Origin of the sequence: Bacillus sp. NPDC077411 (assembly GCF_044543425.1) — a bacterium.
Taxonomy (GTDB): domain Bacteria; phylum Bacillota; class Bacilli; order Bacillales; family Bacillaceae_G; genus Bacillus_A; species Bacillus_A bruguierae.
Genome location: NZ_JBITWA010000008.1, coordinates 1 through 185,891, shown reverse-complemented (window position 1 = coordinate 185,891; position 185,891 = coordinate 1). Strand labels below are relative to the sequence as shown.

Genomic DNA, 185,891 nt, shown 5'->3' with positions numbered 1-185,891 from the left:
GCAAGTACGGTAATTAACAGTAATGATAATAAACCACCTGCACCTGCATTAATAGGTAAAAAGAGTACTCCTGCTCCAATTGCTGTTCCAAAAAGACTCAATGCCCAGGTAGTATCCTGTTTATGCCACTTTTTAGGGTCTGGATATTTCTCATTTTTTACTGCAGTATTTTCAGCTTGAAATTCTCTTTTTTTTGCAGTATTCCCATTCATATAATAATTCCTCCTTTAATCGTGGTATGAGCCAAGGATAATCCTCGTTCCCCCATCATTTCTACTACATCACGAAAACTTAAGTTGCACCGCAGGTACCAACGTACTGTTAACAAAATAAGATCCGGCTGATAACGCTTCCATTTTCATGTAAATTTCCCTTCTGATCACACACCTTTTTTAGAGTAATCGTATCAGTATGTTCAATTTTAGAAGATTACTTGCAAGGTCTTTAGAATTTTTGCACCAGAACCAGGTTTGATATTTTCTCCGGAGGTAATAGATTATCTCTCGACGCCCCCATTATAACTTGTATATTTATGAGTTTATTGTTTTTTTTATTTTTAGAAAGAATGAATAAACAGAATTTTTGAATGGATAATAAATTACACTTGGCATGTAGCAATTGTGTCCATTATTTGAAGCTGTATTAGTTAGTAGACAATCAAAAATAACACAGAGTTCCTTCGATTAACACATTGATTATATTGGGAACTCATTATAAGAGGTCACTGTATCATTCTGGGAACATTGTACGCTAAGGACTACAAATCCTTATCATTACAGTATTTTATAAAGATGAATACATATTTAGACAGATAAAAACCTAAGTTTAATTGAACATTGATTTGTTTACACACTTTATGAACATGATTATAGCTAGAAAACGTTGATATTATTGTGTTTTATCCTCTGTTCATAAACATAAGATTTTCTGAACAAGTATCTCTTAGCGTACAGCAAAAGGGGGTAATTGCGACGAAAATGTGTCTAAACGGACAGAATTCCCGGAATGATATGGTGAGGTGTATAAAAATACTTATATTTTCCTTTTTTGAAACACCTTATTTTAGACGTGAAAGCTGTTGTAATAAATAATTGATGTAAATGGAAAGGAATAAATTAAGGGAATATAAAATCCCTTTGGATATTTATCGTTATTTTTGTATTTATATACATTTTTCAGAAAAAAGGAACTTCTTTTCGGGGTTCCGACACATCGCTATCAAGCTAACAAAACTAAATTTCCTTCAAATGAAAAATACGCTATTCTTTCTGTAGAATCATAGGAAAAGATGACACTTTTTATGAATCTAGAAATTTTTGATAAACTCCATCGTTTCTAAAGAATTACAACGCCATATATCACCACATGTTTTAGAACAGTTGGCTAGAGAAATAGGATTTGTCCAACGAAACAGCAAATATCAAAAAAGTTAGAGATTCATATAAGGACTGTGTATCGTTATATTGATACACTTTCAACAAGTGGTGTACCTATAATTTCAAACACAGGACATAACGGTGGATACTCTTTATTGAACAATTTTATTGAAATTCTGTCAGAATTAATAAAATTTCATCAAGTAAGATAACTTCCCTGACGTTAGCTGTCAGGGAAGTTATCTTATAATAGGCTATATCAATTGTGATTGGAGTGTTACTAGATGCAAACAAAAAAAGTGTATCTTTATGTATTTAATACAATGTCAGACTGGGAATATGGATATTTAATTGCTGAACTAAACTCAGGAAGATATTTCAAAAAAGATTTAGCACCTTTACAAGTAGTTACAGTAGGAGGTAATAAAGAAATTATTACTACAATGGGAGGTCTGAGCATAAAACCAGATATTTCCCTCGATGAATGTACTCTTGAGAGTAAAGATCTTTTCATTTTACCTGGAGGGAATACTTGGAGAGAAGATATTCATCAACCTATCTTGAGAAAAATTGGCGAAGCTTTAAAGCTCGGCACTATTGTTGCCGCAATTTGTGGTGCAACTGAGGGCCTCGCGAATATGGGATACTTAGATTCTAGAAAGCATACAAGCAATCACTTAGCGTATATTAAAATGGTCTGTCCTAATTATAAAGGTGAAAAATTTCATGAGATGGGGCCTGTGGTATCCGGTGAGAATTTAGTTACTGCATCAGGAGTAGCTCCTCTGGAATTTGCGATGGAAGTACTGAAAAAATTAGATGTATTTGCACCAGATACATTACATGCATGGTATAGCCTAAATAAAACTCATAAACCTGAATACTTCTTCCAGTTAATGAACTCAATAAATAGATAAATTTTAAAAATTAACTTAGTAGTTTTATATTAATAATTTACCATGCTTTAGACGATGTCAAAGCATGTTTTTTTGTATATAACTTAAAAATGTTTATGGAAGTGAAGAACTTACAAAGCACTCCTGAAGTTGTTATAAGATAGAACTGGTAACTTTACGATTTAGGTCTTAATAATTTTTCAAACAACTTTATTTTCACTTAATATATTTATTTTCTTACCTTGATCTTCACTTGTTTTTGACATTTTCCTGCCCCCTTATTTTATGAAAATAAAAGAACCAGTTATATTCCGCTCAGCAAATAAGCAGAAATACAACTGGCTCTCGTTTACGAATGCTCTTTAAACAATAAAGTGCAATAAACTCGGCAGTTTCATAATTTATATATCCATTTTAATACAACATATTTTAAACCTGACATGTGGTAGGAACGGGACCTGTCCGTTTCTATGCGTGGTCAGATGCTCTCGTTCTCCCTAAAAAAGAAGTTTTTAAAAGCTACTTTATCGAATCTATTTCCTCATACTCCTCCTGCGGTTTTTCGCCGTTTACATAACTTGTATATTGGCGGTACAAATCTTTTAAAGCGCTAATAATTGCATTTTGTGCTTTTCCTTGATAATGATAGGAAATTTCTTCAATGATGTCTTCGATGCCATCTCGTAAACTATATCCTCTTAAAATTTGCGAAATAAAGTCCCGTCCGTGTCCTGTCGCAAGGGTACATGACGATTCGATTATTACATGATATTTGTGATCTGCCTCTATCGTAATTGTTAGTGTTTCATAGACACTGCGCACAGCCATCCCTTTCGGAAGTCTCGCATGCCCTGCCATGAAAAAAGTTCCTTTCCGCATGTTCATCCCCCATTATTATGTTGTCATCATACTTGATCTACATATACAGTCTTCATTCTTGTATAAAATTCTGCAGCTGCTTTCCCTTGTTCGCGTGGTCCAGCGCTGGAATGTTTCATGCCGCCAAACGGAACTTGCGGCTCTGCTCCTGCTGTTTCTGAGTTTACATGAACCATTCCGACTTCCATATCATCAATAAATTGCTGGGCAAGGCTTAGATTATTTGTACAAATGGATGCGCTCAGCCCATATTCTGTATCATTAGCGAGGTAAATCGCTTCCTTATAATTGTTCACTTTAAACAAACAAATAACAGGACCGAAAATTTCTTCCTTCGCAATGCGTGCATCGTGAGGTACGTCTTCAAAAATAGTCGGTAACACATAAAATCCTTGTTGTAGCCCCTCTTCTTTTGGTACGTTGCCTCCGCAAAGCAGTGAAGCCTCTTTCTTGCCTGCTTCAATCATCGCTAAAACAGATTGCTGCTGGTTTTCAGATACACATGGTCCCATAAATGTATCCTTTTCTAATGGATTGCCAACTGTAAAAGCTTCTGTACGCTGGACGAGTTCATTGCGAAATTCCTCATAAATTTCCTCTTCAACGATAATTCTACTTGTCGCTGTGCACTTTTGGCCTGTTGACATAAATGCACCTCTGATCGCAATCTCGACTGCTTTATGAATATCAGCATCTTTTAATACAACGAGTGGATTTTTTCCGCCCATTTCTAATTGCACTTTTTTCCCATTCGCAGTAGCCGTTTGCTGAATTGTTTTTCCGACGTTATTAGAACCAGTAAAGGATATTGCTTTTATATCCAGGTTTTCTGTTAATTCTGTTCCAACTACTGAACCTTTCCCAAATACACAATTGATAACACCGGGAGGAATCCCCGCTTCATGAAAAGCATTCACAAGGTGATATACAGATTTCGGGGTAATTTCTGCCGGTTTTATGACAACGGTATTACCGTAAATGAGTGCCGGAGCCATTTTCCATGCCGGAATGGCAATTGGGAAATTCCACGGTGTAATTAACCCTACCGGCCCAACTGCTATCCGTTTGCTGTAGAGCATCGTTTTCGGATTGACCGACGGAATGATTTCTCCCATCGGCTGATTCGCTTCTCCTGCATAGTATTCGAGAACGCTAATCGCCCGCTTCGTCTCTCCTATCCCTTCAGCGAGTGTTTTTCCTTCTTCACTCGTCAAGTCATAACCGATTTCCGTCACTCGTTCTTTTAAAATAGCTGCTGCTTTCCATAAATAACTGGCCCGTTCTTGAAACGATAACCTTTGCCAATTATGAAAGGCTTCTTTCGCAGAAGCGATGGCTGCTTGTGTATCTTCCGCTGAACTTAATGGAAACTCTCCTAATACTTCTCCATTATGCGGATTATAGTTTTTTGAATATTGCTGAGTAGATGGCTCTTTCCACTGCCCATTTATATAGTTGAAAAACTTCATTTTCCTACCTCCGACTGCTTCTTCTTATTTGGATACCCTAGCAATTGCCGCTTCAAGAATAGCTAATCCTTCTTCAAGCTGTTCATCTGTAATAACAAGCGGCGGTAAGAAACGAAGTACACTGCTGTAAATACCAGCACTTATTGTAATTAAACCTTTGTTATGAGTTTCCTGCATAATTGCTTTCACTTCTTCTGTTGCTGGTTCTTTCGTATTTCGATCCTTTACAAGTTCCATAGCCGTCATCGCACCAAGGCCTCTCACATCGCCAATTAACTCATATTTCTCCTTCCAGCTATTGAATACTTCCATCATACGATCACCAATTTCCCGGGCACGTTTTACTAAGTTTTCTTCTTCAATTACATCTAAAACCGCTAGGCCAGCCGCGCAAGCAACCGGGCTTCCTGAAAAAGTGCCGCCAAGCTGTCCTGGGCCTGGCGCATCCATTAATTCCGCTCTTCCTGTCACGGCGCTAAGCGGCATCCCTGCAGCAATTGACTTTGAAAATGTCATTAAATCAGGAGCTACCCCGAAGTGATCCATTGCGAACAAGTTTCCTGTACGAGCAAAGCCCGTTTGAATTTCATCTGCAATCATGACAATTCCATATTTATCACAAAGGTTTCTTACTCCTTGTATAAACGTAGCAGTTGGGACGATAAACCCACCTTCACCTTGAAGCGGTTCCAAAATAATTGCTGCAATGTTATCACCTGCTACTTCCTCTAACATAAAACGTTCGAAATACGCTAAAATCTGCCCATCCACTTCTTCAGTCGTCATCCCGTCTTCTGCGCGGTAATAATACGGATAAGGCAGCTTGTATACATCTGGTGCAAACGGACCAAATCCATGTTTATAAGGTTTTACTTTACTCGTAAGAGACATTGTCATCAGTGTCCGTCCGTGATAGGCACGCTCAAACGAAACGATCGCACTGCGCCCCGTAGCTTTCCGAGCAATTTTCACAGCATTTTCAACCGCTTCCGCTCCGCTATTTGCAAACATTGTTTTTTTCTTAAAATTACCCGGCGTTAATTCATTCAATCTTTCAGCTAACGCAACATAACTTTCATACGGTGCTACATGAAAACAAGTATGAATGGAAGATTCCACTTGCTCTTGAATCGCTTTTACTACCTTCGGATGACAATGCCCGATATTTTGCATCCCAATCCCGCCTGCAAAATCGATTAATTCGTTACCATCTATATCAGTAATGATGGCTCCTTTTGCTGATTGAACATACAAATGCGTAATATTATATGGACCCGCAGGTACCGCATTTTTTCTTCTTTCATGTAAAATAGCAGATTTTGTAGTTACAATATTGTCCTTTAACATTGAAACATACCCCTTTTTTCATTTTTTATTTTGTATTGCATACGACTTAGTCCTTCTCTAAACCAATCTCCGAACCTTTTAAAATTGGAAATCCCGCTTTATCATCCTTAACAGCTGCTGGCTTATTTCTAACTCTTAGAAAATAGGATACTATTACCACAACAGCAGCTAAAATCGTCAAATAAAATTGCATGCGCATATCCGCGATAAATGCTTGCGAAACAAATATCGTAACAATCATTAGAAGCGTTGCGTATGTGAGATAAGGGAATAACCACATTTTCACTTTTAATTTCCCTGCGCCTTCTCTTTCCGCTTCTCGTCTTAAGCGAATATGAGACACCGCAACAAACATATACATAAGCATCGTAACGCCGCCTGAGCTATTTGCTAGAAAGGCAAATAGTTTATCAGGAGATATAAACTTCAGCATTGCACAAATGAATGCAAATAATACACTTGCCACTATCGCCCAAATTGGTGCACCTTTACTGTTTAATCTTGAAAAAATAAGAGGAGCATCTCCCTTTTTCGAAAGCGAGAATAACATGCGAGAACTTGTATATAACCCTGAATTTAAAACAGACAGCAAGGACAGGAACACAACCCCGTTCATAATTTCCGCAGCAGCAGGCACTCCTGCCATCCGGAACAAACTTGCATAAGGAAGCTTCAATAACTCCGCATTGTTCCACGGGATAAAAATAACCAAAATTGTTACAGAACTTACGAAGAATAGCATAAGACGCCATACTACACTGTTAATTGCTTTAATAACATTTTTCTCTGGATTTTCCGATTCCCCCGCCGCAATAGCAGCTACTTCACCCCCAGATAAAGAAAAGGAAATAAATACAACACTCAACAATACAGGAACAATCCCTTTTGGAAAAAAGCCCCCGTTTTCAGCGATTGTCGAAAAATTCGGCCTGTCCACACCAGGGACAATGCCAAAAATCATCGCAATTCCTAACCCTAAAAAGATAAGAATCGCCGCAACCTTAATAAAAGCTAACCAATATTCAAACTCTCCATATAGCTTTACAGAATAAATATTCGTAATCGTCATCAACATAATCATGAAAAGACTAGCTATCCACGCTGGTATAGAAGGGAACCAATTAGTGACCATCGCCCCTAACAATACCGCTTCAATTGCGATAATAATGACCCAGTTAAACCAATATAACCAACCAATTGTATAACCTGCCCACGGTCCAATTGCCTTATGAGCATACGTTGCAAAAGAACCGCTATCAGGATTAACCGCAGCCATCTCCCCTAACATCCGCATCACAAGTACAACCATTAAAGCACCAATAATATAAGACAAGATTGCTGCTGGACCCGTTGATTGAATAATTGTCCCGCTCCCTACAAACAATCCCGCTCCAATAACCCCGCCAATTGAAATCATTGTTATATGCCTGGTTTTTAAGTCTTTTTGCAATTCATTTTTTTCTTTGCCCAAAAAGATCACCAACCTATACATATTGATTTTCACAAATCCTTCTAGCATACATAATTGCCCGGCATTGATAACGCTTTCTAAAAATCCTATTTATAGAAACAATAAAAAGAGCCAGAAAAACAATGTAAAGAATTACACTGGATTTTACTGTCTCTATCCCTATGGCTCGTCTTCCTGCTAAGGAAGTTCAAGTGGAAAGAAGCCAATTGCTCACTATTAAATTCAACATAGCAATATTCGGGCTTGCAGGGAGGCTAATCACTGTCATCCGATAATAAACCAATAATAATACAAATATACTGAATATTCAAGATTTATTTTAAATTCAGTAAAATCACCACTGTCACAAACCGCTTTGGTTGAATATATTATCACACAACCATAAAGTGAAACTTCTATCAGTAGAGGGGTTTTCATCCCCCACTGATTATCAGCCCTCACCAATCGGGCGCATGCCAGCAGTTTATCTCCAACATAACTTCTTAAGAAAAGCGGAAGTGGCTCGTTCAGAATGTGAGGAGGATGGAGCTTCTGACGTAGAAGGGTTTTTTACCTCGTAGGAAGAAGCGAAGCCACCGAACATTCTAGCCACTGGTGCTGGACAATGCTTTCGCTGAATTTTGAGGTGGGAGTATTACTGCCCCAAAATAGCGGGATAAAGGCGGGATCATATGAAACGAGAACAATATCGACAAATGGAGGAAGAAGAGCTTCCCCTTGTAGAACCGAAAGCGTATGAAAATGTCAAACAAATTGTTATTGTCGGTATTCCGGCTTTCATTGGATTATCAATTTACAGCATAATAGTGACTCTTTTTTAGTAACCAATGAATATTTCATCCAATCATGGAACAATATACACATCATATAAGAAAGGAGATGACCCTCTGGTGTATACATACAACTTATACGATGCAAAAGATTCTTTTGGCATTAGCAAATCGTATCACATTAAATGCGAAATTCCACCTCACCGATTTAGAGCAATTATGATGGAGTTTCGCCGTAATCAAGAAATAGGAGAAAACATTAAAGAATTTATCAACTTCATGAAGCAGGAATTTGATGAAACCTTCGAACTGTTTGAGTATGACGATATTGTGCAGTACGATGCCGACCAAGAGAATAGCATGATACTGGCAAATTTGCTAGATCAGGCAGATGAACATGTTTAAAAGGACTGCCCCGCAGTCCTTTTATCATGTTGATTAACATTCTCATACCCTATCTCCATCAATCGATAATGCGATATTGATCGTTCTTTAGAATATATCGGCGATTCGACATAGAATAAAGACCCTCCGACAAGTCTCGTCATACAATAGCTTCAAATTTATAAATTTTATCACGTTATAGTGACCGTATGACATCTTTATTCATCCCATTCCTATATGTTTATGAAAAGCTCCCACACTTAGCGTTGGAGTTTTTCATAAAGAAAAGGCACTTTTTAAGTGCCTTTCTCCGAGACTACAGTATTTTTGTTAATCTATATTTGAAGCAAATTAACTAGATAACATAACATAAAATAACAAAGCAGCTGCCTCTTGTCGTTTCATTATTTGTTTCGATAAATAATCTGCTGATCCATCTTCATTATATATAACCTCAGGTCCAACTAAACGATGACCTACAATGTTTTTGACAGACTCTATTGCCCAATCATCAGTTTCCCCCTTTAAAGTAGCGTCTGCTGGCGGTGCTTCTAGCATTTTTAAATAATGCCAAGCAATCCATGCTGCTTCTTGTCTAGTAATAGCGCGATCTGGATAAAATTGTTCCCCTTCTTTTTCGTATAAAATACCAAGTTCATATAATTTTTGAATATGGGATGCATACTGATGGCCCTTTACATCAGAAAATACAGGGTCCTTTTTTGAAGGTGGTGTAAAGTAAGCAATTTGAGATAACCAATATGAAAATTCTCCACGTGTAAGAGGGGCTTCAGGAACAAAATTTCCTTCCTTATTTGCTTTTAATATCTCATATTGGTGTAAAGGATCTATAAATTTAGCATATGGATGATTTGCCTCTACATCTTGAAATCTCTTAGGCTCACTTAATTTCACAGCTGAACTACCAGAGTTCCAGTGTATCATTTCTTTTACAGTGCCATCTGTGTGAAGTTTAAACGCCATATAATTACCTTTTTCATCTTCAAATAGTAAAGGATCTATTTGTTTTAATTCCTGTTTACCATATGCTTTATCACTTACAAATAACTTTCCTTCACTTATTTTTACATGTGTAATAAGATTTTTTACCCGCAAATCACGATAAACACCTTCAAATTTCTTTAACTCTTCTTCGCTAGGTTTTAAATACTCTGGCTTCGTTCTGTCTGGAAAATAGTGATTCATAAATTCATCAAATAATTCATAAGGAAGTGACGAGCCATCTTTATTCGTAACAACAAAAACACCTATTTTATGTTCAGGAATTAACCACATTAAAGAAGAAAACCCTGGTATATTTCCACCTTTTCCAAAAACATATTGACCATTATGACTTTGCGGTGAAAAGAATTCAAATCCATATGCCATATTTGGATATTTTGGATGTAACGCAAATTTTGTTTTTTGCATATCTTGAACAGTTTCTTTTTTTAGTATTTGTTTATTTTTAAATTTACCACCATTCAATTGAGCAATCATAAAATTGGCTACATCACTTCCTGTGGAAAACATACTTCCTTGTGGCATGTCCGTCGGTCTTATTTCATAAAATGGGATGGCATTACCTTTTCCATCGTATCCTGTTGCAAGCTTATCTTTGATAAAATTAGTCATAACAAAACTACTATTTTGCATCTCTAAAGGGTAAAAAATATTTGAAGCCATATATTTATAAAAAGGTGTGTTTGTCAAATTTTGAACAATATATCCTTGAAGCATAGAAGCAAAATTATCATATGTGTACGTATCTCCTGGTTTTCTTACTACCGTGGGCATATTTTCTTCTACATAATCTTTAAGTTTTGTATATTCATTAGTTTGATAATGAATATCCCCTGGTCTAGGATCTACGTAATCAAAACCTGTTGTATGGGTGAGTAAATGGTTCATTGTAACTGGTTCACCCATGTTATTTTGATACTTTAATCCCCCCATATAATTTACTATATCTCTATTTAAATCGATTTTTCCTTGTTCAACTAGCTGCATTACAGCACTAGCAGTAAAAACCTTTGATACTGACGCTAATCGAAAAACTGTTTTTTTGGGGTCAATGGGAATATTCTGTTCTTTATTGGAAAAACCGTACCCTTTTTGAAATAGAATTTGATCATCTTTGACAACTACAATAGCTACACCAGGTGCATTTTCTGCTTTCATTTTCTCTGGAATTACTTTATTTGTGAAAGCTTCTACATCTATAGCATGTAATGCTATAGAAGAAACTGTTTCAGCCTTTGAGTTGTTACTACCCAAAAAGACTAAAAAGAAACATAGACTTATAACTAATAAACTTCGAAAATGATTAATAATTCTATTACTTCTTCTTTCCAAATTAATTCCCCCTTTAAAACTAGATGTATTGATTATTTTCACAGTATGCTTGATTCGGACATAACAACCATATCTTACTATTATTTATATTATTTTTCCAATTTTACACTTCTGTATCTTTATAAAAAAGTTTGATCAAATCGCTGCGAAATAGTTCTAATTGATTCATTTTCTTTAAGCATTCTACTATTGCCTACATTCTTCCTATTTATTTTTTAATAAAAAAACCTTGAAAGGCATATAGCCAATCAAGGTTTTGATGATACTGTTCATTACTTATTTATGGCTGGTGGATGGTACAAACACAATCATTTCCCCATCAGGATATGTATCCTTCCACCCACAAGGCCATCCTCCCTGTTTATATATATCAAAAATTCTTTCATAAAAATTATCTGTTTTTCCATTCACCAATCGGTTTAAAGCACACATTGTGAGGTCCCCTTCAACTTCTTCATGAATACCTATGTAATCAAAGGGTAGAAAATGATTAGCGTAATTCTCATAGCCACCAAAATATTCATATAATTCTTCTTGCTGCAAAGCTAAACCTAAATGATAGACCTTTTCTATGATACTTTCTGTTTCTAGTGATTTAACATCCTCCCATACCGTATCCACTTCACTTAAGTTTTGTGACCAAGCAAAATTTTGTGCCTCATCAAAGTCATTTATTACTTGTATATCAGTAGTATTAACATTTTTATTATTAAAGATCTTACTATTATGAATAAAGTCCATTACTTCTTCTACTAAATGAATATTTTCACCAAACTTCATTTGGTGAATCACCTTCCAATCTATACTTCTGAATAAAGATGTTGTAACAAAATTATTGATAGTTTTCAATAGCTGAGATAAGAGAACCTGTTCCTTCTTCTGCATAACGGATGAAATCCAAGCTTTTTTCACTCCAACCACCGATTAAGTTTGTTTTCCCACCTACGAATTGTTGGTTACCGTAACTATTTAAATTGAAGGAGTGAACCCAAACATCAGGATTAACTTCACGGCGATATGTTTCAAGAAGAATTTGTAAAGAATTGCCTTCATATTCATCTCCGTACACTTGCTCATCAGAGAAGACAAGGATGCGGTCAACTTTGATTTTGTTATCTAATAAATATTGGATAGAAAGATATAAGTTTGTTCCATATCCGTGTTTATTAACTTCTGATAAAAATGTGTTCATGTTCTCTAAAATGCCAGAACGAGTAGAAACATTTATCACTTTGAAATCCGTTGCGAATACAGATGTAATCGAATTATCACAGAAAGAGTGTGCCATTGCCATCATAAGTGTAGCAATATCTGCACATGTAACGGTTCCATCTTTTGAGACAGAATTATATGTCATAGAGCCTGAGATATCTGCTGTCATAAATGTTGTTCCTGATACCCTTGGCATGTTTGTAACAGATGCTTCAATTGCGTCATTCAATACATCTAACAATTCACTTCCTGCTTGTGGTAATTTTTCTTGCACGACGCGATAGGCTGAGAAAAAACGAAATGGTAATTGTTTTGATTTTTTTACTCTCTCAGGATCGCGAAGAATGTTATATACTGTATCAATATTTGCTGCATCTGAATCTACGATATTGCGAAGATTACGAAGTAAGGCCATATACCCCACTTTCCCGCTATCAATTAATTCTTCCCATACTTCTTTTTTGTTTCCTTTTTGGGAAAGTTGTGTTTCCCACGTATATGGTACTTGTAGTGTGTTTTCTAACAAACGCTTATAAAGTTCGTAACGTTCTGTTCCTTCTTTTGCAGATGGACTGACTAAACGAAATACATCTTTCAATGTAACGTCTTTTCCTGTCCTATTGTACTTTGCTAATTGATATTCATCAAACGTAGCAAAGGCATCTGCCAACCCTTTTTTCAAAGAGTTTGGAATTGGATTTTTCCGGCCATATACACCTAATTGATATGCCATCATTTCTGTTACATCATCCGGTCGCTGTGCAATGCGAGAAACCGTTTGACGAGCATATTTACGACCTTCAGGGTGGTTAGCAAGTTCCACTGCTAAGACATGTGTAACAGAACGCATGTAGAACACTTCACGTGCATACACTGCTAAATTTGCAACAAATTTAGGGTCTCTGTCCATGATTTGTTTTGCAGTAGTAACTAATTCTCCACTGTTATCGCCATAAAATTTTGGCTCATTAAAGAAAGATGTTAATACCATCGTAACTAATTTATCTTTATCATACATTTTATAAGCGTTTCCGCCCTCTTTTGTATACGTTTGACGGCTTCCTTGAGAAGAATGATTAAACTTTGACATTATGATCTACCCCCAGAGATTTTTTGACACTACTGGTTGAAATACAAATAAAAAAGGCAACGTATATACGTTGCTCTTTTCACTCATTCCTAACACTTCGGAACTATCGGAAACAGGAACAGTTAAACTGCTTTGACAATTTATTCAGAGAAACGGGAATCGAGCCCCGCAAACCCAGCTCCTATATGACGCTTAGCTTAGTGTTATGAATCAAAGAAAAGTACTAATTCGGTGCGGAACTTACCGCATCGATAGCGTTTCATATTAGCAAACGAAGTATGAGCTATCTACACTGCTCCTGTTATATGTAATGTTTAAAGATTTGGGAGATAAGCGAAAAGGCTCGTTACGTTGCTCTACCACTGAGCTACCTCCCAAAATCGAGAGGATGGGATTCGAACCCATGACACACGGCTTTTAATGCGAAGAAATCCTTCTCTACACTGCCCAAATCTATAAAGTATGAATTATAGATTCGAAGAAAAGGGAGATAGGCGGAAAGACTCAATATGTTGCTCTACCAAACTGAGCTACTCCCCCTATGTTTATAAAACGACGGGGGAGGCAAGGATTCGAACCTGCGACCTACCGCTTAACAGGCGAAGAAATTCTTTCCTACACTGCCCTTTTCTTTTTATTACTTATTGATTTCATTATACTCGTTAATCAAAATTTTGGCAATTATTAGCACTTCTGAAAAATCTTATCTTTTTCGTCTATTAATCTTAAAGCTTCTGTATTTCATAATTTAATTACATTAGATTGTATGAAAATAATGTGTTAGACTAACTAGCGGATATACAAATTTTACATAATACACCAATAAGATATACCTACATAAATACAAATTAAAAAATTGATATAAAAACCCGCTTTCTTTTTAGGCGGGCGAGAGCATTTGGCCATGCATAGAAACGGTCAGGTCCTTTTTCTGACACATGCAAGGTTTAAAACAAAAGAAGAAAGCATGTGCAGGTCATGGGGTATTCTGCATAGCAGCGACTTATATGTCAAAGAATTAAAATGGATTTATATAATAAAACAAAAATATATCCATTCTTGCATAAAGATCTTAGAAGAGAAAAAGTTTTTACCCTTGATGAATATGGTATACATTATTTTTCTTTCAAAAAGATATTGAGTATTCACAAGATAAGAAGCTAGGAGATGTTAGATGTGAAATATTTTGTAATAGAAGATGATGAATTATCAGAATGCGGTGAAGAGACAATATATGTTTTTGAACATAGTAAAGGAAAAAGAAGTTACGACACGATTGAAACCTTGGAAGATTTCGCAGCAAAGTGCATATTCATTGAACGAAGAAATATGCATTGGTTTTGGTATAAAGGAAAACACATTGAAGATATGCCTATGTGGGAATTTGAAAAAAAAATTAGAGCGGAACAAGAAGAATTGAAAGCAATATCCCAAGAAGAATTCATAGAATTAAGAAACAGATATGCTCCTCTTATTAAACCTATCGAGTTCCCTATTGAAGGAATCAGAATGGCTTATGCTTATGAACCAGAATGGAATGATGAATTTTTTGTCATGGAAACGGAAGAAAGTTATTTTGCCGTTTATTGGTTTACAACAGCTTAAAATAGCTTATACGATAAATCAACAGATTCTTATCCTAAAGGACTTCCGATAAATACTGATTAGGTTTTTCGAGAGTTTCTTCAAAGTCAGGATGTCGAGGCTTGGGTATTCCAAACTCTTGTCCTCCACCACTAACATCATACACCTTTAAAAGTATCATCATTCACTGGGAGTACTTAGCGTTTGGTGCTTACCTTCAATTTCTTGAATCAAAAAAGAGCTAATGTTTCTTATTTGAAACATTAGCTCTTTTCATTGTCATAATTTATATTCATCTAAAGAAGTGTCTTTCTTTATTAGCTTTTGAAACTGTACTTACTTTTTTATCCTTGAAAGTTCCTCTCTTCTTACTTCATGAGTAGCTAAATCTGCGTATCTTGTTGTAATAGGTAAACGACTATTTTTTTCTACAAAATGCAAAACGACATGGGTAGCAGTATCTAAATCAATCCAATTACCACAAGAAACAAAAATTGGTTTTACATTTTCTCTAGTTCTTAGCGTTCTTCCATAAACTTCTTCATTTACAACGATTTCAGTATACGAACCTAACTCATTTTCAGGTTCGATAAAATCAACATTATTTATTTTTAAATACGTTTTGGCTACTCCAATCGTTGGCTTTTTTAAATAGAAAGACGCATGCGTTGCGATCCCCATATGACGATTATGTAAATAACCATTTCCATCAAACATATATAAGTCTGGAAAATTTTTTAATTTTTTAACTGTATCAAGCACTAATGGTAATTCCCTAAATGCTAGATAACCAGAAATATAAGGAAACTCAATTTTGTCTATATGATGAACTTCTTCAATAATTGCCTTTGTAAGATAATCAAACACAACAATGCAGCAGACTCCATAGTCAATTCCCTCATTAGACCAATAAGCAATATCTATTCCCGCTACTAATTTTATATCCGTTAGTTTAAATGTATTTTTTAAAGAAATGTTACTTGATAATTGTTTTTGCAGCTTCTCTAGCTCATCTATATCGTGTTTTTTCATCATTTTTCACCCAAACTTTTCACATAATCTAAATCTTTATTTAGTTAGCTTTTTTTCTTCAATAATTTGACCATTTTTATCGCAAATCCTATACTGTATTTCTACCTTTGAGAAGCCTTTTCTCAAAAACTATCCAGCATATGGATTATAATCCATTTCTACCTTTTTTAGCCCTTCCAATACTTTTTTTATTCTATTAGACAAATCTGCAATTTCCTCTTTAGTTAACTCCTCTTTCGCATCTAACGAGTTAAACATACTTAAACACTTTGTTATCCTTTCAGCAGTACCAACGAAAACTTTGTCATGAGTAATTAAAATCTCTCCTATTGCAGTATCTACCACAACATCCTCTATCTTACCTAAATTCCAGTATTCATCGACTAGTCTCGCTATTGCCTCTCTATATCCTCTATTTAAACTTAAAAATTCATTATAGTCCTCTTTGATTGCTTCAAATAATTCGTTGTATTCCCAGTATTCCACTGAATCCCCCTCCAACAGAAAATATTATGGCTTAATCCTATGTTGTAATCTTAAAATAAAAAACACTTGTTGCCCATAAAAGACCCTCAAGTGTTTTTTATTTACTTATATGAGAACACCTTGGTTTTTGTTGATTCCCGTATCGATATTAGTTAGTTGGTGGTGCTTCAATGGCGTATACCCCTTGCTCAGCACCAAATCTGTGATATGTTTGAACTAGTTTCATATGTAACCTTTCCAAAAGCTTACGAGAAGGTGTGTTAGCCATTTGAGTTACTGCAATTATCTTTGGTAATTTTAATTCAGTAAAAGCATAATTTATTACTGCTTCTACTACTTCGGTTGCATAACCGCTCCCCCACCATTGTGGTAGAAATTGATAAGACACTTCAATATCATTTCCAATATGATGAGGGTCAAGAGATACTATACCCATGAACTCATTTGTTTGCTTTTCCCTAACTACCCAGTACCAACAATTCGTACCTGGGTTTAACATATTATTTAAAACATCTTTCATTGTGTCTTCTTTACGGGGGCCTCCAAGATATTTTCTTACTTCCTGATTCATGTATAATTCCTTTATATTTTTATAATCTGACTCGTGAATTTTATCAAGAAGGCAGCGTTTAATTTCAATCAAACAATCACCTCATTTTCTAAATAAATAGAATAATCACAATAATTATATCGTACAATATATGTTATTTCCATTTTGAGAAAAACTCATCGAAAAATTGTTGTCGTGCTATCCCTTCCCAAGACATCTGTAATTCGAACGTGACTTGTAAAAATTCTCGAATTACTCTTTCCATAGCTTCTCTGTTTCGTGATATGGAATCCGCAGCTGCTTCTAATTTACCCGGATCAACACGTACTTGTCCCAATTTATTTCCTCCCTCCATCTTTATGTATAAAACTTCCAACAAAACTATAGCAAATTTATAGAGTTAGTACGGGAACAATCCGTAAATGTATACTTTTACGAATGTCTCAAAAACTATGTCCCTGATACGTACACTTATAAATCATCAAAAATTGGAATAAAATAACTTTATCAACAAATGTTATAGATAAATATGGTAAAATATACATAGAGTAACAGCTCAAAAAGTAAAATGGTGATTCAAGTTAAAAAAGTACTCATGTGGGTGCTTTTTTTCTCTGTCTTACATACACAAAAGGGGATTTCATCATGAATATTATCGACTTAGAACTAGTACGAAAGAGAAAAATAAAGGAAAATAAAATGATTACAATACCCATTATTGAACGGGTTTTTGAAGTAAATGGAGAAATTCAGTTTGAAGTAGCTGGTGAAAAAGAAATTCCTATTGCTTGGCTAGAAAAGGAATAGATACTTCTGTCCTTTATCTAAACAAGAACCTGTAGTATTCCCACAAGTTCTTGTTTATTTTTTATAAAAACGAAAGTAAACTTTTGCATATTAGTTTACTTTCATATCTCCTAAAATATTGGCTCTACACCAAATCCCTTGATACCCTCAAAATATACAACAAAAGTATACATTCAAAATACTGTAAATAAAGAGATAATAGAAACTATGAACAAAAAATCTTATTATTTATCTTTAAACATAAATAAGCATCTAAATAGATGCTTTTTTAATCCCTAACAAACTTAAAAATGGCTAAAACAGAAGCGATGACAGTAAAAATGTCTGCATCTTGCGTAGGATATTGATGAAATATTTCTTGAATTTGTTTATTCCATTCATAAAATTTCATTTCTCAAATTCCTCTCCATTATCATCTATTAGTAAATATATTAAAATTATACAAAAAAATAAAGAAAATATACTCTAGTTAACGTACCCTCGCTTAGCAGAAGTTAAATTTATCTTTTAAGAAAATCAATTGCTCGTTCAGATGTTAAACTAGTCGTATATTATCAAACAGCTATCTAAACAAAAAAACAAGGAAACCCTTGTTAGATGTAGAAGTGTTTAATTGTTTGAATAGTGTTTAGTTCAAATGTTTAGATGTTTAAAAGAATGGTGATCTGAACAGCAAAAACAACAACAGGATTTTCAAAAAGCTGTGATTCAAAGAATGGATGAACGTGATCAAAACCTAATGGCTATGATCCGTGAAAACCAGGAGACTAAAAAATTGATTGCAGCCACCCAACAAAAAAAGTGGTGGCAATTTTGGAAATAGAAAAAGCCTTGCTTATATGCAGGCTTTTTTTATACAGAATTCTATACAGGTTTTTGCACTAATACAGAACGCTTGTAAACTTGAAAAACCCCAATATCTCTACAATGTATAAAATCATGCATAGAATGATAGAAAAAGAAAACGCACAAATCCAATGATAGAAAAGGTTTGTGCGTTTTCCTTGCTTCTCATAATGTTGCGTTATGTTAACTGGATTTGTATAGGATATTCATCTTATGTTGTTCCATTAAAGGACCAATTTAATTCCGTAAGAAGGAAATTTTATTAGACAAAGGGAAGTACAAGTTAGTTGGCAATTGAATAAGTTAAGGAGATCATATTTATAATGAATACTACAAAAACCACAGGGTGCTTTACTATTATTAATAATACTGAAGGCAAAATATTGCTAGTTAAACGAAATGATTATCCTATCTGGGATTTGCCTGGGGGAACATTAGAAGAGAATGAACAGTTAGATAAGTGTGCTATAAGAGAAGCTAAAGAAGAAACGGGCTATATAATTGCTATTGAACGTAAAATAGGAGAATATCACCAACCTGAATACGATGATATGCAACATATATTTTCAGGAAAATTACTAGGAGGAGAACCAATAAATAATGGACCTGAAACTGCAAAAATTGGATGGTTTAATCCTAGTAGATTACCTTTGTTAATGGTTCCAAATAGAAAAAAACAGATCAATAATTTTATGAAACACAAAAATTCACTAATAAAAGAGACATTAAAGACACCATTTATGGTAAGGTTATTGAAAAAAATTATGTGAGATGGTTATTGAATTAACGGGTGCTTTTCTTGAGTAAGGACCAGTTCTTAATTTCTTGTATCTATCAAAAAAGATAATTTTAACTTCCGCTAACGAATTTTACGTTAACTAGCTCCTCTTGAGGAGCTAGTTGTTTTTTACAGTAGCAAAGATGATATTTCACTTTTGGAAACCGTCTTAGCGTATAAAATCCGCATTTGGCCGTCAGTCCCCCAATAGGTCATGGTTGGAAATAAAAGTAAGACTATGACCTATTTTTACACGTATCTCGGCTGTACCCCTATAAGATTTTTGCAAAAAGTAAAGGAAGAAAGGCCTGCTATGATAAGTCTACCTTTCTTTCATCATTAAAATTTTTATTGAATTATTAGTATACAATGTGTAATTTTTTTAAAACAAAAAAGAATTTTACTAAAAAAAGTAATAATTTTCAATATATTTATAACAAATGTCAGGAAATATTCAAAATTATCGATAAATATTTTTCTAATATAAAAAAATGTTTACTTTATATATATTATTTTTTATATTTTATTTTGTAAGATATAGAAAATTTTGGCGAGGTGAATGTATGAAAAAGGAAAAACGAAAAAGGCGATGGTATCGGTATGTAATCCAACTTATCGTGATGGCGTTAATTGTGTCTTCTATTCCGATGGAGGCAATCGCAGAAACGATGAACAATGGAAAACCAGCGCAGGAAAACAAAGTTTCTTCTACAGAACAGGCAAAAAAACCGCCTGAACAGAAGCAAGCATCAGACGGAAAACCTACTGAAGTGGTAGAAGAACGAACCGAACATGAAAAAGTGTTTGACAACAAGAATGGAACATTTACAAAGAAAGTCTATACAGAGCCCATACATACAAAGAAAAATGGGAAGCTAGAAGAGATTCAACCAGAGCTTGTCGCAAAATCCTCACAAACCATTGCGACAAAAACAACAAAGTTAAAACCTACATTTCAAAAAAAGTTAGAACAGAAAGAATATGCAACATTTGAAGCAGATGGTCACAAAGTTATCTATAAATTAATAGATGCAAAGGGTGAGAAAGAACAACTCCAGCCATCACAAGTTGCAGCTACGTATGAAAAAAATGAGATTTGGTATAAAAATATTTTTCCAAAGATCGATTTACGTACGATTACGTTTAATGACAAAGTAAAAGAAGATATTGTTCTGAATGAATATACAGGACATCATATCTTTACCTTCCAATTACAAACCACATTGACACCGAAGTTAGAAGAAGACGGTTCTATTTTGATGGTAGATGATAAGCAAAAGACTGTGTTTACATTGCCAAAACCGTTTATGACAGATTCCAATATACATCCTGAATCGAATGAAGCACCAATTTCAGAAGATGTAAAGTATACGTTAGAGAAACAAGAAAACAATACATACAATGTAACCATTACAGCGGATCCGAAATGGCTGCAAGCTCCTGAGCGAAAATATCCAGTTTATATTGACCCTTCCATTACGATGGAAAGTTTCCAAGAAGCATATGTATCAAGTGCGTATCCAAAGAACAATTATTCTAGATGGGTACTTTGGGACGAAGGACAGAAAGCGCATACATTAAAAGTAGGCTCTTTTGATAATAGTACTGGCTATAATTTTGCCTATACGAAGCCAGAACTTTCTAGTTTAAACGGTGCCATTGTACATGATGCAAAGTTTTATGCTTACGCAGTTTGGCATTATTACGAAAATAATCCAAATGAAGTTTGGTTAGATGAAGTAAAAGGTGACTGGGATTATATTACGATGAACTGGGAAACAAAGCCGTGGTCCCAGGAAATCGCAGTTGCGAATGTTGGACGAAATCAATGGGCAGAATTTAATGTTACAAACACGGTGAAAGCTTGGCTAAGCGGCGAGAGACCGAACTATGGATTTAAACTGCATCCGAACGGACGAGGACAAACGCATTGGAAGAAATTTATTGCGGCTTATAACGGAGGAGACACAGCACCGCATTTAGAAATTACGTATTCTTATCCAAAGCCGAATAAGCCACGTTTATCAGCTTATTCAAACGGCATTGGAAGTGGAACAGGGCATATTAATGTAAGCTGGGATGCGGTACCAGGGGCAACTGGATATCGAGTAGGAATTTTTGACGGAACGGATTACAATTATTATCACGTTGGGAATACGACATCTTGGTCGACAAAGGATAAAAAAATCTGGCCAAATAAAGAGGAAGTAAGCCGTGGACGAAATGAGCTTCATTTCGATGGATTAGGCGGAGAATTTCCAACGAGTCCTTCTCAGTTTTATCAAAATAATGGTTCCAAAGAACAAGGTAATGATAAACATGCTTATAAAGTAAAAGTTGTAGCGGAGCATCCTCATGATGAATTGAGCCCAGAATCAGATGAAGAAAAGGCATTTATGCCACTAGAAGCACCGAAACAACCGAGATCGAATGTTTTTGCCAATTTGACAGGTTCTCAATCGGGATACATTGAGCTGAACTGGGATCAACTTCCTGGTGCTACAGGTTATCGTGTCATTTTTTATAATGGAAAGAATCACGATGTGTTTGATGTTGGAAATGTGACGAAGTGGTCTACGCAAGGAAAGAAAATCTACCCAACGGCAGATGAATTAAAAAATGGCCGTTATCAGTTCCATACAGATGGAAAGGGAGAAGAACTTGCGTTAAATCCTTCGAAGCTCTATGAGAATGCAGGTGGTTTTAGAAGCGATAAATATTGGGTTCATATTCAAGCCTACAGCAATATTGGGCATGCCGAAAGTACGTATTCTCCAGATTACGGCATTAAAATGACAGAACCAACAGAGATTTTTGGTTTGAAAGATTATATTGCCTCTGTTGATGTGATTGGCGGTAAAGTAAACGCGACAAACGGGAACTTTGTCATGGATGAGTCGGACTTTACGTTATCAGGCCGCGGTCCTGATTTACGTATTGACCGTGTATACAACAGTAACAGCACAGAACAAGGTGTATTAGGAAAAGGCTGGACGAGTTCTTTTGATGAAAAAGTACAGGAACAGCCAAATGGAGACTTACACTTTGTTCATGAAGATCGTGCAGTAGATCGTTTCGAAAAAACGGGAGACAATTCTTACAAAGCACCGCCGGGTGTCTTTTTAGAAATTAAGAAAACAGATAACGGGTATACGGTTACTGATAAAGATCAAACAGTATCCGAATACGACAAACAAGGCCGTTTGACAAAGATTAAAGACGAGCATGGCAATACGCTGACGTATCGCTATGAAAATGGCCGCGTTGTCGAAATTACAAACGCTTCGAATCGTAAAGTGTCTTTACAGTATACAGACGGATTATTAACAAAGCTTGTCGGTCCTGAAAATCGTACAGTTACGTATACTTATAAAGACGGTCAATTAGTAGGTGTAACAACACCGAGAGGGAAACAATATCGATACGGCTATGAAAATGGGAAACTACGCTACACATATGATCCGAAACATACGGAACAAAAGCCGTATAAAACTACGTACACGTATGAAAATAATCGTCTAGTTGGCGTAACAGATGCACTTGGAAAGGAAACAAAGCTTTCGTATAATCAAGAATTACGTGAAGTGACTGTTACAGATCCAAAGCAAGTAAAAGATATCCATCAATATAATCTTGCGGGGAATCAAGCAAAAACAATTGTAGATGCAGATGGATTAAGGCTAACGACAACTTATGAATATGAAACAAATAATTTAACAAAAAAGACAGATCCAAAAGACCAAGGGAAACGCGTTTCTGAAAGTTATACGTATGATGGGAAAGGAAACGTAACATCTGCGACGGACGCAATTGGAACAGAGAAATATGAATATAATCAAAATAATGACGTAACGAAAGTGACGGATACAGAGAATAAAGCAGCGTCTGTGACATATAACGGTGCCAATGCCGTTTCGGAAACAGACTATCAAGCGAAAACATCATCTGTGACGCAGTATGATTCTTATGGAAATCCGGTTCGTGGCAGTTTAGAACTAGCTCCAGGTGGCAATTTATTACGAAATCCTGGTTTTGAAGCAGGTGGTGATCGTTGGGAGCTGCGAGGATGGAACGATGGTGGGAAAAATGAAATCGATCGTAACGTTCGTGCACCACAGTTAGGACAAACGTCTTCTCTGCGCATGGATACAAAAGGCATCAATGACAGCTGGGGTGCAACAATCGCCAGCCAGAAAGTAGACGTTGAGCCAAATAAACCATATATTTTAAGCGGATGGATTAAAACAAGTAGTTTAGAAAAAGCGAGTGCTTATTTCTATGTTATTCAGCTAGACGAACATGGAAATCATGTAGGAACCATTTCGAATAACCATAGTAAAGTTACCGGCACAACCGATTGGACAAAACGACAAGTCCCAATTGTTACCTCTGATAAAACGCGTCAATTAATCATTGAAGTCTTTACATCCCATGAAAGCGCGGAAGGAAAAGGAACAGCTTGGTTTGATAATTTCCAATTAGAAGAAGGACCAATCTCATCTTCCTTTAACCCAGTACCAAATCCAAGTTTTGAGTATTATGGGGACAAATTAGAAGGATGGCATACATGGCAAAACGTACCGAGAGATAATATCGGGGAAGGGTTTGGAGGACATTCAGCACTTGTGATGGAACGGAAGAGTGAGGCTGATCCCAATCCGGATCTGCATTATCGCCAAGAAATTGCGCTAAATCAAAGTCAGGCGAAAGATATAACGGTTACCGCAATGTCAAAAGCGGAAAATGTAAAACATAGCAGTGCATCACAGCCAAACAAAGGATATTCTGTTTGGATTTATGCAGAACATGAAGACGGAACATGGAAGAGCTATTACATTACGTTCCCGCTTGGCACGAAAGATTGGAACCGCGGCGCAGTTGTCATCCCGGCTTCTGCAGGGGCGATTAAACGAATTCAGCTTCATACGATGCTTGATAAAGAACTGACAGGAAAAGTATGGTTCGATGATATTCGCATCATGGAAGGGAATCACTTAACGAAAACAGAATATGATGCTGATGGAAGCTTTATCACTGCAACGTATGATGAAGAAAACCGTAAAAATACATTTACGTACGATCCGTATGGAAATAAATCAAGTGAAACAGATGAAAAAGGAAATAAAAAGAACTTTGCCTATAACGAAGATAACCAATTAACGAAAACAACAATGGCAAATGGAACGTCTGTTTCTTACAGTTATGATGATAATGGAAACACAACAGAGAAGTTTGTGACAGCTGGCGGAAAAACGCAAAAGAACATCTTCGAGTATGATGTCGATAACAAACTAACTGTCTTCCAAGATGCGTTATCGCGAAAAATTGTACACGAATATGATGCAAATGCGAACCGAACGAAAACAACACTGCCAACAAACACTGTGTTAGAATGGGAGTACGACGCGGCAAACCGAGCGATTAAAGCAAAACGAAATGGAAAAGACGCATTCTCCTATGCATATGATGAGAACGGAAATGAAACAAAAGTAACGGATCATATAAACGGAATCACCCGTGAAAAAGCATACGACGAAGGCAACCGCATTATCAGCATGACAGACCGCGGCGGCAGCGTAAAATGGTCGTATCAACCGAAATCTCATAAACTAAAGGATACAACGATCAATCATGGTTCATATAGCAACACAACAAACTATGAATATAACGCCTTAAATCAAAATACGAAAGTAACCGACAACGGAAAAACATTCTATTTTGATTACGACGAATTTGGAAACGTCGTTCGTTACCAGGCCGGTAATGACGCGGCGGCCCAATTTACGTATGATCATACAAAGAAACTGACGAACTTACAAATTAGTACAAAAGATTCGCAGCGCATTTTAGAAGAATCCTATACGTATGACGCAACAAGCAACCGCACCGCAATTGAACGCAAAATCGGTGACAAAACAGAAAAAACAACATACGCATATGATTCTATCAATCAACTAACAAAAGAAACATTGCCAAATGGTACAATGAAAGAATACAGCTATGACGGCTTTGGTAACCGCACGAGCGTAAAAGTAACCGAAGCAGGAAAAGCGGCTGTATCAACAGCAGCTGTATTTAACGACGGTAACCAGCTAACGAAATTTGGCAACGAATCTCTAACGTATGACGCCAACGGAAACCGTACATCCGATGGTAAATACAAATACACATGGAACGAAGCAGACCAACTTGTAGCTATTACAAAACAAGGCGAAAGCACACCATTTGCGACATATAAATACGATGATGACGGTCGCCGCATTGAAAAAACAGTAGACGGTACAACGACACGTTATCATTACAACGGCGACAGCATCAACCCATTATATGAAACAGATGGGAATGGAAACGTCCTTCGTCAATATGTATATTCAGTAGACGGCATCCGCCTTGCGATGAAGTCTCAAGGCCAAACACTGTTTTATCACTACAATCCACACGGTGACGTTATTGCGATGACAGATGAAAACGGACAAATCGTTGCAAACTATGAATACGATGCATGGGGCAATGTCTTAAGGAGTGACGCAAAAGGTATCGCAGCAGAGAATCCATTTGGATATGCGGGATACATGTATGATAAAGAAATCAACATGTATTACTTAATCGCTCGTTACTATCAACCAGAACATGGTGTATTCCTATCAGTAGACCCAGATCCGGGTGATGTGGATGATCCGTTGACGCAGAATGGGTATACGTATGCGGATAATAACCCTGTTATGCATGTAGATCCAGATGGTCATTGGGCAATGGCTGCAGGTCTATATTTTGTCCCAGGTGTTGGTCAAGCAGCTTTACTAGCTACTATAACGGTAGGAGGAGCATATGGTGCCTGGTATCTCGGGAAAAAGGTAAAACAAAGGTTTGGAAATAAAAAAGCAAAAAAGGCATCGCCTTTATATGGACCTAAAAATGGAACCAAAGTCATAAAAAACAAAAAAGGCGAGAAAACTATTCGACATTTTGATGGTAAAGGACGAGTAAAAAAAGATGTAGATTATAGCAATCACGGTAATCCTAAATGGCATCCATGGGTTCCGCATCGACATATATGGGAGTGGATAGGAAAAAAAGCTAAGCGTGGAAATGCTCAACCAATGAATAAGAAGAAAAAGAAGAAGAGGAAGTAATCGTTAATAGGGGTACTGACGTCATTTTGCGAATTTTATACATTGAGAAAAATATTGTAAATTAATGCAACCAAAAACGTTTAAATGTTGCTATTTTGGTAATTTGTTTTTTGTTTAGCTTTTGGTTATAAGAAATTGATCGGAAAAGCGGAATATAAAAGCACCACTTAAAATTACCAAAAACGTTCGTTTTCGTTCAAAATAGCTCTTAGTGTAAAGAATTTATGGTTTTACCTACCAACAAAAGGCATAGCGTATAATTTTCGTGTTTTGTCGGCGAGACTCCTAATAATAACTATATAAGGCCTCACCATATTATTCCGGGAATTCTGTACGTTTAGAAACAATTTTGTCACAATTAACCCCTTTTGCTGTACGCTAAGAGATATTTGTTCAGAAAATCTTATGTTTATGAACAGGGGGTAAGATTGAATAATATCAACATTTTATAGCTATAATCGTGTTCATAAAGTGTGTAAAAAAATCAATGTTCAATTAAACTTAGGATTTTATCTTTCTGAACATGTACTAACCATTAAAGAACGCTGTAATGATAATGGTTTGTAGTCCTTAGCGTACAATTTTCCCAGAATGATATAGTGACCCCTATAAGTTTAAATATTTTTCGGGCGCTTCCTTACAGTTCAAAGTTACATAAAATACTTTGTTTTATAAAGGGCATTTGCGTGTTAGTTTAGTTGCCAAAATTAAAAGTGCGAAAATCAAATTCGACTTATATATTGATTTTATAAAATCAATAAAATCCTGGATATTATTAAGGAGGTAAACTTTGAATTTTATTTTAGAAGACGTGGAAGAAATGAAATATCACACAGATTTAAGAATTATTTTTGATGCATTTCAAGGCAGACAATTAGAATTTAATTGGTTGGTAACAGATTTAGAATGTGTAACTAACTCTAAAAAAGGAATAATAGAATCTCATCCTATTGTAAATCAAGATGTAATTTTTATAACAGGAGAAGAATTGAATCAATTTATTAATACTTATGAAGTACAATTTATCTGGGGAGTCTTTTCAGCATTTGATAAATCTATAAATATTAATATCAATCAATTATCCGTTAAACCTTACGCAAGTGGAAATAATAATTTTTGGAATGGTAATCCTGTAATACAACACCCTAGCGCAGTTCTTGAGATTGTTTGCTGGGATTCGTCTTTAACACTTCTTTTAAGTAAGGATAAGGATATAGATAGTAAATTTCAAAGGTATTTTAAAAGTGCTAAAGATTTAAATTTTTAGAAAGATATTCTTTGTTATATGAAATAACAGATTGGAGATATTTTTCTTTTTTACTGGTACGACAGGGATAGAAAAAAGAGATTCTTTCTAAGTAATTAAAAGTTTTATTGTAAAGGACAGAAAGATTGGTCCTGGTGCAAAAATTTCAAAATAGCTGTAAGCAATCTCTAAATCTTGGACATACTGATACTACTACTCTAAAAAAGGGATGTGATCAGTATGGAAAATCAAAATTTATTCAAGTGGAAACATTATCAGCCTGACATTATTTTATTAATGGTGAGATGGTACCTACGGTACAACCTGAGTTTTCGTGATTTGGTGGAAATGATGGAGGAACGTGGATTATCCGTCGCTCACACAACCATTATGCGTTGGGTTCATCAATATGGACCAGAATTAGATGAAAGAATAAGGCGTCATCTTAAGCCAACAAATGACTCGTGGAGAGTCGATGAAACGTATATCAAAGTAAAAGGTCAATGGATTTATCTGTATCGTGCAGTGGATTCTGAAGGAAACACGATTGATTTTTATCTTAGTGAAACAAGAGACACAAAGGCTGCAAAACGCTTCTTCAAGAAAGCTTTGCGGTCTTTTCATGTTTCTAAACCTCGCGTCATTACGGTGGATAAGAATCCGGCTTATCCACTGGCGATACAAGAATTAAAAGAGGAGAAACGTATGCCTAAAGGCATACAGATACGGCAATGTAAATATCTCAACAATATCGTGGAACAGGACCATCGTTTTATAAAGAAGAGGGTCCGTTCCATGTTAGGGTTGAAATCATTTCGTACAGCAACCTTGATTTTGAGAGGTATCGAAGCCATGCATATGATGAAAAAAAGGCAACTTCACCAAAGGGTGAAATCTGCCCAAAATGAGGTTGAAGTCATTCATAAGTTATTTGGATTAGCCGCCTAATCTCAAAGTTAACAGGAGCTTACTGTTCTGTATTCCTATTAAGCTAATTTCGCACCAGAACCCTAAGGAACCAGAAACATTTAATGAACTTCTTATTCCCCTTTCGAGTGCCATTTTTATATTTTACTGAGCTGTAAATTCAAATTTTACTGTTTTATTGGGATAATAACAGGGGTGTTGCTTTAGTCCGTCACATTATTTATATAAAATGGAATTTGATTAATGAGTTATGGGGTTTCTAAGGTACGTTTCTAGGAATTAATACAATTCTTCGGCAAATAAAGATAACTTCTGTTTCTGATGCGTATTCATAAAAAACACGTTCTTATTCTCTTATGTGAATAAGAACGTGTTTTTAACTCTAAAAATAAAGATTAAATGCTTAAGTTGATGGCGGTATGACGAGACCCCTTATTTGATTCTTCCATAGCCGGCAATATGCTTCCTCCAATCAAAATTGTCTAGCTTAGCTGCACTTACTCCTTGTGAACTACTAGAGTGATAGAATTTATTGCCTCCAATAAACATACCAACATGTGTAATGCCTTTTTTATTCCCATTTGTTCCTTTAAAGAACACTAAATCACCAGGATGAAGATCGCTTCTACTGATACGTTTAGTAAAATCATACTGCTGCTGGGCAGTACGTGGTAATTTAATTCCTTGTGTACCATACCCCCATTGCATTAATCCTGAACTATCAAATCCAGTTTTTGGGCTATTTCCACCATGAAAATATCGTTTTATTCCTTCATATTTCTCCATTTCCGCATAAATCTTTTCAAATTGAGAATTAGTTATGGATTGAATTTCTAACGATTCAATATTCATAGTTTCAAAATTAGTTTGGATTGCTGCCTCTTCATTTACAGGAATGATACTTACTTTTTCTGCCGAAGCAAAACTGCTGCCAACTCCAAGTACCATTCCAAATGCTAAAGTTCCTGTTATGATTTTTTTCATAATATTCCCCCTATTCCATTTCGTACATTTTAGTAAAGATACCAGTAGGTATCTAAACCAGAAAGGTAAAATATCTAAATAACATGATGAAACAAGACCATCGTATTATTAAGAAACGAATACGTTCTATATTAGGATTTAAATCATACCAAACAGCAATCTCTATTAACCAGCTATTTGAATTAATAGCATAACAGGCGGTTCTATTAGGAATTCGGTATTTTTTTATTTTTTACCTTTTTGCACCAAAACCAAAAGATATATATTGATACAATTCTTCGACAAATAAAGATAACTCCTGTTTCTGATGCGTATTTATAAAAAACACTTCATTCCTTCTTATCCGTATAAGAGAATAGTAACGTGCTTTTAACTCTAAAAATAGAGATTAAATGCTTAAGTTGATGGGACCCTTATTTGATTCTTCCATAGCCGGCAATATGTTTCTTCCAATAAGAATTATCTAGCTTAGCTGCACTTACTCCTTTTGAACTACTAGAGTTATAGAATGTATTGTTTCCAATGAACATACCAACATGTGTAATTCCTTTTTTATTCCCATTTGTTCCTTTAAAGAACACTAAATCACCTGGTTGAAGATCGTTTTTATTGATACGTTTAGTAAAGTCATATTGCTGCTGGGCAGTACGTGGTAATTTAATCCCTTGTGTACCATAACCCCATTTCATTAATCCTGAACAATCAAATCCAGTTTTTGGGTTATCTCCACCATAAACATATGGTTTTCCTTCGTATTTCTTCATTGCCGCATAAACCTTTTGAAATTGAGAATTAGTTATGGATTGAATCTCTATAGATTCGATATTCATAGTTTCAAAATTAGTTTGGATTGCTACATCTTCATTTACAGGAATGCTCTCCGTTTCTTCTGCAGAAGCGAAACTGCTGCCAACTCCAATTACCATTCCAAATGCTAAAGTTCCCGCTATAATTTTTTTCATAATACTCTCCCCTTTTTTGAAATATTCTTACAATTTAGTAAATTTCGACCTTTTTTTATAAAATCCTCTAAACAAATTAAAAAAACATCGAATTATGTTAGAATACGGAAACCATTTAGGCGTACTGCCCACATTTTAACGAGAATATACGCTAAGAAAATTTTGACATAGAAAGAGTCAATCTTGAGGTTTCTGTAGTAACAGAACAGAAACGACAATAAGGGGTACAACCGAGATACGTGTAAAAATAGGTCATAGAATTACTTTTATTCCCAATTCGATTTCGAATCGGACTTTTTGTTTTTTATAAAACTTCTTCATTCGTCTAAGTTTTCATTTTCTCTTGTCTCAAAAACGATTGTTTTTGGGACAATCAAATTTTAATAGATTTTCACTGTGTAACTTTAGGAGATAATTTGCGTAGTTTTTAAATGATAAATTGCACATAAAACAGCTTTATTTTGGATGAAAAATACTTCACCGAACGAAAAAATAAGATAAAGTCGTTAAAAAATCTTACGCCCTTTATATTGAAGAAAAAACTCTAGACATTTATCCAAAAGGTTCTGGTGCAAAAATACTTTACCAGAAACATAGAACGGCAATGTTCTGTTAACTGAGAGGTTAAACAGCTAATCCAAACAATTTATGAATGAATTCAGCTTCATTCCGGGCAGACTTCACCCTTTGGTGAAGTTGCCCTTTTCTCATCATATGCATAGCTTCCACGCCACTTAAAATGCAATTAGCTCTACGAAGTGATTTCAGTCCTAACATAGAGCGAACTCGTTTCTTGATAAAACGATGATCTTGTTCCACGATGTTATTAAGATATTTCACTTGCCTTATTTGGATGCCCACAGGCATCTTTTTTTCATTCTTCAACTTTTCAATTGCTACAGGATAGGCGGGATTCTTATCAATAGTTATCACACGAGGTTGTGAAACATGAAAAGACTGCAAAGCTTTCTTGAAAAAGCGCTTTGCAGCCTTTGTGTCTCTTGTTTCACTGAGATAAAAATCAATCGTGTTTCCTTTGGAATCCACTGCACGATATAGATACATCCATTGACCTTTTACTTTGATATATGTTTCATCGACTCTCCAGGAGTCATTCGTTTGTTTAAGATAGCGCCGAATTCGTTTATCTAACTCAGGACCATATTGATGTACCCACCGCATAATAGTTGTGTGAGAAATAGATAAGCCTCGTTCTTCCATCATTTCCACTAAATCACGAAAGCTTAGGCTGTACCGTAGGTACCATCTGACTGTTAATATAATCATTTCAGGTTGATAATGTTTCCACTTAAATAAATTTTGCTTTTTCATACTGATCACACCCTTTTGTAGATTGATAATATCAGTATGTCCAAGTTTTATAAATTTTTTGCACCAGAACCAGGAATCCGCCTTTTTTTCTTGCTATCAATATATGGAATTTTTTATACATTTCTATTGTGTCGCGCCTTCCAGCCTCCCCATAGTTCCCTATGTCTCCCAATTTTTCGCATAAAATCTTACATGTTTTTAACGTTATTAAAACTACTTACTTTTATTTCAAAACTGCTTAGCGTGTTTTTTTCCAAAATGCTGGCGATAACCCTTCCACTCGCAAGATTCTGGAATAAATATAATTCTAACAAAACCATGTTCATAACTTAAAAGTTTTGAATCTGTTTTTGAAGTGTTGTAATATCTGTATACAAATAGGTGTCATAACTTAGAGTCTAAAGTTATCTAAAAAAAGGAGCAATTAGTTCTTAACTATTGGTTTTATAACATAAAAGTCCCCCTCATTATGTAAGTGAGGGGGACTTAATTTTAGAAGCAATTAAACGAATTTTAATTCCATTGAAGATCAATTAATTTCATTGATTATTTTTCCGGTTTTATCAATTTTTAGTTCCCATACTTCTTCAGAACTTCCTGTATCCGTTTTTAATTTAAGTTTTACCGCATATACATCATAATTTTCATGACGTTGTATATTTTCTATTTTTCCATCTGTAATAAGTTTACCCTTTGTAATTGTGGTATAAATTTTTTGAGATAATTCCTGCAGTTCTTGTTGACTTAATTTACTTATATTTTTCCCTATAGCGGCTTCCGAAAAAGCTAATGGAAGCAATTTGTCTTGCTTATAGAGTTGATATAAAAAATTTTTTACAACTTCATCGTTTGAATCTTCTTTTGATTTTTTTATGTTTTCTTTTTCTTCTAATGTATATGCTTGTTGTTCTACAGGAGTTTCTACAGATTCCTCAGTTGAATTACTAGTAGTGTCTTTCTTGTTTTCTGAATTTAGATGTTCTCCTTCTATTTGTTTGTTTGGAGAATTTTGATTAGATTCAGCATATACTACATTACTTTTATTTTTATCAACACTTGTACTATAGGTTAAGTAACCGGCACCTAAAAGTGTAATACTAGATACTATACTTAATGTCATTAGATCTTTTCTTTTCATCATCTGTCACCTTCTACTTAGAAATATATCTCATTAATGGTGTTGCTGGTATTAAGCAAATCTAAATTCTGTGAGATCTATAAATCTAATATTTTTAAATTTATGTTTTTCAACAATTTCTTTCACTTTTTCTGTCACAATAATGACCCCAAACCAGTTTTTAAAGAAGAATATGTCTGAACCATCCCATTCTTTTGTATTTACGGTTTTGTGATTAGAATTCTCTAATATTAATTGCAAAATGGGGCTTGAATCGCACTTCAATAGCTTTTTTTTGTTCTGTACATTGAATATGCAGTGTATCATTACGAGAATAGACTCGTTCTACAGACTCCATATTAGTATCAAATATACGTCTGTCTTTATAGAGCATTTTTAAATTAACAGTATTTTCATAAACTGACATAATCATTACTAACTCAAATCCTAAATCATCCATTTTACTATATTTATATACTGCAGCACCGGGAATAATAAAATCTTCAGGTTCACTCTCAAATATTTCTAATAACTCATATTTATCATATTTAATATCCAATTTTCCAACCTACTTTCTGCACCAAAATGTTATAGTTATACTGCTAGAATACAATAGTTTTTATTATTTTTTCTTTGCAGGAACAACTGTCACAACATCTCCTTTATCATTAATAATAACGTAACCATCTTCTCTAATATACTTCCACGTACCGGGGTTATCACCTGGAACACGAGAACCAGTTTTGATAATATCTTCAACTACATTAGGGGTCATACCACGAGGATCAACTTTAGATAATTCCTCCATGTATTTATCTGACCCAAACTTATATCCTTTTTTTTCAGCTCTTTCACGTGCCCTCTTAGTAAGTTCCGCTCTAATTTCTATAGTATCAGGAGCCATTCTTTCTAAAGCATGCTCGGAATATTTACGACCATTGATAACTCCTCCACCTCTTGGCATGCTCCACCCAATACCTGAAGTACCTTGTGTTGCTTTTTCAAGGTTTTTCGTCTCCGTAACTTTAACAACGGCCCCCTCATGTTCTAGGACTTTTTTCATACCTTTAATTTCTGATTCTTTAACTATATTAGATATGGTTTTCGCTTCGCCGCCTACAATGATAGATATAGTACCTATCGCATAATCCGAACCACTATACTTTTCCCTAGTAATAATATTATAACCACTAGCCATATCAATTCCTATTTTTACATTTCCCACTACAGGGATAAGTTCAATTACCATAGAGGCATTTTCTTTTGTTAACAATTGATCTGACACGCTTTTAGGAATACCGAAAGCTGATAAATCTATATTTTTATTTGATAAATTACTATACTCATATTTTACGACCGTTTTTTCTGCCAATGGATCTTTCATGTTATGCATTGCTTTATTTAATTTATCCGCTAACTCTTGTTTTTCTTTCTCTGACCCATTACCAGTAAAAATTCCCACGTTTAAATTAGCAATTGACTTAGATAAATTACCTAAACTACAATCCATTTCCGCTGTAGTCTTATTAAAGTCACGCTGCCATTTTTCCCAATACCCTTGGTTTTCTTTATTTATTCCATCGAATATATTAATTAGCCCATTTTTTCCGTATAATGCTTCATTCATCTGGTTCATGCCTTCATTTGCTTGGGCAACTGCCTTATTCATTCCACCAAATATATTAATTAGCCCATTTTCTCCGTATAATGCTTCATTCATCTGGTTCATGCCTTCATTTGCTTGGGCAATTCCTTCATTCATCTGATTAAATACTAATAACATCTGGTTAATTATCCCGTTAACGTCATTTCCAGCCTCATTGATTTGATTTATAGCCTTATTCATTTCAACTAGACCGCCATTTATTTGTTCATAACCTTTATCCATGGCTTGCTCTATTTGCTTCAAGCTTGTATTCATTTGCTTTAAGCTTGCATTTACTTTATCCATGGCAACATTCATATCATCAAATGCTTCTTGTATTTCTCTAGGAAGCCTTTCTAATTCAGCCATAGTCTGATTCCCTGAGTGATCTGGAACAAAAGGAACCATTCCCCCATATGGTGAATAGTCGCAAACCCCTACTTGATTATTCTCAACAAGACTAAGATTATCAATCCAAACCTTTCCACTTGCTTTGTTATTTGGATAAGAGATTTGAATTATAACTTCAGCTTCTGTGATTTGTTCAGAGGTTTTAAATATCAATCTTTTATTAAACCAATCTGTATCCGATTTTTCAGGAATATAGATTGCTTTATAAATATATTTTTCTGAATCAGGAGCATTATTTCCGTGTAAGACAACATTCATTTTTACAACTGCATTACTTAAGTTTTCACTCTTAATCCAACTATCAAAAACATAACTTTGGTTTGGTTTCACCTTAACGGACTGTTTTAGTACTACATTCCCATAATCATTGGTCTTAGGTTTAACATCTATTTTTAAAGATGCATTGCCCATACCTTGTGGTGCATGAATCGTTTTATCTTGAGACAAAGTACTTAAATCATTATAGGGTTCACTTTTCCAACTGTCAGTTATGTTTGATTCAAAACTATTATTGGATATTAAATTTGTTCCAGTTAATTTAATGTCAGGATAATTGATTTGAGAACCATTAATAGGAGTCAAATTTACGGAATCAAATAAAATGGTGCCATAAGAATTTTCTTTAGCAAGGTGACGACTTGCTGATAATTTTACAAGCATTTTTTTTGTTGATAATGATGTTTTGAAAGTAAATTCTTTTTTTTCCCACTTATCTTGAGGAGTAAAATGCATTGTTTTAGTTTCCAAAGCATCTACTACAACATTTCCTTTACTATCTTTAAATTCTAAATCAACCTGTGGATCGATTTCTTTAGAATTAGTTGTTTTTGCCCAAGCACTAAATTTGTAAGTCTTTAGTGGCTCTACAGAGACTTCTTGATATGCAGTAATATCATTTCCAAGCCACTTACCTTGACTTAATTTTAGTAATAATGAATTTCCACCTTTACTTTCAGGTGATTTTTCATTTTTATTTTGAGATATACTTCCTTTTTCATCGGATTTTAAAAACTTCCAATTTGAAACTGCATTTTCTTCTTCGAAATCGCCATCGTTTAATACATTATTTGAATTTATATTGTTATAATCTATTTTAGATAGAAGTACACTACCGACCCATATATCCCCGCTTGTTTCACCGAAGAAAGTCCAACTTGGTGTTAATACAATTTCTATGTATTTAGTTGTAGGAGAAGTTTTGAAAAATAATCCGTATTTTCTCCAATCTGATATATTCTGCACTTGCTTTTCATATCTTGGGTTATCATCTGAAATAGAAGAATTTTTCTCGTCTTTTAAAGAAACTTCAATAGTAGAATTAAGATTACTACCTAAACCTTTAATTAATGTATCTAAGCTATAAGATTGATTAGGTTCTACAGGAATTCTTTGGACTAATTTAGGTAAAAATTTGTCATATGACAATGAGCCTTTAGGAACCTCTATTTTATAAGATTGCTTATCATCTAAAGTAACTGTTTTCATATCAATGGAAGTTTTTCCAACAGTTCCAGGGGTGCTAGTGTCTACTTTCCAATTATTAAATTTTGTTGTTTGTCCAACGATCTTAGGTTGTATAGCTCTTAAATTAGCTGAGTCAAACCATATACTCCCCCTAGATGTTCCTAAATTCCTTCCAATTTGAATCTTAACTTCTATAAATGTTGTTGTGGGAGAAGTGGTGAAAACATTTTCGCTTTTATTCCACTTTTCTTTTGATTTAATTGGATATGTTTTTTTGCTTTGTTCGTCATTTATAACATTACTTTCATCTTTATAGAACGTTAAATCAATATCACCAGAGATATTTTCACCTGTTGTTTTGCTCCAAATACTCATAGAGTATGTTTGATTCGGGGATACCTTAACTCGTTGTTTATACTCTACTAACGTAGTTGATGCCAGGCTCCACTCTCCTTTAGATATATCAACTCGAAGAGAAGATGAACCAGATTCTTCAGGAGGTTTTTCCTTTGTATCCCTAAAAAGTTGTGCACCCGCATTTAGAGTTTTTTCCCATATCTGTTTTTCTAGATTACTTTCAAAGTCTCCGTTACCAATAAGGTTGTTATTTGGAATATTATTATTTGTTTGTGATTCTTTATTTTTATAATAATGTGCTTGTATTAGCGCATTGCCACTAAGTTCTAAATATTCTATTACCACTTTATGAGTACCTGCAGTCATAGGAACGGTAGTTTTACGCGTGTCTCCAGCACTTCCTATCCAGGAATCAATAACTTTCATATTATCCACATATATGCGAACCCCATCATCAGCCTTTGCTTCAAATATATAATCTCCCTGAGAAAATTCATCGTATTTTGTATAACGTGCTGAAAAGTTATCATTTGGAATATTTGTACTTGGAGAACCATCTTTCCAATCAAAGTCAATATTTTCAATCTTATTTTGCGGGTTTTTACCTGCTACAACAATAGCATCACCTTTTAGATCCTTATTGTTATAGTATTCTGCAATCCAAGTATTAGATTGTATAGCTTTACTATACGGTTGGATATTGAACTGAACATTACTTCCTCCACCAAGTTCTAAATACTGTACCTCAACTAAATGAGTGTCCTTTTCATTGGCAGATCCAAAAGCCCAAGCGGCTGTGTTATCCTGAATTGTAATTTCTTTAGTATGTTCTTGATCCCATTTTCCGGTATCCCATTCATCTATGACGAGTTTTCCATCAATAAATACACGCATACCATCATCCGCTTTTCCGCGAATAATATATTCACCTGCTGGTAACCGTTTTACTGTCGTATATCGAGCTGAAAAATTATTTGTTGGTACTTTCGGAGTCGGTGATCCTTCCCCATTATTTTCTACAAGTAATTTCTCATCGCCTTGTGGTGCAATAACTTTTGCATCAACAGGGTATCCATCTAAATTAGTATTTGGATAATAATAAGCTAGCCAAGAATCAAATGGTACAATATCAGAAAAGATAGCGGCTTGACCAGTATTTTCATAATAGTCAGTTTGAATTTTATGATCCCCTTGTTTTACATTAGTAATTAAAGTACGGTCTATCTGTCCACCTGCATCATTCCAACGGTCAATTACATTTTTTCCATCAAACGCAACCCGAACCCGATCATCTGCTAGTGCCTGTACAAAATAATCACCTGTATTTAATGTTCTTGATTGATCAAATTTAGCTGTGAAATTGTCATTTTTCACACTCGAAGGCGCTCCATACCCCCAGTTATAATGTACTTCTCCACCTTTTTGTTCATACGTATCATTCGTTGCTGCATATCCGTTTAAAGGTGGGATAATTAGTGCCATTACAAAGAAAATAATAGCTAACTTCTTAAAAATGCTGTTCTTAAATAACATTGCTATCGTATTACTCCCTTCATTAAATTAATTGAAATAAAAAACATATCTTCTATATTATATGATATTTGGATAACGTTTTATATAACGTTATGAATATATTCAAATAATATTAAGTTTGTTCAAAATAAAGTAAATAAAAGACTATTAGGGGTACCATATAGTCAATAACAAACAAAATGGAGTTTAACAAAAAGAACTTGTAGCAATCACTACAAGTTCTTTTTACGAAAACGTTAATAAGACAAACTATTCTTTTGTTTTTTCCTCATATTGTTTAGCAAGCTTATAAAAAGAAGAACGTTTGATGCCATACTTTTTCATGGCTTCTACTGCTGTAATCGAACCGAATTTCCATTCCTTATAAGCTTCAATAAATTCTTCTGTTATTTCGACAGGGGGGCGTCCTAAGTGTTTTCCTTGTTTTCTGGCAAGAGCAATTCCTTCAGCTTGACGTTGTTTAATATCAATACGCTCTTTTTCTGCAAAGGCTGATAATATTGTAAGAGTTGCTTTTTGAATTGCGCTTTGAATGACATCATTTGTACTTTCACCAGTGTAATTGACGTTAATATAGGGTTCCTTTATAAATTGTAAATTTACCCTATGTTTTTCATAGTACCTAAATTCTTCTAATGTATCGTTCATATTTCTCCCAAGCCTTGTTAGGGAGTCAAACACAATCGTATCTCCTGTACGAACAAGACGCTTTAGCATTTGGTAATTCTCTCGCTCCATATTTTTCCCAGATTCTTTATCTATAAAAATATCCCGATCTTCTATCCCTAAATTCTTCATATTCTGAATTTGTCGTTCTTCGTTTTGATCTTTACTTGAAACTCGTACATATCCAAATTTTTTATGTTTCATATGCTACACCTCACTGTTAATTTTACCAAATTTGTCCGTAAAGGTATATGAAGAATACAGATGTCTGTAAAGTGAGAAATAGACATTTATGGATGTGATTTTTTATAGTATTCTATGTATCTGTAAAGGTATACTTTATGACATAGCTAAAAATGTAGATTTTTTCATTTCAAAAATACAACTTATTTACATTTGAAATATGTTGATATAATTGTGGATGTTACGATAAGTTCAATTAAATTGAACTTATTAAATTTGGATTTTTAAATAAATAAAATGAAGAATGGGGAGTAGATATGAGTAAATTTATTGTGAATGAAACAGGAAAAAAACTAGATATAGGTGGTATTGAATTATACTATGAATTGTTAGGGATAAATAATGAAGGTCCAACCCTTGTTTTTGATTCTGGATATGGAACCACTTTAGAAAGCTGGAATTCTATTAGAGATGATATTTCAAAGTTCTCAAAAATGTTTATTTATGATAGAGCCGGTATTGGCAAAAGTGAAATGAATGAAAGACCTCGCCATAGTCAACAAAGTGTCGAAAATCTACGTATCTTACTTAATAAAGCAGGTATAAAACCCCCATATGTGTTGGTCGGACACTCATTTGGAGGTTTAAATACAAGATTATTCGCAAGCACCTATCCAGAGGAAGTAGTAGGAGTAGTTCTCTTAGACTCAACTCATGAGGATCAGAACAGAATATTACCTTCTTTATTTACAAAAGAAGTTCAAGAGGCTTATTATAATCAATTTACTTTGGAGGGTTCTCTTACTGAGGTGGAAGAAAGTTTAGAGCAAATTCGTACTTCTAAATCACTTGGAAATATTCCACTCATTGTTGTAACAGGGGGACTACAGCCTTTTCATACAACGGAGTCCATGGCTACTTGGATGAAATTCCAAAGAGAGCTCGCTAACTTGTCGACTAATAAAAAACATATTATTGTTGAAGATGCTGGACACGCAATACATATTGATAAGCCTCAAGTTGTTGTTGAGATAATAAGGGATATATTAGATATGGTGAAAAATAATAACAAACATTCTACTTTGTAATAGGGGGCACCATACATGCTCATCAACTTAAGATTTTGAAATACCCCAAAATAAAAAATGAAAATTTCTCAATTTTATCCCGCTATTCGTGGGCAGTAATACTCCCACCTCAAAATTCAGCGAAAGCATTGTCCAGCTCCAGTGGCTAGATGTTCGATGGGAGATAAACTGCTGGCATGCGCCCGATTGGGAGGGCTAATAATCAGTGCGGGATGAAGAAAACCCCCACTGATTAAAGTTTCACTTTATCATTTTGGGGTAGTTTATGTTTGTTAGGTTGATAACGATGGATCGGTAGCCCTATATTGTACTCATGTAAAGTTGACATGATTAATTTATATTGCTTATCTGTTTTTTGATTTCATTTTTACCAATTTGATAACCCGGAATAGCCCCAAGTATCAATAAGAAAAAGACATCCGAATCAGATTTACCGGTGAAAAAATTAAATACTAAAGAACATACAAGTACCCCAACTATAAATGAAAATAATGGATGAAATTTCATTATGTATTCTCCTTTTTTATTATTAAATAAAATAACTATATTCGGAAAAGAGGATAAGAAATCCTGTTATATATTGTAAGAATAAAGAAAATTACATTCCTCCTAACAACCAATTAATCCGAATACCCTCTTTTTTAAAATGCATATACTTTTCATCAAAGTGGCCCCTCAATCTACGAATCGTTTCCGTACCCCTTAAAGATCTTACCATACATCGCCATCAGCTTAAAAAATGACATGTATAGTGACTCCTATTTTTGTTTTTCCATCCTTAATAAATTCCTATAAAGAGGCTCATAACTTAAAATATTTCCTTAACGCACAATTTTCTTTTTTTTGCCGCGTCAGGCCTACTAGAGTTTTCATTCAGATTTATTCAATTTATAACAACTTTTGTGTTTATTTTCTCAATATGGATATCATTATTATTTCTAGTTTTAGTGTTAAAAATTTACAGTTGATATAATATGATACAAACATGACGGTTATCATCCTAGTGTTTCTCCTTATGCGAAAAATAAGATCGAATTCTCCGGTCTTATTTTTGGATTGTGGAGCGTATACGTTAACTTAATCTATTAATTCTTTTACTTTATACGAATTCCCCTAGTGTGTACCAAGCAATCTATCACATGATCATAAACATGAGGAGATTCTTCATAAGCATTACAAATTAATTAATAGGAGGCAACATATGTTTAAAAAAGTCTTATTGTCATTTTTCTCCTTCGCAATAGCCGGCTCTATTTTGTTTTCTAATCAAACGGTAACACATGCTGAACTATATCCAGTACAAAATACAAATGGTGCTGGTCTAGACCTTCGTAAGACTCCAACGATAAATGGCACACGAACTGAAAGAAATATTCCAGACGGATATAAACTCGACTTATATTGCTATGTAAGAGGTGAATCTTATAAGGGAAGTACAGTTTGGGATTGGGTAGGTGATACAGGATACGGTGGCGATATAGACAATGGTTTTGCTCCTGATTACTTCATTAAAACTGGTTCATCAAGCCCTGTTGTTCCATTCTGTTCATGGTGACCCCTATTAAAGAATTCGCATTTAATGGGGTTTACTATATGAGTGTTATTACTAGTTATCTCGATTGAAATTTGGCAGCTTTCTGTATTTCTTTTATAATGTGGGCTATGTAGCCATGGAACCAAATCACACAATAAGCATTAGCAGACATTATTGACGTACATAAAAAAGGAAGACCTTTCAAATTTAGAGAGTCTTCCTTTTTTATGTACGTTGGGATTATTTATCCCGCATAGTTTATTTTAAATAAAACCCGAAAGGTTCCAAGCCTTAATTGATATAGATTAATGTAGCCCTTTATACTTAACTTTTGAATATATTGGAATTCACAGTAACAAACTCTATCACTTTAAACTGACCGGTTGTTGCTGTGTAACACAATGAATCATACCACCATTTTTATACAGCTCTCTTACATCAATTCCAATCACTTTACGTTCAGGATATAGTTTTTGGATTCTATCGTTTGCTATTTTATCATTAGGATCATTATAATTCGGAACTAATACAACTGTATTCCCAATGTAAAAATTTATATATGAACCTTTGTATCCCAAATCTTTTCCATTATCTAAAATTACATTGTTTTTACTAATTGGTAAATACACATGCTGATAAGGCTTGCCAAAGGCATTTTTAGCATTCATTAATGTTTTAATATCTTTATTTGAAACACCCCACTCCTCTAAATCATCTTCTTTCATTGTAATAATTGTAGACTGATCATGAAATTTAGCAAAACCATCAATATGGAAATCCGTAATATCCAAACCTGGGACACCATCTAGCCAAATAAAATTAGTAGCACCAAGATATTCTTCTATATACTCCTCTATTTCTGCTTCTGATAACTTAGGATTTCTGTTTTTGTTAACGACAGCACTACGTGTGGATAAAAATGTACCTTTACCATCTAGTTCAAAGGCTCCACCTTCAAGTACTACATCAGTTAGATCAATTCTTTCCATACCTAATTGCTTACTAAGACTGCTTGGAATTAATGCATCTTTTTTATACGGGGTTTTCTTGCCCCATCCATTAAATCCCCAGTTCATGATTTTAATATTTTTATCCTTGTCATATACAAAAATCGGTGCAGAATCTCTTGCCCATACATCATTAGTAGGAATAATATAAAAGTCAATTTTATCCATATTTATACCCTTCTCATACAGAAGATTAGAAATATAATTCTTTTCGTATTCATTATATGCAATAATATGAACATTTTCCCCTTCGCTTAAAGCACTTGTCATCTCTATCCAAATTGATTCAACCTCTTCTTTATAACCTTTACCATATGTCAAGTCATGAGGCCATTGTAACCATGTACCTTCATGTTTGCCTCTTTCGTCAGGCATTGAGTATTTGCCTACACTTTGTCCTTTTATACTTTGGCTTTCATCAGCTTTACTTTGAATACATCCAGTTAAGATTCCAGCTACTAATACAGCCCCTGAGCACAGTATAATTATCTTATTCATTTCATAATCTCCTTATTATGTTTTTACTTTCTCTTGGAAGTAGAATAAGCTTTGACATAGTGTCAAGGTCAAGCAATTATTGTTTTTCTTTTTTAATAACAGGAAAACAGATTTGTGTCACATACTCCTCCGCGCAGCAGTCACATTCTGGACCTTTCAAATAGGTTTCATAAGGCGGACCATCTAAGCAATAACCATTGGATTCCACCCATTCCTCAAGCGCTATATGTGCATATCCGATATAGTCATAACTTCCGATATGCAATGTAGTGGCAATAAACTTTTCAGGGAGCTTTTTTATTTGCCATTCTGTTGATATATCTCTTTCATCCCCAGGAATAATCGGAATCATTAATTCAATATCGCTATGGTCAGGGCTAAACTCTTCATCAAAAAAAATGACAGAGGGTACACCATGTAACTGAATGTTACTTTCTTCCGCCTTATCGTATAAGGAATCAATGTACTTGTCTACATCAGCAATATTAATCTGCAATCTTTGACTTATGACACTTACCTCTTTTCTCATTCCGAGCAATATATCATACAATCTTCTTTCTCCTTGAATCAAATCCACCTTTTTTTCAATCATCTCTTGCATTTCTGTAATGATCTGTCTATATTGATTGATTTCCTTTGATAATTCATTCATTTTCAAATGTATTAATCTGACAAACAATTTTCTATCTGATGTCTGAAGGATTGTTTTAATCTCCGGCAAAGAAAATTTGTATTCTCTCAGTTTTTTAATTAGTAGTGCCATTTCTAATTGGCTATTCTCATAATATCTGTATCCGTTCGTTGTATCTATATATACTGGTCTTAAGAGTCCTTCTTTGTCATAGTGTCGTAACATACGAGCGCTCATTTTGCATAGCTGAGAAAATCTGCTAATCGTGTACATATTTCTCTCCTTACTTAGATTGATAAAATTTTCCAAACAAATGACCAGGTAGTAGGAATAGTGACATGGTAACCCTGTCACTACCCCTACATCTTCGCAATTTCACCTTTAGAGACATACTGCTTCTTCAGGGCAATTAAAATATCTTCTTTTTCCCACATATCCATCACCTTATGATTCCCCTGGTCCGCATTGCTTTATACAAGGGTACCATTCTTTGTCACTCAACCAATCTTTTAATCAGACTTTATTATAAAATTTGAACGGAGGTTTTTTGAAAGAAGAATTCTTTTCAATCAATCTTCTTTCAAAAAAAGAAAACTAGTAGAATCAATATAGCTTTATTTTTCCTTAACGTACAGGTAATCATCTGAAATGTGTCTAAATTGTATCTAAACGTACAATTTTTTACTTTTGGTGACGTGACTCCATGCCCATCAAGCTAATATTTTGAGACATCCCCATAACGAAAATTTCACCTTTTTACAGTTATTTATGAGAGTTCGGCTCATTTTTTTGTTACAAGTTAACATAAAATTTCATTCTGAGAGCGCTATAAATTTTTAAGTTGATGGAGATGGGGCAGGGACCCTTTCAAAAAATAAAAACAGATTTTCCTTCACTGAGCATAAAGCGAGTTAAATAAGTTACTTATAATTAAAGGACAATATGGAACACGAAGAAATATTGCAAATCAATCTCCGAAAATGATGTAATATCTGCAGCGAAATAGGAAGATAGATATTTGGTCATAAAAAACTGTACCCCAATTATTAGTTACGTCTAACAATTGGGGTACAGTTCATTTAGAGATTTCCTTTTGCTTCATATATGCATATACATAAAATCTATTTTACATTTAATATATACGACCCATTTTTATTTTCATATTTATAAACATGCAAATAATATTTCCCTGGTTTCGCATTATATTCTCCTTTAATGGTATTACCATCAATTTTCCCATATGCTACAAGGTTTTGTAAATCTGATTCATGATAAAGTGTCCATGTCATTCCAATTTGTTTTTCATTTAATACGGAAATATCTATATTTTGCGGTGAATTAATCGTAAAAGTATAGATATCTGACTTATCATTGTCGTTAAGATTTCCTTTAATAGTCGTATTGAAATCTATTGGATTTGCCTTTATATCTTCGTTATTTGGTTCTTTTTCTCTCAGGTATTTTGAATCTTCTTCATTTGGTTGAAATCCTAATTTTAATAATATAGCTTTTAAATCTGGTAAAACACCAATTCTATCATAATCTGGCTCTCCAGATTGTGTTCCTGTATTTGGATTACTTAAGATGTCTCTTAACTCACTTGGTTTATAAGGTTGACCCAAATGCTCCTTCGCAATACTTTGTATGGAAACGGCTGCACCGGCAATAATTGGTGAAGCGCTCGATGTACCATTAAAGCTTGACGTATATAAATTTTTAGCATTTCTATTTGGTTCCGCAGAAGTTGTATCTACATTTTGGCCCCATCCATATACATCAATTCGACTTCCATAATTTGAAAACCATGAACGCCCGTGAGGAACGGTTGATAAAGCAGCTCCGACCATAATTGCACCGGAATCTTTAAAATCTTTGCTATTACGATTTAAGACTTTTTTTCCATCTTTATTTTTAAATTCATCTAAATCATTCCAACCATTTGCTCCGGCCTCGATGATTACGATTCCTTTATCCGTTCCAGTACGAATCGCATCAAATACATCTGGTTGCACTTCAACTGGTAAATATTTATCACGATATCCTTCATAAGCTGATTGTGCCTCTAATAATAAAACATCCCCAGCATGTAGAGTATTTACAGCACTTAATATGGCATCCGCTTTGTTATTACTGCCGTCATCCCTAATTTGAGATACTACTTTTACAGTAGCATTTGGTGCAATACCAATATTGCCGATTTGATTATCTTCCGCAGAAACAATTCCTAGAACCGACGTACCGTGTCCAGCGTGAGCATCTGTATTTCTTCCGGATATAAGTTCGATATTGTGCTTTTCTAGATCTTCATGATTTAATAGCCATCCATACTCCATATCTGCAAATGTTATACCTTTTCCGTCTCCGCCCTTTATTCCCCATGCATAAGATGCATTAATACCATATGGTGCCTCTTTTAAATATCCTTGGTTTTCAAATCTAGGGTCATCATAGGGATTAAGAAATAAATTTGGCATCTGTACTTCTGGTGGTGTTACATTTTCTGGTTCTCTTATGTATACATCCTCTATTAAAGCTGATTGTTTTAACTTTTCTACTAATACTTCTGCTTGTACATGTTTTGAAACTTGAATTACATAGTAATTTAATAAGTTAGAAGATGAAGTGTTATTATCGGTTTTAGCACGTTTATTTATACTTTGAATTTCGTCAGGACTTACAGATGTAAATAAGCGTGTTAATGTTAAATCTGGGAATTCAGAAAAAATTTTTTCTAGTACAATATCATTTTTTTCATGTTTTATTCGCTTTTCTATACCATCTTCATACGGTAAATTGATTTCATTTTTAAACTTTACAATGATTTGCTTTTCTTCTTTTTTCTCTACATTAGATTTTTCCTGCTGTACTACTGAATCGTTTGAAGCAGCACTCACTATATGAGAAGTCTTTCCTAATCCCGTAAAAGCTGTAATTGCTAGTGTAGACACTAGCATTCCTTTAAAAATTTTCATTCATTTTCCCTCTACTTTTTCATTTTTAAACATTTTCCTATAAAAATATCAAAATAATTACGTACAAAGCTTTATACTAGATAAATTATAAGGAGTATCTAAATAGACTTCAATGTATTTGTATATGCAATTTTTCATATCATTTTATACATCCATTTTAAATTTCCAACATATAAGTTGCTGCTAATTGGGTGGGCAGCCGATATACGTGTAAAACTAGGTCACAGCAATATATTATTTACATCTAGGATATAGAAGCCCATTCAGGAGTTTTTTATCTTTACCTTTTAATTTGAAAAGATGATATTAACTCGCTAGATGCTAGGTGTAAAAAGAAGCTGTCTCAAAAGGTCGTTGAATAACGGTATTTTGAAGACAGCCTCTTTTTTTACTTTTATATGGAGTAGTGACAGGGTTGCTGTCATAGACAGCAAAGTATGAACCAATAAAATTATAAAAAGTGCAGTTTAGTTGTAGAAGGATAATGGACAAGAACATCCTATATTTTTAGATTTAGCGAAAAGCCCATTGTAAGTTTTTTTTTGATCCTTAAGCAAAAATATCACATATTTATGTATCAATATGTGATATAACTCTAGACATATGTATCACATCATGATATATTGTTTTTGGATATATATATCGTTTTATGATATATCCTAAAAAGATATAGAAGGTGATTGGTTGAAGAAAACTGAGCAATTAACAGATTCAATGTTTAATATTATGGCTACTTTAAGTAAACCAATGCATGGTTACGCTATTATGAACTTAATTGAAGAAACAACAAAAGGGGCAATTACTATAGGTCCTGCTTCAATGTACACGATTATTAAAAAGTTATTACAACAAGAGTGGATTTATTTGCATGATGGGTCGGATTCAAGACGTAAAACATATCTGCTTACTGAGAAGGGCAGAGAAGTATTAGAAGAAGAGTTGAAGCTAAGAAAACTGATGATTCAATTAGCGGAAACTGGATTAAAGGAGGTTGAAGAATGAGACAAACAAAGTATATTACGTCAGGTGGGTTAGCTTTTTCTGAGGATAAGGACATGGAAAAATTACGCCGATTTTCTTTGAAGGGTTGGCATGTCAGTGACTTTCAGTTTATGGGTTATACGCTTGAAAAAGGAGAAAGCTCAGATTATATCTACAATGTAGATTATCGTTCATTAAAAGAAGATGAAAAAGAGGAATACTTTTACTTTTTTTCATCTTCTGGATGGTCGCATATTGCCTCAGAAGGAAATATTCATTTATTTCGAGCATATCCTGGTACAAAACCAATTTATAGTGACCGTGACACATCGATTGAAAAGTACGAAAATTCAAATCGTTCCGTGAAGTGTCTAGCAATTCCGTTAGTTTTAATAACAGTACTCGTATGGATTGGAGCAATGATAAGCTCTGGTACCTTAAAATCATTACTTCATGTAATAGCTGTTATTCTCAGTGTAATTGCCATCCCAACAGCTTGGACTGTAATCGCAACATACAATAACAAATGGAAGGCAACAGGAAAAGAAGGATTAGTCAATCTATTGAAAACTATACCATTCTTTCTCTTCTTAATTGCTATTATTACTTTGTTATTTGTCGATGGCTCAGACAATGTAGTTCGCCTGTTAGCGTCTATGGTAATTGGAGCAATCGCACTTCCAACTGCTATTTGGGTCATCATGTCTCTTTATCATAAAATGGGTGGGAAGAGAGCTTAGTATAAAGGTCGAAAATAAAGTTTTTAGACATTGTTATTGAGCTAAAGTGGGCTTTAGCGAAGTAAGAAATGATCAAACTTAATTATAAAAAGGTGTTATTTAGTTAAACAGAAAGCCGTTATTTTGGTCACTTTTTTTCAAAATAGCGGTTTTTTTAATTACTGCTGGTATAGGCCTCACCATACATGCCCATCAACCTAAAAATAGCGAGTTACCCCAAAACGATAGAAATAAGATTTATTGCCATATACCTTTTAATCGAAATCAATTTTTATTAAATATGAATTTTTTTACTTTTTTGTTATTATTTTATTATAGGTCGGTATTTAAAAAACATTATTATATTAACAATTTTGCATAAATCTAAAAGGAGAAGACATGAAAAAATCAATTGAAAAATTAGTTAAATCCATAACATAATCAACTTCTATAACAGACATATGTGATAACCAAATATGTAACACATTAAGCCCTGTAATAGATTTTGTCATCTTTCCAGAATATCTTATTTTTAATGCGACTACGTATTCCAGCAAAATAGTTTCCTTATTAATTTTTTTAGCTATAATTGTTGTATTTGGACTTCTATTTGAATTCATTCTAAAGAAAGCATTTAAACAAGGTGCCCTTTTAGAATTAACGATAAAAATTTTCGGAAAAATAATGATCATTGCAATACTCTTTTATGGTATTAAAATAGTTATATATTTAATACGGTTAAAAAAATACTAAACTAATTTTTTGTTAGGGGGTTAAAAATGTTTTCCTTGGATGTATTTAAGAAAATTTTAATGATTTTTTGTGCTATTGCTGTTCCAGCTAGTTTATTAGCTATATGGTTTGGAGCAGAGGCTACATTTAACGAAAAAATTATTTTATCGATTGTATTTTGTGTAGTAATGCCGTTATTTACTTTTATATTTTATAAGATTGTTTCGTTTTTTTTTAAGAAATCTCACTCTTTGAAGAAATATTAATTTTGTAATTATCAGGAGAAATGTTTAATTATGGAAGATACATATAAGGTTAAGATTAAAACGGAAGAACATGGTGGGGAATTTCAAATATCATGGAAAAAAGAAAAATAGTTTTTTCAGCTTTTAATTAAATAGTTTTGAATGTATACTTTTCTTGTTAATTTTGAGGATATCAGGAGATTTGTTGTGAAGTCAATGGTTAAGGGGATTTTAATGTAAACTAATAAACAAAAGTTTGCATTCAAATATTAAGTAAAAAACCTATTCCAGTATTGGAATAGGTTTAACTATTATAGATAAAAATTTGTTGTTAATTCGATTGTAGCCCAGAACTTTGGTGAATAATTTTATTATTTTTCCAATGAAGTTTATAATTATCTATAGTTCCAAAGTTGCCATGCGTATAATTTTTGTGATTTTCTCCTGTCCAACCTTTTATAGGATTATAACTTAAGAGATACACATCGTCTTCTCTACCATGTTTTACAGATAAATCCGTTGTAGTTGCATTTTTATCTGCAATTATAATTGCCATTGTACTTGGCTGAAAACCATATCTTACCAGAGCTGGAAGTTGACTGTCTGATGTGAAATTATCTCCCGCATTAATGAATGGATCGGTACGTGAGTTCATAAATAGTTCATTACCATAAAAAACATTTGAATCTCTATTATAAGGTCCATATCCTTTATTATAAAATTGATTAAATTCTACATTCCAATCTACTTTTTTATCTGTGTTATTTGTTACAAACGTTTTATAGTCTGGTTGTTCATATGATACAGTATTAGACCAAGATGCACCGGCTGATGCAGATGATGATGGAAGTTTCACTTTATTTTATACGGTCAAACTTCACTCTACATATACAATATGCTAAAAACCGTAGAAATTCATTATTCCTACGGTTTTATAACGTGCAGTCTCGTTCTATTTCATAATATTTTTCACATGACCAATTCGTATTTCACCTTCAGGATAGTATAAGTAACCTATCCTGCATCTAGGTAAGTATATCTATACCCCAAAACTTACAACTGTAACATCCCTATTAGAATGCAAATCAAAACATTCATACAAACAAGATTGTATTTGACATACCTTATATATTATATAACCATTCTTTTGAATACCGGATCAGTCAATTCTTCCTTAAAATATAATAGGGAATATATTTTCAAACTAAAACAATCTAAGCATTAGATTTCCTCTATATTTTTAATAACCCTATTAAGTTTTTTGTAAAATTCACCTTTTGTTTTTACATGTTTAAACTGATTTGGATTAACGTGAGCTTTTTGAGAGAGTGCTACAATCTCTTCTTTTGTAATTGAATCTTTAGTATTGATAGATGCTATATTTGTATATTTTCCATCTTCTGTTTTTGGAATTTCTAAAATTCCTTTATTTACGAGATCCACTACAGCCCTATGCTCTGAAGAATGTGTGTCTACACCGATAATTTTCCAATTATGCATAACTTTTGGCGTGTATACACCATTCTTTACCTCTTTTAAATATGTAATAGCAAGATTACGAATGGTTCCACCTGTTTCGCCAAATGCATTCTCTTGTTTAGATGACCAAATCTGTTCAAACTTACGTCCCTCTAAAGCCCCTCCTTTTGCTTGAAGAGCCTCCATTCTATATGCATTCATTCCCAGAGTCATAACATCGCTCATTTTGATTGGTTTATTTGTACGAATAGATCGCAAATTTGTAATTCGACTTCCATATGGTTTTGTTAAGTCAATTTCGTATTTCACGCCTCCAAAGAAGTCGTTCGTACTGTATTTAGACGCACGGCGTGTTTTATCAAAGCTAACTGTTACATCTCCGGCACGAGATGTGTTAAAATACCCCGCCGCCCATTCCATATAATCTTTTAAATCTTTTCCAGTTATCTTATATACTGTAATTTCTCCCAAAGCATATTGGTAATTATACGCAATATCTTTCTTCTTAATAGGACCTACATCTAAACGAGCATAATCGTTATCAATTTGATGGGCTACTACATCTGCTTTACTGTAATAGAGCATGACTTCATGAAAGAAATCTGACAAAGGTGTCTCTTGAATTTGCACGCTTGGAATACCATTTATTTCATTTTCAGGAACGAGATTCCTTCCCTTTAATTGAGCGACTACAACATTTGCATCTCCTCTCGCATACTCATGAAAAGGTGTTAATGTTTCTTCAAGTGCAGGATCGGATAATACCGTTGTTCCATCAGCATTTTTTACAGGTAAAGTGGTAGCTGTTTTATCTTTTAAAACCAGCTTCCCATCTTGCTTTGTAAAAGTAAGGTCAATACGTGAGATATGCGTGCCATATTTATCTGGTTCTGTAATAATGACACCATTTACAACTTCCTTTTTAACAAGTTTATGCATATGAGCTGCAAAAATAGCGCTTAATTCTGGACAGGCATTTGCAATATCTTGAACCCCAGTACCAGGGATGCCATTCTCATTTTCTAGTCCCATATGCATAACCCCTACCATTACATCTACTTTACCTTCTAATTCTTTAATTGCCTTTTTTGTCTCTTCTACTGGATTTTTCACCACTAAACCAGCCAAATGATCTGTCCCTTTTTCAAAATCACTAATCATTGGTGTATCCATGCCAATAACTCCAACTTTGATGCCACCTTTTTCAACTATCGTATATGCAGGAAGAAAACGCTCTCCATTCTCCTTGTAAATATTTCCTGCTAAAGTCTTTCCTTTATATTGCTCACTAACTTTTTTCAATGTATCTAATCCAAAATTAAATTCATGATTTCCAAATGCCCAAGCATCATATCCCATTTCGTTCATTGCTACCATCATCGGAGACTGTGGCTTATCATTGAATAATTCTACTGAGTTCCCTTGAATTGTATCTCCAGCATCTAATAATATGGTATTTGGATTTTCTTGACGTACCTTCTTTATAACTGTATAAAGCTGCGTTAAACTTCCACTCATATTAGCACCATCAAGTGCATAATCCCAAGGCATAAACCTACCATGAATATCTGCAGTACCCAATAATGTAATATTAACATCAGATTCCTCTGCTTTAGAGATACCTGGTTTGATTGTTATTGCTGCTCCAAGCAGTATAAAAATAACAAAATAACATACAAGGCTCTTCCATCTCATTTTTGGCATAATAACAATGTTTCTCCCCTTTTTGTACTGTCATATAGTTTTTTGAACTTTAAAAATGTAACTTATTATTTGGAAAACTTCAACTACAAAAGATAATTTTAAATATTTATCCCCCCTATTATTGATCATCTAAATTATAGAAAATTGGAGTGAGATAATGAGTGAAGACAAAGAAACACCTGAAAGAAGAAGAGAAAGACTAAGACAAGAGAAAGAGAGAATAAGAAAAAAGCAACCATTCCTTTTAAGAAAGGTTGCTTTTTTAACTTTTCACCATTTAAGAAGGACAAGCATATATTAGGAGTGAAGAAAAAGCATAGGGGGGATAAACATGTTCTTCTCAAAGTTACGTGGTAAAAATGAAGTTCCACCAGTAGAAACAGATGCTCGAGGAAAAGCTTTCTTTAAATTAAGCCAAGATAAACTAAGCTTAAAGTTTAAATTAGATTTATTTGATATAGAGAATGTAGTAGTTGCTCATCTGCATCTAGGGGCGAAAGGAACAAATGGTCCTGTTGTAGTATTTTTATTTGGTCCTATAACAAATCCAGTTTCGATAGAGTGTGCAACTTTTACAGGAACAATTACTCAAGAAGAATTGATTGGTCCATTGGCTGGTCAAACATTAGACGATCTTGTAAGAGAAATTAATTCTGGAAATATTTATATTAATGTTCATACCGTACAACATCCTAATGGCGAAATTCGTGGCCAATTGCAGCATTGCTAATGACAGCAGTGAAAATATTTTTAGTGTAAGACATAAAGCATCCATTTGGGTGCTTTTTTATTTTGGAGGAGGAGTTAAACAAATTACTTCTTATTCGGATAAGTTTCTTCTATAAATATTTCTCAAGTTTTTGATATGTAAAAAAAAGTAAATTCATTCTATAATAGCAACTGTTAGATAATTCTGATTCCAAGAAAGGTGATGAGTGTATGTTTAAAAAAATTATGGTAACAAGTGCGCTATTATCTGGAGTTTTAGGAGTATCAACAATAGCTCCATCAGAATCTAAGGCTGAAACAAATTCTTCAGTAAATCAACAATACATTTCAGAAGGGACTGAATTCCCAAATGGAATTAACAGCCCCTTTGCCCCAAATTCTTTTGAGCAAAACAACCTTATGCAAGAAAACCTAGCTGCAGCATTTAAATGGCAATATAATGCTAATTACAAATTCTCTACATCAATTCAAGTGAAAAAAACTGTACCTGCATCAGATAACGGATATATTGGAGTAGCTTTTCAAAACAATAAACCTTTTAAATTTAATGTTGTAGTAAAAAGTCTATCATCTGGAAAAACAATAACTCATACTGTACAGGGACAGCCAACCAGTGGTAACCAGCATGTTACAAACTTTTTTGGCCCTATGAAAGCAGGGAATTATGTTGTAACTTTAGTAAATACAGATAAATCATGGCACGAAGGAAACGTTTGGCTTGGATGGTAATAAAAATTAGGAAAAAGAATAGTTAAAAGGCGTATTCCATAAGCAGGATACGCCTTTTTTATTGTATGTAAGAAGATGTTTAGCTTTTTGCTTGATGATATGTTGAGCTGATTGCTCCAACAATAAAACTTAAAACTAGCGCACAAAAAATTAATTTACGATTCATGTCAGGCGCAGGGTCCCAAGAGATTATTGCAGTGAGCGAAAAAAGCAGTGTGTAATATTGAGCGTTATTAATTTTTAATCGAAGTAATAAACTTCTTTCATCAGATTTTCCTATTTTAGAATTTGAGTACGTCATAATACCTACAGCGATAAATCCAACTACCATAATACCTACGGCGAAATAATTAAACAAATGAATCAGTCCTCTCTTTTATATGTAAATACTTCATTAATAGATACCCCAAACTGGTTGGCAATTCTGAAAGCTAACAGTAAGGATGGTGTATATTTATTTTGTTCTAATGCATTAATCGTTTGCCTTGATACATCCACAAGTTCAGCTAGATCTTTTTGTGTCATTTTTCTAAGTACTCTTAGTTCATACACTTTATTTTCGGTTGTATCGTTTAATTTGTTTTTCAAACAAATCACCACCTCTTTTTGATCTATCTTTATAGTAATGTATTTCTTACTAAAAGTAAAGTATTTTTGACATAAAGTATAAAAAATTATACTTTATGTCGTTTTTTTCTTACAAATGTCTATAAAACATATCCATAAGGAAGTGTTTAGAACCTTGTTATAATGAAGAGATATCCATATCTTAGTTATAGTTGAGGGGGATTTATTATCTTTCTATGCAAGTACATGATTAAACATATAAAATATTTTATGGCTAAAGCATGTTTTCTAAAACATGCTTTTTCTTTTGCAATGAAACTCAAAAATGATCGTTGCTCAGGATTGATGAACCCCTTAGAATAATAAAGTGAAACTTCCATCAGTGAGAGTTTTCTTCATCCCCCACCTATCTTCTTCGCTTTCTCTGAATCTTAAGGCGGGGTCCTACTACCCTAAAGTAGCGGGATAAAGTTAGCGTTTTTTCATGTTTAGCGTGTATTTTCATTAAAATGTAGACGTGACTTCTAATTATATTCCCTCTCTAATTTATCAATTTTTTGACCTTTTATCTCATTACGTACTAGTATCAACTAACGCATCATCGTAATCCTGTAGTTCTTCCATAATTTCTTCTAATCGGTTCATATGATTCATAAACTCTTGGTGAGAAATTTCTTGATAATCAAAAATTCCATCTCCATATTCATCACGTTCAAATAGTTTTACTTTTACGCCTAACTTCAACAAATTATCAACTAACCCTTTTAAGTTCTGCATATCGTCAATATCGTTCGCATCCACTTCGGCAAAACAATCTTCGTTTTCAATTTTATTTTTTATGTCTGTAATTCCTAAACCAGTATACTTTCTCAAAGAAACTATATATGTATGAAGCGCATCATTAGGGCTTATTTTAATTGCGATTTTACTCATCTATTATTCTCCTTTCTGCTAAAATTCTTATTCTCATCGTTTTAACACATCACTGATTCCATTGCAAAAAAGAATACCAGCAAACAATGTACAATATTTTCCAAAAATCATTTTATTCCAAATAAAACGTGTTATATTTTATTCATCATTATAGATTTTCACACTTTAAGGAGGGTTTTTATGTATACACCTAAATATTTTGAAGTGCAAGATTCAGAACTTATTTTAGAATTTATCAAAAACTATTCATTTGGAACCTTACTATCTAGTACGAAAGATTTCCCAATTGCAACACACCTTCCACTGGATGTATATAATGAACAGGGACATACTTATTTATCAGGACATTTCGCTTATGCCAATCCTCACTGGAAATTGTTAAAAGAAAATCCTCAAGTATTAGTTACATTTCTAGGGCCGCATGCTTATGTATCTTCTTCCTGGTATGCGCAAGAAAATGTACCCACATGGAATTATGTATCAGTCCATGTATATGGTACAGCTCAGCTTGTAGAAGGCGAAGAGTTAGAGCTTATGTTAGCAAAAGTGCTAAAGAAATATGAGCAAGGTAGAGATAATGGAGTATTATGGGATACTTTAGATCCAACATTTTTAAAACAAGAGATGAAAGGGATTGTAGGCTTCAAAATAAAAGTTGAGAAAGTTGAAGCTTCCTTTAAGTTAAGTCAAAACCGAAATAATGATGACTACAAATCAATTACTAATAATCTTAAGAATGAAAACGATGTCTCTGCAATAGAAGTAGCTAACTGGATGGAAAAAATGAGACCAATTAATGAAAATTAAGTTCAGAACCAAATCACGAGGGTGGCAGAAAGAAAGAAAAAACATACAAAAAGCGAAAATTCCTGTATTGTACGAATTGCCAACACAATAACTAGGGAAAATTTTCGCTTTTCTTATTCATACTACTGATGATTTATCATGATAATAATAGGTTTTTAATGAAACAGCTATATGATCCAAGTATCAAAAAGCTTTTAAAAACTAGAAATCAAGTAAAGATTTCCCCAAAATATTCTCCTGCTTCTTTTTTAGTTCCATCTTTATGATATTAGTAGCTAGCCAATAGCAGTATCTGCCGCAACGTCTTCTACCTTATCTATAAATGTAACATTTCAGCCTTTATAACTTGAATATACTCCTGCAACTTACAAAACGCTTCTGTGAGCTTGCTTGTTTCTTCTGTATGAAGGAAGCGTGCTTTGTTTCGCTCTTCCTCTATGATAAGCAGCTGCGCGGCAGCATAAGAGAGACCATACCGTTCGCATTCTCGTTTCATATCATGAAAAAAAGAAAGAGGTACAGTACCTGCTCCCGAGATGAGCATCTCATCTAGAAATTGTTCCACTTCATCGATTATACGCACTAACTCTATCATAGAACGTTTCTCCTTCATTGAGTGTAATATTTACAATCTCTCCTGCTTCTGTATATAAGATGACAGGTGTGACAACGAGCTTTGTACTCTCCTGATAGGAATGGACAAGCATTCGCTTTACGTTCAACGAGCCCATATACATTTTTACCAGTCTAATCATTCGTTCGTTTTCTGGTCGTTTCAGCATTTGCATTTGCAATATTTTACCGGTCTTATCGATAAGAGGAATGATCCATTTTTGTTCCTTTTCCTGAAGCAGCCATTCTCCTATTTCCGCAGCTTCTATACAAAATATTCCTTGCTTATTTGTCTCTATCTGCTTTACTTTTTCTAGCAATTCCTCCCATGAGGTCAGAAAAAGAGATTGCCACTCTGCTACATTTGTTTTTCCATCTGTTTCTCCTGCTGTTTGTGAGCTAGATGACAATTGAAAATCGGCGTTAAGTTTTGCCTGCTTCAGTCGAAAAAATGAACGAGACAGTTCATATCCTTTCCCTGTAATTCCCCATGGTGCTTGCTTTTCATGAAGTATTTCAGGAGTTGTACTCATTCCTTCATAAAACATCGGACGCGACTGCGTGTATGTCATCCACTTTTCCTGCTCTTGATTATAGAAATAATACGTTACACCAACATAACCGGACTTCGTTTGCCAGCCGGATGCACCGAAGGCGTACAAAGTAAGCGGTGGTACTTCATAATATTCCGAGCGATACGGACTCTCTTGCAAGCGGTGCCTCTCTAACAACATAATGTGTTCATAAATCGCGGATAGCGTTTGCCGATAAGATGCCATTTGAAAAGACGCATGTTTCATCCGATATAGCCCGATATCTGTCGCGAGCTTACGAAATAAGTTCTCTAACTTTACTAGTTTCAAAGAACGAGCTTTTACAGAAAGTTGTTCTATTTCATTGATTGTGTTTTCAGTAAGCCGCGTTAATCCAAAATGAACAACTTGCTCGATCATTTCTTTAAAAGGGGATAACTTTTCCGGAGCAATAATAAGGGGATTCATCTGTTTCGTTTCATGTAAGATCCCTTTCTCCTTTTGATACCAATATACGGCTTCCGCCTTATGACGGCATATCCCATCTGCTTTACACGTACAAATTGCATCATTTACCGATTCAGCTGTTAGAAAGCGAACAGTTATATTCTCTTCTGGAAAGGACGCAATTAAAGCTGCCTCTTCTTCCAAACTGAACTTCGGCTGAAATGTTTCGCGAAACATCATCTCAGCCCATACCTTTTCAGAAACAATGCTGCGTACGTCCATATTCAAAAGAGTGGAAAAATCAACCTTCGTTTCCTCTTCTCCTTCATACATCTTCTTAGCTTCGAGCAGCGCCATAATTACATGCTTGCAAATGGAGCGGGCGTCACAAGTACATGAGTAACTACGGATATCACCTGTAAACGTTACAGTAATTTCGTCATCAAACTGTATTTGCGCTGCATTCTCTTCTACGTCCATTTTGACATTTGCTACAGCAGCCAAATCTTTGATCGCCCTCTTATATGTTCCTTTGTTGGACATTGCGATCAAGTATGTTTCATCAATAGAGGAAAGAACATTTAAGAAATGATTGCTGCGATCCACTGTGCCAACCTCCCTGGTGTTAGCGCCGCTACATGAGCACCAAGCGCTGCCATTTTTTTCGCTGCCTGTTTATCATAAAAAGGCTGTGCAGTCGGATCAAGAGAAGTAAGTACAATAAGCTTTGCTCCTGATTCCACAATCTTTACCGCTTCTCGGTACATTTCAGCGTAACTGCCGCCTTCATATAAATCCGTTACAAGCACAACAATTGTTTTGTGCGGCATCTCTATTTTATTCATTGCATAGCGCAGTGCCTGGGCAATATATGTTCCGCCCCCAAGCTGTACATTCATAAGCGTTTCGACTGGATCATCAATCCGATCTGTTAAATCAACAACGGATGTATCAAAGATGAACAAATCTGTCTTAATCGTCGGTAAACTTGCAAAAATGCCAGCCATAACTGCACTATGAATAACAGAATCAATCATGCTTCCGCTCTCGTCTACTGCAAGAATCACACGCCATGGGTTAACGTGCTTCGTTGCCGCATAGAAATATGGTTTTTCAATATGGATGGTGTTCGTTTCCTTGTCAAAATGCTTCATGTTCTTTCGAATCGTTTTCTTAAAATCAAAGTTGCGCATCGTGCGTACACGGCTAGCACGGTTTCGATCCGGTCTACCGCTTAAAGCGAGCTTCACTTCCTGCTCTAAATTAAGGCGCAACTCCTCAGCTACTTTGGCCACAATACGCTTTGCGGTGTCCAATACATCCGGATTTACATGATCCTTAAATTGTAAGATGCATTTTAACAGATTCATATTCGGTTCCATTTTTTCAAGCGTTTGCTTATCCTGCAGCAAAGCCGTTAATTCATACTTTTCGAGCGCATGCTTTTCCATAATTTCAATGGTTTCTTTCGGAAACAACTCGCGTACTTTCGAAACCCAAGTGGGTACTGTTAGCTGCGAAGGATCCAGCGACCCGCCGCGATCTTCCCCGCGCTCCCGTTCATACAAAAACTCCAGCGCCTCGTCCATTTCCCTGTATACAGGGCTTTCTTCCTGAAATGTTATTTGATCATCCGCATATTTCCCAAGAACAAGACGCCATCGATTCAAAGAGATCTTATTCTCCATCTTCTAGCCCCCGTCTCATCAAAATCTCCCGTGCCTTCTGGTCTAACTGCATTGCATACGTCAGCACAGCTTCCGAAATCACTTCTTCTTTCACCGCTTCTTCCGTTGTGTCATATAACCGAGCAATCTGTCTGGCGATCGTATCGACTTCAAGCGGAGTGAATTGACTGAACAAGAGGCGCAAATGCGGCAGTACTTGCAAAAATGTCTCCTCATCAAGTTCTTGCAGAACATGAGACATCCCGCCAAGCAGCGACTCGTTATATAAGAAAATATCTTTTGCACCAGCAAACAAACCATTCAAAAATAGAGGGGCTTGCTTTTGCATATCGCCGCTCCCATAAAAGTATCCTTCTGCCACTTGAATGACATCATCAACCGTCCTCTTCGCTAAGGAAGTTAACAGCCCAAATACTGCTCCTTCGACCTGACTTTCCCGTTTTTCTTTTTGCAAATAAAGCTCTAACGCTTCAATAAACTGCTGATCTGCAGGCTGCAATGTATACAAATCGATAAGCTTTTCCGCAATGATTCCTGGCTCGCCGCTATCTAAAACAGAAAATAACGAAAGCGCTTTGCTTCGGGCGCTTTCTGCCTGTTGATTCGTTTTCTCTATTTGCGATAAATAGTAAGCGCAATCTGCCATAGACACGAAGTCTCCATCCTCTTGTATCGCCTCATCCATTAACGGAATGTACATGGCAAAATCAGAAAATAACCCGCTTAAGTAGGCTTCCATCAATAAAAGAGCCACTTCTCCCACACGCCCTTTTGCCTTATACAGCTTTGCTCGCAGTACTTCCTGAGCGGCTTCCATCACCGTTCCACCATACACAGATAAGTCAATGAGAGCACTTTCCACCTGCGCTGAAAAACGATATTTCCAAGTTTCTCGCATAAGATTGATGTTCTGCTTTCTGGCAAGGTTTGGACCTCGCAGCTTCTCGCAAAACGGAACCTCTAAAAAAGCGAGGCAATGAAAGAATTGACTTAAACGCTGGTGCCGTTCTTTTTTATATATGTCAAGAATCGTTTCATGCGGTACAGTGGAGCGGGCTGGAAGACGAAACGAACGAACAGAGGCACGAAAATCATGCACGAGCGGCGGCACATCCGCTTCTTTTGACAATTTCCCTCGCTTCGTCCCTTGCAGACTCTTCTGAAGCAGCATCAAAGGTTTATCTGCCGAGGATATCTCTCCCTTAACAAATGCGCTATGCACCGCGTCCATCAGCTCATACAATCCAGGCTGCATCTTGCCTCGAAGCAGCGCAAGTTCACGGATCATTCGCGCAGCCTCAATCTCATCTGCTATTGATATCCCTTCTGTTTTTAACTGCCTAGCAACCCGTATCATAAATTGCTCGGCTGCCGCTTTATCCCTGTTCTCCCATATGTGTTGGTAAAAAGCAGGTGCAGGCATACCGCTCTCATACCCGCGCGTCTGATCGCTTTCCAAAAAGGAGTACGGCATAAGATACGTTTTTGCATATGTAGCAGACAACGGACTTTTAGACAGTTTTTTCTTTTCGCCTTCCAATTCAAGAAGTCCCTTCACATGAAAACCTCCGGTAATTACGAGCACCTTATCATATGCTTTACGCGCTTTTTCAATTTCCTTTGCCATATGTATTTCTCTCGCCATGCAGCCGTCTTCTATCAACATCTCTTGCGTATAGTCTGCGCGCGTGTAATAACAATAATCGAAGAGCTGCTGGATAAACTCCTCGCTTGTCATATGAAAACCTTGCAATTCAAAGTATTTCTCCCAAAATTCATGAAAGCTTCGGCAACCCGTTCTTTCTGAGAGCATACGGACATATTGACTGTGCCGGAAGTATTGTTCATCATACTTTCCGCGCTCTTCCTCATTTTTCGTTACATACAAATATTCCTTATAGGGAAGATCAATAAATGAAACGGGAATGTTGCGTGCAGATCCTTCCCGAAGTGCGACAAGTTCCGGTGAATAGTCGAGAAAGGGATAGTACGCACGGTACTTTCCACTCTCTCCTTTTTCAAGCACATCCGCTTTATCATCATAACTGCAATATATACAAATCGGAGCCTCACTCTCGGCGCTCACGATATGCGGAATAAGCGGATTACAATCAATCGGCCCCTCTATAAGAATTGCATCCGGTTTATATAATTCAACTATTTTTTGTACGTGAAAAGAGCATGCAGGACTATGATGGCGAATCGGCACGTATACGACGTTGTTGTTTACATTGTAAGCTCTTTGAAACAATGTGTTTACTTCAGCTGATTGCGAGCTTCGAAAAACGACTTCCATGCCTCTCCTCCTACTTGACTTCGTGCTCTGACGATGCTTGTAAAGTAACTGCGCAGCTTTTCTAAATCTTCCTTGTTTTCTTTTGCAATCGTTCCGGATAAGTATCGAACAAGTGCATCCATCTTCACTTGTCCGCTTCCATAATAATACGCATCCATTGCACTTTGATAATATACCGATACTGCTTCTGCAGTACTCATAACAGAAGAAGGCTGATCAATTCGTTTTCCTTCAGCAGTCACGCCTTCCCGCAGCTCATGAAAAACAGTCGCCAATAGCTGAACAACCGTCCGGTCCACTTCTGGTATGATGCCAGAAGCCCCTAACAAGCGCGTTACTTGCGACTCTATAATTTTTGCTTCAAGCTTTACATCTTTAATTGGATGCACTGTTTCAAAATTAAAACGACGCTTCAATGCACTACTCATTTCATTCACGCCGCGATCGCGCGTATTCGCAGTCGCAATAATATTGAATCCAGGCTTTGCCGCAAGAATTCCTTGCTCTCCAAACTCCGGAATGTTCAGCACCTTATCGCTCAAAACGCTGATCAACGAATCCTGCACTTCCTGGGGGCAGCGCGTCAACTCTTCAAATCTAGTTAATATCCCTTGTTCCATACCAACGAAAAGGGGACCTGGCACAAGGGCCTCTCTTACAGGCCCTTTCGCAAGAAGAAGTGCATAGTTCCATGAGTACTTAATCGTATCTTCCATCGTAGCAGCTGTTCCTTGCACAGTGTTACGACTATTTCTGCATATCGCAGCAGAAAGCAGCTCACTTAACATCGTCTTTGCTGTTCCCGGCTCTCCGATTAGCATAAGTCCGCGATTCCCTGCTAATGTGACAATAGCTCGTTCCACAAGCGCATCATTACCGTAAAACTTACGACTAATTTCTACTTCCTGCCCCTGCCAAAGAAGCGGTTCTTCTTGTCCGATAATAAACGTACGAACCGCGCGTGGTGACAACCGCCAGTTAGCTGGTTTTGGAAACGAATCATTCGCTTCTAAAGCATTCAATTCTACTTCATATAATTCTTCCATTAACGGTTTAATAGACTGCATATGTCATTTCCTTTCTTATCGCTTACTGCGCCAGTTTTCATCACGGCCGAGATTCGATTCTGTCGTCCGTTTTATATCATATAAAATTTCGCTGAAAAAACGTTCCGGTACTTGTTTTGGCACGATGCGTCTCGCATCATCAACTTCGTCATAAGAGTATGAACCGCGGTCCACTGTCCCTGCTTTATAAAATTGGATTTCAAATAAACAGACATCGTCCTCTTCTTCATATCCAACCGGTGCACCTTCAAATGCAAGCTCCGCTCCTAATCCTGTGCGAGTATCTTCCTTATAGAAAGTATGGTACACACCAGCATCTTCAACCGGTCCGCGATTCCAGCCGTACTTCGTCAACTTACCAAACAGCGAACGACCATTCATTTGAATGCCAGCAAACCTTTCCACAGTTACTTCCTCATCTTCCTTCGCCCGAAATACTTCGCGGGCAATTTGCGGGAATGGCTGGACAACCTCATAATCTTCTAATTGTTCCTTCCATAATTCCCGTTCCTCTTCAGACAATTCTAGCGGATGGATTAAGCCGATAACGGTGTCTGGCGTAAATTCATGCTCATCTTCTTCAATCGTATTAAACGTACCGTCCTCCATATAACGGAACATCGCAAGCACTTTTCCTTCCTTATACTCGCCCCAAATAAGCGAGATGGCAAATTGCTGCATAATTGGGTTCTCCACAAACAGAGACTTCCATGTATCTTGTGACCAATAGCGATTGAGAGAAAGCGCCATTTCCAGACGCTGCGTTTGCATCGTAATGATGCTTCGCAGCTGTTTTTTTATAGACGATAACTCCGCCTTAGCCTCTTCCGCTTTTTCCGCATGATCTTTTGCATTTGGTTTCGGAAGCGACTTAATCCGTTTTCCTTCTTCTGTTTTTAAATCGATTTTCAAGTTTGGCGTTAAATAGGCAGTAAACGTCCTGCTTCCGTAATCAATTATCTTTTCACCGCGTTTATTAAAGCCAAGGTCCGGAACAAGCTGATCTTCTAGTTCTTCTTCTGTTATACCACGCGTTTTAGCAGCGAGACTCAACGCTTCTTTCGCAGCATTACGCACCTGCTTATGTTTATATTTGAATGCCATAGTATTAATTGTCATAAGTGCAAGATGTGATGAAGACAACGCCAACGCCTGAACAGCTGCAGCAGCGATAGCTCCGCGCATGCCAAGTGCCCACTCATCAATCTGCTTTTTGAGAAGCAGCACCATTTCATCATCACTATGAATGCCATACATCGAAAGAATACCGCGCTTCTTCGCTTCCGCGCCTTGAGAAATCCATAGCTGATAAATCGCTTGTATATGTTCTTTCAAATCTTGTTCATTCAGAGCAGCACCTATTGCTTCCGCTGCTTCCTTTTTCTCAATTACAGACTCCGATACATACTGCTGAAAATAAGCAAGAGGAAGCGTTGCATCTGCAATTGCATCGGAATCACGAAGACGAATTTGCGGTTCAAATCCGAGCCACTGCACGAGTGCGTTTCTTTTTTGCGGCGTTAAAATACGTGTACAAAGAGCTTCAATACTTCCTGATGCCCCTTCTAGGACTTCATCACCAAGCAGCGGAGCAAACTTCTCCATCAAAGAAGCATTTTTCTTTTCTTGCAAAGCTTCCTGCACAAGCTGTGTATATTTTTCAGATTTATAGTATAAAAGTGTCTGCATTGCATTTTCGCGCACGACTTTCTTTCTACTATTCAATTCCTTCGCTACATCCTCTGCTGCTGCTTCATCTTTCGTAAGAAGCTCGACTGCAGCGGTACGTACTTTTTTAGAGGAATCTCCGAGACTTTGAGTGAGAAGCGCGCGCGTTTTAGCCGCATCATTCTTTGCTAACTCATCCAAAATGAAAACTCGTTCATCCACAGAATACGCAGCAAATGTTTCTGTCACATATGCCCGTTCTTTTATAAACAAATTAACGAGCGCCTCTTTTGCCCTATTTTCCTTCCCACTGTGCCAGGCAGCTTGTTTAACTGAATGAGAAACGAGCGTCTCCCTTGATAAACCATAGGAAAGAAGATCTTCTAACATTTGTTCCAGCGAACTTTCCATATGAGAACACCGGTGCAGAAGTTCATATAAACTACAATTATAATCATTCACGAATTGAAGTTCGAGCGCTGCTTCTCTCTTTGCCGCTTCCTCTATATCCCAAAGGAGTGCAATTTCTAAGACAGGCATTCTCCAGTAATTATTTTGATGTTTCGAACTTTCGAATACTTGCTTCATATCTTCAAATGACAATTTTCCAACTAAATAGTCACGATATGTATCACGTATGTCAGATGATATCGACTGAAGGACAATCGTTAAAAATTCTTCACGTACTCTGTTTCGATTTAATTCGCATCCATTTTCCGCCAAAAGCATCGCCACGAAAAGATAATGACTTTGACTTACATATTGCAGCGTACGCTGAACAAATTCCGGCTGCTCTTCCACCATACGAAACAACAATTGATATTCATATACCTGATCGAAGTTAGTACCACCTAAATGATGATGTGTAAGACGATATGCGAAAAATCTTTCCTCTGAAATACCGAATTGTTCGCACAAATTTCGAATTGTTTCATACGCTTGTTTATCCAAACGTTTTGTTCTTATATGATTTCCAAACTGATCAAGAATACGACACACATGACCCTTTGCATAATTCATAAAATTTTCAACAGAACATTTCGCTAACAAGTCCATATATCGTCTTGCCACATTCGAATGCTGATAAACACGAAATAATAGCTGCCAAGTCACATCAGGTAAAGATGAACCAATAGAAACTTCGCTGACAGATTCACCTTGAACGTATCTTTTCGCCAATTCTATCTTCTCTTGTGCCCCGTTCAGCCTCAGTATATACTCAGCATGCTCTTGCAGTTCTTTCTCCAATAAAGAACTGTAAGTAAGAAATCTCTCATAATCTGCATCTAGCAGAAGCAGAAGCAAAACTAGCTTTGGCCGACCTGTCAGTACTTGCAGCTGTCCTTCTATGTACTCTGGATTCTCCCGTATTAACTGTCTAATAAAAACATCTGCTTCATTTACATAACGCGAAAGATTAGTTAAGTACTTACAAGCAGATGCTACAAGCAGATCAAGCGAAAGGCCACTTTTTTCAAAATAAACCTTCATCTCCGGAAAACTTACACGTGTAAAACGTACTAGAAGAACATTCAACAATTGCTCCTCAAGCAAATGATAAAATAACCGAAAAAACACTGGATCTTTCTTATACGTTTTCTCAAAATCGTTCATAAACTGCCAAGAAAAACTATCTCGTTTATTTTCGCGAATGGTCGTTCGTTCTATATCTTTTAAAACTTCCTCATCTCTCGTCTGCAAGTAACGTATTGCTAAATCCTCTTGTTCTCCTGTCATATTAAGGTGCTGAAACAACTGATATGTACTGACTGCCATCTTCTCTGCCTCCCTAGTTCTTTTATAAGTTCATCACTGTAACTTGTAGTTAGTTACATCATATAAAAATGATAACGCTTATTTTTTCATATATCTGAAATCTCTAATTCTAAAACACTTAATTGCAATAAACTGTTTTGCATAATATACGGAATATATTTACATTACTAGTATAGCATATTAACCTCAATACGAACATATGTTTCTACGGAATATATGATATATATAAATCCAACTTGACTTTCCAACACACAAGTCGCCGCCATGCTGAATAAAAAATAACCTATTACTTTCTTTCTCTCTTTGTTTGAACTTCGCACGTGGCAGAAAAAGGAACCATCCTCTTCTACGCATGGCCAGACGCTCTCGATTATCTAAAAAGAAAAGGGGTTTATGTCAGGTTTTTAATTTGGACTTATATATCACATCATCAGATTTTTATACTTGCAATTTACAACTATATATCCATTTCATTTAGAAGTTTGGCAAGGGGTATGATTCCATTAAAAATATGCTTCTTATTACCTATAGAAAGTTATTTTCATTTTTCAGCATATAGATTGCTGCCACGAAGATAAAAATGGACCTACACCTTGCTGCCTTTCTTTATTTTAAAATTTTGCGCGTGGCAGGAAAAGGCCCTGACCGCTACCATACATAGCCAGTCTCTCTCGACCATTTAAAAAAATGCTTTTCTGTCAGTTTTTCATAGAGTGACTAAGTAGTTACAATTCTTCTATTTGACATTAACTTATTCTCTAGCTAACAGTTAAAATATTCCTTTAAAAACACATAAAATGTTAACCAAGTTTCCTTTAACTCCCCACTTAAAAGCAGTTCATCTCCACCTTCAAAATGAACCGAATAAACTCGATCAGTTACACTATCAAGCACTAGTACGGCATTTGCTGACATTTCACTTAAAACCAGATACTTTTTAGGAAATCCATGCTCATTTCGAGCAATCATTGTATTTGATTGAATATTGTTCTCCTCATCTACAATATCTAACAACTCGTAAGGAACGTGCTCTTCCCAAAAAGGTCCAGCATACCGATAATAAAATTCACTAAATGTATCAGATACTTCTACACCCAAGCTAATTAAGGCCTCTTTCACTTTTTTCTTATCTTCACGTTTATAAATGTCTTCTCCAAGAAATTGGTCTAATTTATCAGGCAACACATTCACTTTCATTCCCTCCTAAAGCTTCCTCTCCTTTGGTTTTCCAACGATTCACAAAATCATTTTTTTAGTGTTCCCAACCAAACTTCCCCAACATTAACCTTATAAAGAACGTCATCTCCATCACTGAGCTTAATCTTCTGGATTTTATAAGCCTTATTTATTATTTCATTTACTTCATCTTTTGTTCTAAACCCTGTTACTATATCTTCTTTTAGTTCCTTATCCCAATACATTTCGGTATCAATGTGAGCTTCCCAACCAAACAAAGCTAATTTATCCTTTAATGATTCATATTTATGAAACGGAAATTTCTTTGTGGTAAAGTTTTTGTCAAAGGTATCATTGTAAGTATTTATACAATCTTTGTAAGAAACGACAATTTGAGAACTTATAAAGTCTGGTTCATATAATCAAATTTTCAGGTAAAAGTTTTCATTTTCCATTGTCATTTTTTCATACCAGTTTAGATATACATCTATCATTTCATTTAATAGTAAACGATTATACCAATTAGGAGGATTTCTACGGACTAAAGAATAAAAGGGATGAATCCACAACTTTGCATAATCTCTTTGATGCTCACGAATGTAATTCATATCTATGTCGATTACATTTTGCTTCCATCTTTCTATCTTTCTCTTATGTCGTTTCCAACCTCGAATTTTCTTCTTTTCAGAGTGATAAAACTCTTTCATTTACACACATCCCTTAACAATTCCATATATGTCCCTCCATAAACCTAGCATACATAGAATTATTTTTGAGCCTTCCATGCAACCCTTATTCCTCATGAATTAATTTCTATTCGCCTCTTTTTTAATTTTTCGACATATCAGTCACTGCTATGCAGAATACAACATGACCCGTACTCGCTTTATCCTTTTGTTTTAAACTTTGCATGTGGCAGGAAAAAGGCCCTGACCGCTACTATACATAGCCAGTCCCCCTCGACCACTTAAAACATGCTTTTCTATCGTTTTTTCATAGAGTGACTGAGTAGTTATCAAAGATTTTCTATTCAGTGTCTTCTAATATTCTATCATCTAGTTCTTCTCTCGCTCTCTCTATTTCTCTACACGTTTCAATTAAATTGCTCAACATTTCAAGGGAGATCTGTCTATCTTCCTCAAGAATTCTTACTTCTGCACCCAATGCGTTCAATTTAACAACAACATTTTTAAGTTTAATCAATTCTTCTGTATCATAATAACTAAACTGTAAAACTGGAGTTTCATCTTCTATATTTCTTTTTAGCTCACGAATTGATTTATGACTAAATTTTCTTAAAGAAGTAATATACTTAACAATATTCTTATCTGGTCTAACTATTAAGGACATATAATCCACTTTAAAACCCTCCTTAAAAATGGAAAACATCTAGTACCAGCTCTTCTGATAAACTATTCCTCGTGCCATCCGTACAAATCATTAAGCGTAGCAGGAAAAATTCCTAGAAATACAAAATGTTACACTTAATAATTTATTTGCTGAGGAATTTAAAGTTTGTAATCAAACGGGAAACGAACTTATAAAATTTATTAAAAAAAGGAAAGAGTTATTCACCCTTCAACCACTTATCTCTAAACAATTTCTTATCTTCAAGTAAGTTGTTCTTAGCTAGTTCATAACACACTAACCAAAAATCTTTTTGCCACTTTGTACAATCTTCCTCGTAATCCATAAGCCTCTGAATCATACAATATGAATCAGAAGGCTCAATTTGAATCAGGTCATTTTTAAAAAATAAAGCTATAAGGCCATGTTCAATAGATAGCAAGCAACCTTCATCATGAAATGAAATTGCAAAGTAAGCATAATTATCCTTCGTATAGTTAGGTAAAATCTCAAATGTAGGAGTTCCTAAATAAGGATGAATTTCTTCCATACTATTAAAAGTAATGGGAGAATGATCATGATCATTTTCATTATATATCTCGTAACTCATGAAGCCTTTCACTTGCAATTCAAATAGACCCTTTAGTATATTTTCATAAACAATATCAAAGTTTTCCTTTAAATAACATATCGTATTATAAGCTTCTTTTGTTAAAGGTTGATTACTTTCTAAATACCCCCCTACCTCAATTTTGTTTTGTCCAAAAAACGAAATTGAACAATTTACGTTTATAGATCCATCCCAACAGTCATATTTTTTAGAAAAGCAAAAATCATCCACTTTATCTACCACCATTTACACCTACCTAATTAAATTTTGTTATTCATGTAACCGTCAATTAAATGTGAACACATTTCTGGAAATTTGTTCACAACTAAGATCGCTTGACATGGAGCCTCTGCGTACAAGATGTTCTTGTAAAAGCCGCATCATATAAGGAAATTTGCAAGGCTATCTAACCTATCATTCACGCCTCTCCATGTAAAGAGGGTGCTTCGAACTGCAAAAAAGTCTTCATCCTTATCAAACAGCAAAGTATCCAATCTTATTTAGCGTTTACACACGAACGTACTAGAAGACCTTCATTTAGAATAATCATATATTATAAGCTCAACTTCAACTTCGTATATCCCAAATTTCTTATCACTATAATAAATACTTCTGTCTATCTTATCCATTTTAGATATTTGTAAAAGTAAATCATTGTCTATTATCTTAAAACACCGCTTTAATGGTATTGTAGGCTCTTCTTCAAAACAACCTAGTAGAAAATCTTTTATCGTTTCTTGCTTCTTTGTTTCACATCTTACTCCGATATACATCATTTCAAATTGATCGTCAGGGGCTAAAAATGTATCAATTACTATGAATTCTTCTGTTTCTTCGTTTTTCAAAATATATACTTTACCAGTTCCATAATCACTTGGAGAAAATTCTCCTCCAAAAAAAAGCTTATCTTCTATGAACTCTTCTGTAATTGCAACATTTATTTCCTTAGCCATTTGAATTAAAACTTCATCTTCGATATTACTTCTCTCATAATAAAGAAGGTATTCCGTAAACATCTTCTCCATCCTCCATTTCAGATCTAATTGTGATATTATTCATCATAATCAAGAGTAATTTTAACATTTATAGGAATTCATTTTAATTTTTTGACATATAAGATTGCAGTTATGCAGAAGAGCCTGCACTTGCTTTCTCCCTTTGTTTTAAACCTTGCATGTGGCAGGAAAGGACACTGACCGCTTCTATGCATGGCTAGATGCTCTCGACCACCGAAAAAGAATGGTTTTATGTCGGTTTTTTAAATTTGGATTTATATAGATATCCATTTATAACTTGTGAAATTACCTCTCTACAAAACTAATCTGCTGAGCCCATTATCTACACAATGCCCAGAATCCTAGTATTACTCTTAATTCACTGTTAAACTATTCACTTGCAAGTGCTTTTTCTATAATTTGCTCGGCTGTTAAATCTTCATCTGAATAGAAAATATAATTGTTTCTTAACTGACTCCTATTCTAAAATCTCATTACTTCATCGACACGTCTACTACTGAAGCTAATATTTTGAATGGATTACCTCAATTCAGAAGGACATCATAAACAATACAAAAAAGTCTTGTACATAGACTCAAAATAACCTCATCTTAAGTACTATTCATAAATAAACGTAAAGTAACTTCAAAATATACAATATAAGTTGATTTTGGAGTTATTTTTTGTTTACGTTTCAGATAAAATGATAAAATTAAACAAAAACCTCGTATAAAGGTGGGGAAAAAGATGCACATTTCTAAACAATTCATTAAACCGTTTCCTGCATATGAAGAAGTGTTTTATGATAATTTGGAGCAGCATAAAAAACACTTTTTACCCATTTGTTCCATAAACTTACAATTCGTTGAACCAGAATGGGACGAATGGCTACATATTGTGTCAGCAAAGGAAATTCACGAGGGGTGTGTTGGTGATTTTACCCAACCATTTCACACGAATTTTACGAAAGAAGATACGTTAGGCTTTGATGTCGTTGACGGAAAGTATAAATTTGAAGCAGATTGGAATTACTTTGAAATTGAACAGAGCCCTTCCGATATTGTAGAGAAAGCCTATGTGCGTAATGAAAAAGACTATCAAATCCGTAAAAAATTTTTCCAACGTAATCAGAAAATTTATCCTTATTCTAGCTTTGGAAAAGAATTTACATCCGTAGAATCATTAGAGCAAGAGTTTGTCGAAAAGCAAACAAGTGGCTGGGGATTAGATTATCCCGAGGTAGGTGGAATTCTGGATGATATACGTTTTATGACAGAAGAAGGGCAAGAATTATTGGAAGATTGTGTTAGCGAAGATGAAATTTTTGACTATACCAATCTACTGTATGTACCAAAAGATGAAGATGGCCATCCATTTACATATGTTGGATTTACTACAGGCTATTATTTTCAAGCTTATGGTGCGGATCGTATATACCTATTTTTCAGTAAAGAATTAAGAAAAACAGTAATTTGTTTTGAGTATACATAAGGTACAAGAAGCAGGAGAGACGGGGAAGGGCTGTCGGCAAGCGTTTGATAGTTAAGTAAGCAATATACACGGTTCTAGCACGACACATTTAAAATTCTTTAATTGAAAAGATAAAGCATCGTGACTTTATTTTAAATCCATAAAGAAATTCGTATATAATGAAATTAAAATGAAAGGAGGTAAATTATGAAAAGAACAAAAATGACATATAGCATAATGTTTAGTTTATTACTATTAACATCATGTGATATATCGAATAAAGAAATTGAACAAAAAGCACAAAATTATACAAAATCAGAGTATGGTATTTCTGTGAAACTAAATCAAGTTGAAACACATGGGAACGGAGAGATTTTACTTGGTCCAGAAATGCGAACAGCTTATGTGCAGCAAGTAGATGAACCATATTTGCAATTTCAACTATCTTTCGATGGACAAATCTCTCCAAAAGTAAATAATGATAACTATAAAATTAAAAAAGAAGCGTATGATTTACAAGAAAAATTTAATACATATTATGAAAAAAAAGGGAATAATACTATATTTACGTTCGATCAAATGCAGACGGGGGATACTGTTTTCGATAAGAAGGCTGAGAAAGAAATAGCAAAGAAACATTCGAAGCATTATGTTACGGCAGTTTTTAGAAGTAATATCTTTTTAGATGTCAACAATCCTGCACATATGGAAAAATTAGCAGAAGTTGCAAGAAGTATTCAGGAATTTAATAAAACAATTGAAAATAATAAGATTAGTGTGGATGATATAACGATTCAGCTGCCAAATGCTAATAAGAATTTATTACAAAATATTGTAGTAGATTATATAGTAACGGCTGAAGAAGCAAAAAAGGCCCTTGAGAAAAAGAGTGATTATATGAAAGCTTTACAGCTTACAAAGTGAAAAAGGAAATCATTTCGATTTCCTTTTTTATATTCTATTCATGCACCAGAAGATCATTAACTTCTTTAACCAGCCATGAGCGCGGATGAATTGCTATAGCCGATAATTAGTTTGACTGTATATGGCTATTTATGAGTAGTAATGATTCTAAAAGTAATGAAATTTGACGCTTACATTCATAAGTTATATTCTTGCTCATGTGTCTTATTTTATCGTGTCACGATGTGGGGGATATAAACAATAGTCCATAATAGTAAAACAATATCAATCTCTCTTACTTATTCTTTTTTGCCCATCTTCATCTTTAAATATTCAGCAATTTCTGTTTGTCCTCTTTCAATAGCAAATTCATAAGCTCCCATATCTTTCATAGTATCCCCTGTATACTTAACAGTAATATCAATACCATTCTGAACAAGATATTTTACAATATCAAGGTGCCCACCATAAATCGCTGAGAATAGAGGATTTCTATTTGGATCACTAACATCTAATATTGCACCATTATCAAATAAGTACTCTACAATACTAATTTCGCCTTCACTAGCTGCATGTGCAATAGGCGCTGACTGTGGTACACCTTCATTTATATTAATATCCATACCAGATTCAACTAGAAATTTTATCATATCCAGTTTACCGGCTCTAGCCGCAACATGTAGCCACGTTCCAAAAGGTGTTACAAAATCAAGCAAACTTTTATCAGTAATAATTATCTCTTTCGCTTGTTCTATATTACCATCCTCAATTAACTCATAGATTTTTATTGCTTTTTCCTTATTATCCATAGAATCCCCCTACAATATCTTTATTTCATTGATGCTACTTCCTCACCTAGTAGCTTAAGCATTTCAACCATTTTTTCACGAGTTCCACCAAAACTATCTACTTCTTTCAACTTATCAACAATATGTTGAAGACGTTCTATACCGTGTTGTCCTGTAATTCTATTTGGTGCCCAAATAAGATTTTCTTTACCAATTATCGGTTCTATTCCATACCTTCTTAATATTTCTTAACCTTCTCAAACCAGTTCTTGTTACTTCTGACCAAGACCTTTTTTATTTTTTAAATAGAATATGATGTGTATGTAGCCATAGCAGCAGGTGGGTCACCTATTAGTACTCTAAAATACTTACAAAAATCAATTTTAATTAATGCTTCATTATATTCTTTAATAATGCCTAAATCAGACAGCTCATCTACACTAAAAGTATTGTTTTGAATAACATTTTTAAGCTTATTCATGTTATCCAAAGCATAAATTTCCCGAAAAAAACACTTGATGCCCAAAAGACAATCAAGTGCTGTATAGTTAACTATATAAATTAATTGTAACTACTCAACCATACATTTCATTTAGAAGTTTGGTAAAGAGTATAATTCCAGCGAAAATACGCTTACCTATAATTGCTGCCATGAAGATAAAAATGGACCTACGCCTTGCTGCCTTTCTTTGTTTTAAAACTTTGCGCGTGGCAGGAAAAGGCCCTGACCGCTACTATACATAGCCAGTTCCTCTTGACCACTTAAAAAAATGCTTTTCTATCGGTTTTTCATAGAGTGACTGAGTAGTTACTTTAAATCAATGGTAAGCTATCCCTTTTTATATAATTATAGGTTTCGATACTATCTTTTAATGAGTAGTTTTCCAATAGATATTTTTTTATACTATTTAAACTTTCAATCTTAAAATAACCAAATTCAATCGCATTTTCACCTAATATTCTTAACGTTTCATCATCAATTAATTCAACCACTTGAGGAACGAATTTTCTTTTTTCCTTTTTATATGCTTGGTAAATTGTATAAGAAACAGCATCTAACACTGAATACCATGCATACTGTTTTTGTACATCTTTTTCTTCGTTTGTAAACTCAGCTACATCTATATAATCTTCACTATCTATGTAATTACACAAATCATCAGCATCGATTTTTTCACCTTCAAGCCATTTCCAGCAACTATCTAATGCTTCTCTACCAAGATTATATCCATTATCATTTCTATCTATTAATTTAAACATTTTTTCGGCAATTGCTAAACCTACTGCAACTTTTGCATCTTCATTAACCTTTTTTATGAAATCTATCATTAATTATCATTCCTATTTTGGACATTCTGTAAAGGAATATTCTTTTTTGTTTATAATAATCAAAAATCAGCTGCAATATGCTATGTTGAATTTGTTCCAATTATCCATTAATGAGCTGTATGCCACATATTGCCCTGTCTACAGATGCTATTATATCCCAACATTCACCCTATCTATGTCCAATACGTCCGAGATTCCTTCCTCACTCATTCTTTTAAGTAGATAGTCATGCCCCTTTTCCAATGCAAGATTTCTTTCTTCTTCATAAATAGGAACAAGTGTATAAATGTTTATATTTCCTTGTTTAGTATAGACGTTGTCCAGCTCAGGTTCTTGGGAACGACATACCATTATGCATGATAACTTTGTATTTGATGCAAATGGCTGTGGAGGTTCTCCATTTGGAAGAATAACCCCTTCTTCCAGCCACCCATCATACATATGTGGAATATGAGCTACTTTCCTTAGCCAACTAAGAGGCCAGTAATGATCTTGATCTTTCATACTGTCTTTCTCAATTATCCAACTTGAAGGCAATTTCAGGACCAACTCTGCATATTTAAACACACCTTCTTCGTTTGAATAGTCCATAGGCTCATCACTCATACCGGTAGTTACGAGCGTTACGAAATCTTTATTCACTGATGAAGGAATTATGTGAATATTGACCGATACTCTACTACCAGGGACAATTTCACTTATGGTATTTTTGATAGGCCCAAAGTGTTTAGTGACATATTCTAAAATCATATGATGATGATTTTGATTATTATCGTTTGTTTCAGTTGAAGTAGTAGAACACCCTTTTTGATTTTCTAACAACTTAACGATTTCTCCTTGCCCTTGTTCCTTTGCAAAAGCTAATGCATCCATCGCCTTCATCGACTCACCAGTATATTTAACATTAACATCTATACCGCTTTCGATTAAAAGTTTTGCAATATCGGGATACCCATTACTAATTGCCCCAAACAACGGGTTTCTTATTGGATCACTTATATCCAGATCAGCCCCACAAGCCAATAAATACTTTACTACATTAATATGCCCTTCGGAAGCGGCCTCATTTAATGCTCCACCTTCATATGTTCCACCTAATGTATTTATGTCTATACCAAGTTCTATCAATTTTTTCACTATATCTAATTCCCCTCTAGAAGCTGCGACATGAAGCCACGTTCCAAAGGGGGTTATCATATTTAAAACTTGAACATTAGAGTCAATTAATTCAACGACTTTTTCAAGATTACCACTTTTTATAGCCGAACGAATCTCTTTTGAAGTTTGTATTTTATCCATATTCTAGTTTCTCCTCCTTTGTGCAATATCACCGAGATCTCTAAGTTCCTCCACTATATCATCCATTATCCCTAACCTTTCTAAGTCTATCAACAACATTCCTAAGCGCTTCAATATAGGTTTCAAAAAACTTATTTTATTTCAAATAAGTAAAATTCCCCTAAATCCGGATATCATTTTACATAATTGTGTATGCTTCTTCTTTGAAACTTACACGGTTTAATTCACACTCTCATTGAATGTTTTTTACAATTTTCACTTTGGTTTTGCATTTTTCATGCTATGCAATCCAAAACCACCTGTATACGCTGTGTTAACTTTTCTTTCTCATTATCAGATAGCTGTTCACCTTGAATATTGTCTAATGTAAACTCCTTCAATTCGTTTATAAAACTCATGTCTTTTATTTGTGGTATCAAATTATATCGCAATACATTTTCGGCTAAAGTTGTATACACTATCATTTTTTCACTTACTGTATTTTTGCAGTCACGCTCAAAACGCTTGCATACTTTAGCAATTACCTCATTTTCATCTGTACCCTTAGAATTGATTCCATCAAAAAATTTATTAACTTCGTCTGTTAATTCTTCATAGTACCAACATACCCTCGGATAATAGTCTGACGGCTTTTCTTCTAATTGTTTAAGTACCTGCTCCTTTCGCAAGAGGAAATCATTGTATTGTTCCTGTGTAAGTTTATGCTCCTGTTCTATTAACATAAAGTTTATATTTGATATCGTTTCAATCATATAATTTTTAAATGTATTGAAAATCTTAGAATGCGAAACTAGAATTTCTGCAAATATTACACTGATAATTAATTTATCTGTCTCGCTTTTTTTCATTAACATATCATACTCATTAAATGTTCGTGCAACTGCCTCCGTTCTGCTCATTTTTTCATCTTCTACATATTCACTATACGTCTCATATATATATTCTAAATACTCTTCACAACTATAAGTCATTTATAAAACCTCCGAACTTTACTATGTTGAAGTTTTAAGTGGAATAGGTGTATCACCATTATGAAGTACTTCAACTTTAATAATAGGATAGTCTTTTTGAAATTGCTGAATGATTTTATTACAACTACCGCATGTATCCTTTTCGGTGAACAATCTAATAGTTCCTGTCGCATCTTTATTGCCATCTAATCTATCCGCTACGTCATTTCATATTTTATACTCTGCATCTTCACCCCTAAGGTAATAAGATTTAGTTTAGTAATGGTATTGAAATCATTCGACACTGGGTAGTTCCGCTTAAAAAGAAAAAGCGATGAAACGACTTAGTTTGTCAATTCCATCACTTCATTTTTACTTTATACGTTCTGATTCGCTTTTGTTATACATAAATTTTATTACCATATATGCGTATCTCTATAGCAAATACTATTACATAAAAAGTCGCTTTTTCTATTCTTTTTCATCCATCTTTCGTTTTAAATATTCAGCAATTTCTATTTGTCCTCTTTCAACGGCGAATGCATAAGCATCCATATCTCTCATGTTGTCACCAGAGTATTTTATAGATATATCTATATTATTCTCAACTAACAATTTAACAATCTCAAAATGACCACCATATATTGCAGCAAACAGAGGATTTCTATCTGGTTCACTAGTATCAATCTCGATATTATAATTAATGAGATATTCTGCAATATCTAAATGTCCTTTTGTAGCCGCTCTTTCAAGGGCATTTGTAGAAAAAGTTCCACCCTGTGCATGAATATCTATCCCAACACTAATGAGATATTCTACTATTTTTAAATGCCCATGAGCTGTTGCTACATGTAACCATGTACCAAAGGGTGTCATCCATGTTAACATTTCTGGGTCTTTCTCTAGCAAACTTCTTAACGTATCCAGTTGGCCACCTTTTATGGCATCTCTAATGTCTTTCGCAATTTGAGTCTTATCCATTTTAGTTTCCCCTTTAATTTTTACCTTCCAGAAGCAGCTTATTTTCAAAGGTCTTCTAGTATTTCAACAATATCAATCTCTCTTACTTATTCTTTTTCGCCCATCTTCATCTTTAAATATTCAGCAATTTCTGTTTGCCCAAATTCTCTAGCATATTCATAAGCATTCATATTCTTACTATTTTCTCCAGTGTATCTAATTGAAATATCTATTCCTTTTTCAACTAGAAACTCAACTACTTCTTTATGTCCACCATAAATCGCTCCAAATAATGGATTTCTTTTTGCTAAGGTTACATCTAATTCTGCGCCGGCCTCTATTAAATACTTTACTATCTTCAAATGCCCCGCTCCTGCGGCCAATCTTAACGGAGAAGCATCAAATATATCACCTTTTGTATTCACATCGATTCCTTTATGGATCAGATATTCTACTATTCCAAAATGTCCTTTCTTTGCTGCAACATGTAACCACGTACCAAATGGTGTCATTGAATGTAAAGATTCTGGATTATTGCCTATTAAACGCTTTACTTCATTACTATCACCAAGCTTAATAGCATTTCTTATAGTCTTATTTAGACTTTTTTCATCCATAACATTACCTCCTGTATTTCTACTATCTTGTACTAGCTATGCCTCCTAAATCTTTAAGAGCTTCAACAGCCCTTAACCAATTAACTACTTCCTCTAAAGAATCAAGACTATGTTGTCCTATTACGGCATTTGGTGCCAAAACAAGATTTTCTTTCCTAATTTATTGGATCTATCCCATACCACCTATTTTCAAAGGATCTCCACCAGTTATTTGGTCAGGATTATGAAGTGCAACTTGTGTTTCAGTCCATTCTTTTGCTTCTGTTTCTGCTATATCAAATGACTTTCCTTCAGCCATTAATTCAGCAATCTTATCTGCTAATGCTTCAAGGTTAGTTATTATTTTAATCACTAATACATCATATGCTAATTTACTTTTTATTTACGCTACTACTAGATTTACTTTAATAACATACACTAATTAATTTTTAGTAATTTCTTCATAATAATTTTGCAACCATCCTATATCATCTTGTAAATATTCACACTCAAATTCATCCAAACATTCATTTATATCAATACTTTTGTATAAATCTAAAATTATTTTTATATTACTTAAATCATCTTCATCAATAGTTCCTTTATTTGTACTTAGTAGCCCTATTATAGTTGAAATTACAACAATTGATTCTATCCCATTATTTTGTATTTCTTCATAAAAATCATCATAACATCTTCCAGCAGATTGTTCTGGCGTATATTTATCAATATTTAAATATATATAATAGTTCCTTGTAATCTCATATTTAATTTAAAAAAAGCTTTTCCCCATTTTTAATACCTCCATTTGTTATGTTTTCTTTTAACACAATATTTTAAAGTAAGATATCTTGAAATCCTATTTCAGTAATTACTTGAAAAATTAATAATAGCCCCACTAAATTCTATACTAAAACACAAAAAAGCACTCATCGTCTATTGTAGACAATCAAGTACTTTAAGTTTGTAAGTTTATGGTTTGTTCTCAGTAACAATAATTCGTAAATTTAAAATTGCTTCTCATCTACGTATCGTTCTTATTTTTATAAGTAAATATCATTATATAACTCCATAATTATCTAAACATCATGAGTTCTTTATTCTACACACCTATTTTCTTATATCACTAGTTACGGTAATTATAAGGTAAAAAGATTCATTCACTACTCGGTAACCCCAAAAATAAATAAGTACTTTTTACTTAATCTCATCATCATTAAAAATGACTTCAAATTCCTCATCAGTATACTCTCTATTACTTGATAGATGATAATGATGAGGGATCCCGTTATGGTCTAGAACATGATCTACAACGCCTTCCTCATCAGAAATAACAAAAGTAATTTCATCATCACCTTCATATGTCTTGGGTGTTATATCTGCCAAAACGAGCCACGCACATCCTTTTATTCTATAAAATTCACTATAAAATCTTACGGACCTTTCTATATCATCATGTATGATCCCATGTAAGTTATGCTTTTTCTGATATCGCTTAGCAATTTGAATAGCTTGACTTGCAGTTAAGTTTGTTTCCTTTTCTTCCATCACTATTTCTCATATCCTTTCCAATTAGGTAATGGCCATTGTCTATTTCTAATGAAGAAAATATATCTTTGTGCTTCATATATCTCTTCGGCAATACATTTTTCCTTATTCTTCATAATTTCATTATAAACGTACCTTTCTCTTGCTGATCTTGATTATTTCAAATAATTTTCTTGTCCAAGTTCTTTAAATTGCTTAGCGTGGTAGGATTCATGAATGGAACTTAAAAGTAATTCGTCAGGTCTCAAAACCATTTGTCCAGTATAGATATCAAAGCCTCCCGCAACATTTCTAGTGAGAATTTTTCTCTTTTTGTCAAAAAAACTTTAATACCAATTTCATTCATGCCTTTCTTAAATTCCCTTAATCCATTATCTGTTAGACTAGTTTGACCACTAACAGGCATCTCTTCCCATTCTTTAAAATCAAGATTATCCGTATCCTATGTTATAAAGTGAAACTTCCGTCAGTGGGGGTTTTTTTCATCCCCCACTGATGGTTAGTTGAACCAATCGGGCTTTTACGGGCAGTTATCCCCCACCTATCTTATTAGATTCTCTCAATTTTGAGATGGGGGTCTTATTGACCGTTAATGCGGGATAAAGTTAAAAAAGAAGCTGTTTTTCGCTTGAAAATCACGAAAAACAGCTTCTCAATGATTGGAGAATAAGACACTTTTATTTTACTTTATATTTCCCTTTAATTTTTTGTAAATATTCTTGCACTTCTTCAGCCTTGTCATCGTGTTTTTCAACATAAAAATCGCAAACTACCTGCAAATAATTACACAACTCACCAAAGGTAATAATATCATACCAATTTTCATCGACTCCATAATAGAATAATATCCTATCTTCCCCAAAGTAGCCCGTATCATTTTTGTCAAACTCATCTGAGTAAACAACACCAATAGTATCCCTTCTTATTACATCTTCATTAAAGAAGCCATCTAAAACTTTTATAAAATCAAAGTCTAAAGCGAATTTCGCTAGGACAGTAATAACAAAACTTTTAGTTAGACCATTCTTTTTAAATCTATCAATTAATAATTGATAATCTTCTTGAAAATTTCCCATAAAGTTATTCACCCCATTCTAATACAGGCTAATAATTATCTATTTCACCTGTTTCAACATTTCTAATACCTTCTCCATTACTTGCAGTGCCTCGAATTGTCTCTATATTTTGACCTACTAATGCTCTAATTCGATTATGTTTAATACCATCTCCCAGTTCAGATCATATAGACAAAAGCTTCATCAAATAACGTTATAAAGTGGAGATGTTTCTTTACCAGTGATCGAAAACCTCGTAAAATTGCATAATAACAATATTTATTCTATTTATAAAACTATGCACTAAGTTATTAATTAATCTTCAGAATCCTCATTATTCATAATATATTCGATATCTTCATCCGTAAATTCATTTCCTTTAAATACTGGATGTCCGTTTGGATCGAGCATCCCCATCACTTTTTTATCTTTATCAGACACAATCAATGTGTAGTCCTCCATAAGAAAAGGGGTCTCTGGTAAATCTACCAATACTCTCCATGCTGGTCTAACATCATTATTATCTCTATTTTCTTTATCAATTTTGAATGTATAAGCTTCATCAAAGAAAAGTTGGTGGATGTCTTCATTAACCACTCCATCTAAGTTATTTTTCTTATGATATTGTTTCGCAATTGCTATTGCTTCCTCAGGTTTTAATACCACACCTACAGTGATTTCATTTATTTTCCTATAATGCCTAGGGAAATCTTCTCTCTTCAACTTAATATAATCTTGAAATTCTTCATTAGACAATTGTTTAAACTCTTGATCAGACATGTTTTTATACTTATCTAAAGTCATAAAAAATCCCCTCCATAATAAACAGTACAGTAACTTTCTTTCAACTGTCTACTATAAGGGGATAATACCCAAATACAGAAATCATCTTCTTGATGTTGCATAACTTTTTTCAAAATGTCCTTTACAAAGGTACAAACTATTCTTTATTTAAACTTTTTATAAAGATTACTAAGCGAAAGCGCGGTAGAAATCTGTGTCTATTATCTTGACGTAGTATCATAATTATCAGCATTAGGATCATAGTCCAGTATTACGTTATTAAGTTTATGATTGACATTATTTATTCTGGTCACAAGATCCTCAACCTCTTCAGATAACAATTCCTTCTCTAATTCCTTCCTATCAATGCTTCCTAGCTCTTTTTTTATGGCATCAACCACACCCACAAAAACTTTTGGATGTGTCACTATTATCTCTCCAATGACTAAGTGTACTAATAAACTTTCTATTTTACCCTCATTGCAAACGGTTTCGAATTCATAAAATGTTCTTGCAGTAGCATATTTATATCCTCTATCTTCATTTAACATATTGTCATACATTTCTTTAACAGCCTCAATTAATTCATTATATTCCCAATCTTCCATTTATATCCCTCCTATAGACTATGGTTTTAATCTGTTTCCGTTATTATGGATAAACCTCTAATTCTATATTTTTGGCAAATTCCGCTATTACCCTACTACAACTATCGCAAGTATCTAATTCTGTAAATAACTTTATTTTACCTTTTGCCTCAGTATTATTTCCAAGTCTGTTAGTTATATCATTTAGAATTTTATACTAAGTATCAAAGTCTCTTATCTCCTTCATAACTTTTTAAATTATTTTACTTATGCCTCAACTCACTCAAATTCATCTAAACTATCCAGAGTTTCATCACTTATGTCAGAAGGTTCAAATTCCTCCCAATTGTTTAATTGAAACGATACTCCATCTACATTTACAAAGCCACTTCTCTTATAGAAATAACCACCGCGTTCATAAAGTTTTATTACTGGCTCAAATAAATCTTTGTTTTCAATAGCGATTTGATTTCCCTCATCTATAAGTGCATTTAGTTCAAGGAAACTTGTAACTATTGCCTTTTGATAACTATTCTTCACTTCATTAATTAATTCAATTCCTTCTATATTTACTTGTGGTGATGTGATTGAATTAGAAATACTTATAAAGGGGTAAATACATTTACCTGGATATGTCCGGAAAAATATCGCAGTTCTTCTTAAATACTCTTTGCACAATTGGACATTCGATTTCCTTTCTATTTCCCCAATACGACTCCAATCGATTGCTGAAATTCGCTTAATTGCTCGGCTTAAATCCCCCAATTTTTTCACCCCTTACGTGTTTTTCATAATATATTTGATATCTTCATCCGTAAATTCATTTCCTTTAAATACTGGATGTCCATTTGGATCAAGCATCCCCATCACTTTTTTATCTTTATCAGACACAATCAATGTATAGTCCTCCATAAGAAAAGGATTTTCCGGTAAATCTACTAATACTCTCCATGCCGGTCTTACATCGTCATTATTTCTATTTTCTTTATCAATTTTGAATGTATAAGCCTCGTAAAATCGTAAATTTATAATATAATAATTAATTGTTCTGTCCAGTTCATGTTCTTGATGATATTTTTTAGCAATTTCTATAACTTCTTCTGGCTTCAATATTACATTAATCGTAATTTCCTCTAATTTACGATAATGTCTTGGAAAATCTCTGTCAACAGACTCTAATAAAGCGTCTAGTTCTTCTTTAGTCCTATTGTGATAATGTTTTTTTCCTCATTTTTTCTCCTCCTCAATCACTTATATTTCATTCGCAATCTGTTTATATATTCTCTTGAATGTTGTAATGTTTCAGTGTTATAAAGATTCTTAATATACTTTCCTAGGTTTAAAAAAGCCTATTCCTTAAGGTCTTATAGGAATAAGCTTCTCAGTGTTTCTTATGTTTAATCGTTATTTTCTATACTTTTAACTTCTATCATTTTTTGTTCAATCCAATTCATAACCATCTCTGCCTCTTCTCGAGCAATCACCCGACGTTTGCATTTGTATTTATAATTTTCATAAGCCCATACTAATATAATTTTTACAAATTCAATTGTCTCTAATTTACAGATAGGTTCAATTTCATCTTCTTCATCATAAAAAGGGTCTTCAATTATTGTAATGTCTCTATAAGATATAACGCTAGATGCATTTCCTCCATGTCGATATTCGGGTAGATGTCCTCTTAATAATTCAATATAATTATCTACATCATTTTTTAATTCATTAAATCTCCAAGATATATCAGAACCAAATGGATCGCTTATCATATATGCAAATTCCAAAGAGTTTTCTTGACTAAAGTCCAATACTACTTCATTATAATTTTCTTTAAAATCTAGTAAATATCTATACTTTACCATACTATGTATCCCCATTCCATTTTCTAGTATAACGGATAAGCTGAAACAATCTTATTATTCTTAATTACCATTTCAATTACCATCCCTGCATCTGTACTTCCCCTAAATTTATTATTCTTAAAGACCTCTTTATTGTTAAATGCTTCATTAATTACATCAATAACCTATTGAGGAGCCCATTCCTAAAAAAAAAATGTAGACTTGGATTTTTTTGGTACTTCACTAACTTCAATATTTGCATGATACGCATCAAACTCATTAGGTGGATCAATATTTCCTACAATTTTACCATTACTATTATGCATTCCTTCATAATGAAAACCATTAGCATTTCCATTTTAAGAATTTCACCATCAAAAATGTGATTTAATGCATTTTCTTTGGTCCCTTGCTTAAAGTTTTCTGTATTTTTTAGATTCTCAAGCCCCTGAATCTTATCATTCATAAACTTACTACTCTACTCTCTGTATGGCGTTTATTAACCCACTCAGTAACCTTTCCTGGGACCGCCTTGCTTCCATGCTACTACATCGTCTCCAACTATTTCAGGATCCTTGTTGAAGAAGGCAAGTGTATTCTCCATACCTTGAGCCATTTTTCCGCCAAACTAATATATTTTTTCATTTCTGGATTTCCCCGTTTTTAATCCAGCCAATTTGAAATAATCTAATTATTATTTTACCTACTTGAATGTTTTATCGAAACTATTTTTATACTACAACAAAAGGGGCTGTTCCATAAGCAAGTGAAACCGACTTTTGGAACAACCCTTTTATTTTGAATACCTATTAATCATGTAATTTTTTTAGTTCGTGTTTTACTGATTGTATTTTAAGCCCCTACTAATTGTATCGTAAACTATAATACTGAGATCTAATTTATTTAGGACATTTACCCAGAAAATATGCACAAAATTTTATTCATCGGTAGACATTGCTATAAGCGTAATTTTCTTTCTCTAAAACACTAGCTTTTATTCTGTGCTTTAATTATTTCCATACCCTTCATAAAATTCTTAATAGAATCCTCATTCTTCATTAATCCGCTTAAGTATAACAATGTATCAAATTCTTCAGGGTCTGCATCATAATATATCATTCCCGGATCAATAAAAGGTTCATAAACTATATTACATATATTTTGTCCCCCCATTTGTACACTAAAACATCTTTCCAATTTGGAAATATAACTATTTGTACAAATTAGATCGTCTACAGATGTTTCAAATGATTGTCCATTGTAGAAAAAAAATAGTTTGTTATCTTTAACATAAATACCAACTACCTGTCCATCTTCGCTAAATCCTCCCACGCCTTGTCTAACTAACTGTACTTTATTTTTTTCAACTATTGAATATCCACTAGGTTCTAATATAATATATGTGTCAATCTTAGGGTAATTATTCAGTATTATCATAAGCTCTCCCTCCTAATGCACTAATCCTAATAGTGTATTTATCACATCATCTTTTTGCATTGATTTTTCAATTATAATTTTCCATATTTGTTCATCTGATTTATAAATTTCTTTATCAATGTATGAATCTTTTATCTTATTAAACATACTTTCAGCTGTTGGCCCTATTGGATTACCGTGCTTTTTAATATTTCTTTCCTCTAAACCAGCTCTCTCCACAACAGTCATATTTCCCCTTACTGCAATTTTTTGCTGTAATGATTTTTATAGTTTTCAAGAAAAAAGCACTTCTAGATTTATCCAGAAGTGCTTTTACTATTATTTAATATTATATTTTTCTTTGATTTTCATCAACAAATCTTCAATAATCTCTTTCTTTTCAGGATTTTTTCCTATATAAAATTCACATGTAGCACTTAAATATTGGTACAATTGATTATAATTCACAATATCGTAGTCATCATCACCATCGCCAGAATAAAATAAAACTTTATTTTGTCCAAAATACTCCTCATCATCTTGTTCATATTCACCTGAATAAATTACTCCATTATATTCCCAACGCTCTCCCTCTTTACTTTTAAAACCTTCTAAGTGTTGTAGAAAGTTACGTCCATTTACATATATATTCAAAACATCAATAACTGCCTCTTTATTCAAATTTCTCTGTTTCATTATCTCAATAAATTCTTCATATACGTTCATATTAATCCACCCAGCCTAATACTAGATAAGCATTCTCTATCTCTCTAGTTTCTGAATTTATAATACCTTCAAATTTTAAGTTTTTTCCATCTAGCCCAGTTGTAAAGATAAAGAAAGTCAATAGCCACTATGTTCTCCTAATGCCGCCATTGACTTCCTTTATTAAGCATGTACCTTTGTCAGTGTCCAAGTAACTCACAAAATAGGCACATTTCTCAACTTATTTTTCTATTTCTAGTATCAAGCCTTCCAAATTCAAAACATCTTTATTATTTTGACTAATGTTCATGCGAAAAGTTTTAAATAAATTTGCAAGAACATGAACGATCACCGTAACACATGGCGTTATTACAATCGTACATGGCTAAAATAGCACATTCTAGATAGCTATACAATCTTGATATTAACTTATAAGGAAACCTTGACCGGAGTCAAGGCTGAAGACGTACAATCTTAGAGCTATCTATAATACTTGATACACCTTTCTTGAAAAGGGATTCTATCATCGAGCAGCACTTCTTCTTGCAGCAATTTTGTTATATTCTCTATTTTTCCAATGAATAGCGCGAAGAAGTCACCCGAATTTGGATATGCAAATAGTCCATACCCCTTTGGCGACAGTATTTTGTTGGCCTCCTTAATCTTTTCAGGTAAAAATTCATAATGAAATACCTCTAGTTTCTCGAGTTCTTCTTGTGTTGCTAATTCAATTTGGTGGGCAAATTCGTAATCAAGAATAAAATTGACAATTTCTTGGTATTGCTCACCTTTATAGTCAACGTATAAAAACTGTTTCGTCGTCAATCCATATTTTAATAGGTCTTCATGTAAGTCATAACTTCCTTGCTCTTTCAAAAACGTTTCCAAATCCTTGCTATCAGGAAATATAATCTGTGCTATCCCTTTATCCGGCATATTAGCTTCCTCCCTTTTATTGAAATAATTCTCCATGCTTGTTAAGAATATATTCTGGGTAGTTTTTACGATAAAATTGATCGACCATCTGAAGCACGGGATCCCACTCAGGGTATGGCTCACGTTCTCTAAATACCATTTTCGCTTCTGGAGTATTTATCAGAAAATTATCGAATTTAGTAGGTACTGGCAACCCTAGTTGTTTCCTTACATGGATTAAGAATAAGATTTCAAAAGGATAAAATCCGTATCTGAAATCACCAAATTCACCGAACTGTCCGATTTCAGAAGCTAATGCAGAATGATACTGTGACATTATTGAAATTAGATGTTCTATTTCTTCTAAATCCCCAGTCGACCAACGTCCCAGCACTTCATCATAAATGTTCAGGTCTTCAGGGATTAAATCGCATCGTAGTTCAGCTTCCTTCAACTTATTTATTACGGCTAGGTGCAATTTTTCATTCGTTCCCATGATAGTTTTATTTTTATACTGCAAGTACAGCTCTAGCAAAAACCAAATATGTCTATCCTCTTCATTGGCATCTATTAAATGTCCACCGAAGTGATGAGCCATAAAATCATATAATATATTTTCTTCTTTCTCCCATCCATACATTGCAAAATGAACTAATGTGAAGACGACTTCGCTAAACGAATATTCCAAGAACATCCCTGGATACCTGCTTGTATAGAGATCCTGTCCCATACACTGGTAAAATAAGACCTTCTGCACGTTCTTTAATCCTTCTGCATTGTTTCCACCGCTGATCAATACATCGTTTTTCCATAGTGACAAGTAATATGAGGAAATGTTGTTTAGATCTATTAATAGTATGTGATCTTTCTCTGTTTCATCTTTCTCAACGATTTCCTCAATCTCTCTTCTACTAACATTATATTCATCTTTAACATCTTCAAATTTGATTCCATCCACAAAATTTTTGCTATATCTTCTAAAAGCCATTTCTAACTTTTTTTGGTTTATCATTGCATGCTCCCTATGAATTAATCTATTTTCTTATTCCAGTCTTTTACCTGTAACTCATCAACACCGAATCCAATATCAGTGATCTTGATATCTGTTTCACCTCTATTGAACTACCCCCACCTACCGTTGCGCGCTTGAGGTAGGGGTCTTCTCGCCAGATATGATAAAATCGAATTGTAGACCAGGACTCTCCTCCATCAGGTGGATCCATATTAAACACCTATTTATGGGTTATTTTACCACATTTTTGATTAGAACGGTGAATGTTCCCCCTTAATCCCATCATCCATAATCTTACCTCTCTCTAGATGATACTTATTGATAGTAACCCTTTCTTTGATTCGCTATCATTGTACCGCCTCTAGCTAGTTCAAAACCTTTGAATGCAGCTGCTATATTCCAGATTTTTATCTTTAAGCCGATCTGTTTTACATAAACTAGCTATCATCTTTCTTATATGAATCTTTTATTTAAAATACAGGTTAAACAAGTAATTTTCTTCTAAAACAAAAAAGGGCTATTTCATAAGCAAGTGAAACCGACTTATGGAACAGTCCTTTTATTTTAACTATCTATTAATCATGCAATTTGTTTAAAAACTCAGTGAGGTTACTTGCCACGTAAAATACATTCTCTCTTGCTACTTCCTCTGCTTCTTCTGCTGTAATCCCTTCACTTTCCATTAGTGCTTCTTTTTCCCACGCATCTTCATGTTCCCAAAAGACAACAATTGGATCTTCTTCATGGTTTTTATAATCAAAGCAAATTAAATTTCCTGCTGGATCAAAAGCAAACGGAATTAATTCTTTAGGTAATGTATCGCTGTAGTCATTATATACATCAACTATATACTCGTCACTATTTTCATCAAAAGACAACAAAGTTCCAAATACTCTTTCACGATTATTCACATTAAATAATTCTGGTTCAACATTAGCACCATTATTTATAGCTACACACTTTATATAATCCTTTGGAAATTTGACACCTATGTCATTACCAGTTTTTTTTACAAAATCTTCACTTACAGCTTCATCTGCAAATTGCCACTCTACTTTACTCACCTAATATCATCTCCCCATAATTTATTTCCACCAAGGCAACTAACTTTACCATGTATATTTTCTATTACTAACTGCATTTTTCCAGGTATTTAATGATGGTGCCATGTTAGTCCTTTAATTTTACCAAAGCCTCTATCAATAAGTGCTAGTTGCTCTTCACTAAAAGCACTTTTATGTACTTCTCCTTTTTCAATAGCTTTCTTTAGTATATTTGTACACAATTCAAATTGTTTTTGATCTTTCATGACATAAAACTCTTTTTCTAGCCTTAATGTAAACCTAACATCATCCCCTTTAATATTGGGAATCCTAAAATATCAAACAGACAAACAATAATATCAATGGTATTGCCGATGAAATTAATATTATTGAGGGTTTGCAGAATTTCTTTACAAGCAACGAATCGAATGAGACATGGGAAAAGCTATCCATGAAGTTCGTAAAAAACAAAGAAGCCATTAACTTAAACGAAAATGATGAATAACTCTTATCATGAAATAACACGATAAAAAAAGCCAACAGACCACTACGTTCTCCTAGCGTCGCTATTGACCTCTTTTATTGAGCATGTATTTTTGCCAGTGCCTGAGGAAATCACAAAATAACATCAATTTCCTTTTACAATTTGACCAATATCTTTCTCATCTTCACTTATCAAATCATAAAATCCTACATGAACACCTTCTTTATACAACCAACATAAGTCTGTTCCATAGGGAGCATCAAAAAGTTCTAACATAATTGCGGCTATTTCTAATATAGAGCCTGCTCCTAAAACTTGAAAGTTACTAGAATCATTTACATATTCTTCATCATCTTCTGAAGAGTAAATAGTCCATCCATTTAATTGAGGAACTTCTGATTTTTCTCTAAATGTATAACGTATTGGTTTTCCGGATACAACATTCTTAGAAACAATAAAGCCTCCATAGTCAGAATTATTTACTTTCATATTCACACTCCTCAATAATAGTTAATAAATCATTTCTCCAAGAATACTCTTTAGCATTATACACACCCTCGGCCATTTTTCCGCCAAGCTGATACATTTTTTCATTTCTGGATTTTCCCACTTTTAGGATTGCTAGTCTCATGCGATCAAGCCAATATTTTTTCCGTCTCGCAATGATTGTACTAAATTTGAATGGAAAATAATTTCTCTATCTCATCCTTTTACTAATAATTCTAGGTTTGTTGTTATTTTAATCCCTTTTACAATTTTTTCTCTACTATTATATAGCTATTACCATCTATTAAAATAATAATAAAGATTCAACACCTAGTGCACTTATAAAACTATAATGCACCTTTTTTTCTATACTAAAACGCCCAAAAGCACTTATCGTCTTTTGTAGACGATAAAAGTTTTCTATCCACCTATTCCCTCAACAATTTTTTGATGCAATGCTTATACACAATTATCACTAACTTTAGTACAAGTCCCACTTTCTATATTAATCCAGATTAGTTTACAATCTCTTTTATTGGTGCTATACACAAAGGGCATTAACTAAGATAAAATTTTCTCAGTCAATACCCTTAATTTTTTAATGATTCTTTACTACTTCAATCACATTCTCAATATTATCTTTCAACTCTTTATTTTTAGCTTCTTCATATTGATAATAACCTTGAATTCCTCTATGAATGATAGAATACATAGTTGGATGAAATAATTTATCTGTGCACTCAATTAAAAAATTACAGAATTCCGCACTAGCTGCTGGAGAATAGAAGAACATTTCTATCAATATATCAATTGTAGCTCCCTGTATTTGTATGGCATTCTTTTTATTTTTTAAAGAATAACCATTTATCATACCAAAACAAAATGTTGCTATTATTTGCTTTTGTTGTTCGTTTAATATTTCTGGAACCAATTGTGAAGTATTTAAAAACTGCTGAATCATTTTTTTTACTTCACTGTAATATTCTGCATCATTAGTCATTTTTGTCCCCTAGTATATAAATATATTTCCTTCTGGATACTTTCCATTCCATCCACAAGGAATATGCCCACTTAAATAGATTTTTAGCATTTCGTTATAAAATGCTGACTTATAATATTCTTCATAAGATAGTACCATTATTATACTTACTACATCGAACTTAACAGCATGTAATATATCTTTTGGTAACCCCAATATCGTTATTTGTTTTTCAATATTGTCAGTGATATTTGGTAATACCTCTGCTTTAATTTTTTTAACTAAGGTGTTCCAATTTTTATTATATATTTCTGGTTCATTCTTTGCTAAATAACCCGTTAAATTATTACTTTCTTCCAGACAAATATTTTCCCATTCTATCCCATTCACACTCTTAACCATTTTCTTTTTATTTGATAAATAGGTATACTCAATTCCTTGAGGAAAATTACTCTCTGTTCCACAATGTTTTAACCAATTACTAGACAATACCGCTTTCACTACAGAAGTATTTAATTCCATGTAAGTGCTCCTTTATTTAAGTTTTGGTAAATTAATTCTACCAGGAATCCTTGGAACAAAATTGCCTCCAGTTAATTTATAAAACAATTGTTGTTCTGTTGCTCGTTGAACGGCCTTCTGAGCTTGTGTATCACTCAAAACAACTGACTTCAAAGATACGTATAATGCCTCGTTATATTCTGAAACGGTAGGCATTTCACGCAAGCGTTCTCCGTTTTTTCTAAAAGTATTCCAAAATTCTTCTAGACTTTGATGAGCTAAAAAATGTGGACTATCAATATCCTTAAATATAGTTCGTTAATTTGACGAATCATATTATCTTTTGGCATGACAATATCGTAAATGGCCATGTACGGGCTTAAGTTGAGTGTCTCTTGGTTTGAAATCATTGGGAACACCGCCTGCATTTAGTTTCTCTATTATAAATTAAAAGGCGAGATATTCGACGGTTGAATCGTCGAATATCTCGCCAAATGGAACTAGATGGAGTTTTTCAGTGCCCTCGTACAATACAGAACTCCCCCCTCATTAGCTGCTTAAAATATGTGTCTAACTTTTTGGGTTTACTTCATACATTCTTCTCACGTCACTGTTGACTTTTTAAATTGGGCATGTCCTTGGTAAGTGCCCGAGGAACTCACAAAATAGCTGTTTTAATCTTCATTAAACATTTGCTCATCAACTTCTTCCAGATACCTTTCTGTATCTAAATGAGATTCTATAAGATTATCTAAAAACTCAATGCTAACCTCCCTATTATCTTCATATACATGGACTTTAGCACCAGCATCTAATAATGAACTTACTATTTTTTTCATTTCTAACAATTCATCAATCTCTAATAGATTATACGATAAGATGAAATCATTATTATTAAGTGTTTCTTTTATTTCAGATATACTCTTATTAGTATTTTTTCTTAAAATAGAGATGTACTTTACCTCATTAGCATCTTTTTCTATTCGCACATTCATTTTAGCCATTTAAATGTCTCCTTCCACGGATTAAAAATCATTCATAGGATTAATTGGTTTACCTGGTAGGCTATTTTTCCAATTACGGCCATGCCAACCTTTAAAATGCTCACTTGGTGTAGCTGGATATATAATTTCCCCTTTATTCGCTAAATGCGGATATTGTGAAGCACTGTAGGAATGGTGTCCTTGTACTGTTTTTCCATCTACTTTAGGTTTCTTACCATTCAAAATATCATTTAATTGTTCTTGATTCCAGTTTCTTGTTGGAGTTTCATTATTTAATATTCTTTGACGTTCTTGATACCAGAAAGCGTCTACACCAGAAGCTCTGTGTTTAGCAAATTTTTTATCCCATATATATTGTTCATACTCAGCTTTTGTAATAGTCCTATTCTCTATTTTTGCTCTTAGTTCTTTCCTCTTTTTAGCACTTAATTGTTTTTGCTGAATAGGATGTGGATTTAAATCTAATCCTTTTGTTCTATCTGCTATTACTTGCTCTGCTGTTTTATCCTGGCTAGCTGTCTTACTTCCATTCCCCTTAACACCACTCTCTTCCAACTTCGAAATCCGACTATGAATAGCCTCTTTCCTATTTTCAAAAGTCGCTTTCACTGAACCTCTCAAATCTGTTCCACGAAGAACTGTGTCGGCCCCACCTGCGGCATCATCAGCAGCGTGAGCGTAGTCTAAGGAATTATCTGGGTATTTACCGAATAATACCCTTTTCGCCACATTAATTCCACCTGCTACACCATTTATCATCTTGATCCATTTTAAAAGCATCGGAACATTGCGGCAGGGGTGGCACTATCAAATGAAGCAATACCAAAATGTATTGAAAGAAAAAGAAATTACACAAAGTATGTCTCGTAAGGGGAATTGTTTAGATAACGCAGTCATCGAAAGTTTCTTTGACTCATTAAAGTGTTCCATACTTTAAATTAGAATTAGAAAAATATATTCACTACTACAATAATGAACGAATTAAAACAAAATTAAAAGGAATGGGTCCTGTACAATACAGAACGCATTCCTCATTAGCTGCTTAAAATATGTGTCTAACTTTTTGGGTTCACTTCATAATTATACATTATGACATCTTTTACTTCTTAACAATTATCACGGTTAAACTGACTAACTTTTTCTTTTTCATATGCAAATATAAGTTTGGTATAAAAATATATAGTCGTAACCTTATAAAGTCACTGTAACCAATCTTGGATATCTTCTTATAATTAGATTTTTAATTAAAAATAGATTGCTTATATAAAAGGTCCTAAAATAACATCGTATTCCAAGGAAACTATTTTTTTAATTCATTTCAACTTTTAAATTATTTATCAATTCAACAAGTGAATTAGCAAGCAATTCATTTTCTTCTGTTTCAAAATTTTCTATAAATACCTGCCCTGTTTCATTATCAACCGAAATAGCCATATCCTCTGGTGAGATAAATCCAATTTGAATACACCTAAGTTCTTTTCCATTATTTTCTTCATACTGTTTCATTGCTTGGAAAAATTCTAATACACATTTACCTGGTTCTACAGGTTCAAGATTAACTAATCGTGAACCATAAAAACCTTGTAAGTTTAGAAACCAATATGAATTAAAGTATTCTTTAATAGAACTATGAATTTTTAAACCAAGTACTTTTTCGATTTCTGAAAAATCCTCTAAATTAACTTTTTCAATAGGTTTCCAATACACATATTCTTCTTCGTCTGGGTCACTTAAATATAATTTCGGGTCAATATCTTCATCCCAAGGTGCTCGTGGATATGTACCATATTCCTTCTCCCAAACATACAAAAGTTCTTTAAAATAACGTTCTAATGCTTTTTTAATTTCCATGTTATACCTCCAGTAAAATTACTTAATAAATAATTGGAGACGTTCAGCATTTTCCTGATCTTTTCCCCATATACCTATTTGTTTCTCATTATTATGAATCCCTCCACTTCCGGGATGTAGAGGTTGTGGAATAGCCATTGCTTGCCCACCTCCACCGATATGGTGATGAACTAAAGGTTTTCCTCTTAACCCGGTAATATCATACTGAGGAAAATGTTTTCTAAAAACTGCATCATTTACAATAGCCCATCCATTATTAAGATTTTTGATGTTAGCATCACTAAAATACTCAGGATGTAATTTATACAGTTCATTAAAATAATACTTGTTATCTCTAAGCCATCCTTCTGAATTCGTACTTGGCTTCCCTTTACCTATATAAGGCATATCCACAACAAGTTTTTCATCCGCTACTATTTTAGTAACAAATGTTCCTTTTCTGGTGATTATTTCATAATCTTTATTTAAAACGGCGTCGTCGATATCACGGTATACTCTCACTGGATGGTTTGTATTACCCGTACCCTTAACACCACTCTCTTCCAACTTCGAAATCCGACTCTGAATAGACTCTTTCCTATTTTCAAAAGTCGCTTTCACTGAACCTCTCAAATCTGTTCCACGAAGAACTGTGTTGACCCCACCGGCGGCATCATCAGCAGCGTGAGCGTAGGCTAAGGAATTATCTAGGGATTTACCGAATAATGCCCTTCTCGCCACATTAATTCCACCTGCTACACCATCTACCACTTTAACAGCGGCACCTGTTACACCATCTATGATCTGAGCAGCGTCATCTTTTACCTTATAATGCCCGGCGTTTAGTATATCTGCTGCTTTCCAACCTTTTATTTTCAAGTTCCGTAGCCATGTATTTTTACTATCATGCAACGATTGTACCATATTTTTTCCCAAATTCGGGTTAAAATTAGGTACTCCACCTTTTAATTTTGTTAGCTTTGCAAGGGAGCCGAGATCGACCGTTCCTTTGAATGATTTTAACGCTTTTGCCGCTGTTCCAAGAACCGGAATAGCATCGAGCGCTCCGAATATCCCGTTCTCTACTCGTTCTGAATTGCTTAGCTTTCTGCCAGTTCCCCAGTCTTTTCCGTCGTATGCACTCTTAAGCTGCATACCTCCATATAAAACGGAAGCTGTGATTCCGACTGGCGGACAGGCGATGGATAAAACGAAGAGTCCTGCTCCTATTGCGAGATCACGCACTGTTTCCAGCTTTTTTTGTTGGTCCTCTATCGTTTTGTATTCGAATCCACGCATGGATGGGACAAGCTTTCGGTATTCGGCGTAATCTAGTTCCGCATCTGGATTTTGTGCTTTTATTTCTTTATACTGCGCATGGAGAACTTTATCAAATGCTACGGAGTCTTTGAAAATATCATCCACTGTTATTTTATCTTTTTTCGTCGTAATCGTTTGTGCCGCGCCATAACCGTGTGCGTTTGGCATCGTTGTTGTAGTAGTAGAGCCAATTCGATTTTTCGTAGAGTATTTTTGAATGGAGAGATCTCTCATTTTCCCCGCAAATTTGTCCATGTCTTTGTAGAAGGGTTCATCGATGTGTTTGGATACAGCTTGACCTACTCTTGTGCAGTAGTTTCCTAGTGTCGTATAGTCGTCAAGTAATTTATTGATTTTGTCTCGTTGACTGCTATGTTGAAAGTGAATGCTTCGGTCAGCGTCTAGAGAATGTATTTTTGCTTCTATACTTTCTAGAAGGTTATTAGCTTGATTTAATTCCGTTAGTGCCTCTTTTGTGATTTGGTCTATTCCTGTTTTCATGTTTTGCCAATCACCTGGCTTATAATGCACATCCATTTCTTTTCATCCCCCATTTCTATATAAATCTGTTTTCATGTTTCGACATATAAGTCGCTGCTATACAAAATACATCATGACCTGCACTTGCTTTCTCCCTTTGTTTGAATACATCGCATGTGGCAGGAAAAGGCCCTGACCGCTCCTATGCATGGCCAGACCCTCTCGTCCTCCTATAAAAAAGCAAGGGGTTTTATGTTGGTTTTAACTTGTATACACATATATACGGATTAACCGCTAGCACTTAGGATTCTTTGCAATTCTTCATCCTTTTTTATCATTTCTTCTAATGTATAATTTACGGCGAGTGCTGCTATTTGATAGTTGTCTGCAAGTTCCATCGTTTTTCCTAATATATCTTTGTATTGCTTAACGACTCTTGTTGCTTCACCTTGTCGATAAAAATCACAGTGTGCTAGATTATCAATATTTTTTGCTACGACATCAGAATAGAGGTTGTAAATATTTTGCAGGCGCGTTGCGATATCGACCATTTCGGCGAAATTGACTAAAACTTGTGAACCGCCATTAGATCCTCCTGAACCGCCATCCGTCATTTGTGCTTGCATTAGTTTATTCCTCCTAATGAAAAACTTTTTGGATCAATCGACTTCTTATATGGCATTTTTAACGTATCATATATCTTCTTATTTAAAGCATATAGACTAATCCACTCATATCGTTTCCGATCTACATCAATTTGGATATAATCGTCTCCCTCTGTGAAGTATAAGAAACAATCCCATTTCCCTTGTTCTAATGCATTTCTTGTATCGGGCCTGCGAAAAGTTTCTATTGCTAATAGTTCTTTTTGTGACAGATCCATTTCTTCAAATGTTTCCTGTTCTTCCTGCGTCATCTTACTTGTTAAAAACGTAGTATCTTTCTCTCTTGGTTCTCGCATTAGAAATGGAATTCTTTCCAATAATGATGCATATACATCCCACTTCGGTATGTAATGGAGTTCATATTCCTCACTTGGCTTAATTTCCGTTAGTACAGCTACGCGGTCTTTGTCCTTTGGTAAAAACCCTACGAGCAAATTATTGAATCTTGTATATTCCTGACTTTCTTGATATGCTTTCAGTAATTCAATAAGTTGAAATGCAGCCATTGTCAGGCCGCCATTTTCCGTAATGAGTCCTTTTCCCCTTAAACTTTCGGTTGCTTTCTTTACACAATCGGCATCACCCATTATAAGTCTTTCACGCTCTGGCAAGCCAAATAAATAGGTAATTCCAGCTGCACCAGCTAATACATATAATTCAGAAGGACTGAAGCTTTCTATATGGTTTTGCATCGTTTGATCCCTCGTTTCGATTACAGTCTTTTAATCATTCGCACTTCATCTGTATCGGAGAATGTATGAATATGCGTATCAAGTTCTTTCAACACTTTTGTATGATATTCAAGTTCGTGTGCCATATCTGCATTTAACTTAATAATTAACTCTAAATAACATAGAAATGCATCTCGCGTCTCACCTTTCCAATGAGAGCCTGTCACAGTCGCTTGCAAGTCTTTTGCTTGCTGGAGTGCTTGTTTTACACCATTTTCAATTTGCTCTGCATAGGATATTGCATTTACTGCTCCATCGCCAGAAATTTCAACTTCTTTCCCACTCATGTTTAAACCTCCATTTCTATTAAAATGCAATGCGAATTCATAGTTTGCATTTATTTTTTCCCTGCCGCAGCTGCCTGATCTTCTGCCTCTGCTTTTGCTTTATACTCCAAGTACTTGTTATATGCTGTACTTTTTGCATGGGTAATACTATCTAAAGAGCTGTGAAATTGAGTCATGAGCCTTGATAACGTATCATCTTTTTCTCGACGTTTATCATCAAACTCTCGAGCTGGAATTTTTCCAAGCGGCAAATTATTGCTTTGTGCTTCATAGCCCCTCTTTGCCGACTCTGCTTTCTCAATATGCTGCCTTAATTCTATTTCCTTAGATTTTAAATATTCATATAATTTGTCATACTGATCACGTTTTCGTTCATTGTCTGTATAACCTATATGAAAAAAGTTACCAAGACTATCTAAAAAAGTTTCTGGCATTTCTAAACCTCCTCATTTTTATTCATACAACATGCTAGATTTGTATTTTTTTAACCACAATTCCATTTTTTATTCTAAAAATAGTTATACCGCCATTTTATCAAAATGCTCATATGTTTACCATTTTTTACGAAAGCAAGGAAAGCCTTACCACCTACGAATAGGGAAATGAATTAAATTGTTCGTTATATCTAAACTTATTGAATTTCTGTAAGACGATAAAGTGAAACTTCCATCAGTGGGGGGTTTTTTCATCCCCCACCTATCTTCCTCGATTCTCTCAATTTTGAGGTGGGAGTCTTACTGCCCGTTAATGCGGGATAAAAGAAGATTGAAAACACGAAAGCAGTATCAGTAATTGAAAAAGAAAAAGAAGATCACTCCCTACTATACAAATAGGAAGTTATCTTCTTTCTGATTTCAGCAGCTTCTTTTCTGACCAATCTTGTCTTAAGAGACATGCTACATTTGTAATTGTTCGCTTTTTATCGATTACATTACGAGCTGGATTACGCACTCGCCTTTATTATTTTCTTTGACCATACGCGGCTGTTGGTTTAACAGGTTTCGCATCCGTCGCTTCCCATATAGGGGCAGTTAATGTTGGATAGTTTAAAGCTTCTACTTTTTTTCTCGTTTCTGGTGATGCTTTCAGTCCCCATTGATCAAAAAATGGAAGTACATTTTGTCTCGCTACTTTTGATGTATTGTAAATAAATGCTTGTATTTTATCTTCATTCGTTTCTGGAAGTTTGTCTTTTGGTAACTCTCGATATAGTTTGTGAAGATTTGGATAGAAATCTTCACCATATGCTAAATGAAGTTGCCAAAACATAGCGACTTTCACAAACGGGTCATCAATCTTTTCATATTCTTTATCTGTTTGTTTTAAGTATTGAAAGGCTCTGTCATAATCCCCCTCTTTTTCTAAACGTGTTGGTTGACCTGGGAATAATTGTTTTTGTGCAGCTAAAGAGTATATATTAACATTGACTTCAACCACTCCATCCCACGTCCAAGGGTATTGTTGTCTTGTATGCCCTGCTTCATGCATTTGTCCCCATCCAAATTCATTTACATCTAAAGCACTTTTAATTGCGTCATAAGCAGTAGTAAATACGACTCCATCCCGACCTGCATACATGTACATGCCAGGTGGATTGTTAGGGTTTTCCACGAAATTCCAAAGGCGGCGAGTTGAGCGATGTAACGGATTAGAACTTGTTTCAGATAGCCCTGATAATTTATCTTGTACTAGAATCATGTCATCATATTTTTTTAATAAAGGAACAGGATCTTGATCCACAATATATTTTTTCGCACTATCACGAGTAACAGTAAGTACCGCTCGTTTTGATTTCAATTGTACAGCGGGTGCATCTGGATACTTTTCCATCATCGCAATCCAGTCTTGTTTCGTATGCTTCCCTAATTCAAAGAATGGAACAGGGCTCCCGCCTTGTGTTACTTTCACCTTAACTGTTCCTTTTCCTTCACAGTTATCAAATCCCAATAAACCACCGTTTGGAGAAGAGATTGTGTTAGAACCAGAAGAAAGACGAAATACTTTTCCACCTTCTTTATCATATTCATTTGTCCCAATCGTTGCTCCAAGCTTATCTAGTCCTGATAATCCCGATACTTCAATTGTAACTTGTTCATTCGGTTTTACATAGATTCCTGTTGGCGTATAGTTTCTTTGCTCGCTTCTTCTTTCTCTTGCTGCTTCACCCATATAATGTCCTGTACTTGGAAGTTCAAACTTCTTCTCTTCATATTGCGTCTGGGTTTGCGTAGTTTCAGCATGAACATTCAAACTATTTACATTGATAGATGTAAATAATGTCGTTGTCAAAACAGCAGATGTCATCAATACTTTCATTGGTTTTTGTGATTTACGATTCTTTCCCCTATTCAAATAAATCAATCCTTTCATTCCAATCCGTTCTAACGTTTATACAAAACGTCGATTTTCTCACTAAGACAATAAACACTTCTCTTACTATAGCAACTTCTTAAACTTACTTATTCCTTCTCTCTTATTTTATACACGTAAAAATTATACCTACATATTATTATATAATATATAAATATGCATAATTTCATATTTATATATTAAACATACCGTTTTTAAAGAGATTACCACATGCGAAATTTTGCCCCGCCGATCAAGTGAACCAGACAAAGGACTGCCCCTTAGCAGTCCTTTTATCATGTTTATTCACATTCTCATACAATATCGATCGTTCTTTGGAATATATCGACCTTCCAACACATTTCACCATGCAATAGGGAAAACAATCACAACTGAATTCGAGTTCCCATCCCATTTTTAACAGCTTTCTCATAAAAATATTTCGCCACGACAATATCCACAACAGCGAGTCCGACAGATTTAAAGACGGTAATTTCTTGATCGTTTTCCCGGCCCGTTCTTTCTCCGCTTATGATTTGTCCAAGTTCTGCGTGAATATCGCTTTCTTTGAAAACTCCTTCTTGCACTGGAACTTGCAGATCACCCGTTTCTTCTAGTGCTGCTTCTTTTGATTCGACTACTACTTTGTCAGCTGATGAAATGACGTGTGAAGGAAGTTCTTGCATCGCTGGTCTAAATGAACCGACAGCATTTACGTGAACACCAGGTTGTAATGCGTCTGAAAAAACTGGCGTTAAAGAGTTCGTTGTCGTGACAATAATATCTGCCTCGCGTACTGCTTCATTTGCATCTTCGTATACGCAGGCAGGTTTATTAAAATTCTCCTGAATATACTCGGCAAACTCGGCAGCTTTTTGTTCTGTCCGGTTATAAAGCATAATGTTTTCAATGTCCCGCACAGTAAACATAGCCTCAACAAGTCCTTTCGCTTGTTCTCCTGTACCGATGATACATAAGTTTTTCGCATTTTGGCGAGCTAAGTATTTCGTTGCAGCGCCTGATAAGGCACCTGTTCGAACCATTGTTAAATATGAACCTTCTAAAAGAGCGAGCGGTTCGCCTGTTTGAAAATCAGACAGCATCACAACCCCGTTAATTGTTTTCTTTCCTATTTTCGGATTATTCGGTGCTACCGTTACTACTTTTACTCCAAGTGCTCCTAGTTCTTCCGCTACGGAAGGCATCATTAATGCGGTATTTTGTGAATTCGCAAATGGCAGCGAGTAGCGAATCGGAGTGATTGTTCTTTCTGCCGAAAACTCTTGTAAAGCAATCGCCGCACATTCAATTACTTCCTTCATATCTACTAAACTTCTTTGTTCAGCTGCATTTATAACTAACATAGTATCCCGTCCTTTCCCGAGTCTTTTGTTGTCAATATAATCCGCCTTGCAAGAAGAGTTGTTTTCTATATAAATCTATTTTCATTTTTTGGTATAGAAAGCACTGACCGTTTCTATAAACAGTTAGATACCCTCGTCCCTCCTCTAAAAAGAAAGGGATTTTTATGTTGTTTTTTTAACTTGTATATATAATCAGAAAGCAATTCTTCTCCAACATTATGCTAATAAAAACCCTTGTTTTAACGGATCTCTTGGATCGATTAAAAATTGGTGAAATCCTGTAATAAACGCCTGACCAGTAACTTTCGGAATCACCGCGTCATATTCGCCTACTTTCGTTAATGACAATACTTCTCCGGCAAATTGTCCATCAGTAATGCATTCATGGATGAAACTTCCGCCTTCTTGCAATACTCCATCTTCAACAAGAGTTGCTAGTCTCGCTGACGTACCTGTGCCGCAAGGAGAACGGTCTACTTGCCCATCAGCAAAAATGGTCACATTTCGTAACGTCGCATCTGTTCCGTTTGATTCATCAGAAAAGATCACGCCGTATATGCCTTTTAAGCCTTCTTCGAGAGGATGTTTTACTTCCATCTGACTTTCAATGTAATGTTTAATTTTCCCGCCCCACGTTTGAATAGCAGATAAATCTTTAAAATTCACTTTTAAACCAAATTCTTTACTGTCGACAACTGCATAAAAAGCTCCTCCAAAAGCGATATCTACTTGAAATTCATAGTCATCAATTTTTACTGGAACACCTTTCTTGTAAACAAAAGAAGGTACATTTTCAAATGACACAGATTCCACTTGATTTCCATTATATTTTGCATACGCGATCACTTCTCCTGCAGGACTATCAATAATGAATCTTTGCTTTTCACCTGTCACTTCGAACATGCCCGTTTCAATTCCTACTGTAATTACAGCGACAATTCCATGGCCGCACATTGTACTCCAGCCTTCATTATGCATAAACAATACTCCAAAATCAGCATGCGGACTTGCCGGCGGCGTGATGATACAACCATACATACCGTGATGTCCTCTCGGTTCATACATCAAAACTTCGCGAAGATGGTCTAAGTGCTCCATGCAATAAGCGCGTCTTTCTAATTGCGTTTTCCCTTCAATCCTTGGTACTCCGCCTGTAATAATACGAAGCGGCTCCCCCGCTACATGTGCATCAATTGTTGTGTACGTTTTACTAATATTCATTTCTTGTCCCCCCGTTATTTGTATTCTCTATACTTTTTATTAGCAAGTACCGTGCCAACTCATAAAACGCACAAGACAATTAATATTTAGTTAAATTTTTTTACACTTTTTCAAAAAAGTGTATCCTTTTAGCGACAGATTTGTTTACCAGTGTCTACTTTCTTTTACACAAAACGATAAAAGAGGTGATAAAAATGAAATCATACGCTGCTCTCTTCTGTAGAGGAGACTATTTCAATTGTAAATACAAATGGCGAAATTCTTTATTTGAATAAAGAAGCAGAAAAAATGTATAACATAAAGAAAGAAGATATTATCGGGAGCCTATACAGGACCTGCAAAAGGAGGCAAACCAGGAAAAATCGAACTAGTAGACGGTGGAACTTTATTTCTAGATGAAGTATAGGATTGTACCAAGTAGCGAAGAGTATAAGTAGAAACTACATGTATATATCTTGAAAAACGACATAAAACCACTTTCTTTTTAGGGGAGGACATGATGCATTGAAGCGGTCAGGGCCTTCTCCTTCCATGTGCGGAGTTTAAAATAAAGGGAGCAAGCAAGTAACGGTCATGTTGTATTCTGCATAACAGCAATTTATATGTCGGAAAATGAAATGATTTAAAAATCCATATATGCAATATTACATAAAATATAAATCATTTACTTTGTTATAATAGCAAAAGCGAGACTATTCCATACATAGCATCGCTTCCATCCCTAGAACTTCATGAAAAAGCGAAGAATATTTATTATTCTTCGCTTTTTTGTTGCTAGATGTAATAGATTTTTTATTGTAAAGGTACTAATTCATAGCCAGCGTAGTCCTCAGAGGCAGCCATTCCCCACAATTTATCTCGATTTGCAAATGGTTGCTCTGAATACTCTAGTTGGAAAGTTGTTACAACTCCATAGCTAGAATTTTGTGGATCTGCACTGTACCAATCACAAGGTCTACCCGTTTTATCTCTAAGATAATCCGTTTTACCTGTTACTAAATCTATTTCCTTCGAATTTTTTTTCTTAACTGTTAACGCGCTTTTTGATTGGTCACTAAAATAAATCCAGCCTCGATTGCCTGCATTTACATATTTTTTTGTTCCTCCTGCATCAGCATTTGGTCCCCCAATCCACATTGACATTGTAATTGGCGCATTATTTCTTATATATCCATCACTCTCTACTCCAGCCGGCGCTTCAAAATTGATAGGTGTACCATAATACTCATTACCTTTTGTATCCTTATGCTTTTCAGCATCACCGTAATAAGATGAATTTTTATATTGAATTACATAATGCCAACCCGCAAACTTCTCATATGTTACCCCAAGTCTATTTTGACCTACAGGTGCCACTCGTTTTTCAAAAGGAATACCTGTCACCCATAAATATTTATCTACTAGGATGTAATCTTTATTTGTAGTAATTGGATCACCGTATATATCAAGTATACGATCGTCCTCAGCTGCATAAGCAGAATTTGTAGGAAAAACAGTTACGATTAAACTAAATAATAATAATAAGAACGTAAGTATAGGTAGTTTTCTTTTCACGAACATATCTCAATTCCTCCTTATTTTCAAAAATAATTACGCTATCTTCCTGCATAATCTTAACATTAAGTTTTAAAGATGTAGATAGATTTAGTAACATATGTAAAATTGCATATTTATATATTTACAAAAGCGACGTTCTATCTGAAAAAATGGAAAAGTCATTTACAAAAAATAACAAAGGCTTCCTCGCTGAAATCGAGGAAGCCTTCGCTTGTTTCAAAAACACTTTAAGATTTCGAGATTAATCGTTCATGGATGTAATCAGCTTAGCTGGTAGAAAGCTTTCCATGTAAATAGTCATACGATTTATTGCGCTAAAATTGCACCGTAATGTCCATCAACCGTAAGGGTAACAGTTCCGCTTTGTACTGTGTACGTTTTACCAGTCAGTTTGTCTGTAACAACACTTCCATTTTGCATGCTTAGTTGCCATACAGGAACGGTTACGCTATGGCCGGTAGAATCATTGTTAAGTACAACTGCAATTCTGTTTTCCTTGTCAAAGCGGCCATAGGAATAGATTTTATTTGCATCATCTGTTTGCAGCGTCATAAATGAGCCTGTTCTTAGCGCCGGATATTGGTTACGGATGCTGATGAGTTTTTGCGTTAAAGCTACTGCTCGATTGGAAGTCGTACCTTGTGACCAGTCAAACGTCCGGCGGTTGTCAGGGTCGGCACCGCCCATCATACCATATTCATCTCCGTAATAGATTGTTGGCGTACCAATATAAGTCATTTGAAAAATAAGCGCTAAATATGTCTTCCAAATATCGCCGCCCGCACGTTCACGAAAGCGCGAAATATCGTGATTGGATAAATGATTGCTCATCGCTTGCTGAACGTTTGTCGGATAATTAGCGCGCGTACCTCTTAACCAACTATCAAACCCGGAAGTAGATATGGATGCTGCATTACTATTGAAATCTTTTCCTGTGATCCACTCAGAAACTGGTTGTGTAAATCCGTCAAAGTTTGTGGCACTGTCCCATTGGTTCCCTTGATTTGTCCAAGAATTTGCATTTCCCCAATATTCACCAAATATTGCTGCATTCCCGTTTACAGACTTCACAGCACTTCGGAATTCAGACCAAATTTGGTGATTCACCAAACTACCACCATTTCCTCCACCAGCATCTGCACCGCCAGCATCTGTATATTGAGGTGCATCTAATCGCCAGCCATCAATATTATACGGTGCTTTTACATACGTTTTTGCTACGGAATCACTATTATTATAGATTTGATTTCTTACTGGTGACCCACTAGCTCCATAATCTAGCTTAGGCAAACTGTTGAATCCTAAAAAACTAGCATATGTATTCGGCCAAGACTGGAATGTATAATAATTAGACCATTGGCTAGATTGAGACTCAAAAGCTCCTAAAGAGGAAGATTGATTGTACTTATCAAACCATGTATGAGTGTCTCCAGTATGGTTAAATACACCATCTAATACTAAATATCCTTTTTCCCCATTTGCTGTGCTATGAACACTTGATGACAACGCTTTCAAAGTTTCGTTTGTTCCAAATGCAGGATCCACAGCCATATAATCCTGTGTATCATACTTATGATTAGAAGGAGATTTAAAAATTGGATTTAAGTAAATAATGTTAGCTCCTAGCGTTTGTTTAATATAACCGAGCTTTTGATTTACTCCCGCCAAATCACCGCCGAAAAACACAAGGTTGTTCGTATGACCAGAACCAGCATAGACACTGCTCCCCCAAGCTTTTTTCTCAGTTGATGTGCCGTCATAAGTATATGCACCCGTTTGCACGTCATTTGAGGAATCACCGTTATAAAAGCGGTCAGGGAAAATCTGATACATAACACCATTCTTCATCCAGTCCGGCGTTTTAAAATTCGGGATAATATGAAAATCGCCTGATGACGGTTCAGATGCAGAAGGACCGTTAGCATTATACCAAACTGAAGAAGACCCATCAGTAATCTGAAAACGGTAATATTTTCGCGAAGAACTAGCAGGGATTGTTCCTTGCCAATAATCAAACGTTCCCGTAGAATCGCCGGAAACCCACGACATCGGAATGACACGGAACGATCCATCAGCAGTATCATAGTACTTTATATTGACACCAGTAGTATCCCCTTTAAACGTCCGGAATTTCAGCGTCACAGTTTGAGCAGATGTCGGTTCTGGCGCGCTATCATAGACAGGACCTTGGTCGTGAAATAAACCATTCCACTCCACATTATTGTCGTTAGTGGCAGCGTAGGCCGAGGATGAAGCTGGCGCATACAGTAAGGATGTCCCTAAAACAAGTGTTGATAGAGCAATCGTTTGCATAAATGAGCGCTTTTTTTTATCTTTCTTTAATTTCCCCATGATAAACCTCCCAAGAATGTAAGTGCTTTCATTCCTATTATATTAGTAATCTATCAAAAGTAAACGGATTACTTCGTCGAATTTTTAACATGATGATTCAAGTCTATTTCATTTGAGACATTCTCTAAAATATGAAAAGAAAATACTATAAAGTTAAAAAATCACTTTTCTTTTAGGGTGGACGAGAGCATCTGGTCGTGCATAGAAGCGGTCAGGGCCTTTTCCTGCCACATGCGAGGTTTAAAACAAGGGGGAGCAAATCATGTTGTATTCTGCATAGCCGCGACTTATATGTCGAAAAATGAAAATGGATTTATATATATACCGTCATTATTCTCATACAAAAAAGAGCTGATTTCTACCAAAGAATCAGCTCTTTTCTCTCTTCCTTATTCTTCTACTAACTCTGATTGTACATACGCATAAACAAGCGCCTCCGTATGCGCAATCGATGTCTCATGTGTACGCTCATAAGCGTGAGACGCATCAATACCGGGACCAATAAGTCCATGTTTTACATCTGCTCCGGCGCGAATTGCTGCTGATGCATCAGATCCGTAGAATGGATAAATGTCCACTTTATATTCAATATTGTTTGCTTTCGCAAGTTCTACTAAATGTTTGCGCATTGCATAGTGATATGGACCGCTCGAGTCTTTCGCACAGATTGATACTGTGTATTCATCTGATGCTTGACCATCGCCAAGTGCTCCCATGTCAACTGCCAAGTATTCTACTGTTTCTTCTGGAATATTGGAGTTACCGCCATAACCGATTTCTTCATTATTAGAAATTAAGAAATGCGTTGTGTATGGTAGTTTCACATTTTCGTCTTGTAATCTTTTAATTAATTGCAGTAAGATTGCTACACTTGCTTTGTCATCTAAGTGACGAGATTTAATGTAGCCGCTGTCTGTCATTTGAACGCGCGGGTCAAATGATACGAAATCTCCTACTTCGATGCCAAGTTCACGTACTTCTTCTGGTGAAGATACGCGCTCGTCGATACGAATTTCCATGTTTTGTTCGTCACGTTTTGCTTCTCCAGCATTTTTGTACACGTGTACGGACGTTTGATGGATTAAAATTGTACCAGTATACGTTTTACCGCTCGCTGTTTCGATTTCGCAATACTCTCCTTCTACCGCATTCCAGCGAAATCCGCCAATCATTGATAATCGCAGGCGTCCGTCCGCTTTAATTTCTTTTACCATTGCGCCTAGTGTATCAACATGAGCAGTAAGTAGACGTTGTCTCTTATCGTCTTTCCCTTTTACCGTTATAATAAGGCCGCCTTTATTGTTGCGCTTCATTTCTACATTCCACTCTTTTACATAGTCCTCAATAAAACGAATAATTGTGTTCGTATTTCCGGATGGACTTGGGATTGAAACGAGTTGTTTAATAAGCTCCATTGTGTCTTTTACGTTATGTACCATATGTTTTTCCCCTCTCTTTTATCTTTCCAATTTTCAGTATAATAGAAAAACAATGAAATAGAAATAAAGTGAAATTTCCTTCCTGTAATCTTTATTTCATTAAAACACCGTTTAATTGAACAAGAAGATATCCCCATACTATCGTTATGATTTAGTTGTCATAATAATGGAACGTGGATAGAATCCCAATTTCTGATAAAACGATACAGCTTCATTCCCATACACTACTGTTAATTCAATTTCGTATATTTGTTTTTCTTTAAACCATTCCATTGCACTATTCATTAATTTCAAACCCAATCCGTTTCTTCGATATTCTTCATCAACAAATAGGACCTCAATCTTCCCGCTTACTTTTTTACTATATGCTATACAAAATCCTAATATATTGTCTGTTTCTGACTCAATCAATAATTCAATCCTGTACTCTCCATACTTTGAATTTTTTTTATATTCTTCAATACGTTCCTCAAATGTAATTCTTGGATAATCACCAGAAAAAAATTTTGATTTACTGTTATGGTATTCATGCAATTTATCTAATGGGTTTCTTATTATCTCTATTTCATCGAGAGTTATCTGTTTATTAATAATCCCCATACTTCAACCTCTCCGATAATATATATTTATTCAAAAATATATATAACGTAATTATTTATTAAGATTCGTTCAATAAGAAAAAATCTTGCATGAAAACAAGATTTAATCAAACTTTATTTAAAAGCTACATCCATCAGTGGTTTTTTTTATACTTCACCTATCTTCTTCGGATTCCTCGCAATCTACTGCCCGCGAATAGCGGGATAAAAGGTACCGCATGTACTGCGATGCCCTTTACTCCTCACTCACTTCTACTAAATACACACCTTTTTCAAATCCGCCGCGCTCCGCTTCTTTCTCTTTACGAATGTGCTCAATATCTTCTAACGTTACACCTTCTGCTTGCGCCAATGCTTTAATCACTTCTAATGCATCGGCTAAAGAATCTAATGCATGCTCACGTTCTTGCATAGATGCAAATTCACGCATTTCTTCAATGCCAATTTTCGATAGTTCTTCTATGTACTCTTGTTTACTTAATTTTTTCGATGTATATGTTTTACCAGACATTAAAATCATTTCTGGTACACGGTCGCGGACGATTTTATTATAAGCTGACATGAGAACACCTCCAAATACAAATTAAAAAACTCTTTCTTTTTAGCATCTGGCCACGCATAGAAGCGGTCAGGGCCTGTTTCTGCCACATGCAAAGTTTAAAACAAAAGACGAAAGCAAGTAGCAGCTATGTATAATAGCGACGAAAAATAAACTGGATTTATATGCTTAAAAGCACCCTAACTCTGCATAATATAAAAACCACCGTTTTCTTACACAAGCTGACGACATATCAATGCTAGATGAAATGTGACGTATTTCTGGAAAATGATACCTTTCATATTCCTTCTCTGGCACATCGTAAAAAGCGCGGAGGTGATCTGGGACAACGCCATCATATGGATCTCTCATTCTCTCAATCTTACCTTGCATAGCTGCCTTTGGATTGCCAGATAAAAACATCTCAGTTCGAATGGCTGCAGTCGGTGTGCGGTGTAACAATATGTATATGAGTAGCCATACCCCGATAATACTCATAATTATTCTTTTTTGTTTGCGACTCATCCATATCTCCTTCTATCATTCGAAAAAAAAGTGCTAACACCATTATACAAAAAATGTGTTAACACTTTCTATTTTTGTAAAACTTTTATTCCCCTTTAAACACCGGAGGACGCTTCTCTAAAAACGCAGTAATTCCTTCTCTATGGTCCGCCGTTTTTCTCATTGCATATTGACCGCGTTTTTCAAGCTGAAGTGTTTGTTCTAACGAAGGGCGGTTTAATTCAGCTAAAATTTGCTTCGTTTGAATCATAGAGGCGATTGGTTTTTGCAGCCATTCGCTAATTTTTTGTTTCACTGCATCTTGGAAATTCTCACCGATTACTTCATCAATCATGCCTATTTCAAGCGCTTCGCTCGCTGGTAATTTCTTTCCTTCCCAAATGATCTCTTTTGCCATATGCTCGCCAAGACGTTTTTGCAAGAAGAAATGGCCGCCGCCATCTGGAATTAAAGCGATTCCAATAAAATTCATCGCAATAATGGATGAAATATCAGCCATTACGTAATCAGCTGTTAAGGCAATGCTAAGTCCAAGCCCTGCTGTCGGACCATGAATTGCACTAATTACAAGCTTTGGCATTGTATACAGCGTTACAATAATTTCTGAAATAGTATTCATAATGCCATCAAACGCACTTTCATCTCCGCTTGCTAACATCGATTTAATATCGCCGCCCGCCGAAAAGCCACGGCCGTTTCCGCATAGCACAACGACATGAACAGAACTTTCAGCTACTTCTTTTAACTTTTGTAGTAGTTCTTTTAACGTTTGCTCATCTAATGCATTTAACACTTCTGGACGATTTAGCATAATCGTCGCAACTCGCCCTTCATATTGTACAACTACTGATTCCGCCTTACTAGAAACTGTCATAAACTCTCTCTCCTTCTATAATCTGTTATCCTTATATAATTATAGAAAGGGCTTTCAAAAACCTTCTTTTTTCTTAATTTTCTGTCGAATTTACACAAAAAACATTTTTACATTCCATTTATTTACCAAAATAGTATATTGTAAAAAATAACACACATTCATTTCTTCGATTATGAAAAGGGACAAAATGAGTACCAAATGGATACAAAAGGAACATCATTTCACGTATTTCTTTCTATTATTCATCGCACTGCAACCTGTCCTAGATTTATTAACATCACTGTCAATTCAAATGTTACATATGGATGCAACATTAAGTATTATCGTACGTTTTAGCGTGATGCTTCTTGCGATGATCTATCTATTTATTTATCAGAAAAATAAAAAGTCTCTCGCATATATTTGCCTACTAGGTGTTATCATAACAGCCGGACATGTATTTACCGCACCAGCTGTCAGCATTTTCTTTGTTGCCTTGCTCGCTTATCTGATTGTGGACTTACAAGCAGAGTGATATAATGAACCATCACATTATTAATTACAATTACGGAGGACCTATGCTAACTTTTGAAGAAAAATTAACGATTATTGAATCATTTCCTGAGCTAGAAAGAAAAACTGTCTCTCTAGGACGAATTAATTTTCATTATGAAGAAAGTCGCCTAGATAAAAAGAACGTTGTATATCATTTACACCCGAATGGAAATGGGTTTGTCTATGCCGGGCATCTAAAAGGCTACAAAACAAACGATAAAGGAATGGTGAACATCCGCGATTTTTCAGCGGAAGAACTTCGCTCCTTACTTGAAAAATCAATTGCTGCCCTGTCACAAGAACCAGTAGAAGAAGTTGCTATTACGGAGAATTTTCAAGAAGAAGAGTGGGTAAATGAGGACAAGCATATCTTAACTCTTATTAAAGAAGATGAAGATATGTGGAACGTTTATGCTGGGATACAGTTAGATGGTACATTTAACTCTTACAAAGAAGCAGCACAATACCTTGATGAAGAAGGATTTACTCGCAAATAGTAAGGAGGTGATCAAAACGATCACCTCCTTCTTTTATCCTAACAGCGCAAGGAGCTCACTCAGTTCCTCCTCAGTCAAATCGCGCCACTGTCCTGTCTCTATTCCGTCTATTGTTATGTTCATAATCCGAATGCGCTCTAACCTCGTAACGGTATAGCCAAATGCTCGGCACATCCGGCGAATTTGCCGGTTCATCCCTTGCGTCAAAATAATGCGGAATACACAATCACTAATCCGATATATATCACACGGATTTGTTTGTCCATCGCGAATTGTGACGCCGCCGGCCATTCCTTTTAAGAAGGCATCATCAAATGGCTTATCGACTGTGACAATGTATTCTTTCTCGTGACCATATTCAGAGCGCATCATTTTATTTACGATATCGCCGTCATTTGTCATTAAAATTAATCCTTGTGATGCTTTATCTAAGCGGCCCACTGGAAAAATGCGTTCTGGATAATTAACAAAATCGATAATATTTCCTTCGATATGCTTCGCCGCTGTACAAGTAATCCCTACCGGTTTATTTAATGCAATATAAATAGGATGCGTCTTCTTCGGAATTGGCTTCCCATCAACAAGTACAATATCGTCTGGCTCTACTTCTTGTCCAGGCTCACAAATTTCACCGTTCACAGTAATTCGCTGCATAGCAATAAGACGATTCGCTTCTCTTCTTGAATAATAACCTGTTTCGCTGATGAATTTATTAATCCTCATGTAAAATCCCTTTCCTTATTCGCGCTTTTCCCATTCTATCATGAACGGATTACGGAAAACACATACAACATTATAATGAACAGGTTCAGATTTGATGTGGATTTGAAATCAAATCCGATAATTTATAAAAAAAGATTGATAATTAATATTAAAATTATGTATTTCCATTAAGAAAAAGCTTCTTTTTTATGTATTATTCAATCGCAGCGATAAACTTTTGATATTAACTGTTTTATGATATTGAACTACCCCCACCTACCGTTTCACGCTTGAGGTAGGGATCTTCTCGCCAGATATGATAAAGTTAAAAACTCTAGTCATTCCGGGCCATTTAATGGAGTAAAAACGATGTTGAATTAAATTTTCTGTGGTGAAGAATCCATAAAGAAATCTTATCAGATATTTTGATGAAGATTTACCATTGACTATTTCCATAAAATACCTCAATATGATAATGAGTGAGTCATTCACTCATTCAAAAAAAAGGAAGAGGGCATGTTCAAATGAACCAAACAAATATCCTACGGGAAATCGTTTTGAGGAAGCGTAATCAGAGCAAGAATACCAAAGAACTTCAAATCAGCACAGCAAACAGCATAGTAGAAGGCTGTTACGTTAAAATTGGCGGTATCGATCAGTGGATCACGATTCGTGGCGAAAATCGGAACAACCCCGTTTTGTTATTGATTCATGGCGGTCCGGCTTCGACCTATTCCATCTTCAGTCCGCTTTTGCGTTCATGGGAGAAGCACTTTATTATCGTTCAGTGGGATCAACGCGGGGCAGGAAAGACTTTTGGAAAGAACGGTAAAGACGGCAGCGGAACCATCACTTTCGACCGTCTCGCGCAGGATGGGATAGAGGTAGCAGAATACTTGTGTGATAAACTTGGTCATCGAAAAGTAATTCTTATCGGAAGCTCTGTGGGCAGCCTAATTGGTATCATGATGGCAAAACTTCGACCGGATCTTTTTTATGCCTATGTTGGCACAGATCAGAATGCCTCTGATCCACAAAAACAAAATCTTTTATACGAGTTAACAGTCAACACTCTTCGTACAGCAGGTGATACGAAAGGTGTTCAATTGCTTGAAAAAATGGGATCGGATATATCCCATTGGAGTCGTAAAGACTACGACATGATAAATCGATTGAGAGTTAAAGCTATAAAGGATGTTCCCAATATGATTACAGACCTGTTTTTGCCCTCAATGCTCTCATCCCCGGAACACAAAATTAAAGATATGATAGATATCTTTAAAGGTATGAGTTTTTCCCTTGACCAGCTATTTAATGAATTAATGGCCTTTGACTTAAAAAAACTCGGACTGCGGTTTGAAGTGCCAATCTTTATCTTTCAAGGAGATAAAGACATTTTAACACCTACTGAACTGGCTAAAGTATATTACGACGAGATTGAAGCCCCCTACAAAGAATTTGTTCTAATCAAGAACGCTGGCCATCTCGCTTGTTTTGCTCGTGCCGATCAGTTCCTTGAGGAGTTGATAGAGAGAGTACGTCCTCTGGCACCCGCGTCTATCTCTTCATTGTAGAAACAATAATTTTACCAGTTTGATGGTACAATGAATATAACATTTTTCAAAGATACGGAGGTTGGAACGATTGTCTCCATTAAACAGACAGCAGCTTAATCAAATTCGTGACGAACGCAGGGAGGAGATAAAGCAAGCCGCACTTAAAGTGTTTGCCCGCCGAGGGTACACAGGAACAAAAATGAGCTTGATTGCTAAGGAAGCAAGTATTAGCGAAGGACTAATTTACCGCTATTTCAATTCTAAAAAAGAATTGTTCAGCACACTTATAGAAGAATTGATGGAAGAAGCGAGAAGGGAACTCGAGCATGTTCAACACTTGCCTGGAACACCCTTTGAGCAAATCAAAAACTTAACTGAAAACATGCTTGATGAAAATAATAAATACGCCTTTATGCTCATTGAACGGGCTCGTAAGGATGATGATGTCCCAGAAAATGTCACCCGGATTTTTGAGCATCTTCCTACGAATGGTCTAATCGATCTGCTCGTTCCAGTCTTTATTAAAGGACAACAATCTAGTGAATTTTCTCCAGGAGAACCACGAAAGCTGCTTACCTGGTATTTTACCATCGTCATCAGTCTTCTCACTCAGGAACAGGGGGATGAAGAGTATGGGTTGCCAGATGTGGAAGTGTTAATGCGTATTTTGGCAAAATAATTTCTAGAGAAGCTTTTGATATCTGATTTTATACTTTATAAGGATAAACTGAAATTGGTAAAGAGAATTTTAAACTAGTAAATATTCACACCAAAGATTAAACAACTATATTTTAACCCCGTCCTTAATTTAGAACGGGGTTATGTTTGTTGAAGATTTTAAAGTTAAATAACTTCATTGTCATTTTACATATATTAATCTTTAAAAAAATTTAGTTTAGATTTTCTTGTCCTTGTATAAGTTTGATTAAAAATCAATGTTTTTATCAAACTTTATTAAAAAGCTAGATTTAAAGTATAAAATAGAAATTAACTTTAGTATTAAAAAATACTCAGAACTACTCTGAGCATTTCAATATTTCCCCATACACTTTCAACCTTGTAAGTTCCAATAATAGAACCAGAAAATAAACCAAAGCAACCAAAAGGCAGGAATTATATTTAACCATTTGATTACCTTGTATTTCCCTCTTCGATAAAATCTCCTTGCCAGTACTGCTGTTACTATGACTGTTAAGATAAAACAAGGATATGTATAGAAAAGGCACCACCTGTAAATATCCTTTTCTGAACCTGGTCCAGCAAAAATCGCCACCATCATAACACCTGGAATAAATCCTAGCACAATTAACAAGCCGTAAATCAGCTGCGTAGCATTCATTATATCTTTTACTCTTTTCTCCATCTTCCCACCTTCTATACCTTCTTGCATATCACAGCAATAGTGATCATGAGATCCTCAAAATAGCTTAATATAACTTAAAAGTAAAAATATTCAATTTAAACATATGTGTTTAGTGTAACAAGTTAACAAGAAAAAGCACAGCCACAAACATGTAACTGTGCTTTCACTCTATAATATTAGGATTGCTTCGCTTCCTTCAAAGCTTCACGCAACACAAACTTCTGTAATTTCCCACTCGCATTACGCGGCAGTTCTTTCGTAAATTCATAACGACGAGGACGTTTATAATCAGCTAATTCATCACTTTCCTTACAGTAACGCTCTAATTCTTCTTCTGTTAATGACTCATCTTTCTTCACCACTACCGCGATGACGCGCTCACCCCACAGTTCATCTGGTTCTCCAAGTACAGCCACATCTAAAACACCGTCATGGCTATGCAAGAAATCTTCAATTTCACGCGGATAAATGTTCACACCGCCGCTAATGACCATATCGTCAACACGGTCCGCCACATATAAATAGCCATCTTTATCGAAATAGCCAAGATCACCAGAATGATACCAACCTTTATACATGACTTTTTTTGTTGCTTCTTCGCGGTTATGGTATCCAGCCATCATACTTGGCCCGCGTACAATGATTTCGCCAACTTCGTAAGGTGCAAGGATATCGTCTGGTTCTGATGGTTCATCTTCATTTGACTTCACGATGCGCACTTCATGACTAAAGCAAGGTGTACCCGCTGATCCTGCTTTTGTAATTTGATCTTCTTCTACAAGAAAGGCAATAACAGGGCCAAATTCTGTCATTCCGTAAATTTGTACGAGATCGATATACAGACGTTCTTTACATTCTTTCACAAGCGCCGGCGCCATTGCTGCTCCGCCGTAAATTCCAATCTTCATCGATGTTAAATCATATTTTAAATCTTCTTGCAGCATCATATTCCACATTGTCGGTGCTGCAAAGAACGTTGTAATTTTTTCTTTTTGAATTGTTTCTAACACTGTTTTCGTATCAAAATGATGCAAAATCACATTTTTCCCGCCAACTTGAATGCGCGGCAAAATACCAGCGTTTAATTCGCCGCAGTGATATAGCGGAGCAACAACTAACCCAACGCTATCACGTGTATATTTTAAATAATATGTACAAATCATACTATGCTCAGCCATATCACGGTGGCGATGCAACACTCCTTTTGGATTCCCAGTCGTACCGCTCGTATAAAGCATGGAGCAGTAATCCATTTCATCAACTTCAATGTAGGCTAGTTCTGTCTTTGCCTCATTTACTTTTTTATGATAAGAAGCGGCATAAGACGGTGTGTCCTCTTCAATGTACCAAAATGAAGTATGCGGGAAGTCACGTTCAATTAAAGCAATTGTTGATTCAACTTCTTTTTCAAAAACAACAACTTTAGAAGAAGCGTCTTGCAATATGTAGGAAACTTCTTTCGCTTTTAGGCGGAAATTAATTGGGTTAAAGATTGCACCAATCTTCGTACAAGCGAGGTAAACAGTTACAAATTCATGTGAATTATATAAATAAACAGAAACGCGATCGCCTTTTCGTACTCCTTCTGCAAGAAGTGCGTTTGCAGTTTTATTTACCTCCCTATCCCACTGTTTATATGTAAAGCGAATGTTTTTTGCAGGTTCTACTAACGCTTCTTTCTGTGGATATTTTTGCACAGCTAAATCAAAAATTCTGCCAACAGTCATATACATACCGCATATTCCCCCTTTTGAATTTTCATAATTTTATGAATTCGTTCACAAATAGACATTTCCTGCTCATTTTTACTTCCTTTTTCTGATCATTCTCGACAACCTTTTACAAAAAAAAGAAACCGCCAAACTGGCAGTTTCTTATCCAAATAACTCTTGTAAAATTGTAAGTTTATCTTCTGTATACTTTATATAACCATCATTATATGATTTTGGATCTTTCGGGTTCGCAAAGTGCGTAATCGCCCCCGTCTTTGGGTGAACAAATTTACTTGATGCACCGCAACCAAGACCGATAATAGACTGCACTTCTTCCATAATCACAATGTTATAAATGCTTTCCTGACTTGGCATTGCATAGCCAACGTTCTCTAAGTTACCTAAAATATTCTTTTGACGATATAAATAATACGGTACGTAATTATGCTCTTCCGTCCATTTTTCCGCTTCGTGCATCATCGCTGTAATCTCTTCGCGGCCTGCTACTTTATATTTACGCTTATTTTGCGTCATTTCAGAAGCACGCTTAAAGGATAATGTATGCACCGTTAACGATTCTGGCATCAGCTTTTCTGTTTCTTCTAGTGTATGCTTAAAGATATCTAATCCTTCACCTGGAAGACCGATAATTAAATCCATATTAATATTATTCATACCCATTTCGCGAGCAAGGTGATACTTTTCAATCGTTTCTTCTACTGTATGATGACGTCCGATTGCTTTTAATGTTTCTTGATGGTACGACTGCGGATTAATACTAATGCGATCGATATTCCATTTATTTAACACATCTAGCTTCTCTGGCGTAATCGTATCTGGACGCCCTGCTTCTACCGTTACTTCACGAACTTGCTTTACATCCGGGAACGATTCATACATTTCCTCATACAGCATGTCCATTTCTTCAGCTGTAATACTTGTTGGCGTACCGCCGCCGTAGTAAATCGTCGTTACTTTCACGCCTTTTTCTTTTAAAAACTTACCGATTTCACGAACTTCATAATGTAAACCGCCTAAGAATGAATCCACAGACCCTTGGCGTCCATTAATCGCATACGCTGGGAATGTACAATATGCACATTTCGTTGGACAAAACGGAATCCCAATATAAATACTTACTTCTTCTTTTAAACGATATAAATCTGGAACAACAGCTAATTGACAATCCACAATACGCTGCATCAGCTCAATTTTTTCATCATGAATTAAATAGCTTTCACGCAGTTCATTATGCGCTGCTTCTTTTGTCATGCCGCTTTGCAGCATTTTATGAAGAAGCTTCGTTGGGCGCACACCCGTTAAGATGCCCCACTTTTGCTCCACGCCTGTTAACTGCTGAAGAACAGACAAATATACATAAGAGACAACATGCTTCACTTGTTTCATACGTTCCTTTTCTTCCGTAAAGGACGATAAATCCTTCGAAAATGTCTCTTCATACACGTTTCCTGTCGCGATTTCTGTTAAACGAGCAGAAGCCGTCACATTTCCTTCTATATTTATATCAACAATAATATTTGCATCTTCTTGTTCAAATGCTACCGTACTTTCTTCAAAAAATAAGCCGCTAATATTTTGAAGCGGACGTAAAAAACGATCATCTTGTAACGTTTTAATTGAAATTAACAACAATCATCACCTTTTCTATTTTCAAACTTCCTTTAGTTTACTTGAAGGGTGATAGGAGGTCAACAAGGAACTATTGGAGTGAAATAAACCCTCTTTTTTAGGGAGGCAAGAGCGTCTGGCCATGCATAGGAGCGGTCAGGGCCTTTTTTTGCCACGTACGGCGCAGGTTATTAGCAGCGACTTATATGTTCTTCTAAGATACATTTATGTCAAATATCGCAGAATGATCTTTATATTGTGTCGAAAGTTCGATATATTAGAAATCTCAGGCGAATGCCTGAGATTTCCGATTACCATCTCTTTATTTGCAAGTGATTGTTTAAAAACTTAATTGGAAACTGCTTTCGGAAATGTTCTTTAATCATATATTGTACGCCATTTTCATCATTTGATCGTGTAATCCAATCGGCAGCTTTTTTCAATTCAATCGGTGCATTGCCCATTGCTACTCCTAATCCAACGCTTTCAATAACATCTAAATCTTCGAAGCTATCTCCAATCGCTACCATTTCTTTTAGCTCAATACCGAGATGCTCACCTAATAATTGCAGCCCGCGTAATTTTGATACATGAGGCGGTACGATTTCGATTTGTACTTTCCCGCATTCTATAAAATGCACATTTTCAAATGATTTTTGTAAAGTCGTAAACGCACGCTGCTTTTCGCTTTGACTTGCAAATGTCACATCAATTTTCGGGGCAGCTACCGGTTGATCACGCAGTGCATCACCAAGCGAATCTACAAATTGAACTGGATAAAATAACGGATCCGAAGTGGATAAGACTGTTCGGGCAATTAAATTTGGTGTATGCTGCTGGCGATTACCAATCGAAAACCTTTCATGAGAAATGCGAACGTTACATTCAAAATGTTCGAGTACCTGCACAATATTAAATGTTGTTTCTTCTGATAATCGTTTTTGAATTAACGGTTTATCTAATGAAGATGAAATAAATGCACCTCCATGCGTCACCAATATCGAATCCAGTTTTAATGATTTCGCTACTTTGTGAGCAGATTGAAAATTTCGGTTTGTAAATAGCGTAACGTATACACCTTTTCTCTTTACAAATTCAATTGCTTCACGCGTTCCTTTTTGTAACTTTCCATTTGAAAGCAGCAATGTTCCATCTATATTAAGAGCTAACAAACGATAAATCATGATGTAGTACCTCCTTTTCTTAGCTGCACTGTTCTATCACTAATTTATGAAATGATGCTGTTAATTAGAACGAGTTGGAATTTGTGCAATGAATTTGCTTTAATAAGATACAAAGCTATGAAAGGAGTTTTCTAAATGAAATGGCCACTCTCTTCGTATGAAGGCGACACATTAGACGTTGCGAAACGGTTACTTGGACATAAACTCGTTCACATTGTAGATGGCATAAAACGAAGCGGAATCATTGTCGAAGTAGAAGCATATAAAGGACCTGATGATAAAGCGGCACATAGCTATGGCGGGCGCCGTACAGAACGAACAGAAATTATGTACGGGGCTCCTGGTCATGCTTACGTATATCTTATTTATGGGATGTATCATTGTTTTAATATCATTACAGCACCAGAAGGTATCCCGCAAGGAGTGTTAATTCGGGCATTAGAGCCAGTAGAAGGTATTGAAGAAATGAAGCAAGCAAGATACGGTAAACAAACGATTACGAAATCACAATTCAAAAACTTAACAAACGGACCTGGAAAGCTCTGCAAAGCACTGGGAATTACGTTAGAACAAAAAGGGCTTCTCCTTACGAGTGATGAGCTATATGTTGAACAGGTTTCTCCAGAACATCACCTTTCTCATACATATAACATCACCGCAGGCCCTCGTATTAATATTGATTACGCCGAAGAAGCGGTGCACTATCCATGGCGTTTTTACTTTCAAGATCATCCGTTTGTTTCGAAATAAAGTGAAACTTCCATCAGTGGGTTTTTTTCATCCCCCACTGATGGAAAGCTCTCACCAATCGGGCTTTTACGGGCAGTTATCTCCCTCCTATCTTCTCCGCTTCTCTCTATCTTAAGATGGTGGGGCTTACTGCCCACGAATAGCGGGATGAACGAAAAAGGTGTTTTCGATACATGAAAACACCTTTTCTTTCCATCACTTCGTATATCTCATATGCTTCTTTTGTTCACGAATATCTAATTCAGGAAGGTGTTCATGAACAAGGATGATGACTTCCTCAATTAACGATTCTAATTCTTTTGTACTTTTTTCTGGATTGCCCATTAAAATAGTAGTCATTCGATCATGAAGATTTTCTGGTTTGATTGTCATGCGTTCAGTATTAAAAGGCATCCATTTAAACGCAGGATGATGCACATACATTTGATTCAATCCAAATAGAACACCAAACAACTTCTTCTGCACCTCACAAATGACATCATAGAACATCAACCAATCTTTTCTTTTCAAAAGTGCTTCGCGGTTATTCCAACGATTTCCAATCCAAAGATTTTCTGAAACCATATGTTTGGAAAGTTCTACAGGATATTCTGCCACTCTATTTTTTAGCATGTTAACTTTTTCTTCTCCGTACAAGCTCACACCATCTTGAATAGAAGCCACAATACATTGTTTATTATAATCCGTTTCATACTTATCCACCACATCAGAAATGAAACGTTCCACTGCCAAAGATAAAAAGTTGCTTATTTCTAATTTAATACCTTCTTTCGTTATATAAGATTCAGACCACTCTTCCTCTTCATAAGGATAATAGGACAAAATCTGTCCTTCCACACGTTGTATCGGTGCCTGACGATCTTCATCTTCTGGTGCTCTTGACCACAAAATATGTAACTCTATATCAGAATTTTCATCATGCCAATTTCTTGATACAGATCCAGCTAAAATAATAGCTTCCACTTTCGGATTTTCTTTATATATAGCTGCCATCTCTATTGATTTCTGTATTAAATTCATGTCATTTCCCCCATAAAAATTTTAAACTCTCTCCCCTAAGCTTTCATACAAATACTTTATTTCTACTAATAGAACAATAATTCCTTCTATTTAAATATTCCATCTTCATACTTGTACAGAAAAAGAAAAAACACTTCCTCGCTTACGAGAAAGTGCCTCTTTCTTATGATTGCATGTATACGTTATATAAGTCTTCAAGCGGCTTCATGATAATTTTGTTTACATCGCCGATTAAGACATTTAGACGTTGCTCTGCTTGCATTAAGTTTGTAATTTTTGCATTTTGTTGTACCATTGCTACAACTTCTTGCGCCTTTTGGTTATCTTCTTCTGTTAATTGCTCACCTTGCATCATTTTTTGCTGAAGCTCCATTTGCATCATACGGAAACGCTCAAATAGTTGTTTCGCCTCTGCGTCTGCTTGTACTTCTGCATAGCTCACTTTTAATGATTGAAAGTCTGGATGTTCTGCAATTGCTTTTTGTAATTCATACGCAACATCATGCATGTTTTTTGTCATTATATATATCCTCCTTGCAGTGTGATACATTATCACACTGTTTATATGTTTTCGATACTTACATACTCTTCTTACGATATCAGACTATGTATCATATGTGAAGTAAATTCACTTTATGACAGTATAATTAATAATAACCCTTGCAGGGCTCCAATTAAGCCGCCAAGTAATGCTCCTAAATACGTAATCATTTTCAATTTGCTTTGTAACTCGTTCTTCCATATGAATCATATCTAGCTTCTTTAACACTTCATGTAATGTTTGCTCGTTCATCAAAAGCTTGTCCGCTGCTGTTTGAGCCCAGCCGATGACCGCGCCTATTCCTGTTGTTGTTAATAAATTTAGCCACATATTCAAACTATATCAACCTTCCGTTTCTCAAATATACATAAATCGCTGCTATACAGAACAAATCGTGACCGCTACTCGCTTTCTCCCTTTGTTTTCGAAAAAACTTCTATGTATGAAGGCAGTTTACCCCGCTATTTGTGGGGTATGAAGAACCCCCACACAGATGGAAGTTTCACTTTATTACATATCCTTCATTATAAATGCTCTATAATGCGCCAGCAAACGAGATACTAGCCTACCTTTGAAAAATATTCTGTATAAAATCCAGAGCAATTGGTATAAGAAATATTTCTTTGAATATTAGTCAATTAGATACACGTTTAACTCCCTATGAAAGGAGGTTGTCTCATGATCCTCGGACTATTAACATCACGTTTCCATCATGAGCGAGAATACTACACAGAAATCGCAAAGCGTGCATGCTCCCATCACATTACCGTTGCACAGTTTACTCCCTTTAACATCAATCCAAAAACAGAGCTTGTTGACGGACTTCTCTTTGATGCCAATCAGCAAGATTGGATAGAGCAGCAATTTGTCATTCCATCTCACATATACAACCGATGCACATACAAAAATGAAAAAAATTTTAAAAAAGCGCTCCCTATTATCAAATGGCTTCAAAGACGCCCGCAATCCTTATTTTTAAACGATGAACTTCCAAATGAAACCGATATGTATGAAATTCTTGTAAAAAACAAAAAACTAGCACCCTATGTTCCCTTAATAAAACACGCAAATGAAAAGACAACGTTACAACTATTACAAATGAAAAAAGATCTGGTTATAAAGCCGTTGCATTCACTTTCCAAACAAAATATGTACCACATTTCTTATCAAAACCGTCTGTTTCATGTTACTACATTAGAACGAAACCACTTTCTAACAAAAAAATTTCAAACAAGAAATACATTTTTATCTTGGTTACAATCATTGCTTCAAACATGTAAGTATACAGTACGGCCTATGGCGCAAGCATCTCCTGTTCATATTCGCTCTCTTTTACAGAAAAACAAACAAGGTACATGGGAAGAGCAAGAAAAGTTAGTTCAAATAGACGACACACCTTGTTCTTTCTTATTTCCTCTTACAGAGCAAACACGTTTTATTCCGTTTACAAAGTGGCAACACCAACTATCAAAAATTGACTTTACATTATTACAAGATAGTTTACACATTATTACGAAAGAAACGCCCCAAGCTTTAGATGGCGTCACTTCTCACCTTTTTGAACTAGAACTTTCTATTATAATGGACAATAACGGCGCTGTTTGGCTATATCAAGTAGATACCAATCCTACTTACACCAATTTTATTCAACACAATGTTGATCTTGCTGAAAAAGTATACACAGCACCGCTTCACTATTACCGCCATATAAGCAGAAGCAAGAACAGTAAACTGGAGATGTAAATATGCTATAAAAAACCCGCCTCAACTTTTTGCTGAGACGGGTTTTCATATAAGCTGTACAGTGATTTCGGTTTGCTTTTCACAAAGCGGGCAATATAAAAGATGAAGGCAATACTGCTCTGAGTCATGTGCAGATAGTCCATCAACTTTCTCTAGCAGTTCTTGATCCTGATATGCGCTATATGGTCCTAAATAATCGACCGCTTTCCCGTAATCTTGCAGTTGACTCTTACAATTAGGACAAGTGTATTCTTTATACTCTAATGCATTACAAAGCGGACATATCGCCATTTTGATTCCTCCAAAAAAAGGGACGGTATTCCCGTCCCCTATAGCTATTTTCGTTTATTTTTGGAAACCACCTAAATGTTGCTCTGCATAAGACACAAGACGTTTTGTAATTTCACCGCCAACAGATCCGTTTGCGCGTGCTGTTGCATCTGGGCCAAGTTGTACGCCAAACTCAGTTGCGATTTCATACTTCATTTGATCTAAAGCAGCTTGTGCACCTGGAACTGCAAGACTATTGTTTCTAGCCATGTTATCTCACCTCCTTGTATTGGTGTATTCATAGTATGTAAAAGCATATTTTTTCTATCCAAACAAAACATGTGTAATTTTTGACATTATTTCATTTTACAAATTTTACAAAGTAACAACTCGCATATCTTTCTACGTATCATCCATACTATGAATACAATTACTCCACACGATGGATTAGTGCCAAACGGGGCAATTCTGGTTCAACTCCAGCTAATCCAACCAAAACTCACTCTAAGGAGGACATATACTATGACAAACCAACGTTCTAATCAATTAGTAGTACCTGGTGCAGAGAGCGCTTTAGACCAAATGAAATACGAGATTGCAACTGAATTTGGAGTATCATTAGGTGCTGATACAACAGCTCGTGCAAATGGTTCAGTAGGTGGAGAAATTACAAAGCGTTTAGTAGCAATGGCTGAACAAAGCCTTGGCGGATTTCAAAAATAAATATATATGGCAAAAAGGTCTCAAGCATCGCTTGAGACCTTTCTATATACATACACAAACATAAAACCACTCTTCTTATTTTAAAAGGGCGAGAGGAACTGGCCGTGCATAGGAGCGGTCAGGGCCTTTTCCTGCCACATGCCATGTTTTAAACAAAAAGAGCAAGCAAGTGCATATCACTTTTTGTTTTACATAACAGCAACTCGGATGTTGAAAAATCAAAATAAATCTATATATTACTGCAGCATTTGTAAAAACTTCTTCGTACGCTCTTCTTTCGGATGTACTAACACTTCTTCCGGTGTTCCTTGCTCGACAATGACACCGCCATCCATAAAAATAACACGGTTTGCAATTTGATGTGCAAAGCGCATCTCATGCGTAACAATGACCATCGTCATCCCTTCCTGTGCAAGTTCGCGCATTACTTTTAGCACTTCTTGCACCAGTTCAGGATCAAGCGCTGATGTCGGTTCATCAAATAAAATGACTTGCGGCTCCATCGCCAGCGCACGTGCAATCCCTACGCGCTGCTGCTGTCCACCTGAAAGCTGAAATGGATATAAATCCATTTTATCACCGAGTCCCACTTTTCTTAGAAAGTACTCTGCTCTTTCTTTTGCCTTCTCTTTTGAAACCTTCTTTACCGTGACAAGGCCTTCCATTACGTTTTCACGAGCTGTAAAATGCGGGAATAAATTGTGATGCTGAAACACCATACCTGTTTGCGTGCGCAAATTCACAATACCCTGCTTCGTCACTTTTTTCGAAAAATCAAGTGTTTCATCACCGATACGAATGACACCGCTATTCGGCGTTTCTAATACGTTTAGACAACGAAGCAATGTCGTCTTCCCCGAACCAGAAGGCCCAATAATCACAACGACTTCACCTTTATCTACGTTCATATCAATTTGCTGCAAAACGGTGTTATCACCGAAACTTTTTTGTAAATGTTGAATTGAAATCATAGAAACAAAAACTCCTTTTAACAAGGATTATTTTAAAATATAACGCTCTGTCCGTTTTTCCAGCATTTGCTGTACAATCGATAATAAGAAACAAATGACCCAGTAAATCAGTCCTGCTTCTGTATAAACGATTAAGAATTCATAGTTTGTCGCTGCAATTTCCTGTGCTTTTCGAAACATTTCTGTTACTAAAATTAATGACGCCAGCGATGTGTCTTTAATCAAACTAATAAATGTATTAGAAAGAGGTGGAATTGAAACGCGCGTTGCCTGCGGCAAAATAACGCGGCGCAGTGCTTGCGGGTACGACATACCAATTGTATACGCAGCTTCCCATTGCCCTTTCGGAATCGATAAAATCGAAGCGCGAATAATTTCTGAAGCGTACGCTCCGACATTTAACGAAAATCCAATAATCGCTGCTGGGAACGAATCAATTGTAATTCCAATCGTTGGCAACCCATAAAAAAGAATAAATAACTGAACAAGAAGCGGTGTACCACGAATAATAGATACATAGATGCGTGCAATCCATTCTAACACACGATTTCCAGAAATGCGGCATAGCGCTGTTAACGTCGCTAACGCCAAACCAATTATAAATGTAATCAATGTCAGCGGTATCGTATTGAAAAGAGCACCCTTCAGCATAGGCATAAAGGATGCTTTTGTTATATCAACCCAAACAGATAATCGATCTAAATCCAATATAGCATTACTTAGATACATCTTCACCAAACCATTTCTTCGATATTTTGTCGTAAGTGCCGTCTTTTTTCATGTCATCTAATGCTTTATTTACTTCCGCAACCAATTTGTCACTGCCTTTACGGAACATGAAACCACTTTTTGATGCTTCTTTTTCTGTATCAACAATTTTTACTTTTGCATCCGGTTTTGTTTTTAAGTAATTTAACACAGATAAACGATCATTAATTGTGAAATCAACGCGGCCTGAGTTTAATAATTCAACCGCTTGGTTAAAGCCTTCTACCCCAACGATTTCTGCACCATTTTTCTTCGCAATGTCGCTAAAGTTACTCGTTAAAGACTGTGCTGCTTTTAACCCTTTCACATCTGTAAATTTCGCTGGCTTGTCTTTATCTTTTGGAATAACAAGTACTGCTGAAGATGATACGTATGGATTAGAGAAGTCGTATTTCTTTTGGCGATCTTCACGAATTCCGACTTCGTTCGCAATCATATCAACACGCTTTGCATCAAGCCCAGCAAATAAGCTATCCCATTGTGTTTCTTTAAATACTGCTTTCACGCCAAGACGCTTTGCTACTTCTTCTGCAATTTCAACATCAAACCCAGTCAACTTTCCACTTTCATCATGGAATGTGAACGGCGGGTATGTACCTTCTGTACCAACAACAAGCTCTCCGCTCTTCTTAATTTGCTCAAGCGCATCTTTGCTAGTACCCTCTGCTGTATGATCTTTTTCTTGTTTTCCGCAACCTGCTACAACTCCCACAACCAGTAGTGCAAGTACGAAAAATGAAAGTAATTTTTTCATGATGACAATCCTCCAAGTATTCTGATAGGAATTTAAGAATAACATTAACTTATTCTATTCAATCTTGCAACATTTTTCAATTAAAATGTTTTCACTTAGTGTATCCTTTTCGTTCAAAATCAAACGTGTTGAACATCGCGGATATATCGGCAGGCACAAAAAAAGAACTTGCCACCCTGGCAAGTTCTTTAAGAATCTAACACACAATATCCAATCATTCCGCATAATAACAAAAAGAACGCAATGTTAAAGGTAACTGATAATTCCTCCATTTCTATTCCCCCTTTCGTTCAACGTATCATATAACCAAAGGGAGAATACGTCCTACTTGTAAACATTGTTTTAAAATTATCTGAACATTCCGTGAACACTATGCACTTTGACTACCTGCAATTTGCGTTTTGTACATTTCATAGTAACGACCTTGCTTTTCCATCAACTCCTCATGTGAGCCCTTCTCAAGAATCGTTCCGCGGTCTAGTACGATAATTTGGTCAGCGCTTTTAATTGTTGATAAACGGTGGGCAATAATAAATGTCGTTCGCCCTTTTTTCACGACTTCGAGCGCCTGTTGAATCATTGCCTCTGTTTCCGTATCAATGCTGGATGTTGCCTCATCTAAAATTAAAATAGCTGGATCAAAGGCAAGGGCCCGGGCAAAAGAAATGAGCTGCCTTTCACCTGTTGAAAGCGTACTTCCTTTTTCCGTTATTTCTTCCTCAATGTTACCAGCAAAACGCTCTGCACCAACATCACGCAGCGCTTTCACAATCGTTTCCTTCGAAATTCGTTCTTGCTCTAAACTTACATTGGAAGCAACTGTTCCTGTAAATAGAAATGGATCTTGCAGTACAATTCCCATATGTTCGCGAAGCGCTTGTTTTGGCACTTCTTTTATATCGTGTCCATCAATTGTGATGCTGCCTTTTTGAAATTCATAAAACTGAAAGAGTGCATTCATAATCGAACTTTTTCCCGATCCGGTGTGCCCGACTAACGCAATTGTTTCCCCTTGCTTTGCTTCAAAGGAAATATTTCGCAGCACTTCATCTTTCCCGTTATAAGAAAACGAAACGTTATCAAAACGAACATTTCCTCTTATCGACGGAATGTGCTCTTCCTGCACCGCTTCTCCCTTTTCATCTAGCAATTCAAATACACGCTCTGCAGCAACGCGCGCTTGCTCTAAGTTTGCTAACTGATTCACCATATTTGTAATCGGCGAAAATAATCGCGTTAAATAATCAACGAACGCATATAACACACCTAATGAAATCACTCCTGCTGCACTTAATGATGCGCCGCCAAAGTACCAAATCACACCTGTAAATGCAATGTTGCGGAGTACACCAACTAAGTTATGAGACGTCGCTGCATTTAAACTTAAAATTTTATTTTGGTACATATAATACTCTTCATTTAATTGTTCAAATTCTTGTTTTGCCCTGTGCTCTTGACGAAACGCTTGAATGATTGGCATCCCTTGAATGGATTCATTCACTGTTCCATTAATGTCCGACAAGCGTGAGCGCATTTTATGATTGTATGCAGCTGCATATTTTCGATAAAAAATCGCCCACACACATAAAATTGGAATAAGGATTAAACACATAAAAGCAAGCTTTACATCCAATAAGAACAAGGCAACAAAAATACCAATAATATAAATAAAGCTAGAAAAGAATGTCGATAATACCGTTACATATAGTTCGCGAATCGCCTCCGTATCATTTGTCACACGAGAAACAATTTTCCCGGCCGGCAAATGATCAAAGTAGCGAATCGGTAATGTTTGAATGTGAGAAAACACGTCTTCTCGCATAATTTGAATAATTTTATTCGCTGCTTTTTGTAAATAAAATTGTTTTCCATACGCAAAGAGAGACACAACAAGTAATAGTGCTAAATAGCCGCTTCCGAGTATAAGTAGTCGTTTTATTTCTGGCTGATAAAACGAGAAAACTTCTTTCCCTGTCAGCTTCGTTCCTTTATAGACTTGCGCAGCTTCCCCTTTCTGAATCGTCACCATATCTCCTTTTACAGACCGCGTTCCTTCAAGTGAAAGTTTGTTAGGAATAAAATAATAGTCGCGGCCAATTTGAACAATGCGCGCTTCTTTTCCTTTCTGCTCACCTGCTTCAAATCGATCGCTTCGTTTATACCAAGTGTTGTGATAAAAAACAGCATCATCTCCTTTTACTGTTTCATACCAAGGTTTTTCAACACCAACAATATGTTCATCAATCATCGTTTTTGCCACAAACGGCCCAGCTAATTCCGCAATAACGAAAATAAATAACATTGCTAAAGCAATTCCAATCGTTGCTTTTACTTTCATCGCATATTGAAATAATCGTTTTCCAACACTCATATTTTCACCTCGCCTTCTACGATTTCCCCTTGTTGCCTTTCAAACTGTTCTGTATACCAACCGCCCTTTTGAATCAGCATGTCATGCGTTCCTTCTTCAATGATTTCACCATTATCCATCACGAGAATCCAATCCGCATGCTGCGTTGCGGATAAACGATGCGTCGTAATAATCGTCGTTTTCCCGCTTCGTTCTTTCCTGATATTTTCAATAATTGCGGCTTCCGTTCTTGCATCAACCGCTGATAATGAATCGTCTAAAATTAAAATTTCTGGGTTTTGAATGACTGCACGTGCAATGGAAATACGCTGTTTTTGCCCGCCAGATAGCGATACACCTTTTTCTCCAACAAGCGTTTCTAGTCCATCCGTCAAAAATTCCAAGTCTTTCGTAAAAGCAGCAATTTCAATTGCCTTTTGCAGCTCCTCTTCACTTGCCTCTCGGTTACCAAATAAAATATTTTCCCGCGCTGTTTTTGAAAACAGAATGTGTTCTTGCGGAACATATCCAACCCAGCTTAATACTTGATCAATGTGAATGTTTTGCAGCGGTATACCTGACACTGTAATTTCCCCTGTTCCGAGCGGATACTGGCGCAGAAGCTGCCGAACGAGCGTCGTTTTTCCGCTCCCTGTTTTCCCAACAATCCCAAGCGTTTCTCCTCTGCTAAGCGAAAACGAAACGTTTTTTAAATTTAGCGTAGAAGATGTCGGATATGAAAAAGATACATCTTCAAAATCAATACAATCTGGCTGATGTACGCGAAGTGGTTTCTTTACGTTTTGTACATCTTGCTTATATGCTAACGTTTCATTTACACGATCAAGTGAAGCATTCCCGCGCTGCATCACGTTAATCAGCTCACCAATTGCAAACATCGGCCAAATCATCATACCAAGGTACACATTAAACGATACAAGTTCTCCAAGTGTTACCTCGTTTTGAAATACTAAAAACGCTCCGTACACAAGGCCAATTAAATAACTCATCCCAACAAGCATCTTCACTGTCGGTTGAAAAAGCGAATCAATTTTTGCGACTTTCATATTCTTTGCATATACATCTGTCACTAACGTATTAAAGCGCTTCTCATCTTCTCTTTCCTGTACATAAGCGCGAACCACACGTACACCAGCAATCGACTCCAGCACTTTATCATTCATATCTCCAAATGCATCTTGAGCAACTGTAAAGCGCTCATGTAATTTCTTTCCATAAGCACTCACTGCATACGCCATAATCGGCAGCGGTAGTAATGCAGCAAATGTTAACTTCCAACTAATTGAAATACCCATCATAAGTACAATTGTCAGCATATATAAACTCGAATCAACGAGCGTTAAAATACCAAATCCAGCTGTCATGGCAATTGCCTTCAAATCGTTCGTTGCTCTTGCCATTAAATCACCTGTACGGTTTTTCTGATAGAAAGTTGGCGTCATCTTCAGCAAATGTCCCATAAATTTGGAACGCATCGTTTTTTCAAGCACAAATGCACCGCCAAATAACTGATATTGCCACACATAAGAAAGTATATAACCGGCGGCTGCTGCCCCGAGCAACATTCCTACATATTTCATAATCCCCGCATTTGTTAAATCCCCAGCTTTTATATCATCAATTGCTAATCCAATTAACTTTGGCGGGATCACCTCAACGACATTGACAATAAGTAAACAACCAATGGCAATACTATACCTTTTCCAATGCATTTTAAAAAACCATGTTAATTTTTGTAATACAGAAAACAATGTAACCTCTCCCTTCTCGTTGTTGTATAAACATAGGCTCGTTATCCGCTATCTAGCGTCTCCGTTTTTACCATACGCACCTCATACTTTTCCATCGTCATTCCTACCTTTCTAAAATGAATTATTGAAACTATACAAATGTATAGGAACAATCTAAAAAAAGGGACAAAAAAAGGCATACCGTCGCTTTAACGATATGCGAAAAACGCATAAAAGCGTACGTCACGGCACACGCAACGTACGCTTTCTTTTTAAACTAACAAGAAGCGTTATTTGTCCGTAGAGGTTGCGTGATGATATTTATTGTGTAAAACACCTAAGCCATTCATATATACGATTACAATCATCACGCGCACCTCCTTCTTCTTTTATTTTCCATTTTTAATTGTATAACTTTAAAGACTTTTCTGTCAATTATTTTTTTATTTTAAGATCTGTTAAATAAAAATGTTGATTTTGAATAAATTCGATAAAGTATTAAACATCGTAATAATAATATAACGGTTAGCAAAACGAGTTGATCGGTTAATAATTCTTTAACAGAGCCTTATTTCATAATGAAGAAAGCAAATGCAAAAACCATGCCAAAAATAGATTTCACAAACATTTCATTTGAAATTTTTTTTCAAAGCTCATACAATCACCATATACTCACTCTTACAAGTCACTAATTTTTAGGAGGACTTAGCAATGACAACTAGCAATACGTATAAATTTTATATAAATGGAGAATGGAAAGAAAGCTCTTCAGGGCAAACAATCGACATTTCATCTCCATATCTTCATGAAGTAATCGGACAAGTACAGGCAATTACTCGCACGGAAGTAGATGAAGCGATTCAATTGGCGAAAGAAGCTCAAAAAGACTGGTCCGAAGCGTCTCTTCAAGATCGTGCACAATATTTATATAAATGGGCTGATGAGCTCGTGAATATGCAAGATGAAATTGCCGATATCATCATGAAAGAAGTCGGCAAAGGATATAAAGATGCACAAAAAGAAGTTGTTCGTACAGCTGATTTCATTCGTTACACAGTAGATGAAGCTATGCATATGCATGGTGAAAGTATGATGGGTGACAGCTTCCCTGGCGGCGCTAAATCTAAACTTGCAATTATTCAGCGCGCTCCGCTTGGCGTCGTTCTTGCCATCTCACCATTTAACTATCCTGTCAACTTAGCAGCTGCCAAGCTTGCACCGGCCCTTATTACAGGAAACGCCGTTATCTTTAAACCGGCTACACAAGGTGCAATTAGCGGTATTAAAATGATTGAAGCCTTGCATAAAGCAGGCCTTCCAAAAGGACTTGTTAACGTAGTAACAGGACGTGGTTCTGTCATTGGTGATTACTTAGTAGAGCATTCTGGCATCGATATGGTATCGTTCACAGGTGGTACACACACAGGAACGCATTTAGCGAAAAAAGCGGCAATGATCCCACTTGTCCTTGAACTTGGCGGAAAAGATCCTGGTATTGTACGCGAGGACGCAGACTTACAAGAAGCTGCCAAACATATTATTAGCGGGGCATTCTCTTACTCCGGTCAACGATGCACAGCGATTAAACGCGTACTTGTACATGAACATGTAGCAGATGAACTTGTTCGCTTATTAAAAGATGAAATTGCAAAGTTATCTGTTGGTTCTCCGGAACAAGACAGCACGATCGTACCATTAATCGATGATAAATCTGCTGATTTCGTTCAAAGTTTAGTAGACGATGCAGTGCAAAAAGGTGCAACTGTTGTCATCGGCAACAAACGTGAGCGTAACTTAATCTATCCAACACTTCTTGATCATGTAACGGAAGATATGAAAGTCGCTTGGGAAGAGCCATTCGGTCCGATTCTTCCAGTCATTCGCGTTTCTTCTGACGAACAAGCAATTGAAATTGCAAACAAATCTGAGTTTGGTTTACAAGCAAGTGTATTTACAAAAGATATTAACAAAGCATTTCACATCGCAAACAAAATTGAAACAGGCTCTGTTCAAATTAACGGACGCACTGAGCGCGGCCCAGATCACTTCCCATTCATCGGTGTAAAAGGTTCTGGTATGGGCGCACAAGGTATTCGTAAAAGCCTTGAATCTATGACACGCGAGAAAGTAACAGTATTGAATTTGATGTAAAGACAGAAAACCTCTTTTTTAGGTGGGCGAGAGCACCTGGCCATGCATAGTAGCGGTCAGGGCTTTTTTCTGCCACTTGCGAGGTTTCAAACAAAAAAACAAAGTAAAAAGAAGTAGAAAATAATTTCTACTTCTTTTTATATTTTATAAAAATGGTTGCTAGCACTATATTTCTCTCGCACACACTCTATATCATTTTCATATATATATATTAACTTCTGATAGAGAGGAGGCGTTCTTATGGCAGTATCAAGATTAAACGGCCTAGTGGAAGGCGACAAAATTCGTGTGTTTTCAGCAGGACGTGAAATTGACGGTCAAGGCGTTTTCATTCGCGTAGAAAACAACTTCTTAGTTTGGGTTGATAACTTTGCAAATATCAACGTTACAAGCTTAGATACAATTAGCGTTCGTAAAGTTTCCTAATTACCTATAAAATTGTTTTACACTTTCACAAAAAGACACTGGGTCTATATCAAAAGGAGTTATATTAATCCTTTTTGAATAGACTCTGTTCAGATTAACGATGCACAAACTATTCGTAAGAATTTTGAATCTATGACGTGTGAGAAAATAACAGTATTGCATGTAATGTAACTCTATAAAAATGGTTGCTAGTACTACCTCTCTCTCGCACACACTCTCTAACATTTTCATATATATATATTAACTTCTGATAGAGAGGAGGCGGACTCATGGCAGTATCAAGATTAAACGGCTTAGTAGAAGGCGATAAAATTCGCGTTTTTTCAGCAGGAAATGAAATTGACGCTCAAGGTGTTTTCATTCGTGTAGACAACAACTTCTTAATCTGGGTGGATAGCTTTGCAAATATTAACATTACAAGTTTAGATACAATTAGCATTCGTAAAGTTTCCTAATTACCTATAAAATTATTTAACCCTTTCACAAAAAGATACTGGGCCTATTCAAAAAGAGTTATACATACCCTTTTTGAATAGACTCTTTTTTTATAATACGCTTTACACTTTTTATATGACTAATGGTTAAATCATAATCTACGTTAATCCAATATAACCATTCATTTGTACACTCAATAAAGATCCCTTCTGTACTTGTTTCCCCGTCAAATACTTCTATCTTATCTCCTAACGAAAAAAGAGGAGGTAATGCACTCTTTTCTGTTTTTTTACTTACATTCGTTTGTATATTATAGAGTAACCTCATACATTGTTCTAAAGAAGCTGCGAGTTCTTCATTTTGTTTTTTTAGCTCCTCTATCGGATCCGGTTTTTCACACCTGTACATTTCCTTTCCACATATAAAACAGTTTCTCTTTAACCAGCTCTCCATCCGTTTATCCCTCTCAAATAAAGTGCTCTTCATGATAAAAGCTGCACTTTCTCCTTCTTTTATATACATATTGTATGATGCAAATCCATAAGTTGTTTCATTATTTAAAACATACTTTATTATCTCAATCATCTGATTATATTTATTTGCATTGACGAATAAAAATCCATTTGTTACCCTTGGTTATGTTAACTTTATATATAAATCCTCATTCGTATCTCGGTGAGGTAGAGGTTGCAATTATTAATAGTATGATTTGGGAGATGTGTGGCATCGCTGAACAAATCTGAAAGGAATAATTGCCGAAGCAAGAAGTATCCACAACGCTTTTTTGCTGGGTCTGCATTGAATAAGTGCAGGACTGTCACAAGCTGTTTGCTTGTGGAGAGCTATCGAGAGATATGTCCGTGGGTTTCTTAATAAGATTGAGAAGCGCGTGAACATATACGCGCTTTTTTGTTTTGTTTGGAACTTCAAACACATACATATCTCCTCGCTTGACTTGGTTATACTAATTTTGGAGGTAGTTTCTATGCAACAAAAAAAATGGGGTTTTTGGGTACTCACTGCATTTGTAGTTGGAAATATGGTCGGAGCTGGTATTTTCATGGTTCCGAGTACATTAGCACAAACAGCTAGTCCTCTTGGTGTTACATTAGCTTGGTTAACGACAGGATTTGGCGTGTTAATGTTAGCTCTTGTTTTCGGTAATTTAGCAATTCGTCGTCCCGATTTAACAACAGGTCCGCAAAGTCATGCTTATGCACTCTTTTCTTCACAAAAAACGAAAAAAATGGCGGGTTTTAGCATCGTATGGGGCTACTGGGTTGCAAACTGGGCAAGTAACGTAGCGATCATTACATCATTTGCTGGTTATTTATCGCTCTTTTTCCCAATTATGAAAGATACGCATGTATTATTTTCAATCGGAACGTTCAACATTGAAGTTGGAAAACTAATTACGTTCTCTATTTGTACCCTTTTACTGTGGGGGACACATATGATTTTAACGAACGGCATAAACGGTGCTGGGAAATTGAACTTCCTTGCAACAACAACGAAAGTAACAGGATTCCTTCTCTTCATTGTGGTAACGTTATTTGCCTTCCAAGCATCTAAACTTGGACAATGGTATACACCGATTATTGATAAAGAAGGCGTTTCACACGGACTATTATCACAAGTAAACTTAGCTGCCCTAACAACACTTTGGGCCTTTATCGGCATCGAGTCAGCTGTCTTATTATCAAACCGTGCTGTTTCACCAAAAACAGTAAAACGCGCAACTGTTACTGGCTTACTATTAACAGTTGGTATCTATTTAGGAATTACAATCTTAACAATGGGCGTTCTTCATGTCGATAAACTACAAGCATCTGAACGACCATTAGCAGATGCATTATCTGCAGCAATGGGACATGGCGGCGGAAAATTAATGGCGCTGCTTGCACTTACTTCTTTATTTGGATCCATCCTAGGTTGGGTTTTATTAAGTTCAGAAGTACCATATCAAGCAGCAAAAGAAGGATTCTTTCCATCTTTCTTTACAAAAACAAATAAAAAAGGGAGCCCGATTTATTCGCTTCGTATAACAAACATTATGTCGCAAGTGTTCCTATTCTCAACACTATCCGGGACAATTGCCGAGGCGTATACATTTGTTATTACCGTTTCAACACTTGCCTACTTAATTCCATATCTCGTTTCACCAATCTTCCAGCTTAAACTTGTTATGACAGGTGAAACATACGAAAATCAAAAAGGTTCTCGTATCATAGATGGAATCATTGCGGCTATTGCACTTATTTATGCACTATGGGTTATTAAAACAGGATCTTCTGATGTGAAAACATTCCTGCTTGGCATTGGATTATTTATCGTCGGATTTGCATTCTATCCATTAATGAAACGTGATGAGAAAAAAGAGAAACAAAACGAGCAAGTTGCCTAAAAAGGTAGCTTGCTTTTTTATGTACATATAAAGAAAGAAAACCTCTTCTTTAGGGTGGACGAGAGCATCTGGCCGTGTGTGGTAGCGGTCAGGACCTTTTTCTGCCACGTGCGGTATTAAAACAAAAGATATTTTCCAAATTCACCCATGATATCGTGATGTGCATATGATAAAATAACAGAAAAAGGAATAAGGAGTATTTGCAACATGTTACAAGTTTTCAAAAAGAGAAGTGTTGTGCACATTATAGGATATTTATTAGGGATTCTTGGATGCGTTCTCAATTTAACTGTGTGTATTCGCAAATTTTATTTAAATATGGAAATGATAATAGCTCTTTCCTGCCTGCTCATATCGACAATTTTTGTCTTATTCGCGATTATTCTAAACCGCCCATCTCTTATGTGTTTAGCTGTCTTCCCTACTTTACCTATTATGTCTTTGCCTATAATGGTATTAATAATAGCTAATTGCATGTATATTGCAGCAAGCCTATGCATGACAACCGAACACATACCTAAAAAAGGAAAACAGAAAAATAAAAGACTAGAACATTTTCGAAAAAATGGGTATTGAGTCGCTTCGAAGACCTGTTCATATATTTCAAATCGTAACAATCTACAATATAGAGGTGGCTATAGTGACAATCGAAACACTTTGGACGAATCGTTTTCAGCAACATCTACAAAAAATCACGATGTACTTTGCTCGTATTGTAAGTGGTCTAGTTTATAGCTTCCTTATTCTTCTTGGCGCTGGCGGCTATTATTATGCAAAATTTCTTCGTTCCTTTCCATCTGAGTCTGTTGCATTAACCATTGTGATGATTTTACTTACGGTTATACTCACTCGTTCTCCCATTCGAACATTTTTACAAAAGCCAGATATCCTATATCTATTGCCGATAGAGGAAAAACTAGCCTATTATGTTAAGCGTTCTCTTTTATATAGCTATATCATGCAACTCTTTCCATTATCATGCGCGGTACTCATCATTACACCTCTTGCCCAGCAATCATTACATACAACTCCCGCTTTTTTATGCGGAGTCTTTGTCATTCTTGCTTTTATAAAGTGGTGGAATATGTACATACATTGGACATATAGAAATACAGACTTTGCTTCATACTGGTTACTTATTCGGATATTCTGCAATGCAGCTATTACATATACAATATTTCAATTCTCTTCCATTACGGTTGTAGGAAGTATACTCCTTGTCATAACGCTCTTATTTTTATATACGATGAACAAACAAAAAAGGCACATTCATTGGGAATATTTAATAGAGCAAGAAGAACAAATGGACATGCGCTTTTATCAATTTGTACATTTCTTTACAGATGTACCGCAAATTAAACAACAAGTCAAACAAAGAAAGTGGCTCACCACCTGGATTGAACAAATCTTGTATAAAAAACAATCTCCTTTTTTATATTTGTATAGTTTATCCTTTGTACGTACTAACGATTACTTTGGTATGTATATACGATTAACTTTAGTAGGAGGCTTTCTTTCCTACTACATTCCCACCTTTATTGGAAAAGGAATCGTCACGTTATGTTTCCTATACATATCATTTTTACAACTTCGTGCTCTTTGGAATTATTTTTCAGGAAATAGTATTGTAGCATTGTATCCAGTTTCACTTGTAGAGCGAAAGCGGGCTTTTATGACGTTTATCTATATAGTGAGTTTTATACAGTTTTTGTTCTTTTTCGGGGTTATTTTACTGAAATAAAAAGAATCCATTTTGATCACAATGGATTCTTTTTATTTCGAACATTGCCGAAGGGTCTTTATTCCCTGTCGAATCGCCGATATATTAGAAAAACCGCCGATAAATACATCATTTGCACCGATATATCGTGAAAATCGCCGATAAACTTAATTCCGAGTATAGGCAGTAGTTGGAAGCAAGGAGTAAACGTTCGTATCATATGCAACATTATTTTGATATATATAATTTCTAAGAACGCCTTCTTTTTGAAAGCCTAATTTTGTTAGTAGTACATTAGATGCTTTATTTTCTGTAAAAACAACTGCTCCAATCCGAGTTAAATGTAGCTCATGAAATCCGTATGATATAACTTTTAAAACTGCTTCAGCGGCATACCCTTTTCCCCAGTGTTCAGGTAAAAGGGCATAAGCGATTTCCGCTCTCTTATGTTCGAAAGACCAGTCATGAAATCCAATCGTTCCAATAATTCCTTCTGTTTCTTTTATTTGAATTCCCCATTTTATCCCACGTTTTTCTTTATAGTTATTTGAAAAATTCCTAATTATATTTTCAACCTGTTCTAGATCTGTTAATGGATTTTGTCCGTAGTAACGTAATACATCCTCATTTGAAAAGCAATTCAATATTCCTTGTGCATCATCTTCTATTAGTTCTCTCAAAATTAGTCTTTCTGTTTTTAAAATAGGAAACATTCTCCCACTTCCTTGTTCTATATATATTCACTTTGATTTTTTAACATACAAATCGCTACTATGTAGAATACAACATGCCCACTACTGGCCTGCTCCTTTTGTTTCAAACCTCGCATGTGGCAGAAAAAGGCCCTGACCGCTCCTATGCGCGGCCAGACGCTCTCGCCCTCCCCTAAGTTTTATATCGGGTTTCAATTTATATTTATATATAACACTTTACCCATTAAATCTTCCCATCAAAATAGTATTATAGTAATTTCCATCCGATAAAATTCTATCATTTTTTAAAATCCCTTCTACTTCAAAACCGTATCTTTCATAAAGACTTTTCGCTTTATCGTTCGTTTCAAGAACATTCAAAGTGATTTTCTTAATTCCATGCGAGTCTGCCCAATTGATGGATTCTGTTAAGAAGTTCTTTCCAATACCGTATCCCCAATACTCTTGTAATACGCAGACACCAAATTCTACTTTATGAGATGTTCTTTTCAATTTGTTCCCTTCACACCTTGAAAAACCTGCAATTCTTCCATTCACTTCAGCTACTAAAAATAGATTACTCACACTGTCTGTATCCTCTTTAATGATTTTTTTAAAACCAGCTTCATCTATGTATGCTTCGCCTTTTTCTCTATCTAAATTCTCTGTTTCGCCATCTATTTGTAATCGTACTTCAGATAAATTTTTTGCATCTTCTTCCATTGCTGACCTAATCATATAACGTATATTACGACTATAAAATTCTTTTGGGCTAATTTTCATTATAATTATCTCCTATATAAATCTGTTTTAATGTTTCGACACATAATTCACCGCTATGCAGAATACAACACGCTCGCTACCGACCCGCTCTTTTGTTTCAAACCTTGCATGTGGCAGGAAAAGGCCCTGACCGCTCCATGCGCGGCCAGATGCTCTTGTCCTCCCCTAAAAGAAAGGGGTTTTATGTCGTTTTTTTAGCTTATATACATATCTTCTATCTTTCACACTTACTTTAATATAATAGAAAGGTTAATAAAACAAGCAGCCTTCTCATTATCCTATCTTCTCCCCTTGACGATGATACATATCAACTGCTTTCTTAAATAAGACAATACTACTAATTCCTATGAAGCAGTACAAGATACTCATCCCCCAAGATGCAATAACGGAACCAATCATAATGCCAAGCGTTCCTACCATCTTTGCGATTTGAAAGACCATGCCGTTTATGGCCATATAAGAACTTCTCGCATCGTCTCTTGCCATATCTGCCCGAATCGATTGGCTGACTGGCACATACATCATTTCTCCAATTGTTTGGAACAAACCTGCGAGTAATAAAACCCATAGACTGTTACTTGCTCCAAATATCGTAAATCCAATTGTATAGATAAATAAACCTGTATACAGTACTTTCCGGTCCTCAAAGTGATTCATGATTTTTACCATAAGCGCTGAAAATAAAACGACTAGTACTGTATTTTCAGTGGAGATCCAGCTTAGCATCCGAATCCCTGTTAAGTCAAAACTATTTCCGTTCCAAAGTGAAAATGTTATCGTTTCAAATTCTTTTTGCAGACGGACACCGATATAGTTATTAATTTGAAACTCTAATGATAATGCGCATATACTTCCTAAACATAATACGATAAATGCCTTGTCTTTCACGACTACTCGGTAATTGCTCACCATATCTGTTAATACGTTTTTCTTTTCTACTTTCTTTTGAACGACATATACTTCTTCCATGTAAACTGTAATTAAATACAGTGTTAATAATGCAATACCTGTCAGCAGCATAAATAATTGAAAACGATAATGTTCAAAGAGAAGTCCGCCGAAAATCGCACCGATCGCAATCGATAAATTGATTGCCCAGTAATTAATGCTGTACATCATTTTTCGGTTTTCCGGTGTACTTACATCAATTAGCATTGCTTCTGTTGCTGGATTCATCACGCCAGAACCGATGCTATTGATCAGTAAAAATACAAATGTAAGCCAAGCTGAATCTATATAGTCTGAGTTCACAACTCCCATGCAAGCAATAGAAATGACTTGAATCACCTGTCCGATAATCATGACCTTTTTCCGTCCTAATGTATCGGCAATATAGCCGCCATATAAACCAACAATAAGCGACGCAATTACATTCAATAACAATAAGAATCCCGCTAATGCCGCTCCTAATTTTATGGAAAAGTAAATTGCCATAAATGGAAAAATCATCGTTCCTACTGTTCGAGTTAAAAAGGATGTAATAATTCTAATTTTAATGTTGCGATGCATTGACCAAAATCCCATTTGTTCCCTCCTCCTTCTGTTTCTTCATTTTACTTTGAAAAAGAGGAAGAAAAAGGTTAAAATATTCTGAAGAGTTTCCCCTTTTAGAAAAAGGAGCTGTATAACATGAAAATTATGGACCACTATATTCGGCTAAGACTTTCCTTTCCAAATGAACAGCATATTCAAAATAGTCTCCAAGAACTGGCCGCTATTTTATTTTGCAGTACAAAAAATGTGAAGATTTTACTGAAGAAAATGAGTGAAGAAAAACTGATTGACTGGATACCAGGAAGAGGCCGAGGAAATAAAACGGAAATTCACTTTCTTCATACATTTACAGAAGCGATTTTGCCGCATGTTGAAGAACTTTTAAAAAATGAGAAGTTAAAAGAAGTTTTCCTTCTATTGAAAGAACCGTTGCCTTTTTTACTGAAAGAACAAATAGAAGAACGATTAAATACTTATTTTGGATATACAACTTCAGATGATCTGTATGATGTGCTAAAAATTCCATATAATCGAAAATTACTCCCCATTGATCCAGCTTTTGCAGCTGTGACAACAGAAAGTCATCTTATTAGCCAACTCGTTGATACATTAGTGAAATATAACGAGAAAACGGACGAAATTGAGCCGCATTTGGCACATACGTGGGAAGTAAGCGATAATCAACTTACTTGGACATTCTACCTGCGTAAAGGTGTTCGTTTTCATCACGGGCAAACATTATCAGGAAAAGATGTAATCTTCTCCTTTGAAAGGTTACAGACCGTTCAATCTCCTTTTGACTGGTTAACAGAGGGAATTGCGAAAATAGACAATCCATCTCCTCTGCAAGTTATCTTTCATTTACGAAAACCAAATCGATTTTTTCTACATTACGTAAGCTCTGTGCAATTATCCATTTTACCGCATGATGTAATGATCCAAAATCACCAGTATATTGGCACAGGTCCCTTTAAAATAAAAAGTCTTACCGAAGATCATATTATTTTAGAAGCATTTCCAGATTATTTTAAAGAGCGGGCACTCCTTGATCAGATTGAATTTTGGTTTGTTCCAAAGCAGTCAAAAATACGAACAAATTACGAATTACCGAACATGGGGTGTAAAGAAGAAAAGGCGGTGGAAACAGAAGAAATTGGCTGTATATACGCAGCATTTAACTTTCAAAAAAACGGCCCGCAGCATGATATCTACTTCCGAAAAGCGTGGGCAGAAATCATGGATCCCTTATCGTTAATCCAAGATCTTGGTGATAATCGTACAATGCCAGCTTATAGCTTCTTTCCCGATAAAAGCCGTACAATGCATAAAGAAACATCTTTATCGAAAGCGAAAGAATACCTGCAACAAAGTACATATAACGGAGAGACGCTACACATCTATTTCTTTGCGGTTAAAGGTAGCGAGTACGATGCAATCTGGTTACAAAAACGATGTGAACCACTCGGCATATGTTTACAGCTTCATCCCTTTCCAGTCACTGATTACTTTAACAAAGAGATTGCCAAGCAAGCTGATATCATTTTAACAGGAGAAGTGCTCGACGCTAATCTTGAAATGGCTTTTCTACATATCTTTAAAAATAAAAGCTGCTTTGTTCATCGTTTTAGACATCCGCATTATCATAAGCAAATTGAAAGCATGCTTGACCGCTTTATAGCAGAGCCAAGTAAAGAAAAACGATATGACTTCATATCTACAATCGAAAAACTTCTTAGTGACCAGTATCTTCTTATCTTTTACTACCATGTCTTAAAAAGAAGAAGTTTCCCATCCGCCTTGCAAAATGTCACCATCGATTCGTTCGGGTGGACGGACTTTGCGAAACTGTGGATTCGTCCTCATGCATAAGAGGCGGAGCTAAACAGCTCCGCCTTCTTTTTCGCTTTACAAAGGCAACACAGTAGAATACTTAATCTCTCTTAGCGCTAAACTCGTTTGAATTCTCGTAATGCCGAGCATATTTAATTTACGAATAAAACGTTCCAGTTCATTTCGATCGCGATGCACCACTTTTAAAATATAATCATACTCCCCCGTTAAACAATGACATTCTAATACTTCTGGCATTTCGCGCATCGCTTTCTCTAACACTTCAAGCTTCTCTGCTTGATGAATATTTGTACTAACAAAAATAAAGCATAATAAGTCAAATCCAAGTTTCTCTTGATTTAAAATAGCTACTTGCCGATTAATAAATCCTTCGTTTTCTAATCGTTTCACCCGTGCGTGCGTAGCTGGCGGTGAAAGATTAACGCGTCTTGCAACCTCCGCATTGCTCAGCTGCCCTTCTTGTTGCAGCACATTTAAAATTTGAACATCTAAATCATCTAACCGTTCCATTTCCAATCTCCCTTTTCAAAGCAAACGATTATTCGCGAAAACACATAACAACCGCACTTAAAATGAACAACATTTCGCAAAATAGCATAATCACTTTATATTATTTCGAATTTTATTAATTATACAAAATAACATATATGACAAACAAGAAAAATGCTACAATTTACATAGTTTAAAGTATATATATTACACCACCGTGCACAGTGGCTTTCTTTCATCAAACGGGCAATGCGCAAGCCCTACTTTCTTGTAAAAGGAGCTAACTCGTATTATGCCTTATGTTATTTTATTACTCATCACAAGCCTATTGTGGGGCGGAAATTTCGTTGTGGGAAAATCTCTTGTCGGGCACGCTTCGCCGATGACACTTACGACTCTTCGCTGGGGCATTGCAGTCATTTGCCTTTTCCCCATTGTTTGGCTGAAAGAAAAGAAACTATTCCCGCCGAAAGAGGCAATTCTTCCTTTATTTCTAATGGGAGTTACTGGTGTTGTTTTCTTTAACATATTTCAATTTTGGGCGTTAGAGCATACATCAGCAACAAATGTTGGACTTATTTCTACGTTAAATACGATTTCTATCGCTGCTTGTTCAGCGCTATTTTTAAAAGAAAAAATAAATATATGGCAAATCACATCGATGATTATTTCCTTTTTTGGCGTTACGCTTGTTCTTTCAAAAGGAAAAATAGATGCACTGTTTTCCTTACATTTTAATATCGGTGATTGGTGGATGATGGCCGCGGTATGCGTATGGGGCATTTATTCTGTTTGCAGTAGATGGGCAACGAAAAAGACAACGCCAATGATGTCTACTTTATATTCTGGTATCTTTGGTATTATCATATTGATTCCCTTTAATATCTCTGATTTCACTATTTCAAATGTAAACGCTTCGTTCTTAGGATCTATCCTGTACACAGGTGTAATTTCAACTGTGTTATGTATGGTTTTCTGGAATATCGGCGTCCAAAAATTAGGGGCGACTACAGCTGGTATTTTCTTGAATTTCAACCCGATTTTCACTGCTATTTTAGCGTTTCTCTTATTAGGAGAACAGATGACGTGGATTCAAATCGTCGGAAGTATGATTGTGATTGGTGGCTGTTACTTATTTTCACACTTTAAATCTAGTACCACTTCATATACATCGACCCGCTTGGCAAAGACTCATTAAGAAGTATGCCAAACATTGTCGAAGAGTCTTTTTGTCGTGTCGAATCGCCGATATATTCTAAAGAACGGTCGATATATTGCGAAAATCGCCGATAATCGATACAAAACTTGAGCTGGCAAAGGCACATAGATGCCTTTGCCAGCTCTCACACAAAATACTTCTTAAGCAATGGCGGCGTAATAATTGTCGTCAAAATAACAACGATAACAATGGATGTAAAACTCTCTTTCGCTAATAAATTGGCAGTCAATCCGTTTGAAGCAATAATGAGTGCTACTTCTCCTCTTGATACCATTCCTGCTCCAATACTAATGGATGAACGTAAATCAAATCCTGTTAACCGGGCTCCAAGTCCTGAGCCGATTAATTTTGTTAATATAGCAATAACGGTCATAATGATAATAAACCATATTTGATTCCCTAATCCTTGAAACGTAATTTCCATCCCAATACTCACGAAAAAGATAGGAACAAAAATTGCATATGCAATTGGTTCAATTTTATGTTCTACTTCATGCTTATATGTAGTTTGAGAAATGGCAATTCCGGCTGCAAACGCTCCGATAATCCCGGCGATCCCCATCATTTCACTGTAATAAGCAAAGGAAAAGCAAATAATGAGCGCCGCACTAATTAATGATTCTGAAACACGAAGCGGCGATAACATTTTCATAATAAACGGAACACCTTTCCAACTAATAAAAAAAATTGTAACAAAAAAGATGACTTTCTTCGCAATGACAATCGTTACGTTCACATCTTGCGCCCCGAGAAAACTCATTACAAATGCTAGTAATATAACAACGATCACGTCATCAAATACAGCTGCTCCTAAAATCGTTATGCTTTCCCTCGTATTCATTTTTCCTAAATCTCGTAATGTTTGCACGGAAATACTAACAGAAGTCGCACAAAGAAGTAGCCCTAAAAAAATCGCATGCGCCTGCACCATCCCAAACAAAAGACCACCAACATATCCGCCGACAAACGGAAAGATAATTCCCCCTATCGCCACAGCAAAGGATGATGTAAGATTACGGCTTAATTCCTCTAAATCTGTTTCAAGCCCAGCCATAAACATAAGAAGCAATACACCAATTTCACTCAATTCATCAATTAGCTCAGAACTATTAATAATACCAAGCATTGCCGGACCAATTACAATCCCGATTATTAACTTTCCTAATACAGATGGTTGTCCAAGCCGTACGCTAATATCACCGGCCAGTTTTGTACAAAGTAAAATGACGACAAGTTCAAAATAAAATAACATGATATCTTCTCCTACGTAAAAATGCATTCGTTTCTTACTGTAGTGTTCGCTTAATTGTGTCGTTTTATTTGTTACAGTTTTTATTGACAAAATATTCTGAAATATGATAAATTCACAAGTAAAATTACATATTTATTCCAAAAAGTACAACTGCACCATTCTCCATTGTATTTATATGTCATACAATCTTGACTCTCTACTTCGTTCTTTCAGGTGCTACGAAACCTCGCAGTTGTGTCTATCCCGTTTTCTAGCGGAAGTAAGAAAGACCACCATTTTACGGAGAGGAGATTTGAATTTGAAAACACTTTTACGAAAGAAACCCCTTACGACCGAAGCACCACGTCAGCTGAATCGAACATTAAGTGCCCTTGATTTAACCTTTTTAGGCATTGGAGCTGTGATTGGGACAGGCATTTTCGTTTTAACCGGTATTGTTGCGGCAAAGCACGCTGGTCCTGCTATTATGCTATCGTTTCTCATCGCTGCCTTTACTTGTGCATGCGTTGCTTTTTGCTATGCTGAGTTTTCCTCTTCTATTCCGATTTCAGGAAGCGTTTATACATATGCTTATATGACCGTTGGAGAAATTGTCGCTTTTATCGTCGGCTGGTGTTTAATGCTTGAATATTTACTCGCAGTTGCTGCAGTTGCCGTTGGTTGGTCTGGTTATTTACAATCACTACTGCTTGGGTTTGGAATCAAACTCCCGGCCACGATCGCTTCGGCCCCTGGTATAGGAAAAGGAGGGCTCATTGATTTACCAGCTGTTCTCATTATCCTTTTTATTACATTACTTTTAGGTAGAGGCATTCGTGAAAGCGCACGTATAAATAATATTATGGTATTAATTAAATTAGCCGTCATTATTGCTTTTATCGTTGCCGGCGCAAAATATGTAAAACCAGAAAACTGGACACCGTTTCTACCATTTGGTTACGACGGAATTATTGCCGGAGCCGCAACTGTATTCTTTGCCTTTTTAGGCTTTGATGCGATTGCAACTGCTGCTGAAGAAACAAAGAAACCGCAGCGCGACCTGCCAATTGGAATTATTGGCTCTCTTCTTATTTGTACCGTACTATATATCATCGTTTCTTTTGTATTAACAGGGATGGTTCCTTACACACAACTAGACGTATCAGATCCAGTTGCTTATGCATTAAGGTTTGTTGGTGAAGATACAGTTGCTAGTTTACTAGCTGTAGGGGCAATGACGGGGATGACAACCGTTATTCTTGTCGTTATGTATGGACAAGTCCGCGTCTCCTATGCGATGAGCCGTGATGGACTACTGCCAAAAGCATTATCTCGCGTAAATCAAAAATTCAAAATTCCTTTAGTAAACACATGGATTATGGGGATTGGCGCTGCGGCACTTGCTGGTTTATTAGATTTACACATGCTTGCAAACCTTGTAAGTATCGGTACATTAACAGCATTCACGTTCGTTTGCTTTGCAGTATTGATTCTACGAAAAACACACCCAGACTTACCACGAGCATTTCGAGTCCCATTTGTCCCTATTTTACCGATCATTGCAATTTGCTGTTGTCTATACTTGATGTTCAACCTGTCAAAAGAAACGTGGATTAGCTTTGGAATATGGCTAACAATTGGTTTATGTGTATACTTTTTCTACTCAAAACGAAACAGTCATTTAATTCTTTCTAAGTCAAACGATGAGAAAAAAGAAGCGTAAAAAAGCAAGCTCGCTATCCTTAGTGAGCTTGCTTACGTCTTCACTTCTGTTCTTTCTTCTTTTTCCAAGATTCCATACTATCAAAGAAAAAGTTAATAAACAATGCTCCTAGTCCTCCTAATACAAAGGTTATTAAAAAAAGCATCCACAGGCTTTTATCTCCCAAAAATTTATATCCGACTAGGAGCACGATACCAACCCATATATACTCAAGAATTTGTTTTATCTTTCGATTCGACACATCATCCGCTCCTTATACACAATCTCTATTCTATTTTAACATATATAAATCCAACTTGACTTTCCAACATACAAGTCGCCGCCATGCTGAACAAAAATAACCTGCTACTTTCGTTCTCTCTTTGTTTGAACTTCGCACGTGGAAGAAAAAGGCCCTGACCGCTTCTACGCACGGACAGACGCTCTCGACCATCTAAAAAGAAAAGGTGTCTATGTCAGGTTTTTAATTTGGATTTATATATATTCTACTTCCTCAAGTCCCGAATGATCCTCACACAAAAGAGACTTGTCCATGACAAGCCTCTTCCCCGCCCTATTTGTTTATACTTTTCTCAGCAAGCCCTATGGCATCCTCTAATGCACGTTGCATACTATCTGCACGTTGATCCGTCATTTTTTGATCACGTACAACCGCTTCGGCTACTTGTATTTTTTGCTCTAATGCTTTCACTGGTTCATGCTTGTATTGCCCTACCTCTGTTCCTACTTGTATCTTTGTTAAGAAATCTTTTGCTCCATTAATCTTTACTTGAAGCTTTTCTTTCGCCGTTTGTGGCTTTTCTTCTGCCACTTTAGAATTTAAAAAGGTTTGATGTGCCGTTTGTAATGATTGATACATTGTAACGATTTCTTCTTTTGTTACCGTCATTCTTTCAAATGTTTCTTTTGCACCATTATATGCTTGTTGTAATTCAACAAACGCTTGTTGTGAATATTGACCAGGTTTCTCTCCAAATTCGTAAGTACCTGCCAATGTTTCTTTTACCTTATTCATTTCTTCATATAAGTTTTGGATCTCTTCTATTTTTATCCGATTATGAAACTCATTATAAGCTGCTTTCACTTCAGAAGGCGTTAACGCCTTACTATATAGTCTTGCAAGTGCAACCTTTCCATTTAACGGAACATTACCATTACCAGCGCTTGTTGGATCTGCTCCAATCGCAAATGGTACGTTTGGATGATACACTTTCCCTGTTACTCGCTGACTATTTACTTTTTTCCCATCTACATATACTGCAAGTTCACTTCCATTATATGTTCCTGTTAGATGGTATGTTTTATTAGCTTCTAGCTGTACACCAATATGTTTATAACTGCCACCAATATGTGCCCATAATTCTACATAACCAGAACCTGTTGACTCAAATCCAATTCCACCGCTTTCGGTATTTTCCATAATTGCTTGATTACGAATTTGATTCATAGAAAACGCTGCTTCAAGTGTAAAGGAATCCTTTACCTTTTCTTTTTGCTCATTTGAAAATGGAATATATCCATATGTATTATCCTGCCCACTTAATTTTATTACGTGTTTCTTTAAAGGTTTCTCATACTCAATTGCTACATTTCCTTTTACACTTCCATTTGCACCAAACAATGAATAGTCTTTAAAAGTACCATCTAAAAAGTTCACATCGAATACATCTGCTTTCGGTACTTTCGCATTCGGATCGATTACTTCTGTATTCGTTTCAAATTCTTCGCGCAAAGGAGCACTACTTTCATTTCCAAATGAATCTAATGGTGTTACTTCTATGTTATATTCCGTATTAATATCTAGTCCACCTAATGTAAATGTCAACTCTTTAGGCACCGGATCCCGGTAAAATTCGGAAAAGACTAAAAGCTGGTTTTTCACCTTTCCTGTTGCTTTCTCTTTTGCTTGCAAACGGTATGAGTGAACGAGTAAATTATCTACAGCTTGTGGAAATGTCGCTGTCACAGATGTCTCTGTTATATTCGAAAGTTTCAGCTTTACATCCTGTAAAAATGCCGGCTTTTCCTTATCGCGATCTTCTGTATACTTGAAAGATTCTTTCTTTGCTGGAAGTTCAACTACCCACGGCTCACCTGTCCAAGAGTTATTATGAAAATCACGGCGATGAATCGTCACTTTTTGATCGTCAACTTCTACCAATAAGCCTTGGCTTAATGTTTCAGCTCCCGGCGGAATATTTCCTTGTACTTTTCCCTTTTCTATTTCCATATAACTAACTGATGATGTCCCAACAGACGTAAAATCTTTTTGATGAATTGACCTTGGATCATCAAGTGGATAATGAGAATGACCAGAAAACGTTACAGCTTGTGGATATTCTTTTAAGACTTCATTAATTTTGGCACTATCATTTGTCCCCCATTCATGACTCCCGTACACTGTTCCTTTAATATGCTGATGTAAAAAGACAAAGATTGGTTTACTTGGATCAGCTTGCTTCGCTTTTACTAATTCCTGTTTTAACCAATTAATTTGTGTATCTGAATAATATCCATGTGTCACTCCATTTTCCGGACTCATCACAAGAAAATGATAGCCTTTTACAACTTTGTGATAATAGATAGATTCCATTCCTGTTTTTTTAAGAAAACGTTTCTGTGCATCATGCGCAATTAATCCATTCCAATAATCATGATTACCTAAAGCATACATAGCAGTTGCATTTTGATTTCCATATTGCTTATAAGTTTGGAAGAAACGATCATACTGTTGCGTCGAACCGCTGTCTGTAAAATCACCAACAACTACAAAGGCATCTTGGTTTGGAGCTACTGCGTTTAATTGCTGCAGCGCTCTTTGAAAACGAAACGTATCATCCGTCCCACTATTTTTAATATGTACATCACTTAACACCGGAAAAACAAGCTTCTTCTCAGACGATCCTTTCTCTGTTTTTTCTTCTTTTGTTTCCGCAAAACTAGTCCAAGAAAAAGATGTAAATACTAAAAAGAAAACTGTTAAAAAACCAATAAGACCTTTCACTTTACACAACGTCCTTTTAATCACAAAAATCCTCCTCGCGTATATTGTAAAATACAAGAATATTTTAGCGAAACGTTATTAAACTAGTATAAAATGAAGGTAAAAATTGTTAAAAATTTGTAAAACAAAGTAAAAACCGCCAAAATACGGCGGTTTTCTTATCGATATTCTCTTCTATTTTTTTTCTTAATAAGCTTGTACATAACGACCCCAATTAAGAAAACAGCTATCATTCCTAACACCGGCAGCATATACTGCTCCACCATAGCACCAGCCTTGTGCCAATGCGGACCTAGTTTCATTCCGACATAAATATAAAGTGCCGTTAATGGGAACATCGCAACAAATGTGTAGATGATAAACTGCCAAATATTCATTTTCGCCATACCGCACGGAATCGAAATAAGCGTACGTACACCTGGAACAAATCGCCCTGTAAATGCCACCACTGGACCATATTTCGCAAAGAAATGATCTGCTTTTTGAATTTGTTCTTCTTTAATAAAGAAATACTTTCCATATTTTATTAATAGAGGACGGCCCCCGTAATATCCTAAAGCATACAATGTTAACGGTCCTGTCGTTCCTCCAATTGTACCCGCTAAAACGGCAATCCAAAAATTCATATCACCTTCATATACCCAATAGCCCACGAGCGGCAATACAACTTCAGCTGGGACAAACTCAAACGTTAAAGCTAACACAACACCAAAATAGGAAAATTGTTTTAAGTAATTAATAAAATCTAAAATCAGTTGTTCCATCTATCTTTCTCCTACTCTATTAGTCCATACTTATCCTGTAAATGAACAGGAGCCATCTTCACAATGCGCTGCAAAATAAACAAAATTACCGCTACATCATCTAGCACACCAAAAAACAATAAAAAATCTGGAATGATGTCAAACGGAAACATGACATATCCACATAAGAATAAGATAGAAAGCATTTTCTTCTTCAATTCAACATCCTTCGATATAAAGAATTCACCTAAAAACGGAATGAATTTACGTACTTGAAAGATTAGACGTACTCTTTTCCACAATTTTCTCATATTCCTTCTCCTCTCTCGTTCTCCTATTCCTGCATACAAAAAGGACCTTTACCGAAATGGTAAAGGTCCTAAAAAGACAATAAGGGGCCCTTACCATGATTGGTAAAGGTCTCACTAACAACACGATTGTTGCCAACAAAGCCGAGGGTTTCTCCCTGTAATGACGACTTTGCTGCAAGAGCTACTCCCCTTTATATACATGTTTTATACCGCTATGTTAAAAGATTTCATATAAAAAGTCAACGTTTCATGCATTAGCTAATAGCCCTAACAGCTCATAACAAGAAGTCTCTGTATAGGAATCCCTCATTACTAACATACTAAGCATATTCATTTTCTTTATAAATGATTTTGTGTAAAGGAGGATATTCTTTTGTATACAATTTGGAAAGGCTCTCTCTCATTTGGATTACTCAAAATTGGGATTAAATTGTATAGTGCAGTAGAAGAAAAAGATATTAAGTTATTACATCTTCATAAAGATTGTCTTACTCCTATTAAATATAAAAAAATTGCTCCCAATTGTTTAGATGAAGAAGTAGAGGAAACGGATATTGTGAAAGCTTACGAATACGAACCTCATAAATACATTATTTTAGATGAGAAAGAATTAGAGAATTTAAAACGAACCCACGAATTACGAGCAATACACTTTCTTTCCTTTATTCAAAGTGACGAAATAGATCCTATTTTTTTCGATCGTTCCTACTTTGTTGGTCCTACTACTGGGTCAGAAAAAGCATATTTATTATTAAAAGAGGCTCTTGATCGAACGAATAAGTTAGGTCTTGTACATATATCTCTTCGTAAAAAGCAGCATTTAGCAATTGTCCGCAATTTTGGTCAAGGTCTACTGCTACAAACCATTCACTATTCCGATGAAATCCGAGAAGTTGAAAACATTCCAAATCTACCAAAACACGAAGAAATCCCCATCCAAAAACAAGAACTTGTTGCAGCAATGAACCTGATTCATCATCTTACCACTCCGTTTACACCAGAAGAATATACAGACGAATATCGAGAAGCTCTCCTTAATCTCATTGAAGAAAAAATAGAACATGATGAAAAAACAGAAACAATTTTCCCTTCCAAAAACATTGTAGACATTATGGAAACATTAAACGCCAGTATTGAACAAACCAAACAAAAAACGAAACTACAAAAACGAAAGGCCAAATAAAGTGAAACTTCCATCAGTGGGGAGCTTCATCCCCCACTGATGGAAAGCCTGCCCAATCGGGCTTTTACGGACAGTTGTCCCCCACCTATCTTCTTTAGAAAAGCGGAAGCGGCTCGCTCAGAAGCGCAGGACGCCCACGTCCCTGACAAAGAGGCGCTTTTTGCCTCGTCGAAGGGGCGAAACGACCGGAGATTCTAGCCGCTAGAGCTGGACAACGCTTCTCTCTAAATTTTGAGGTAGGGGTCTTACTGCCTACGAATAGCGGGATAAATTGGCCTTTCATTTCCCTAAAAGGGTTTGCAATTTGGAATCTCAATTCCTGAAGACTGCGCCAGTTTTAATAAATAATAGCACTCTTCCCTTGCCATATGATCTGGCATTCTCCCCGAAAGCGAGCTTAGCATTTGTCCCGATAACTCTAACTCTTCTAGTTCCTGAAGAAAACGCGAAAATAAAGTAATTTCCAGCGAAACATCTTTTGTGAACTTCTTTAAAGCAGGGAAAGATACTAATTCTGTCCGTAAATAACCAGCCATTTCAACAGCTTTTAAATATAATTGTTCAAAATGCTTTTCATATTCTTCACTTTTTTCTTTTAAACGTTTTTCAACAGAATCTAATCCGGTAGACATGGCTTCTGCATGACCGGCTGCATCTATTAACCAAAGAAGATGATGGTGTAATTCGTGAAAAAGAGGAGGCACTTTTCCTTCCATTAAATATTTCAGTATCGTTATGTATTCTTCGACTTCATTAACCATGTGATTAAGAAATGTCGGTGTTAAATGAATAGAAATTTTCCCTTCTAATTGTTTATGTAAAATATGCAATTTAAACTTTCTTATTTCATTTGCCGCTTCATTTGCCTCTTTTGCAAGTGCAATTAAGTTAGTAGTTCCAATTTTCTTTTTCAATTCATCAAACTTTTGTATAAAATACATTGCTCGCTCGATTTCCTCTTTTTCTTTAGGAGCTAAAGCATCCGTTATAAAATGAGCATGATCTTCCAAAATCCTTAACCAAAACCGATGCTCGAATAATGCATTTTCTTCATAAGCTCGATCCATCATATTTCCCCCTCACAATGGACGTTTCTTATTATATATATTCATGCACCTTTTGCCTATGATAAGGAATCCCCACTCTCATATTGTGATTGCAACTGAATCATATGCTGATCGGGATCATAAACAGATAATACTCTTTTCTTCTCTATATAATCTTCCAGTTCTGTGTACATAACTTGGTAGTAATCTAACTTTTTCAATAAATTTTCCACTTCATGCAGCTGTATATTCACTTCGATTTCCGGAAGAAATTGTTCACACTGAGCAGCTTCTTTGTCCCTATTTAGAACACAGCAAATCCGCATTTCCCCTGCATCATACCACACCCCAGGTACATCTAATTGCGGCCTTTCTATACTTGGCCGAAAACCTAATATACCTTCATAAAAATATAATGTTTTCTTTAAATCACTGACCTCTAACACAACAGAATGTATCATCTTATCCTCCTTCCCCTTTCCCATCTATTAGTTTTTGTATATGAGTCATAAACGATAATTATGTTTGAATACAATACATAATAGCGATGTTTTCCAAAGGAGGTGTATAAGTTGGATAAATCTGTGAAGTCATACACACCGTATCACAGTCCGCAAGACCCCTGTCCACCCATCGGGAAAAAATACTACTTTACCCCGCCGCATTTATATATGGGATTTCAGCCGCCAAACTTACCGCAATTCCCTCCAAGTGAAGCACTAAAGAAAGGGACACTGTGGCCTGCTTTATATGACTATTATGAAAATCCTTACAAAAAAGGACGGTGAGGCTATTATGACGCAACCACTTCCTAATGAATTTTATAAATGGATGGAAGAAATGCAGGAACTCGATTTTGTACTCGTAGAACTCACCCTCTATTTAGATACCCATCCTGATGACGTTGCATCCATTAAACAATTTAATGATTTTTCCTATAAACGCAGACTATTAAAACAGCAAATTGAAGAAAAATACGGACCGCTTCAACAGTTTGGAAATAGTTATTCAAAAGCTCCTTGGGAATGGAATAAAGGACCTTGGCCATGGCAAATGTAAAGGTGGGGAAAATATGTGGATATATGAAAAAAAATTACAATATCCTGTAAAGGTAAGTACTTGCAACCCAAAACTCGCAAAATTTTTAATTGAACAATACGGTGGTGCCGACGGCGAATTAGCTGCTGCACTGCGCTACTTAAATCAGCGCTACACCATTCCCGACACAGTTATTGGTTTATTAACAGACATCGGAACCGAAGAGTTTGCACATCTTGAGATGATTGCAACAATGGTATATAAATTAACAAAAGATGCCACGCCTGACCAAATGGTAGCGGCTGGTCTTGATGCTCACTACGCTGATCATGATAGTGCTATTTTCTATCACAATGCTGCAGGCGTCCCTTTTACAGCAACCTACATACAAGCAAAAGGAGACCCAATTGCAGATTTATATGAAGACATCGCCGCAGAAGAAAAAGCGAGAGCCACATACCAATGGCTCATTAATATGTCCGACGATCCCGATTTAAACGATGGATTACGTTTTCTACGAGAACGCGAAATTGTTCACTCCCAACGCTTTCGAGAAGCGGTCGAAATATTAAAAGAAGAACGAGATCGACAAATATACTTTTAAAATATAATGCACATACTGTAATCAGTATGTGCATTATATTTTGCTATTCGCTTTAAATAATTTATCAAATTACACTTCTTCATTCTTCAGCTCTGCTTGTTTTCCCCTCATCGCACGCAGCAGAAAAAGGAACCGACTTCTATGCATGATCAGTTCCTCTCGCCCTCCTAAAAAGAAAAGGGGTTTTATTTCATTGTTTCAATTTCTACTTATATAGTTGATCTTCCAATAAACAATCCCAAAATCTTCTTCCTTTCCTTAGAATGATTATTCAACTTAGTGAGTCAATTATTAATTTTTTAATAATTACCTGTTGCTTTCTAATCATCAGACCATTAAAATAAAAACATCAATTCGACAAATTATTTGAATTTTCGACAAAAATATCTAGGAGGACTTCTATAGAATGCGTACAACTTTAAAACCATCCCAAATTCTCTCGATTAGCTTATTGCTATTTGCGATTTTCTTTGGTGCTGGTAATATGATTTTTCCGCCCCTGCTTGGCCTTTCATCTGGAGAGAATATGTGGGTGTCTATCGCAGGATTTGTAATTACCGATGTCGGTTTATCACTATTAGCAATTGTTGCAGTTGCATTAGCAGGAGGTAGCTTCAAAACCCTTGCAAGCCGTGTTCATCCAAAATTCGCAACGATTTTTGCCATCATTATTTACCTTTCGATTGGACCGCTTTTCGTTATCCCGCGTACAGGATCTGTTTCATACGAAATCGGAATTGCACCGCTTTTTCAAGATCACTGGTATTCTATGTTGCTCTTTACAGGAATTTTCTTTACGATTACCTACTTCCTATCGTTAAATCCTTCCAAACTAGTGGATCACATCGGAAAAATTTTAACACCTATTTTACTCATTATTATTGTGGTTATGGCAACAAAAGCAATTCTTTCACCAACAAGCTCGTTCGCTACTCCTGTTGGTGACTACAAAGAAATTCCATTTTTCAAAGGTTTCTTAGAAGGCTTTTTAACATTAGATGCGATTGGAGCACTTGTATTATCTAACATTGTTGTAAATGCGATTCGTCAAAATAGAGTAAATGATAAAAAGGCAATTACAAAATATACGATTATATGCGGAAGTATTGCAGCTTTATTTTTAACAGTCATTTATTTTGCATTAGGTTATATTGGCGCATCAAACGGGCACCTTGGACAATTCGAAAACGGTGGCCAACTATTAGCGACAATTATGTACCAATTATTTGGGACAAGCGGCAACATACTATTAAGCCTAGCCATTATTTTCGCTTGTTTAACGACAGCAATTGGTGTTGTTAGTGCATTTGCAAACTACTTTTCAAACGTATTAACAAATGTCTCATATAAAAAACTTGTATTGTGGGTTTGTATTTTTAGCTTTATCATTTCTAACTTAGGATTAAGCATATTAATTAAACTGACACTACCGGTATTAATCATCCTTTATCCGATTACAATTATCTTAATTTTCGTATCGTTTATTGATAAATATACGAAAAGAAAACCTAGTGTGTATATCGGCGCAATGATTGCGGCCTTTATTATAAGCTGCATTCATGCACTTGATAACATCGGCATGATGCCATCTGCCATTACATCCCTTGCAAGTGCAATTCCATTTTACAAACTAGGAATTGGCTGGATCGTTCCAGCAATTATCGGCGGTATTGTCGGTTACTTTATTCCGCAATCACAAGCTGAAGGTGAAGTTTCTGCAAAATCAAAAGACTAGGGAGCCCTAGTCTTTTTATTTTACCTTTAACATATAAGTCACTGCTGCGCAGAACAAAACATGCCCCGCACTCGCTTTCTATTTTTGTTTTGGAACCATCGCACGTGGCAGAAATAGGTCCTAACCGCTTCTATGCATCGCCAGTTCCTCTCGCCCACCTAAAAAAAGAGGCTTTTGAACTTACATTTATATAAAAAACCTCTACGTTCTTCACATCGTATGCTTAAATACAAACAATTCTTCCTTCGTTTGTGTTATAGATTGCGTCGTTTCTCCTTCTTCCTGCTCTGTTCTCTCTCCTAGCTTTGCTTTCGCCACCGCATCCTGGATACATTTCACAATCATATTCCCTGAAAAAATGGTGAATCCAAAACAGGTAATAGGTACAAGAGGAATCCATGGGTGCACTGATAAAGAACGAAAGTATACCCCAATTAGACCTGACCATTCATGAGTAAAAGAATTGATCTCTCCCTCAAAAAACACTACCGTTCCCCCAAAGAATAAACCTAATAAACCGAGATGCAAGAAAATAATAAGAGTCTGTACAAACTGCTGCATAAATACAATGACAAAGGTTGGGTACAAATGTGGAAACACGTGTTTTATAAGAAGATGCCGTTTACTTCCTCCTAAAATTTTAGCAGCATCAATAAATTCTTCTGTTAATACCTTACGAATTTCATTTGCAATGTATAAAGAAAGGGTAGGAACTGCGAGCGCCGTTAATAAAATAATTTCAAATGAAGCTCGTTCAAAAAAGGTTGACATTTCTTCACCGCTATCAAACTGAATCGCATGTCGGAATAAAAAAGCTGCAATCATAATCATCGGAATAATTGTAAAACTATCAAAAAAAGCTTCTAATTTTGTAAACCCTCTCTTGACGTACATACCGAGAAAAGCACCGAAACAAATACCAAATACAATACGTAACAATGAAATGAGTATGGAGATTCCAATTGTCCATTTTGCTCCTTCAATTACTAAATTTAATAAATCAAATCCCTTTTGATCTGTTCCAAGCAAAAATTGAAACGAAGGTGGAAAGGGAGGTACTACTGGTGTTCCATCTTCATTATACTGAATGGACACCCTTCGAATATGTCCATCGTTAAAAATCGAATTTCCAATACTTAACAAAAGGAATATGATAATAAATGAACAACTAACCCAAAAGCGCCTATCACGTTTCAAATGTTGCCACATCTTATAACCTCTCTTTCATTGCATTTGGTACAAGATAATGAAACAGCTTAAAAATAATAAAAATAGGTATATAAAGCAGCAGCAAACTAACTGTAAAAAGAGGAATACCTGTTGCAAAATGCTCCTCGGCAGCTACTCTTACAAATACAAACATACCGTATGTATTAAACATCCATTCAATAATGTACAAATTAGATAACATAAACCAAATGTTTGTTTTTGTAAAAAAAAGCGTACTTAATAACACATTACGTAAAACATGATGATTTAAAATATAAAGCTTATCCAGCCCTTTTGCCTTTGCAAATAGAACATAATCTTTTTCAAGTTCTGTTTCAAAACGCAATAATACTAGTTTCACAAACATAATCGTTGTCGGTACACTTAAACAAATAATTGGTAATCCTCGAACGGATTGCTCCCCTACCCCTGAAATACTTACAGCTAAAATACCTGTTTGTTTAAAAATCCAAATAACGAAAAGCTGTGAGCCAATAATAAGAAGAATATCTGGAATAGATTCAAGAAAGAGTAAAAATGATTTAATTTTCTTCTGAACTCTAGCATTACTTCGTACAACGATATAGACAATTAAAAAGGCAATCAAAAGTGAAATAAAAAAAGCTGCTAAAAAAATAATCATCGTTTCTTTATAGTGGATAAATAGTTGTGGAAATAGTGGTTTTGGTGTTGGTCTTGCACTATTACTAACTGGCATATACGTCATCGATGATAGATGTAGTAGACTATTGCATACCATCTTAATCGTTTCTATATATTTATGAAAATCTACTTTTAGGCCTTGAAACAAACCAGGTAATGCTCCTACACAAATAATTCCGATCACCGATAAGAAAAATTGCACAATGACTTCCGAACTATGTATAAACACCCTCTTTGCCATATTTTTTCCGACCCCAATCCTTTTCCTCCCATTTTATAAAATGTTTTCTAAATTGTAAATATTTTCTGTTAATTATTAATTTATTTTGTTTTTCTATGAAGAACCCTCGCTATAAGTCGCTGCTATGCAGAACGAAACATGCCCCGCTCTTGTTATCTCTCTTTATTTTAAACCTTGCACGTGGCAGAAGAAGGCTCTGACCGCTTCTATGCATGGCCGGTTCCTCTCGCCCACCTAAAAAAAGAGGCCTTGGCTTTTTTTATTTCACGCTTAATCCTACATCTCCTAATTTAAACCTTACAAAAATGTAATACTATTGTAAGATAAAACACTTTGTCAGATTTAGTCTCCCCCTTATACTAAGAGTTACAGAGACAAAAACGACACGAAAAGGTGAAAATACAATGAAAAAGAAAACAAAATTATTAATTGTCGGTTTAGCAACAATCGGAATTGGTGCTGGTTCTTACTTTGCGTTAGCTGGCGGATCTGACACGGCTATGGCGTATAGCGGTTATAAGGTAACAGAAAAGAAAATTGAAAATGCGCAAAAATTTGGCGGTGAAGTCATCCCGAACGGTATCGAAACAATTGCATTTGATCCAACGAAAGGTAACTATGAGATTGCCGTTAAAAAAGGAGATCAAGTAAAAAAAGGGCAGTTATTATTTAAATATAACAATTCATCTATTAAACTAGAAAAAAACGAAGCGGAAATGCAAAAGAAACTAGCCGAGAAAGAAGTTGCACTCCTGCAAAAACAACTGGATGCAGCAAAACAAAAGCTACAAACAGCAAAACAATCTGGTGCTACGAGTGAAATGTTAAAAGCTGCTGAGCAAGAAGTTCAAGGACAAGAAGCGCAGCTTGAAACAAAAAAGTTTGAAGTCGAAAAAGCAAATCAAATGATTGAAAATAATAAAGAAAAAGAAAATGCACTATCAGTAACAAGTCCTGTAGATGGCACAATCGAAGATATTAACAAAGGTACAGACGAAAAAGCTGCTATGAGCGGTATTACGATTCGCACTGCTGGCCCATTAAAAGTAAAAGGACAATTATCTGAATATGAACTCTCTCAAATGAAAGTTGGCCAAGAGGTTTCTGTTACATCTAAAACAGTGCCAGGAAAAACATGGACAGGAAAAGTAACAGAAATTGGAACAACACCATTGAAAAATCTGGATGAAAACAAAACAGTTTCTAATTACCCTTTCATTATTACATTGGATAATAATGATGACTTGCAACCTGGCTTCCATGTTTATGTAACAGCAAAATCAGGTGAAGCAAACGGTATGGTTGTTCCAAAAAGCAGTATCGTGAAAAAAGGTGATAAAAATGTCGTATTCGTTGTAAAAGATGGAAAAGCAAAAGAACAAGCCATTACCATTGAGTTTGAAACAGACAGCGAAGCAAAAATTTCCGGTTTAAAAACAGGTGAGCAAGTAATCTCACAACCAGAAAAAGATTTAAAAGATGGTATGGAGGTTGTCATTAAATGATTGAACTAAAAGGCATCACGAAGTCTTTTCAAAACGGAGAAGAAGTTGTTCAAGTTCTACATGGAATTGATGTGAAACTAAATCAAGGTGAATTTACTTCCATTATGGGACCATCTGGTTCCGGGAAATCAACATTAATGAATATCATTGGTTGCTTAGATCGACCTACACTAGGCACATACACGTTAGCTGGGCAAAATATTTCAAACATGTCCGAAACAGAACTGGCGCACATTCGTAATAAAGAAATTGGATTTATATTCCAAAACTTTATGCTGCTCCCTCGCCTAAATGCGATGCAAAATGTCGAACTACCACTTATCTATGCTGGCGTAGATAAAAAAGAGCGACGTGAACGTGCGTTAGCTGCATTAACAAAAGTAGGGCTAGCTGACCGAGCAACTCACTTACCAAATGAATTATCAGGCGGACAAAAACAACGTGTCGCTGTCGCCCGTGCAATTGTGAATAACCCGAAATTCATTTTAGCTGATGAGCCGACTGGTGCACTTGATACAAAAACAAGTACACAAATTATGAATCTCTTTTACGAATTAAATAAACAAGGCTCTACCATTATTATGATCACCCATGACCGGGAAATTGGGGAAGCGGCATCACGCCAAATTGTAATTCGTGACGGAAAGATCGTCCAAGATTGGAGAGGTTAAACTTGAACATGAATGAAAATATACGTATGGCCCTTTCCTCCATCTTCGCTCATAAAATGCGTTCTATTTTAACAATGCTTGGAATTATTATTGGAGTAAGTGCGATTATTACCATTATCTCTATTGGTGATGGAACAAATGCTAAATTCCGTGAACAAATCGGGAAAGAAAAGACAGATCAGTTTACAGTAAACTATAGCACAGAAGATATTGCAGATATGGACGGTAAAATTTCAGCGAGTATGTATGACAATGTCTTAAAAATTCCTGGTGTCCAAGATGTTTATCCTGATGTTGGAAGCAAAGCGAAAGTATATGCAGGAAAAAAAGACTTAGATATTGATGTAACTGGTGCTAAAGGTGATTACTTTGATGATTCTTCTAAATTTCGACTTGAACACGGCAGATTTTTAACAAGTGCTGATTTAGATAAACCTGGACATACGATTGTATTAAGCAAAGGTGCCTTTAATAAATTATTCTCTTCCTGGGAATCAAATTTATATGTAGATATAAAGGGTACTCCTTATAAGGTAGTCGGCGTATACTCTAAGAAAGGAGGGATGGGGGGTATCACCGAATTAAAAGAAGGTATCATCTCCGCTGAAAACTGGCCTGTTTTATTTGGAAAAAATAAGTATGATGGCATCACAGTAAAAATCGCTCCTGGTCAAGATAAGCAAGCTGTACAAGATGCAGTTGTAAAATCATTAAACGATGCTAAAAAACCAGAGCAAACAGGAAAATTTAAAGTACCAGATCCACAAGAAGTGCTAAAAGAAATTGATAACTTCACAGGTATCTTAAAAAGTGTATTCGGTGGTATTGCAGCCATTTCATTATTAGTTGGTGGTATCGGTGTTATGAACATCATGCTTGTATCCGTCACAGAGCGTACACGTGAAATCGGAGTCCGTAAAGCACTCGGTGCAACGCGCGGAAAAGTATTAACACAATTTCTTATTGAATCTTGTATTTTAACAGCATTAGGCGGTTTGATCGGGTTTATGCTCGGTATCTTTTTTGCATGGGTCGTATCGATATTTGCTGAATGGCCATTCGTTGTCTCAGTGAAATTAGGCTTAATCTCGGTCGGACTATCCATGTTAATCGGTATTGCATTCGGCTTACTTCCAGCAAATAAAGCGGCGAAGCTAGATCCGATTGAATGCTTGCGATATGAATAATAAAAAAGGTTGCTAAATATGGCAACCTTTTTTTCTACAGATATATGAAAAACAAAACCTAACTTACTATTAAAAAAGAAAGAAAATTTTAAAAATGTAAATAACTTGTAATATTCTTTTTAATAACAAAGAATTATAATTAATTGATGCAGGGGCTAAATTAGCCCCCATTATTGATGAAGGAGCATATAAAATGGATGAAAAAACGGATTTACGTGAAAATAAGCATAAAAAAAGCTATAAAAAGCTAAAAATTACAATGTTCATTATTGTCTTGTTTTTAATTTGCGGTGGAGGTTACGCTTGGTTTTTAGTAAATAAAGCTTCTTCCGCTGTTCAAAATGCCTCTCAAAATTTAGAACGTGGTGAAAAGTCTGAATTACGCGAACAAGCGGTTAAACCCGTTTCCAATAACGTATCTGTGTTAATTATGGGAATTGATGAAAATCAAGGGCGTGAAAAAGAGTATTCTGGTGCATTTCATCCAGACGCACTGTTACTTGCAACGTTTAATAAAGATAATAAAACAGTAAAACTAGTAAGTATTCCGCGTGATACATACACATACATTCCAGTAGAGAAGAAAAAAGATAAAATTACAAACTCATATTCACTCGGGGTTGCAAAAAATGGAAAAGACAGTGGGCCTCAATCTACGATCGAATCAGTAGAAAAACTCTTCAACGTTCCGGTCGATTATTTTGTGAGGTTTAATTTTAAATCTTTCATAAAAGTTGTCAACGATTTAGATGGAATTGACTTAGATGTACCTGTTACATTTACAGAACAAGATAGTAACGATACAGCTGATGCGATTCATCTCAATAAGGGGTATCAACATCTAAATGGAGAACAAGCTCTTGCGCTAGCAAGAACGCGTAAAATTGATAGCGATGCGATGCGCGGCCAACGTCAACAACTTGTCATTGAAGCGATTGTTAAAAAACTAGCAAGTGCTGGATCCATCACAAAAGTAGGAAAAATTATTGATGATATTAATGGGGAATTTAAAACAAACTTCTCATTTGACGATATGTTATCATTCTACAAATATGGTATAAATTCTTCAATTGGAAAACTTCAACTAGCCGGGGAAGACTGCTATATGGCAGAGGATAAAGTTTGTAAACCTACTTCCGCTCCGAAACACACGTATTATTACATGCCTGATCAAAAAAACATAGCTGACATCTCAAAGCAGCTCCGCGAACATCTTGGGCTCCCTGCTGATACAAAACCTGTAATGCAAGATAAAGATACTGATGCAGATAAAAAACAAAACCAAGAGCTTAAACAACAAGCGCCAAAGAAGATAACTACTAACGAAACAAATGACAATTAATGCAAAAAGATAAGTCCTATGAAAATAGGGCTTATCTTTTTATAAATGCATAAAGTGAAACTTCCGTCAGTGGGGGTTTTCTTCATCCCCACTGACGGAAAGCCCTCACCTATCTTCTTTACTTCTCTCTGAATCTTGAGGCGGGGGTCTTACTGCCCACAAATAGCAGGGTAAAATGTCGCTATTTTATACATATGTTCCCTCTAGTCAAACATTTAATCGTTTGAAAATAAGAAGACTACCTCAGCTTTCAAGGTAGTCTCTGTGTATTTTATGAATTTTTCCCTTTACAACATCTATTATTTTTTACCATTTGTTCTGTTTGCAATTTCAATAGCACGGTCTGTTGCTTTCGCTGCATCATCTAATGCTTGTTTACTATCTGTTCCACCATACATTGCTTCTAGTGATTTTACAACCGCATCACGTGATTCAGGAAATACACTAATTAATGCTCCTTGTGTCGCTGGTAATGCTTTTGTAGACTGAAGTTGATTAACTGTTACTTTCAACTGTGGATATTTCTCATATTGTTCTTTTACTAATGGTTCATTATACGCAGCTGGTGTAATAGCGAAATACCCTGTTTGTGTATGCCATTTCGCTTGTACATCTGGCTTAGTTAAATACTTCATGAAATCCCATGCGCCTTGTTGTGTCTCTTTTCCAACCATATTTGTCATCCATAATGATGCCCCGCCAATTACAACACCTTTTGAATCTACGCCATCTGGATGAGGAATATATGCAACACCTACATCAAATTTGGATGTATCAATGATATTACGAACACCAGCAGAAGAATCTAAATACATCGCCACTTGTCCAGATTGAAATGCTGCCCGCATACCATCCCAATCATTACCGTATTTTCCAAGTTCCCCACTTTTATTTAAGTTATTAAGCATTGTGAACACTTTTTGTCCTTCTTTACTATTAAATAATGCTTTTTCAGCCGAACCTTTACGGCCATTCTCATTGTCTACATACAAGCCGCCTTGCGTTGCCAATAATTCTTCAAAGAACCAGCCATAGTTTAACATAGAGAAGCCGTATTGCTTAGTTGTATTCCCTTCTTTTATTGTCAATTTCTTCGCAGCTTCTTCTAGTTCTGAATATGTGCTAGGTGCTTTTTCAGGATCTAAACCTGCTTTCTTAAATGCATCCTTGTTATAGATTAATACAGGTGTAGATGAGTTAAATGGCATAGAATACATTTTGCCATTTACTGAATAATAGTTTGTAATAGCTTTTTCTAATTTCGATGTATCATACTTATCTTTGTCAATCCACTCTTGTACAGGCGTAATTTTTTTACTATCAATCATATATTTAGTTGTAATTTCACTGGATTGTACTACCGCTGGCACCTCTTTAGATGTAGCTGTACTACGAAATTTTGTTAATAATTCCTCGTATGTGCCTTCAAATTCAGGTTTAATTTCATACTTATCTTGGGACTGATTATATTCTGCTGCAAGTGCATCTAATTTCTTTTGTAGATCTCCGCTCATTGCGTGCCAAAAACGTATAACAACTTTATTTCCATTTTTTTCAACAGGTGCTGTTTCAGCTTTTTCTTGTGAAGAATTTTTAACTGAAGTTTGCGAACTTGAACATGCTGCTACTGACATTGCCATTGCCACTGCTGTAAGTAATAAAGAGCCTTTTTTTACTAACTTCATGTTTTTATCCACCTTTTCTCATTTTTTTAACATTATTTAATCGCACCTTTTGCCAATCCTTGTTGTAATTGTTTTTGGCCTAAAAATAACAATATCAATGTTGGAAGAATCACAATTGTAATGCCAGCCATAACACCTCCCCAATCATTTGCTACTTCTTGTGTCTGCAATTGTTTAATCCCAATTTGTACTGTACGAGCTGTTGCATCATTCGTTACGAGAAGTGGCCACAAATACATGTTCCAAGTTGTTAAAAATCCGTACACCCCTAACGTAATAAAGCTCGTTTTACAATACGGAACGACTACTTTAAAAAGGAATCCAAAATGACCAACACCTTCAATTAATGACGCTTCCCGAAGCTCATGCGGAATTGTAAGGAAATGTTGTCTTAATAAGAAAATTCCAAAAGCCATTGCAAAAAATGGTACTGTTAACCCCATCAAAGTATTTGTCCATCCAAATTGCTGAACCAATAAGAAATTTGGAATCATTGTTGCTTCCCATGGAATAAGCATCGTTGAGATAAATAAGAAAAAAATTGCATTCCTTCCTTTAAATCGTAAAAACACAAACGCGTATGCTGCTAAACTAGATACAATAAGTTGTCCGATCATAACAGTTGTTGAAACGATAAAACTATTTCTCAAATATAAAAGCAATGGTACTTTCTCAAAAATATGAACAAAATTATTAAAAGTGAAATTCGTTGGAAAAAGATGACGCATTTGGATATCATCAGGTGTCATAAATCCGATTGAAACTGCATATAACACTGGAAAGAATACAAGTATTGCACTAAGAAAAAGTAATATGTATAACAATACTTTCCGTCTCCATGTGTAACTCATTGGTAATGCACCTTTCTTTCCGTAAATTTAAACTGAAGTATTGTTGCAATAAAGATAAAAATAAACAACACGATAGCTTGAGCGCTTGCCGTACCAAACTGGTAATTCACAAATGCTTCTTTATAAATTGAATAAACAATTAAATTCGTTGCATTGTTTGGACCACCCTTTGTTAAAATATCGATTTGTCCAAAGCTTTGAACTGCATTGATAAGCGTAACAGTTGCTATAAAGAATAAAGTTGGTGATAACATGGGCAATGTCACTTTACGAAGCTTATAAAAGTAAGATGCACCATCAATTGATGCACTTTCATAAAGTGTCGTATCAATATTTTGCAAGCCTCCTAGAATTACTAAAAATGAAAAGCCAATATTCATCCAAATCGTTGGAATAGATACCGAGATTAATGCCCATTTTTGGCTTATTAACCATTCAATTGTAGGTAGATGAAGAATACCTAGTATATTATTAAATACACCAACACTTGGATGAAATAAAAATAACCAAATCACCGCACTTGCGGCCACAGAAATTCCCATTGTGGAAGAAAAAAGTACACGGAAAACGCCAATCCCTCGTAACTTTTCATTCGCTAGCAATGCTAGAAATAAAGAAATGCATATGCTAGCCGGAACAGTATATAAAGTAAATAAACACGTTGATTTTATACTTTGATAAAAAGAAGGATCCGTTAATAAATATTGATAGTTTTCTAGACCTACAAAGACACTTGCTTCACCCTGGGCGTTCGTTAAATGAAAGCTATAAAATAGCGTTTTAATCAACGGGTAAAACAAAAATACCGAAAATAAAATAAGTGATGGAGTCAAAAATAGAAAAGCTATACGTAAATCTGATGTTCGATTCCATACATTCAGTTTTCTTATACTTTGCTGCTTTGTTAAAGATTTCGTCGCATCTATCATGTTATAGCCACCCCTTGCTCACTATGAAATAATAATGATTCTAATGTAGATTGTTCAAAGAAGTGCAGCTTATCTACTTGAAACTGTACATGTACAATTTCATCTCGTTTACACTTCAATTGTCCAGTCACTTTAGCACTCCACATGTGATTGTCTACTAGAAAGTTAACAATTGATTCGTTTCCTAATACTTCAACAGATTGTACAATAACAGGCTGCCCCTGCTCGCCAATACTAATATATTCGGGCCTTATACCGATACGTACATCTGTATGCTGCAATTGACTAACTAACGAATCTATAAGCGGAATACGTAAAGATCCTACATGAGCAGTATTTTGCGTCATATCAATTTGACAATTAGCAACATTCATAGAGGGAGAACCAATAAAAGTAGCAACAAACTCATTTTTTGGCTCGTTATATATATCAAGCGGTGTCCCTACTTGTTGGATTTCGCCATTATTTAATACCATCATACGATCTCCCATTGTCATCGCTTCGATTTGATCATGTGTTACATAAATCATTGTAATGCCAAGACGCTGTTGAATATCTCGAATTTCCATGCGCATTTGTGCCCTCAGTTTTGCGTCAAGGTTAGATAACGGTTCATCCATAAGACAGATCGGTGCTTGACTGACAATTGCCCGCGCGAGTGCTACACGCTGACGCTGTCCTCCTGATAATTCTCTCGGTTTCGCCTTTAAATATGAAGTTAATCCAACTAGTTCAGCCGCTTCAATTAAACGTTTTCTCTGTTCCGCTTTCTCTATTTTTCGTACCTTTAAGCCAAATAAAATATTTTCTTCTACTGTAAGATGCGGATATAAAGCATAGTTTTGAAACACCATTGATAAGTGACGCTCTTTCGGCTGCAAGTCATTTGAAACAATTTCATCGATTAAAAGATGGCCTGATGAAATATTTTCTAACCCAGCAATCATTCGAAGTAATGTACTTTTCCCACATCCTGAAGGGCCTACTAGAACAAAAAACTCTCCTTTTTGAATCTGAACAGAAACATCTTGTACTGCTTTTTGATTTGAGTTTTCATATGTTTTACATACGTTTCGCAAAGTAATCATGTTATAATCCTCTCTTATTCCCAAATATTAAAGAGCGAAAAATCAGTCTATTTTCACAAAAATAAATAACACCTACTTACATATATAGGTCATCATTCACGCACAATACATAGACACCTTTTATGATCTCTTATTGATTGTGAATGGCACTATTCTATGCAAGCGGGTGTTCTCAAAGTATCTCTGCCCATACATTCTCACAAGTATTATTTTTTTATCGAAGTTTGTTTCCTTTTGATATTTTTACTATAACCTTTAATTATTAAGGGATTTTTAACCATATGTGAAATTAAAGTAAATAATTTACTATTCAAGGACAATCTATCATTATTGGAATTTCCTCTTCATAAAAAAAGCTTTTGAAAAAGAAATTCCGTGAACGGAAATTCTTCTCCAAAAGCAAAATAGGTATATTACAACAGCATATCCATCCACATTTTTTCCCGACATTCGCTCCAATTGACGAAACAAGTAAACTTAAAGGCAGGGCGCTTATGTTCACTCTTCCCCCCTATGCCACACCAATACTTGTTAAAAGTTTAAAAGGAATTGAATTTAAATAAACAAGTTTACATTTCCTTCAGACGCATCCGCTAAATACGTTGCAACTCCTGCAAATTCGACATTTCCCATAATCTCTTCTTCTTTTAGTCCTAACAAGTCCACTGTCATTTGGCAAGCGACAAGTTTCACTCCTTGTTTTTTCGCCAGATCAATTAAATCTGGCAATGGTATTGCGTTATGTTTTTTCATCACGTTCTTAATCATTTTTGGTCCCATACCAACAAAATTCATTTTCGATAATCCCATCTTATCTGCACCGCGCGGCATCATCTTTCCAAACATTTTCTCTAAAAATGGTTTCTTTGTTTTTACATTTTCATCTTTACGAAGCGCATTCAATCCCCAAAATGTATGAAAAATCGTTACTTCTTGATCATACGCTGCTGCACCATTTGCGATAATATACGCTGCCATCGCTTTATCATAATCCCCGCTAAACAACACAATTGTTGTTTTTTTCTTTTGTTCCATATTGACTCCTCCCGTCACTACACATACCCGTATAGGTAATTTAAAAATCCGTACAAAGTCCTTTCGCAAATGAAAGGACTTTGTACCTTTTGTTCATCTATTTAACAGTTACTCTGTTTCCCCTTCCCAAGCTAACATGCCGCCGTTCATATTGATCACTTGGAAACCATAGCTTTCTAAAAACTGAACCGCTCGTGAGCTTCTCCCACCAGAATGACATACAATTACATACTCTTTATTTTTATCTAACTCATGCATACGAAACTCTAATAAACGAAGTGGAATATGAAGTGCTTTTGGAATTTTCCCTTCTGCAACTTCTTCTACCTCACGTACATCAATAATATTTACAGCTTCATTACTCATGAGTTTATGTTCTAATTCTTTCGCAGTCATTTCTTTCATTTTCCTACATCCTCCTTAACTCCAAGCGTTCATACCACCTGAAACATTTACAATATGTTTAAATCCCATTTTCTTTAAAATTTTTGTTGCTTGTTTACTTCTCATTCCACTCTGACAAATGACGATTACTTCTTTACTTTTATCTAAACTACTTGCTTGTTGTACGAGTTCATTTAGTGGCATATTTCGAAAACTTTGGATATGGTTGCCTCTAAATTCTCCTGGTGTACGAACATCAATCAATTGCTTATTCTTTTTCTTTATTTCGTCTTTTAGTTCTTTCCCGCTTATATTTTTTACTCCCTTAACAGGTAACAAACGAGAAATAATAAACAAAGAAATCAATGCAATCAAAACGCTGTTCCATACTACATTCATATCCATGCCCTCCATGTTCTTACGCTTTTTGAATCCAAAACTTCAAAACCCCATCTTCTTCAACATGTTGTAATACTTCATGTCCACCTGTTTGTGCCCATGCTGGAATATCTTTTATCGCACCTTTATCTGTTAAATGAACTTCTAGCACTTCTCCAGTTTGCAAAGCATCCATCGCTTTTTTTGTTCTTACAATTGGCATTGGGCATGCTAATCCTTTTACGTCTAATACTTGTTTTCCATTCATTTTATATACCTCCAATAGTATGTTTCATAATAAAGTGAAACTTTAATCAGTGGGGGTTTTCCTCATCCCCCACTGATTATTAGTTGAACCAATCGGGCTTTTACGGACAGTTATTCCCCACCTATCTTCTTCGATTCTCTTCCAATCTTGAGGTGGAGGTCTTACTGTCCATTAATGCGGGATAAAAAATAACTAAAATTTATTCATGTATTGCATAGAGGTTAGCTCTACATACATATACCTGTATGGGTATATGAAAATCGTTTTTAAAATCTGCCAAAAAATTGACAGATTATCTACTTTTTACAAGTAATTGTACAGCCTCTTTAATTACATCTTCATTAGACGTATCGCCTTTTTCAAATTGTTCGCGAAGGCATTTTTCTAAGTTCGTTCCGACAATTAATCCAACCGTACGATCCATCGCAGAGCGCGATGCCGTCAATTGTGTAATTACTTCTTTACAATCTTTTCCCTCTTCCATCATGCGAAGTACACCGCGAATTTGTCCTTCAATTCGCTTCAAACGATTTTTCATATCTTGACCATATTCCAATGTATGAGCACCTCCATGCTTTCACTTATTTTATGTTAAAGATTATACCCTGCTTGGTATTTTGTAAACCTCTTTTTAATTTTTGTAATAACGCCCTATCAAAATTGACAGGACGTTATTCATATTCATGCGCAACGTGGTTTGGTAGCACCGCCCTATATAGTTTAAACCCACCGTCGACATTTTTTACTTCATACCCGTTTTCCATTAAAATACGTGCCGCTACATACCCTCTCATACCTAGTTGACACGTAATATAAATTTCTTGATCTGTTGGAATCTCATGTAATCGATCACGCAATTCATCTAATGGAATATTTACAGATCCTTTTATAATTCCTTGTTTTAATTCATGCGGTTCTCGGACATCAATTAAATACCCGCCTTTTTCAACGATATGATCAATTTCATGCCACCCTACTATATCAACAAGTCCTTCAATAATATTGCTTGCAACATACCCCACCATATTTACAGGATCTTTAGCAGAAGAATACGGCGGAGCGTATGACAATTCTAAATCAGGTAAATCCATTACCTTCAATTTTCCTTTCATTGCAGTTGCAATGACATCGATTCGTTTGTCTACACCAACCTGACCTACGGCTTGCGCTCCGTAAATTTCTCCTGTTTCTTTATTAAAGATGAGCTTTAATAAAACCGGATACGCGTTCGGATAATACCCCGCATGAGAGTTTGCTTGTACGTGAACTACCTCATAGGGCAAATCTAAACGTTGTAATACTTTTTCATTCACCCCTGTTGAAGCGACTGTTAACTCAAACACTTTTGCAATGGATGTACCCATCGTTCCTTTATATATAGAATCTGCATGGCCATGAATAATATCTGCTAATAGACGACCTTGACGATTTGCCGGTGATGCAAGTGGAATCATTGTTTCTGTTTCCGTCACAAAATCTTTTACTTCAATCGCATCTCCAATCGCATATATAGATGGATCAGAAGTTTGCAGCGTTTCATTTACTTTAATCGTATTTCGAACTCCTAGTTCCAATCCTGCCTCTTTTGCCAAGCTGCTTTCAGGTTGTACACCGATAGAAAGAATGATCATATCTGTATGAATTTTTGTACCGCTTTTCAGACGAATAACCGTTCCTTCTTCTTCAAAAGCTTCTACCCCATCTTCTAAAATGAGCTGAACGCCATGTTTTGTCATATGCTCATGTACATATGCAGCCATTTCATAATCAATCGGCGGCATGACTTGATTGTTCATTTCCACAAGTGTTACATCAAGGCCTCTTTCTCTCAAGTTCTCAGCCATTTCAACGCCGATAAAGCCTCCGCCAATTACAGTCGCATGACGTGGTTTATTTTCATCAATATATCCTTTTATACGATCTGTATCCGGTACATTTCGTAATGTAAATAACGCTTTCGCTGCTTCAATTCCTGGAATTGGTGGAACCATCGGCTTAGAACCTGGTGAAAGAATTAAAACATCATAAGATTCTTCGTAAGTTTCATTGGTAACTACACTTTTCACCACGATTGTTTTTTCTTCTTTATTAATTTTTATTACTTCACTTAAAATGCGAATATCTAAGTTAAAGCGCTTGGACATTTTCTCTACTGTTTGCACTAACAACTTTTGTCTTTCTTGAATAACTCCGCCAATATAATATGGCAGTCCGCAGTTTGCAAACGAAATATACTCTCCGCGCTCAAACATAATAATTTCATCATCTTCACTTAAACGACGTAAACGTGCTGCAACTGATGCTCCGCCAGCAACTCCGCCAACTACAACAATTTTTCTACTCATTCTTTTTCTCCTCCTTACTTATACCCGTATAGGTATATAATAAACATAAAGAAAACAATAGCGCAACATTTTAAACTTAATATCTCTATTTGTTCACAAAATCGAAACGAATAAATAATCTAAACTTTCGTAACATTCCGTTCATATTCCGTTCATATTCTTATTTTAAAATCTTCTTGAAGATAATAAGAGGAGGTTATATATGTGATCCATAAACTTGCTCGCTTCATAAGTAGTCCTAAGGGTGCCAAAATCGTTTTAATCGCTTGGGTTCTTGCTATTGGTGTTTTAAGTTTCATCGCACCATCAGCCAAAAAGTACGCAACAAGCAGCGGTGAAGGAAGCATACATGAGGATACACCGTCTGCTGTAGCCCAAAAGATATTGGACGATCAATTTCCATCCAAAGATGGAGCAGTCGCCTTACTTGTTTTTCATGGAAAAGACGCAATCACTGAGGCCGAGCGCGCAAAAATCTCAGGAATTAGCAAATGGCTTTCCTCAGATGATAAACCGAAAAATGTCGCAAGTGCCTTACCATTTCACCAACTCCCCAAAGCCACACAAGATAAAATGTTGTCCAAAGATAATACAACCATTCTTTTAAATGTTGCCCTGACAAAAGATTTAGAATCAGATCAAATTTATGAGACATTAGAGCAAATTCGAAAACATGTAAAACAAATGGATATCGGAGACTTAAAGCTTGAGATCACAGGTCCAGCTGGAATTGCAGCAGATACAATTACGCTGTTCAAAAATGCTGACTTCGTATTAATGTTTGCAACAATAGGATTAATTCTCATTATATTAATCATCATTTATCGCTCCCCATTGCTCGCTGTCATTCCATTAATCATTGCCGGTATCGTATATCAAGTAGTCGATCGCATTTTAGGATTAGCAGGCCAAAATGGATGGTTCGTTGTCGAGAAACAAGCTCTTTCCATTATGATGATTCTACTCTTTGCAGTTTTGACGGATTATTGTTTATTCATCTTAGCTCGTTATAAAGAAGAGTTAAAAAAGGTGAATTCGAAGTACGATGCGATGCAAACCGCATTAACGCAAGTAATGGAACCTATTCTATTCAGCGGCGGAACAGTGCTGGTCGCGATGCTTACATTGTTCTTTGCTGTTTTTAAACCGTATCATCACTTTGCCCCAGTATTTTCAGTTGCCATGGTGTTCATTCTTCTTGGAGGCATTACACTCATTCCAGCTCTATTTGCACTAGTAGGCCGAAAAGCATTTTGGCCTTTCATTCCAAAACTAGCTGAAAAAGAAGAAAAGCTGGGCGGATTCTGGACAAATGTAGGCACTTTTGTAAAGAAAAAACCTTCCATCACAGCAGTTATATTGTTCATTATGCTCATTCTTGCCTCGCTGAATGTTGGATCTATGAAATATTCATTTAATTTAATGAAGTCATTTCCGAATGACATTTCATCGCGGCAAGGTTTTGAAATTTTAGAAGAAAACTTTCCACCAGGACAACTAGCACCTGTAACTGTCATTTTAAAATCAGACAAGGAAATTGTATTAGACCAATCCTTTCTTGATAAATTAGCTTCATTATCAAACGCAATTAAAAAACTAGATGGGATAAACACCGTCACACCGGAAATCACCTCAGGATTAGCGGCACCCAATTCGAACTTACCAAAAAATTTCTTATCGGATGAAAAACGTGCAATCAAGCTGCAATTGACTTTACAAGACAACCCTTATGATCAAGCAGCTTTAAATATAATCCGTGCACTGCGAGAAAACAGTAACAGTTTGTTAACGAAGAGCGGCTTTGATTCCCAGCAATATTCCTTGCATTATAGCGGGCAAACCCCGCAGCAATTAGATGTGCAATCTTTAAACCAAAAAGATACAATTGTGACGTTCTCGCTCATTTCCCTTTTTATTCTTATTATGCTGACATACCAATCACGATCTATCATTATAGCGTTAACAATGATGATAACAATGCTACTTTCTTATTCAGCGACGCTAGGGCTAGGTTGGATAATCTTTCATTATATTTTAGGATACGACTCAATTAGCTATCGTCTCCCTGTCTACACCTTTATGTTTCTCATTGCATTAGGGGTCGACTACAATATTATGCTCGTATCCCGAATCAAAGAAGAGGCTCAAAAATATGAATGGAAAGAAGCTGTGGCACGTGGTGTTGCTTTAACAGGGGGCGTCATTTCCTCAGCTGGTATTATACTCGCAGCTACATTCTGCGTGCTCATTACACAACCACTCCAAGAACTCTTTCTGTTTGGTTTAACAATGACAATGGGGATTTTAATTGATACGTTCCTTGTTCGCGGTATGCTGCTCCCTTCGATTTTGATTTTTTTCAAACCAAGCCGTTCCAAGCATATTTCTTCACTTCCAACGGATTTAAAATAATTGTTCAAAACGAAAAGTGTGCGACCTGGCACACTTTTCGTTTTCATAAAGTCGATACTGCCCGAAACAGAAATGTAAACGGAAGCGGATTAGGTCTTTCGATTGTACAAAAAGTCGTTGATTTCCACAGCGGAACAATAACTGTCGATAGTGAACTTGGAAAAGGCACGACATTTTCTATTTACCTTCCGAAACAAGAAGCGGCAAAATAACCTGCACAATATACAGAAATAAAAAAGAAGATAATGCTCTATATAATAGAGAGTTATCTTCTTTTTCTCTTTTAATGACCTTTTCCAATGCCCTGGCATGTGGCAGAAAAAGGCCCTGATCGCTTCTATATAAGTCCATATTAATTTTTCAACAGATAAGTCGTTGCTATGAATCATAAAAAGTGATGTGCTACTTGTTTGCTCGCTTTGTTTTAACATTACCCGTGGCAAAAAAGAGCCCTGACCGCTCCAAGCATGGCCAGACGCTCTCGCCCATCTAAAAAAAAGTGGTTTTTATGTTGGTTTTTCAATTTGCATTTATATATACATTACAAACTCGTCTTTTGTAACCTTCTGTTCATATTCCGTTCATATTTCCTCTTTATGATAAGAACATAGAACGAAACAAGGAGGAACGAGCCTAATGTTTTTAGCACTTAAAGAATTAAAACAATCGAAATTACGTTACGGATTAATCGGTACAATCATGATGTTATTATCATTTCTTGTACTTATCATATCAGGTCTAGCAAATGGTTTATCTCATGATAATGCCTCTTCTATTATCGAAATGAAAGCAAACAAATTTATATTATCAGATGATGCAGATGGTAAATTGCTACGCTCTCAAATTAAGAAAGAAGATGTAGATAAAGTATTAGCACAAGTTGATGCAAAAGATGCAGTTCCAATGCACATTAAAGTGTCAACCTTTGAAAAAGAAGGAACTTCAAATAAAGTTGATGTTGCTATTTTCTCAAGCAAACAAGATTCATTCATTGCTCCAAAAGTAATTGAAGGAAAAAATGGGACGTTAGAAAACAATGAAGTTGTCGCTGATGAATCAATTAAAGAAAAAGGAATCAAACTTGGAGATGAACTAGTAGATCCTATTTCTAAAAAAGCTTTCAAAGTTGTCGGATTCTCGCAAAATCAAATGTTTAGTCACACACCAGTTATTCACATGAATGAAAATGTATGGGACGCTATTGCACTGCCAAATCAAAAAGATTACAGTGTAATTGCTCTAAATACTGATAAAAAAATTGATAACGCAAAAGTTGTTGATAAAAAAGAAGTACTACAAAGTATTCCAGGTTATAAAGAAGAACAAGGAACATTAACGATGATTATCGCGTTTTTACTTGTCATTTCAGCATTGTTAATTGGTGTTTTCTTCTATGTCATTACATTACAAAAAACACATCAATTAGGTGTATTAAAAGCAATCGGAACGAAAAACTCATATTTAGCAAATACTTTAGTTGTACAATCTATATTCTTATCTGGCGTTGCTCTTATTATCGGCATTGGCTTAATCTTTGCGGTGGAGGCTATTTTACCAGCTAGTATGCCGTTCTTATTAACAACAACAACAATCCTGCAATACACAGGTATCTTTATCTTAATTAGTATATTCGGTACACTCATTTCTCTATATCAAGTATTAAAAGTAGATGCATTAGAAGCAATCGGAGGTGGCATGTAATGGTAACGGAAGTACAATGGGATAACCCAGCGTCATTATTGAAGCTCGATCAAGTAAGCAAAGTATATGGCGAAGGAGAAACGGAAGTAACTGCCCTGCACCCTATTACGTTAGATGTAAAAGAGGGCGAATTTATCGGTATTGTTGGCCCATCTGGTTCAGGAAAAAGTACATTGCTTTCCATTGCAGGTGCACTTCTCTCTCCTTCAAAAGGAAACATTTATATTTCTGATCAAAACATAACAAGCTTATCAGAAAAGGAAATGACAGATATTCGCTTACGAAAAATCGGATTTATATTTCAATTCGCAAATCTCGTACCTTTCTTAACGGTAAAAGAACAACTTCTATATATCGCTAAGTTAAAGGGAGAAGATAAAAAAGAAGCTAGTAAGTTTGCGGAACAATTACTGAAAACATTCGGATTAGGACATCGAATGAATCATTATCCAAATCAACTTTCAGGCGGAGAAAAACAACGTGTAGCTATCGCTCGTGCGTTTATGAATAATCCAGACTTAATTTTAGCAGACGAGCCGACTGCTAGCCTTGATTCAAAACGTGCAAGAGAAGTCGTTGAATTAATGAAACAAGAAGTAAAGAAAAATAAAAAAGCAGCGATTATGATTACACACGATGAAAAAATGCTTGATGTATGCGATCGAATTTTAACACTTCGCGACGGAAAATTATTACGAGAAAACGAATTGTAAACAATAGTAGTCTAAAAAAACTTTCTTATCCCTATTTACATAGGGAATAAGAAAGTTTTTTCTTTATTCACAAGTACCTCTTCATTTTTTGTTTACAACATAATACAATTTAAATATAATAATGACGCCAATTTCATATGTAATATTGCGTTCATATTCTATTCATAATTCCCATGTAACATGATTTATATAAGGAACATGACAGTTAGAAAGGAATGATGAACGTGTTGGCATCTGCTATTACATGTATTACAGCTGCACTCATTTTTTATACAATTGGCGTATGGAGTGAAAAATTCCAAAAGACATTAAAACCTTGGCATGTCGTCATTTTTTGGCTCGGCCTCGTCTGTGATACACTCGGAACGACATTAATGGAAAAAATGGCAGAAGCAGGTTCCCTGTTCAGTTTCCACGGAATCACAGGTCTAGCAGCAATTTTACTAATGTTATTCCATGCTGTTTGGGCAACAATTGTATTAATCAAAAAAGATACAAAAATGATGACAACATTCCACAAGCTAAGTGTTATCGTCTGGTTCATTTGGCTGATCCCATATATTTCTGGTCTTATATACGGAATGACAAACCACTAATAATCGCAGCCTACTATCCAAAAATAAACATTGCTAATGCTACCTAGGAGGTATATGATGAAAAAGTTATATAATGCAGCATTCACTTATTTAATTATTGGCCTATTATCAGGTGTATTCGCGAGAGAATATTCAAAAGCGCAAGGAATTCAAGGTACGACTTCGCTATACAAGTTGCACACACATGTGCTAGTTCTTGGATTTATATTCTTCTTACTTGCCTTAGCTCTATCGAAATTATTTGCAGTCCATGAGGCAAAAAGTTTTAACATGTGGTTCATCGTCTATAATTTAGGATTAGTTTTAACAGTTGGTTCAATGGCGACCCGCGGACTTCTTCAACTCAATGGAACTGATTTTAAAGGATTAAGTCATATTGCTGGAATGTCTCATACGATCATTGGTATCGCTCTCGTTTGGTTTATGATTCTATTAAAAAAATCGTTCAAAGGATAAAAGGAGGTCAAACATGAACTTAGCTGTTCTATCGAGTATTGTTGCTCTTTGTATGGCTGTTGGAATGATGTTCCTTCGCTTAAAATCAGCAAAGAAACCTGTAACACTGAAAAAAATTATACTCCCGCCATTTTTTATGAGTACGGGAGCATGTATGTACATCTTGCCAGAATTTCGCTTAACATCAACTGAAATTATAGAAGCAGTTATCGTTGGTTTATTTTTCTCTATTTTTCTTATTAAAACATCAAAATTTGAAATACGCGGAAAAGACATCTTTTTAATACCTTCTAAAGCGTTTATCTTTATTTTAGTCGGTTTACTTGCTGTCCGCATCGGTATGAAAGAATATTTAAGTCAATCAATTGATTTAGGACAATTAAGTGGTATGTTCTTCTTACTTGCCTTTGCGATGATCGTCTCTTGGAGAATTGGCATGTACCGTTCGTTTATGAAATTACAAAAAGAAATGAACTTTATAAGCAAGAGTATTTAATCATATAAAAAAGCCCGATATTGTATCGGGCTTTTTTTATTAAAAACCTTACTTTTTTTAAATGGGCGAGAGCAGCTGGCCTTGCATAGAAGCGGTCAGGACCTTTTTCTGCCACGTGCAAAGTTTAAAACAAAGGGAGAAAGCGAGTAGCAACGACTTATATCAGTCTCAAAAATTAGAAGTCTGTTTTTCTTCCACTAGATCATATGCTACTTTCTGCACTTTTGAAGCACTTGATTTTTCAAGTGCATTTTGTAATCCTACTAACATCAAATTAGCAGCAACGACTGTTAAAGAGAAAAAGACAATTGGAACGAGAGCAATCCAAGGGTGAACAGAAAGCATATGAAACGTATCTCCAATTAACCCAGACCATTCAAATGATAACGTTCGCGGCGGTTCTTTTGCAGGACTGTGATCAATAACTGTTCCGCCAAAGAACATCTTCAATACTCCTAAATGCGCCAAAACGAGAAGAACTTTATTGAATTGCTGAACTAATAAGATGACTAATGTAGAGCGAAGCTGCGGGAATATATGTTTACGTAAAATATGAAATTTTGATCCGCCTAATACAGAAGCAGCTTCCACAAACTCTGTTGTGAATAGTTTTTTTACTTCGTTCGCTACATAAAAAGACGTTGTAGGAAGTGCAAGAATGGTAAGAATAAACATTTCAAAAAGAGCACGTTGATAAAACGGCTGCTGAAATCCATCTATCGGCATCGACATCACATTTACTAGCAAGAAGTACGCTATAATCGTCAGCGGCATAATCGTAAAACTATCAAAAAACGCTTCAATCTTACTGCTCCAGCTTTTCAGAAACGTACCGATTCCGACGCCAAACACAATTGCAAATCCGACCTGAAGCATGGCAATACAAGCCGATAAACCAATGGTAAACTTTGCACCTTGTATAATGACATGAAGTAAATCATATCCATGCATATCAGTACCTAGCAAAAAATGAGTAGATGGGGGAAATGGCGGCGCTCCAATCAGGTTCCCGTTCTCATAAAGGGCCGTCACTTGCCTAATTTGCCCATCATTGAAGATCGTATTCGCAATACTAGCAAGTAACAGTATGATTAAAAACAAGAAACTAAACAAAAATTGCTTTTCTCGTACAAGATGTTTGATCACCTACACTCCTCTCCTCTCATAACAGCAGGTACAAATAAATCGTACGCTTTGTAAATAATGAAAAACGGAATGTATAACAATAAAAGTGTCACAACGAACACTTCTGGAAACGGATATTTCAAAACAAAATACACAATACCAGGAACATTAAACAAAGATTCAATCATCAACAGATTAGAAAACATAAACCATACAATCGTCTTTGAATAATGGAACATCGTAAACAACACATTGCGGAGCACATGATGACGAAATATGTGATAGAAATTCAAACCTTTCGCATGAGCATACGCAATATAATCTTTTTGTAGCTCTGCTTCTACTTGCAGCAGGAAAATACGAGTTAACATAATCGTGGGGGGAATACTTAAACAAACAACAGGCATCAAAATGGACTTCTTCTGCCATGTAGTGGCAATATTAAACACCATAATATCCGTTTTTTGAAATAACCACAGCACCAAAATTTGAAAACACATAATAATGAACAAATCAGGTACTGATTCTAATATAACTAACACAAACTTCATTCTTTTCAATTTCTCATAGAAAAAGCGAATAATCAGATAGGTAAAACAAAAAGCACATACAACCGAAATGAAAAGTGCCAGCATAAATAACCACAAAGACTGCCAATAAAACTCAAAAATTTGCGGAAATATCGGCCGTAAACCTTTCCCATACGTCAAATGAGAAAAATCTAATAGCTTTTTACATAAATCCCCAAGAGCTTTGAAATAATTACTTATATCAATTTCCATTCCTTTAAACAAACTCGGTAGTGAACTCAAACAAAGAATACCAGCTACAGCTAGAATGAGTTGCATAATCGCCGTGGTTATTTTTAGGATTGTGATTGTTTTCATACTCCCCGCCCCTCCTATATATCTTACCCTTCCAAAAATTACTATATAAATTCTACCAATATTTAACTGAATATTCAATAAAATCAAGATACACAAAATTAAATATACCGTAACTACTCAGTCACTCTATGAAAAACCGATAGAAAAGCATTTTTTAAGTGATCGAGAGGGACTGGTTATGTATAGTAGCGGTCAGGGCCTTTTCCTGCTACGTGCAAAGTTTGAAAACAAAGAAAGGCAGCGAGATGTATGTCCAAGATTTATAAAAAAGAAGTTCCTTTTTTCTGAAAAATGTATATAAACGCGATATAAATAATAAAAATTCAAAAAGGATCTTATATTTCCTTAATTTATTCCTTTCCATCTACATTAATCATTTATTATAACAGATTTCACGTCTAAAATAAGATGTTTCTACAAAGCAAAATATAAGTATCTTTATAATAATTTTCCAATATAATCAATGTGTTAATCAAAAGAACTCTGTATTATTTTTGCTTTTCTACTAACTAATACAGCTTCAAACAATGGACACAATTGCTACATGCCAAGTGTAATTTATTATCTATTCAAGATTCTGTTTATTCAATCTTTCTAAAAACAAAAAAATATTAAATTCATAAATATACAAGTTATAATGAGGGCGTCGAGAGATAATCTATTACCTCCGGAGAAAATATCAAACCTGGTTATGGCGCAAAAATTCTAAAGACCTTGCAAGTAATCTTCTAAAATTGGACATACTGATACGATTACTTTACAAAAGGTGTACGATCAGAAGGAAAATTTATTTCACATAAAAATGAAAGCGCTATCAGATGGAGCATATGTTAAATTGGTCATTCTAATAACTTAGATTCAACTGTAATTAAAAATAATAAATTATGGGGGTGCTTATATGAACATGAATGTAGCATCTATTAAAGAAAAAAAAGTTGTTAAATACAAAAGTTGTTTTGATGTGATTGGACCGGTAATGATAGGTCCTTCAAGTTCACATACTGCAGGTGCTTTAGCTATTGGAGCAGTTGCCAATAAATTATTTCAAGGTCTTCCAAAAAAAGTCGTGGTAAAGTATTATGAATCATTTGCTGAAACCCATAAAGGACACGGAACTGATTTTGCAATTATTGCTGGGATATTAGGATTTGCTACCGATGACAGCAGAGTGCCAGATGCTATTAAAATAGCAGAATCTAAAGGAATGGACATTACCTTTATTGAAAAAGCAGGTGATAGTCCTGCTGGTCATCCAAATACGGCAGATCTGTATTTAGAGGATGAAAGTCGAAGTATTAGAACGATGGGTATTTCGGTCGGCGGCGGATTAATTGAAGTCAAACATGTTGAAATTGACGGATTTAGCTTAGATCTGCAGGGGCCATTGCCAGTTATTATTACGATTTCCGAAAGAGCTGACTTTGAATTTGTCTTACGCAGGATCTTTAAACAATATGATGTGGAAATTAACGACTTTCATAGTTTAGAAGAAAACGGAAAATATTTATACGCATTCGCTTTGGATTCGCTATTACCTGGTGATGCTCAGAAGGAACTTAGAAGTTTAAGCAGTATAGCTAATATCATTATTCTTTAGTTACATTAAGGGGTGAAAAATATGTATATGTCCATAAAAGAAATTGTAGATGCAGCTAATAAAAAGCAAAAGCCAATTTATGAATTAGCAATCGGACAGGAAATTGAACAAACTAAAACTTCTTATGAAGAAGTTTGGAGCAAAATGAAAAAAAATTTAGCAACTATGGAAAATTCCATAAATAAAAGTATTGAGGGCGACGGGGTATTTTCTCCGACCGGTTTAACCGGAGGCGATGCTGTTAAAATAAAAAAATATCGAGAAAAAGGAAAAACTCTTTCTGGAGATTTGATGGTGTTAGGGATTCAAAGTGCTATCGGTGTTAATGAAGTAAATGCTTCATTAGGGGCTATTTGTGCAACTCCAACAGCAGGTGCGAGCGGGACGATCCCGGGAGTCCTATTTAGTATAAAGGATACGTTACAGTTAAGTCATGAAGATATGATCCATTTTCTATTCACTTCAGCGTTATTTGGAACGATTGTCGCAAATAACGCTTGTATTTCTGGAGCGTACGGAGGATGTCAAGCTGAAGTAGGCAGTGCCTCAGCAATGGCGGCTGCAGCGGCGGTAGAAGCTGCCGGAGGAACAGCGCAGCAATCTTCTGAAGCTTTCTCAACCGCATTACAAAATTTACTCGGTTTAGTTTGTGATCCGGTTGCTGGTTTGGTAGAAATTCCTTGTGTAAAGAGAAACGCCATTGGAACGGCAAATGCTTTAGCGGCAGCGGACATCGCATTAGCCGGCGTAAACAATATCATCAATGCTGACGAAGTTATTGAAGCGATGTATAGAGTTGGAAGACAGATGCCTCGCGAATTAAGAGAGACAGGTTTAGGCGGAGTTGCGGTCACACCTACAGGGATTGCCATTAAAAGTAAAATTTTTGGAGAGAAACAATTAAATAGATAAACAATTATCAGAAATATTGTGAAATACTTAACAATCCTATTCTCTATTGTTCTCCTAAGGATGCCTGTATATTGAGAGCCATTATTACTAAAATATACTACTATGCAATTAAAATGTTTTGTGAACGCTAACAAATCCATCAGGTTGATGACTAGCGAATATGTGGCACACCTTGGAAGCAATTCATTTTTCAAGAATAGTCTATATTCCTAAGCCTTAAAAAGGGACGTAAGAATAGGATACAAGGAGGAATTATTATATGAATGGGAATACTGCAAAAACAATAGAATTTCAAGCTGAAAATACTGCAGTAAAAAATGAGAAATATCCAGACCCTAAAAAGTGGCATAAACAGGATACTACCTGGGCATTGAGCCTTTTTGGAACAGCAATTGGAGCAGGAGTACTCTTTTTACCTATTAATGCAGGTGCAGGTGGTTTATTATCATTACTGTTAATTACCGTACTTGC

At 35.6% G+C, this 185,891-nt stretch carries 182 protein-coding genes, 13 pseudogenes and 1 riboswitch; of the genes and pseudogenes, 61 read left to right on the top strand and 134 right to left on the bottom strand.

Annotated elements, in window-relative coordinates:
* Together ACIGHG_RS13235 and ACIGHG_RS13230 are read right to left on the bottom strand one after the other, a co-directional pair.
* Positions 1 to 212: pseudogene (locus tag ACIGHG_RS13235) on the bottom strand (septum formation initiator); the annotation flags it as partial.
* Positions 213 to 229: 17 nt separating this feature from the next.
* A pseudogene (locus ACIGHG_RS13230) lies at positions 230 to 331 on the bottom strand (IS6 family transposase); the annotation flags it as partial.
* A 1,065-nt stretch (positions 332 to 1,396) separates the two neighbouring features.
* Here ACIGHG_RS13230 and ACIGHG_RS13225 point away from each other — a divergent pair.
* Positions 1,397 to 1,549: pseudogene (locus tag ACIGHG_RS13225) on the top strand (HTH domain-containing protein); the annotation flags it as partial.
* Positions 1,550 to 1,660: 111 nt separating this feature from the next.
* Entirely contained in the window at positions 1,661 to 2,293 is a 633-nt protein-coding gene (locus tag ACIGHG_RS13220) for a type 1 glutamine amidotransferase family protein (protein ID WP_396548871.1), read from the top strand.
* A gap of 498 nt (positions 2,294 to 2,791) precedes the next feature.
* Here the strand turns inward: ACIGHG_RS13220 and ACIGHG_RS13215 are convergent, their stop codons facing one another.
* The 4 genes from ACIGHG_RS13215 to ACIGHG_RS13200 are packed head-to-tail and all read right to left on the bottom strand — an operon-like array spanning position 2,792 to position 7,459.
* Complete coding sequence (locus tag ACIGHG_RS13215) at positions 2,792 to 3,151, bottom strand: DUF3870 domain-containing protein (protein WP_336474629.1); 360 nt, start codon at positions 3,149 to 3,151, stop codon at positions 2,792 to 2,794.
* 26 nt (positions 3,152 to 3,177) lie between these two features.
* Positions 3,178 to 4,620, bottom strand: coding sequence for an aldehyde dehydrogenase family protein (locus ACIGHG_RS13210; protein WP_396548868.1), 1,443 nt, complete (start codon positions 4,618 to 4,620; stop codon positions 3,178 to 3,180).
* A gap of 24 nt (positions 4,621 to 4,644) precedes the next feature.
* On the bottom strand, positions 4,645 to 5,967 hold the full coding sequence (gene gabT, locus ACIGHG_RS13205; protein ID WP_396548866.1) for a 4-aminobutyrate--2-oxoglutarate transaminase: 1,323 nt from the start codon (positions 5,965 to 5,967) through the stop codon (positions 4,645 to 4,647).
* 46 nt (positions 5,968 to 6,013) lie between these two features.
* Positions 6,014 to 7,459, bottom strand: coding sequence for an amino acid permease (locus ACIGHG_RS13200; protein ID WP_396548864.1), 1,446 nt, complete (start codon positions 7,457 to 7,459; stop codon positions 6,014 to 6,016).
* Positions 7,460 to 8,109: 650 nt separating this feature from the next.
* Here ACIGHG_RS13200 and ACIGHG_RS13195 point away from each other — a divergent pair.
* Positions 8,110 to 8,259 carry a hypothetical protein gene (locus ACIGHG_RS13195; RefSeq protein WP_396548862.1) on the top strand — a complete coding sequence of 50 codons (150 nt, stop codon included), beginning with the start codon at positions 8,110 to 8,112 and terminating at the stop codon, positions 8,257 to 8,259.
* 69 nt (positions 8,260 to 8,328) lie between these two features.
* The gene (locus ACIGHG_RS13190; RefSeq protein WP_396548860.1) at positions 8,329 to 8,613 is read left to right on the top strand and encodes a hypothetical protein; all 285 of its coding nucleotides are present in this window, start codon (positions 8,329 to 8,331) and stop codon (positions 8,611 to 8,613) included.
* 330 nt (positions 8,614 to 8,943) lie between these two features.
* Here the strand turns inward: ACIGHG_RS13190 and ACIGHG_RS13185 are convergent, their stop codons facing one another.
* The 3 genes from ACIGHG_RS13185 to ACIGHG_RS13175 all read right to left on the bottom strand — a co-directional run bounded on the left by ACIGHG_RS13185 (position 8,944) and on the right by ACIGHG_RS13175 (position 13,249).
* The gene (locus tag ACIGHG_RS13185; protein ID WP_396548858.1) at positions 8,944 to 10,947 is read right to left on the bottom strand and encodes a serine hydrolase domain-containing protein; all 2,004 of its coding nucleotides are present in this window, start codon (positions 10,945 to 10,947) and stop codon (positions 8,944 to 8,946) included.
* 276 nt (positions 10,948 to 11,223) lie between these two features.
* Complete coding sequence (locus ACIGHG_RS13180) at positions 11,224 to 11,727, bottom strand: cytoplasmic protein (RefSeq protein WP_336474635.1); 504 nt, start codon at positions 11,725 to 11,727, stop codon at positions 11,224 to 11,226.
* Positions 11,728 to 11,779: 52 nt separating this feature from the next.
* Positions 11,780 to 13,249: a TROVE domain-containing protein gene (locus ACIGHG_RS13175; RefSeq protein ID WP_336474636.1), complete on the bottom strand. Its 1,470-nt coding sequence runs from the start codon at positions 13,247 to 13,249 to the stop codon at positions 11,780 to 11,782.
* A 1,176-nt stretch (positions 13,250 to 14,425) separates the two neighbouring features.
* On the opposite strand from ACIGHG_RS13175, the gene ACIGHG_RS13170 reads away from it, so the two are divergent.
* Positions 14,426 to 14,854, top strand: a complete 429-nt coding sequence (locus tag ACIGHG_RS13170) for a hypothetical protein (RefSeq protein ID WP_396548856.1) — start codon at positions 14,426 to 14,428, stop codon at positions 14,852 to 14,854.
* A 315-nt stretch (positions 14,855 to 15,169) separates the two neighbouring features.
* Here ACIGHG_RS13170 and ACIGHG_RS13165 read toward each other — a convergent pair whose 3' ends face one another.
* The 4 genes from ACIGHG_RS13165 to ACIGHG_RS13150 all read right to left on the bottom strand — a co-directional run bounded on the left by ACIGHG_RS13165 (position 15,170) and on the right by ACIGHG_RS13150 (position 17,238).
* Positions 15,170 to 15,868 (bottom strand): endonuclease V, encoded by a 699-nt coding sequence (locus tag ACIGHG_RS13165; RefSeq protein WP_396548854.1) that lies wholly within the window; start codon positions 15,866 to 15,868, stop codon positions 15,170 to 15,172.
* Positions 15,869 to 15,994: 126 nt separating this feature from the next.
* A complete protein-coding gene (locus ACIGHG_RS13160) occupies positions 15,995 to 16,351 on the bottom strand; it encodes an Imm3 family immunity protein (RefSeq protein ID WP_336474638.1) in 357 nt (118 codons plus the stop codon).
* Between the two features lie 148 nt (positions 16,352 to 16,499).
* Positions 16,500 to 16,994, bottom strand: coding sequence for a GNAT family N-acetyltransferase (locus tag ACIGHG_RS13155; RefSeq protein ID WP_336474639.1), 495 nt, complete (start codon positions 16,992 to 16,994; stop codon positions 16,500 to 16,502).
* Positions 16,995 to 17,055: 61 nt separating this feature from the next.
* Complete coding sequence (locus tag ACIGHG_RS13150; protein WP_396548851.1) at positions 17,056 to 17,238, bottom strand: WXG100 family type VII secretion target; 183 nt, start codon at positions 17,236 to 17,238, stop codon at positions 17,056 to 17,058.
* A gap of 308 nt (positions 17,239 to 17,546) precedes the next feature.
* Between ACIGHG_RS13150 and ACIGHG_RS13145 the strand changes: the two genes are divergently transcribed.
* Positions 17,547 to 17,708: a hypothetical protein gene (locus tag ACIGHG_RS13145; RefSeq protein WP_336474641.1), complete on the top strand. Its 162-nt coding sequence runs from the start codon at positions 17,547 to 17,549 to the stop codon at positions 17,706 to 17,708.
* A gap of 268 nt (positions 17,709 to 17,976) precedes the next feature.
* On the opposite strand, the gene ACIGHG_RS13140 is transcribed toward ACIGHG_RS13145, so the two are convergent.
* A complete protein-coding gene (locus ACIGHG_RS13140) occupies positions 17,977 to 18,099 on the bottom strand; it encodes a hypothetical protein (protein ID WP_396548849.1) in 123 nt (40 codons plus the stop codon).
* A gap of 258 nt (positions 18,100 to 18,357) precedes the next feature.
* Here ACIGHG_RS13140 and ACIGHG_RS13135 point away from each other — a divergent pair.
* The 5 genes and pseudogenes from ACIGHG_RS13135 to ACIGHG_RS13115 all read left to right on the top strand — a co-directional run.
* Positions 18,358 to 18,531: pseudogene (locus ACIGHG_RS13135) on the top strand (DUF3967 domain-containing protein); the annotation flags it as partial.
* A gap of 346 nt (positions 18,532 to 18,877) precedes the next feature.
* Positions 18,878 to 19,324, top strand: a complete 447-nt coding sequence (locus ACIGHG_RS13130) for an NUDIX hydrolase (protein ID WP_396548847.1) — start codon at positions 18,878 to 18,880, stop codon at positions 19,322 to 19,324.
* A gap of 571 nt (positions 19,325 to 19,895) precedes the next feature.
* The gene (locus tag ACIGHG_RS13125) at positions 19,896 to 26,465 is read left to right on the top strand and encodes a DNRLRE domain-containing protein (protein ID WP_396548845.1); all 6,570 of its coding nucleotides are present in this window, start codon (positions 19,896 to 19,898) and stop codon (positions 26,463 to 26,465) included.
* Between the two features lie 790 nt (positions 26,466 to 27,255).
* A complete protein-coding gene (locus ACIGHG_RS13120) occupies positions 27,256 to 27,732 on the top strand; it encodes a hypothetical protein (RefSeq protein WP_396548843.1) in 477 nt (158 codons plus the stop codon).
* 219 nt (positions 27,733 to 27,951) lie between these two features.
* A complete protein-coding gene (locus ACIGHG_RS13115) occupies positions 27,952 to 28,659 on the top strand; it encodes an IS6 family transposase (RefSeq protein ID WP_396548841.1) in 708 nt (235 codons plus the stop codon).
* Positions 28,660 to 29,070: 411 nt separating this feature from the next.
* Here ACIGHG_RS13115 and ACIGHG_RS13110 read toward each other — a convergent pair whose 3' ends face one another.
* Positions 29,071 to 29,622 (bottom strand): C40 family peptidase, encoded by a 552-nt coding sequence (locus tag ACIGHG_RS13110; RefSeq protein ID WP_396548839.1) that lies wholly within the window; start codon positions 29,620 to 29,622, stop codon positions 29,071 to 29,073.
* Between the two features lie 59 nt (positions 29,623 to 29,681).
* Between ACIGHG_RS13110 and ACIGHG_RS13105 the strand changes: the two are divergent.
* Positions 29,682 to 29,816 (top strand): annotated as a pseudogene (locus ACIGHG_RS13105) (IS6-like element ISPmar1 family transposase); the annotation flags it as partial.
* Positions 29,817 to 30,035: 219 nt separating this feature from the next.
* Here ACIGHG_RS13105 and ACIGHG_RS13100 read toward each other — a convergent pair.
* From ACIGHG_RS13100 to ACIGHG_RS13070, 7 genes are all read right to left on the bottom strand, one after another.
* A complete protein-coding gene (locus ACIGHG_RS13100) occupies positions 30,036 to 30,584 on the bottom strand; it encodes a C40 family peptidase (protein WP_396548837.1) in 549 nt (182 codons plus the stop codon).
* 624 nt (positions 30,585 to 31,208) lie between these two features.
* Complete coding sequence (locus ACIGHG_RS13095; RefSeq protein WP_396548835.1) at positions 31,209 to 31,916, bottom strand: IS6 family transposase; 708 nt, start codon at positions 31,914 to 31,916, stop codon at positions 31,209 to 31,211.
* Positions 31,917 to 32,445: 529 nt separating this feature from the next.
* Positions 32,446 to 33,057, bottom strand: a complete 612-nt coding sequence (locus ACIGHG_RS13090) for a hypothetical protein (RefSeq protein WP_396548833.1) — start codon at positions 33,055 to 33,057, stop codon at positions 32,446 to 32,448.
* Positions 33,058 to 33,105: 48 nt separating this feature from the next.
* Positions 33,106 to 33,294 (bottom strand): hypothetical protein, encoded by a 189-nt coding sequence (locus ACIGHG_RS13085; protein WP_396548831.1) that lies wholly within the window; start codon positions 33,292 to 33,294, stop codon positions 33,106 to 33,108.
* Positions 33,269 to 33,592, bottom strand: coding sequence for a hypothetical protein (locus ACIGHG_RS13080; protein WP_396548829.1), 324 nt, complete (start codon positions 33,590 to 33,592; stop codon positions 33,269 to 33,271). The genes ACIGHG_RS13085 and ACIGHG_RS13080 overlap by 26 nt, the downstream gene beginning before the upstream one ends.
* Before the next feature lie 63 nt (positions 33,593 to 33,655).
* Positions 33,656 to 38,443 (bottom strand): PA14 domain-containing protein, encoded by a 4,788-nt coding sequence (locus ACIGHG_RS13075; RefSeq protein ID WP_396548827.1) that lies wholly within the window; start codon positions 38,441 to 38,443, stop codon positions 33,656 to 33,658.
* 249 nt (positions 38,444 to 38,692) lie between these two features.
* Positions 38,693 to 39,313, bottom strand: coding sequence for a recombinase family protein (locus ACIGHG_RS13070; RefSeq protein ID WP_396548825.1), 621 nt, complete (start codon positions 39,311 to 39,313; stop codon positions 38,693 to 38,695).
* 296 nt (positions 39,314 to 39,609) lie between these two features.
* Between ACIGHG_RS13070 and ACIGHG_RS13065 the strand changes: the two genes are divergently transcribed.
* Positions 39,610 to 40,380, top strand: a complete 771-nt coding sequence (locus tag ACIGHG_RS13065; RefSeq protein WP_336474270.1) for an alpha/beta fold hydrolase — start codon at positions 39,610 to 39,612, stop codon at positions 40,378 to 40,380.
* A gap of 330 nt (positions 40,381 to 40,710) precedes the next feature.
* Here the strand turns inward: ACIGHG_RS13065 and ACIGHG_RS13060 are convergent, their stop codons facing one another.
* The gene (locus ACIGHG_RS13060) at positions 40,711 to 40,887 is read right to left on the bottom strand and encodes a D-alanyl-D-alanine carboxypeptidase (RefSeq protein WP_396548823.1); all 177 of its coding nucleotides are present in this window, start codon (positions 40,885 to 40,887) and stop codon (positions 40,711 to 40,713) included.
* Positions 40,888 to 41,581: 694 nt separating this feature from the next.
* On the opposite strand from ACIGHG_RS13060, the gene ACIGHG_RS13055 reads away from it, so the two are divergent.
* Entirely contained in the window at positions 41,582 to 41,935 is a 354-nt protein-coding gene (locus ACIGHG_RS13055; protein WP_336474272.1) for a hypothetical protein, read from the top strand.
* Between the two features lie 344 nt (positions 41,936 to 42,279).
* Here the strand turns inward: ACIGHG_RS13055 and ACIGHG_RS13050 are convergent, their stop codons facing one another.
* From ACIGHG_RS13050 to ACIGHG_RS13040, 3 genes are all read right to left on the bottom strand, one after another.
* The gene (locus tag ACIGHG_RS13050; RefSeq protein WP_396548821.1) at positions 42,280 to 43,419 is read right to left on the bottom strand and encodes an agmatine deiminase family protein; all 1,140 of its coding nucleotides are present in this window, start codon (positions 43,417 to 43,419) and stop codon (positions 42,280 to 42,282) included.
* Between the two features lie 76 nt (positions 43,420 to 43,495).
* Positions 43,496 to 44,323, bottom strand: coding sequence for a MerR family transcriptional regulator (locus ACIGHG_RS13045; protein WP_396548819.1), 828 nt, complete (start codon positions 44,321 to 44,323; stop codon positions 43,496 to 43,498).
* A gap of 848 nt (positions 44,324 to 45,171) precedes the next feature.
* Complete coding sequence (locus ACIGHG_RS13040; protein ID WP_396548817.1) at positions 45,172 to 47,022, bottom strand: S8 family peptidase; 1,851 nt, start codon at positions 47,020 to 47,022, stop codon at positions 45,172 to 45,174.
* 684 nt (positions 47,023 to 47,706) lie between these two features.
* On the opposite strand from ACIGHG_RS13040, the gene ACIGHG_RS13035 reads away from it, so the two are divergent.
* On the top strand, positions 47,707 to 48,024 hold the full coding sequence (locus ACIGHG_RS13035) for a PadR family transcriptional regulator (RefSeq protein WP_090919455.1): 318 nt from the start codon (positions 47,707 to 47,709) through the stop codon (positions 48,022 to 48,024).
* Complete coding sequence (locus ACIGHG_RS13030) at positions 48,021 to 48,743, top strand: DUF2812 domain-containing protein (RefSeq protein WP_336474278.1); 723 nt, start codon at positions 48,021 to 48,023, stop codon at positions 48,741 to 48,743. The genes ACIGHG_RS13035 and ACIGHG_RS13030 overlap by 4 nt, the downstream gene beginning before the upstream one ends.
* Positions 48,744 to 49,087: 344 nt before the next feature.
* On the opposite strand, the gene ACIGHG_RS13025 is transcribed toward ACIGHG_RS13030, so the two are convergent.
* Positions 49,088 to 49,414: a hypothetical protein gene (locus ACIGHG_RS13025; RefSeq protein ID WP_396548814.1), complete on the bottom strand. Its 327-nt coding sequence runs from the start codon at positions 49,412 to 49,414 to the stop codon at positions 49,088 to 49,090.
* Positions 49,415 to 49,501: 87 nt separating this feature from the next.
* On the opposite strand from ACIGHG_RS13025, the gene ACIGHG_RS13020 reads away from it, so the two are divergent.
* A complete protein-coding gene (locus ACIGHG_RS13020; RefSeq protein WP_336474280.1) occupies positions 49,502 to 49,720 on the top strand; it encodes a hypothetical protein in 219 nt (72 codons plus the stop codon).
* A 310-nt stretch (positions 49,721 to 50,030) separates the two neighbouring features.
* Here the strand turns inward: ACIGHG_RS13020 and ACIGHG_RS13015 are convergent, their stop codons facing one another.
* On the bottom strand, positions 50,031 to 50,555 hold the full coding sequence (locus ACIGHG_RS13015; RefSeq protein ID WP_396548812.1) for a leukocidin family pore-forming toxin: 525 nt from the start codon (positions 50,553 to 50,555) through the stop codon (positions 50,031 to 50,033).
* A gap of 365 nt (positions 50,556 to 50,920) precedes the next feature.
* Positions 50,921 to 52,882, bottom strand: a complete 1,962-nt coding sequence (locus tag ACIGHG_RS13010) for a bifunctional metallophosphatase/5'-nucleotidase (protein WP_396548810.1) — start codon at positions 52,880 to 52,882, stop codon at positions 50,921 to 50,923.
* A 157-nt stretch (positions 52,883 to 53,039) separates the two neighbouring features.
* On the opposite strand from ACIGHG_RS13010, the gene ACIGHG_RS13005 reads away from it, so the two are divergent.
* The 3 genes from ACIGHG_RS13005 to ACIGHG_RS12995 all read left to right on the top strand — a co-directional run bounded on the left by ACIGHG_RS13005 (position 53,040) and on the right by ACIGHG_RS12995 (position 54,340).
* Positions 53,040 to 53,183: a hypothetical protein gene (locus ACIGHG_RS13005; RefSeq protein ID WP_336474284.1), complete on the top strand. Its 144-nt coding sequence runs from the start codon at positions 53,040 to 53,042 to the stop codon at positions 53,181 to 53,183.
* Between the two features lie 30 nt (positions 53,184 to 53,213).
* Positions 53,214 to 53,612, top strand: coding sequence for a CHRD domain-containing protein (locus ACIGHG_RS13000; RefSeq protein ID WP_336474285.1), 399 nt, complete (start codon positions 53,214 to 53,216; stop codon positions 53,610 to 53,612).
* 209 nt (positions 53,613 to 53,821) lie between these two features.
* The gene (locus ACIGHG_RS12995) at positions 53,822 to 54,340 is read left to right on the top strand and encodes a hypothetical protein (protein WP_336474286.1); all 519 of its coding nucleotides are present in this window, start codon (positions 53,822 to 53,824) and stop codon (positions 54,338 to 54,340) included.
* Positions 54,341 to 54,419: 79 nt separating this feature from the next.
* Here the strand turns inward: ACIGHG_RS12995 and ACIGHG_RS12990 are convergent, their stop codons facing one another.
* The 3 genes from ACIGHG_RS12990 to ACIGHG_RS12980 form a co-directional block, all read right to left on the bottom strand.
* Entirely contained in the window at positions 54,420 to 54,671 is a 252-nt protein-coding gene (locus ACIGHG_RS12990) for a hypothetical protein (protein ID WP_139207762.1), read from the bottom strand.
* A 32-nt stretch (positions 54,672 to 54,703) separates the two neighbouring features.
* Positions 54,704 to 54,928, bottom strand: coding sequence for a helix-turn-helix transcriptional regulator (locus ACIGHG_RS12985; RefSeq protein WP_090919484.1), 225 nt, complete (start codon positions 54,926 to 54,928; stop codon positions 54,704 to 54,706).
* Between the two features lie 552 nt (positions 54,929 to 55,480).
* Positions 55,481 to 55,840 (bottom strand): hypothetical protein, encoded by a 360-nt coding sequence (locus tag ACIGHG_RS12980; RefSeq protein WP_336474287.1) that lies wholly within the window; start codon positions 55,838 to 55,840, stop codon positions 55,481 to 55,483.
* Positions 55,841 to 56,020: 180 nt separating this feature from the next.
* Here ACIGHG_RS12980 and ACIGHG_RS12975 point away from each other — a divergent pair, with 180 nt between their 5' ends.
* On the top strand, positions 56,021 to 56,647 hold the full coding sequence (locus tag ACIGHG_RS12975; RefSeq protein ID WP_396548806.1) for an FMN-binding negative transcriptional regulator: 627 nt from the start codon (positions 56,021 to 56,023) through the stop codon (positions 56,645 to 56,647).
* Between the two features lie 316 nt (positions 56,648 to 56,963).
* Here the strand turns inward: ACIGHG_RS12975 and ACIGHG_RS12970 are convergent, their stop codons facing one another.
* From ACIGHG_RS12970 to ACIGHG_RS12915, 12 genes are all read right to left on the bottom strand, one after another.
* Positions 56,964 to 57,242: a hypothetical protein gene (locus tag ACIGHG_RS12970; protein ID WP_336474289.1), complete on the bottom strand. Its 279-nt coding sequence runs from the start codon at positions 57,240 to 57,242 to the stop codon at positions 56,964 to 56,966.
* Complete coding sequence (locus ACIGHG_RS12965) at positions 57,214 to 58,845, bottom strand: SWIM zinc finger family protein (protein ID WP_396548803.1); 1,632 nt, start codon at positions 58,843 to 58,845, stop codon at positions 57,214 to 57,216. Before ACIGHG_RS12965 ends, ACIGHG_RS12970 begins: the two co-directional genes overlap by 29 nt.
* Positions 58,821 to 59,927 (bottom strand): VWA domain-containing protein, encoded by a 1,107-nt coding sequence (locus tag ACIGHG_RS12960; RefSeq protein ID WP_396548801.1) that lies wholly within the window; start codon positions 59,925 to 59,927, stop codon positions 58,821 to 58,823. Before ACIGHG_RS12960 ends, ACIGHG_RS12965 begins: the two co-directional genes overlap by 25 nt.
* Complete coding sequence (locus ACIGHG_RS12955; RefSeq protein WP_396548799.1) at positions 59,917 to 62,223, bottom strand: DUF5682 family protein; 2,307 nt, start codon at positions 62,221 to 62,223, stop codon at positions 59,917 to 59,919. Before ACIGHG_RS12955 ends, ACIGHG_RS12960 begins: the two co-directional genes overlap by 11 nt.
* Positions 62,184 to 63,290 carry an ATP-binding protein gene (locus tag ACIGHG_RS12950; protein WP_396548798.1) on the bottom strand — a complete coding sequence of 369 codons (1,107 nt, stop codon included), beginning with the start codon at positions 63,288 to 63,290 and terminating at the stop codon, positions 62,184 to 62,186. Before ACIGHG_RS12950 ends, ACIGHG_RS12955 begins: the two co-directional genes overlap by 40 nt.
* A 15-nt stretch (positions 63,291 to 63,305) precedes the next feature.
* Entirely contained in the window at positions 63,306 to 66,734 is a 3,429-nt protein-coding gene (locus ACIGHG_RS12945) for a DUF4132 domain-containing protein (RefSeq protein ID WP_396548796.1), read from the bottom strand.
* Positions 66,735 to 67,496: 762 nt separating this feature from the next.
* The gene (locus ACIGHG_RS12940; protein WP_396548794.1) at positions 67,497 to 67,931 is read right to left on the bottom strand and encodes an SMI1/KNR4 family protein; all 435 of its coding nucleotides are present in this window, start codon (positions 67,929 to 67,931) and stop codon (positions 67,497 to 67,499) included.
* Between the two features lie 47 nt (positions 67,932 to 67,978).
* Positions 67,979 to 68,188, bottom strand: coding sequence for a hypothetical protein (locus ACIGHG_RS12935; protein ID WP_336474296.1), 210 nt, complete (start codon positions 68,186 to 68,188; stop codon positions 67,979 to 67,981).
* Positions 68,189 to 68,332: 144 nt separating this feature from the next.
* Positions 68,333 to 68,617 carry a hypothetical protein gene (locus ACIGHG_RS12930; RefSeq protein WP_336474297.1) on the bottom strand — a complete coding sequence of 95 codons (285 nt, stop codon included), beginning with the start codon at positions 68,615 to 68,617 and terminating at the stop codon, positions 68,333 to 68,335.
* 319 nt (positions 68,618 to 68,936) lie between these two features.
* Entirely contained in the window at positions 68,937 to 69,269 is a 333-nt protein-coding gene (locus ACIGHG_RS12925; protein ID WP_336474298.1) for a hypothetical protein, read from the bottom strand.
* 208 nt (positions 69,270 to 69,477) lie between these two features.
* Positions 69,478 to 70,113, bottom strand: coding sequence for a hypothetical protein (locus ACIGHG_RS12920; RefSeq protein ID WP_396548791.1), 636 nt, complete (start codon positions 70,111 to 70,113; stop codon positions 69,478 to 69,480).
* A gap of 287 nt (positions 70,114 to 70,400) precedes the next feature.
* A complete protein-coding gene (locus ACIGHG_RS12915; protein ID WP_396548789.1) occupies positions 70,401 to 70,883 on the bottom strand; it encodes a hypothetical protein in 483 nt (160 codons plus the stop codon).
* A gap of 726 nt (positions 70,884 to 71,609) precedes the next feature.
* On the opposite strand from ACIGHG_RS12915, the gene ACIGHG_RS12910 reads away from it, so the two are divergent.
* The gene (locus tag ACIGHG_RS12910; protein WP_336474301.1) at positions 71,610 to 72,353 is read left to right on the top strand and encodes a siderophore biosynthesis protein; all 744 of its coding nucleotides are present in this window, start codon (positions 71,610 to 71,612) and stop codon (positions 72,351 to 72,353) included.
* A 186-nt stretch (positions 72,354 to 72,539) separates the two neighbouring features.
* The gene (locus ACIGHG_RS12905) at positions 72,540 to 73,256 is read left to right on the top strand and encodes a hypothetical protein (protein ID WP_336474302.1); all 717 of its coding nucleotides are present in this window, start codon (positions 72,540 to 72,542) and stop codon (positions 73,254 to 73,256) included.
* A gap of 278 nt (positions 73,257 to 73,534) precedes the next feature.
* On the opposite strand, the gene ACIGHG_RS12900 is transcribed toward ACIGHG_RS12905, so the two are convergent.
* The 33 genes and pseudogenes from ACIGHG_RS12900 to ACIGHG_RS12735 all read right to left on the bottom strand — a co-directional run bounded on the left by ACIGHG_RS12900 (position 73,535) and on the right by ACIGHG_RS12735 (position 94,242).
* Positions 73,535 to 74,044: an ankyrin repeat domain-containing protein gene (locus tag ACIGHG_RS12900; protein ID WP_396548787.1), complete on the bottom strand. Its 510-nt coding sequence runs from the start codon at positions 74,042 to 74,044 to the stop codon at positions 73,535 to 73,537.
* Positions 74,045 to 74,324: 280 nt separating this feature from the next.
* Positions 74,325 to 74,504 carry a hypothetical protein gene (locus ACIGHG_RS12895; protein ID WP_396548785.1) on the bottom strand — a complete coding sequence of 60 codons (180 nt, stop codon included), beginning with the start codon at positions 74,502 to 74,504 and terminating at the stop codon, positions 74,325 to 74,327.
* A 332-nt stretch (positions 74,505 to 74,836) separates the two neighbouring features.
* Positions 74,837 to 75,349: an Imm6 family immunity protein gene (locus ACIGHG_RS12890; protein WP_396548880.1), complete on the bottom strand. Its 513-nt coding sequence runs from the start codon at positions 75,347 to 75,349 to the stop codon at positions 74,837 to 74,839.
* Positions 75,350 to 75,502: 153 nt separating this feature from the next.
* On the bottom strand, positions 75,503 to 76,651 hold the full coding sequence (locus ACIGHG_RS12885) for a suppressor of fused domain protein (protein ID WP_396548783.1): 1,149 nt from the start codon (positions 76,649 to 76,651) through the stop codon (positions 75,503 to 75,505).
* Between the two features lie 275 nt (positions 76,652 to 76,926).
* The gene (locus ACIGHG_RS12880) at positions 76,927 to 77,622 is read right to left on the bottom strand and encodes an Imm3 family immunity protein (protein WP_396548781.1); all 696 of its coding nucleotides are present in this window, start codon (positions 77,620 to 77,622) and stop codon (positions 76,927 to 76,929) included.
* Positions 77,623 to 77,643: 21 nt separating this feature from the next.
* Positions 77,644 to 77,817, bottom strand: a pseudogene (locus ACIGHG_RS12875) (deaminase domain-containing protein); the annotation flags it as partial.
* Positions 77,818 to 78,072: 255 nt separating this feature from the next.
* The gene (locus tag ACIGHG_RS12870) at positions 78,073 to 78,582 is read right to left on the bottom strand and encodes an ankyrin repeat domain-containing protein (RefSeq protein WP_396548779.1); all 510 of its coding nucleotides are present in this window, start codon (positions 78,580 to 78,582) and stop codon (positions 78,073 to 78,075) included.
* An 86-nt stretch (positions 78,583 to 78,668) separates the two neighbouring features.
* Complete coding sequence (locus ACIGHG_RS12865) at positions 78,669 to 79,178, bottom strand: ankyrin repeat domain-containing protein (protein ID WP_396548777.1); 510 nt, start codon at positions 79,176 to 79,178, stop codon at positions 78,669 to 78,671.
* Between the two features lie 169 nt (positions 79,179 to 79,347).
* On the bottom strand, positions 79,348 to 79,530 hold the full coding sequence (locus ACIGHG_RS12860; RefSeq protein ID WP_396548775.1) for a polymorphic toxin type 15 domain-containing protein: 183 nt from the start codon (positions 79,528 to 79,530) through the stop codon (positions 79,348 to 79,350).
* 824 nt (positions 79,531 to 80,354) lie between these two features.
* Positions 80,355 to 80,705: a hypothetical protein gene (locus ACIGHG_RS12855; protein WP_336474308.1), complete on the bottom strand. Its 351-nt coding sequence runs from the start codon at positions 80,703 to 80,705 to the stop codon at positions 80,355 to 80,357.
* Positions 80,706 to 80,707: 2 nt separating this feature from the next.
* A pseudogene (locus ACIGHG_RS12850) lies at positions 80,708 to 81,013 on the bottom strand (zincin-like metallopeptidase toxin domain-containing protein); the annotation flags it as partial.
* A 369-nt stretch (positions 81,014 to 81,382) separates the two neighbouring features.
* Positions 81,383 to 81,781, bottom strand: coding sequence for a ribonuclease toxin immunity protein CdiI (gene cdiI / locus ACIGHG_RS12845; RefSeq protein WP_396548773.1), 399 nt, complete (start codon positions 81,779 to 81,781; stop codon positions 81,383 to 81,385).
* Between the two features lie 294 nt (positions 81,782 to 82,075).
* Entirely contained in the window at positions 82,076 to 82,564 is a 489-nt protein-coding gene (locus tag ACIGHG_RS12840) for a hypothetical protein (protein WP_396548771.1), read from the bottom strand.
* Positions 82,565 to 82,764: 200 nt separating this feature from the next.
* The gene (locus ACIGHG_RS12835; RefSeq protein ID WP_396548769.1) at positions 82,765 to 83,151 is read right to left on the bottom strand and encodes an Imm3 family immunity protein; all 387 of its coding nucleotides are present in this window, start codon (positions 83,149 to 83,151) and stop codon (positions 82,765 to 82,767) included.
* 43 nt (positions 83,152 to 83,194) lie between these two features.
* Positions 83,195 to 83,287 carry a deaminase domain-containing protein gene (locus tag ACIGHG_RS12830; RefSeq protein ID WP_396548878.1) on the bottom strand — a complete coding sequence of 31 codons (93 nt, stop codon included), beginning with the start codon at positions 83,285 to 83,287 and terminating at the stop codon, positions 83,195 to 83,197.
* A gap of 122 nt (positions 83,288 to 83,409) precedes the next feature.
* Positions 83,410 to 83,904 carry a hypothetical protein gene (locus ACIGHG_RS12825; protein WP_396548767.1) on the bottom strand — a complete coding sequence of 165 codons (495 nt, stop codon included), beginning with the start codon at positions 83,902 to 83,904 and terminating at the stop codon, positions 83,410 to 83,412.
* Positions 83,905 to 83,907: 3 nt separating this feature from the next.
* Positions 83,908 to 84,351, bottom strand: a pseudogene (locus ACIGHG_RS12820) (hypothetical protein); the annotation flags it as partial.
* Positions 84,352 to 84,527: 176 nt separating this feature from the next.
* A complete protein-coding gene (locus tag ACIGHG_RS12815; RefSeq protein ID WP_396548765.1) occupies positions 84,528 to 84,989 on the bottom strand; it encodes a hypothetical protein in 462 nt (153 codons plus the stop codon).
* A 277-nt stretch (positions 84,990 to 85,266) separates the two neighbouring features.
* Positions 85,267 to 85,434, bottom strand: a complete 168-nt coding sequence (locus ACIGHG_RS12805; RefSeq protein WP_396548763.1) for a hypothetical protein — start codon at positions 85,432 to 85,434, stop codon at positions 85,267 to 85,269.
* Positions 85,435 to 85,955: 521 nt separating this feature from the next.
* Positions 85,956 to 86,405, bottom strand: a complete 450-nt coding sequence (locus tag ACIGHG_RS12800; RefSeq protein ID WP_396548761.1) for a hypothetical protein — start codon at positions 86,403 to 86,405, stop codon at positions 85,956 to 85,958.
* 12 nt (positions 86,406 to 86,417) lie between these two features.
* The gene (locus tag ACIGHG_RS12795; RefSeq protein WP_396548759.1) at positions 86,418 to 86,633 is read right to left on the bottom strand and encodes a hypothetical protein; all 216 of its coding nucleotides are present in this window, start codon (positions 86,631 to 86,633) and stop codon (positions 86,418 to 86,420) included.
* A 90-nt stretch (positions 86,634 to 86,723) separates the two neighbouring features.
* A complete protein-coding gene (gene cdiI, locus ACIGHG_RS12790; RefSeq protein ID WP_396548757.1) occupies positions 86,724 to 87,110 on the bottom strand; it encodes a ribonuclease toxin immunity protein CdiI in 387 nt (128 codons plus the stop codon).
* Between the two features lie 459 nt (positions 87,111 to 87,569).
* Positions 87,570 to 88,025: a hypothetical protein gene (locus tag ACIGHG_RS12785; RefSeq protein WP_396548755.1), complete on the bottom strand. Its 456-nt coding sequence runs from the start codon at positions 88,023 to 88,025 to the stop codon at positions 87,570 to 87,572.
* Between the two features lie 16 nt (positions 88,026 to 88,041).
* Positions 88,042 to 89,016, bottom strand: coding sequence for a hypothetical protein (locus ACIGHG_RS12780; RefSeq protein ID WP_396548753.1), 975 nt, complete (start codon positions 89,014 to 89,016; stop codon positions 88,042 to 88,044).
* 575 nt (positions 89,017 to 89,591) lie between these two features.
* Positions 89,592 to 90,080, bottom strand: a complete 489-nt coding sequence (locus ACIGHG_RS12775) for an SMI1/KNR4 family protein (protein ID WP_396548751.1) — start codon at positions 90,078 to 90,080, stop codon at positions 89,592 to 89,594.
* 89 nt (positions 90,081 to 90,169) lie between these two features.
* Positions 90,170 to 90,325, bottom strand: coding sequence for an HNH endonuclease (locus ACIGHG_RS12770; protein WP_396548749.1), 156 nt, complete (start codon positions 90,323 to 90,325; stop codon positions 90,170 to 90,172).
* A 362-nt stretch (positions 90,326 to 90,687) separates the two neighbouring features.
* Complete coding sequence (locus ACIGHG_RS12765) at positions 90,688 to 91,032, bottom strand: DUF2185 domain-containing protein (protein ID WP_396548747.1); 345 nt, start codon at positions 91,030 to 91,032, stop codon at positions 90,688 to 90,690.
* Complete coding sequence (locus ACIGHG_RS12760; RefSeq protein ID WP_396548745.1) at positions 91,019 to 91,174, bottom strand: hypothetical protein; 156 nt, start codon at positions 91,172 to 91,174, stop codon at positions 91,019 to 91,021. Before ACIGHG_RS12760 ends, ACIGHG_RS12765 begins: the two co-directional genes overlap by 14 nt.
* Before the next feature lie 453 nt (positions 91,175 to 91,627).
* Positions 91,628 to 92,029 carry an Imm48 family immunity protein gene (gene imm48 / locus ACIGHG_RS12755; protein WP_396548743.1) on the bottom strand — a complete coding sequence of 134 codons (402 nt, stop codon included), beginning with the start codon at positions 92,027 to 92,029 and terminating at the stop codon, positions 91,628 to 91,630.
* A 9-nt stretch (positions 92,030 to 92,038) separates the two neighbouring features.
* Positions 92,039 to 92,530 (bottom strand): hypothetical protein, encoded by a 492-nt coding sequence (locus tag ACIGHG_RS12750; protein WP_396548741.1) that lies wholly within the window; start codon positions 92,528 to 92,530, stop codon positions 92,039 to 92,041.
* Between the two features lie 12 nt (positions 92,531 to 92,542).
* Positions 92,543 to 92,725, bottom strand: a complete 183-nt coding sequence (locus ACIGHG_RS12745) for a hypothetical protein (protein WP_396548739.1) — start codon at positions 92,723 to 92,725, stop codon at positions 92,543 to 92,545.
* Between the two features lie 458 nt (positions 92,726 to 93,183).
* On the bottom strand, positions 93,184 to 93,513 hold the full coding sequence (locus ACIGHG_RS12740) for a hypothetical protein (protein ID WP_396548737.1): 330 nt from the start codon (positions 93,511 to 93,513) through the stop codon (positions 93,184 to 93,186).
* 21 nt (positions 93,514 to 93,534) lie between these two features.
* Positions 93,535 to 94,242, bottom strand: a complete 708-nt coding sequence (locus tag ACIGHG_RS12735; protein WP_396548735.1) for a hypothetical protein — start codon at positions 94,240 to 94,242, stop codon at positions 93,535 to 93,537.
* A 64-nt stretch (positions 94,243 to 94,306) separates the two neighbouring features.
* Between ACIGHG_RS12735 and ACIGHG_RS12730 the strand changes: the two are divergent.
* A pseudogene (locus ACIGHG_RS12730) lies at positions 94,307 to 94,559 on the top strand (IS3 family transposase); the annotation flags it as partial.
* Positions 94,560 to 94,821: 262 nt separating this feature from the next.
* Here the strand turns inward: ACIGHG_RS12730 and ACIGHG_RS12725 are convergent.
* The 9 genes from ACIGHG_RS12725 to ACIGHG_RS12685 all read right to left on the bottom strand — a co-directional run bounded on the left by ACIGHG_RS12725 (position 94,822) and on the right by ACIGHG_RS12685 (position 103,760).
* Positions 94,822 to 95,364 (bottom strand): SecY-interacting protein Syd, encoded by a 543-nt coding sequence (locus tag ACIGHG_RS12725; RefSeq protein ID WP_396548733.1) that lies wholly within the window; start codon positions 95,362 to 95,364, stop codon positions 94,822 to 94,824.
* 18 nt (positions 95,365 to 95,382) lie between these two features.
* Positions 95,383 to 97,200 (bottom strand): hypothetical protein, encoded by a 1,818-nt coding sequence (locus tag ACIGHG_RS12720; RefSeq protein WP_396548731.1) that lies wholly within the window; start codon positions 97,198 to 97,200, stop codon positions 95,383 to 95,385.
* Positions 97,201 to 97,430: 230 nt separating this feature from the next.
* Entirely contained in the window at positions 97,431 to 97,769 is a 339-nt protein-coding gene (locus ACIGHG_RS12715) for a hypothetical protein (RefSeq protein WP_396548729.1), read from the bottom strand.
* Positions 97,769 to 98,500: a DUF5081 family protein gene (locus ACIGHG_RS12710; protein ID WP_396548728.1), complete on the bottom strand. Its 732-nt coding sequence runs from the start codon at positions 98,498 to 98,500 to the stop codon at positions 97,769 to 97,771. Before ACIGHG_RS12710 ends, ACIGHG_RS12715 begins: the two co-directional genes overlap by 1 nt.
* A gap of 20 nt (positions 98,501 to 98,520) precedes the next feature.
* Entirely contained in the window at positions 98,521 to 98,826 is a 306-nt protein-coding gene (locus ACIGHG_RS12705; RefSeq protein ID WP_396548726.1) for a WXG100 family type VII secretion target, read from the bottom strand.
* A 50-nt stretch (positions 98,827 to 98,876) separates the two neighbouring features.
* Positions 98,877 to 99,260, bottom strand: a complete 384-nt coding sequence (locus ACIGHG_RS12700; RefSeq protein ID WP_396548724.1) for a hypothetical protein — start codon at positions 99,258 to 99,260, stop codon at positions 98,877 to 98,879.
* Positions 99,261 to 99,786: 526 nt separating this feature from the next.
* Positions 99,787 to 101,196, bottom strand: a complete 1,410-nt coding sequence (locus tag ACIGHG_RS12695) for a M60 family metallopeptidase (protein ID WP_396548722.1) — start codon at positions 101,194 to 101,196, stop codon at positions 99,787 to 99,789.
* Positions 101,197 to 101,561: 365 nt separating this feature from the next.
* A complete protein-coding gene (locus ACIGHG_RS12690; RefSeq protein WP_396548720.1) occupies positions 101,562 to 102,539 on the bottom strand; it encodes an ornithine cyclodeaminase family protein in 978 nt (325 codons plus the stop codon).
* A gap of 216 nt (positions 102,540 to 102,755) precedes the next feature.
* Positions 102,756 to 103,760, bottom strand: a complete 1,005-nt coding sequence (locus ACIGHG_RS12685; protein ID WP_396548719.1) for a proline racemase family protein — start codon at positions 103,758 to 103,760, stop codon at positions 102,756 to 102,758.
* A 207-nt stretch (positions 103,761 to 103,967) separates the two neighbouring features.
* Between ACIGHG_RS12685 and ACIGHG_RS12680 the strand changes: the two are divergent.
* Together ACIGHG_RS12680 and ACIGHG_RS12675 are read left to right on the top strand one after the other, a co-directional pair.
* Positions 103,968 to 104,030 (top strand): annotated as a pseudogene (locus tag ACIGHG_RS12680) (hypothetical protein); the annotation flags it as partial.
* Positions 104,031 to 104,076: 46 nt separating this feature from the next.
* A pseudogene (locus ACIGHG_RS12675) lies at positions 104,077 to 104,163 on the top strand (sigma 54-interacting transcriptional regulator); the annotation flags it as partial.
* 389 nt (positions 104,164 to 104,552) lie between these two features.
* Here the strand turns inward: ACIGHG_RS12675 and ACIGHG_RS12670 are convergent.
* From ACIGHG_RS12670 to ACIGHG_RS12640, 7 genes are all read right to left on the bottom strand, one after another.
* Entirely contained in the window at positions 104,553 to 105,320 is a 768-nt protein-coding gene (locus ACIGHG_RS12670) for a hypothetical protein (RefSeq protein ID WP_336473790.1), read from the bottom strand.
* A 303-nt stretch (positions 105,321 to 105,623) separates the two neighbouring features.
* On the bottom strand, positions 105,624 to 107,669 hold the full coding sequence (locus ACIGHG_RS12665) for a glycoside hydrolase family 13 protein (protein ID WP_396548717.1): 2,046 nt from the start codon (positions 107,667 to 107,669) through the stop codon (positions 105,624 to 105,626).
* 389 nt (positions 107,670 to 108,058) lie between these two features.
* Positions 108,059 to 109,108 carry a M42 family metallopeptidase gene (locus tag ACIGHG_RS12660; RefSeq protein WP_396548715.1) on the bottom strand — a complete coding sequence of 350 codons (1,050 nt, stop codon included), beginning with the start codon at positions 109,106 to 109,108 and terminating at the stop codon, positions 108,059 to 108,061.
* Between the two features lie 144 nt (positions 109,109 to 109,252).
* Positions 109,253 to 109,708 carry a GNAT family N-acetyltransferase gene (locus tag ACIGHG_RS12655; RefSeq protein ID WP_396548713.1) on the bottom strand — a complete coding sequence of 152 codons (456 nt, stop codon included), beginning with the start codon at positions 109,706 to 109,708 and terminating at the stop codon, positions 109,253 to 109,255.
* 234 nt (positions 109,709 to 109,942) lie between these two features.
* Positions 109,943 to 110,269: a nucleoside triphosphate pyrophosphohydrolase gene (locus ACIGHG_RS12650; protein ID WP_336473793.1), complete on the bottom strand. Its 327-nt coding sequence runs from the start codon at positions 110,267 to 110,269 to the stop codon at positions 109,943 to 109,945.
* Between the two features lie 165 nt (positions 110,270 to 110,434).
* Positions 110,435 to 110,770 carry a hypothetical protein gene (locus tag ACIGHG_RS12645; RefSeq protein WP_396548711.1) on the bottom strand — a complete coding sequence of 112 codons (336 nt, stop codon included), beginning with the start codon at positions 110,768 to 110,770 and terminating at the stop codon, positions 110,435 to 110,437.
* A gap of 85 nt (positions 110,771 to 110,855) precedes the next feature.
* Positions 110,856 to 111,644 carry an enoyl-CoA hydratase gene (locus ACIGHG_RS12640; RefSeq protein WP_336473794.1) on the bottom strand — a complete coding sequence of 263 codons (789 nt, stop codon included), beginning with the start codon at positions 111,642 to 111,644 and terminating at the stop codon, positions 110,856 to 110,858.
* A gap of 187 nt (positions 111,645 to 111,831) precedes the next feature.
* Between ACIGHG_RS12640 and ACIGHG_RS12635 the strand changes: the two genes are divergently transcribed.
* Together ACIGHG_RS12635 and ACIGHG_RS12630 are read left to right on the top strand one after the other, a co-directional pair.
* Positions 111,832 to 112,158 (top strand): O-antigen ligase family protein, encoded by a 327-nt coding sequence (locus ACIGHG_RS12635; RefSeq protein ID WP_396548709.1) that lies wholly within the window; start codon positions 111,832 to 111,834, stop codon positions 112,156 to 112,158.
* 43 nt (positions 112,159 to 112,201) lie between these two features.
* Complete coding sequence (locus ACIGHG_RS12630) at positions 112,202 to 112,675, top strand: hypothetical protein (protein ID WP_336473856.1); 474 nt, start codon at positions 112,202 to 112,204, stop codon at positions 112,673 to 112,675.
* 33 nt (positions 112,676 to 112,708) lie between these two features.
* On the opposite strand, the gene ACIGHG_RS12625 is transcribed toward ACIGHG_RS12630, so the two are convergent.
* Positions 112,709 to 113,398 carry a pseudouridine synthase gene (locus tag ACIGHG_RS12625; protein ID WP_396548707.1) on the bottom strand — a complete coding sequence of 230 codons (690 nt, stop codon included), beginning with the start codon at positions 113,396 to 113,398 and terminating at the stop codon, positions 112,709 to 112,711.
* Positions 113,399 to 113,901: 503 nt separating this feature from the next.
* Here ACIGHG_RS12625 and ACIGHG_RS12620 point away from each other — a divergent pair.
* On the top strand, positions 113,902 to 114,951 hold the full coding sequence (locus ACIGHG_RS12620) for an alpha/beta fold hydrolase (RefSeq protein ID WP_336473797.1): 1,050 nt from the start codon (positions 113,902 to 113,904) through the stop codon (positions 114,949 to 114,951).
* Between the two features lie 70 nt (positions 114,952 to 115,021).
* On the top strand, positions 115,022 to 115,612 hold the full coding sequence (locus ACIGHG_RS12615; protein WP_396548705.1) for a TetR/AcrR family transcriptional regulator: 591 nt from the start codon (positions 115,022 to 115,024) through the stop codon (positions 115,610 to 115,612).
* A gap of 372 nt (positions 115,613 to 115,984) precedes the next feature.
* Here ACIGHG_RS12615 and ACIGHG_RS12610 read toward each other — a convergent pair whose 3' ends face one another.
* The 4 genes from ACIGHG_RS12610 to ACIGHG_RS12595 all read right to left on the bottom strand — a co-directional run bounded on the left by ACIGHG_RS12610 (position 115,985) and on the right by ACIGHG_RS12595 (position 120,821).
* Entirely contained in the window at positions 115,985 to 116,296 is a 312-nt protein-coding gene (locus ACIGHG_RS12610; protein ID WP_336473799.1) for a hypothetical protein, read from the bottom strand.
* A 176-nt stretch (positions 116,297 to 116,472) separates the two neighbouring features.
* Complete coding sequence (locus ACIGHG_RS12605; RefSeq protein WP_396548703.1) at positions 116,473 to 118,029, bottom strand: fatty acid--CoA ligase; 1,557 nt, start codon at positions 118,027 to 118,029, stop codon at positions 116,473 to 116,475.
* 141 nt (positions 118,030 to 118,170) lie between these two features.
* Complete coding sequence (locus ACIGHG_RS12600) at positions 118,171 to 119,661, bottom strand: coproporphyrinogen III oxidase (protein WP_336473801.1); 1,491 nt, start codon at positions 119,659 to 119,661, stop codon at positions 118,171 to 118,173.
* A gap of 287 nt (positions 119,662 to 119,948) precedes the next feature.
* Positions 119,949 to 120,821: a Cof-type HAD-IIB family hydrolase gene (locus tag ACIGHG_RS12595; RefSeq protein ID WP_090918461.1), complete on the bottom strand. Its 873-nt coding sequence runs from the start codon at positions 120,819 to 120,821 to the stop codon at positions 119,949 to 119,951.
* A 135-nt stretch (positions 120,822 to 120,956) separates the two neighbouring features.
* Here ACIGHG_RS12595 and ACIGHG_RS12590 point away from each other — a divergent pair, with 135 nt between their 5' ends.
* On the top strand, positions 120,957 to 121,571 hold the full coding sequence (locus ACIGHG_RS12590) for a DNA-3-methyladenine glycosylase (RefSeq protein ID WP_336473802.1): 615 nt from the start codon (positions 120,957 to 120,959) through the stop codon (positions 121,569 to 121,571).
* Between the two features lie 195 nt (positions 121,572 to 121,766).
* On the opposite strand, the gene ACIGHG_RS12585 is transcribed toward ACIGHG_RS12590, so the two are convergent.
* The 3 genes from ACIGHG_RS12585 to ACIGHG_RS12575 all read right to left on the bottom strand — a co-directional run bounded on the left by ACIGHG_RS12585 (position 121,767) and on the right by ACIGHG_RS12575 (position 123,468).
* Positions 121,767 to 122,591: a DUF4037 domain-containing protein gene (locus ACIGHG_RS12585; protein ID WP_336473803.1), complete on the bottom strand. Its 825-nt coding sequence runs from the start codon at positions 122,589 to 122,591 to the stop codon at positions 121,767 to 121,769.
* A 163-nt stretch (positions 122,592 to 122,754) separates the two neighbouring features.
* On the bottom strand, positions 122,755 to 123,111 hold the full coding sequence (locus tag ACIGHG_RS12580) for a YlbF/YmcA family competence regulator (protein WP_090918467.1): 357 nt from the start codon (positions 123,109 to 123,111) through the stop codon (positions 122,755 to 122,757).
* A 108-nt stretch (positions 123,112 to 123,219) separates the two neighbouring features.
* Positions 123,220 to 123,468: a hypothetical protein gene (locus tag ACIGHG_RS12575; protein ID WP_336473804.1), complete on the bottom strand. Its 249-nt coding sequence runs from the start codon at positions 123,466 to 123,468 to the stop codon at positions 123,220 to 123,222.
* Positions 123,469 to 123,810: 342 nt separating this feature from the next.
* Here ACIGHG_RS12575 and ACIGHG_RS12570 point away from each other — a divergent pair, with 342 nt between their 5' ends.
* A complete protein-coding gene (locus ACIGHG_RS12570) occupies positions 123,811 to 124,875 on the top strand; it encodes a YheC/YheD family protein (RefSeq protein WP_396548697.1) in 1,065 nt (354 codons plus the stop codon).
* A gap of 45 nt (positions 124,876 to 124,920) precedes the next feature.
* On the opposite strand, the gene ACIGHG_RS12565 is transcribed toward ACIGHG_RS12570, so the two are convergent.
* Positions 124,921 to 125,166 (bottom strand): hypothetical protein, encoded by a 246-nt coding sequence (locus ACIGHG_RS12565; RefSeq protein WP_336473806.1) that lies wholly within the window; start codon positions 125,164 to 125,166, stop codon positions 124,921 to 124,923.
* 54 nt (positions 125,167 to 125,220) lie between these two features.
* Entirely contained in the window at positions 125,221 to 125,415 is a 195-nt protein-coding gene (locus tag ACIGHG_RS12560; protein ID WP_090918472.1) for an alpha/beta-type small acid-soluble spore protein, read from the bottom strand.
* Between the two features lie 252 nt (positions 125,416 to 125,667).
* Here ACIGHG_RS12560 and ACIGHG_RS12555 point away from each other — a divergent pair, with 252 nt between their 5' ends.
* Positions 125,668 to 125,868 (top strand): alpha/beta-type small acid-soluble spore protein, encoded by a 201-nt coding sequence (locus ACIGHG_RS12555; protein WP_090918474.1) that lies wholly within the window; start codon positions 125,668 to 125,670, stop codon positions 125,866 to 125,868.
* A 236-nt stretch (positions 125,869 to 126,104) separates the two neighbouring features.
* Here the strand turns inward: ACIGHG_RS12555 and ACIGHG_RS12550 are convergent, their stop codons facing one another.
* The 5 genes from ACIGHG_RS12550 to ACIGHG_RS12530 all read right to left on the bottom strand — a co-directional run bounded on the left by ACIGHG_RS12550 (position 126,105) and on the right by ACIGHG_RS12530 (position 132,483).
* Entirely contained in the window at positions 126,105 to 126,839 is a 735-nt protein-coding gene (locus tag ACIGHG_RS12550) for an amino acid ABC transporter ATP-binding protein (RefSeq protein ID WP_396548694.1), read from the bottom strand.
* Positions 126,840 to 126,866: 27 nt separating this feature from the next.
* The gene (locus ACIGHG_RS12545; RefSeq protein WP_336473857.1) at positions 126,867 to 127,568 is read right to left on the bottom strand and encodes an amino acid ABC transporter permease; all 702 of its coding nucleotides are present in this window, start codon (positions 127,566 to 127,568) and stop codon (positions 126,867 to 126,869) included.
* Positions 127,555 to 128,361 (bottom strand): amino acid ABC transporter substrate-binding protein, encoded by an 807-nt coding sequence (locus ACIGHG_RS12540; protein WP_336473808.1) that lies wholly within the window; start codon positions 128,359 to 128,361, stop codon positions 127,555 to 127,557. The genes ACIGHG_RS12545 and ACIGHG_RS12540 overlap by 14 nt, the downstream gene beginning before the upstream one ends.
* Positions 128,362 to 128,731: 370 nt before the next feature.
* Positions 128,732 to 130,732 carry an ABC transporter ATP-binding protein gene (locus ACIGHG_RS12535; protein ID WP_396548691.1) on the bottom strand — a complete coding sequence of 667 codons (2,001 nt, stop codon included), beginning with the start codon at positions 130,730 to 130,732 and terminating at the stop codon, positions 128,732 to 128,734.
* Positions 130,729 to 132,483 (bottom strand): ABC transporter ATP-binding protein, encoded by a 1,755-nt coding sequence (locus tag ACIGHG_RS12530; RefSeq protein WP_336473810.1) that lies wholly within the window; start codon positions 132,481 to 132,483, stop codon positions 130,729 to 130,731. Before ACIGHG_RS12530 ends, ACIGHG_RS12535 begins: the two co-directional genes overlap by 4 nt.
* Before the next feature lie 690 nt (positions 132,484 to 133,173).
* On the opposite strand from ACIGHG_RS12530, the gene ACIGHG_RS12525 reads away from it, so the two are divergent.
* From ACIGHG_RS12525 to ACIGHG_RS12515, 3 genes are all read left to right on the top strand, one after another.
* Positions 133,174 to 134,613 carry an NADP-dependent glyceraldehyde-3-phosphate dehydrogenase gene (locus ACIGHG_RS12525; protein ID WP_396548689.1) on the top strand — a complete coding sequence of 480 codons (1,440 nt, stop codon included), beginning with the start codon at positions 133,174 to 133,176 and terminating at the stop codon, positions 134,611 to 134,613.
* Between the two features lie 240 nt (positions 134,614 to 134,853).
* Positions 134,854 to 135,039: a hypothetical protein gene (locus ACIGHG_RS12520; RefSeq protein WP_336473812.1), complete on the top strand. Its 186-nt coding sequence runs from the start codon at positions 134,854 to 134,856 to the stop codon at positions 135,037 to 135,039.
* A 269-nt stretch (positions 135,040 to 135,308) separates the two neighbouring features.
* On the top strand, positions 135,309 to 135,494 hold the full coding sequence (locus ACIGHG_RS12515; RefSeq protein WP_336473813.1) for a hypothetical protein: 186 nt from the start codon (positions 135,309 to 135,311) through the stop codon (positions 135,492 to 135,494).
* 58 nt (positions 135,495 to 135,552) lie between these two features.
* Here the strand turns inward: ACIGHG_RS12515 and ACIGHG_RS12510 are convergent, their stop codons facing one another.
* Positions 135,553 to 136,059, bottom strand: coding sequence for a hypothetical protein (locus ACIGHG_RS12510; RefSeq protein ID WP_396548686.1), 507 nt, complete (start codon positions 136,057 to 136,059; stop codon positions 135,553 to 135,555).
* 88 nt (positions 136,060 to 136,147) lie between these two features.
* A riboswitch (Lysine riboswitch) is annotated at positions 136,148 to 136,327 on the top strand.
* 132 nt (positions 136,328 to 136,459) lie between these two features.
* Here ACIGHG_RS12510 and ACIGHG_RS12505 point away from each other — a divergent pair.
* Together ACIGHG_RS12505 and ACIGHG_RS12500 are read left to right on the top strand one after the other, a co-directional pair.
* Positions 136,460 to 137,878, top strand: a complete 1,419-nt coding sequence (locus ACIGHG_RS12505; protein ID WP_090918492.1) for an amino acid permease — start codon at positions 136,460 to 136,462, stop codon at positions 137,876 to 137,878.
* Between the two features lie 565 nt (positions 137,879 to 138,443).
* Complete coding sequence (locus ACIGHG_RS12500) at positions 138,444 to 139,619, top strand: ABC transporter permease (RefSeq protein ID WP_396548684.1); 1,176 nt, start codon at positions 138,444 to 138,446, stop codon at positions 139,617 to 139,619.
* Between the two features lie 146 nt (positions 139,620 to 139,765).
* On the opposite strand, the gene ACIGHG_RS12495 is transcribed toward ACIGHG_RS12500, so the two are convergent.
* From ACIGHG_RS12495 to ACIGHG_RS12485, 3 genes are all read right to left on the bottom strand, one after another.
* Positions 139,766 to 140,311: a GNAT family N-acetyltransferase gene (locus ACIGHG_RS12495; RefSeq protein ID WP_336473816.1), complete on the bottom strand. Its 546-nt coding sequence runs from the start codon at positions 140,309 to 140,311 to the stop codon at positions 139,766 to 139,768.
* A 216-nt stretch (positions 140,312 to 140,527) separates the two neighbouring features.
* Positions 140,528 to 141,073 carry a GNAT family N-acetyltransferase gene (locus ACIGHG_RS12490; protein WP_396548681.1) on the bottom strand — a complete coding sequence of 182 codons (546 nt, stop codon included), beginning with the start codon at positions 141,071 to 141,073 and terminating at the stop codon, positions 140,528 to 140,530.
* A 273-nt stretch (positions 141,074 to 141,346) separates the two neighbouring features.
* Complete coding sequence (locus tag ACIGHG_RS12485) at positions 141,347 to 142,597, bottom strand: MDR family MFS transporter (RefSeq protein ID WP_396548679.1); 1,251 nt, start codon at positions 142,595 to 142,597, stop codon at positions 141,347 to 141,349.
* A gap of 105 nt (positions 142,598 to 142,702) precedes the next feature.
* Here ACIGHG_RS12485 and ACIGHG_RS12480 point away from each other — a divergent pair, with 105 nt between their 5' ends.
* On the top strand, positions 142,703 to 144,436 hold the full coding sequence (locus ACIGHG_RS12480; protein WP_336473819.1) for an SgrR family transcriptional regulator: 1,734 nt from the start codon (positions 142,703 to 142,705) through the stop codon (positions 144,434 to 144,436).
* Positions 144,437 to 144,472: 36 nt separating this feature from the next.
* On the opposite strand, the gene ACIGHG_RS12475 is transcribed toward ACIGHG_RS12480, so the two are convergent.
* Positions 144,473 to 144,928 carry an Lrp/AsnC family transcriptional regulator gene (locus ACIGHG_RS12475; RefSeq protein WP_090918506.1) on the bottom strand — a complete coding sequence of 152 codons (456 nt, stop codon included), beginning with the start codon at positions 144,926 to 144,928 and terminating at the stop codon, positions 144,473 to 144,475.
* 271 nt (positions 144,929 to 145,199) lie between these two features.
* Here ACIGHG_RS12475 and ACIGHG_RS12470 point away from each other — a divergent pair, with 271 nt between their 5' ends.
* Positions 145,200 to 146,105, top strand: coding sequence for a DMT family transporter (locus ACIGHG_RS12470; RefSeq protein ID WP_396548676.1), 906 nt, complete (start codon positions 145,200 to 145,202; stop codon positions 146,103 to 146,105).
* A 145-nt stretch (positions 146,106 to 146,250) separates the two neighbouring features.
* On the opposite strand, the gene ACIGHG_RS12465 is transcribed toward ACIGHG_RS12470, so the two are convergent.
* Entirely contained in the window at positions 146,251 to 147,405 is a 1,155-nt protein-coding gene (locus ACIGHG_RS12465) for a cation:proton antiporter (protein WP_396548674.1), read from the bottom strand.
* A 271-nt stretch (positions 147,406 to 147,676) separates the two neighbouring features.
* Here ACIGHG_RS12465 and bcaP point away from each other — a divergent pair, with 271 nt between their 5' ends.
* Complete coding sequence (gene bcaP / locus ACIGHG_RS12460) at positions 147,677 to 149,080, top strand: branched-chain amino acid transporter BcaP (protein WP_396548672.1); 1,404 nt, start codon at positions 147,677 to 147,679, stop codon at positions 149,078 to 149,080.
* A 40-nt stretch (positions 149,081 to 149,120) separates the two neighbouring features.
* Here bcaP and ACIGHG_RS12455 read toward each other — a convergent pair whose 3' ends face one another.
* The 4 genes from ACIGHG_RS12455 to ACIGHG_RS12440 form a co-directional block, all read right to left on the bottom strand.
* Positions 149,121 to 149,321 (bottom strand): hypothetical protein, encoded by a 201-nt coding sequence (locus ACIGHG_RS12455; RefSeq protein WP_090918513.1) that lies wholly within the window; start codon positions 149,319 to 149,321, stop codon positions 149,121 to 149,123.
* A gap of 312 nt (positions 149,322 to 149,633) precedes the next feature.
* Entirely contained in the window at positions 149,634 to 152,105 is a 2,472-nt protein-coding gene (locus ACIGHG_RS12450) for a LamG-like jellyroll fold domain-containing protein (RefSeq protein ID WP_396548874.1), read from the bottom strand.
* Between the two features lie 137 nt (positions 152,106 to 152,242).
* Complete coding sequence (locus ACIGHG_RS12445; protein WP_336473823.1) at positions 152,243 to 152,848, bottom strand: DedA family protein; 606 nt, start codon at positions 152,846 to 152,848, stop codon at positions 152,243 to 152,245.
* A gap of 11 nt (positions 152,849 to 152,859) precedes the next feature.
* Positions 152,860 to 153,138: a YkvA family protein gene (locus ACIGHG_RS12440; protein ID WP_090918519.1), complete on the bottom strand. Its 279-nt coding sequence runs from the start codon at positions 153,136 to 153,138 to the stop codon at positions 152,860 to 152,862.
* 373 nt (positions 153,139 to 153,511) lie between these two features.
* Between ACIGHG_RS12440 and ku the strand changes: the two genes are divergently transcribed.
* Positions 153,512 to 154,321: a non-homologous end joining protein Ku gene (gene ku, locus ACIGHG_RS12435; protein WP_336473824.1), complete on the top strand. Its 810-nt coding sequence runs from the start codon at positions 153,512 to 153,514 to the stop codon at positions 154,319 to 154,321.
* Between the two features lie 287 nt (positions 154,322 to 154,608).
* On the opposite strand, the gene ACIGHG_RS12430 is transcribed toward ku, so the two are convergent.
* Together ACIGHG_RS12430 and ACIGHG_RS12425 are read right to left on the bottom strand one after the other, a co-directional pair.
* Entirely contained in the window at positions 154,609 to 155,388 is a 780-nt protein-coding gene (locus tag ACIGHG_RS12430) for a DUF2935 domain-containing protein (protein ID WP_336473859.1), read from the bottom strand.
* 56 nt (positions 155,389 to 155,444) lie between these two features.
* Positions 155,445 to 155,828: a VOC family protein gene (locus ACIGHG_RS12425; protein WP_336473825.1), complete on the bottom strand. Its 384-nt coding sequence runs from the start codon at positions 155,826 to 155,828 to the stop codon at positions 155,445 to 155,447.
* 111 nt (positions 155,829 to 155,939) lie between these two features.
* Between ACIGHG_RS12425 and ACIGHG_RS12420 the strand changes: the two genes are divergently transcribed.
* From ACIGHG_RS12420 to brnQ2, 4 genes are all read left to right on the top strand, one after another.
* Positions 155,940 to 156,155, top strand: coding sequence for a spore coat associated protein CotJA (locus ACIGHG_RS12420; RefSeq protein WP_396548668.1), 216 nt, complete (start codon positions 155,940 to 155,942; stop codon positions 156,153 to 156,155).
* Between the two features lie 7 nt (positions 156,156 to 156,162).
* Entirely contained in the window at positions 156,163 to 156,426 is a 264-nt protein-coding gene (locus ACIGHG_RS12415) for a spore coat protein CotJB (protein ID WP_090918545.1), read from the top strand.
* 13 nt (positions 156,427 to 156,439) lie between these two features.
* The gene (gene cotJC, locus ACIGHG_RS12410) at positions 156,440 to 157,009 is read left to right on the top strand and encodes a spore coat protein CotJC (protein WP_090918527.1); all 570 of its coding nucleotides are present in this window, start codon (positions 156,440 to 156,442) and stop codon (positions 157,007 to 157,009) included.
* Positions 157,010 to 157,415: 406 nt separating this feature from the next.
* Positions 157,416 to 158,744, top strand: coding sequence for a branched-chain amino acid transport system II carrier protein BrnQ2 (gene brnQ2 / locus ACIGHG_RS12405; protein WP_396548666.1), 1,329 nt, complete (start codon positions 157,416 to 157,418; stop codon positions 158,742 to 158,744).
* 210 nt (positions 158,745 to 158,954) lie between these two features.
* Here the strand turns inward: brnQ2 and ACIGHG_RS12400 are convergent, their stop codons facing one another.
* The gene (locus tag ACIGHG_RS12400; protein ID WP_396548664.1) at positions 158,955 to 159,953 is read right to left on the bottom strand and encodes an ABC transporter permease subunit; all 999 of its coding nucleotides are present in this window, start codon (positions 159,951 to 159,953) and stop codon (positions 158,955 to 158,957) included.
* 1 nt (position 159,954) lies between these two features.
* The gene (locus ACIGHG_RS12395; RefSeq protein ID WP_396548662.1) at positions 159,955 to 160,857 is read right to left on the bottom strand and encodes an ABC transporter permease subunit; all 903 of its coding nucleotides are present in this window, start codon (positions 160,855 to 160,857) and stop codon (positions 159,955 to 159,957) included.
* 404 nt (positions 160,858 to 161,261) lie between these two features.
* On the opposite strand from ACIGHG_RS12395, the gene ACIGHG_RS12390 reads away from it, so the two are divergent.
* From ACIGHG_RS12390 to ACIGHG_RS12375, 4 genes are all read left to right on the top strand, one after another.
* The gene (locus ACIGHG_RS12390; protein WP_396548660.1) at positions 161,262 to 162,362 is read left to right on the top strand and encodes an efflux RND transporter periplasmic adaptor subunit; all 1,101 of its coding nucleotides are present in this window, start codon (positions 161,262 to 161,264) and stop codon (positions 162,360 to 162,362) included.
* Positions 162,359 to 163,033 (top strand): ABC transporter ATP-binding protein, encoded by a 675-nt coding sequence (locus ACIGHG_RS12385; protein ID WP_336473832.1) that lies wholly within the window; start codon positions 162,359 to 162,361, stop codon positions 163,031 to 163,033. The genes ACIGHG_RS12390 and ACIGHG_RS12385 overlap by 4 nt, the downstream gene beginning before the upstream one ends.
* Positions 163,034 to 163,035: 2 nt before the next feature.
* A complete protein-coding gene (locus tag ACIGHG_RS12380) occupies positions 163,036 to 164,220 on the top strand; it encodes an ABC transporter permease (RefSeq protein WP_336473833.1) in 1,185 nt (394 codons plus the stop codon).
* Positions 164,221 to 164,413: 193 nt separating this feature from the next.
* Positions 164,414 to 165,562, top strand: coding sequence for an LCP family protein (locus tag ACIGHG_RS12375; RefSeq protein ID WP_336473834.1), 1,149 nt, complete (start codon positions 164,414 to 164,416; stop codon positions 165,560 to 165,562).
* Positions 165,563 to 165,861: 299 nt separating this feature from the next.
* Here the strand turns inward: ACIGHG_RS12375 and ACIGHG_RS12370 are convergent, their stop codons facing one another.
* Genes ACIGHG_RS12370 through ACIGHG_RS12355 form a run of 4 tightly spaced genes read right to left on the bottom strand, consistent with a single transcriptional unit; the run spans position 165,862 to position 170,115 of the window.
* The gene (locus ACIGHG_RS12370) at positions 165,862 to 167,247 is read right to left on the bottom strand and encodes an ABC transporter substrate-binding protein (protein ID WP_336473835.1); all 1,386 of its coding nucleotides are present in this window, start codon (positions 167,245 to 167,247) and stop codon (positions 165,862 to 165,864) included.
* A gap of 32 nt (positions 167,248 to 167,279) precedes the next feature.
* Positions 167,280 to 168,098, bottom strand: a complete 819-nt coding sequence (locus ACIGHG_RS12365; RefSeq protein ID WP_336473836.1) for a carbohydrate ABC transporter permease — start codon at positions 168,096 to 168,098, stop codon at positions 167,280 to 167,282.
* The gene (locus tag ACIGHG_RS12360) at positions 168,095 to 169,027 is read right to left on the bottom strand and encodes a carbohydrate ABC transporter permease (RefSeq protein ID WP_336473837.1); all 933 of its coding nucleotides are present in this window, start codon (positions 169,025 to 169,027) and stop codon (positions 168,095 to 168,097) included. The genes ACIGHG_RS12365 and ACIGHG_RS12360 overlap by 4 nt, the downstream gene beginning before the upstream one ends.
* Positions 169,024 to 170,115, bottom strand: coding sequence for an ABC transporter ATP-binding protein (locus tag ACIGHG_RS12355; protein ID WP_396548656.1), 1,092 nt, complete (start codon positions 170,113 to 170,115; stop codon positions 169,024 to 169,026). Before ACIGHG_RS12355 ends, ACIGHG_RS12360 begins: the two co-directional genes overlap by 4 nt.
* 359 nt (positions 170,116 to 170,474) lie before the next feature.
* On the opposite strand from ACIGHG_RS12355, the gene ACIGHG_RS12350 reads away from it, so the two are divergent.
* On the top strand, positions 170,475 to 170,678 hold the full coding sequence (locus tag ACIGHG_RS12350; protein WP_396548654.1) for a hypothetical protein: 204 nt from the start codon (positions 170,475 to 170,477) through the stop codon (positions 170,676 to 170,678).
* Here the strand turns inward: ACIGHG_RS12350 and ACIGHG_RS12345 are convergent.
* The 6 genes from ACIGHG_RS12345 to cdr form a co-directional block, all read right to left on the bottom strand.
* Positions 170,671 to 171,150 (bottom strand): DsrE/DsrF/DrsH-like family protein, encoded by a 480-nt coding sequence (locus tag ACIGHG_RS12345; protein WP_396548652.1) that lies wholly within the window; start codon positions 171,148 to 171,150, stop codon positions 170,671 to 170,673. The genes ACIGHG_RS12350 and ACIGHG_RS12345 overlap by 8 nt on opposite strands.
* A 108-nt stretch (positions 171,151 to 171,258) precedes the next feature.
* Positions 171,259 to 171,555 (bottom strand): rhodanese-like domain-containing protein, encoded by a 297-nt coding sequence (locus ACIGHG_RS12340; protein ID WP_336473840.1) that lies wholly within the window; start codon positions 171,553 to 171,555, stop codon positions 171,259 to 171,261.
* A 15-nt stretch (positions 171,556 to 171,570) separates the two neighbouring features.
* The gene (locus tag ACIGHG_RS12335; RefSeq protein ID WP_396548650.1) at positions 171,571 to 171,939 is read right to left on the bottom strand and encodes a rhodanese-like domain-containing protein; all 369 of its coding nucleotides are present in this window, start codon (positions 171,937 to 171,939) and stop codon (positions 171,571 to 171,573) included.
* A 13-nt stretch (positions 171,940 to 171,952) separates the two neighbouring features.
* Positions 171,953 to 172,180 carry a sulfurtransferase TusA family protein gene (locus tag ACIGHG_RS12330; RefSeq protein ID WP_336473842.1) on the bottom strand — a complete coding sequence of 76 codons (228 nt, stop codon included), beginning with the start codon at positions 172,178 to 172,180 and terminating at the stop codon, positions 171,953 to 171,955.
* A gap of 292 nt (positions 172,181 to 172,472) precedes the next feature.
* A complete protein-coding gene (locus ACIGHG_RS12325) occupies positions 172,473 to 172,736 on the bottom strand; it encodes a metal-sensitive transcriptional regulator (RefSeq protein WP_336473843.1) in 264 nt (87 codons plus the stop codon).
* A gap of 115 nt (positions 172,737 to 172,851) precedes the next feature.
* Positions 172,852 to 174,525: a CoA-disulfide reductase gene (gene cdr / locus ACIGHG_RS12320; protein WP_396548647.1), complete on the bottom strand. Its 1,674-nt coding sequence runs from the start codon at positions 174,523 to 174,525 to the stop codon at positions 172,852 to 172,854.
* Positions 174,526 to 174,729: 204 nt separating this feature from the next.
* Between cdr and ACIGHG_RS12315 the strand changes: the two genes are divergently transcribed.
* The 7 genes and pseudogenes from ACIGHG_RS12315 to ACIGHG_RS12285 all read left to right on the top strand — a co-directional run bounded on the left by ACIGHG_RS12315 (position 174,730) and on the right by ACIGHG_RS12285 (position 180,899).
* Positions 174,730 to 176,937 carry an MMPL family transporter gene (locus tag ACIGHG_RS12315; protein WP_396548645.1) on the top strand — a complete coding sequence of 736 codons (2,208 nt, stop codon included), beginning with the start codon at positions 174,730 to 174,732 and terminating at the stop codon, positions 176,935 to 176,937.
* A gap of 38 nt (positions 176,938 to 176,975) precedes the next feature.
* Positions 176,976 to 177,149 (top strand): annotated as a pseudogene (locus tag ACIGHG_RS12310) (ATP-binding protein); the annotation flags it as partial.
* 424 nt (positions 177,150 to 177,573) lie between these two features.
* Positions 177,574 to 178,638, top strand: coding sequence for an ABC transporter permease (locus ACIGHG_RS12305; RefSeq protein WP_396548643.1), 1,065 nt, complete (start codon positions 177,574 to 177,576; stop codon positions 178,636 to 178,638).
* The gene (locus ACIGHG_RS12300) at positions 178,638 to 179,351 is read left to right on the top strand and encodes an ABC transporter ATP-binding protein (protein WP_396548641.1); all 714 of its coding nucleotides are present in this window, start codon (positions 178,638 to 178,640) and stop codon (positions 179,349 to 179,351) included. Before ACIGHG_RS12305 ends, ACIGHG_RS12300 begins: the two co-directional genes overlap by 1 nt.
* A 224-nt stretch (positions 179,352 to 179,575) precedes the next feature.
* Positions 179,576 to 179,947, top strand: a complete 372-nt coding sequence (locus ACIGHG_RS12295) for an HsmA family protein (RefSeq protein WP_090919997.1) — start codon at positions 179,576 to 179,578, stop codon at positions 179,945 to 179,947.
* Positions 179,948 to 180,004: 57 nt separating this feature from the next.
* Complete coding sequence (locus ACIGHG_RS12290) at positions 180,005 to 180,403, top strand: DUF2871 domain-containing protein (RefSeq protein WP_396548639.1); 399 nt, start codon at positions 180,005 to 180,007, stop codon at positions 180,401 to 180,403.
* A gap of 13 nt (positions 180,404 to 180,416) precedes the next feature.
* Complete coding sequence (locus ACIGHG_RS12285) at positions 180,417 to 180,899, top strand: CcdC family protein (protein WP_336473848.1); 483 nt, start codon at positions 180,417 to 180,419, stop codon at positions 180,897 to 180,899.
* 168 nt (positions 180,900 to 181,067) lie between these two features.
* On the opposite strand, the gene ACIGHG_RS12280 is transcribed toward ACIGHG_RS12285, so the two are convergent.
* Both ACIGHG_RS12280 and ACIGHG_RS12275 read right to left on the bottom strand, forming a co-directional pair.
* Complete coding sequence (locus ACIGHG_RS12280) at positions 181,068 to 182,045, bottom strand: ABC transporter permease (protein ID WP_336473849.1); 978 nt, start codon at positions 182,043 to 182,045, stop codon at positions 181,068 to 181,070.
* A complete protein-coding gene (locus tag ACIGHG_RS12275; RefSeq protein ID WP_396548637.1) occupies positions 182,042 to 182,911 on the bottom strand; it encodes an ABC transporter permease subunit in 870 nt (289 codons plus the stop codon). The genes ACIGHG_RS12280 and ACIGHG_RS12275 overlap by 4 nt, the downstream gene beginning before the upstream one ends.
* Positions 182,912 to 183,809: 898 nt before the next feature.
* Between ACIGHG_RS12275 and sdaAB the strand changes: the two genes are divergently transcribed.
* The 3 genes and pseudogenes from sdaAB to ACIGHG_RS12260 all read left to right on the top strand — a co-directional run.
* Positions 183,810 to 184,508 (top strand): L-serine ammonia-lyase, iron-sulfur-dependent subunit beta, encoded by a 699-nt coding sequence (gene sdaAB, locus ACIGHG_RS12270; RefSeq protein WP_336473851.1) that lies wholly within the window; start codon positions 183,810 to 183,812, stop codon positions 184,506 to 184,508.
* 21 nt (positions 184,509 to 184,529) lie between these two features.
* Positions 184,530 to 185,420 carry an L-serine ammonia-lyase, iron-sulfur-dependent, subunit alpha gene (gene sdaAA / locus ACIGHG_RS12265; RefSeq protein WP_396548634.1) on the top strand — a complete coding sequence of 297 codons (891 nt, stop codon included), beginning with the start codon at positions 184,530 to 184,532 and terminating at the stop codon, positions 185,418 to 185,420.
* Between the two features lie 259 nt (positions 185,421 to 185,679).
* Positions 185,680 to 185,891: pseudogene (locus ACIGHG_RS12260) on the top strand (septum formation initiator); the annotation flags it as partial.

What these genes read in the sequence shown, in the direction of transcription:
- cdiI (WP_396548757.1), bottom strand. Translation starts at nt 87,110, where the DNA reads ATGAACGTATATGAAGAATTTATTGAGATAATGAAACAGAGAAATTTG.
- ACIGHG_RS12565 (WP_336473806.1), bottom strand. Translation starts at nt 125,166, where the DNA reads ATGGCGATATGTCCGCTTTGTAATGCATTAGAGTATAAAGAATACACT.
- ACIGHG_RS12375 (WP_336473834.1), top strand. Translation starts at nt 164,414, where the DNA reads ATGGATGAAAAAACGGATTTACGTGAAAATAAGCATAAAAAAAGCTAT.
- ACIGHG_RS12660 (WP_396548715.1), bottom strand. Translation starts at nt 109,108, where the DNA reads ATGGTACATAACGTAAAAGACACAATGGAGCTTATTAAACAACTCGTT.
- ACIGHG_RS12305 (WP_396548643.1), top strand. Translation starts at nt 177,574, where the DNA reads ATGTTTTTAGCACTTAAAGAATTAAAACAATCGAAATTACGTTACGGA.
- ACIGHG_RS13210 (WP_396548868.1), bottom strand. Translation starts at nt 4,620, where the DNA reads ATGAAGTTTTTCAACTATATAAATGGGCAGTGGAAAGAGCCATCTACT.
- ACIGHG_RS12765 (WP_396548747.1), bottom strand. Translation starts at nt 91,032, where the DNA reads ATGAAAGTAAATAATTCTGACTATGGAGGCTTTATTGTTTCTAAGAAT.
- ACIGHG_RS12400 (WP_396548664.1), bottom strand. Translation starts at nt 159,953, where the DNA reads ATGTGGCAACATTTGAAACGTGATAGGCGCTTTTGGGTTAGTTGTTCA.
- ACIGHG_RS12970 (WP_336474289.1), bottom strand. Translation starts at nt 57,242, where the DNA reads ATGATAGAGTTAGTGCGTATAATCGATGAAGTGGAACAATTTCTAGAT.
- ACIGHG_RS12300 (WP_396548641.1), top strand. Translation starts at nt 178,638, where the DNA reads ATGGTAACGGAAGTACAATGGGATAACCCAGCGTCATTATTGAAGCTC.
- ACIGHG_RS12975 (WP_396548806.1), top strand. Translation starts at nt 56,021, where the DNA reads ATGTATACACCTAAATATTTTGAAGTGCAAGATTCAGAACTTATTTTA.
- ACIGHG_RS12665 (WP_396548717.1), bottom strand. Translation starts at nt 107,669, where the DNA reads ATGGGGAAATTAAAGAAAGATAAAAAAAAGCGCTCATTTATGCAAACG.
- ACIGHG_RS12425 (WP_336473825.1), bottom strand. Translation starts at nt 155,828, where the DNA reads ATGATACATTCTGTTGTGTTAGAGGTCAGTGATTTAAAGAAAACATTA.
- ACIGHG_RS12710 (WP_396548728.1), bottom strand. Translation starts at nt 98,500, where the DNA reads ATGCAAAACCATATAGAAAGCTTCAGTCCTTCTGAATTATATGTATTA.
- ACIGHG_RS12640 (WP_336473794.1), bottom strand. Translation starts at nt 111,644, where the DNA reads ATGACAGTTTCTAGTAAGGCGGAATCAGTAGTTGTACAATATGAAGGG.
- ACIGHG_RS12920 (WP_396548791.1), bottom strand. Translation starts at nt 70,113, where the DNA reads ATGGTGGTAGATAAAGTGGATGATTTTTGCTTTTCTAAAAAATATGAC.
- ACIGHG_RS12740 (WP_396548737.1), bottom strand. Translation starts at nt 93,513, where the DNA reads ATGGCTAAAATGAATGTGCGAATAGAAAAAGATGCTAATGAGGTAAAG.
- ACIGHG_RS12950 (WP_396548798.1), bottom strand. Translation starts at nt 63,290, where the DNA reads ATGCAGTCTATTAAACCGTTAATGGAAGAATTATATGAAGTAGAATTG.
- ACIGHG_RS12395 (WP_396548662.1), bottom strand. Translation starts at nt 160,857, where the DNA reads ATGGCAAAGAGGGTGTTTATACATAGTTCGGAAGTCATTGTGCAATTT.
- ACIGHG_RS12960 (WP_396548801.1), bottom strand. Translation starts at nt 59,927, where the DNA reads ATGGAGAATAAGATCTCTTTGAATCGATGGCGTCTTGTTCTTGGGAAA.
- ACIGHG_RS12390 (WP_396548660.1), top strand. Translation starts at nt 161,262, where the DNA reads ATGAAAAAGAAAACAAAATTATTAATTGTCGGTTTAGCAACAATCGGA.
- ACIGHG_RS13025 (WP_396548814.1), bottom strand. Translation starts at nt 49,414, where the DNA reads ATGATCATTATTTTTCCGAAAATTTTTATCGTTAATTCTAAAAGGGCA.
- ACIGHG_RS12870 (WP_396548779.1), bottom strand. Translation starts at nt 78,582, where the DNA reads ATGGATAAGACTCAAATTGCGAAAGACATTAGAGATGCCATAAAAGGT.
- ACIGHG_RS13140 (WP_396548849.1), bottom strand. Translation starts at nt 18,099, where the DNA reads ATGAAATTTTATGAATGGAATAAACAAATTCAAGAAATATTTCATCAA.
- ACIGHG_RS13030 (WP_336474278.1), top strand. Translation starts at nt 48,021, where the DNA reads ATGAGACAAACAAAGTATATTACGTCAGGTGGGTTAGCTTTTTCTGAG.
- ACIGHG_RS12580 (WP_090918467.1), bottom strand. Translation starts at nt 123,111, where the DNA reads ATGACAAAAAACATGCATGATGTTGCGTATGAATTACAAAAAGCAATT.
- ACIGHG_RS12560 (WP_090918472.1), bottom strand. Translation starts at nt 125,415, where the DNA reads ATGGCTAGAAACAATAGTCTTGCAGTTCCAGGTGCACAAGCTGCTTTA.
- sdaAB (WP_336473851.1), top strand. Translation starts at nt 183,810, where the DNA reads ATGAACATGAATGTAGCATCTATTAAAGAAAAAAAAGTTGTTAAATAC.
- ACIGHG_RS13020 (WP_336474280.1), top strand. Translation starts at nt 49,502, where the DNA reads ATGTTTTCCTTGGATGTATTTAAGAAAATTTTAATGATTTTTTGTGCT.
- ACIGHG_RS12430 (WP_336473859.1), bottom strand. Translation starts at nt 155,388, where the DNA reads ATGGATCGAGCTTATGAAGAAAATGCATTATTCGAGCATCGGTTTTGG.
- ACIGHG_RS12495 (WP_336473816.1), bottom strand. Translation starts at nt 140,311, where the DNA reads ATGTTTCCTATTTTAAAAACAGAAAGACTAATTTTGAGAGAACTAATA.
- ACIGHG_RS12815 (WP_396548765.1), bottom strand. Translation starts at nt 84,989, where the DNA reads ATGGTAAAGTATAGATATTTACTAGATTTTAAAGAAAATTATAATGAA.
- ACIGHG_RS12650 (WP_336473793.1), bottom strand. Translation starts at nt 110,269, where the DNA reads ATGTCAGCTTATAATAAAATCGTCCGCGACCGTGTACCAGAAATGATT.
- ACIGHG_RS12475 (WP_090918506.1), bottom strand. Translation starts at nt 144,928, where the DNA reads ATGGAACGGTTAGATGATTTAGATGTTCAAATTTTAAATGTGCTGCAA.
- ACIGHG_RS12670 (WP_336473790.1), bottom strand. Translation starts at nt 105,320, where the DNA reads ATGTTCGTGAAAAGAAAACTACCTATACTTACGTTCTTATTATTATTA.
- ACIGHG_RS12940 (WP_396548794.1), bottom strand. Translation starts at nt 67,931, where the DNA reads ATGAAAGTGAATGTGTTGCCTGATAAATTAGACCAATTTCTTGGAGAA.
- ACIGHG_RS12745 (WP_396548739.1), bottom strand. Translation starts at nt 92,725, where the DNA reads ATGCCTACCGTTTCAGAATATAACGAGGCATTATACGTATCTTTGAAG.
- brnQ2 (WP_396548666.1), top strand. Translation starts at nt 157,416, where the DNA reads ATGCGTACAACTTTAAAACCATCCCAAATTCTCTCGATTAGCTTATTG.
- ACIGHG_RS12345 (WP_396548652.1), bottom strand. Translation starts at nt 171,150, where the DNA reads ATGGAACAAAAGAAAAAAACAACAATTGTGTTGTTTAGCGGGGATTAT.
- ACIGHG_RS12695 (WP_396548722.1), bottom strand. Translation starts at nt 101,196, where the DNA reads ATGAAAGGATTGATTTATTTGAATAGGGGAAAGAATCGTAAATCACAA.
- ACIGHG_RS12500 (WP_396548684.1), top strand. Translation starts at nt 138,444, where the DNA reads ATGGGTATTGAGTCGCTTCGAAGACCTGTTCATATATTTCAAATCGTA.
- ACIGHG_RS12340 (WP_336473840.1), bottom strand. Translation starts at nt 171,555, where the DNA reads ATGAAAGAAATGACTGCGAAAGAATTAGAACATAAACTCATGAGTAAT.
- ACIGHG_RS13050 (WP_396548821.1), bottom strand. Translation starts at nt 43,419, where the DNA reads ATGAATAAGATAATTATACTGTGCTCAGGGGCTGTATTAGTAGCTGGA.
- ACIGHG_RS12895 (WP_396548785.1), bottom strand. Translation starts at nt 74,504, where the DNA reads ATGAATAAGCTTAAAAATGTTATTCAAAACAATACTTTTAGTGTAGAT.
- ACIGHG_RS13005 (WP_336474284.1), top strand. Translation starts at nt 53,040, where the DNA reads ATGAGTGAAGACAAAGAAACACCTGAAAGAAGAAGAGAAAGACTAAGA.
- ACIGHG_RS12635 (WP_396548709.1), top strand. Translation starts at nt 111,832, where the DNA reads ATGAGTACCAAATGGATACAAAAGGAACATCATTTCACGTATTTCTTT.
- ACIGHG_RS12760 (WP_396548745.1), bottom strand. Translation starts at nt 91,174, where the DNA reads ATGAGACTAGCAATCCTAAAAGTGGGAAAATCCAGAAATGAAAAAATG.
- ACIGHG_RS12520 (WP_336473812.1), top strand. Translation starts at nt 134,854, where the DNA reads ATGGCAGTATCAAGATTAAACGGCCTAGTGGAAGGCGACAAAATTCGT.
- ACIGHG_RS12445 (WP_336473823.1), bottom strand. Translation starts at nt 152,848, where the DNA reads ATGGAACAACTGATTTTAGATTTTATTAATTACTTAAAACAATTTTCC.
- ACIGHG_RS12900 (WP_396548787.1), bottom strand. Translation starts at nt 74,044, where the DNA reads ATGGATAATAAGGAAAAAGCAATAAAAATCTATGAGTTAATTGAGGAT.
- ACIGHG_RS12480 (WP_336473819.1), top strand. Translation starts at nt 142,703, where the DNA reads ATGAAAATTATGGACCACTATATTCGGCTAAGACTTTCCTTTCCAAAT.
- ACIGHG_RS13000 (WP_336474285.1), top strand. Translation starts at nt 53,214, where the DNA reads ATGTTCTTCTCAAAGTTACGTGGTAAAAATGAAGTTCCACCAGTAGAA.
- ACIGHG_RS12415 (WP_090918545.1), top strand. Translation starts at nt 156,163, where the DNA reads ATGACGCAACCACTTCCTAATGAATTTTATAAATGGATGGAAGAAATG.
- ACIGHG_RS12490 (WP_396548681.1), bottom strand. Translation starts at nt 141,073, where the DNA reads ATGAAAATTAGCCCAAAAGAATTTTATAGTCGTAATATACGTTATATG.
- cdiI (WP_396548773.1), bottom strand. Translation starts at nt 81,781, where the DNA reads ATGGGAAATTTTCAAGAAGATTATCAATTATTAATTGATAGATTTAAA.
- ACIGHG_RS12855 (WP_336474308.1), bottom strand. Translation starts at nt 80,705, where the DNA reads ATGGAAGAAAAGGAAACAAACTTAACTGCAAGTCAAGCTATTCAAATT.
- ACIGHG_RS13115 (WP_396548841.1), top strand. Translation starts at nt 27,952, where the DNA reads ATGGAAAATCAAAATTTATTCAAGTGGAAACATTATCAGCCTGACATT.
- ACIGHG_RS13130 (WP_396548847.1), top strand. Translation starts at nt 18,878, where the DNA reads ATGAATACTACAAAAACCACAGGGTGCTTTACTATTATTAATAATACT.
- ACIGHG_RS12535 (WP_396548691.1), bottom strand. Translation starts at nt 130,732, where the DNA reads ATGAGTGTTGGAAAACGATTATTTCAATATGCGATGAAAGTAAAAGCA.
- ACIGHG_RS12980 (WP_336474287.1), bottom strand. Translation starts at nt 55,840, where the DNA reads ATGAGTAAAATCGCAATTAAAATAAGCCCTAATGATGCGCTTCATACA.
- ACIGHG_RS12610 (WP_336473799.1), bottom strand. Translation starts at nt 116,296, where the DNA reads ATGGAGAAAAGAGTAAAAGATATAATGAATGCTACGCAGCTGATTTAC.
- ACIGHG_RS13125 (WP_396548845.1), top strand. Translation starts at nt 19,896, where the DNA reads ATGAAAAAGGAAAAACGAAAAAGGCGATGGTATCGGTATGTAATCCAA.
- ACIGHG_RS12485 (WP_396548679.1), bottom strand. Translation starts at nt 142,597, where the DNA reads ATGGGATTTTGGTCAATGCATCGCAACATTAAAATTAGAATTATTACA.
- ACIGHG_RS12545 (WP_336473857.1), bottom strand. Translation starts at nt 127,568, where the DNA reads ATGTATCTAAGTAATGCTATATTGGATTTAGATCGATTATCTGTTTGG.
- ACIGHG_RS12715 (WP_396548729.1), bottom strand. Translation starts at nt 97,769, where the DNA reads ATGCAAGCACAAATGACGGATGGCGGTTCAGGAGGATCTAATGGCGGT.
- ACIGHG_RS12540 (WP_336473808.1), bottom strand. Translation starts at nt 128,361, where the DNA reads ATGAAAAAATTACTTTCATTTTTCGTACTTGCACTACTGGTTGTGGGA.
- ACIGHG_RS12795 (WP_396548759.1), bottom strand. Translation starts at nt 86,633, where the DNA reads ATGACTGTTGTGGAGAGAGCTGGTTTAGAGGAAAGAAATATTAAAAAG.
- ACIGHG_RS12655 (WP_396548713.1), bottom strand. Translation starts at nt 109,708, where the DNA reads ATGGGGATTATTAATAAACAGATAACTCTCGATGAAATAGAGATAATA.
- ACIGHG_RS13045 (WP_396548819.1), bottom strand. Translation starts at nt 44,323, where the DNA reads ATGTACACGATTAGCAGATTTTCTCAGCTATGCAAAATGAGCGCTCGT.
- ACIGHG_RS12625 (WP_396548707.1), bottom strand. Translation starts at nt 113,398, where the DNA reads ATGAGGATTAATAAATTCATCAGCGAAACAGGTTATTATTCAAGAAGA.
- ACIGHG_RS12880 (WP_396548781.1), bottom strand. Translation starts at nt 77,622, where the DNA reads ATGACTTATAGTTGTGAAGAGTATTTAGAATATATATATGAGACGTAT.
- ACIGHG_RS12470 (WP_396548676.1), top strand. Translation starts at nt 145,200, where the DNA reads ATGCCTTATGTTATTTTATTACTCATCACAAGCCTATTGTGGGGCGGA.
- ACIGHG_RS12685 (WP_396548719.1), bottom strand. Translation starts at nt 103,760, where the DNA reads ATGAATATTAGTAAAACGTACACAACAATTGATGCACATGTAGCGGGG.
- ACIGHG_RS12720 (WP_396548731.1), bottom strand. Translation starts at nt 97,200, where the DNA reads ATGGATGTGCATTATAAGCCAGGTGATTGGCAAAACATGAAAACAGGA.
- ACIGHG_RS13010 (WP_396548810.1), bottom strand. Translation starts at nt 52,882, where the DNA reads ATGCCAAAAATGAGATGGAAGAGCCTTGTATGTTATTTTGTTATTTTT.
- gabT (WP_396548866.1), bottom strand. Translation starts at nt 5,967, where the DNA reads ATGTTAAAGGACAATATTGTAACTACAAAATCTGCTATTTTACATGAA.
- imm48 (WP_396548743.1), bottom strand. Translation starts at nt 92,029, where the DNA reads ATGACTAATGATGCAGAATATTACAGTGAAGTAAAAAAAATGATTCAG.
- ACIGHG_RS13065 (WP_336474270.1), top strand. Translation starts at nt 39,610, where the DNA reads ATGAGTAAATTTATTGTGAATGAAACAGGAAAAAAACTAGATATAGGT.
- ACIGHG_RS13095 (WP_396548835.1), bottom strand. Translation starts at nt 31,916, where the DNA reads ATGAAAAAGCAAAATTTATTTAAGTGGAAACATTATCAACCTGAAATG.
- ACIGHG_RS12645 (WP_396548711.1), bottom strand. Translation starts at nt 110,770, where the DNA reads ATGAGTCGCAAACAAAAAAGAATAATTATGAGTATTATCGGGGTATGG.
- ACIGHG_RS13165 (WP_396548854.1), bottom strand. Translation starts at nt 15,868, where the DNA reads ATGATGAAAAAACACGATATAGATGAGCTAGAGAAGCTGCAAAAACAA.
- ACIGHG_RS12620 (WP_336473797.1), top strand. Translation starts at nt 113,902, where the DNA reads ATGAACCAAACAAATATCCTACGGGAAATCGTTTTGAGGAAGCGTAAT.
- ACIGHG_RS12750 (WP_396548741.1), bottom strand. Translation starts at nt 92,530, where the DNA reads ATGGAATTAAATACTTCTGTAGTGAAAGCGGTATTGTCTAGTAATTGG.
- ACIGHG_RS12865 (WP_396548777.1), bottom strand. Translation starts at nt 79,178, where the DNA reads ATGGATGAAAAAAGTCTAAATAAGACTATAAGAAATGCTATTAAGCTT.
- ACIGHG_RS12570 (WP_396548697.1), top strand. Translation starts at nt 123,811, where the DNA reads ATGATCCTCGGACTATTAACATCACGTTTCCATCATGAGCGAGAATAC.
- ACIGHG_RS12275 (WP_396548637.1), bottom strand. Translation starts at nt 182,911, where the DNA reads ATGAAAACAATCACAATCCTAAAAATAACCACGGCGATTATGCAACTC.
- sdaAA (WP_396548634.1), top strand. Translation starts at nt 184,530, where the DNA reads ATGTATATGTCCATAAAAGAAATTGTAGATGCAGCTAATAAAAAGCAA.
- ACIGHG_RS12550 (WP_396548694.1), bottom strand. Translation starts at nt 126,839, where the DNA reads ATGATTTCAATTCAACATTTACAAAAAAGTTTCGGTGATAACACCGTT.
- ACIGHG_RS12360 (WP_336473837.1), bottom strand. Translation starts at nt 169,027, where the DNA reads ATGATAGATGCGACGAAATCTTTAACAAAGCAGCAAAGTATAAGAAAA.
- ACIGHG_RS12690 (WP_396548720.1), bottom strand. Translation starts at nt 102,539, where the DNA reads ATGTTAGTTATAAATGCAGCTGAACAAAGAAGTTTAGTAGATATGAAG.
- ACIGHG_RS12605 (WP_396548703.1), bottom strand. Translation starts at nt 118,029, where the DNA reads ATGTATATGACTGTTGGCAGAATTTTTGATTTAGCTGTGCAAAAATAT.
- ACIGHG_RS12290 (WP_396548639.1), top strand. Translation starts at nt 180,005, where the DNA reads ATGAAAAAGTTATATAATGCAGCATTCACTTATTTAATTATTGGCCTA.
- ACIGHG_RS13195 (WP_396548862.1), top strand. Translation starts at nt 8,110, where the DNA reads ATGAAACGAGAACAATATCGACAAATGGAGGAAGAAGAGCTTCCCCTT.
- ACIGHG_RS12515 (WP_336473813.1), top strand. Translation starts at nt 135,309, where the DNA reads ATGGCAGTATCAAGATTAAACGGCTTAGTAGAAGGCGATAAAATTCGC.
- ACIGHG_RS12835 (WP_396548769.1), bottom strand. Translation starts at nt 83,151, where the DNA reads ATGGAAGATTGGGAATATAATGAATTAATTGAGGCTGTTAAAGAAATG.
- ACIGHG_RS12330 (WP_336473842.1), bottom strand. Translation starts at nt 172,180, where the DNA reads ATGAATGGAAAACAAGTATTAGACGTAAAAGGATTAGCATGCCCAATG.
- ACIGHG_RS13070 (WP_396548825.1), bottom strand. Translation starts at nt 39,313, where the DNA reads ATGAAACATAAAAAATTTGGATATGTACGAGTTTCAAGTAAAGATCAA.
- ACIGHG_RS13090 (WP_396548833.1), bottom strand. Translation starts at nt 33,057, where the DNA reads ATGATGAAAAGAAAAGATCTAATGACATTAAGTATAGTATCTAGTATT.
- ACIGHG_RS12590 (WP_336473802.1), top strand. Translation starts at nt 120,957, where the DNA reads ATGAAATGGCCACTCTCTTCGTATGAAGGCGACACATTAGACGTTGCG.
- ACIGHG_RS12505 (WP_090918492.1), top strand. Translation starts at nt 136,460, where the DNA reads ATGCAACAAAAAAAATGGGGTTTTTGGGTACTCACTGCATTTGTAGTT.
- ACIGHG_RS13060 (WP_396548823.1), bottom strand. Translation starts at nt 40,887, where the DNA reads ATGAAATTTCATCCATTATTTTCATTTATAGTTGGGGTACTTGTATGT.
- ACIGHG_RS12705 (WP_396548726.1), bottom strand. Translation starts at nt 98,826, where the DNA reads ATGAGTGGGAAAGAAGTTGAAATTTCTGGCGATGGAGCAGTAAATGCA.
- ACIGHG_RS12995 (WP_336474286.1), top strand. Translation starts at nt 53,822, where the DNA reads ATGTTTAAAAAAATTATGGTAACAAGTGCGCTATTATCTGGAGTTTTA.
- ACIGHG_RS12700 (WP_396548724.1), bottom strand. Translation starts at nt 99,260, where the DNA reads ATGCCAGAAACTTTTTTAGATAGTCTTGGTAACTTTTTTCATATAGGT.
- ACIGHG_RS12465 (WP_396548674.1), bottom strand. Translation starts at nt 147,405, where the DNA reads ATGCATTTTTACGTAGGAGAAGATATCATGTTATTTTATTTTGAACTT.
- ACIGHG_RS12385 (WP_336473832.1), top strand. Translation starts at nt 162,359, where the DNA reads ATGATTGAACTAAAAGGCATCACGAAGTCTTTTCAAAACGGAGAAGAA.
- ACIGHG_RS12630 (WP_336473856.1), top strand. Translation starts at nt 112,202, where the DNA reads ATGCTAACTTTTGAAGAAAAATTAACGATTATTGAATCATTTCCTGAG.
- ACIGHG_RS13110 (WP_396548839.1), bottom strand. Translation starts at nt 29,622, where the DNA reads ATGAAAAAAATCATAACAGGAACTTTAGCATTTGGAATGGTACTTGGA.
- ACIGHG_RS13215 (WP_336474629.1), bottom strand. Translation starts at nt 3,151, where the DNA reads ATGCGGAAAGGAACTTTTTTCATGGCAGGGCATGCGAGACTTCCGAAA.
- ACIGHG_RS12525 (WP_396548689.1), top strand. Translation starts at nt 133,174, where the DNA reads ATGACAACTAGCAATACGTATAAATTTTATATAAATGGAGAATGGAAA.
- ACIGHG_RS13175 (WP_336474636.1), bottom strand. Translation starts at nt 13,249, where the DNA reads ATGTCAAAGTTTAATCATTCTTCTCAAGGAAGCCGTCAAACGTATACA.
- ACIGHG_RS12780 (WP_396548753.1), bottom strand. Translation starts at nt 89,016, where the DNA reads ATGATAAACCAAAAAAAGTTAGAAATGGCTTTTAGAAGATATAGCAAA.
- ACIGHG_RS12285 (WP_336473848.1), top strand. Translation starts at nt 180,417, where the DNA reads ATGAACTTAGCTGTTCTATCGAGTATTGTTGCTCTTTGTATGGCTGTT.
- ACIGHG_RS13180 (WP_336474635.1), bottom strand. Translation starts at nt 11,727, where the DNA reads ATGAAGTTTGGTGAAAATATTCATTTAGTAGAAGAAGTAATGGACTTT.
- ACIGHG_RS12555 (WP_090918474.1), top strand. Translation starts at nt 125,668, where the DNA reads ATGACAAACCAACGTTCTAATCAATTAGTAGTACCTGGTGCAGAGAGC.
- ACIGHG_RS12990 (WP_139207762.1), bottom strand. Translation starts at nt 54,671, where the DNA reads ATGGTAGTTGGATTTATCGCTGTAGGTATTATGACGTACTCAAATTCT.
- ACIGHG_RS12905 (WP_336474302.1), top strand. Translation starts at nt 72,540, where the DNA reads ATGAAAAGAACAAAAATGACATATAGCATAATGTTTAGTTTATTACTA.
- ACIGHG_RS12915 (WP_396548789.1), bottom strand. Translation starts at nt 70,883, where the DNA reads ATGTTTACGGAATACCTTCTTTATTATGAGAGAAGTAATATCGAAGAT.
- ACIGHG_RS12805 (WP_396548763.1), bottom strand. Translation starts at nt 85,434, where the DNA reads ATGAATGATAAGATTCAGGGGCTTGAGAATCTAAAAAATACAGAAAAC.
- ACIGHG_RS12945 (WP_396548796.1), bottom strand. Translation starts at nt 66,734, where the DNA reads ATGGCAGTCAGTACATATCAGTTGTTTCAGCACCTTAATATGACAGGA.
- ACIGHG_RS12440 (WP_090918519.1), bottom strand. Translation starts at nt 153,138, where the DNA reads ATGAGAAAATTGTGGAAAAGAGTACGTCTAATCTTTCAAGTACGTAAA.
- ACIGHG_RS12770 (WP_396548749.1), bottom strand. Translation starts at nt 90,325, where the DNA reads ATGAAAGATCAAAAACAATTTGAATTGTGTACAAATATACTAAAGAAA.
- ACIGHG_RS12595 (WP_090918461.1), bottom strand. Translation starts at nt 120,821, where the DNA reads ATGATTTATCGTTTGTTAGCTCTTAATATAGATGGAACATTGCTGCTT.
- ACIGHG_RS12930 (WP_336474297.1), bottom strand. Translation starts at nt 68,617, where the DNA reads ATGAAAGAGTTTTATCACTCTGAAAAGAAGAAAATTCGAGGTTGGAAA.
- ACIGHG_RS12800 (WP_396548761.1), bottom strand. Translation starts at nt 86,405, where the DNA reads ATGATAATACTGAATAATTACCCTAAGATTGACACATATATTATATTA.
- ACIGHG_RS12785 (WP_396548755.1), bottom strand. Translation starts at nt 88,025, where the DNA reads ATGCCGGATAAAGGGATAGCACAGATTATATTTCCTGATAGCAAGGAT.
- ACIGHG_RS12585 (WP_336473803.1), bottom strand. Translation starts at nt 122,591, where the DNA reads ATGAATTTAATACAGAAATCAATAGAGATGGCAGCTATATATAAAGAA.
- ACIGHG_RS12725 (WP_396548733.1), bottom strand. Translation starts at nt 95,364, where the DNA reads ATGGAAATTAAAAAAGCATTAGAACGTTATTTTAAAGAACTTTTGTAT.
- ACIGHG_RS13040 (WP_396548817.1), bottom strand. Translation starts at nt 47,022, where the DNA reads ATGAAAATTTTTAAAGGAATGCTAGTGTCTACACTAGCAATTACAGCT.
- cdr (WP_396548647.1), bottom strand. Translation starts at nt 174,525, where the DNA reads ATGAGTAGAAAAATTGTTGTAGTTGGCGGAGTTGCTGGCGGAGCATCA.
- ACIGHG_RS12510 (WP_396548686.1), bottom strand. Translation starts at nt 136,059, where the DNA reads ATGATTGAGATAATAAAGTATGTTTTAAATAATGAAACAACTTATGGA.
- cotJC (WP_090918527.1), top strand. Translation starts at nt 156,440, where the DNA reads ATGTGGATATATGAAAAAAAATTACAATATCCTGTAAAGGTAAGTACT.
- ACIGHG_RS13100 (WP_396548837.1), bottom strand. Translation starts at nt 30,584, where the DNA reads ATGAAAAAAATTATAGCGGGAACTTTAGCATTTGGAATGGTAATTGGA.
- ACIGHG_RS12355 (WP_396548656.1), bottom strand. Translation starts at nt 170,115, where the DNA reads ATGATTACTTTGCGAAACGTATGTAAAACATATGAAAACTCAAATCAA.
- ACIGHG_RS12910 (WP_336474301.1), top strand. Translation starts at nt 71,610, where the DNA reads ATGCACATTTCTAAACAATTCATTAAACCGTTTCCTGCATATGAAGAA.
- ACIGHG_RS13200 (WP_396548864.1), bottom strand. Translation starts at nt 7,459, where the DNA reads ATGTATAGGTTGGTGATCTTTTTGGGCAAAGAAAAAAATGAATTGCAA.
- ACIGHG_RS13075 (WP_396548827.1), bottom strand. Translation starts at nt 38,443, where the DNA reads ATGTTATTTAAGAACAGCATTTTTAAGAAGTTAGCTATTATTTTCTTT.
- ACIGHG_RS13055 (WP_336474272.1), top strand. Translation starts at nt 41,582, where the DNA reads ATGTTTAAAAAAGTCTTATTGTCATTTTTCTCCTTCGCAATAGCCGGC.
- ACIGHG_RS12955 (WP_396548799.1), bottom strand. Translation starts at nt 62,223, where the DNA reads ATGGAAGTCGTTTTTCGAAGCTCGCAATCAGCTGAAGTAAACACATTG.
- ACIGHG_RS12840 (WP_396548771.1), bottom strand. Translation starts at nt 82,564, where the DNA reads ATGACTTTAGATAAGTATAAAAACATGTCTGATCAAGAGTTTAAACAA.
- ACIGHG_RS12370 (WP_336473835.1), bottom strand. Translation starts at nt 167,247, where the DNA reads ATGAAGTTAGTAAAAAAAGGCTCTTTATTACTTACAGCAGTGGCAATG.
- ACIGHG_RS13145 (WP_336474641.1), top strand. Translation starts at nt 17,547, where the DNA reads ATGAATATTATCGACTTAGAACTAGTACGAAAGAGAAAAATAAAGGAA.
- ACIGHG_RS12365 (WP_336473836.1), bottom strand. Translation starts at nt 168,098, where the DNA reads ATGAGTTACACATGGAGACGGAAAGTATTGTTATACATATTACTTTTT.
- ACIGHG_RS13220 (WP_396548871.1), top strand. Translation starts at nt 1,661, where the DNA reads ATGCAAACAAAAAAAGTGTATCTTTATGTATTTAATACAATGTCAGAC.
- ACIGHG_RS12335 (WP_396548650.1), bottom strand. Translation starts at nt 171,939, where the DNA reads ATGGATATGAATGTAGTATGGAACAGCGTTTTGATTGCATTGATTTCT.
- ACIGHG_RS12885 (WP_396548783.1), bottom strand. Translation starts at nt 76,651, where the DNA reads ATGGATAAAATACAAACTTCAAAAGAGATTCGTTCGGCTATAAAAAGT.